General features: G+C 60.8%; 205 protein-coding genes, 4 tRNA genes, 2 rRNA genes, 10 pseudogenes and 1 riboswitch (1 of these 222 only partly in view). Of the genes and pseudogenes, 97 read left to right on the top strand and 124 right to left on the bottom strand.

Annotation, left to right across the window (positions count from 1 at the left end; translation table 11 throughout):
• Positions 1–69: 69 nt before the first annotated feature.
• Positions 70–819, bottom strand: coding sequence for an IS21-like element IS1474 family helper ATPase IstB (istB, locus tag BLV47_RS08455; RefSeq protein ID WP_062838242.1), 750 nt, complete (start codon positions 817–819; stop codon positions 70–72).
• Positions 707–2,392, bottom strand: a complete 1,686-nt coding sequence (istA, locus tag BLV47_RS08450; RefSeq protein WP_062838241.1) for an IS21 family transposase — start codon at positions 2,390–2,392, stop codon at positions 707–709. Before istA (BLV47_RS08450) ends, istB (BLV47_RS08455) begins: the two co-directional genes overlap by 113 nt.
• A gap of 225 nt (positions 2,393–2,617) precedes the next feature.
• On the opposite strand from istA (BLV47_RS08450), the pseudogene BLV47_RS08445 reads away from it, so the two are divergent.
• Positions 2,618–3,049, top strand: a pseudogene (locus BLV47_RS08445) (TetR/AcrR family transcriptional regulator); the annotation flags it as partial.
• 13 nt (positions 3,050–3,062) lie between these two features.
• Here the strand turns inward: BLV47_RS08445 and BLV47_RS36490 are convergent.
• Positions 3,063–3,438 (bottom strand): annotated as a pseudogene (locus BLV47_RS36490) (SDR family NAD(P)-dependent oxidoreductase); the annotation flags it as partial.
• A gap of 74 nt (positions 3,439–3,512) precedes the next feature.
• A protein-coding gene (locus tag BLV47_RS08435; RefSeq protein WP_092312075.1) for an IS3 family transposase occupies positions 3,513–4,647 on the bottom strand; the annotation gives its coding sequence in 2 pieces (ribosomal slippage) (positions 3,513–4,395 and positions 4,394–4,647; 1,137 coding nt in all).
• 97 nt (positions 4,648–4,744) lie between these two features.
• Here BLV47_RS08435 and BLV47_RS08430 point away from each other — a divergent pair.
• The 4 genes and pseudogenes from BLV47_RS08430 to istB (BLV47_RS08420) all read left to right on the top strand — a co-directional run.
• Positions 4,745–4,840 (top strand): annotated as a pseudogene (locus BLV47_RS08430) (transposase domain-containing protein); the annotation flags it as partial.
• Positions 4,841–4,860: 20 nt separating this feature from the next.
• Positions 4,861–5,142 (top strand): hypothetical protein, encoded by a 282-nt coding sequence (locus BLV47_RS36105; protein WP_167365630.1) that lies wholly within the window; start codon positions 4,861–4,863, stop codon positions 5,140–5,142.
• 186 nt (positions 5,143–5,328) lie between these two features.
• Positions 5,329–7,014: an IS21 family transposase gene (gene istA / locus BLV47_RS08425; RefSeq protein WP_062838241.1), complete on the top strand. Its 1,686-nt coding sequence runs from the start codon at positions 5,329–5,331 to the stop codon at positions 7,012–7,014.
• Positions 6,902–7,651, top strand: a complete 750-nt coding sequence (gene istB / locus BLV47_RS08420) for an IS21-like element IS1474 family helper ATPase IstB (RefSeq protein ID WP_062838242.1) — start codon at positions 6,902–6,904, stop codon at positions 7,649–7,651. Before istA (BLV47_RS08425) ends, istB (BLV47_RS08420) begins: the two co-directional genes overlap by 113 nt.
• 106 nt (positions 7,652–7,757) lie before the next feature.
• Here the strand turns inward: istB (BLV47_RS08420) and BLV47_RS08415 are convergent, their stop codons facing one another.
• From BLV47_RS08415 to mtnA, 21 genes and pseudogenes are all read right to left on the bottom strand, one after another.
• The gene (locus BLV47_RS08415) at positions 7,758–8,087 is read right to left on the bottom strand and encodes a ComEA family DNA-binding protein (protein ID WP_092312072.1); all 330 of its coding nucleotides are present in this window, start codon (positions 8,085–8,087) and stop codon (positions 7,758–7,760) included.
• A gap of 110 nt (positions 8,088–8,197) precedes the next feature.
• Positions 8,198–10,186, bottom strand: coding sequence for a polysaccharide biosynthesis protein (locus tag BLV47_RS08410; RefSeq protein ID WP_092312069.1), 1,989 nt, complete (start codon positions 10,184–10,186; stop codon positions 8,198–8,200).
• Between the two features lie 62 nt (positions 10,187–10,248).
• Positions 10,249–11,265, bottom strand: a complete 1,017-nt coding sequence (locus BLV47_RS08405) for an MraY family glycosyltransferase (RefSeq protein ID WP_092312066.1) — start codon at positions 11,263–11,265, stop codon at positions 10,249–10,251.
• A gap of 156 nt (positions 11,266–11,421) precedes the next feature.
• Positions 11,422–12,645, bottom strand: a complete 1,224-nt coding sequence (locus BLV47_RS08400; RefSeq protein ID WP_244168847.1) for a glycosyltransferase family 4 protein — start codon at positions 12,643–12,645, stop codon at positions 11,422–11,424.
• 88 nt (positions 12,646–12,733) lie between these two features.
• On the bottom strand, positions 12,734–13,750 hold the full coding sequence (gene galE / locus BLV47_RS08395) for a UDP-glucose 4-epimerase GalE (RefSeq protein ID WP_092312063.1): 1,017 nt from the start codon (positions 13,748–13,750) through the stop codon (positions 12,734–12,736).
• 24 nt (positions 13,751–13,774) lie between these two features.
• On the bottom strand, positions 13,775–14,515 hold the full coding sequence (locus BLV47_RS08390) for a glycosyltransferase (protein ID WP_279626589.1): 741 nt from the start codon (positions 14,513–14,515) through the stop codon (positions 13,775–13,777).
• A gap of 19 nt (positions 14,516–14,534) precedes the next feature.
• Entirely contained in the window at positions 14,535–15,944 is a 1,410-nt protein-coding gene (locus BLV47_RS08385; protein WP_092312057.1) for a mannose-1-phosphate guanylyltransferase/mannose-6-phosphate isomerase, read from the bottom strand.
• Positions 15,945–16,203: 259 nt separating this feature from the next.
• A complete protein-coding gene (gene fcl, locus BLV47_RS08380; RefSeq protein ID WP_092312053.1) occupies positions 16,204–17,178 on the bottom strand; it encodes a GDP-L-fucose synthase in 975 nt (324 codons plus the stop codon).
• Between the two features lie 3 nt (positions 17,179–17,181).
• On the bottom strand, positions 17,182–18,303 hold the full coding sequence (gene gmd / locus BLV47_RS08375; RefSeq protein ID WP_208605250.1) for a GDP-mannose 4,6-dehydratase: 1,122 nt from the start codon (positions 18,301–18,303) through the stop codon (positions 17,182–17,184).
• Between the two features lie 16 nt (positions 18,304–18,319).
• The gene (locus BLV47_RS08370; protein WP_143038246.1) at positions 18,320–19,180 is read right to left on the bottom strand and encodes an alpha-1,2-fucosyltransferase; all 861 of its coding nucleotides are present in this window, start codon (positions 19,178–19,180) and stop codon (positions 18,320–18,322) included.
• A 78-nt stretch (positions 19,181–19,258) separates the two neighbouring features.
• Complete coding sequence (locus tag BLV47_RS08365) at positions 19,259–20,515, bottom strand: O-antigen translocase (protein WP_092312044.1); 1,257 nt, start codon at positions 20,513–20,515, stop codon at positions 19,259–19,261.
• A gap of 343 nt (positions 20,516–20,858) precedes the next feature.
• Positions 20,859–21,149, bottom strand: coding sequence for an integration host factor subunit beta (ihfB, locus tag BLV47_RS08360; RefSeq protein ID WP_092312041.1), 291 nt, complete (start codon positions 21,147–21,149; stop codon positions 20,859–20,861).
• 95 nt (positions 21,150–21,244) lie between these two features.
• Positions 21,245–21,567: pseudogene (locus BLV47_RS36485) on the bottom strand (hypothetical protein).
• A 188-nt stretch (positions 21,568–21,755) separates the two neighbouring features.
• Positions 21,756–23,450 (bottom strand): 30S ribosomal protein S1, encoded by a 1,695-nt coding sequence (rpsA, locus tag BLV47_RS08350; RefSeq protein ID WP_007931318.1) that lies wholly within the window; start codon positions 23,448–23,450, stop codon positions 21,756–21,758.
• 121 nt (positions 23,451–23,571) lie between these two features.
• Complete coding sequence (cmk, locus tag BLV47_RS08345) at positions 23,572–24,261, bottom strand: (d)CMP kinase (protein WP_092312038.1); 690 nt, start codon at positions 24,259–24,261, stop codon at positions 23,572–23,574.
• Positions 24,258–26,465, bottom strand: coding sequence for a bifunctional prephenate dehydrogenase/3-phosphoshikimate 1-carboxyvinyltransferase (locus BLV47_RS08340; RefSeq protein ID WP_244168845.1), 2,208 nt, complete (start codon positions 26,463–26,465; stop codon positions 24,258–24,260). Before BLV47_RS08340 ends, cmk begins: the two co-directional genes overlap by 4 nt.
• A gap of 28 nt (positions 26,466–26,493) precedes the next feature.
• Complete coding sequence (hisC, locus tag BLV47_RS08335; protein ID WP_092312032.1) at positions 26,494–27,606, bottom strand: histidinol-phosphate transaminase; 1,113 nt, start codon at positions 27,604–27,606, stop codon at positions 26,494–26,496.
• 10 nt (positions 27,607–27,616) lie between these two features.
• Positions 27,617–28,711 carry a prephenate dehydratase gene (pheA, locus tag BLV47_RS08330; protein WP_016964092.1) on the bottom strand — a complete coding sequence of 365 codons (1,095 nt, stop codon included), beginning with the start codon at positions 28,709–28,711 and terminating at the stop codon, positions 27,617–27,619.
• A complete protein-coding gene (gene serC / locus BLV47_RS08325) occupies positions 28,711–29,796 on the bottom strand; it encodes a 3-phosphoserine/phosphohydroxythreonine transaminase (protein WP_092317107.1) in 1,086 nt (361 codons plus the stop codon). The genes pheA and serC overlap by 1 nt, the downstream gene beginning before the upstream one ends.
• A 64-nt stretch (positions 29,797–29,860) precedes the next feature.
• Positions 29,861–32,530, bottom strand: a complete 2,670-nt coding sequence (gene gyrA, locus BLV47_RS08320; protein ID WP_016964094.1) for a DNA gyrase subunit A — start codon at positions 32,528–32,530, stop codon at positions 29,861–29,863.
• 354 nt (positions 32,531–32,884) lie between these two features.
• Positions 32,885–33,961, bottom strand: coding sequence for an S-methyl-5-thioribose-1-phosphate isomerase (gene mtnA, locus BLV47_RS08315; protein WP_092312029.1), 1,077 nt, complete (start codon positions 33,959–33,961; stop codon positions 32,885–32,887).
• Positions 33,962–34,069: 108 nt separating this feature from the next.
• Between mtnA and BLV47_RS08310 the strand changes: the two genes are divergently transcribed.
• The 5 genes from BLV47_RS08310 (at position 34,070) to BLV47_RS08290 (ending at position 38,930) form a co-directional block, all read left to right on the top strand.
• Positions 34,070–35,401: a TRZ/ATZ family hydrolase gene (locus BLV47_RS08310; protein ID WP_092312026.1), complete on the top strand. Its 1,332-nt coding sequence runs from the start codon at positions 34,070–34,072 to the stop codon at positions 35,399–35,401.
• 62 nt (positions 35,402–35,463) lie between these two features.
• Positions 35,464–36,162 (top strand): bifunctional 2-polyprenyl-6-hydroxyphenol methylase/3-demethylubiquinol 3-O-methyltransferase UbiG, encoded by a 699-nt coding sequence (gene ubiG / locus BLV47_RS08305; protein ID WP_092312023.1) that lies wholly within the window; start codon positions 35,464–35,466, stop codon positions 36,160–36,162.
• Between the two features lie 3 nt (positions 36,163–36,165).
• Positions 36,166–36,837, top strand: coding sequence for an N-acetylmuramic acid 6-phosphate phosphatase MupP (gene mupP, locus BLV47_RS08300; protein WP_092312020.1), 672 nt, complete (start codon positions 36,166–36,168; stop codon positions 36,835–36,837).
• Positions 36,838–36,893: 56 nt separating this feature from the next.
• Positions 36,894–37,634, top strand: coding sequence for a YciK family oxidoreductase (locus BLV47_RS08295; RefSeq protein ID WP_092312017.1), 741 nt, complete (start codon positions 36,894–36,896; stop codon positions 37,632–37,634).
• A 369-nt stretch (positions 37,635–38,003) separates the two neighbouring features.
• The gene (locus tag BLV47_RS08290; protein WP_092312014.1) at positions 38,004–38,930 is read left to right on the top strand and encodes a GGDEF domain-containing protein; all 927 of its coding nucleotides are present in this window, start codon (positions 38,004–38,006) and stop codon (positions 38,928–38,930) included.
• Between the two features lie 93 nt (positions 38,931–39,023).
• Here the strand turns inward: BLV47_RS08290 and BLV47_RS08285 are convergent.
• The 10 genes and pseudogenes from BLV47_RS08285 to BLV47_RS08240 all read right to left on the bottom strand — a co-directional run.
• Positions 39,024–39,314, bottom strand: a pseudogene (locus tag BLV47_RS08285) (TenA family transcriptional regulator); the annotation flags it as partial.
• A gap of 94 nt (positions 39,315–39,408) precedes the next feature.
• A complete protein-coding gene (gene istB, locus BLV47_RS08280) occupies positions 39,409–40,158 on the bottom strand; it encodes an IS21-like element IS1474 family helper ATPase IstB (protein WP_062838242.1) in 750 nt (249 codons plus the stop codon).
• Positions 40,046–41,731 (bottom strand): IS21 family transposase, encoded by a 1,686-nt coding sequence (istA, locus tag BLV47_RS08275; RefSeq protein WP_062838241.1) that lies wholly within the window; start codon positions 41,729–41,731, stop codon positions 40,046–40,048. The genes istB (BLV47_RS08280) and istA (BLV47_RS08275) overlap by 113 nt, the downstream gene beginning before the upstream one ends.
• A 224-nt stretch (positions 41,732–41,955) precedes the next feature.
• Positions 41,956–42,423 (bottom strand): annotated as a pseudogene (locus tag BLV47_RS08270) (iron-containing redox enzyme family protein); the annotation flags it as partial.
• 77 nt (positions 42,424–42,500) lie between these two features.
• Complete coding sequence (locus BLV47_RS08265; RefSeq protein WP_092312011.1) at positions 42,501–44,960, bottom strand: EAL domain-containing protein; 2,460 nt, start codon at positions 44,958–44,960, stop codon at positions 42,501–42,503.
• Positions 44,961–45,167: 207 nt separating this feature from the next.
• A complete protein-coding gene (locus BLV47_RS08260; protein WP_208605291.1) occupies positions 45,168–46,952 on the bottom strand; it encodes an ABC transporter ATP-binding protein in 1,785 nt (594 codons plus the stop codon).
• A gap of 28 nt (positions 46,953–46,980) precedes the next feature.
• The gene (locus BLV47_RS08255) at positions 46,981–47,583 is read right to left on the bottom strand and encodes a DsbA family protein (RefSeq protein ID WP_177431310.1); all 603 of its coding nucleotides are present in this window, start codon (positions 47,581–47,583) and stop codon (positions 46,981–46,983) included.
• 36 nt (positions 47,584–47,619) lie between these two features.
• Positions 47,620–48,561 (bottom strand): oxygen-dependent tRNA uridine(34) hydroxylase TrhO, encoded by a 942-nt coding sequence (trhO, locus tag BLV47_RS08250; RefSeq protein ID WP_092312002.1) that lies wholly within the window; start codon positions 48,559–48,561, stop codon positions 47,620–47,622.
• A gap of 166 nt (positions 48,562–48,727) precedes the next feature.
• Positions 48,728–49,021 carry a BolA family protein gene (locus tag BLV47_RS08245; RefSeq protein ID WP_060840462.1) on the bottom strand — a complete coding sequence of 98 codons (294 nt, stop codon included), beginning with the start codon at positions 49,019–49,021 and terminating at the stop codon, positions 48,728–48,730.
• 12 nt (positions 49,022–49,033) lie between these two features.
• Positions 49,034–49,549, bottom strand: coding sequence for a DUF2059 domain-containing protein (locus BLV47_RS08240; RefSeq protein ID WP_092311999.1), 516 nt, complete (start codon positions 49,547–49,549; stop codon positions 49,034–49,036).
• A gap of 193 nt (positions 49,550–49,742) precedes the next feature.
• Here BLV47_RS08240 and BLV47_RS08235 point away from each other — a divergent pair, with 193 nt between their 5' ends.
• Positions 49,743–51,137: a class II fumarate hydratase gene (locus BLV47_RS08235; RefSeq protein WP_092311996.1), complete on the top strand. Its 1,395-nt coding sequence runs from the start codon at positions 49,743–49,745 to the stop codon at positions 51,135–51,137.
• A gap of 71 nt (positions 51,138–51,208) precedes the next feature.
• Here the strand turns inward: BLV47_RS08235 and BLV47_RS08230 are convergent, their stop codons facing one another.
• The 3 genes from BLV47_RS08230 to pap form a co-directional block, all read right to left on the bottom strand.
• Positions 51,209–52,168, bottom strand: a complete 960-nt coding sequence (locus BLV47_RS08230; RefSeq protein WP_092311993.1) for a DMT family transporter — start codon at positions 52,166–52,168, stop codon at positions 51,209–51,211.
• 157 nt (positions 52,169–52,325) lie between these two features.
• Positions 52,326–53,510 (bottom strand): thiolase family protein, encoded by a 1,185-nt coding sequence (locus BLV47_RS08225; RefSeq protein ID WP_092311990.1) that lies wholly within the window; start codon positions 53,508–53,510, stop codon positions 52,326–52,328.
• A 103-nt stretch (positions 53,511–53,613) separates the two neighbouring features.
• Positions 53,614–55,137 (bottom strand): polyphosphate:AMP phosphotransferase, encoded by a 1,524-nt coding sequence (gene pap / locus BLV47_RS08220; RefSeq protein ID WP_092311987.1) that lies wholly within the window; start codon positions 55,135–55,137, stop codon positions 53,614–53,616.
• A gap of 148 nt (positions 55,138–55,285) precedes the next feature.
• Here pap and mnmC point away from each other — a divergent pair, with 148 nt between their 5' ends.
• The 5 genes from mnmC to BLV47_RS08195 all read left to right on the top strand — a co-directional run bounded on the left by mnmC (position 55,286) and on the right by BLV47_RS08195 (position 62,586).
• Entirely contained in the window at positions 55,286–57,262 is a 1,977-nt protein-coding gene (gene mnmC / locus BLV47_RS08215; RefSeq protein WP_092311984.1) for a bifunctional tRNA (5-methylaminomethyl-2-thiouridine)(34)-methyltransferase MnmC2/FAD-dependent 5-carboxymethylaminomethyl-2-thiouridine(34) oxidoreductase MnmC1, read from the top strand.
• Positions 57,263–57,464: 202 nt separating this feature from the next.
• A complete protein-coding gene (locus BLV47_RS08210) occupies positions 57,465–59,237 on the top strand; it encodes an N-acetylglutaminylglutamine amidotransferase (protein WP_092311981.1) in 1,773 nt (590 codons plus the stop codon).
• Between the two features lie 3 nt (positions 59,238–59,240).
• Positions 59,241–60,986: an N-acetylglutaminylglutamine synthetase gene (gene ngg / locus BLV47_RS08205; protein WP_092311978.1), complete on the top strand. Its 1,746-nt coding sequence runs from the start codon at positions 59,241–59,243 to the stop codon at positions 60,984–60,986.
• 98 nt (positions 60,987–61,084) lie between these two features.
• Complete coding sequence (locus BLV47_RS08200; protein ID WP_092311975.1) at positions 61,085–62,269, top strand: osmoprotectant NAGGN system M42 family peptidase; 1,185 nt, start codon at positions 61,085–61,087, stop codon at positions 62,267–62,269.
• Positions 62,270–62,358: 89 nt separating this feature from the next.
• A complete protein-coding gene (locus BLV47_RS08195; protein ID WP_025127101.1) occupies positions 62,359–62,586 on the top strand; it encodes a YheU family protein in 228 nt (75 codons plus the stop codon).
• Positions 62,587–62,620: 34 nt separating this feature from the next.
• Here BLV47_RS08195 and BLV47_RS08190 read toward each other — a convergent pair whose 3' ends face one another.
• Positions 62,621–62,953, bottom strand: a complete 333-nt coding sequence (locus BLV47_RS08190) for a YnfA family protein (protein ID WP_092311972.1) — start codon at positions 62,951–62,953, stop codon at positions 62,621–62,623.
• Between the two features lie 64 nt (positions 62,954–63,017).
• Positions 63,018–63,833, bottom strand: coding sequence for an SDR family oxidoreductase (locus BLV47_RS08185; protein ID WP_092311969.1), 816 nt, complete (start codon positions 63,831–63,833; stop codon positions 63,018–63,020).
• A gap of 305 nt (positions 63,834–64,138) precedes the next feature.
• On the opposite strand from BLV47_RS08185, the gene BLV47_RS08180 reads away from it, so the two are divergent.
• A complete protein-coding gene (locus BLV47_RS08180) occupies positions 64,139–64,291 on the top strand; it encodes a DUF3309 family protein (RefSeq protein ID WP_092311964.1) in 153 nt (50 codons plus the stop codon).
• A gap of 97 nt (positions 64,292–64,388) precedes the next feature.
• Here BLV47_RS08180 and BLV47_RS08175 read toward each other — a convergent pair whose 3' ends face one another.
• The 9 genes from BLV47_RS08175 to BLV47_RS08135 all read right to left on the bottom strand — a co-directional run bounded on the left by BLV47_RS08175 (position 64,389) and on the right by BLV47_RS08135 (position 75,536).
• Positions 64,389–65,354, bottom strand: a complete 966-nt coding sequence (locus BLV47_RS08175) for a fimbrial protein (protein ID WP_092311962.1) — start codon at positions 65,352–65,354, stop codon at positions 64,389–64,391.
• Positions 65,355–65,361: 7 nt separating this feature from the next.
• A complete protein-coding gene (locus BLV47_RS08170; protein WP_167365629.1) occupies positions 65,362–67,872 on the bottom strand; it encodes a fimbria/pilus outer membrane usher protein in 2,511 nt (836 codons plus the stop codon).
• A gap of 211 nt (positions 67,873–68,083) precedes the next feature.
• Positions 68,084–68,824 (bottom strand): fimbria/pilus periplasmic chaperone, encoded by a 741-nt coding sequence (locus tag BLV47_RS08165; protein WP_092311955.1) that lies wholly within the window; start codon positions 68,822–68,824, stop codon positions 68,084–68,086.
• 55 nt (positions 68,825–68,879) lie between these two features.
• Positions 68,880–69,401 (bottom strand): fimbrial protein, encoded by a 522-nt coding sequence (locus BLV47_RS08160; protein ID WP_092311953.1) that lies wholly within the window; start codon positions 69,399–69,401, stop codon positions 68,880–68,882.
• 356 nt (positions 69,402–69,757) lie between these two features.
• Positions 69,758–71,845 (bottom strand): LTA synthase family protein, encoded by a 2,088-nt coding sequence (locus BLV47_RS08155; RefSeq protein WP_092311950.1) that lies wholly within the window; start codon positions 71,843–71,845, stop codon positions 69,758–69,760.
• Positions 71,846–72,160: 315 nt separating this feature from the next.
• Positions 72,161–72,352, bottom strand: a complete 192-nt coding sequence (locus BLV47_RS08150) for a PLDc N-terminal domain-containing protein (RefSeq protein ID WP_060840477.1) — start codon at positions 72,350–72,352, stop codon at positions 72,161–72,163.
• 84 nt (positions 72,353–72,436) lie between these two features.
• Positions 72,437–72,967, bottom strand: coding sequence for a hypothetical protein (locus tag BLV47_RS08145; protein WP_092311948.1), 531 nt, complete (start codon positions 72,965–72,967; stop codon positions 72,437–72,439).
• A 114-nt stretch (positions 72,968–73,081) separates the two neighbouring features.
• A complete protein-coding gene (locus BLV47_RS08140; RefSeq protein WP_092311945.1) occupies positions 73,082–73,600 on the bottom strand; it encodes an ankyrin repeat domain-containing protein in 519 nt (172 codons plus the stop codon).
• 97 nt (positions 73,601–73,697) lie between these two features.
• Positions 73,698–75,536, bottom strand: a complete 1,839-nt coding sequence (locus BLV47_RS08135; RefSeq protein WP_092311942.1) for a long-chain-acyl-CoA synthetase — start codon at positions 75,534–75,536, stop codon at positions 73,698–73,700.
• A gap of 126 nt (positions 75,537–75,662) precedes the next feature.
• On the opposite strand from BLV47_RS08135, the gene BLV47_RS35280 reads away from it, so the two are divergent.
• The gene (locus tag BLV47_RS35280) at positions 75,663–75,983 is read left to right on the top strand and encodes a hypothetical protein (RefSeq protein WP_143038245.1); all 321 of its coding nucleotides are present in this window, start codon (positions 75,663–75,665) and stop codon (positions 75,981–75,983) included.
• A gap of 233 nt (positions 75,984–76,216) precedes the next feature.
• Positions 76,217–76,495: a DUF3509 domain-containing protein gene (locus BLV47_RS08130; protein WP_092311939.1), complete on the top strand. Its 279-nt coding sequence runs from the start codon at positions 76,217–76,219 to the stop codon at positions 76,493–76,495.
• 71 nt (positions 76,496–76,566) lie between these two features.
• Here the strand turns inward: BLV47_RS08130 and BLV47_RS08125 are convergent, their stop codons facing one another.
• The 3 genes from BLV47_RS08125 to aroC are packed head-to-tail and all read right to left on the bottom strand — an operon-like array spanning position 76,567 to position 79,386.
• Positions 76,567–77,112, bottom strand: coding sequence for a 1,2-dihydroxy-3-keto-5-methylthiopentene dioxygenase (locus BLV47_RS08125; RefSeq protein ID WP_092311936.1), 546 nt, complete (start codon positions 77,110–77,112; stop codon positions 76,567–76,569).
• Positions 77,109–78,266 carry an MFS transporter gene (locus BLV47_RS08120; protein ID WP_092311934.1) on the bottom strand — a complete coding sequence of 386 codons (1,158 nt, stop codon included), beginning with the start codon at positions 78,264–78,266 and terminating at the stop codon, positions 77,109–77,111. The genes BLV47_RS08125 and BLV47_RS08120 overlap by 4 nt, the downstream gene beginning before the upstream one ends.
• Before the next feature lie 28 nt (positions 78,267–78,294).
• Positions 78,295–79,386, bottom strand: a complete 1,092-nt coding sequence (aroC, locus tag BLV47_RS08115) for a chorismate synthase (RefSeq protein WP_092311931.1) — start codon at positions 79,384–79,386, stop codon at positions 78,295–78,297.
• A 142-nt stretch (positions 79,387–79,528) separates the two neighbouring features.
• Here aroC and BLV47_RS08110 point away from each other — a divergent pair, with 142 nt between their 5' ends.
• Complete coding sequence (locus tag BLV47_RS08110) at positions 79,529–80,482, top strand: alpha/beta hydrolase (RefSeq protein WP_092311928.1); 954 nt, start codon at positions 79,529–79,531, stop codon at positions 80,480–80,482.
• 98 nt (positions 80,483–80,580) lie between these two features.
• Entirely contained in the window at positions 80,581–81,372 is a 792-nt protein-coding gene (locus tag BLV47_RS08105; protein WP_092311925.1) for a hypothetical protein, read from the top strand.
• Between the two features lie 57 nt (positions 81,373–81,429).
• Here BLV47_RS08105 and prmB read toward each other — a convergent pair whose 3' ends face one another.
• Positions 81,430–82,338 (bottom strand): 50S ribosomal protein L3 N(5)-glutamine methyltransferase, encoded by a 909-nt coding sequence (prmB, locus tag BLV47_RS08100; RefSeq protein WP_092311922.1) that lies wholly within the window; start codon positions 82,336–82,338, stop codon positions 81,430–81,432.
• 240 nt (positions 82,339–82,578) lie between these two features.
• Here prmB and BLV47_RS08095 point away from each other — a divergent pair, with 240 nt between their 5' ends.
• From BLV47_RS08095 to BLV47_RS08075, 5 genes are all read left to right on the top strand, one after another.
• Positions 82,579–83,169, top strand: coding sequence for a cysteine hydrolase family protein (locus BLV47_RS08095; protein ID WP_092311919.1), 591 nt, complete (start codon positions 82,579–82,581; stop codon positions 83,167–83,169).
• Positions 83,170–83,298: 129 nt separating this feature from the next.
• Positions 83,299–83,619 (top strand): hypothetical protein, encoded by a 321-nt coding sequence (locus tag BLV47_RS08090; RefSeq protein WP_092311916.1) that lies wholly within the window; start codon positions 83,299–83,301, stop codon positions 83,617–83,619.
• 74 nt (positions 83,620–83,693) lie between these two features.
• The gene (locus BLV47_RS08085) at positions 83,694–84,251 is read left to right on the top strand and encodes a Smr/MutS family protein (RefSeq protein ID WP_060840489.1); all 558 of its coding nucleotides are present in this window, start codon (positions 83,694–83,696) and stop codon (positions 84,249–84,251) included.
• A 77-nt stretch (positions 84,252–84,328) separates the two neighbouring features.
• Entirely contained in the window at positions 84,329–84,874 is a 546-nt protein-coding gene (folE, locus tag BLV47_RS08080; protein ID WP_011062625.1) for a GTP cyclohydrolase I FolE, read from the top strand.
• Between the two features lie 100 nt (positions 84,875–84,974).
• Complete coding sequence (locus tag BLV47_RS08075) at positions 84,975–85,346, top strand: glutathione S-transferase N-terminal domain-containing protein (RefSeq protein ID WP_092311913.1); 372 nt, start codon at positions 84,975–84,977, stop codon at positions 85,344–85,346.
• A gap of 56 nt (positions 85,347–85,402) precedes the next feature.
• Here BLV47_RS08075 and BLV47_RS08070 read toward each other — a convergent pair whose 3' ends face one another.
• Together BLV47_RS08070 and BLV47_RS08065 are read right to left on the bottom strand one after the other, a co-directional pair.
• Positions 85,403–86,005 carry a glutathione S-transferase family protein gene (locus BLV47_RS08070; RefSeq protein WP_092311909.1) on the bottom strand — a complete coding sequence of 201 codons (603 nt, stop codon included), beginning with the start codon at positions 86,003–86,005 and terminating at the stop codon, positions 85,403–85,405.
• Positions 86,006–86,015: 10 nt separating this feature from the next.
• Complete coding sequence (locus BLV47_RS08065) at positions 86,016–87,182, bottom strand: aminotransferase-like domain-containing protein (RefSeq protein ID WP_092311906.1); 1,167 nt, start codon at positions 87,180–87,182, stop codon at positions 86,016–86,018.
• An 82-nt stretch (positions 87,183–87,264) separates the two neighbouring features.
• Between BLV47_RS08065 and BLV47_RS08060 the strand changes: the two genes are divergently transcribed.
• Positions 87,265–87,708: a MarR family transcriptional regulator gene (locus tag BLV47_RS08060; RefSeq protein WP_092317104.1), complete on the top strand. Its 444-nt coding sequence runs from the start codon at positions 87,265–87,267 to the stop codon at positions 87,706–87,708.
• Between the two features lie 287 nt (positions 87,709–87,995).
• Positions 87,996–89,345, top strand: coding sequence for an NCS2 family permease (locus BLV47_RS08055; RefSeq protein WP_092311903.1), 1,350 nt, complete (start codon positions 87,996–87,998; stop codon positions 89,343–89,345).
• Positions 89,346–89,541: 196 nt separating this feature from the next.
• On the opposite strand, the gene uraH is transcribed toward BLV47_RS08055, so the two are convergent.
• Positions 89,542–89,895 (bottom strand): hydroxyisourate hydrolase, encoded by a 354-nt coding sequence (gene uraH, locus BLV47_RS08050; protein ID WP_092311900.1) that lies wholly within the window; start codon positions 89,893–89,895, stop codon positions 89,542–89,544.
• Positions 89,896–90,318: 423 nt separating this feature from the next.
• Between uraH and puuE the strand changes: the two genes are divergently transcribed.
• The 6 genes from puuE (at position 90,319) to BLV47_RS08020 (ending at position 96,695) form a co-directional block, all read left to right on the top strand.
• Complete coding sequence (gene puuE / locus BLV47_RS08045; RefSeq protein WP_060840497.1) at positions 90,319–91,245, top strand: allantoinase PuuE; 927 nt, start codon at positions 90,319–90,321, stop codon at positions 91,243–91,245.
• Positions 91,242–91,757, top strand: coding sequence for a 2-oxo-4-hydroxy-4-carboxy-5-ureidoimidazoline decarboxylase (uraD, locus tag BLV47_RS08040; RefSeq protein WP_092311897.1), 516 nt, complete (start codon positions 91,242–91,244; stop codon positions 91,755–91,757). The genes puuE and uraD overlap by 4 nt, the downstream gene beginning before the upstream one ends.
• A 107-nt stretch (positions 91,758–91,864) precedes the next feature.
• Positions 91,865–92,368, top strand: coding sequence for an ureidoglycolate lyase (locus BLV47_RS08035; protein ID WP_092311894.1), 504 nt, complete (start codon positions 91,865–91,867; stop codon positions 92,366–92,368).
• Between the two features lie 51 nt (positions 92,369–92,419).
• Positions 92,420–93,742 carry a urate hydroxylase PuuD gene (locus BLV47_RS08030; RefSeq protein WP_092311891.1) on the top strand — a complete coding sequence of 441 codons (1,323 nt, stop codon included), beginning with the start codon at positions 92,420–92,422 and terminating at the stop codon, positions 93,740–93,742.
• A gap of 172 nt (positions 93,743–93,914) precedes the next feature.
• Positions 93,915–95,273, top strand: coding sequence for a nucleobase:cation symporter-2 family protein (locus tag BLV47_RS08025; RefSeq protein ID WP_092311888.1), 1,359 nt, complete (start codon positions 93,915–93,917; stop codon positions 95,271–95,273).
• A 636-nt stretch (positions 95,274–95,909) separates the two neighbouring features.
• Positions 95,910–96,695 (top strand): outer membrane protein OmpK, encoded by a 786-nt coding sequence (locus BLV47_RS08020; RefSeq protein WP_092311886.1) that lies wholly within the window; start codon positions 95,910–95,912, stop codon positions 96,693–96,695.
• Between the two features lie 85 nt (positions 96,696–96,780).
• Here the strand turns inward: BLV47_RS08020 and BLV47_RS08015 are convergent, their stop codons facing one another.
• Together BLV47_RS08015 and BLV47_RS08010 are read right to left on the bottom strand one after the other, a co-directional pair.
• Complete coding sequence (locus BLV47_RS08015) at positions 96,781–97,974, bottom strand: patatin-like phospholipase family protein (protein WP_092311883.1); 1,194 nt, start codon at positions 97,972–97,974, stop codon at positions 96,781–96,783.
• A gap of 48 nt (positions 97,975–98,022) precedes the next feature.
• Positions 98,023–98,955 (bottom strand): lipid A biosynthesis lauroyl acyltransferase, encoded by a 933-nt coding sequence (locus BLV47_RS08010; RefSeq protein WP_092311880.1) that lies wholly within the window; start codon positions 98,953–98,955, stop codon positions 98,023–98,025.
• A gap of 121 nt (positions 98,956–99,076) precedes the next feature.
• Here BLV47_RS08010 and minC point away from each other — a divergent pair, with 121 nt between their 5' ends.
• From minC to BLV47_RS07980, 6 genes are all read left to right on the top strand, one after another.
• A complete protein-coding gene (gene minC, locus BLV47_RS08005) occupies positions 99,077–99,814 on the top strand; it encodes a septum site-determining protein MinC (protein WP_092311877.1) in 738 nt (245 codons plus the stop codon).
• Positions 99,815–100,014: 200 nt separating this feature from the next.
• Positions 100,015–100,827 (top strand): septum site-determining protein MinD, encoded by an 813-nt coding sequence (gene minD / locus BLV47_RS08000; protein ID WP_011062650.1) that lies wholly within the window; start codon positions 100,015–100,017, stop codon positions 100,825–100,827.
• Positions 100,827–101,081 (top strand): cell division topological specificity factor MinE, encoded by a 255-nt coding sequence (gene minE, locus BLV47_RS07995; protein WP_007898843.1) that lies wholly within the window; start codon positions 100,827–100,829, stop codon positions 101,079–101,081. The genes minD and minE overlap by 1 nt, the downstream gene beginning before the upstream one ends.
• A gap of 91 nt (positions 101,082–101,172) precedes the next feature.
• Positions 101,173–101,808, top strand: a complete 636-nt coding sequence (locus BLV47_RS07990; RefSeq protein ID WP_092311875.1) for an RluA family pseudouridine synthase — start codon at positions 101,173–101,175, stop codon at positions 101,806–101,808.
• A gap of 44 nt (positions 101,809–101,852) precedes the next feature.
• Positions 101,853–102,965, top strand: coding sequence for a hypothetical protein (locus BLV47_RS07985; protein ID WP_092311872.1), 1,113 nt, complete (start codon positions 101,853–101,855; stop codon positions 102,963–102,965).
• A 99-nt stretch (positions 102,966–103,064) separates the two neighbouring features.
• Positions 103,065–104,354, top strand: a complete 1,290-nt coding sequence (locus BLV47_RS07980; protein ID WP_092311869.1) for a M18 family aminopeptidase — start codon at positions 103,065–103,067, stop codon at positions 104,352–104,354.
• On the opposite strand, the gene BLV47_RS36100 is transcribed toward BLV47_RS07980, so the two are convergent.
• A complete protein-coding gene (locus BLV47_RS36100; RefSeq protein WP_167365614.1) occupies positions 104,330–104,494 on the bottom strand; it encodes a hypothetical protein in 165 nt (54 codons plus the stop codon). The two genes, BLV47_RS07980 and BLV47_RS36100, sit on opposite strands and share 25 nt — an antisense overlap.
• On the opposite strand from BLV47_RS36100, the gene BLV47_RS36095 reads away from it, so the two are divergent.
• Together BLV47_RS36095 and BLV47_RS07975 are read left to right on the top strand one after the other, a co-directional pair.
• Positions 104,493–104,642, top strand: a complete 150-nt coding sequence (locus tag BLV47_RS36095) for a hypothetical protein (protein ID WP_167365613.1) — start codon at positions 104,493–104,495, stop codon at positions 104,640–104,642. The two genes, BLV47_RS36100 and BLV47_RS36095, sit on opposite strands and share 2 nt — an antisense overlap.
• Positions 104,643–104,721: 79 nt before the next feature.
• Positions 104,722–106,878 (top strand): mechanosensitive ion channel family protein, encoded by a 2,157-nt coding sequence (locus BLV47_RS07975; protein WP_092311866.1) that lies wholly within the window; start codon positions 104,722–104,724, stop codon positions 106,876–106,878.
• A 50-nt stretch (positions 106,879–106,928) separates the two neighbouring features.
• On the opposite strand, the gene BLV47_RS07970 is transcribed toward BLV47_RS07975, so the two are convergent.
• Complete coding sequence (locus tag BLV47_RS07970) at positions 106,929–107,642, bottom strand: UTRA domain-containing protein (protein ID WP_092311863.1); 714 nt, start codon at positions 107,640–107,642, stop codon at positions 106,929–106,931.
• A 363-nt stretch (positions 107,643–108,005) separates the two neighbouring features.
• Here BLV47_RS07970 and BLV47_RS07965 point away from each other — a divergent pair, with 363 nt between their 5' ends.
• From BLV47_RS07965 to BLV47_RS07940, 6 genes are all read left to right on the top strand, one after another.
• Entirely contained in the window at positions 108,006–109,073 is a 1,068-nt protein-coding gene (locus tag BLV47_RS07965; protein WP_092311859.1) for an ABC transporter substrate-binding protein, read from the top strand.
• A 136-nt stretch (positions 109,074–109,209) separates the two neighbouring features.
• Positions 109,210–110,016 (top strand): alkaline phosphatase family protein, encoded by an 807-nt coding sequence (locus tag BLV47_RS07960; RefSeq protein WP_092311856.1) that lies wholly within the window; start codon positions 109,210–109,212, stop codon positions 110,014–110,016.
• Entirely contained in the window at positions 110,013–110,858 is an 846-nt protein-coding gene (locus tag BLV47_RS07955) for an ABC transporter permease (RefSeq protein ID WP_060840509.1), read from the top strand. Before BLV47_RS07960 ends, BLV47_RS07955 begins: the two co-directional genes overlap by 4 nt.
• A complete protein-coding gene (locus tag BLV47_RS07950; RefSeq protein ID WP_060840510.1) occupies positions 110,845–111,645 on the top strand; it encodes an ABC transporter permease in 801 nt (266 codons plus the stop codon). Before BLV47_RS07955 ends, BLV47_RS07950 begins: the two co-directional genes overlap by 14 nt.
• Entirely contained in the window at positions 111,642–112,631 is a 990-nt protein-coding gene (locus tag BLV47_RS07945) for an ABC transporter ATP-binding protein (RefSeq protein ID WP_092311853.1), read from the top strand. Before BLV47_RS07950 ends, BLV47_RS07945 begins: the two co-directional genes overlap by 4 nt.
• A 40-nt stretch (positions 112,632–112,671) precedes the next feature.
• Positions 112,672–113,325 carry an HAD family hydrolase gene (locus BLV47_RS07940; RefSeq protein WP_092311850.1) on the top strand — a complete coding sequence of 218 codons (654 nt, stop codon included), beginning with the start codon at positions 112,672–112,674 and terminating at the stop codon, positions 113,323–113,325.
• A 92-nt stretch (positions 113,326–113,417) separates the two neighbouring features.
• Here BLV47_RS07940 and BLV47_RS07935 read toward each other — a convergent pair whose 3' ends face one another.
• Positions 113,418–114,380, bottom strand: coding sequence for an NAD(P)H-quinone oxidoreductase (locus BLV47_RS07935; protein WP_092311847.1), 963 nt, complete (start codon positions 114,378–114,380; stop codon positions 113,418–113,420).
• A gap of 138 nt (positions 114,381–114,518) precedes the next feature.
• On the opposite strand from BLV47_RS07935, the gene BLV47_RS07930 reads away from it, so the two are divergent.
• The 5 genes and pseudogenes from BLV47_RS07930 to BLV47_RS07910 form a co-directional block, all read left to right on the top strand.
• Entirely contained in the window at positions 114,519–116,603 is a 2,085-nt protein-coding gene (locus BLV47_RS07930; RefSeq protein WP_167365628.1) for a carboxy terminal-processing peptidase, read from the top strand.
• Positions 116,604–116,737: 134 nt separating this feature from the next.
• Positions 116,738–117,259: pseudogene (locus tag BLV47_RS07925) on the top strand (EAL domain-containing protein); the annotation flags it as partial.
• A 208-nt stretch (positions 117,260–117,467) separates the two neighbouring features.
• Entirely contained in the window at positions 117,468–119,153 is a 1,686-nt protein-coding gene (gene istA, locus BLV47_RS07920) for an IS21 family transposase (protein WP_062838241.1), read from the top strand.
• Positions 119,041–119,790 carry an IS21-like element IS1474 family helper ATPase IstB gene (gene istB, locus BLV47_RS07915; protein ID WP_062838242.1) on the top strand — a complete coding sequence of 250 codons (750 nt, stop codon included), beginning with the start codon at positions 119,041–119,043 and terminating at the stop codon, positions 119,788–119,790. Before istA (BLV47_RS07920) ends, istB (BLV47_RS07915) begins: the two co-directional genes overlap by 113 nt.
• A gap of 94 nt (positions 119,791–119,884) precedes the next feature.
• A pseudogene (locus tag BLV47_RS07910) lies at positions 119,885–121,210 on the top strand (bifunctional diguanylate cyclase/phosphodiesterase); the annotation flags it as partial.
• Here BLV47_RS07910 and BLV47_RS07905 read toward each other — a convergent pair.
• From BLV47_RS07905 to bamJ, 5 genes are all read right to left on the bottom strand, one after another.
• Complete coding sequence (locus BLV47_RS07905) at positions 121,161–121,577, bottom strand: SEL1-like repeat protein (protein WP_092311841.1); 417 nt, start codon at positions 121,575–121,577, stop codon at positions 121,161–121,163. The pseudogene BLV47_RS07910 and the gene BLV47_RS07905 overlap by 50 nt on opposite strands.
• On the bottom strand, positions 121,578–121,949 hold the full coding sequence (locus BLV47_RS07900; RefSeq protein WP_003179080.1) for a hypothetical protein: 372 nt from the start codon (positions 121,947–121,949) through the stop codon (positions 121,578–121,580).
• Positions 121,946–122,287: a helix-turn-helix domain-containing protein gene (locus BLV47_RS07895; RefSeq protein ID WP_092317101.1), complete on the bottom strand. Its 342-nt coding sequence runs from the start codon at positions 122,285–122,287 to the stop codon at positions 121,946–121,948. The genes BLV47_RS07900 and BLV47_RS07895 overlap by 4 nt, the downstream gene beginning before the upstream one ends.
• Before the next feature lie 114 nt (positions 122,288–122,401).
• A complete protein-coding gene (locus tag BLV47_RS07890; RefSeq protein WP_092311838.1) occupies positions 122,402–122,857 on the bottom strand; it encodes a YkvA family protein in 456 nt (151 codons plus the stop codon).
• Between the two features lie 292 nt (positions 122,858–123,149).
• On the bottom strand, positions 123,150–123,863 hold the full coding sequence (gene bamJ / locus BLV47_RS07885; protein WP_016963891.1) for a BamJ family beta-barrel-assembly machinery protein: 714 nt from the start codon (positions 123,861–123,863) through the stop codon (positions 123,150–123,152).
• A gap of 269 nt (positions 123,864–124,132) precedes the next feature.
• Here bamJ and BLV47_RS07880 point away from each other — a divergent pair, with 269 nt between their 5' ends.
• Positions 124,133–125,941, top strand: a complete 1,809-nt coding sequence (locus tag BLV47_RS07880; RefSeq protein WP_092311835.1) for a di-heme-cytochrome C peroxidase — start codon at positions 124,133–124,135, stop codon at positions 125,939–125,941.
• Positions 125,938–127,107 (top strand): catalase family protein, encoded by a 1,170-nt coding sequence (locus BLV47_RS07875; RefSeq protein ID WP_092311832.1) that lies wholly within the window; start codon positions 125,938–125,940, stop codon positions 127,105–127,107. Before BLV47_RS07880 ends, BLV47_RS07875 begins: the two co-directional genes overlap by 4 nt.
• Before the next feature lie 139 nt (positions 127,108–127,246).
• Here the strand turns inward: BLV47_RS07875 and BLV47_RS07870 are convergent.
• From BLV47_RS07870 to BLV47_RS07855, 4 genes are all read right to left on the bottom strand, one after another.
• Positions 127,247–127,323: transfer RNA gene (locus BLV47_RS07870), tRNA-Asp, on the bottom strand.
• A gap of 19 nt (positions 127,324–127,342) precedes the next feature.
• A tRNA-Val gene (locus BLV47_RS07865) sits at positions 127,343–127,418 on the bottom strand.
• Between the two features lie 187 nt (positions 127,419–127,605).
• Positions 127,606–127,682: transfer RNA gene (locus BLV47_RS07860), tRNA-Asp, on the bottom strand.
• 19 nt (positions 127,683–127,701) lie between these two features.
• A tRNA-Val gene (locus BLV47_RS07855) sits at positions 127,702–127,777 on the bottom strand.
• Between the two features lie 160 nt (positions 127,778–127,937).
• Here BLV47_RS07855 and rdgC point away from each other — a divergent pair.
• From rdgC to sugE, 3 genes are all read left to right on the top strand, one after another.
• Positions 127,938–128,858: a recombination-associated protein RdgC gene (gene rdgC, locus BLV47_RS07850; protein WP_092311830.1), complete on the top strand. Its 921-nt coding sequence runs from the start codon at positions 127,938–127,940 to the stop codon at positions 128,856–128,858.
• Between the two features lie 74 nt (positions 128,859–128,932).
• Positions 128,933–129,898 (top strand): bile acid:sodium symporter family protein, encoded by a 966-nt coding sequence (locus BLV47_RS07845; RefSeq protein ID WP_092311827.1) that lies wholly within the window; start codon positions 128,933–128,935, stop codon positions 129,896–129,898.
• 118 nt (positions 129,899–130,016) lie between these two features.
• Positions 130,017–130,334 carry a quaternary ammonium compound efflux SMR transporter SugE gene (gene sugE, locus BLV47_RS07840; RefSeq protein WP_016967450.1) on the top strand — a complete coding sequence of 106 codons (318 nt, stop codon included), beginning with the start codon at positions 130,017–130,019 and terminating at the stop codon, positions 130,332–130,334.
• A gap of 62 nt (positions 130,335–130,396) precedes the next feature.
• Here the strand turns inward: sugE and BLV47_RS07835 are convergent, their stop codons facing one another.
• From BLV47_RS07835 to BLV47_RS07820, 4 genes are all read right to left on the bottom strand, one after another.
• Positions 130,397–132,271, bottom strand: a complete 1,875-nt coding sequence (locus BLV47_RS07835) for an MFS transporter (RefSeq protein ID WP_092311824.1) — start codon at positions 132,269–132,271, stop codon at positions 130,397–130,399.
• An 83-nt stretch (positions 132,272–132,354) separates the two neighbouring features.
• Positions 132,355–133,506, bottom strand: coding sequence for a TDT family transporter (locus tag BLV47_RS07830; RefSeq protein ID WP_092311821.1), 1,152 nt, complete (start codon positions 133,504–133,506; stop codon positions 132,355–132,357).
• 106 nt (positions 133,507–133,612) lie between these two features.
• On the bottom strand, positions 133,613–133,924 hold the full coding sequence (locus BLV47_RS07825) for a cupin domain-containing protein (protein ID WP_060840523.1): 312 nt from the start codon (positions 133,922–133,924) through the stop codon (positions 133,613–133,615).
• Positions 133,925–134,183: 259 nt separating this feature from the next.
• Positions 134,184–135,386: an MFS transporter gene (locus BLV47_RS07820; protein ID WP_092311818.1), complete on the bottom strand. Its 1,203-nt coding sequence runs from the start codon at positions 135,384–135,386 to the stop codon at positions 134,184–134,186.
• A gap of 92 nt (positions 135,387–135,478) precedes the next feature.
• Between BLV47_RS07820 and BLV47_RS07815 the strand changes: the two genes are divergently transcribed.
• Together BLV47_RS07815 and BLV47_RS07810 are read left to right on the top strand one after the other, a co-directional pair.
• Positions 135,479–136,024, top strand: a complete 546-nt coding sequence (locus tag BLV47_RS07815; RefSeq protein WP_092311815.1) for a TetR/AcrR family transcriptional regulator — start codon at positions 135,479–135,481, stop codon at positions 136,022–136,024.
• Positions 136,025–136,157: 133 nt separating this feature from the next.
• Positions 136,158–139,631: a hybrid sensor histidine kinase/response regulator gene (locus BLV47_RS07810; protein ID WP_092311812.1), complete on the top strand. Its 3,474-nt coding sequence runs from the start codon at positions 136,158–136,160 to the stop codon at positions 139,629–139,631.
• A 12-nt stretch (positions 139,632–139,643) separates the two neighbouring features.
• Here the strand turns inward: BLV47_RS07810 and BLV47_RS07805 are convergent, their stop codons facing one another.
• Both BLV47_RS07805 and BLV47_RS07800 read right to left on the bottom strand, forming a co-directional pair.
• Positions 139,644–141,011 (bottom strand): DNA recombination protein RmuC, encoded by a 1,368-nt coding sequence (locus BLV47_RS07805; RefSeq protein WP_167365687.1) that lies wholly within the window; start codon positions 141,009–141,011, stop codon positions 139,644–139,646.
• A gap of 175 nt (positions 141,012–141,186) precedes the next feature.
• Positions 141,187–141,510, bottom strand: coding sequence for an SEL1-like repeat protein (locus BLV47_RS07800; RefSeq protein ID WP_082729289.1), 324 nt, complete (start codon positions 141,508–141,510; stop codon positions 141,187–141,189).
• An 880-nt stretch (positions 141,511–142,390) separates the two neighbouring features.
• Between BLV47_RS07800 and BLV47_RS07795 the strand changes: the two genes are divergently transcribed.
• The 3 genes from BLV47_RS07795 to BLV47_RS07785 all read left to right on the top strand — a co-directional run bounded on the left by BLV47_RS07795 (position 142,391) and on the right by BLV47_RS07785 (position 144,800).
• Positions 142,391–142,615, top strand: coding sequence for a hypothetical protein (locus BLV47_RS07795; protein WP_016967457.1), 225 nt, complete (start codon positions 142,391–142,393; stop codon positions 142,613–142,615).
• A 271-nt stretch (positions 142,616–142,886) separates the two neighbouring features.
• Positions 142,887–143,369 carry a hypothetical protein gene (locus tag BLV47_RS07790; protein WP_092311806.1) on the top strand — a complete coding sequence of 161 codons (483 nt, stop codon included), beginning with the start codon at positions 142,887–142,889 and terminating at the stop codon, positions 143,367–143,369.
• Between the two features lie 144 nt (positions 143,370–143,513).
• On the top strand, positions 143,514–144,800 hold the full coding sequence (locus tag BLV47_RS07785) for an OmpP1/FadL family transporter (protein ID WP_092311803.1): 1,287 nt from the start codon (positions 143,514–143,516) through the stop codon (positions 144,798–144,800).
• 87 nt (positions 144,801–144,887) lie between these two features.
• On the opposite strand, the gene BLV47_RS07780 is transcribed toward BLV47_RS07785, so the two are convergent.
• The 14 genes from BLV47_RS07780 to cobO form a co-directional block, all read right to left on the bottom strand.
• Positions 144,888–145,439 (bottom strand): glutathione peroxidase, encoded by a 552-nt coding sequence (locus tag BLV47_RS07780; protein ID WP_092311800.1) that lies wholly within the window; start codon positions 145,437–145,439, stop codon positions 144,888–144,890.
• Between the two features lie 55 nt (positions 145,440–145,494).
• Positions 145,495–145,617, bottom strand: a complete 123-nt coding sequence (locus BLV47_RS36705) for a hypothetical protein (RefSeq protein ID WP_279626600.1) — start codon at positions 145,615–145,617, stop codon at positions 145,495–145,497.
• Positions 145,614–146,816 (bottom strand): MFS transporter, encoded by a 1,203-nt coding sequence (locus BLV47_RS07775; protein ID WP_092311797.1) that lies wholly within the window; start codon positions 146,814–146,816, stop codon positions 145,614–145,616. The genes BLV47_RS36705 and BLV47_RS07775 overlap by 4 nt, the downstream gene beginning before the upstream one ends.
• A gap of 52 nt (positions 146,817–146,868) precedes the next feature.
• Positions 146,869–147,273: a MarR family winged helix-turn-helix transcriptional regulator gene (locus tag BLV47_RS07770; RefSeq protein WP_016965798.1), complete on the bottom strand. Its 405-nt coding sequence runs from the start codon at positions 147,271–147,273 to the stop codon at positions 146,869–146,871.
• Positions 147,274–147,343: 70 nt separating this feature from the next.
• Complete coding sequence (locus BLV47_RS07765) at positions 147,344–148,075, bottom strand: adenosylcobinamide-GDP ribazoletransferase (protein ID WP_092311794.1); 732 nt, start codon at positions 148,073–148,075, stop codon at positions 147,344–147,346.
• Between the two features lies 1 nt (position 148,076).
• Complete coding sequence (gene cobC, locus BLV47_RS07760) at positions 148,077–148,649, bottom strand: alpha-ribazole phosphatase family protein (protein ID WP_092311791.1); 573 nt, start codon at positions 148,647–148,649, stop codon at positions 148,077–148,079.
• The gene (cobT, locus tag BLV47_RS07755; RefSeq protein WP_092311788.1) at positions 148,646–149,701 is read right to left on the bottom strand and encodes a nicotinate-nucleotide--dimethylbenzimidazole phosphoribosyltransferase; all 1,056 of its coding nucleotides are present in this window, start codon (positions 149,699–149,701) and stop codon (positions 148,646–148,648) included. The genes cobC and cobT overlap by 4 nt, the downstream gene beginning before the upstream one ends.
• Positions 149,698–150,219, bottom strand: a complete 522-nt coding sequence (gene cobU / locus BLV47_RS07750; RefSeq protein ID WP_092311785.1) for a bifunctional adenosylcobinamide kinase/adenosylcobinamide-phosphate guanylyltransferase — start codon at positions 150,217–150,219, stop codon at positions 149,698–149,700. The genes cobT and cobU overlap by 4 nt, the downstream gene beginning before the upstream one ends.
• Positions 150,220–150,255: 36 nt before the next feature.
• Positions 150,256–151,707, bottom strand: a complete 1,452-nt coding sequence (locus BLV47_RS07745; protein WP_092311782.1) for a cobyric acid synthase — start codon at positions 151,705–151,707, stop codon at positions 150,256–150,258.
• Positions 151,704–152,696: a threonine-phosphate decarboxylase CobD gene (cobD, locus tag BLV47_RS07740; protein ID WP_092311779.1), complete on the bottom strand. Its 993-nt coding sequence runs from the start codon at positions 152,694–152,696 to the stop codon at positions 151,704–151,706. The genes BLV47_RS07745 and cobD overlap by 4 nt, the downstream gene beginning before the upstream one ends.
• Entirely contained in the window at positions 152,689–153,597 is a 909-nt protein-coding gene (gene cbiB / locus BLV47_RS07735) for an adenosylcobinamide-phosphate synthase CbiB (protein WP_092311776.1), read from the bottom strand. Before cbiB ends, cobD begins: the two co-directional genes overlap by 8 nt.
• Positions 153,594–154,244: a 5,6-dimethylbenzimidazole synthase gene (gene bluB / locus BLV47_RS07730; RefSeq protein WP_092317098.1), complete on the bottom strand. Its 651-nt coding sequence runs from the start codon at positions 154,242–154,244 to the stop codon at positions 153,594–153,596. Before bluB ends, cbiB begins: the two co-directional genes overlap by 4 nt.
• Positions 154,237–155,559: a cobyrinic acid a,c-diamide synthase CobB gene (locus BLV47_RS07725; protein ID WP_092311773.1), complete on the bottom strand. Its 1,323-nt coding sequence runs from the start codon at positions 155,557–155,559 to the stop codon at positions 154,237–154,239. Before BLV47_RS07725 ends, bluB begins: the two co-directional genes overlap by 8 nt.
• Before the next feature lie 10 nt (positions 155,560–155,569).
• Positions 155,570–156,181 (bottom strand): cob(I)yrinic acid a,c-diamide adenosyltransferase, encoded by a 612-nt coding sequence (gene cobO / locus BLV47_RS07720; RefSeq protein WP_092311770.1) that lies wholly within the window; start codon positions 156,179–156,181, stop codon positions 155,570–155,572.
• Between the two features lie 80 nt (positions 156,182–156,261).
• A riboswitch (cobalamin riboswitch) is annotated at positions 156,262–156,494 on the bottom strand.
• 164 nt (positions 156,495–156,658) lie between these two features.
• Between cobO and BLV47_RS07715 the strand changes: the two are divergent.
• From BLV47_RS07715 to BLV47_RS07695, 5 genes and pseudogenes are all read left to right on the top strand, one after another.
• Positions 156,659–156,967, top strand: a pseudogene (locus BLV47_RS07715) (hypothetical protein); the annotation flags it as partial.
• A 225-nt stretch (positions 156,968–157,192) separates the two neighbouring features.
• Positions 157,193–158,878, top strand: a complete 1,686-nt coding sequence (istA, locus tag BLV47_RS07710) for an IS21 family transposase (RefSeq protein ID WP_062838241.1) — start codon at positions 157,193–157,195, stop codon at positions 158,876–158,878.
• Complete coding sequence (istB, locus tag BLV47_RS07705; RefSeq protein WP_062838242.1) at positions 158,766–159,515, top strand: IS21-like element IS1474 family helper ATPase IstB; 750 nt, start codon at positions 158,766–158,768, stop codon at positions 159,513–159,515. Before istA (BLV47_RS07710) ends, istB (BLV47_RS07705) begins: the two co-directional genes overlap by 113 nt.
• A gap of 82 nt (positions 159,516–159,597) precedes the next feature.
• Positions 159,598–159,888, top strand: a pseudogene (locus tag BLV47_RS07700) (hypothetical protein); the annotation flags it as partial.
• A 70-nt stretch (positions 159,889–159,958) separates the two neighbouring features.
• The gene (locus tag BLV47_RS07695; protein ID WP_092311767.1) at positions 159,959–161,278 is read left to right on the top strand and encodes a PQQ-dependent sugar dehydrogenase; all 1,320 of its coding nucleotides are present in this window, start codon (positions 159,959–159,961) and stop codon (positions 161,276–161,278) included.
• Position 161,279: 1 nt separating this feature from the next.
• Here the strand turns inward: BLV47_RS07695 and BLV47_RS07690 are convergent, their stop codons facing one another.
• The 6 genes from BLV47_RS07690 to BLV47_RS07665 all read right to left on the bottom strand — a co-directional run bounded on the left by BLV47_RS07690 (position 161,280) and on the right by BLV47_RS07665 (position 166,592).
• A complete protein-coding gene (locus BLV47_RS07690) occupies positions 161,280–161,942 on the bottom strand; it encodes a class I SAM-dependent methyltransferase (RefSeq protein ID WP_092311764.1) in 663 nt (220 codons plus the stop codon).
• A 22-nt stretch (positions 161,943–161,964) separates the two neighbouring features.
• Positions 161,965–162,498 (bottom strand): C40 family peptidase, encoded by a 534-nt coding sequence (locus BLV47_RS07685; RefSeq protein WP_092311761.1) that lies wholly within the window; start codon positions 162,496–162,498, stop codon positions 161,965–161,967.
• 164 nt (positions 162,499–162,662) lie between these two features.
• A complete protein-coding gene (locus BLV47_RS07680; RefSeq protein ID WP_092311758.1) occupies positions 162,663–163,283 on the bottom strand; it encodes a C40 family peptidase in 621 nt (206 codons plus the stop codon).
• Between the two features lie 223 nt (positions 163,284–163,506).
• Positions 163,507–164,211: a DnaA regulatory inactivator Hda gene (hda, locus tag BLV47_RS07675; protein ID WP_007898944.1), complete on the bottom strand. Its 705-nt coding sequence runs from the start codon at positions 164,209–164,211 to the stop codon at positions 163,507–163,509.
• A 228-nt stretch (positions 164,212–164,439) separates the two neighbouring features.
• Positions 164,440–165,513 (bottom strand): AI-2E family transporter, encoded by a 1,074-nt coding sequence (locus BLV47_RS07670; protein WP_092311755.1) that lies wholly within the window; start codon positions 165,511–165,513, stop codon positions 164,440–164,442.
• Between the two features lie 38 nt (positions 165,514–165,551).
• The gene (locus BLV47_RS07665; protein ID WP_092311752.1) at positions 165,552–166,592 is read right to left on the bottom strand and encodes a DUF2066 domain-containing protein; all 1,041 of its coding nucleotides are present in this window, start codon (positions 166,590–166,592) and stop codon (positions 165,552–165,554) included.
• Between the two features lie 371 nt (positions 166,593–166,963).
• Here BLV47_RS07665 and purM point away from each other — a divergent pair, with 371 nt between their 5' ends.
• The 4 genes from purM to BLV47_RS07645 all read left to right on the top strand — a co-directional run bounded on the left by purM (position 166,964) and on the right by BLV47_RS07645 (position 169,879).
• A complete protein-coding gene (purM, locus tag BLV47_RS07660) occupies positions 166,964–168,022 on the top strand; it encodes a phosphoribosylformylglycinamidine cyclo-ligase (RefSeq protein ID WP_092311749.1) in 1,059 nt (352 codons plus the stop codon).
• Positions 168,023–168,033: 11 nt separating this feature from the next.
• Complete coding sequence (gene purN, locus BLV47_RS07655) at positions 168,034–168,684, top strand: phosphoribosylglycinamide formyltransferase (protein WP_092317095.1); 651 nt, start codon at positions 168,034–168,036, stop codon at positions 168,682–168,684.
• 8 nt (positions 168,685–168,692) lie between these two features.
• On the top strand, positions 168,693–169,406 hold the full coding sequence (locus BLV47_RS07650; protein ID WP_047305628.1) for a DUF3108 domain-containing protein: 714 nt from the start codon (positions 168,693–168,695) through the stop codon (positions 169,404–169,406).
• Positions 169,407–169,690: 284 nt separating this feature from the next.
• Entirely contained in the window at positions 169,691–169,879 is a 189-nt protein-coding gene (locus BLV47_RS07645; protein ID WP_092311746.1) for a hypothetical protein, read from the top strand.
• A 95-nt stretch (positions 169,880–169,974) separates the two neighbouring features.
• Here the strand turns inward: BLV47_RS07645 and BLV47_RS07640 are convergent, their stop codons facing one another.
• The 7 genes from BLV47_RS07640 to BLV47_RS07610 form a co-directional block, all read right to left on the bottom strand.
• Positions 169,975–170,514, bottom strand: coding sequence for a DUF2058 domain-containing protein (locus BLV47_RS07640; protein WP_060840548.1), 540 nt, complete (start codon positions 170,512–170,514; stop codon positions 169,975–169,977).
• Positions 170,515–170,540: 26 nt separating this feature from the next.
• Complete coding sequence (mazG, locus tag BLV47_RS07635; protein WP_092317092.1) at positions 170,541–171,374, bottom strand: nucleoside triphosphate pyrophosphohydrolase; 834 nt, start codon at positions 171,372–171,374, stop codon at positions 170,541–170,543.
• Between the two features lie 24 nt (positions 171,375–171,398).
• Positions 171,399–173,642, bottom strand: a complete 2,244-nt coding sequence (relA, locus tag BLV47_RS07630) for a GTP diphosphokinase (protein WP_092311743.1) — start codon at positions 173,640–173,642, stop codon at positions 171,399–171,401.
• Between the two features lie 122 nt (positions 173,643–173,764).
• On the bottom strand, positions 173,765–175,117 hold the full coding sequence (rlmD, locus tag BLV47_RS07625) for a 23S rRNA (uracil(1939)-C(5))-methyltransferase RlmD (protein WP_092311739.1): 1,353 nt from the start codon (positions 175,115–175,117) through the stop codon (positions 173,765–173,767).
• Positions 175,117–176,019, bottom strand: coding sequence for a cysteine synthase CysM (gene cysM / locus BLV47_RS07620; RefSeq protein ID WP_060840551.1), 903 nt, complete (start codon positions 176,017–176,019; stop codon positions 175,117–175,119). The genes rlmD and cysM overlap by 1 nt, the downstream gene beginning before the upstream one ends.
• A 118-nt stretch (positions 176,020–176,137) precedes the next feature.
• Complete coding sequence (locus BLV47_RS07615) at positions 176,138–177,493, bottom strand: sensor histidine kinase (RefSeq protein WP_092311736.1); 1,356 nt, start codon at positions 177,491–177,493, stop codon at positions 176,138–176,140.
• Positions 177,480–178,202 (bottom strand): response regulator transcription factor, encoded by a 723-nt coding sequence (locus BLV47_RS07610; protein ID WP_092311733.1) that lies wholly within the window; start codon positions 178,200–178,202, stop codon positions 177,480–177,482. The genes BLV47_RS07615 and BLV47_RS07610 overlap by 14 nt, the downstream gene beginning before the upstream one ends.
• Positions 178,203–178,420: 218 nt before the next feature.
• On the opposite strand from BLV47_RS07610, the gene BLV47_RS07605 reads away from it, so the two are divergent.
• The 4 genes from BLV47_RS07605 (at position 178,421) to BLV47_RS07590 (ending at position 183,153) form a co-directional block, all read left to right on the top strand.
• Positions 178,421–181,174, top strand: coding sequence for a response regulator (locus BLV47_RS07605; protein ID WP_092311731.1), 2,754 nt, complete (start codon positions 178,421–178,423; stop codon positions 181,172–181,174).
• A gap of 63 nt (positions 181,175–181,237) precedes the next feature.
• Complete coding sequence (locus BLV47_RS07600) at positions 181,238–182,227, top strand: 2-hydroxyacid dehydrogenase (protein ID WP_092311728.1); 990 nt, start codon at positions 181,238–181,240, stop codon at positions 182,225–182,227.
• Positions 182,228–182,314: 87 nt separating this feature from the next.
• Positions 182,315–182,752 carry a hypothetical protein gene (locus BLV47_RS07595; protein WP_092311726.1) on the top strand — a complete coding sequence of 146 codons (438 nt, stop codon included), beginning with the start codon at positions 182,315–182,317 and terminating at the stop codon, positions 182,750–182,752.
• Entirely contained in the window at positions 182,749–183,153 is a 405-nt protein-coding gene (locus BLV47_RS07590; RefSeq protein ID WP_092311723.1) for an META domain-containing protein, read from the top strand. The genes BLV47_RS07595 and BLV47_RS07590 overlap by 4 nt, the downstream gene beginning before the upstream one ends.
• A gap of 121 nt (positions 183,154–183,274) precedes the next feature.
• On the opposite strand, the gene BLV47_RS07585 is transcribed toward BLV47_RS07590, so the two are convergent.
• Positions 183,275–183,739, bottom strand: coding sequence for a TlpA disulfide reductase family protein (locus BLV47_RS07585; RefSeq protein WP_092311720.1), 465 nt, complete (start codon positions 183,737–183,739; stop codon positions 183,275–183,277).
• 138 nt (positions 183,740–183,877) lie between these two features.
• Between BLV47_RS07585 and arsC the strand changes: the two genes are divergently transcribed.
• The 7 genes from arsC (at position 183,878) to BLV47_RS07550 (ending at position 190,792) form a co-directional block, all read left to right on the top strand.
• A complete protein-coding gene (gene arsC, locus BLV47_RS07580; protein WP_092311717.1) occupies positions 183,878–184,231 on the top strand; it encodes an arsenate reductase (glutaredoxin) in 354 nt (117 codons plus the stop codon).
• Entirely contained in the window at positions 184,228–184,833 is a 606-nt protein-coding gene (wrbA, locus tag BLV47_RS07575; protein WP_092311714.1) for an NAD(P)H:quinone oxidoreductase, read from the top strand. Before arsC ends, wrbA begins: the two co-directional genes overlap by 4 nt.
• Positions 184,826–185,248 carry a DUF2069 domain-containing protein gene (locus BLV47_RS07570; protein ID WP_092311711.1) on the top strand — a complete coding sequence of 141 codons (423 nt, stop codon included), beginning with the start codon at positions 184,826–184,828 and terminating at the stop codon, positions 185,246–185,248. Before wrbA ends, BLV47_RS07570 begins: the two co-directional genes overlap by 8 nt.
• A 97-nt stretch (positions 185,249–185,345) precedes the next feature.
• Positions 185,346–186,017, top strand: a complete 672-nt coding sequence (locus tag BLV47_RS07565; RefSeq protein ID WP_092311709.1) for a DNA-3-methyladenine glycosylase I — start codon at positions 185,346–185,348, stop codon at positions 186,015–186,017.
• A 449-nt stretch (positions 186,018–186,466) separates the two neighbouring features.
• Entirely contained in the window at positions 186,467–187,147 is a 681-nt protein-coding gene (gene pmrG, locus BLV47_RS07560; RefSeq protein ID WP_341865621.1) for a lipopolysaccharide core heptose(II)-phosphate phosphatase PmrG, read from the top strand.
• A 340-nt stretch (positions 187,148–187,487) separates the two neighbouring features.
• Positions 187,488–189,152: a lipid IV(A) 4-amino-4-deoxy-L-arabinosyltransferase gene (gene arnT, locus BLV47_RS07555; RefSeq protein WP_092311706.1), complete on the top strand. Its 1,665-nt coding sequence runs from the start codon at positions 187,488–187,490 to the stop codon at positions 189,150–189,152.
• A 104-nt stretch (positions 189,153–189,256) separates the two neighbouring features.
• The gene (locus BLV47_RS07550) at positions 189,257–190,792 is read left to right on the top strand and encodes an ArnT family glycosyltransferase (protein ID WP_092311703.1); all 1,536 of its coding nucleotides are present in this window, start codon (positions 189,257–189,259) and stop codon (positions 190,790–190,792) included.
• 60 nt (positions 190,793–190,852) lie between these two features.
• Here BLV47_RS07550 and ttcA read toward each other — a convergent pair whose 3' ends face one another.
• On the bottom strand, positions 190,853–191,677 hold the full coding sequence (gene ttcA / locus BLV47_RS07545) for a tRNA 2-thiocytidine(32) synthetase TtcA (protein ID WP_092311700.1): 825 nt from the start codon (positions 191,675–191,677) through the stop codon (positions 190,853–190,855).
• Positions 191,678–192,056: 379 nt separating this feature from the next.
• Here ttcA and istA (BLV47_RS07540) point away from each other — a divergent pair, with 379 nt between their 5' ends.
• From istA (BLV47_RS07540) to BLV47_RS07525, 4 genes are all read left to right on the top strand, one after another.
• The gene (gene istA / locus BLV47_RS07540; protein ID WP_062838241.1) at positions 192,057–193,742 is read left to right on the top strand and encodes an IS21 family transposase; all 1,686 of its coding nucleotides are present in this window, start codon (positions 192,057–192,059) and stop codon (positions 193,740–193,742) included.
• Positions 193,630–194,379, top strand: a complete 750-nt coding sequence (istB, locus tag BLV47_RS07535; RefSeq protein WP_062838242.1) for an IS21-like element IS1474 family helper ATPase IstB — start codon at positions 193,630–193,632, stop codon at positions 194,377–194,379. The genes istA (BLV47_RS07540) and istB (BLV47_RS07535) overlap by 113 nt, the downstream gene beginning before the upstream one ends.
• A 235-nt stretch (positions 194,380–194,614) precedes the next feature.
• Entirely contained in the window at positions 194,615–195,217 is a 603-nt protein-coding gene (locus BLV47_RS07530) for a Yip1 family protein (protein ID WP_016967577.1), read from the top strand.
• A gap of 152 nt (positions 195,218–195,369) precedes the next feature.
• Entirely contained in the window at positions 195,370–195,864 is a 495-nt protein-coding gene (locus tag BLV47_RS07525) for a SprT family zinc-dependent metalloprotease (RefSeq protein ID WP_092311697.1), read from the top strand.
• A gap of 34 nt (positions 195,865–195,898) precedes the next feature.
• Here the strand turns inward: BLV47_RS07525 and BLV47_RS07520 are convergent, their stop codons facing one another.
• Positions 195,899–197,080: a CaiB/BaiF CoA transferase family protein gene (locus tag BLV47_RS07520; RefSeq protein ID WP_092311694.1), complete on the bottom strand. Its 1,182-nt coding sequence runs from the start codon at positions 197,078–197,080 to the stop codon at positions 195,899–195,901.
• A gap of 147 nt (positions 197,081–197,227) precedes the next feature.
• Complete coding sequence (locus BLV47_RS07515; protein ID WP_092311691.1) at positions 197,228–198,559, bottom strand: dicarboxylate/amino acid:cation symporter; 1,332 nt, start codon at positions 198,557–198,559, stop codon at positions 197,228–197,230.
• A 333-nt stretch (positions 198,560–198,892) separates the two neighbouring features.
• Between BLV47_RS07515 and BLV47_RS07510 the strand changes: the two genes are divergently transcribed.
• Positions 198,893–199,891, top strand: coding sequence for an AraC family transcriptional regulator (locus BLV47_RS07510; RefSeq protein ID WP_092311688.1), 999 nt, complete (start codon positions 198,893–198,895; stop codon positions 199,889–199,891).
• 14 nt (positions 199,892–199,905) lie between these two features.
• Here the strand turns inward: BLV47_RS07510 and BLV47_RS07505 are convergent, their stop codons facing one another.
• The 3 genes from BLV47_RS07505 to BLV47_RS07495 form a co-directional block, all read right to left on the bottom strand.
• A complete protein-coding gene (locus BLV47_RS07505; RefSeq protein ID WP_092311685.1) occupies positions 199,906–201,252 on the bottom strand; it encodes an ATP-binding protein in 1,347 nt (448 codons plus the stop codon).
• Positions 201,249–201,926 (bottom strand): response regulator, encoded by a 678-nt coding sequence (locus tag BLV47_RS07500; RefSeq protein WP_016967571.1) that lies wholly within the window; start codon positions 201,924–201,926, stop codon positions 201,249–201,251. Before BLV47_RS07500 ends, BLV47_RS07505 begins: the two co-directional genes overlap by 4 nt.
• 119 nt (positions 201,927–202,045) lie before the next feature.
• Complete coding sequence (locus tag BLV47_RS07495; protein WP_092311682.1) at positions 202,046–202,648, bottom strand: hypothetical protein; 603 nt, start codon at positions 202,646–202,648, stop codon at positions 202,046–202,048.
• A 234-nt stretch (positions 202,649–202,882) separates the two neighbouring features.
• Between BLV47_RS07495 and BLV47_RS07490 the strand changes: the two genes are divergently transcribed.
• The gene (locus BLV47_RS07490; protein WP_092311680.1) at positions 202,883–203,608 is read left to right on the top strand and encodes a 4'-phosphopantetheinyl transferase family protein; all 726 of its coding nucleotides are present in this window, start codon (positions 202,883–202,885) and stop codon (positions 203,606–203,608) included.
• A 13-nt stretch (positions 203,609–203,621) separates the two neighbouring features.
• Here the strand turns inward: BLV47_RS07490 and BLV47_RS07485 are convergent, their stop codons facing one another.
• Positions 203,622–205,232: an ATP-binding protein gene (locus tag BLV47_RS07485; RefSeq protein WP_092311677.1), complete on the bottom strand. Its 1,611-nt coding sequence runs from the start codon at positions 205,230–205,232 to the stop codon at positions 203,622–203,624.
• Positions 205,229–205,951: a response regulator gene (locus tag BLV47_RS07480; RefSeq protein ID WP_092311674.1), complete on the bottom strand. Its 723-nt coding sequence runs from the start codon at positions 205,949–205,951 to the stop codon at positions 205,229–205,231. Before BLV47_RS07480 ends, BLV47_RS07485 begins: the two co-directional genes overlap by 4 nt.
• Positions 205,952–206,706: 755 nt before the next feature.
• On the opposite strand from BLV47_RS07480, the gene BLV47_RS07475 reads away from it, so the two are divergent.
• Positions 206,707–209,598: a ribonucleoside-diphosphate reductase subunit alpha gene (locus tag BLV47_RS07475; RefSeq protein ID WP_092311671.1), complete on the top strand. Its 2,892-nt coding sequence runs from the start codon at positions 206,707–206,709 to the stop codon at positions 209,596–209,598.
• Positions 209,599–209,863: 265 nt separating this feature from the next.
• On the opposite strand, the gene flgE is transcribed toward BLV47_RS07475, so the two are convergent.
• The 6 genes from flgE to BLV47_RS07445 all read right to left on the bottom strand — a co-directional run bounded on the left by flgE (position 209,864) and on the right by BLV47_RS07445 (position 214,893).
• The gene (gene flgE / locus BLV47_RS07470; protein ID WP_092311668.1) at positions 209,864–211,207 is read right to left on the bottom strand and encodes a flagellar hook protein FlgE; all 1,344 of its coding nucleotides are present in this window, start codon (positions 211,205–211,207) and stop codon (positions 209,864–209,866) included.
• Between the two features lie 29 nt (positions 211,208–211,236).
• Positions 211,237–211,968 carry a flagellar hook assembly protein FlgD gene (gene flgD / locus BLV47_RS07465; RefSeq protein WP_092311666.1) on the bottom strand — a complete coding sequence of 244 codons (732 nt, stop codon included), beginning with the start codon at positions 211,966–211,968 and terminating at the stop codon, positions 211,237–211,239.
• Between the two features lie 15 nt (positions 211,969–211,983).
• The gene (gene flgC / locus BLV47_RS07460; protein WP_011062742.1) at positions 211,984–212,427 is read right to left on the bottom strand and encodes a flagellar basal body rod protein FlgC; all 444 of its coding nucleotides are present in this window, start codon (positions 212,425–212,427) and stop codon (positions 211,984–211,986) included.
• 3 nt (positions 212,428–212,430) lie between these two features.
• Positions 212,431–212,838, bottom strand: coding sequence for a flagellar basal body rod protein FlgB (flgB, locus tag BLV47_RS07455; protein ID WP_016967562.1), 408 nt, complete (start codon positions 212,836–212,838; stop codon positions 212,431–212,433).
• Between the two features lie 250 nt (positions 212,839–213,088).
• Entirely contained in the window at positions 213,089–213,916 is an 828-nt protein-coding gene (gene cheR / locus BLV47_RS07450) for a protein-glutamate O-methyltransferase CheR (protein WP_016967561.1), read from the bottom strand.
• 44 nt (positions 213,917–213,960) lie between these two features.
• Entirely contained in the window at positions 213,961–214,893 is a 933-nt protein-coding gene (locus BLV47_RS07445; RefSeq protein WP_092311663.1) for a chemotaxis protein CheV, read from the bottom strand.
• A gap of 75 nt (positions 214,894–214,968) precedes the next feature.
• On the opposite strand from BLV47_RS07445, the gene flgA reads away from it, so the two are divergent.
• The 4 genes from flgA (at position 214,969) to BLV47_RS07425 (ending at position 217,558) form a co-directional block, all read left to right on the top strand.
• Positions 214,969–215,730 carry a flagellar basal body P-ring formation chaperone FlgA gene (gene flgA / locus BLV47_RS07440; RefSeq protein WP_092311660.1) on the top strand — a complete coding sequence of 254 codons (762 nt, stop codon included), beginning with the start codon at positions 214,969–214,971 and terminating at the stop codon, positions 215,728–215,730.
• A 151-nt stretch (positions 215,731–215,881) separates the two neighbouring features.
• Complete coding sequence (flgM, locus tag BLV47_RS07435; protein ID WP_092311657.1) at positions 215,882–216,199, top strand: flagellar biosynthesis anti-sigma factor FlgM; 318 nt, start codon at positions 215,882–215,884, stop codon at positions 216,197–216,199.
• Between the two features lie 48 nt (positions 216,200–216,247).
• The gene (locus tag BLV47_RS07430) at positions 216,248–216,715 is read left to right on the top strand and encodes a flagella synthesis protein FlgN (protein ID WP_092311654.1); all 468 of its coding nucleotides are present in this window, start codon (positions 216,248–216,250) and stop codon (positions 216,713–216,715) included.
• Positions 216,716–216,811: 96 nt separating this feature from the next.
• Positions 216,812–217,558 (top strand): flagellar brake protein, encoded by a 747-nt coding sequence (locus BLV47_RS07425; protein WP_092311651.1) that lies wholly within the window; start codon positions 216,812–216,814, stop codon positions 217,556–217,558.
• 58 nt (positions 217,559–217,616) lie between these two features.
• Here BLV47_RS07425 and BLV47_RS07420 read toward each other — a convergent pair whose 3' ends face one another.
• The 4 genes from BLV47_RS07420 to BLV47_RS07405 all read right to left on the bottom strand — a co-directional run bounded on the left by BLV47_RS07420 (position 217,617) and on the right by BLV47_RS07405 (position 222,934).
• Entirely contained in the window at positions 217,617–218,987 is a 1,371-nt protein-coding gene (locus tag BLV47_RS07420; protein ID WP_092311648.1) for an MFS transporter, read from the bottom strand.
• A gap of 74 nt (positions 218,988–219,061) precedes the next feature.
• Positions 219,062–220,303: a glutamine synthetase family protein gene (locus tag BLV47_RS07415; RefSeq protein WP_208605290.1), complete on the bottom strand. Its 1,242-nt coding sequence runs from the start codon at positions 220,301–220,303 to the stop codon at positions 219,062–219,064.
• Between the two features lie 340 nt (positions 220,304–220,643).
• A complete protein-coding gene (locus tag BLV47_RS07410) occupies positions 220,644–221,333 on the bottom strand; it encodes a sensor histidine kinase (RefSeq protein ID WP_092311642.1) in 690 nt (229 codons plus the stop codon).
• A complete protein-coding gene (locus BLV47_RS07405; RefSeq protein WP_092311639.1) occupies positions 221,330–222,934 on the bottom strand; it encodes a tetratricopeptide repeat-containing response regulator in 1,605 nt (534 codons plus the stop codon). The genes BLV47_RS07410 and BLV47_RS07405 overlap by 4 nt, the downstream gene beginning before the upstream one ends.
• Before the next feature lie 522 nt (positions 222,935–223,456).
• Between BLV47_RS07405 and BLV47_RS07400 the strand changes: the two genes are divergently transcribed.
• The 3 genes from BLV47_RS07400 to BLV47_RS07390 are packed head-to-tail and all read left to right on the top strand — an operon-like array spanning position 223,457 to position 227,686.
• Positions 223,457–225,787: a hypothetical protein gene (locus BLV47_RS07400; RefSeq protein WP_092311636.1), complete on the top strand. Its 2,331-nt coding sequence runs from the start codon at positions 223,457–223,459 to the stop codon at positions 225,785–225,787.
• On the top strand, positions 225,778–227,019 hold the full coding sequence (locus BLV47_RS07395; protein ID WP_092311633.1) for a hypothetical protein: 1,242 nt from the start codon (positions 225,778–225,780) through the stop codon (positions 227,017–227,019). Before BLV47_RS07400 ends, BLV47_RS07395 begins: the two co-directional genes overlap by 10 nt.
• A 7-nt stretch (positions 227,020–227,026) precedes the next feature.
• On the top strand, positions 227,027–227,686 hold the full coding sequence (locus BLV47_RS07390; protein WP_092311630.1) for a DUF1266 domain-containing protein: 660 nt from the start codon (positions 227,027–227,029) through the stop codon (positions 227,684–227,686).
• A 542-nt stretch (positions 227,687–228,228) separates the two neighbouring features.
• Here BLV47_RS07390 and rrf read toward each other — a convergent pair.
• Positions 228,229–228,344: ribosomal RNA gene (gene rrf, locus BLV47_RS07385) — 5S ribosomal RNA — on the bottom strand.
• Positions 228,345–228,490: 146 nt separating this feature from the next.
• A 23S ribosomal RNA gene (locus BLV47_RS07380) occupies positions 228,491–229,023 on the bottom strand (it continues 2,359 nt past the right edge of the window).

The following is a 229,023-nucleotide window of genomic DNA, read 5'->3' as shown; positions in this document are numbered from 1 at the left end:
AGCGTTTCGCTAATACGTGACCGGTGCTTCCACCCCGGTTGCGCGGGTTCTGGATTGTAATCGCATCGGTCACGATGCGGCTTGTTCCTCGGCTTTTTTTCGGCGCAGCGACTCGCCTTTCATCGTCAGTCGGTAGGCGTTGTGCACCAGGCGGTCGAGGATGGCATCGGCCAGGGTCGGGTCGTTGATCCAGCCGTGCCAGTGCTCGATGGGCAGTTGGCTCGTCAGGATGGTGGAGCGGCTGCCAGCGCGGTCGTCGATCACCTCCAGCAGGTCATGCCGGGCTCCTTCCTCCAGCGGGGCTAGCGCCCAGTCGTCCAGCACCAGGACGTCGACCTTTGCCAGCTGTTGCAGGGTACGGCCGAAGCTGCCGTCGCCATGAGCGATGCGCAGTTGTTCCAGCAGGCGCGGGGTGCGCAGGTACAGGGTGCTATAGCCCTGGCGGCAGGCCTGGTTGCCCAGGGCGCAGGCCAGCCAGGTTTTGCCGGCACCGGTCGGGCCGGTCAGCAGCAGGTTGTGCTGCTGGCGGATCCAGTCGCCACTGGCCAGGGTGGCGATCAGACGCTCGTCCAGGGCGCGTCCGGTGCGGCGGTCGAGATCTTCCAGGCAGGCGTTGGCGTACTTGAGCTTGGCCTTCTTGCGCAGCCGTACCAGGCGCTGGTTGTCACGCCAGGCCAGTTCGCGGTCGAGCAGTAGGCCGAGGCGTTCATCGAAGCTCAGGCTGTGGCTGGCCGGCAGCGTCCATTGCTCTTCCAGGGCGCGGGCCATGCCGTCCAGGCGTAGCTGGTGCAGTTGATTCAGGGTGTGTTGCGGCATCATCGAACAGCTCCTGTTGCGGGGGTTGGTAGTAGTCGGCGCCACGGACGTTCTCGTGGTCGCCGGGTAAGGTCGTTTCGGCGGCACGCTGGGGCAGCGGCTGTTGATCCAGGCCTTGCTGGAGCAGGTTGCGCACGCTGCGCCCGGTGAAGGCGCGCAGGTGTACGGCACGTTCGGCAGCGGCTTCCAGGCGTGCATTGCCATAGCGCCGGGCCAGCGAGAGCAGGCCGAGGCAGGCGCGGTAGCCCATCTCCGGGTGCGGCTTGTGGGTCAGTTGGTGATCGATCAGTTGGCGCGTGTAGGGGCCGATCCGCGCGCCCCAGTCGAGCAGGCGTTGTGGCGTCCATTCGCGATGCGCCTGGTGCGCCGCGGGCATGTGCTCGCGCTGGGTACTGTAAGCGCCGCGTCGCCCCAGCAGCAGGTGGCTGGCCACCCGCCGGTTGCCATGCAGCACTTCCAGGGTGTGTGCCGTCAGTCGCACGTCCACGTTCTGCCGGGCCAGGGCGGAGGGCACGCTGTAGAAGCTGCCATTGACCTCGATGTGGTAGTCGATGCTGACCTTGCAGCGCTTGAAGGTGGCGACCTCGTAGGGATGCACCGGCAGCGCTCGCAAGGCCGGGCGATCCAGGCGCTCGAACCAGTCGCGCCGGCAGCCATCGAGCCGCTTGAACGGGCGCCGATTCAGATCCTCCAGCAGCTCGGCGATGGCCTGGTTAAGCGCATGCAGGCTGAAGAACTGCCGATGGCGCAGCCGCGCCATGATCCAGCGCTCGACCACCTGCACCGCCACCTCGGCCTTGGCCTTGTCCTGAGGCTTGCGTGGCCGTGCCGGCAGGATCACCGTCTGGTAATGACGCGCGCACTCCAGCGTGGCCCGGTTCAGGCCCGGCTCGTAGCGATCCGGCTGGGCGACCAGGGCGCGCGGATTGTCCGGCACAACCATTTCCGGCACGCCGCCAAAGTAGGTCAGAGCCTGGCCCAGCGAGGTCAGCCAGTCCACCTGGGTTTCGCCTGGCGTCGCGCAGGCATAGGTGTAATTCGAGGCGCCCAGGGCGGCGACGAAGATGTGCGCCCGGCGCACTTCGCCGGTGGCCGGGTCGACCACCGGCAGCGTCGGCCCGGCATAGTCGATGAATAGCTTCTCGCCCGCACGGTGCAGCTGACGCATCGAACGTTTGAGCGTCTGGGCGTAGCGCCGGTAGTGCTCGACGAACTGGGTGTAGCGGTAGGTCGGCTGGCCCGCATGCGCGGCGAGATATTCCTCCCACAGCAGCTGCAAGGTCACGCCCTTGCGTCGCAACTCGCGGTGGATGCTCAGCACATCGGGCAGCACTCGCTCACCGCGCGGCTTGTTCGTCGACGTCGGTGCAAACAAGGCGGCCGCCAGCGCGGCCTCGTCCATGGCCACCAGCGCCGGCCAGTCCAGCCCGGCCACCCGCGCCGCCGCGATGTACTTGCTAACCACGCCCTTGGACAGCTGCAAGGCACGGGCAATCTTCTCGTGGGACAAGCCGGCCTCAAACTTGAGGCGCAGACATTCTTTGATGTTTCGCATGGCTACTCGCGGCGCCGCCATCTTCCTCTCCCGAAATCGGTCGAGGATGGCGGCGCATCAGGTCATGCGCAACGAAGGGGAAGGCTTTCGCTAAGTCGTGACCGGCGATTTCGGTAAGCCGTGACCACCTGTTTCGGAACAGGCGGAAAATCGGTCACGTTGCTACCGAAATGAGCGGTCACGCGTTAGCGAAATGACCGGTCACGATCAACCGAAACGGCCGGTCACGGTGCTCCGAAATCCGCACATGGCGGTTTCTACTCCCACTTCAAATCCAAGGACGAGTTGGTAGAAGAAGCGCTGCGTGCAGCAGCGCAAGACCTTGACGCCCATTGCGCCATGCTGTTCGCCCAGGAGCAGCCGCTGCGAGCCTTTATCGACAGCTACCTGTCCGCTTGGCACCAGGCTTCGCCCCATCAAGGCTGCCCGCTGCCGACCATGAGTGCGGAGCTCGGCCAGCGCGGCCAGCCCAGCGCCACCACCGATACGGTGCTCAATGCCAGGCTGGAGCAGGTTGCCGCCACCCTGGACGGAGCAGATCAGGCGCAGCGCAGCCTGATGATTATGTCGACCCTGGTCGGTGCGTTGATGCTCTCGCGCAGCGTGGAGAATCCCGAACTGGGTGTACGCATACTGGAAACCGTCCGTGAGGGCCTGAAGACACAGGAACAGGTGTAACTCCTAAGTCGCCTTACTTGTAGCGCGCGGCGGCACTGCTTCTCGACAGATTGGGCGCCAGGGCCAAACACGCGGCCACCAGGGCCTGCAGTCCGCCGCATCGGACAATGAAGGCAGGCTCATCAATTCGTCCCGCTCGAAACCGCTCAAGGCGGCATCGACCATCTCTTCAACCTCCATCACCATGTCTGCTGGAATGGCCACTGCATCCAGCCCGGAACGCTGCCAGATATCAGGGCGGGTAACTCCAGGCAGAACGGCCTGGACCTTCACACCGCGGCCCTGCAACTCGGCATCCAGCGACTGGGCCGGCTCAGCACATAAGCCTTGGTCGCGCTGTAAGTGGCGCTGAAGCGCTCCGGGATCAGGGCCACCACCGACGCGATATTGGACTGCCCCCGGCATCGTAGACATCTCCAGCCTATGCTTGGACTACCCCCGCTCCCGTAGACATTTTCCAGCCTCAAAGTGAGGCACTTTCAAAGGCCGCAGGACTGACGCCGCCCAGGTGACTGTGACGACGCGTTCGGTTGTAAAACGCCTCAATGTAATCGAATACGTCGGCACGGGCCATGTCCCGGGTTTTGTAGATCCTCTTGCGGATACGTTCTTTTTTCAGGCTACTGAAAAAAGACTCAGCCACGGCATTGTCCCAGCAGTTTCCTCGGCGGCTCATACTCGGCTCGAGGTGGTTGGCCAGACAAAAACGTTTCCAGTCATCGCTACCATATTGGCTACCCTGATCCGAATGCACGATGACTCTGGTTTTGGGTTTGCGGCGCCATACCGCCATGAGCAGCGCGTCCAGCACCAGCTCTTTGCCTAGCGTTGGCTTCATTGACCAGCCGACCACCTTGCGAGCGTAGAGATCCAGTACGACAGCCAGATATAGCCATCCCTGCCACGTTCGGATGTAAGTGATATCGGTCACCCAAGCCTTATTAGGGGCATCGACAGTGAAGGCCCGGTTGAGTCGATTGGGGGCAATCATCGATGGTCTTCCTTTGATTGCGCGCGGGGCTTTATATCCTCTGAGCGCCTTGATTTTGTTGGTGCGCATCAATGCCGCGACACGGTGCTTGCCGCAACTTCCTCCAGCCTCGCGCAAATCAGCAAACACCCTCCGTGCGCCATACACACCTCGACTAGCCGCATAGGAGTCGCGGATCAGCCCTAACAGCCGACCATTCTCTTTTTCGCGATCAGAAACAGGCTTGTGTAGCCATTGATAGAACCCGGCACGAGCAACTCGCAAAACCCGACACAGCATAGTGATCGCGTATTGATGTCGGTGCTCGTTCATGAAGCGGTATTTCACTCGGGTTCCCTGGCGAAGTACCGCGCTGCTTTTTTAATATGTCGCGCTCTTCTTCCAAGCGTCGCATTTGGGCTCGCAGCCGCAAAATCTCGCTTTTGGCTTCGAGCAACTCGCTGGCCTGTTTCTCGGTTTTGTCAGGCGTCACGGCTTTGACCCATTTGTAGAGGCTGTGGGTCGAAACGCCGAGGCGCTCGGCTGTTTCCGCAACGGAGTATCCACGTTCAATAACTTGCCTCACGGCTTCTGCCTTGAATTCCGGCGTGAATCGTTGGGTGCTCATAAACTTCCTCCTATGCTCAAAGCATAGGCTGGAGATGTCTACGATGCCGGGGGCAGTCCATTTTAAGGCATGGAGGTGTCTACGAAACCCGGGGCGATTCAGCCTGGTCGAGACCACCAAGGTCAACGGCCAAGAGCCTTATACGTGGCTACGCCACGTACTAGAGCGGCAGTCGCATGCCTCGTTAGTATAGGACTACGAGGCGCCACTGCCATGGAACTGCTCGCCAGAAATGCCACAGTCCGTTGCACCACTGTTGGGCAGATGGGGTTTATGGATCGCATACATAGCAATGAAGGCCTTGGACGAAGAAGTCCGTCCGACAAGAAATATTACGACAACAATATTACTGGCATTATGAGAATAATCTATCGCCTTGATGCAATTTCTCTTTTGAGCCGCGAGGTTGCAGGGCTGCAAAAAGGCCGATCAAAGACCGGCCTTCGGGTGCTAAGGTGCGGATTTCGGAGCACCGTGACCGGCCGTTTCGGTTGATCGTGACCGGTCATTTCGCTAACGCGTGACCGCTCATTTCGGTAGCAACGTGACCGATTTTCCGCCTGTTCCGAAACAGGTGGTCACGGCTTACCGAAATCGCCGGTCACGACTTAGCGAAAGCCTTCCCCTTCGTTGCGCATGACCTGATGCGCCGCCATCCTCGACCGATTTCGGGAGAGGAAGATGGCGGCGCCGCGAGTAGCCATGCGAAACATCAAAGAATGTCTGCGCCTCAAGTTTGAGGCCGGCTTGTCCCACGAGAAGATTGCCCGTGCCTTGCAGCTGTCCAAGGGCGTGGTTAGCAAGTACATCGCGGCGGCGCGGGTGGCCGGGCTGGACTGGCCGGCGCTGGTGGCCATGGACGAGGCCGCGCTGGCGGCCGCCTTGTTTGCACCGACGTCGACGAACAAGCCGCGCGGTGAGCGAGTGCTGCCCGATGTGCTGAGCATCCACCGCGAGTTGCGACGCAAGGGCGTGACCTTGCAGCTGCTGTGGGAGGAATATCTCGCCGCGCATGCGGGCCAGCCGACCTACCGCTACACCCAGTTCGTCGAGCACTACCGGCGCTACGCCCAGACGCTCAAACGTTCGATGCGTCAGCTGCACCGTGCGGGCGAGAAGCTATTCATCGACTATGCCGGGCCGACGCTGCCGGTGGTCGACCCGGCCACCGGCGAAGTGCGCCGGGCGCACATCTTCGTCGCCGCCCTGGGCGCCTCGAATTACACCTATGCCTGCGCGACGCCAGGCGAAACCCAGGTGGACTGGCTGACCTCGCTGGGCCAGGCTCTGACCTACTTTGGCGGCGTGCCGGAAATGGTTGTGCCGGACAATCCGCGCGCCCTGGTCGCCCAGCCGGATCGCTACGAGCCGGGCCTGAACCGGGCCACGCTGGAGTGCGCGCGTCATTACCAGACGGTGATCCTGCCGGCACGGCCACGCAAGCCTCAGGACAAGGCCAAGGCCGAGGTGGCGGTGCAGGTGGTCGAGCGCTGGATCATGGCGCGGCTGCGCCATCGGCAGTTCTTCAGCCTGCATGCGCTTAACCAGGCCATCGCCGAGCTGCTGGAGGATCTGAATCGGCGCCCGTTCAAGCGGCTCGATGGCTGCCGGCGCGACTGGTTCGAGCGCCTGGATCGCCCGGCCTTGCGAGCGCTGCCGGTGCATCCCTACGAGGTCGCCACCTTCAAGCGCTGCAAGGTCAGCATCGACTACCACATCGAGGTCAATGGCAGCTTCTACAGCGTGCCCTCCGCCCTGGCCCGGCAGAACGTGGACGTGCGACTGACGGCACACACCCTGGAAGTGCTGCATGGCAACCGGCGGGTGGCCAGCCACCTGCTGCTGGGGCGACGCGGCGCTTACAGTACCCAGCGCGAGCACATGCCCGCGGCGCACCAGGCGCATCGCGAATGGACGCCACAACGCCTGCTCGACTGGGGCGCGCGGATCGGCCCCTACACGCGCCAACTGATCGATCACCAACTGACCCACAAGCCGCACCCGGAGATGGGCTACCGCGCCTGCCTCGGCCTGCTCTCGCTGGCCCGGCGCTATGGCAATGCACGCCTGGAAGCCGCTGCCGAACGTGCCGTACACCTGCGCGCCTTCACCGGGCGCAGCGTGCGCAACCTGCTCCAGCAAGGCCTGGATCAACAGCCGCTGCCCCAGCGTGCCGCCGAAACGACCTTACCCGGCGACCACGAGAACGTCCGTGGCGCCGACTACTACCAACCCCCGCAACAGGAGCTGTTCGATGATGCCGCAACACACCCTGAATCAACTGCACCAGCTACGCCTGGACGGCATGGCCCGCGCCCTGGAAGAGCAATGGACGCTGCCGGCCAGCCACAGCCTGAGCTTCGATGAACGCCTCGGCCTACTGCTCGACCGCGAACTGGCCTGGCGTGACAACCAGCGCCTGGTACGGCTGCGCAAGAAGGCCAAGCTCAAGTACGCCAACGCCTGCCTGGAAGATCTCGACCGCCGCACCGGACGCGCCCTGGACGAGCGTCTGATCGCCACCCTGGCCAGTGGCGACTGGATCCGCCAGCAGCACAACCTGCTGCTGACCGGCCCGACCGGTGCCGGCAAAACCTGGCTGGCCTGCGCCCTGGGCAACCAGGCCTGCCGCCAGGGCTATAGCACCCTGTACCTGCGCACCCCGCGCCTGCTGGAACAACTGCGCATCGCTCATGGCGACGGCAGCTTCGGCCGTACCCTGCAACAGCTGGCAAAGGTCGACGTCCTGGTGCTGGACGACTGGGCGCTAGCCCCGCTGGAGGAAGGAGCCCGGCATGACCTGCTGGAGGTGATCGACGACCGCGCTGGCAGCCGCTCCACCATCCTGACGAGCCAACTGCCCATCGAGCACTGGCACGGCTGGATCAACGACCCGACCCTGGCCGATGCCATCCTCGACCGCCTGGTGCACAACGCCTACCGACTGACGATGAAAGGCGAGTCGCTGCGCCGAAAAAAAGCCGAGGAACAAGCCGCATCGTGACCGATGCGATTACAATCCAGAACCCGCGCAACCGGGGTGGAAGCACCGGTCACGTATTAGCGAAACGCTCGGTCACGTTCACCGAAATCCGCACTAAGGCATCAGGTCAATTGACCTCAAGCTTGTCGCGGTTACGCTCGAAAATGGTCTTGCCGATGCCTTTGACCTCTAGCAACTCATCCACCGAGGCAAATGGACCGTGCTCCTCACGGTGAGCGACTATTGCCTTGGCCTTGGCCTCGCCAATGCCGGACAGCTCTCGCTGCAGGGTTGCTGCATCAGCACTATTGAGGTTGACCTTGCCATGCTGGGCGGGAGCCCGTTGCACCACGGCGGGGGCTTCGACTTGGGCTTGGCTGAGAGGCACGGCATGGGAGGCCAGCGAGAGACTGGCCAGCAAGGCAAATACTAGGGAGGAAAACCTTGGGGTATGCATAATGACACTCCATGACATCGATAAGGAAAGCAGCTTTTCCGAAGCTGCCTTCCAAACCTAGGCGATGCCTGAAGCAAGTCAAAGATGGGAGGGTTACTGGTTGTGTAGGCTTAGGAATCAAAGCGCCGCTGTTGATAAATCCAGTCGACGATCTCGCCATCCGGTGTATAGCCGCTGACTGTTTCACGTAGCAACTGACGCACCCTTGCATAGTCATCTCGATCAACTGCAGCCAGCAGCTCAGCCAACTTGTCCTTCAACTCATTCCAGACAAGATAGTCCTCGTTGGCGCTCATGATCATTGGATGCAGAGTGGCAGAAACGTTGTCGCCAATCAGCAATTCTTCATATAACTTCTCGCCTGGACGCAGGCCGGTAAACTCGATCGCTATATCACCATGGGGGACTTTATCCGAGCGAATGCTCAACCCGGAAAGATGAATCATCCGCTCTGCCAGCTCGACAATTTTGACCGGTTCCCCCATATCCAGCACAAATACATCACCACCAAGCCCCATGGAACCCGCTTGGATAACCAACTGTGCAGCTTCAGGGATAGTCATGAAGTAACGTGTGATCTTAGGATGGGTAACGGTCAGTGGCCCACCTGATTTGATCTGCTTGTGAAACAACGGAATAACCGAACCGGAAGAACCCAGTACGTTGCCGAAACGCACCATGGTGAACCTGGTCTTGTTTTCCTTTTGCTCAGCCGTTTCATCGCCAAAGAGCACCGGATTTTTTTCGTGGCTAAGCGCCTGCAGCGTCAGTTCGGCCAGCCGCTTGGTGCTGCCCATGATGTTGGTAGGTCGAACCGCCTTGTCTGTCGAGATCAGTACAAAGTTAGTCACGCCTGCAACCAAAGCTGCTTGAGCCGTATTCAAGGTACCGATCACATTATTCAGAACACCTTCTGCAATATTGTGCTCAACCATTGGAACGTGCTTGTAAGCTGCCGCATGGTATACCGTATTGACATTCCAAACTTGCATCACATCAAGCAGCTTTGATGGATTTCGGATAGTGCCAAGAATAGGTATCAATTTTACCGACAGCGATTCGCGAGCAACTCGCCCTTCAAGCTCGGAAAGAATTGTGTATAAGTTGAACTCGCTGTGTTCGAACAATATAAGAGTAGTGGCCTGACCATTGAGTATCTGCCGGCACAGCTCCGAGCCAATAGAACCGCCCGCCCCTGTGACCATGACCACCTGATTCTTGGTGCAATGCTCCAACAGATGGGCTTGGCCAGGAACGGAATCCCGCCCCAGCAAGTCGGCAATATCGACCTCCTGGATATCATCTACCTTGACTCGTCCGCTAGCCAAGTCCATGAACCCCGGAACGCTGCGAACATGCACGGGGAAACCTTCCAGAAAGTTCAAAATCTCGCGGCGGCGGGCACGACTTGCAGAAGGAATGGCCAGAAGAACTTCCTGCGCACCTGTTGAATCAATCATTCTTTGAATATGTTTCGGCTGATAGACATGCAGCCCGGCAATGACACGATCAGCAATACTGCTGTCATCGTCAATGAAAGCCACTGGACGCATCGCTCGCCCCATCCGCAAAGCCGCAACCAGCTGATTGCCTGCAGCCCCCGCGCCGTAAATCGCTACTTTTGGTAATTCGTTATCAGGGTTGGCGAATGGCATGTGCTGAGTGGCCGGAAACCAATCGTCGAGAAAATACTGACGCATGGCCAGACGAAGACCGCCAATCATGATCAGGCTCAACCACCAGTAGTTGAAAATCAATGAACGGGGCACAACCGCCTGATGATTGCTGTACAGGTAGACAACGACTCCCAGAACCAATGCAGAAAGAGTGACGGCCTTGGTGATTACCACCAGCGCTTCAGTTCCGAAATAACGCAAGACCGCACGGTAAAGGCCAAAGCGAACAAACAGTGGAATAGAAATGACGGGGGCAGCCAAAAACAACCAAAGATGAACTTTTAATGGATTGATCATTTCATCGATGCCCAGACGGACGATGAACGCCAACCAAAGCGCCAGCCAAACCAACACAACATCAGTTACAACCTGCATCAAGCGCTTCTGCCGCCTGGGAAGTTGGAGTAACCACTGACGCAGCATACAAATATCCTTTTAAAATCATGCTAAAAAACAACGAAAAAGATTTCAAAAACCTTCTAACATTAAGCTTCGCGTTGCCCCGACTTGAAGAAAAATGCGAGAAAAATCAAAGGAAAATAGGCGATCAGTACACCCAAAATTCCGTTTATTTTGCCCACACCAACAACAAAAGCCATAGGTAGCAACCACAAGAAATTGATGAGGGCGACAGATACTGTCACAGGAAAGTGGCGCCCGCAAAGACGCGCAGCAAACTGGTAAGCATGGCTGCGATGAGCTTCATACACTTTTTCTCCCCTTAGAAGCCTATGAAGAAGAGTGAAAGTTGCGTCAACAATGAAGACGCCGAGCAGAATCAACCAACTCCACAACAACATGGGGTTAACCCAGGCAGCTTGTAAGGCCAAAAGCCCCAGAACAATTCCAAGGAAACCACTACCGGCATCCCCCATAAAAATTCTGGCAGATGGAAAGTTCCAATACAGGAACCCCAAGGCAGCAAACGCAAGGCTTAAAGGGCCCCATATGAACTCCGTACTGCCCGTGCCCCAGTACAACAGCGCCCCCCCCAAACCAACAAAGATCGCCTGTGCGCCTGCCAGACCATCAATACCGTCCATGAAATTATATAGGTTCAGCATCCAAACGAGATAAAGGACGGCAAGGACATTGCCGAACCACGCCAGATCAATTTGCTCATTGAAGAAGATAATCTTGGGCATGCCACCCAGCAGTGACAAGGCCAACACAGCTGCAACAAAATGCCCCAACAACCGCCAACGTGCTGGGATATGCCCGTGATCATCGAGAAAGCCAATAATGGCAACCAGGGATCCTGAAACGACCAAGGCCAGCATGGTTGCTAGAGCGAGCGCCTCAAGCTTCATTAACAACATCGCGCTGATAATGAATGAGAGAACAATCGCAACACCGCCGCCCCTGGGAGTAGGTTGCGAGTGCGAGCTTCGTGCATTAGGAACATCGATCAGGCTATTGGACAGGGCATACCAACGCAGAATAGCTGTACCGATGAAAGAGCATGCGACAGAAAATAGCAAAATCAAATACAATTTAGTCATCCACAATATTCTCCGCACGCTCGAAAAACGCTAACCATTGGTCATTATTAATTTTAAAAAACCTTTAAACGACAGATCGAAATACAAATCACATATCAACCATCTAAATTACAACACATACCTCAGGAATATATAAAGCCCAGGTCAAATAAACTCTCAAAAATCATCACCTAGAAATTCCTTGTATTCTTTCATCAAAAGCTCAGAGCACAATGACGAGTCAAACTTGTTAACTGCCCTACTTCGGGCTGCAATACCCATAGATAATCTTAATTCTGGCCAGTTGAGCAAAGAATAGATTCCACGCTCCAAGGATATTGGATCAGCGACTTTCACCAGCACCCCGGTCACGCCATCTTGTATTGCATCGGACAGACCGTAAATATCCGTTCCCACAGCAGGAATCCCCATGGCAGCGGCCTCGATGATGACTGTCCCAAATCCTTCGCGATAGCTCGGCAAACACAGAAAATCTGCAATAGCCATATACTTTTCGGGCTCATTGCAATAGCCGACAATTCGGATATGGCGCTTCACTTCCTCAGAAGCACTGTCGATAATGGACTCGCCTTCAGGTTCAAATGGGCCAACAAGAACAAGAGCAACATCCTTATCCTTGGAAAGAATGCCAGCAAATGCCGCGAGCAACTCGGCAACACCCTTATCTTGCGCTATGCGTCCGACAAATAAAACGATCTTGCAGGTTTCGCCCAGGCAAAGTTCGCCCTTCAATTCATTTTTTGCTTGAGTACTATAGCGTTCAGGATTAAAGCGTTCTAGATCAATACCAGCTATTGACCCCTCACCCAAAACAGATATTCTGCTCCTCTTTATAACTCGATTGGATATGAGGAACTCCATCTGGCTATGACTATCCGCATAGCAGTGAGTATTCAGAGCACCAATAATTTTATCACACGCTTTTAGAATTGCGCGTTTGAGCCCAGTCATAGTGACCCAGGGTTGCCCGGTGTAAGTATGTAATCGAACAGGGTTTCGAGTAAAGAAACCAGCAATGGCACACAACAAGCCAGCCTTAGGCGTTGTTGAATGAACGACATCAAATTTTTCTTTAAAAAATATCTTCACCAAGCAAAAAAGAGCATACAGATCCTTTAGAAGATCAACTTTCCGCTCAATATTTACCGGAGTAAATTTTATTTCTTTATCGCTGACCAACACCTCACTCATTTCATCAAAACTGGAGATAGCTGTTACTTCAACGCCCGAGCGACTCAAATCATTAAGCTGAGTCTTTAATTGCGTAATAATAAAAAATGAAACTGTAGAAACTCTAGCAACCTTTAAACTCTTTTTCGACACCTGTTGCCCCCGGGGTGACGCTTTGAAAAATACCAAAGCCAACTTATAAAAAGCCAAAGCTGAATTTTAATCCTGTCGCGCCTAATGCGCTACATCTTGCATGCTCAAAAATCCAGCCAGGATGCCGCATCACCCTGCAGAGCCTTCATCTATAACCAGAAGGGTTTTTACTCTGCCACCTCCAACTATCAGCGACCATTGCATCCAAGCCCAAGGTCGCCGACCAGCCTAAGTCCTTGCAGGCTTTGCTGGGATCAGACCAACACTCGGCCAAATCACCCGGGCGCCGAGGAAGAAACTCAGAAGGGATATTAGCCCCCGTAATACGCCGAAAAGCATCAACGATCGCGAGCACTGAGTAACTTTTACCAGTACCCAAGTTCCAGGTATGGATTCCATCATTTTTCTGCAAGAACTCTAATGCAGCTATATGTCCACGAGCCAAATCCATGACATGAATATAATCTCGAACACCAGTCCCATCAGCAGTGTCGTAATCATTACCAAAAATCGAAACCTTATCTCGGGCCCCAACTGCAACCTGACTGACATAAGGAAATAAGTTATTTGGAACACCCTTAGGATCTTCGCCTATCAAGCCACTTGGGTGCGCACCAACAGGATTGAAATATCGCAAGACAGCTACCGACCATCTTGGATCTGCAAAAACAAGATCTTGCAGAATCTGCTCAACGATATACTTTGAACGGCCATACGGATTGATTGGTGACTTAGCCGGAAACTCCTCCTTGAGGGGCATCTGATAAGTATCGCCATAAACAGTAGCAGAAGAACTGAACACCAGATTGAATACCTTGGCACGACTCATCGCCTGACAAAGCTGTAGGCTTCCATTTACATTGCAATCATAATAGCTCAATGGTTCAGCAACGCTTTCCCCAACAGCTTTCAAGCCGGCAAAATGAATGACACAATCAATCTTGTGAGCTTTAAATATTTCATCAAGGAGAGCAGAGTTTCGAATATCCCCATCAAAAAAAGTACTGCGCTTACCTGTAATCTCCTCGACACGATCAAGAGCTACAGAGGAGCTATTCACCAGATTGTCCAGCACAACAGCCTCATAACCTTGTTGGAGACACTCCACAAGAGTATGAGAGCCAATGTACCCTACACCTCCGGTGATAAGGACTTTTTTCAAAACCCACCTCACTTGCACATAAATTTATTTTTTTGATCTAAAAAATGCTTTCAGAGATGTCAGAAAAAGACCAATAAAGCTCTGCAAATCTGGCCGTATCAAAAACTCTCTAAAAAAATAAGATGCCACTTCAGAATAGGCGAGCCTGCTGCCTTTTGACTGAAAAGCCGAAATCCTATAGTCAATCATTGGAAAACCAGTAAATACACATTTAAGACCCTCGACTTTCGAGAGCCTGATCCATAAGTCATAGTCTTCACTTTGATATCCGCCTAAGTAGCCTTTATTGGCCAGGATCAGATCTCTTTTGATCACCATTGCGGGATGGATAAATGGATTATTATATTTTAGCTTTCTACGCCAATCTTCCGACTGCAAGATTCTAGAACCAGTTATAGTTCCAGCTTCATCGATAAGTCTGCAAGACCCCGCCAACATATCAAGATCGGGATTTTCTTCAATCAACTCACAGGTTTTTTTAAGACGATCAACATGGCAAACATCATCAGCATCAAATCTGACAATGTATTTTCCCTTCGCCGCATTCACACCTACATTAAGATTGAAAGACAACTGTCCTATTTCCGTGCGAAGCAAGACAATTCTAAGATCATCGATAGCTACAACCGACTCATAGAGCTGATCAGTGCAACGATTCAAAACTATGACAAACTCAAAATCGCTGTAACTTTGTTCTAGAACGCTCTCAATTGCCTTGAACAAGAAGCCGTCGTCGCGATTGCAACACATTACAACGCTAAACATTGGATGGATCGCCGTCATCTTAGCAACGCCCATACTGGTCGGAAAAACGAACTATATCGTCCTCCCCCAAATATGACCCGGACTGGACCTCAATCAGCTCCAAAGGAATAATTCCTGGATTTTCCAAGGCATGTATCCCTCCTATAGGTATATAGGTAGACTGATTTTCTGTTACCAGGTAGGTCTTTTCTCCATTGGTTACCTTAGCCGTACCACTTACGACTATCCAATGTTCTGCACGGTGGTGGTGCATTTGAACAGAGAGTTTTTGCCCTGGCTTTACCGTTATACGCTTGACTTGATAGCGTTCCCCAGCGCCAATAGCATCATACTCTCCCCAAGGCCGATAAACTTTTTTATGAACTATATGTTCATCTCTATTCTTGCTTCGAAGATAGTCCACAACCCTCTTGACATCTTGAACTTTATCTTTTTTGGAAACCAGCACGGCATCCTTTGTCTCGACCACTACCAAATCATCAACACCAATAGCCGCAACAAACCTATTTTCGGATTTTATATAGCAATTCGTCGTATCAAGAGTAAAAACATCACCTTTCCGCAGATTACCCTTGCTGTCTCTTTCCTCGGCGTCCCAAAGTGCCGACCAAGAGCCAATATCACTCCAACCAGCGTCAAGCGGAACCATTACCGCGTCATCCGTCTTTTCCATAACAGCATAATCGATGGAGTCGTCCGGACAGGTCGTAAATATATGGCTATCTACTCGGCTGAAAAACATGTCTTGGCTACCAGCAGCAAGCGCATTTCGGCAGCAAGAAGCAATCTCTGGACAAAATTTATCGAGCTCCTGCAAATAGCGACTTGCCTTAAACATGAACATACCACTATTCCAAAAATACTCTCCGCTGTCCAAGTAATGCTGAGCAGTAGTCTTGTCTGGTTTTTCTACAAATCTGGCTACTGCAAACCCGTGTTGCTGCAGTGCTGGACCTTTTTGCAAATAACCATACCCAGTCTCCGCGCTAGTTGGAACAACGCCAAACGTAACCAAGCTACCAAGCTCAGCTAAAGCTTCAGCCTTTTTTATACTTTCTTGGAAGGTTTTATCATCAGCGATCAAATGATCTGCTGCTAAAACCAGCAATATAGGATCCTGACCATCGGCCATCGCCTGCAGAGCAGCCAGAGCTATGGCTGGGGCAGTGTTACGTGCCACCGGTTCCAGAAGAATTTTTGCATTATCAAGACCTATTTGTCTTAACTGCTCCGCAGCAAGAAAACGGTGATCTTCACTGCAGACCAACAAAGGCGACTGATGATCCAATCCATGCAACCTGCCTATGGTTGCTTGAAGCATAGAACGGTTCGAATCCAAGAGCGGCAAGAACTGTTTTGGATGCAGCTGCCGAGACAGAGGCCAGAGACGAGAGCCCGAGCCACCCGCCATAATTACTGGAACAAACATCAATATCGCCTTTGTTTTTGCCTTAAGTCAGCAGAGCCACAAAAAACAGCACCGTGACGGGTTTCAAGATAAAACCGGTGGGTCTTGCGAAAACCACCGACTTTTGAAAAGGTTGCTCAATCAATGGGCTGACTGAAAGTTAAATCAGAACCCTCGGACATTATGCGAGAATGAGCATGCATTTCAAGCATATCCTCTTCAGATCTCAGGCAACTCTCCCGATAGAAAGGAAGAGAGGCTATGGCTTACTTCACATGAGCTAGAGTCTGAGATTCTTCTCGTTCTCTATGAACCATCGATAAGCATCACGCAGTCCATCTTCAAGGCCTATTTTAGCCTGCCATCCCATTTTTCTTAGCTTTGACACATCCATCAGCTTTCTTGGGGTACCGTCCGGTTTGGTGTGATCAAATTTAATCTCACCCTTGAACCCCACAACCTTGGCAAGGGTTTCAGCTAGCTCACGAATAGTGCAGTCCACACCTGTTCCAACGTTGATATGAGAGAGCATTGGTTCAGTATTGGCCTGGTATTCCTCCAAGCTCAACTCCTGTATATGAACACTTGCTGAGGCCATATCATCCACATGCAGAAACTCCCGCATTGGCTTGCCGCTACCCCAAATCACTACTTCGTCCCCGCCCTGCGCTACCACCTCATGAAAGCGACGCAGCAAAGCTGGTATTACATGACTATTCTCGTGATGGTAGTTATCCAATGGGCCATATAAATTTGTCGGCATTACACTCCTATAATCCCGACCATACTGCCGATTAAAACTCTCACAGAGTTTTATACCTGCAATTTTTGCTATCGCATATGGCTCATTAGTTGGTTCGAGCAACCCGGTGAGCAACGCCTCTTCACGCATTGGTTGATCTGCATGTTTTGGATAGATGCACGAAGAACCTAGAAATAGCAACTTCTGCACATTATTCATATGCGCAGCATTGATCACATTCGTCTGAATCAGCAAATTTTGATAGATAAACTCTGCAGGATAGTTATTATTGGCTTGAATTCCACCGACCTTGGCGGCAGCCAAATAAACCTGGTCAACTCGATGTTCTGCAAAAAAATCGCCAACTTCTCTTTGACAGGATAGATCTACTTCACTTCGCCCAACAGCCAATACATTCTCGTAACCCTTACGGCTTAACTCACGCACAATAGCGGAGCCGACCATGCCGTGACAGCCGAGTACAAGAATTTTCTCCTGCAGCTTATAAGACATTAATCAGTTCTCCACAGCCACTGGTATTTCATGTCCGTTTTGCCTCAGCAACGCGTGACGTTGAGCAACTTTTAGATCCTCACGAACCATTTCAGCGCACATTTCTTGTACTGTAATTTCCGGAACCCAGCCAAGCTCACTCTTTGCCTTTGCAGGATCACCGAGAAGCGTCTCCACTTCAGCCGGACGGAAGTACCTAGGATCAACCCGAACAATAATATCGCCCACCTTCAAGGCGGGAACCTTATCACCTGTGATGGCGCTGACCACCGCTACTTCATCAACTCCATCACCTTCGAAGCTCAGCGTCAGCCCCAACTCTTCTGCCGACCAACGAACAAAATCACGGACGGAATATTGCACGCCGGTTGCTATTACATAATCTCGAGGCTGCTCTTGCTGGAGCATCATCCATTGCATCCGTACGTAATCCTTTGCATGCCCCCAATCTCTTAAGGCATTCATGTTGCCTAGGTAGAGGCAGCTTTCCAGGCCTTGGGAAATATTGGCAAGGGCACGGGTAATTTTACGGGTAACAAATGTTTCCCCCCGCCGCGGGGACTCGTGGTTAAACAGAATTCCATTACAGGCATACATTCCATATGCCTCGCGGTAGTTCACGGTTATCCAATAGGCATATAGTTTTGCTACAGCGTATGGAGAACGAGGATAGAATGGAGTTGTCTCTTTCTGAGGTGTCTCTTGAACCAAACCATACAGCTCGGAGGTCGAAGCTTGATAGAAACGAGTTTTTTTCTCTAGGCCAAGTAATCTAATTGCCTCAAGAATCCGGAGCGTACCCATAGCGTCAACATCAGCCGTATACTCTGGAGAATCAAAACTGACAGCAACATGAGATTGAGCACCCAGGTTGTAGACTTCATCCGGCTGAACCTCTTGAATAATTCGAGTCAGATTGGATGAGTCTGTAAGATCACCGTAGTGCAATACGAAATTTTTGTTATCTACATGTGGATCTTGGTATATATGGTCTACACGCTGAGTATTAAAAGATGATGCCCGTCGCTTTATTCCGTGAACCTCATAGCCTTTTTCAAGCAGAAACTCAGCAAGATAAGAGCCATCTTGACCAGTTACACCAGTGATAAGCGCAATTTTTTTCATACCCATCCCTTAAAACCTACTCGTGCAAAATATAATCCCAACCAATCAGCTCATTACTTCTAGCCGACTGAAAAGGTAAATTGACTTGAGGCATATAAACCAACGGCCTCTCATTGAAACTTAGGAAAGCAGCCCACCAAGCAAAAGTACTTGTCCCAACTATATAATCCTTGCAACACATTAAACTCAAAAAATCTGCGATAGCAGGCTTGACATTTCGATCTAACAGACCACAGATCTTGAAACTATGCCCTTTAAAGACCTTTTCACACCATTCTTTATCATCCGTAAAGATCATAAAATCTCTATCACTAAATGACTGGATAGCCTTTAGATAATAGTTTTCATCCATAACCTGGTGACGCGGATCTTTCGAGGCCAAGAAGTCGCCCCTACGGACATGGACCCCAACCGCCCCCGAATACATCTCCAGTCCTTTTAATATTAATTCCTGGTGCCTATTTTTTATTTCCAGCCTAAAGTCATCGCGAACAGACAACGCACTTTCTACGTATTGAAAATAACCAAGATGATACTTTACCGACGCCGCAGCAAAAGCATTTTCAAAACTAAAATTCGCATCATAATCATAAAGCAAATATTTATTTATCTTGTTGACTGACAGTTTTCTTGCAGCAAACCTTAAAACCTTAGAAAAAAAACCAGATTTAAAAAAAATACAGCTTTCAACTTCTTCATCATGATTAAACTCAATGAGATCAGAAAGCCTAATACCACTGTGCATTTTTTTCTCTAGCAAACTATCGCTATTACAAAAAACTGAACCACCCAATACCGCCTGAATGTATTTTGCCCAAGCCTGCTGGAAAAGCTGATTTCCCAACCCTCCTTGAAGCATGATTATCTTTTCGCTCAACTCCACTCCCCCAACAACCTTCAGTACAAACCTAAACAAAGATAAAAATCGATCTAAACTAAAAAATTAACAAAAAAACTAGATAGCCGTGCGACAAACCCTTCGCCAAACCAAGAACCCCATCACCACCCAATAAAAAAGATAATTAATAGAATGAGCAATAACAACACCCTGCACATCAAAAACCTTCATTAACAGCCACGCCAAGACCACAAAGCTAGCAGAAAAAACAACCTCAGATAAAACATATAATTTCACCATGCCTTTACCCTGCATGATATATGTAAACATCCAACCACCAACCCTCAGCACATCACCAAACATCTGCCAGAAGAAGAGATCACGCATCGGATAGAAGTCTTTAGTAAACAAAATTAATACAATATAGTCTCTAAGCACATAGATAACAAAAGACCCTAAGACAGCTACTGGAAGCACAATACGATAAACATGAAACAGCTCTTTTTTTATATCCGAAACCTTTTTTAACTGGGTAATTTTTGGCAAATAATAGATCCCTAATGTGGTTGAAACCAGCATCAAGGACGCCGAACTTAAACGCAGAATTGCTTCCCAACACCCTGCGGCCTGCCACCCAAACTCATTTCCAATAAAGTCCCGAACAAACATATAACTAACCGGAGCACAAATAGTTGTTGTTAAAGCCATCAACACATATTTACTCAAATTAGCTGCAATAGACTTATTGAAACCACAGAAGAAATAAGAAACCTTAAACCAACTTTCTTTACAACACAAAAGTAGCGTAGCAAAAAAACTTAGCGACTGGTAAATTGCAAGCGCTACCAGCGCCCCATAAAGCCCAAACTTAACAGACATCACAGATGTCACTAGGAGAGAAAGCAAGCTTCCTGAAATGCTTGCTAAAACATACCGCGAAACTTCTTTTTTACCCACAAGTATTGCCAACAACAAAGTGTTAGCTGTTAAAAAGACAAGAGAGATTCCAAAACAAACAAATACACCACCATAACTTCTATCTTTAAGAAAGAAAAATGCCAACTGCTCGTTGAAAACCAATATAAATAACGTCGCAATAACCGAGCCAGATAAAACTATAAATGCGGCAGTACTCCACACACTTCGCTGCTTAGCCTCATCATCTACATATTCGGCAGTAAGCTTTGTTACACCAAGATTTATTGTTCCTGTGGCAAAGGTGGTAATTATCTGGATAGCATTCTGAAACTGCCCCAATACCGCATATCCGCCAGGACCTACATACATAGCTAGAAGTTTATTAACTCCTAACAACGTCAGAATCTTAATAAGTACCGCAATGGCATTTAATAAGCCCGCACGAACTAACGTCATCAGTCGAAACCATATAATAAAGTTAAACCAAAAAACACAACCCCTCCTAAAGCCAAGGGCTCACTTAAGATATAGCTCTAGATTTATATAAAAACACAAACCGTTCTGATGACAGCCTAGAGACTTCAGAATCATCAACATTGGAACCTAGAAATATTACAACTAAATCAAAAAGTCATATTGAGTAGAAAGATACTGACTTGACAATCAAAAACATGACCAGAAAACTCTTAATAAAACTACGCTTGTCTAAAAAACAAAACAAAAACACCTGATAGACTCAATTTACAGATATTTTATAATAAATAAATCATCTCCTTCTACATCTTGCTTAATTTAAAACTCACAACTCATCCTCATCATTCACACGATCACGAAGCTCCTTCCCGGGCTTAAAATGCGGTACAAACTTCCCATCCAGACTCACTGACTGGCCCGTCTTGGGATTGCGCCCAACCCTGGGCGCACGATAGTGGAGCGAAAAACTACCAAAACCGCGAATCTCAATACGGTCACCAGTAGCCAGACACTGAGACATTTGCTCAAGCATGGTCTTGATGGCCAACTCGACATCCTTGGATGAGAGCAGTCCTTGATGGGTGACAATTCGCTCGATCAACTCCGACTTCGTCATGTTTTTCCCTTCTTTTTCAAGCAGCTAGGTCAAGTGCTCAGAAGGTTTTAGCATGCCCTGAAGGTTTTGAACAGCCCAGGCGCAGACTTGCCGCCTCAATCGCCCTCTCCATTCTTAGCCTCAGCAATAGACTCCCACGAACGACACATCACCAGCATGGTTCTAGTTAAATAGACTGCAGGATTCCAACCGAAAGGGTAGTCCTCCCTCTCTTCTTTAGCATCGCTGGACTTTGTGATGACCTTATAACCGCGAGCCTTACACTCAAGCGCCGCTCACTGATAGCCCCCCCCCTCCCAGCTTGCCCCAAGCCCCGAGCAGTCGATTTCTATGCCCCCCCCCCACGAACCGCATGGGTTGTCACATTAGTCGTACATCTACCCAGAAGAAGCAAAACGATTACACCTAATCTAATTATGCTCTTCCTTATGCGACTCAAGCCGCTCGAACAACACACCAATAGGGCCAAGACTAACCCTCTATATGCAATCAGCTCGCTTAAGAAAGAGACAATCCATTCAGCAGGTTGGTTTCGCAGTTTCACCTCAAGTATTACCAAAATAAAAAAGGGCGACCGAAGTCGCCCTTTTTATGGTCTGACAGAACTTAGTTCTGCTTTTCCATTTGTGCACGCAGCAGGTCGCCCAGAGTGGTAGGACCAGCAGCGATATCCGAAGCAGCTGGCTTGTCGCGCAGGCTCTGGATAGCTTCTTTCTCGTCTTCAACGTCTTTCGACTTGATCGAGAGCTGGATTACACGGCTCTTACGGTCAACGCTGATGATCTTGGCTTCAACTTCTTCGCCTTCTTTCAGAACGTTACGCGCATCTTCGATGCGGTCACGGCTGATTTCAGAGGCCTTCAGAGTAGCTTCGATGTCGTTGGCCAGGGTGATGATGGCGCCTTTGGCGTCAACTTCTTTTACAACACCCTTAACGATTGCACCCTTGTCGTTCTCTTGTACGTACTCGGAGAACGGATCGCTTTCCAGCTGCTTGATGCCCAGGGAGATACGCTCACGCTCTGGGTCAACAGACAGGATGACGGTATCCAGCTCGTCGCCCTTCTTGAAGCGTCGTACGGCTTCTTCGCCAACTTCGTTCCAGGAGATGTCGGACAGGTGAACCAGACCGTCGATACCGCCGTCCAGACCAATGAAGATACCGAAATCGGTGATCGACTTGATGGTGCCGGAGATCTTATCGCCCTTGTTGAACTGGCCAGAGAAGTCTTCCCATGGGTTGGACTTGCACTGCTTGATACCGAGGGAGATGCGACGACGCTCTTCGTCGATGTCCAGAACCATAACTTCCACTTCGTCGCCGACTTGTACGACTTTCGAAGGGTGGATGTTCTTGTTGGTCCAGTCCATTTCCGAAACGTGTACCAGACCTTCAACACCCTCTTCCAGCTCAGCGAAGCAGCCGTAGTCGGTCAGGTTGGTTACACGAGCGGTAACGCGAGTGCTTTCTGGGTAACGAGCCTTGATGGCGACCCATGGATCTTCGCCCAGTTGCTTCAGGCCCAGGGAAACACGATTGCGCTCGCGATCGTACTTCAGAACCTTGACATCGATCTCGTCGCCAACGTTGACGATCTCGGAAGGATGCTTGATGCGCTTCCAAGCCATGTCGGTGATGTGCAGCAGGCCATCGACGCCGCCCAGATCAACGAATGCGCCGTAGTCGGTGAGGTTCTTGACGATACCTTTGACTTGTTGACCTTCCTGCAGGGATTCCAGCAGAGCTTCACGCTCAGCGGAGTTCTCGGCTTCGAGCACGCTACGACGGGAAACGACAACGTTGTTGCGCTTCTGATCGAGTTTGATGACCTTAAACTCGAGCTCTTTGCCTTCCAGGTGCGTGGTGTCGCGCACTGGACGGACGTCAACCAGAGAACCTGGCAGGAACGCACGGATGCCGTTAACGTCGACAGTGAAGCCGCCTTTAACCTTACCGTTGATAACGCCCTTGACCACTTCTTCGGCTGCGAAGGCTGCTTCCAGAACGATCCAGCATTCAGCGCGCTTGGCTTTTTCACGGGAGAGCTTGGTTTCACCGAAACCGTCTTCAACCGAATCCAGAGCAACGTGAACTTCATCACCAACATTGATGGACAGTTCGCCAGCATCGTTGTAGAACTGCTCAAGCGGGATCAGTGCTTCAGACTTCAGACCAGCGTGAACGGTTACCCAACGCGCTTGGTAGTCGATGTCGACGATAACACCGGTGATGATGGAGCCTGCCTGAAGGTTCAGGGTTTTTAGGCTTTCTTCAAAGAGTTCCGCAAAGCTTTCGCTCATTTTAATTCCTGTTGATAAGGGCGAAGAATACGCCCATCTGCCACATCCCAGACAATGTGGGTTACGTTCATATAAAAGAAAGATCGCAGGACTATGACTGGTCCCCCGCGATCTTCCTTGTTCACCCGGCGATATCGCGAATGGCGATCTCGCTCAGAATGCGTTGCAACACCTGCTCGATGGACAACTCCGTAGAATCCAGCTGTATGGCGTCGGCCGCCGGCTTGAGCGGGGCCACCGCTCGCTGGGTATCGCGCTCATCGCGCGCACGAATCTCATCTAGCAGACTCGACAGACTAACACCATCGACCTTCCCCTTCAACTGCAAGTAACGCCGACGAGCACGCTCCTCGGCGCTGGCAGTGAGGAAAATTTTTAATGGTGCATCCGGAAACACCACAGTGCCCATGTCGCGACCATCCGCTACCAGCCCCGGCGGCTCCTGGAAAGCTCGCTGACGCTGCAACAAAGCATCACGCACGGCCGGCAGCGCCGCGACCTGAGAAGCCCAGGCACCAACCTGCTCATTACGCAGATCATCAGTTACATCATCACCCTCGAGAATGATCCTCTGCGGATGATGTTCAGTGGCTCCAAGAAACTGCACATCAAGATGCGCCGCCAGCAACTTAAGCGACTCTTCATTGGTCAAGTCGACCCCATGATTGCGTGCCGCGAACGCCAGCAACCGGTACAAAGCGCCGGAATCCAGCAAGCACCAGCCCAAATGCTTGGCCAACTTGCCAGCAATGGTGCCCTTGCCAGAACCACTAGGCCCGTCGATGGTGATTACAGGCGCCTTGATATTCACGACTGAGCCTCTTGTGCAACCCGAATCCCCACCTGCGCGCACAGCGCGAGAAAATTCGGGAACGAAGTCGCAACGTTCGCGCAGTCATGAATACGAATCGGCGCATTGGCCCGCAACGAGGCAACACTGAATGCCATGGCAATACGGTGATCGCCGTGACCATGCACTTCACCCCCGCCGATCTGCCCACCATCAATGATGATGCCGTCCGGAGTCGGCTCGCACTTGACCCCCAAGGCCAGCAAGCCATCAGCCATGACCTGGATGCGGTCGGACTCCTTGACCCGCAGTTCTTCGGCGCCGCGCAACACAGTGCGGCCTTCAGCGCAGGCTGCCGCGACGAACAGCACCGGGAACTCATCGATTGCCAGCGGCACCAATTCCTCGGGAATTTCGATGCCCTTGAGTTTGGCAGCCCGCACATGCAGATCCGCAACAGGCTCACCGCCGACTTCGCGCTGGTTCTCCAGACGAATATCAGCCCCCATCAGCCGCAGGATATCGATTACGCCAGTGCGGGTCGGGTTGATCCCTACGTGCTCAAGTACCAGCTCCGAACCTTCAGCGATCGACGCGGCGACCAGGAAGAACGCTGCGGAGGAGATATCTGCCGGCACCTCAATATGAGTCGCCTTGAGCTTGCCGCCGGATTCAACCGAAGCAGTTGCACCGTCGACATTCACCGAGTAGCCGAAGCCGCGCAGCATGCGCTCGGTGTGATCACGAGTCGGCGCAGGCTCAGTAACGGTGGTCTTCCCATCAGCGTACAAACCGGCCAACAGCAGGCACGACTTAACCTGGGCACTGGCCATCGGCAAGGTATAGGTCAGCCCCTTGAGCTTGTGACCACCGCGAATCACCATCGGTGGGCGCCCCTCGGCCGCAGTCTCGATCACCGCCCCCATTTCCCGCAGCGGATTGGCCGCACGGTTCATTGGGCGCTTGGACAGAGAAGGATCCCCCGTCAGAGTGCTGTCGAAGCTCTGTGCAGCCAGCAAACCGGAAAGCAGACGCATCGAAGTACCGGAGTTGCCCAGGTAGATCGGGCCCGGTGCTGGCTTCAAGCCATGCAACCCCACCCCATGGATGGTCACACGCCCATGGTGCGGCCCCTCGATGACCACTCCCATGTCGCGAAATGCCTGCAACGTGGCCAAGGCATCTTCACCCTCGAGGAAACCCTCGACTTCAGTGGTGCCTTCAGCCAGGGAGCCGAGCATGATCGAACGGTGGGAAATCGACTTGTCGCCCGGTACACGAATCCGCCCAGACAGGCGGCCACCAGGATTTGCCAGGAAAATCAGATCGTTGGAGTTCATAGCGTCCACATAGGCCCGGCGGGCCAGGATTTTACCGAAATGCTCGCGGGCAACCCGGGCGCGAGTGAATACGCCCAACAACTGATGCCCGTCCCCTGCATCGACCGCATCGCGCAGGGCGTCGAGGTCGTTGCGAAATGTATCGAGTGTGCGCAGAACCGCTTCGCGATTGGCGAGGAAGATGTCGTGCCACATGACCGGGTCGCTGCCGGCGATTCTCGTGAAATCGCGGAAACCGCCCGCAGCGTAACGGAAGATGTCGAGATTTTCACTGCGCTTGGCCAGCGAATCCACCAGGCCGAATGCCAACAAGTGCGGCAAGTGACTGGTGGCCGCCAGAACCTCGTCATGGCGCTCGACCTGCATATGCTCAACATCCGCTCCCAGCTCACGCCAAAGCCTGTCGACCAGCTCCAGCGCATCCGGATCGGTTTGCTCCAGAGGCGTCAGGATCACTTTGTGGCGACGGAACAACTGGGCATTGGAGGCTTCGACACCGCTCTGCTCGGAGCCGGCAATCGGATGCCCGGGGACGAAGCGCGCCGGCATGCCGGCAAACGCCTCTTGTGCCGCGCGCACCACATTGCCCTTGGCACTGCCGACATCAGTCAGCACCGCCTGCCCCAGATCCATCCTGGCCAGCAACGCCAGAAGCTTTTCCATGGCCAGGATCGGCACGGCCAGTTGAATCACATCGGCTCCCTGGCAAGCCAGAGCCAGATCCTCTTCACAACGATCCACGACCCCCAGCTCAACCGCCAACTGGCGGGACTGGGGATCCAGATCGACACCGACCACTTCGCGGCACACGCCACTTTCGCGCAACCCCTTAGCGAAGGAGCCACCAATCAATCCCAGACCGATCACCACCAGGCGACCGATCATAGGCTCAGCAGATTGCGTTGGAATGACATCAACCACGAGCCAGAACCTTGGCCAAAGCCTCAAGGAAACGCGTGTTTTCCGCCGGCAAGCCGATGGTCACGCGTAAATGGTTAGGCATCCCGTAGTTGGCCACCGGACGCACAATCACCCCTTCGCGCAACAAGCCCTGAAACACGGGGGCAGCCTCGCGCCCCACATCCACGGCAATGAAATTGCCCTTGGACGCAATCCAGCTCAAGCCCAGATCACGGAAACCCGCCTCCAGTTGCTGCATGCCCGCCTCATTCAGACGGCGACTCTCAGCCAGGTAGTCCGCATCCTGCAGCGCGGCACAAGCCGCCGCCAGGGCCAGGCTGTTGACGTTGAACGGCTGGCGGACTCGGTTCAGTACATCCGCCACCACCGGGGTCGAGAGCCCATAACCGACCCGCAGGGCCGCCAGGCCGTAGGCCTTGGAGAAGGTCCGCGATACCAGCAGGTTCGGGTAGGCCGCCAGGAAGTCCAGGCCGTCCGGCAGGTCGCTGCCTTCGGCGTACTCGATATAGGCTTCGTCCAGTACCACCAGCACATGAGCCGGGACATCCTGAAGAAACTCATCCAGCTCCTCAGCACTGAACCAGGTACCGGTCGGGTTGTTCGGGTTGGCAATGAACACCACACGGGTCTGCTCATCGATGGCCTTGAGCATGGCCGGCAAGTCATGCCCCCAATGCCTGGCCGGAACCACGCGCGCGGCAGCTCCCACCGCCTGGGTCACGATGGGATAGACGGCAAAGGCGTGCTCACTGAACACCGCATTCAGTCCGGGCGCCAGATAGGCCCGCGCCACCAGCTCAAGGATGTCGTTGGAACCGTTGCCCAGAGTGACCTGCTGGATGTCCACGCCGCAGCGTTCGGCCAGCAGGGATTTGAGGGCAAAACCGTTGCCATCGGGATAACGGGTCAATTCCGCCAGCTCGTCACGAATCGCCGCCAGCGCCTTGGGGCTGGCGCCCAGCGGGTTTTCATTACTCGCCAGCTTGACGATGGTGGCCGGATCGATGTCCAGCTCACGGGCCAGTTCGTCCACGGGCTTGCCCGGAACGTAAGGCGAAAGTTGTTGCACGCCTGGTTGCGCCAGTGCGAGGAAGTCGCCACTCATTGTTAAAGCCTCAGAGAACCGCTTTCGGGTAGGAACCCAGCACCTTGAGTGCCACTGCTTCCTGACTGATCTTTTCCAGCACGTCCTTGATCAACGGATCACGGTGGTGGCCAACGAAGTCGATGAAGAACACATAGGTCCATTTGCCGCTGCGCGAGGGTCGGGTCTCGATGCGCGTCAGGTCGATTCCGTTGTCGTGGAACGGCACCAGCAATTCGTGCAAGGCACCGGGCTTGTTGCTCATGGAGACAATGATCGAGGTCTTGTCGTCGCCGGTCGGCGGCACTTCCTGATTACCGATCATCAAGAAGCGCGTGGAATTGTCCGGACGATCCTCGATTTTCTCCGCCAGACGCGTCAGCCCATACAGCCCCGCCGCCATGTCGCCGGCGATGGCCGCCGAGTTCCATTCACCCTTGACCCGCTTGGCCGCCTCAGCGTTGCTGGAGACCGCCACACGCTCGACATTCGGATAATGGGCGTCCAGCCACTTGCGGCACTGGGCCAGCGACTGGGCGTGGGAGTAAATGCGGCTGATGCTGTCAGTCTTGGTGTTCTCGCCCACCAGCAAGTGATGGTGGATACGCAACTCGACTTCGCCGCAGATCACCATGTCGTGCTCAAGGAAACTGTCGAGGGTGTGGTTGACCGCACCCTCGGTGGAGTTTTCCACCGGCACCACACCGAAGTTAACCGCACCGGCCGCCACTTCGCGGAACACCTCGTCGATCGCCGCCATCGGCTTGCTGATCACCGCATGACCGAAGTGCTTCATGGCCGCAGCCTGGGTGAAAGTGCCTTCAGGGCCCAGATAAGCCACCTTCAGCGGCTGCTCCAGCGCCAGGCACGAAGACATGATTTCGCGGAACAAACGCGCCATCTCTTCATTGCCCAGTGGCCCCTGGTTGCGCTCCATCACCCGCTTGAGCACCTGAGCTTCACGCTCGGGACGATAGAACACCGGCACTTCGCCTTCTGCCAGGGAAGCCATCTTCACCCGGGCAACTTCCTGGGCACACCGCGCACGCTCGCTGATCAACTCCAGGACCTTCTCGTCCAGAGCATCGATGCGCAGGCGCAGGGCCTTGAGTTCTTGCTCAGACATCAGCCGTGTTCCTTCTCGAACTCTGCCATGTAAGCCACCAGCGCATTGACGGCGTCGATGTCCACGGCGTTGTAGATGGAAGCGCGCATGCCACCCACCGAGCGATGGCCCTTGAGGTTGAGCAGGCCGCGGGCCTCGGCGCCAGCCAGGAACGGCTTGTCCAGGCGGTCGTCGGCCAGACGGAACGGCACGTTCATCCACGAGCGGTCGGGCTTGTTGATCGGGTTGCTGTACAGGCCGCTGGCATCGATGAAGTCATACAGGGTGCGCTGCTTGACTTCGTTGCGCTTGGCGATGGCTTCCACCCCGCCCTGCTCCTTGAGCCACTCGAATACCAGGCCGGACAGGTACCAGGCCAGGGTCGGCGGCGTGTTGTACATCGAGCCATTGTCTGCTGCGACCTTGTAGTCGAGCATGGTCGGGCACAGCGAACGGGCGCGGCCCAGCAGATCTTCGCGAATGATGTTCACCAGGATGCCGCTAGGGCCGATGTTCTTCTGCGCACCGGCGTAGATCATGCCGAAACGGGAGATATCCACAGGGCGCGAGAGGATGTCGGAAGACATGTCGGCCACCAGAGGCACATCACCGGTTTGCGGGATCCAGCTGAATTCCAGGCCGCCGATGGTTTCGTTCGGCGCGTAATGCACGTAGGCGGCGTCTTTCGACAGCTGCCATTCGTTCTGACCTGGAATCGCAAAGTAGTCGTAAGGCTTGGCAGTGGCCGCGACATTGACCTGACCGTAGCGGGAAGCCTCTTCGATGGCTTTCTGCGACCAGATACCGGTATCGATGTAGTCGGCCTTGCCACCTTCTGGCAGCAGGTTCAGTGGAATCTGGGCAAATTGCTGGCTGGCGCCGCCTTGCAGAAACAGCACTTTATAGTTCGAGGGGATATTCAGCAGATCACGCAGATCCTGCTCGGCCTTGGTGGCAATGGAGACGAATTCATCGCTGCGATGACTCATCTCCATGACCGAGAGGCCCTTGCCATGCCAATCCAGCAATTCGGCCTGGGCACGCAACAGGACAGCTTCAGGTAGCGCAGCGGGACCTGCGCAGAAGTTATAGGCTCGTTTGCTCACATCCACTCTCGCTATGCATTCACGGTAGCGGACAGAGCAAACACTCTGCCCTGCTACGATTTATTTAGTCTTGCGACTCTTCTTCGCCTGCGGCGTCTGCCTGTTGGCTATCGGTTGCATCATCCGGCTCGGCTACCGCATCCAGCACGGTGCCCTCGATTTCAGCGCCCTCTTCACCTTCGTACTCTTCGCCCTCGATCTCCGATGGCTCCTGCACCCGCTCCAGGCCCACCAGGGTTTCATCGTTGGCCAGCTTGATCAGGGTCACGCCCTGAGTGTTACGGCCCAGGCTCGACACTTCGTCGACACGAGTACGAACCAGGGTACCCTGATCGGAAATCAGCATGATTTCCTCACCGTCCAGCACCTGCACCGCACCCACCAGACGACCGTTACGCTCGTTGCTGACCATGGCGATAACGCCCTGACCGCCACGCTTGTACTCAGGGAATTCACTGATGGCCGTGCGCTTGCCAAAACCACGCTCGGAAGCGGTGAGAATCTGGCTGCCTTCTTCCGGGATCAGCATGGAGATCAGCTTCTGACCTTCGGCCAGACGCATACCGCGCACACCACGGGCGGTACGGCCCATGGCACGCACGTCGGACTCCTTGAAGCGAGTCACCTTGCCACCGTCGGAGAACAGCATGACTTCACGCTCGCCATCCGTGATGGCAGCGCTGATCAGCACATCGCCTTCGTCCAGTTCCAGGGCGATCAGACCGACGCTGCGCTGACGGCTGAAGGATTCCAGCGGAGTCTTCTTCACGGTGCCGTTAGCGGTGGCCATGAAGATGTAGTGACCTTCGGTGTATTCCTCGACCGGCAGCATGGTGGTGATGTACTCGCCATCGTCCAGCGGCAGCAGGTTCACCAATGGACGGCCGCGAGCGGCGCGGGAGGCTTCGGGAATCTCGTAAGTCTTGAGCCAGTACACCTTGCCCTTGCTGGAGAACAGCAGCAACGTGGTGTGGCTGTTGGCTACCAGCAGGTGAGCGATGTAGTCCTCATCCTTGACGCCGGTAGCCGACTTGCCCTTGCCGCCGCGACGCTGGGCCTGGTAGGCAGCCAGCGGCTGGGTCTTGGCATAGCCGCCGTGGGAAATGGTCACCACGCGCTCTTCTTCCGGAATCATGTCGCCCAGGGTCAGATCGAGGCGGGCATCAAGGATCTCGGTGCGGCGGGCATCGCCGTATTCGGCACGGATCACTTCCAGCTCTTCGCGGATCACTTCCATCAGGCGCGTAGCGCTGTTGAGGATGCGGATCAGCTCGCCGATCTGGTTGAGGATCTCCTGGTACTCGGCCAGCAGTTTTTCGTGCTCGAGGCCGGTCAGGCGGTGCAGACGCAGTTCCAGGATGGCTTGCGCCTGCTCCGGGGACAGGAAGTACTTGCCATCGCGCAGGCCGTACTGCGGATCAAGGTTTTCCGGACGACAGGAGTCGGCACCGGCGCGCTCGACCATGGTCATCACCGCGCTGGATTCCCAAGGCGTGCTGATCAGCGCTTCCTTGGCTTCCGACGGTGTTGGCGAGGCCTTGATCAGGGCAATGACCGGATCGATGTTGGACAGGGCAACGGCCTGGCCTTCAAGGATATGGCCACGCTCACGGGCCTTGCGCAGCTCGAACACGGTGCGACGGGTCACGACTTCGCGACGGTGACGAACGAAGGCTTCCAGCAGGTCCTTGAGGTTGAGGATCCGCGGACGACCGTCGATCAGCGCCACGATGTTGATGCCGAACACCGCCTGCAACTGGGTCTGGGCGTAGAGGTTATTGAGGATCACCTCCGGCACTTCGCCGCGACGCAGCTCGATCACGACGCGCATACCGTCCTTGTCGGACTCATCGCGCAGCTCGGTGATGCCTTCGAGTTTCTTCTCTTTCACCAGCTCGGCGATCTTCTCGATCAGGCGGGCCTTGTTCAGCTGGTAAGGCAGCTCGGTGATGACGATCTGCTGGCGGCCACCGACCTTGTCGATATCTTCGATGATCGAGCGAGCCCGCATGTAGATGCGGCCACGCCCGGTGCGATAAGCCTCGATGATGCCTTCACGACCGTTGATGATCGCCGCGGTCGGGAAGTCCGGACCGGGGATGTATTGCATCAGATCGTCAACGCTCAGCTCGGGGTTGTCGATCAGCGCCAGGCAACCGTCGATGACTTCACCGAGGTTGTGCGGCGGAATATTGGTCGCCATGCCCACGGCGATACCGCTGGAACCGTTGACCAGCAGGTTGGGGATCTTGGTCGGCATGACCGCCGGGATCATCTCGGTGCCGTCGTAGTTCGGCACCCAGTCCACGGTTTCCTTGTGCAGGTCGGCCAACAGCTCGTGCGCCAGCTTGGTCATGCGCACTTCGGTGTATCGCATGGCCGCCGCGTTGTCGCCGTCGACCGAACCGAAGTTACCCTGGCCGTCTACCAAGAGGTAACGCAGGGAGAATGGCTGGGCCATACGAACGATGGTGTCGTACACCGCGGTATCACCATGCGGGTGATACTTACCGATCACGTCACCGACAACACGGGCAGATTTCTTGTACGGCTTGTTCCAGTCGTTACCGAGCTCGCTCATCGCGTACAGCACACGCCGGTGCACGGGCTTCAAGCCATCGCGCGCATCAGGCAGTGCCCGCCCGACGATTACGCTCATCGCGTAGTCGAGGTAGGACTGTTTCAGCTCGTCTTCGATATTGACCGGGAGGATTTCTTTGGCCAGTTCGCCCATGAGAAGCCTGATTCCTTTTTCTGGTGAAACTTCGTCACATCCATATGGGACGAACGAAGCTCGCCGCTGCAGGCCTAGTGCCATGCACCGACTTACGACAAATCAACAAGTTATGCCATGGATTTGCGCAGTGAAGGCAGTCGCATCGGACCACCTTGGAAACCGCCGGATGTTATCACAATCGCCGCCACGCACCTATCCCCCAGACGCGCATGGAGCATAGTTAGTTGACCGGTGACAGCCTGATAAGAGACGAGAGAGCCTCAGAGGACAAATTCGTACGCATTTGACTGGTTTTTACTGACTGGACAGCCGCCCCGGTAAGTCGCCACCGACCACTTACGCACACCACAGTCAATGCAAGCGCTTGCGACACATCAATTGCGCCATCTTGGCGGCGTCCGGACGCTCGACAACACCCTTCTCGGTAACGATGGCATCGATCAGGTCCGCCGGGGTCACATCGAATACCGGATTGAAGACCTCCACCAAGGCGCCCAGCGGTTGCCCGCCCACATCCAGCAGCTCAGCGCCTTCGCGCTCCTCCAGAAGAACATCCTCGCCACTGAGCAGGGTCATATCAATGCTCGAACTGGAGGCCACCACCATGAAGCGCACGCCGTGGTGCATGGCATTGACCGCCAGTTGATAAGTGCCGACCTTGCTCGTCACATCACCGTTGGCACAGATCCGGTCAGCCCCCACGACCACCCAGGTCACCCCCTTGGTCTTCATGATGTGTGCGGCTGCAGAGTCGGTATTGACGATGCACGCCATCCCCTCCTGGGCCAGCTCCCAGGCGGTCAAGCGCGAGCCTTGCAGCCAGGGCCGCGTTTCATCGACATAGACCCGCTCCACCATGCCTTCCAGCCACGCCGCGCGGATCACCCCCAACGCAGTGCCAAAACCGCCGGAGCCCAAGGCGCCGGTATTGCAGTGCGTCAACAGGACCTGGGGATTGCCCTGATGCCGGCGAATCAGCTCCACGCCCAATTGGGCCATGGTCAGATTGGCCTCCCGATCGCTTTCGTGGATTGCCAGCGCCTCGGTTTCCAGGGCCGCCAATGGACTGGCCTGATCCTTGACCCGCTCCAGACGCTCGCGCATGCGATTCAGGGTCCAGTGCAAATGACCGCCGGTAGGGCGCGAGTCAGCCAGCAGGTTGAAGTCCTCTTCCAGGGCCGCCAACCAGTCACCGCCCGCGGCAAGGCGTGCACCCACGGCAAGGACCACGCCATAGGCCGCACAGATGCCAATGGCCGGGGCTCCGCGCACCACCATCGAGCGAATCGCCTCAGCCACCCCGGCCACACTGTCGTACGCAACCCAGGCTTGCTCACGGGGCAGCTTGCGCTGATCGAGCAGATACAGGGTGCTATCTCGCCACTCAATGGCCTTGACCTTCTCCGCAGCCAACAGACGATCGCGCATCCCTCACCCCGTACTCATGAACAAAAGCGGCCGATTATAGCGATCACCCCGCCAGGACGCTCGGGTATACTTCGCCATCCTTTATATGAAGCCCCGGACCGATATTCGATGCCAAACCCTGCCGTTGCGCTCGACCTGCTGCTGTTGCCGACCTGGCTGGTACCGGTGGAGCCGGCCGGGGTCGTGCTCAAGGACCACGGACTGGGCATCCGCGACGGCCGCATCCACTTCATCGGCCCCCGCAGCGAAGCCTTGAAATGCCGCGCCAGCGAAGTCCGCGAGCTGCCCGGCATGCTACTCAGCCCCGGCCTGATCAACGCCCATGGGCATGCGGCCATGACCTTGTTCCGCGGCCTGGCCGACGACCTGCCACTGATGACATGGCTGGAAAAGCACATCTGGCCTGCCGAAGCCAAATGGGTGGACGAAGCCTTCGTCCGTGACGGTACCGACCTGGCCATCGCCGAACAGATCAAAGGCGGCATCACCTGTTTCTCTGACATGTACTTCTTTCCAAAGGTTGCCAGTGAGCGGGTGCACAACAGCGGCATTCGCGCACAGATCGCCATGCCGATCCTGGACTTCCCCATCCCCGGCGCCCACGACGCCGACGAAGCCATTCGACAGGGGGTGGAACTGTTTGGCGACCTCAAGCATCACCCGCGAATCAAGATCACCTTCGGCCCCCACGCCCCGTACACCGTAGGCGACGAGAACCTGGAAAAGATTCGGGTGATCGCCGAAGAGCTCGACGCCTCGATCCACATGCACGTGCATGAAACCGCATTCGAGGTACAGCAATCCCTGGAGCAGCGCGGTGAACGGCCGCTGGCGCGCCTGGCTCGCCTCGGCCTGCTGGGACCGCGCTTCCAGGCCGTTCACATGACCCAAATCAGCGATGACGACCTGGCTTTACTGGTAGAAACCAACACCAGCGTCATTCACTGCCCGGAGTCCAACCTGAAACTGGCCAGCGGCTTCTGCCCGGTGGAGCGCCTGTGGCAGGCCGGAGTCAACGTTGCACTGGGCACCGATGGCGCGGCCAGCAACAACGATCTTGATCTGCTGGGGGAAACTCGTACTGCGGCCCTGCTGGCCAAGGCCGTGGCCGGATCGGCAACCGCCCTGGATGCCCATCGTGCCTTGCGCATGGCCACCCTCAATGGTGCCAGGGCCATGGGCCTGGAAAGCGAAGTAGGCTCCCTGGAAATCGGCAAGGCCGCAGACCTGGTGGCCTTCGACCTGTCCGGACTGGCTCAACAACCGATTTACGACCCGGTGTCGCAACTGATCTACGCCACCGGCCGAGACTGCGTGAAACACCTGTGGGTCGCGGGCAAGCAACTGCTGGACGACCGGCGCCTGACCCGCCTGGACGAACAACAACTTGGCACCGTCGCCCGCAGCTGGGGCCAGCGTATCGGCGGCCACACCCAATAACCCGGGTCTTGAGCGGACGCTCAAGACCCCACACAGCATTCATTAGCTTTGGAGCACCACCCATGAGCAACGTCGACCACGCTGAAATCGCCAAATTCGAAGCCCTGGCCCATCGCTGGTGGGACCGCGAAAGCGAATTCAAGCCCCTGCACGACATCAACCCGCTGCGGGTCAACTGGATCGATGAACGGGTAAGCCTGGCGGGCAAGAAAGTCCTCGACGTCGGCTGCGGCGGCGGCATCCTCAGCGAAGCCATGGCCCAACGTGGCGCCACCGTGACCGGCATCGACATGGGCGAGGCCCCCCTTGCCGTCGCGCAACTGCATCAGCTGGAATCCGGCGTCAACGTCGAGTACCGGCAGATCACCGCCGAAGCCCTGGCCGAGGAAATGCCCGAGCAATTCGACGTGGTCACCTGCCTGGAGATGCTCGAACACGTTCCCGATCCTTCATCGGTAATCCGTGCCTGCTTCCGCATGGTCAAGCCCGGCGGCCAGGTGTTCTTCTCTACCATCAACCGCAACCCCAAGGCTTACCTGTTCGCCATCATCGGTGCGGAATACATCATGAAGCTGCTGCCCCGCGGCACCCATGACTTCAAGAAATTCATCCGCCCCTCGGAGCTTGGCGCCTGGAGCCGCTCCGCCGGCCTGACCGTCAAGGACATCATTGGCCTGACCTACAACCCGCTGACCAAGCACTACAAGCTGGCGGCGGACGTTGACGTCAACTACATGATCCAGACCCTGCGAGAGGAGTGAGACATGGCTATCAGAGCCGTTCTTTTCGATATGGATGGCACCCTGCTCGATACTGCGCCGGACTTCATCGCAGTCTGCCAGAGCATGCGCCGTGATCGCGGCTTGCCACCGATCACCGACCAGCACATTCGCGACGAAGTCTCCGGCGGCGCCAAGGCCATGGTGGCCGTGACCTTCTCCATGGATCCGGAATCCCCGGGCTTCGAAGAGCTGCGCCTGGAGTTCCTCGAGCGCTACCTCGCGCATTGCGCCGTGCACAGCCGGCTCTTCGACGGCATGGCCGAGCTGCTGGCCGATATCGAAAAAGCCAATCTGATCTGGGGCGTGGTCACCAACAAGCCGCTGCGCTTCGCCGAACCGATCATGCAGCAACTGGGGCTGGCCGAGCGCTCGGCGCTTCTGATCTGCCCTGACCACGTCAAGAACAGCAAGCCCGATCCGGAGCCGCTGATCCTGGCATGCAAGATGCTCGACCTGGCCCCTTCCAGCGTCCTCTTCGTCGGCGACGACCTGCGAGACATCGAGTCCGGCCGCGACGCCGGCACCAAGACTGCCGCGGTGACCTATGGCTACATCCATCCGGACGATAACCCCCGGCACTGGGGTGCCGATGTGGTGATCAATCACCCGCTGGAACTGCGCCAGGTTCTGGATAACGCATTGTGCAGCTGCTGAGCTGCGGCATTCCCGGCTAAGCGCCGGGAGCGCACCAATTTCTGTTGAGGCCCTTTATGTTTGATTACTCCGCTCGCCCCGAACTGCTCAAGGATCGGGTCATCCTGGTCACCGGCGCCGGCCGCGGCATCGGCGCCGCCGCCGCCAAGACCTTCGCCGCCCACGGTGCCACGGTACTGCTGCTGGGCAAGACCGAAGCCAACCTGACCGAGGTCTACGACGCCATCGAAGCTGCGGGCCATCCTCAGCCCGCGGTGATCCCGTTCAACCTGGAAACCGCCCTGCCACACCAATACGACGAATTGGCGGCGATGATCGAGAGCGAGTTCGGCCACCTCGACGGCCTGCTGCACAACGCCTCGATCATTGGCCCGCGCACACCGCTGGAGCAGTTGTCGGGGGAAAACTTCATGCGGGTGATGCAAGTCAACGTCAACGCGATGTTCATGCTCACCAGCACCCTGCTGCCCTTGCTCAAGCTGTCCCAGGATGCCTCGGTAGTCTTCACCTCCAGCAGTGTTGGGCGCAAGGGGCGGGCCTATTGGGGGGCTTACGGCGTGTCCAAGTTTGCCACTGAGGGCCTGATGCAAACCCTGGCCGATGAGCTGGATACCGTGGCCCCGGTTCGCGCCAACAGCATCAACCCAGGTGCCACCCGCACCAGCATGCGGGCCCAGGCCTATCCTGGGGAAAACCCGAGCAACAACCCGACACCGGAAGAGATCATGCCGGTCTACCTGTATCTGATGGGCCCTGACAGTGCCGGGATCAACGGCCAGGCTTTCGACGCGCAGTAACCCCCTCCGTTCGTCGCGCCAGAATACTGGCGCGACACCTCCACGCCTCCTGCGTTATCGCGGTTTCTCAAGCCAAACAAGTGTCACTCGGGGCGATATAACACCCGAGAGAATCCCCAACCATTTGAATTAAAACGAGTTTTATTCAGATGAACCGAATGGCACGAGTTTCGCTCTAAGAACACTCAACGCACAGTGCATCAACACTGTGACAACCGGCTTGCGCCAAGGTCTTTATAGCCAATGGCGAGCGGCATAAAATGCGCGCAATTGTCCTACGGGACTGAAGGAACAGTATGACGCGCAGCTCCGAGCCGCTCTCACCCAGGCAGTAACAGCGTACACAGTGCTCAGGGGGCTCAAGCTCAAATGAAAACACCTTCCCAGACCAACGCAATTGACTTCGACAGCGCCAAATTGCAACGCCTGGGTTTTGGCCAACAGACGCCTCCGGTCAAGCACCCCATCAGCCTCGGACAATTGCGCCAGCAACTGAGCCTGCAACTGCAGACCAGCCTTGAGCCGCAACGCATCCTTGGCCTGTTCTTTCGCGAAGCGCAGCGCCTGGTCCCCCTTGATGCCCTGCGCTATGAGCACGCCCCCAGCGATCTGCGCCTGGAATTTGGCCAGCGCGGGCACCACTCCATCAGCTACAGCCTGAGCCATGAAGGCGAGCCCATGGGTGAACTGGTGTTCCGGCGCAACCAGCGCTTCAGCGACAGCGAACAGGGTAGCCTGGAGTCGTTGCTGTCCACCCTGCTATACCCCATGCGCAACGCCCTGCTGTATCGCGCCGCAACCCGCAGTGCATTGCGCGATCCGCTGACCGACACCGGCAACCGCATCGCCATGGACCAGACCCTGCAACGGGAAATCGAGATGGCTCGTCGCCACCAGCTTCCACTGTCATTACTGATGCTGGATATCGATCATTTCAAGCGGATCAACGACAGCTACGGCCACAGTACCGGCGACGAAGTGCTCAAAGCCGTGGCGGCCTCGATCAAGGCACAGCTGCGCAATGTGGACATGGTATTTCGCTTTGGCGGGGAGGAGTTCCTGATCCTGCTTTCCAACACTGGGCGCGAGGCCGCGGCAATGGTGGGGGAACGGCTACGAAATGCCGCGCAAGCACAGGAGTATCGAGCCGATGGCCATTCAATCGAGCTGACGGTGAGCCTGGGCTGCTCGACCCTGCTGCCGGGAGAATCCGCCGAGAGCCTGTTGCGTCGCGCCGATAGCGCGCTGTACGTGGCCAAGCGCGAAGGTCGCAATCGCCTGGCGATGGCCGGCTAGACGCCAGACCAGACTTTACAAGCAGTGGCGGGCAACGCCATCGTCACAAGCGTATCGCGCCTGCGACCATCGACCTGCCCGCGTCCCCCTGCCTTATCCTTCAACCAGCGCGAGACGCTCGCGGGTTACCGCGGTCTTTTCCTGCTGCATGCAACGTTCCAGAAACAGGAACATGTAGTCATAGCTTTTGCAGATCGCCTGCCGCAGCTCGGCTTGCAGAGCCTTGCTCGGATTCAGGCCCGCCAGGGTGACAATGATCTCCAGCGCTTCCCAGGGATGAGCGTCATCGTACTGGGCATGCATTTTCAGCCACTTCATGGCGCGCTTGCGCTCCTCCTCCGGGAACGCGGCAGCGTAGACACCGCTGGAGCAAACCAGGGCCGACTGCGGATTTCGGTGAACGTGACCGAGCGTTTCGCTAATACGTGACCGGTGCTTCCACCCCGGTTGCGCGGGTTCTGGATTGTAATCGCATCGGTCACGATGCGGCTTGTTCCTCGGCTTTTTTTCGGCGCAGCGACTCGCCTTTCATCGTCAGTCGGTAGGCGTTGTGCACCAGGCGGTCGAGGATGGCATCGGCCAGGGTCGGGTCGTTGATCCAGCCGTGCCAGTGCTCGATGGGCAGTTGGCTCGTCAGGATGGTGGAGCGGCTGCCAGCGCGGTCGTCGATCACCTCCAGCAGGTCATGCCGGGCTCCTTCCTCCAGCGGGGCTAGCGCCCAGTCGTCCAGCACCAGGACGTCGACCTTTGCCAGCTGTTGCAGGGTACGGCCGAAGCTGCCGTCGCCATGAGCGATGCGCAGTTGTTCCAGCAGGCGCGGGGTGCGCAGGTACAGGGTGCTATAGCCCTGGCGGCAGGCCTGGTTGCCCAGGGCGCAGGCCAGCCAGGTTTTGCCGGCACCGGTCGGGCCGGTCAGCAGCAGGTTGTGCTGCTGGCGGATCCAGTCGCCACTGGCCAGGGTGGCGATCAGACGCTCGTCCAGGGCGCGTCCGGTGCGGCGGTCGAGATCTTCCAGGCAGGCGTTGGCGTACTTGAGCTTGGCCTTCTTGCGCAGCCGTACCAGGCGCTGGTTGTCACGCCAGGCCAGTTCGCGGTCGAGCAGTAGGCCGAGGCGTTCATCGAAGCTCAGGCTGTGGCTGGCCGGCAGCGTCCATTGCTCTTCCAGGGCGCGGGCCATGCCGTCCAGGCGTAGCTGGTGCAGTTGATTCAGGGTGTGTTGCGGCATCATCGAACAGCTCCTGTTGCGGGGGTTGGTAGTAGTCGGCGCCACGGACGTTCTCGTGGTCGCCGGGTAAGGTCGTTTCGGCGGCACGCTGGGGCAGCGGCTGTTGATCCAGGCCTTGCTGGAGCAGGTTGCGCACGCTGCGCCCGGTGAAGGCGCGCAGGTGTACGGCACGTTCGGCAGCGGCTTCCAGGCGTGCATTGCCATAGCGCCGGGCCAGCGAGAGCAGGCCGAGGCAGGCGCGGTAGCCCATCTCCGGGTGCGGCTTGTGGGTCAGTTGGTGATCGATCAGTTGGCGCGTGTAGGGGCCGATCCGCGCGCCCCAGTCGAGCAGGCGTTGTGGCGTCCATTCGCGATGCGCCTGGTGCGCCGCGGGCATGTGCTCGCGCTGGGTACTGTAAGCGCCGCGTCGCCCCAGCAGCAGGTGGCTGGCCACCCGCCGGTTGCCATGCAGCACTTCCAGGGTGTGTGCCGTCAGTCGCACGTCCACGTTCTGCCGGGCCAGGGCGGAGGGCACGCTGTAGAAGCTGCCATTGACCTCGATGTGGTAGTCGATGCTGACCTTGCAGCGCTTGAAGGTGGCGACCTCGTAGGGATGCACCGGCAGCGCTCGCAAGGCCGGGCGATCCAGGCGCTCGAACCAGTCGCGCCGGCAGCCATCGAGCCGCTTGAACGGGCGCCGATTCAGATCCTCCAGCAGCTCGGCGATGGCCTGGTTAAGCGCATGCAGGCTGAAGAACTGCCGATGGCGCAGCCGCGCCATGATCCAGCGCTCGACCACCTGCACCGCCACCTCGGCCTTGGCCTTGTCCTGAGGCTTGCGTGGCCGTGCCGGCAGGATCACCGTCTGGTAATGACGCGCGCACTCCAGCGTGGCCCGGTTCAGGCCCGGCTCGTAGCGATCCGGCTGGGCGACCAGGGCGCGCGGATTGTCCGGCACAACCATTTCCGGCACGCCGCCAAAGTAGGTCAGAGCCTGGCCCAGCGAGGTCAGCCAGTCCACCTGGGTTTCGCCTGGCGTCGCGCAGGCATAGGTGTAATTCGAGGCGCCCAGGGCGGCGACGAAGATGTGCGCCCGGCGCACTTCGCCGGTGGCCGGGTCGACCACCGGCAGCGTCGGCCCGGCATAGTCGATGAATAGCTTCTCGCCCGCACGGTGCAGCTGACGCATCGAACGTTTGAGCGTCTGGGCGTAGCGCCGGTAGTGCTCGACGAACTGGGTGTAGCGGTAGGTCGGCTGGCCCGCATGCGCGGCGAGATATTCCTCCCACAGCAGCTGCAAGGTCACGCCCTTGCGTCGCAACTCGCGGTGGATGCTCAGCACATCGGGCAGCACTCGCTCACCGCGCGGCTTGTTCGTCGACGTCGGTGCAAACAAGGCGGCCGCCAGCGCGGCCTCGTCCATGGCCACCAGCGCCGGCCAGTCCAGCCCGGCCACCCGCGCCGCCGCGATGTACTTGCTAACCACGCCCTTGGACAGCTGCAAGGCACGGGCAATCTTCTCGTGGGACAAGCCGGCCTCAAACTTGAGGCGCAGACATTCTTTGATGTTTCGCATGGCTACTCGCGGCGCCGCCATCTTCCTCTCCCGAAATCGGTCGAGGATGGCGGCGCATCAGGTCATGCGCAACGAAGGGGAAGGCTTTCGCTAAGTCGTGACCGGCGATTTCGGTAAGCCGTGACCACCTGTTTCGGAACAGGCGGAAAATCGGTCACGTTGCTACCGAAATGAGCGGTCACGCGTTAGCGAAATGACCGGTCACGATCAACCGAAACGGCCGGTCACGGTGCTCCGAAATCCGCAGCCGACCATTCACCCGTCGCTCCTTCGATGGCGTAGTTGGTGGCCGCAATAGCCACGATCAGCGAATCCGCCGAACTGGTGTGCCAGCACCAGTGACTCAAGGCGTGCAGCTCCGGTGGCACATGCTGGGCCTGCAAGTCTTCCAGGGTCACGCCGTGGGCCCGACTCCAGTGCACCCAGTAATCGGCGTGATTGAGTTCGACACGAATGTTGCGCATCAGCCAGCGGCGTGCCATGTCCTCGCCGGGATGGCGGGCAAAACGAGTCTTGGTCAGGTTCTGCGCCATGTACAGGGCAAACTGCTCAACCACCGGCCAGCCACCGATCAGGTACTGGCGCATGATTTTGGCGCTGAGCTTGTTGTCGCGCATGCGCTGGTACAGCTCATGCTCCACCACGCGGCGCTTGCTCTCGCTGCAGTCCTGGATCAATTGCTGGGTCCAGGCGGGGTAGCTGGCAGCTTCCATGAGCGGGCCGGTTCGGTTGAATGTGTCGATCACTGTCGGACTCCTTTTGATTGTGATGTGCGGACCCAAAAGAGGTTTCAACGGAAAGTGCCGGGCGCCTTGAACAACAAGGGCCGTGGTCGCACGGGTCGACACTGCAGGCTGTCACAGGTAAACAATTGCGGGCGTTCAACAATGTAGCCTTGAGCATAATCCACACCGATCTCGAGCAAGGCCTGCTCGATCTGCGGCGTTTCAACAAACTCGGCAATCGTGCGCTTACCCATGACATGCCCGATGTGATTGATCACTTCGACCATGGCGCGGTTAATCGGGTCGTCCAGCATATCCTTTACGAAACTTCCATCGATCTTGAGGAAGTCTACAGGCAAATGTTTGAGATAAGCGAACGACGACATTCCCGCACAAAAGTCGTCCAGGGAAAAATGACAGCCCAAGCCCTTGAGTTCATTTATAAAACGGATCGCACTGCCCAGATTGGCAATCGCACTGGTTTCAGTAATTTCAAAGCAGATCATCTTCGGCGGTACGCCATAGACAATGAACTGCTCCCTCAGGAAGTCGAGAAACTCGTCGTCGCCAATGGTGATCCCCGACAAATTGATCGCGCACATGGCCATGGGCCCTTCACGCCCCTCGGCGATGCACTGGGCAATGACCTTGAACACGTTCTGCACCACCCAACGATCCAGAGAGGTCATCAGGCCATAGCGCTCTGCAGCCGGAATAAAGCTGTCCGGCAGGATCATCCTGCCGGCCTCGTCGTGCAGGCGCAGGAGAATCTCGACATGCCCACCTTCACGCTCGGTGTGACCCAAGGCCGTGATCTCCTGGGAATAGAGGCAGAAGCGGTTTTCCTCGAGGGCCATGTGCAGGCGCTGGACCCAGGCCATCTCGCCGAATCGCAGGGAAAGCTCCGAATCGTCGGCATGGTAGACCTGGACCCGATTGCGCCCTTTTTCCTTGGCCATGTAGCAGGCCATGTCCGCCGCCCGCAGTGACGCCTCAAGGGTGGTCGGGGTCTGGACGATGTGCACCAGACCGATACTCACCGTGGTGACGAACGGCCGGCCCTTCCAGACAAAGTGCAGATTCTGCACCGTCTGACGCAGCCCTTCGGCAATCTTTTCCGCCGCCTCCGGAGAGCAGTTTTCCAGGAGAATCCCGAACTCGTCGCCCCCCAGCCGCGCCAGGGTGTCACCTTCCCGTAACCCCGACTGCAACAGCGCACAAATATGCCGTAGCAACTCGTCACCGGCGGCATGACCACAGGTATCGTTGACCAGCTTGAACTGGTCCAGGTCCAGGAACATCAACGCATGCCGGGCCGGCTGACGGATCAGGCTGTGCAAGGCCTGCTCCAGGCGGAACTCGAACTCGCGGCGATTGGCCAGCCCGGTCAGGGCGTCGTGGGTCGCCTGCCAGGACAGATTGGCGATGTATTGCCGCTCCTGGGTCATGTCGTGCAGCACCAGCACCGCACCGCTGACCTTGCCGACATTGCGGATCGGCGCGCCCACCAGGGTCACCGAGACCGTGCTGCCATCCAGGCGCTGGATCAGCTTGGAATGTTCGCTGCCACCACCGAGCTGACCACTGAGGATGTGCTCGATCAGGGTGAACCCTTCCGTCTGGGCATTCTCATCCAGCAGATTGAACAGGGCGGCCAGGGGCAACCCCACCGCTTGCTCGGCCTTCCAGCGGGTCAACTCTTCCGCGGCCGGGTTCATATAGGCAATGGCTCCCTCGACATCCGTGGTGATCACCCCATCGCCAATGGACTGCAGGGTAATCTGCGCGCGCTCCTTCTCTAGTTGCAAGGCGTCGGCAAAGGCATGGCGCTGGGCCAACAGCTTGTGGGTGCGCAGCAAAGCCAGGGCAATCAGGATCAACGCCGTGGCCAGGTTGGTCACCAGCAACAGGCGCAAGATTACCCGCGAGCCCTCTCCCAGAGCGTCGCTGAAGGCCTTGGCCGCCGGCGTGACCCCATCGTTGATGGCAAAGATCTGGCTTTTCCAACGTTGCACGTCGGCTTCAGTGGCGCTGTTGCTGCCGATCCCCCGGTGCATCTCTCGGGCCACCGTATCAAGCTGCAGCAGGTAGCCGTCGCCCACGGTCCACAAATCGATGGCCTTTTCCAGATAGCTGAAATGGCGGAAGTTGAGATACAGCCAGATCAGACTGGGGACGTCATCCGGATGGTTGCCACCCTTGAGAATTCCCAGCCGCGCCGCCTCCAGATCCGGTGGCTGGCGATCCAGAGCCACCCGCAGCTCATGCCCGCCCTGAGGCACGGCTATGGCGTTCTGGTATTTGAGAAAGGTGCCTTCGTCGCGACTGTCGGCGTACAGATTGAGGTAGTAGATGGCGTCCTTCTGACCTTTGGACCACAGGCTTTCGCCGGCCACGTAACCACGCACTGCCGACAGGACATAGAGGCTCAGGCCGCCCAACAAGGCTTGGAACAACACCACGGCGATAAAGGGCCAGACGATGCCCAACAACCGCGGCGTTGCGAAAGTCCGCTTTTGCTTCATGAGGGTCCTTACTCGCGCACTGCCAAATGAACACCCAGTGGTCCCGCCCCAGCCAGCACAGATTAGGCTAATTTCCTCAGATCCGACGCAGGGCGAGCAGCAAGGGAATCTGACCGGCAGGAGGAAATGGCCGCTGCCTCACGCTGAAACGGTTATTCCACCAGGAAATTCAAGCACTAAGCACAGAAAGCCGGATAAAACTCAAGACTATCGAACCTGCTGCAGATGCCCGTAAAGCTTGGCATAAAGACCGCCATCGGCAATAAGCTGCTGATGGTCGCCATCTTCGGCAATCTGCCCGCCATCGAACACTAAAACCCGGTCCGCCTGTTTTACCGCCGACAGGCGATGAGCAATGATCAGCGTAGTCCGCCCACGCAGAAAGCGCGTCAAGGCCTGATGCAGGTTGTACTCGGTGGCGGCATCCAGGGCCGAGGTGGCCTCGTCCAGGATCACCACCTTGGGCTCGGCCAGGACCATCCGTGCAATGGCCAGGCGCTGACGCTGGCCACCGGACAAACGCACCCCGGAACGCCCGACCACGCTGTCCAGACCCTGCGGCAGGGCCCTGACGGTGGTGTCCAACTGGGCAATTTCCAGAGCCTGCCAGCAGGCGCTGTCACTGCGCTCGCGGCCCATGGTCAGGTTGGCGCGGATGGTGTCGTTGAACAGCGCAGGATGCTGCAACACCACGGCAACGTTATCGCGCACGGTTTCCAGGCCGATTTCCTGCTGGGTCGCACCACCAAAACGGATGACTCCGGTCTGCGGCGTGTACAACCCCAGCAGCAGTTGCACCAGGGTACTCTTGCCACCACCACTGGCGCCGACGATCGCCACCTTTTCACCCGGCGCAATGGACAGGTTCAGGTTGTCCAGCACCCGTTCATCGCCGTAACCGAAGCTCAGGCCGCGAACCTCGATACCCACGGTTTCGCAGCCCAGGAACGGATCCGCACCGCCGCTGTACTGCGGCTCGTCGGCCCGCGCCAACAACTCGTTGATCCGGCTCAGGGCCCCACCGGCGGCGTAATAGGCGTATTGCAGGTTCAGCAGTTGCTCCACCGGGCCGATCATGAACCACAGGTAGCTGAACACCGCCAGCATCTGGCCGATGGACAGGTCGGAGAACAGCACCGTGAGCATCGCGGCGGCACGGAAGATATCGATGCCGAACTGAAACAGCAGGCCGCTGGCCCGGCCCGAGGCATCGCTCTTCCACTGCGAGGCCACGGCATAATCGCGCACCTCTTCGGCCCGCCGCCCCAGGCGACCGAGAAAGTAGCCCTGACGGTTGCCGGCTCGAACTTCCTGAATCGCCTCCAGCGTCTCGGTCAGAGCCTGGGTGAACCGCGAGGTGCTGTCGTTTTCCAGTTTTTTCAGGTGCTTGACCCGCTTGCCCAGTTGCACCGTGGCAAAGATCACCAGCGGGTTGAACAGCAGGATCAGCAGCGCCAGCTTCCAGTGCATCCACATCAGGATGCCGGCCGTGCCCACCAGGGTCAGCATGGCCACCAGGAACCGGCTCAGGGTTTCCCCGACGAACTTGTCAACGGTGTCCAGGTCGGTGACCAGGTGGGTAGTCACCGTGCCGCCCCCCAGGCTTTCGTACTCCCCCAGGGAAATACGCTTGAGCCGCTCGATCAGGCGCACCCGGATCCGGTAGACGATGTCCTTGGCCAGACCGGCAAACAACCGCGCCTGGACCACGTTGAACACCAGGGCGGAGCAACGCAGGATCAGGGTCGCCAGCAGCATCAGGCCGATATAGCCCGCCGCGCTCTGCCACCCCTGAGGCAGAAACCGGTTCATTACCTGCAGCGCCGCATCGCCATGACCCAGCAGCACTTCGTCCACCAGCAATGGCAGCAACAGCGGGATCGGCACACTGCACAGCGTGGCCAGCACGGCCACGCCATTGGCGATCCACAGCGACTTCCGATGGTGCAGCGCCAGACGGCGGATTTCACCCCAGCTCAAACGATCAACGATTTTGCCGGGGACGCTGGATTCGACCGGCTCAGGCACAGGCGGCGCGCTCCAGCCAGCGGCCGAGCAACGGCGACAACTCGCTCAGTGGCTGATAGCCATTGGTCAGCAGCGCCAACTGGCCATTGCGCTCCGCCAGCAAGGTAGGAAATCCGGCAATGCCCAGGTCCTGGACCCAAGTGAAGTCCGCCGCCGTGGCCGCGTGCTGCTCGGCCCGGTCGAAGGCTTCGGCGAACTCGATCCGCGGAACCCCGGCCTGCTCCGCCAGCTCGACCAGCACACTGGCCAGGGTTACATCACGGCCTTCGACATAGAACGCCCGCTGGATCAGCCCCAGTAGTTTCCAGGCACAGTCCGGGGCCAGGCTCCGGGCGGTGACGATCGCCCGACAAGCCGGCTCGGTGTCATAGACAAAGCCATCGGGCAAGGCGCCATCGAAGGTGAACGGCTGGCCTGTAGCCTGCTGCACCGCCTGCCAGTGCTCAAGAATGTAGCGCCGGGTATTGGGCTCCAGCGCCGAGCCGCTACCGGTGCGCAAGCCGCCCACCACCAGATGCAGCTCGACACCGGCGGCCTGGGCCTGCTCTGCCAGGGCCTGGGCCACGGGCGCAAAACCCCAGCACCATGAACACATCGGGTCCATCACATAGAGCAGGCGGGCAGACATGGCTCAAGCCTCGGAGGAAGATTGCTTGTAGTTGTAACCGATCGGGTGCGGCATGTTGCGTGCCTTGGCCAATTCGATCTGCTTCTGCCGGTCGATGGCGCTGCGGCGGGTCTTCTCGCTCAGCTTGTCCCAGCAATGCGGGCAGCTGATACCGGGCACATAGTGCTCGGAAGCCCGATCCTCGACGCTCACCGGAGTGCGACAGGCATGACATTGATCGTAGTCGCCTTCGCTCAGGTCGTGGCGAACGGTGACCCGGTTATCGAACACGAAGCAGTCGCCCTGCCACTTGCTCTCCTGCTGCGGCACCTCTTCGAGGTACTTGAGGATCCCGCCCTTGAGGTGGAACACCTCGTCGAAGCCCTCGCTGAGCATGTAGCTCGAAGCCTTCTCGCAGCGAATGCCGCCGGTGCAGAACATTGCCACCTTCTTGTGCTTGCTCGGGTCGAAGTTGGCTTTGATGTAGTCCGGAAACTCGCGGAAGCTGGTGGTCTTGGGGTCGATGGCGCCTTCGAAGGTGCCGATGGACACTTCGTAGTCGTTACGGGTATCGATCAGCAGCACTTCCGGATCACTGATCAGGGCGTTCCAGTCCTGGGGCTCGACATAGGTCCCGACTTTCTTGTTGGGGTCGACGCCGGGCACGCCCAGGGTGACGATCTCTTTCTTGAGCTTGACCTTGGTGCGGTAGAACGGCTGCTCGTCGCAATACGACTCTTTGTGATCGATTTCGACCATGCGCGGATCGTTCTTCAGCCAGGCCAGCAGCCCGTCGATGCCTTCGCGGCTGCCGGAAACCGTGCCATTGATGCCTTCCTCGGCGATCAGCAGGGTGCCCTTGATGCCGTTATCGAGCATGGCCTGCAGCAGGGGCTCGCGCAGGCTGACGTAATCTTCGAGGGTGACGAACTTGTACAGTGCCGCCACGACAATGGGTTGTGTCATGGGAAATCTCTCCAGGTGGCTACCCTCGTAAAGGGTGAACCGGATGCAAAAAAAAACGCGCCGGCTTGAGCGGCGCGTTGCGAATTCTATCAGAAAGGCAGCCTCAAGCTCCAAGCGGCAAGCCGCACCTGAGTGACCTCAGACCTGCAGCGAGACGCACCCGCTCCTATCGACCACCGGCACAGGTCGGCGAGGCGGGAGCCACGCCGATCTTCGACCACTCCTCGGGGGTGTAGGTGTGCAGCGCCAACGCATGGAACTGGCCCATCAGCTCACCGAGGGTGGCGTAGACCTTCTGGTGACGCTTGACGCTGTTGAGGCCGGCGAACTGCTCGCTGACCAGTACCGCCTTGAAGTGGGTTTCCAGGCCACGGCTGTGCATGTGGCTTTCATCCAGCACTTGCAGGTGCTCGGGCTGCAGTGCCGCGAGCGCCGCTTCGATACGTTGTTGCATGGTCATTGCGGGCTCCGCTTACTTCTTCTTCGCCGGGGCCGCCTTGGGCTCGAGCTCGGCGGTCATGTCGGCCAGCAGCTTGTTCACCACCGGCACCGCGCTTTCCAGCTTGGCCTGGGTCATCTGCGCCGATTGCTGGGTCAGCTGGGGCATTTTTTCCAGGACTTTCTTGCCCAGTGGCGACTGGTAGAACGCTACCAGGTCCTTGAGCTCGGATTCGCTGAAGTTGCTGGTATAGAGCTTGACCATGTCCGGTTTCAGCTTGTTCCAGCCGATGGCCTGATCCAGCGCGGCGTTGGCCTTGGCCTGGTAGGTTTCCAGCAGGGCGCGTTTGGATTCAGGTGCTTTGGTCTGTTCAAAACGCTGGGCGAACATTTGCTGGACTTGCATGTACACCGGCGTACCGAGCTTGTCCGCATGGGCCAGGGTCAGGAAGGCCTCGGCACTGGCGTTGTGGCTGGCGGTATCGGCAAGAACCTGGCCGCTGGCACACACCAGAACAACCGCGGTACAGATGGCACGAAGACGGGTCATCGAGTTTCCTTTATCTAGCAGGCGAGGTAGAACCCCAAGGGCGCCCATTCTGCGCCTATTGATCCGCGTCCCTCAACCCCAGGCCTCGGCGCCCCCGGTTTTGCCCGGGCAACGGACACAAAACCTCCTCGCACGGAACCCGGGCCACGGATCAGGGCCTAAACTGGCCAGTCAGACTTGGAGGAATGTCACGATGAATCGAATCGAAACCGACAGCCTGGGCCAGGTTGAAGTCCCGGAACAAGCCTATTGGGGCGCGCAGACCCAGCGCTCGCTGATCAACTTCGCCATCGGTAACGAGCGCATGCCCCTGGCCGTGCTGCATGCCCTGGCCCTGATCAAGAAAGCCGCCGCCCGGGTCAATGATCGCAATGGCGATATCCCCGCCGACATCGCCCGGCTGATCGAGCAGGCCGCCGACGAAGTGCTGGCCGGCGAGCATGACGACCAGTTCCCCCTGGTGGTGTGGCAGACCGGCAGCGGCACCCAGAGCAACATGAACGTCAACGAGGTCCTGGCCGGCCGGGCCAACGAACTGGCGGGCAATCCCCGGGGCGGCAAGTCTCCGGTGCACCCCAACGATCATGTCAACCGCTCGCAAAGCTCCAACGACTGCTTCCCCACCGCCATGCACATCGCGGCGGCCCAGGCCGTGCAGTTCCAGCTGCTGCCGGCGATCACCGAGCTGTCCGGCGGCCTGGCCGAACTGTCGGCCCGGCACATGAAGCTGGTGAAGACCGGACGCACCCACATGATGGATGCCACACCCATTACCTTCGGTCAGGAAATCTCCGCCTTCATCGCCCAACTGAGCTACGCCGAGCGCGCTATCCGCAGCGCCTTGCCTGCGGTATGCGAGCTGGCCCAGGGCGGCACCGCCGTGGGCACTGGTCTGAACTCGCCCCACGGCTTCGGTGAAGCCATCGCTGCCGAACTGGCCGCGCTCTCGGGCCTGCCGTTCGTCACCGCGCCGAACAAGTTCGCCGCCCTGGCCGGCCACGAGCCGCTGACCACCCTGTCCGGCGCGCTGAAAACCCTCGCGGTGAGCCTGATGAAAATCGCCAACGACCTGCGCCTGCTGGGCTCTGGCCCGCGGGCGGGATTGGCCGAAGTCAAGCTGCCGGCCAACGAGCCAGGCAGTTCGATCATGCCCGGCAAGGTCAACCCGACCCAATGCGAAGCCCTGTCGATGCTCGCCTGCCAGGTCATGGGCAACGACGTGGCGATCGGCTTTGCCGCCAGCCAGGGTCACCTGCAGTTGAACGTGTTCAAGCCGGTGATCATCCACAACCTGCTGCAATCGATCCGCTTGCTGGCCGACGGCTGCAGCAACTTCCAGCAGCACTGCATCGCCGGGCTGGAGCCTGATCCCCAGCAGATGGCCGCGCACCTGGAACGCGGCCTGATGCTGGTGACCGCGCTGAACACCCATATCGGCTACGACAAGGCCGCCGAGATCGCCAAAAAGGCCTATGCCGAAAACCTGACCCTGCGCGAAGCGGCGCTGGCGCTGGGCTACCTGACCGATGAGCAATTTGATGCCTGGGTCCGCCCGGAAAACATGCTGGAGGCCGGAAAACAGGGTTAGCGCGCGTCTTTTTCTCTGGCAAGCCAGTTCCTACCGCCACACTTCTGTAGGAGCTGGCTGGCCAGCGAAGCTCACCCCGCCGCAATCCGCTGCCGCCGAGCGCGCAAACCCGCCACCAATGACGGCCCCAACGCCGTCAGCGCCGACCCCAGCACCACCAGCAACGCCCCGCCATAACCCAGGCCATTGATCTGTTCGGCGTGCACGTAGTCCGGCCAGACCCAGGCCGCCCAGGCCACCGCGGCAAAGGTCACCAGGGGCGTGATCGCCAGGGTCGCACTGACCCGTGACGCCTCCCAATGGGCCAGGGCTTCGGCAAAGGCGCCATAGGCAACTAGGGTATTCAGGCAACAGGCCAGCAACAGCCAGCCCTGCAACGGACTCAGCACCAGGGCTTCCTGCGGATGCACCCACGGAGTGAGCAACAGGGCACAGAACAGGTAGATCACCATCATCACCTGCAAGGAATTCCACACGCTCAGCAACTGCTTCTGCCCCAGGGCATAAAAGGTCCAGACCGCCGAAGCCGCGAGAATGGTCAAGACTCCAGCGGTGTAGTCACTCAGGGAGGTCAGCAGCTCGGTCAGGCGCTGATTGAAGAACAGTCCGAAACCGAGCAACAGCACCAGCAGCCCCAGGCCTTGCCCCAGGCTGAAGCGTTCCTTGAACACAAAGACACTGGCGATCAGCAGCAGGATCGGCCCCATCTGCACCACCAGTTGCGCGGTGCCCGGGCTCAGCAGGTTCAGGCCCATCAGGTACAGCACGTAATTGCCCACCAGCCCCAGGACCGAGATCGGCACCAGCCATACCCCTTTCGGGCCGAGCGCGCGCCAGCGCGGCAAACGCCCCACCGCCGCCAGGTAGAAAAACAGACAGCCGCCGGACACCAGCAGGCGAAACCAGGTCACGGTCACCGGATCCATCACCAGCAGCACTTGCTTGAGCTTGATGGGCAGGATGCCCCACAACAGCGCGGTCAATAAGGCGAGGAACAAGCCATAGACCCAGCGACCGGACGAGACGTGCATGCGAACCCCACAAAGCCTGACAAGCAAGGTCCGCATTCTAGGCCCGGGCCGGGGGCCGACACAGAGACAGTTGGCGGCAAAGCGCAAACAAGATTGTGCAGGTCGTAAAAAGCACAAGCCGCCCCCCGCAGGAGCCGGCTTGCCGACGAAGCGAAACCTAGCGCACGGCTTCGAACAGCCCCGTTGCCCCCATGCCCCCGCCCACGCACATGGTGACAATGCCGTACCTCAGGTTGCGCCGCTGCAACTCGCGCACCAGATGCCCGACCTGACGCGAACCGGTCATGCCGAACGGGTGGCCGATGGAGATCGAACCGCCGTTGACGTTGTACCTGGCGTTGTCGATCTCCAGGCGGTCGCGGGCATACAGGCACTGCGAGGCGAACGCCTCGTTGAGTTCCCACAGATCGATGTCGTCCACCTTCAAGCCCTTGGCCTTGAGCAGCTTGGGCACCGAGAACACCGGGCCGATGCCCATCTCGTCAGGCTCGCAGCCGGCGACGGTAAAGCCACGGAAGAACGCCTTGGGCTTGAGCCCCAAGGCCAGGGCCCGTTCCAGGCTCATCACCAGGGTCATGGAGGCACCATCGGACAGCTGCGAAGAGTTGCCCGCGGTCACCGAACCGTCCTCGGCAAACACCGGCTTCAATGCCGCAAGGTTGTCCAGGGTGGTGTCCGGGCGGTTGCAATCGTCGCGGTCCACCACGCCGTCGAGGACCTGCACCTGCCCGGTACTCTTGTCCTCGACCTTGTACTTGACCGTCATCGGCACGATTTCATCGCGAAACAGGCCGGCGGCCTGGGCCTGGGCGGTACGCTGCTGGCTTTGCAGGGAGTACCGGTCCTGGGCTTCGCGGCTGACGTTGTAGCGCCGGGCCACCACCTCGGCGGTCTGGCCCATGGGGAAGTAGATGCCCGGCACCTGCTCCTTAAGCAGCGGGTTGATCAGGTTGTCGGTGTTGACGCTCTTCATGGTCAGGCTGATGGATTCGACACCGCCGGCGACGATGATGTCGCTGCAGCCGGAGGCGATCTGGTTGGCGGCGATGGCGATCGCCTGCAGGCCCGAGGAGCAGAAACGGTTGAGGGTCATGCCCGCCGTGCCGGTGCCCAGGGCCGAGAGCACCGCGACGTTGCGGCCGATGTTGAAGCCCTGGGCCCCTTCATTGGAACCGGCGCCGACGATGCAGTCCTCGACGCTGGCCGGGTCGATGCCATTGCGGGCGAGCAGCGCATTGACGCAGTGCGCGGCCATGTCATCCGGACGGGTCTGGTTGAACTTGCCGCGAAAGGACTTGGCCAGGCCAGTCCGTACGCTGTCGACGATCACCACTTCACGCATGACGCACCTCATTGTTGTTGGCGGCAGGAAAGAGCCTCGAGCATAGAGGCCCCTCCCCCAGGACCGCGACAATCATTCACTGGGCGTATGCGCGACCATCGACCTACTTCTTGTCCTTCTTGTCTTTCTTGTCGTGCTTGTCGGAACGCTCGAACGCGGCTTCCAGGGCACGGTTGATGGTGCGCAGAACCTTGACCCGAGCCCAGCGTTTGTCGTTGGCCTCCACCAGGGTCCAGGGCGCCACTTCGGTGCTGGTACGGTCGACCATGTCGCCGACGGCAAGGCGGTAGTCGCCCCACTTGTCGCGGTTGCGCCAATCGTCCTCGGTGATCTTGAAACGCTTGAAGGGAATCGCCTCACGCGCCTGGAAACGCTCCAGTTGGGTGTCCTTGTCGATCGCCAGCCAGAACTTCACCACGATCACCCGGGCATCGGCCAACTGCTCCTCAAAGTCGTTGATCTCGCTGTAGGCCCGCAGCCAATCCGCCGGCTGGCAGAAACCCTCGACCCGCTCCACCAGCACCCGGCCATACCAGGAGCGGTCGAAGATGGTGAACTTGCCCCGCGCCGGAATATGCCGCCAGAAACGCCAGAGATAGGGCTGCGCGCGTTCGTCTTCAGTGGGCGCGGCAATCGGCACGATGCTGTATTGGCGCGGGTCCAGGGCCGCCGCGACCCGGCGAATGGCGCCGCCCTTGCCCGCCGCGTCATTGCCCTCGAAGACCGCCACCAGGGCGTGCTTGCGCATGCGCTTGTCCCGCAGCAGGCCGGCCAGGCGCGCCTGCTCGGTAATCAACTGTTCCTCGTAATCGTCCTTGTCCAGGTGCTGGGTCATGTCCAGGCTGTCCAGCAGACTCAACTCATCCACCGCCGTCGGCAGCGGTGCGGCATTGACCTGGGTCGGCTTCAGCGGTTGACGGCTCAAGGCATTCTGCAAGCCCTCCAGCAGGATCCGGCCCACGGTGAGACTGCGGTAATGTGGATCGACGCCCTCGATCACATGCCAGGGCGCGTAGTCGCGACTGGTGCGGCGCAACACCCGCTCGCCGTACTTGACGAACTTGTCGTAAGTCTCCGACTGCTGCCAGTCCAGCGGGCTGATACGCCAGCTGTGCAGCGGGTCATCCTGCAACGACTTGAGGCGGTCCTTCATCTGCTTCTTGGACAGGTGAAACCAGAACTTGAAGATCAGCGCGCCTTCATCGCAGAGCATCTTTTCCAGGCGTTCGGCACCATTGATCGCCTGATCCAGGCGCGGGTCCTTGATCTCGCCATGCACCCGGCCCTGGAGCATCTGGCTGTACCAGTTGCCGAAAAACACCCCCATGCGGCCCTTGGCCGGAAGCATCCGCCAGTAGCGCCAGGCCGGCGGTCGCGACAGTTCTTCGTCGGTCTGCTGATCGAAGGTGCGCACCTCGATCAAGCGTGGGTCCATCCATTCACTGAGCAGCTTGACCGTCTCGCCCTTGCCGGCGCCCTCGACACCATTGATCAACACAATCACCGGAAACCTGGCCTTCTGGCGCAGCTCGAACTGCGCCTCAAGCAAGGCCTCGCGCAAGGCCGGCACCTCGGCATCGTAGGTTTCCTTGTCGATGGCGTGACCGATTTCAGCGGATTCGAACATGGGTGGCTCCCTTCCAAGAATTTTCCAAGACTAGCGGATGGACCTCGGCCAAGGAAAACAAATCCCTTAACCCGCCGCGGCTTGCCGTGGATCAGGCACGGGGCCGGTGATCGGCTAGAATGGCCGCCTTGCGCAACATGAGCCGAACATGACACCTGAACTGCCCCACGCCCAGCTCGACTGGGACGACCAAGGACGCCCGCGCTCGCGGGTCTTCGACGACGTTTACTTCTCCAGCGACTCGGGCCTGGAAGAAACCCGTCATGTGTTCATCGAACAGAACCGCCTGCGGGAACGCTTTGCCGCCTTGAACGCCGATGCGCGATTCGTCATTGGTGAAACCGGCTTCGGCACCGGGCTGAACTTTCTCTGCGCCTGGCAGTTGTTCCGGCAACAGGCGCCGGCCACTGCCCGGCTGCATTTCGTCAGTGTGGAAAAGTACCCCCTGCGTCCGGCCGATCTGCAACGGGCCCTGGCCCTGTGGCCGGAACTGACCGAACTGAGCCAGCAGTTGCTCAAGCACTACGTCGCCGTGCACGGCGGTTTCCAGCGCATCGTGCTGGACGATGGCCGGGTCACCCTGACCCTGCTGATCGGCGACGCCCTGGAGCAGTTACCGCAACTGGACGCCCAGATCGACGCCTGGTTTCTCGACGGCTTCGCTCCGGCGAAGAACCCCGACATGTGGACCCCGGAACTGTTCGCCGAACTGGCGCGTCTGGCCGCACCAGGTTCCACCCTCAGCACCTTCACCAGCACCGGCTGGGTGCGCCGCCTGTTGAACGCCGCGGGCTTCAAGATGAAGCGCACCCCGGGCATCGGTCGCAAGTGGGAAGTGCTGCGCGGCGAATTCCTTGGCTGGCCCGAAGACAGCCCATCGCCGGCACAGGTCAAACCGTGGTTCGCCCGCCCGCCGGCCCAGGCCAAAACCGCCTTGGTGATCGGCGGCGGCCTGGCCGGTTGCGCCAGCGCGGCCAGCCTTGCCGCCCGCGGCTGGCAAGTGCAATTGCTCGAGCGTCACGCGCACCTGGCCCAGGAAGCCTCGGGTAATCCGCAAGGGGTGCTCTACCTCAAGCTCTCCGCCCACGGCACCGCGCTGTCGCAGATGATCCTCAGCGGCTTCGGCTACACCCGGCGCCAGCTTGAACACCTGCAACGCGGCCTCGACTGGGACGGGTGCGGGGTACTGCAACTGGCCTTCAACCCCAAGGAGGCCGAACGCCAGGCGCAGTTGGCCGCGGCCTTCCCCACCGACCTGCTGCGGCAGCTGGATCAGCCAGAGGCCCAAGCCCTGGCCGGCATCGGCCTGGACCACGGCGGCCTGTTCTACCCCGAAGGAGGCTGGGTGCATCCGCCGGCCCTGTGCCAGTGGCAGGCCAAACATCCGCAGATCCAGGTCCTGGTGCACCGGGAGGTGCTGGAATTACGCCGGGTCGATCAGCAATGGCAAGCCTGGGACGGCGAACGGATGCTGGCCAGTGCGGCGGTGGTGATCCTTGCCGGTGCCGCCGAAATCAAGCGCTTCCCGGCCAGCGCCGAATTGCCCCTCAAACGCATTCGCGGCCAAATCACCCGCCTGCCGCAGACCGTACAAAGCCAGAGCCTGGCCACCGTGGTCTGCGCCGAAGGTTACGTCGCTCCGCCGCGACTGGGGGAGCACACCCTGGGCGCCAGCTTCGACTTCAACAGCCAGGACCTGACCCCGACCAGCGCCGAGCATGCCGGCAACCTGGACATGCTGCGGGAAATCTCCAGCGACCTGCTGCAACGCCTGAACGCCGAACAACTGCCCCTGGACAGCCTGCAAGGACGTGCGGCCTTCCGTTGCACCAGCCCGGACTACCTGCCCATCGTCGGCCCCCTGGCGGACCCGGCAGCGTTCGCCGACACCTACGCCGTCCTGGGCAAGGACGCGCGCCAGGTACCGGACCTGCCCTGCCCCTGGCTCGACGGCCTGTACATCAACAGCGGCCATGGTTCTCGCGGCCTGATCACCGCGCCGCTGTCCGGCGAACTGCTGGCCGCCTGGCTGGAAAACGAGCCGCTGCCACTGCCCAGGAGCGTGGCCGAAGCCTGCCATCCCAATCGCTTTGCCCTGCGCCGCCTGATTCGCGGCAAGGCCTGAGACAGAGCGCCAACCCCGGGTATTGAACGGCACCGGAGGCCATTGGCCGAACGCAAAAGCGCTCTTCACGCCTCAGCACCACCGGTCGGCTTATAACCGATCGGTCTAAAACTCCCGAGTTATGCACAGGTCAGTTTCCAGGTAGCCGCCCCTTTGGCGACTGCGGATCGACTCTCCCCAACGGAAAAACCGGTAAGGACTTATGTGCGGATTAGCTGGCGAATTACGCTTTGATCATCAACCTGCCGACCTGGCAGCGGTTGAACGAATCACCCACCACCTGGCCCCCCGTGGCCCCGACGCCTGGGGCTTTCACAGCCAGGGCCCGATCGCCCTGGGCCATCGACGACTGAAAATCATGGACCTGTCGGACGGCTCGGCGCAGCCCATGATCGACAACCAACTGGGCCTGTCACTGGCCTTCAACGGCGCCATCTACAACTTCCCCGAATTGCGCGCCGAACTGGAAGCCCTGGGCTACGCCTTCCATTCCGGCGGCGACACCGAAGTGCTGCTCAAGGGCTACCACGCCTGGGGCACGGACCTGCTGCCCAAGCTCAACGGCATGTTCGCCTTCGCCATCTGGGAGCGCGACGCCCAACGCCTGTTCATCGCCCGCGACCGCCTCGGGGTCAAGCCTTTGTACCTGTCGCGCAGCGGCCAGCGGCTGCGCTTCGCCTCGGCCCTGCCAGCCTTGCTCAGGGGCGGGGATATCAACCCGATCCTCGACCCGGTGGCGCTCAATCACTACCTGAACTTCCACGCCGTGGTTCCGGCACCACGCACCTTGCTGGCGGGCATTGAGAAACTGCCACCGGCCACCTGGATGCGCATCGAGGCCGACGGCCGCACCGAACAGCAGACCTGGTGGTCCCTGCCCTACGGCCCCCGTGCCGACGAAACCCGGCTGAGCCTGGAAGACTGGACTGACCGAGTGCTCGATAGCACCCGCGAGGCGGTGGCCATCCGCCAACGGGCGGCGGTGGATGTCGGCGTGCTGCTCTCCGGCGGGGTCGACTCCAGCCTGCTGGTGGGCCTGCTGCGGGAAGTCGGGGTGGACAACCTGTCGACCTTCTCCATCGGCTTCGAGGATGCCGGCGGCGAACGCGGCGACGAGTTTCAGTACTCGGACCTGATTGCCCGCCACTACGGCACCCGGCATCACCAGTTGCGGATCGACGAGCGCGAGATCATCGAACAGTTGCCCGCGGCGTTCCGCGCCATGAGCGAGCCGATGGTCAGCCACGATTGCATCGCCTTCTATTTGCTGTCCCGAGAAGTGGCCAGGCACTGCAAGGTGGTGCAAAGCGGCCAGGGCGCCGACGAGCTGTTCGCCGGCTATCACTGGTACCCGCAAGTGGATGGCGCCAGCGATCCCTATCAGGCTTACCGCGACGCCTTCTTCGATCGCAGCCATGACGACTACGCGGCCACCGTGCAGCCGCAATGGCTGACCGACCACGACGCCGCCGGCGACTTCGTCCGCGAGCATTTCGCCCAACCCGGCGCCGATGCGCCGGTGGACAAGGCCCTGCGCCTGGACAGCACGGTGATGCTGGTGGATGACCCGGTCAAGCGGGTGGACAACATGACCATGGCCTGGGGCCTGGAGGCGCGCACGCCGTTCCTGGACTATCGCCTGGTGGAGCTTTCGGCCCGAGTGCCGGCGCGCTTCAAATTGCCGGACGGCGGCAAGCAGGTGCTCAAGGAAGCGGCGCGGCGGGTGATCCCCAGCGCAGTCATCGACCGCAAGAAAGGCTACTTCCCGGTACCGGGCCTCAAGCACTTGCAGGGCGACACCCTGAACTGGGTGCGGGAACTGCTGCTGGACCCGAGCCAGGATCGCGGCCTGTTCAACCCAGCCATGCTCGATCGCCTGTTGACCGATCCCCAGGGCCAACTGACCCCGCTGCGCGGCTCCAAGCTGTGGCAACTGGCGGCCTTGAACCTGTGGCTCAGCGAACAAGGAATCTGACCGATGAAAGCCAATGCCACGGCTTACAGCCAACGCCTGCTACGCGGCCAGGCGCCGTCCTATGAACGCCTGCAAGCGCGCTTTGCCGAGGACGGCAGCGAACCCGGCCACGCCCCCATTGCCCTGCACTGCGGTTGGGGCCGCCTGCTGATCGGCCACACCTTTCCCGATCCCGGCAGCCTGGCCGCGGAACTGCTCAACGAGCAACCGGGTGAACGCGACATCGCTCTGTACGTGGCCGCACCGCAGCAGGTACTGGGCCTGGAACCGGCGCAGCTGTTCCTCGACCCTTCCGACACCCTGCGCCTGTGGTTCAGCGACTACCGCCAGGCCACCCGGGTGTTTCGCGGTTTCCGCATCCGTCGGGCGCAAAGCGAAGCCGACTGGCAGGCCATCAACCGCCTGTACCAGTCCCGGGCCATGCTGCCCATCGATTCGCAACGGCTGACCCCACGCCATCAGGGCGGTCCGGTGTACTGGCTGGCCGAAGACGAGGACAGCGGCGCGGTGATCGGCAGCGTCATGGGCCTGAACCACCACAAGGCCTACCAGGACCCGGAGCACGGCAGCAGCCTCTGGTGCCTGGCGGTGGATCCCGACTGCAGCCGCCCGGGCGTGGGCGAAGTGCTGGTGCGGCACCTGATCGAACACTTCATGAGCCGCGGCCTGAGCCACCTCGACCTGTCAGTGCTGCACGACAACCACCAGGCCAAGAACCTGTACGCCAAGCTGGGATTTCGCACCCTGTCGACCTTCGCCATCAAGCGCAAGAACGGCATCAACCAGCCGCTGTTCCTCGGCCCCGGGCCCCAGGCGGACTTCAACCCTTATGCGCGGATCATCGTCGAGGAGGCCCATCGCCGCGGCATCGATGTGCAAGTCGACGACGCCGCCGCCGGGCTGTTCACCCTCAGCCACGGCGGGCGCCGGGTGCGTTGCCGGGAATCCCTGAGCGACCTGACCAGCGCCATCAGCATGAGCCTGTGCCAGGACAAGCGCCTGACCCACCAGGTGCTCAAAGAGGCCGGCCTGCATCTGCCCGCGCAACAACTGGCGGGCAGCGCCGACGACAACCTGGAGTTTCTCGACCAGCACCAGCGGCTGGTGGTCAAACCCGTGGACGGCGAACAGGGCCAGGGCGTGGCCGTGGACCTGCGCACGATCGAAGAGCTGCAGCGGGCGGTCGACAACGCCCGCCGCTTCGACAGCCGGGTCCTGCTGGAGAGTTTCCACGAGGGCCTGGACCTGCGCATTCTGGTGATCGGTTTTGAAGTGGTGGCCGCGGCCATCCGCCGTCCCGCCGAGATCATCGGCGACGGCCAGCATTCCATTGGTGCCTTGATCGAAGCCCGCAGTCGCCGGCGCCAGGCGGCCACCGGCGGCGAAAGCAAGATCCCCCTGGACCCGGAAACCCAGCGCACCCTGCATGCGGCCGGTTTCGACTACAACAGCGTGCTGCCCGCCGGCGAGCGGCTGTTCGTCCGGCGCACCGCCAACCTGCACACCGGCGGCACCCTGGAAGACGTCACCGGCGTCCTCCATCCGACCCTGGCCGAGGCCGCCATCCGCGCGGCCCGGGCCCTGGACATTCCGGTGGTCGGCCTGGACCTGATCGTGCCGGCGGCAGACCAGCCGGACTACGTGTTCATCGAGGCCAACGAGCGCGCCGGGCTGGCCAACCACGAACCGCAGCCCACCGCCGAGCGTTTTATCGACCTGCTGTTTCCCCATAGCCAACCGGCGCCTTGATCCTTCGCCGGCAAGCCGGCCCCTACCTCTCGTAGGAGCTGGCTTGCCAGCGAACTCTCATCGAAACCATCGATGGCCTTTTCTCATTCGGAGTTTCCATGACCCGTCAGATTCCCCAGCCCGATCTCGCCTACCTGCAGAAAGTCCTCCTGGAAATGCTCGCCATTCCCAGCCCCACCGGTTTTACCGACACCATCGTGCGCTATGTCGCCGAGCGCCTGGAAGAACTGGGCATCCCCTTCGAACTGACCCGGCGCGGGACCATCCGCGCCACCCTCAAGGGCCAGAAGAACAGCCCCGACCGGGCTGTCTCGGCGCACCTGGACACCATCGGCGCCAGCGTCCGTGCGGTGAAGGACAACAGCCGCCTGACCCTGGCCCCGGTGGGCTGCTGGTCCAGTCGCTTTGCCGAAGGCAGCCGGGTCAGCCTGTTCACCGACAACGGCGTGCTGCGCGGCAGCGTGCTGCCGCTGATGGCCTCCGGCCACGCCTTCAACACAGCGGTGGATGAACTGCCCATCAGTTGGGACCATATCGAACTGCGCCTGGACGCCTACTGCACCACCCGCGCCGATTGCGAATCCCTGGGTATAGGCGTGGGCGACTTTGTCGCCTTCGACCCCTTGCCGGAATTCACCGAAAGCGGCCACATCAGCGCCCGGCACCTGGATGACAAGGCCGGCGTCGCCGCCTTGCTGGCGGCGCTCAAGGCCATCGTCGACAGCGGCGAGCCGTTGATGATCGATTGTCACCCGCTGTTCACCATCACCGAGGAAACCGGCAGCGGTGCGGCGGCGGCCCTGCCCTGGGACGTCAGCGAATTCGTCGGCATCGACATTGCCCCGGTCGCACCGGGCCAGCATTCCAGCGAGCATGCGGTGAGCGTGGCCATGCAGGACTCCGGCGGCCCTTACGACTATCACCTGTCCCGGCACCTGCTGCGCCTGGCCGCCGAGCACGAACTGCCGGTGCGCCGCGACCTGTTCCGCTACTACTTCAGCGACGCCCACTCAGCGGTCACCGCTGGCCATGACATTCGCACCGCGCTGCTGGCCTTTGGGTGCGACGCCACCCACGGCTACGAGCGCACCCACATCGACAGCCTGGCGGCACTCAGCCGCCTGCTCAGCGCCTATATCCTCAGCCCGCCTGTGTTCGCCAGCGATGCGCAGCCGGCCCAGGGCTCCCTGGATCGCTTCAGTCATCAGCTGGAACACGACGCCCAGATGGAGAGCGATACTCGGGTGCCCTCGGTGGACAGCCTGGTGGGTAACAGGTCCTGAACCACGACCTGGGGTTTGTGCGCGCTGCAACTGGCGGCACGACCCCGGGCGCAGTAGCATCCGGGATTGTTTTTCGGAGCCCCCCCAAAATGCTGATTCCCCACGACCAACTTGAAGTCGACACCCTGACCCGTCTGATCGAAGACTTCGTCACCCGCGAGGGCACCGACAACGGCGATGAAACGCCTCTGGAAACCCGCGTGCTGCGGGTGCGTCAGGCCCTGAGCAAGGGCCAGGCGGTGATCGTTTTCGATCCGGACAGCGAGCAGTGCCAATTGATGCTCAAGCACGATGTGCCCAAGGAACTGTTCGACTGATGCCGGGACCGGCCCAACCTTTGTGCCGGGATGCTCAGCCGTTGGAAAAGCGCGGGCCAAACAGAATCACACTGGCCCCGATCACACACAGCCCCAGCCCCAGCCAGTCCGAGCCCAGGGGCCGCACACGCTCCACCACCGCCAGCCAGCCAATGGACGCAACGATGTAGATGCCACCGTAGGCGGCATAGGCGCGTCCGGCGTAAGTGGCTTCGACTTTGGTCAGCAACAGGGCGAACAGGGTCAGGCTGATCAGGGCGGGAATCACCCACAGGGCGCTCTTGCCCTGGCGCAACCACATCCAGAAGGCATAACAGCCGGCGATTTCAAACAGCGCCGCAAGGAAGAACCACAGGTAATTGAGCATGCAAGGTCTCGTCAGGATTGCCAGGTGCCGGCAACCCTAACGAGGCCATGGCGGTGGAGCAAGCTCAGTGGGCGCTCTGTTTGGCCTTGGCACGCATCTTGTCGGCCATCAGGGTCATTTCGTCGTACAGCGCTTGAGGGTTTTTCTGCTTCAGGGCCCAGGCCATGCGCCCTTGTTCGTGGGGCAGGATCATGAACTGGCCGGCGTTGACCTGGGTGTGAATGTAATCGGCAATCTCGGCAGCGGTGATCGGCGAGCTTTCCAGCAACTTGCCCACCTGAGCCTTCATCGCCGGAGTCGGGCCGCGGAAGGAGTCCAGCAGGTTGGTCTGGAAGAACGACGGGCAGACTACGTGCACGCCGATTTCCTGCTGCGCCAGCTCCACCAACAGGCTCTCGGACAGCGCCACCACGCCCGCCTTGGCCACGTTGTAGTTGCTCATGGCCGGGCCCTGCATCAAGGCGGCCATCGAGGCGATGTTGATGATCTTGCCCTTGCTTTGCTCCAGCAGCGGCAGGAAGGCCTTGCAGCCCTTGACCACGCCCATCAGGTTGATTGCGATCTGCCAGTCCCAATCCTCCAGGGACAGCTCGCTGAAGAAACCGCCCGATGCCACACCGGCGTTGTTGACGATGATGTCGATGCCGCCGAACTTGACCTCGCAGGCCTGGGCAAAGGCCGTCAACTGGCTGTAGTCACGCACATCGCAGCGCTGCACGAAGCCGTCGCCACCGGCTGCGCGTACCTGCCTCAGGGTTTCCTGCAGTCCCGCCTCGCTGACATCGGACAAGGCCAGCCGCCAGCCATCGCGGGCCCAGCGCAAAGCGATTTCGCGACCCAGGCCGGAGCCGGCGCCAGTGATCATCATGCGATTTTGCATAAGAGTTGCCTTGTTGTTCCGGGGAAGATGGGCCGCAGTGTAGCGAAGGCCCTGGCGGCACCCACGCACCATCAGAATGCTGAATGCCCCGGGCAAACCCATCAGTTGGTGAATACTGCGGCGCCCGCAAAAAACAACCTTGCCAGGTGCAAAGGACATGACCCCGGAAGCGAAAAACCTTAAAAAACTTGGAATTTTCCCGAAAGGCGCAGAGTCGGACTTGTTAAGCGCCCGGCTTTATCCATCAAGCCTGGTTGTCCTTGAACAACCAAGTTGTTCGACACTACTCCAATAAGGAAACCACCATGAGCACCATTCTGATCATCATTCTGATTTTGCTGCTGATTGGCGGCCTGCCTGTTTTTCCACACTCCAGAAGTTGGGGATATGGCCCTTCGGGAATCATCGGCGTCGTGCTGGTGGTGCTCCTGGTATTACTGCTACTAGGCAGAATTTGAGTCGTCAACAAAGCTCTATCATCAACTCACTGAAGCCGAAAGCGTCCTGATCAACAGGACGCTTGGCGCCGCTCATACATCAATGAAAACTCTCCGCTCATTCATATATGAAAGTCACCATGGCATTGGTCCGAACATAACCAGCCGTCACTTTCGGACCGTAATACATATAAAAAACGGTTAACGGGATACTCAGCATTTCGCCATCGACAGTAGTTTGCGTAGTCTTGAACTCCGTCCGGGTCCCGAGCATTTGCCCAACCTCACTGTTGGCATCACCTTGTAGCAGAATCAACCCCACGCCCTTGGCCATGCCCTCACCGTTGCTGTTAAGCAAAATGTGCATATTGGCGTTAGCCCCATCAATGACATAGGCCACCTTGACCCCTTTGTCGCACTTAAGATCAATCTCGAACGAAGTGGGGCTAAACGGAATGCCATCCGTCGTGAACTTGCTCAACGGAACAGCCGGCATGATGACCGTTTGCACCGGACGGGCAACCGCACACCCTCTGCTCTGAGCGGTGTACGACACGTTATTGAACAAGATCTCGTTGCTCAATTGGTTGTGGTAATAAATCCTGATCTTGTGGTCGCTGAACTTTCCTGAACCGATGGGGCCAGTCTTGACCAGTTCCAACTTGAACTTATGCGGTGGTGTATAGGTAGTGGGGTTCAGCCGACGCTCGAACCTGGGCCACTCCATGTACACGCCACCCTCGTTGTACCAGTAAATCCGCATGCCAATCCCGGGGACTCCAGTCTCGTAAACATGCTCGTAGGCGGTCTTGGTAGCGCCACCGACAAAACCGTAGTCAAACCAAAGCCCATTGCCGCTACAGGTCATGGTTGTTTTGCCCTGGTCAATTTCCTTGACCAGAATAGTGCTGCCCACCGGAATATCGCGAGGAGGCTTGAGCATGGCGAAATCGGCGCTGGTGAAGTTTGTCGACAGTGGACTTCCGGTGCAGGTATTAGCCCAAGCGTAATTGCCATACATGGCGCTAAGCAGTAACCACGCGATCAAGGGCCATCGATTGTTTAGCAGGACTTCAATATTCATCCATTACTTACCTGTTTAAGATTCGGCTGCCCGTATGGCAGGGCAACTCCAATTGCTGGTAGTACTCGTCATTCGGGGCGGGATCGCTGGGCATGCGATAAGACGCGAGGCAGTTCTGCCCTTCTCCCCACTGAATCGACAACTGGCCCTGACCTTCCAAGCCTCGGACAAAGGCTCGACCGCCCTGTCCAACCTGCGTCAACACCTCCCCCGTAGGACCGAGGACTTGCGCCCCCAGGGGAATCACCTCGCCGTCGTCACGCACCAGCTTGAGCAGCATCGCCCGGCCCGTCACGGTCGGATAACGCAACATGACCACGGCGCCTGCGCGCGGAGCCACCTGCTGCGAAGTCATCTCCAGCTCGACATCCCGAGAGGTGCCTTTAGGGTCCAGCGCCATGTCGTTGCGTCGATAGGGCGTCAACCCCGTCACCACCGCATACCCGTTGTCCGCGATTCGGGTAGTCGCGTTGCTGAGCACCTGAGCGCCCTTGGCACCGGAGGCTTCAAGCACGGCCATGGTTTCGCCCTGACCCGAGGTGGCGTTGATGCCTCCCGGGTGGGCGACCAGGGTGCCTTGCATGGCCAAGTTGGCTTGCTGATAGTTCTCTCCGCGGCTGGCGCTCAGGTTGTAATTGGCGTGGGCCGCGTCATAACGCAGGTTCCCGCCATAGTTGCTGTTGCTCTGCCCCTCATACAGGTCGCGAGAACCGTAGAGGCTGTAACCAACCTGGCCGCTGTCGCCGAGACTGCCGCTCAACGAGGTATTGACGCCGTGATTGCCCCTGCCGTCGTAACTGATGGACGAGTTCAGGAAAGGTGAATAACGGCTGCGCCCCAGGGGCAAGCTGATACTCAGCAGATACTGATTGTCCATGCTGCCGCTACCGCTGCGGGTGCGGGTGGCGCTGAAGCTGAAGCTGCCCCAGTCGAAGCTGTTGGAGTAACCCACCTGATAGCTCACATCCCGGCCCTGGTCGCGACTCCAGTAGTTTTGCGCCAGACCGGAAAAGTTCAGTTGCCCCAGGCGCTCGCCTATCGGTTGGCTCAGGCTCAACTGCAGTCGACTGCGCTGCTTGAGCGACAGGTTTTGCGACGGGTTGTCCTGCAGGCGCGCGAACTCGTCGAAGTTCAGATAGCCCTCGCTGGAAAAGCGGTAGGCCGCCACGCTGAAGTTGGTAGCTGTGCTTTCAATCTGCTTGTTGTAAGACAAGCGCAGGCTGCGGCCACTCAGTTGCGCGCGGCTGTCAGCCTGGGAATCGCTCAAGCCTGAGGCCTGGGAATGAGTCATATCCATCGCCACCGCGCCCAGGGAAGTGCTCAAGGCCACCCCACCCTGCAAGGCCCGATAATCCTGAGCCAGGAGACTGCCGCCGTAGCCGGTCCACAGATTAGACAAGCCGTACTGATAGGTTCCCTGGACAAAACCGGGCAGGCTATCAAGGCTGTCATCGCGCAAGCGTCCGGCGCTCAGGCTGAAGCGCGAACTGCCGGGCCGCAGTAGCTGGGCCATCGAGGCATAAGGCACCACAAAGCTTTTGGTCCGCCCGTCGGCCTCGGTGATGGTGACGTTGAGGTCACCGGCGTAACCGGCGCTGTTCAGATCATCAATGGCAAAGGGCCCGGGAGACACCGTGGTTTCGTACAACAGATTCTGCCCCTGGCGCACACTGACCTTGGCGGTGGTATCGGCGACACCCCGAATCACCGGAGCGAACCCACGCATCGAATCCGGCAACATGCGCTCATCGCTTCGCAGTTGTATGCCCGTAAAGGAAAAACTGTCGAACAGATTGCCGGGGGTATAGAACTCACCCAGGGTCAATTGGGCCTGGGCGGCGGTGATATCGCGCTGCACATAGCTACTCAAGGCGGTGTACTGACTGCTCCGGCCGGAACTTGACTGGCCATCGTAGCGATAGGAGCCATTGTGTCGCAGACGCCATTGGCCCAGGTTCAGACCGGTGTTCAGGCCGCTGTAGAACTGACGACTGCTCTGTCCATTACTACGGTTCTCGGACAGGTTGTGGCTGTAGCCAAGAAAGCCGGCATTGACCCCAGCGTCCCATTCCTTGGGAGACACATAGCCACGCTTGGTCCGGGTCAGGTAAAGCTGGGGAATGGAAAGATCGGCACGCAAGTCGGCCATGTCCACCTCAAGATGACCCTGAGGCACCATTTCATCAGGCCCCAGGCACTCGGCCGCCCGAGCCTGGGTGGCCTGATCCTCGGGCAACCGGGTGAAATCAACGCCAAGCTGCTCCAGCAAAGCCGGCGGCAGGCAAGGCTCGACCTTCGAGCCATCGGCCGAGGTCCTGAGCAGGATTTCTTGAGTCCCGATGCGGTTCTGGTTGAGATACAAGTCAAGGCGATAAGTGCCAGGCGTCAGCGGATTGCCTCGCTCATAGCTGGACAAATCCAGCGTTTCTCCACGGCCGTTGCCAAAAAACGCCGGATTGAAGCGAACTGTTTCAGCGGCCTCGCCGGCATCGCTGACCACCCACAACAAACCCAGCATCATCGTTAGCGGAATAAAATCGTCACGCACAACCAGACACGTTCTAATGCAAGAAAACTTACGGACTTCAACTAAAAACAAGACTTTTGACAAAGCACTCATCTAATCTGCCCAAATAGTCAGCCCGATGGGGCAATGACGAAAGTACCGAGGCAATCGCCTCGGCACGAACATGAAGTGAGTGACAGATCCAACGAATCTTCTGAGTTTCTTATCGCGAAAGTTTAGCCTCAGCACGCACATTGGATCCGAAATCGTTGATCCATTCGTAGATCACACCCCCCTCTATCTCCGAGGTATTGGGTACTTGCTCGAAAACGAAATCAGCAGAAGATTTTGGTGCAACCATATGATTCTTTACTTTTAGAGTCTTACCATTTTTAAGCTTTAACTCGACCGAGTTGAAAGACACATGAAAGGCTCCATCATTAGTTACACGCAACACAGCATCCTTGGCAGAACCGAACAAGCTCCAACGCAGTTTTTCGGCGCTCTGAGTTGCAGTCCCAGGGAGATCCGCAGGGCGAAAAAACAACTTAAGACGTGTACGAAAAGCCAACTGCATATGATTGCCGATCTGCTCGCCGGGCAATGGCGGTACATCTAATACATTGAGCCAGAACACCGACTCACGATCCTTGGGTACGGTGTTTGACGGAGCATACGCAATGCGCAGCGACTGCCCCTTGCTGGGGTCGATCCGCACCATGGGCGGCATTACCACGAATGGCGCGTCCGCCTCATCGGGCTTGGCATCGACGCGTCCATCATCGATCCAGGTTTGGACCAATGCCGCTTGTTGCCCCTGATTGTTCAGCCTGAGAGAAACCTCACGCTCCTTGGCTGGATAGACAATTCGCGTAGCATCGATCACCACGCTGGCCTGGACAGATAGAGAAAACAGCGAAATGGCGATACAACTAAGTAGCCGTGAGGGGAAGCAACAGAACATGGATTCATTCGCTCACAACGTAAAGCCTTGAAGCTTTCGCCTCAAGGCTTTGATTTCACTCGTAGATAAGGTCAAACATCAATTCAGCTTTTACATCGCCCGCTGTAGCCGGCCCATTAGCAGCCAGATATCGAGCAAAAAACTGGAAATTTGCCCCATCGTCACTAGTTATCATTGGAGTTAGTGGTTCCCCAGCATACTGTTCGAGAAGTTTTATAACAGTGCCACCATCAAAATCAACCAACTGTATCTGGGCAGATGACCCGCCAGGAGCCGAGTTAATAATCGCTTGAGTTAGGGGATCAATAGTGCTGGGACTGACTACAAACCTACCCTTCAACTTACTGCCATCACATCCGCTGACATTAATAGAAAAAGGACGTGGAGAGGAAACGTCACCTGTGGCTTTAAGAGCGTTGACACTTACATGGTCAAGCTTGACATCTTCAGCGCTTACTACACAGGTCGACTCCGTCACCTTACCTTCAAACTTTACCAGCACATCATGCGCAAAAGCGCTGTTTGCCCCGAAGAGCAATCCAGATACAACACCCACTGCCAACCGAAACTTTTTCATTTAACTCTCCCTTCTCAGCCATCGTCATGGCGCACTAACAACCGCACCATTCAACAATCAATGCTGCGTGCCAGATCTGGAGTGCTGTAGGTATCCATCCGGGCCGAAGCGGATGCGATCATTACAGTCTGTTGTATTGGCTAACATCAGATGAATCCTAAAACCCAAGAAACTTCCTGTTTGAAGGCGAGAAATCGACTACTCCGCAAGAAACTTTTCCCAAGAAGAACGGGAAATACCTCAAGACCAGTGAATGGCCTCATCTGTCGACAGGCAAAAAAAAACACCCCATCAGGGGTGTTTTCTTTACCAGTCAGGTCTTGCCAGCGCTCCACGAGAGCGGACAGGTCCAGCAGTCAATCCGGCTTGCCGTTGACCACGCCGGCGGTGTTGTCGAGCAGGCTCTTGGTCGCGGTCTGCAGGAAGGACTCCAGCTTCTGCTTGAGCTGCGCCTCATCGGCGGCGTCGGGAATCAGTTCGCCAGTCGGCGCAGCGCCCAGTTCGTACTTGTACAGCCGTGGCGGCATTTCCTTGGGCAGTACCAGTACCCGATCCGCCGTCAACAGCGCCACGGTCTGATCGCTACCCGAGGGTTTGATCACGCCAAAGCCCTTGTCGCCTTCGGGCAGGTTGAGCAGGTCGCGCCCCCAGCACTGGTGCAACACATCGCCACCGAGGCGGCCCATGATGGTCGGCACGATATCGATCTGCGTGCCCACGGTGTGGTCGCGCTGGCCGAACTTCTCCTGGATACCGGGTGCAATCATCAGCATCGGCACGTTGAAACGGCCCAGGTCCATTTCAGTGATCTGCTGCTCATTGCCAAAACCGTGGTCGCCGACCACGACAAATAGCGTTTCCTTGAAGTACGGCTCCTTGCGCGCCTTCTCGAAGAACTGGCCCAACGCCCAGTCGGAGTAGCGCATGGCGGTCAGGTGCTCGTTGAGACTGCCACGGTCGGTGACCTTCTCCACTGGCAATGGTGTCGGCAATGCATAAGGGGTGTGGTTGGACAGGGTTTGCAGCAGGGCATAGAACGGCCCCTTGCCATCACGGGCCTTCAACTCTTCCAGGCCGCGGTTGAACATGTCCTGGTCGGACACACCCCAGGTCGGGTCGGAGAACACCGGATTGACGAAGTCATTGCGGCCGACGAAGTTGGTCATGCCCTGGTTGCCAAAGAACCCCGACTGGTTGTCCCAGGCAAAATCACCGTTATAGACATACACATCGTCGTACTTGCGGGCGCTGAGCAATTGCGGCAAGCCGGACAGCTTGTGGCTGCCTTCCGGAGTCTGCATCAGGTACTCGAAGCCCGGCAGGTTGGGGAAGCAAGCCATGGTGGCGAACATGCCCTGGTGAGTATGGGTGCCGTTGGAGAAGAAGCGATCGAACAGCAGGCCTTCCTTCGACAGCTTGTCGAAATAGGGTGTGACCTGACCCGGACGCTCCAGCGCTCCAACCGAGTGCCCGGCGAAGCTTTCCATCAGGATCACCACGACGTTCTTGATCGGCAGGGTCTTGTCCGCATCCGGGGTGTAGTTGCGGCGCACGGCGGCGATATCCGCATCCACCAGCTTGTCGCTCGGCACCAGCAGCATGTCGCGTACGGTCTGCTGAGCCAATGGCTGAGGCAGGGTCGCCTTCCAGATATTGTTGCGGTCTTCGGACAGGCGATCCTTGGCCGCCGCCATCAACTGCAGAGTGCCGTTGAGGCCCAGCTGGTTGGCGAAGTTCGACTCGGTGGTGTAGACGTCGCCCCAACGCATGGGCGGGCCCTGACGCAGCGTGCCACGAGCGGCGACCACACAGATCAGCAGGCAGACCACGAACACCGCGATGCGTGCATACCAGGGCGCAATCTGCCGAGTGCCGACATTGCCTCCGCTGAACGGGCCGCGCGGCCGGGTAGCGCGGTCAGCGCCCTTGAATGCCAGGCTGAGAATCCAGGTCCCCACCGCCCAGGCCAGCAGGTAGCGAACCACCGGGAAACCGTACCAGAGCATGCTCATCACGGTTTTCGGATCTTCTTTCACGTACTGAAAGACCAGGCCATTGAGGCGCTGGTGGAATTCACGGTAGAAGTCCATCTCCATCAGGCCGAGGAACAGCGCGATGCTGGAGGTCACCGTCAGCCAGAAGCGCAACAGTCCGCGCGCCGCCATGGCCCGGGCACTGGTCAGCGCCAGGATCAGCGGAACGCTGAGATAGACCACCAGCCGCAGGTCAAAACGCAGCCCGTTGGCGAACGCCTCAAGGAAGGTCGAAGCCGGGGTGTCGAGAATCATCTCGCGGTTGTAGATCAGCAGCGCAACGCGCAACAAAGAGAGCATCACCATCACGACCAGCGCGCACAGCAGCGTGTAGGCCAGATGGGATTTAACGGTCGGTTGCAGCAGGCGATTCGAGGATCGCTGCTGACTCAGGGCATCCGAGTTTGCCATGTCGTTTTAGGACCCATTGGAAGTTTAAGTTGCAAAGAAAAAGCAGCGTTCTGCCCTCTTTTTGTCGCCAGGGCGACGGGGGATTACGCGGTGCGCAGATGTTGCACGATCACTGAAGGCATTGCCATTGATTAGTGGGTACTACCGACAAGCCCACCTCCTACAGCTCTGGAACAACAGATTGCAGGGATTTACAGCTCGGGGAAAAACGCCGGCGAATTGTCTTTGAGGCTTTGTGAAAATTTCGTCCAACGCATGTTTAGACACACAAAAAGGGCCTCACGGCCCTTTTCTTCATCTTGCAACCTTCGCGGGTCAAAGCCGCACATTGCCTCGCGGCCCGGCAATGGCCCAGATGATCAACCCCAAGACCGGCAGGAAGATGATCAACAGCACCCAGAGGATCTTCATCCCGGTTTCGGCGCCGCTTTTCAGCACATTGATGATGGCCCAGATATCCAGAGCCAGAATGATCAGGCCAATCAGGCCATTGAAGGTGGAACCCATGGTGTCGCTCCCAAATGATGGTGTGCCTCCTTAGGATAGCCGCCCGTCTTCGGGGTTCCGCTGTGTTGCACCAAGGCCCGTGATTCAGACGTGCACGGCAATCTTCAGCGCTTCCAGGGCCGGCGCCGCGGCGATACCGACCTCGGCACACAGCTCCAGCACTCGCGGCAGGTCATTGCCGTAGACCAGCACCATCTGCAGCTCGTCATCCAGTAGCTGGCTGAAATTCATCAGCACATAGCCGCCGTTCTCCGGGTTCATGCTGCCCATCTGGATCTGGATGCGGTTCAAGGCCGTCAAGGCATCGATCTTCGCCAACTGCTTGGGCTTGATGTTGAAAGGCACGTCCTTGCCGAAGGAAGCGACGATCTGTGCGAACAGGTCGACATAAGTGTCGGCCTGAAACAGCACGGTATCCGGCAAGCTGCCAACCACCACCCACTCGCCCAGGGGAATGGGGAAGCTGTCGTCATAGTTGATGTCCGGGTTGGCTGCCAGGAACGCCTGGGGGTCGGCGTAGGCCTGGGCCGCTTCGTCGGCGATCTGCTGGATCTCGGCGTCGCCCATGCACCCGGAGCTGATTTTGCTGATGAGTTCAATGAGGGCGGTTTTCATGGGCACATCCTGAAGGCAAGGAAATTCGAAGGCGCGAAGGATAGCCTAAAGTGCGCGGCCAGACCTACGCCTGTTAGGCGGGCCTGGCGCTCTCGCCCCTCGGGCCCGGACGGCTCAGGCGAGGAGTTTTTCCAGCTGTGCGGCAGTGTCCATCGCGCCCATGGTCTTGGCGGCTTCCAGGGCGCTGACACCATTGCTGTCGCGCGCCTTGGGATCGGCGCCCTGACTGATCAGGTAGGTGACGATTTCGCAGCGGTTGAACATCGCCGCCATCATCAGCGCGGTCCGCCCGTCAAAGGACGCCCCCTCAACTTGCGCGCCGCCCTCCACCAACGCCTTGACCACCGCCAGGTCGCCCTTGAAGGCGGCGCCGGCAATCGGACTCTGACCATTGTCGTTGCGGATCTCGGGATCGGCCTTGTGCTTGAGCAGCACCTGCACGGCGTCCACATGCCCGTAATAGGCGGCCAGCATTAGCAAGGTGTCACCCTTGTGGTTGCGCAGGTTGACCGGCAGGCCACTGGCCGCCAGCTTGTCGAGCATCTGTGCGTCACCCTGGCGGGCCACGTTGAATACCTGTTCGACAAACTGGGCGGCCTCGTCTTCAGTCATCTGGCGGCTTTTGTCGGTCATCGGAAACTCCAGGTTCGGCCAATCGGAAAGGCGCTAGTGTCCCCAAGCCGGCCGCGGCCTGTCATCCCTTTTTTGCCAAGAACCGCCATAGACAGAATCAATAACGCAGGCGTCCGGCCTGAATGTCCGCCAGAATCGGCGGGGTCAGCCGCACGTAAGTGTCCGACCCCGGCAACCAGGCGTAGACCGGATCATCAGCCACCTGCTCCAGGTCGAATGCCTGCTCCTTGAGGCGGCTTTTCTGGTATTTGAAAGTGCCGGTGGTGTCCATCTTCACCTTGATCCGCAGAAACAGCGGCACGGCATACGCCGGCAACTGCTGCCGGGCAAATTGCAACAATTCGCTGAAATCCAGGGTCGCCAGGGACTGCGCGGGGGTGATCGCCACCATCCCCGCCCGGCCGTTGGTGTTACGGATTTCAACGCCATAGGCCACCACTTCGGCAATCTGCGGATGCCCCAGGAGAATGTTCTCCACTTCAGTGGTGGAAACGTTCTCGCCTTTCCAGCGATAGGTATCCCCCAGCCGATCGACGAACTGCACATGGCCAAAACCGATGTCGCGCAGCAAGTCACCGGTGTTGAAGTAGCAATCGCCCTTCTCGAACACATCCCTGAGGATCACCTTGAGGTTCTTCTCCGGATCGGTGTAGCCATCCAGCGGCGCCTTGTCGTCGATCTTCGCCAACAGCAGGCCCTGACCGCCCTTGGCCACCTTCTGCATGAAGCCCTGGCTGTTGCGCAGTGGCGCCCCGGTGTCGTGGGCATACTCCACCAACGCCCAGGGAATCAGGGAAAACCCCACCGTGTTGTCGAAGTTGAGGATATTGCTGAAACCGATATTGCCGTCGCTGGCCGCGTACAGCTCACAGACATGAGCGACGCCGAAACGCTGCTTGAACTCGCTCCAGACTCCTGGGCGCAGGCCGTTGCCGATCATTTTCAGCACACCATGCTCGGTGTCCTGCGCACTGCCTGGCTGATCGATCAGGTAGCGACACAGCTCACCGACGTAGCCCAGGGTCGTCGCCTTGTAGCGACGCGCATCATCCCAGAACTGACTGGCGCTGAACTTGCGGCGAATGGCGAATCCCGACGCCCCGGTGATGGCCGAGCCCCAGCACACGCACAACCCGGTGGCGTGGTACAGCGGCAGGGTGCAATACACCACGTCGTCGGGCCGCATATCCAAGGCAATGGTGCCGAAACCGGCGGAGGTGCGCATCCAGCGCCCATGCTTGAAGATCCCCGCCTTGGGCAGCCCGGTAGTGCCGGAGGTATAGATATAGAAGCAGGGGTCATTGAAGAAGATCTGCTGGGTCTGCTGCAGATTGTCTGCGGGATAACCGGCACTCTCGCGCATCAGGTTGAGCATCCCCTCCGGGGCACTGCCCGGATCGACGAGGGTATCCTGATCGGCCACGAACCAGGTGCGCTGCGGGTCGATACCCACCTGATCGCGCACCGCGCCATAGGCCGCCAGCAACTCACCGCCCAGCATGATTCCCGCCGGCTTCACCAACTGCAGACTATGCGCCAGCACGCTGTGGGTCTGGGCCGTGTTGAGCATGGCGCAGATCCCGCCGAGCTTGGCCACCGCCAGCACCGTGACCAGCAGTTCCGGACGGTTTTCGATGAAGATCGCCAGCACATCGCCCTTGCCGATGCCCCGATCGTGCAGGTAGGCGGCGATACGGTTGGCCCACTGATTGACCTGGGAATAACTGAGAACCCGCTCGCCGCACAACAAGGCCGGCCCATCGGGATTGCGCAAGGTCGCCTGCTCGAAACTCCAGCCCAGCCCACAGGCCTGATCAGGCTTGTCGATGTTGCCCGCCCTGACGCCGCGCACCACCCGCGGCAGGGCCCTGGCAATGGAGGGCAGCTTACGCAGCATCATGCCCCAGGTGATCATGTCGCTATTGTGCTTGTTCATGCTGACTCCGGTTCGAAGACAAAGGTCTGTGCCCCGACCACACAGGTCGGACGTGACAAGTTCTGGAACAAGAATCAACCGGGCGCTACGCCCCTAGTGTCGGCAACAGACAAGCAGAGGCGGTGGATGGATCCCGGGACGGGACGGAAGAACAACGAACGTAGCGCTGCTGACAGCACCGGCAGTGGAGCGGTGGGACCGTTCATGGAGGGCGTCCTGGTATTTTTATTATCTGGTGGGCTGGATCGCTCGATCACGCCACAACCATTCCATGTCACAGACACGCCTCGCAAAGGTCTTTGGCAAAGGGCCAAGGCCGATTTGAAACGGCGCGACTGGCTGAAAAATACGTCAGCGGTCGCGAGACTGTACACGGAGTTTTTGCAAACTTTTGTATCTCACCCGCTGCGTTCTGCCGAAGGCTGCAACCCCCGCATCAGCGAGTGAATTTTGCGCCGGAGCCTGCAGTCACACCCTCATGCCCAGGCCAGCCCCAACCCGCCGCCGGCCTGCAAAATGCAGGATGCACGATGGCCTTTCATGCAATTTGCACGAATCACGATTTCAACAAAAATAATAACTAATTGATTTAAAAGGACTTTTTAAAAAAACAATACTGGCACAATCACTGCACCTATCCGTTCACGCTTGCCATTCAAGAGCTAACGGAGCTGATAGACATGAGCCTGATCCAAGAAAAATTCTCCTCCCTGTTCTCCAACTTCGAAGTCACCACCCAGCCTCGTCCCGACGGCGGCATCCTGCTGACCCTGCGCAACAGCGAAGGCAAAGTGTTCAAGCGTTCGATTTCCTACGCGCAGCTGCACGCCGCCGACCAACTGTCCTGGGCCATCAGCGCGATTCGTCGGGATCTGGCCGAACAGGCCAGTGAACTGCCACAGATTTCCATGCTGCAAAGCCAGAACCGCTTTGCCCTGCCGACCTACCACAGCGCATAAGGCCTGCTGCCATGGTTCGGCTGGCCGGCCCACGTTGCGTGGGACCGGCCTATGGCCGTTGTTCCTCGTGCCTAGTCTTCCAGCCGCGGGAACTGGCTGGCGATGGCGTCGCCGGTCGGATTGGCGACCCAGCCTTGCGCATTAGTGAACAGACGGATGGCCACCAGATTGGGTTCCTCGCCCATATCGAACCAATGCGCAGTGCCCGCAGGCAGCGAAATCAGGTCATTTCTTTCACAGAGCACGGCATAGACGTAGTCGTCGATGTGCAGGGAAAACAGACCGCGTCCGGCCACGAAAAATCGCACTTCATCCTCGCCATGGCGATGTTCGTCGAGAAAGCTGGCGCGCAGTTCGGCTTTGTTTGGGTGGTCGCGGTTGAGGCTGATCACGTCGACGCTGAGATACCCCTGCTCGGTCATCAACCGGTCGATCTGCTCTCGATAGGCGTCGAGCACCTCTAGCTGGCTGGCGCCCGGCGCGATGCGGGTGGTGGCCGGCCAGCGCTCGAAGCGAATGCCCTGCTCGGCCAGGGTCGCCGCGATATCGTCGAAATGGGTCAGAACCTTGTTCGGCAGGTCCGGGCTGGATACGTGGTAGACGGACAGGCTGCTCATGACGGCAACTCCTCTTGCATGCGGGTGGCAATGATAACGGCTGCGGCCATGGCGGCGACGCTGGCAATACTAAAGGTCAATGTTGCGCCCAGGACGTTCCAGCTGTAGCCGGCATACAAGGCCCCCAGCGCGCCACCGGTTCCAGCCAGCGCGGCATACAACGCCTGCCCCTGGCCTTGCTGGCGCGCACCGAAACTGCGCTGGACAAAATGAATCGACGCGGCGTGAAAACTGCCGAAGGTGGCCGCGTGCAACACCTGCGCCAGCAACAGCATCCAGAAATACTCGGCCAGACTGCCCAGCAGCAACCAGCGCAGCGCCGCCAACAGAAAACTCGCCAACAGCACCCGGCGCACGGAAAACCGCGCGAGAATCCGGGTCATGGCCAGAAACATCAGCACCTCGGCCACTACTCCCAGGGCCCAAAGCATGCCGATCAGGCCGCGGGTATAACCCAGACCTTCCAGATGCAGGGTCAGAAAGGTGTAGTAGGGCCCATGGCTCATTTGCATCAACGCCACGCACAGGTAGAACGCCAGTACCCCGGGACCGCGCAACTGCTTGAGAAATCCGTCCCCGGCCAGGCGCGGCCCCTGAACCACGGGGCGGGCATTGGGCACCCACAGGCTGCTGAGCACGATCCCCGCCATGATCAGCACCAGCGCCACGGGATAGATATCCAGGCTCAACCACTCGAATAAGCGGCCCATCGCGACCACCGTAAAAATGAAACCGATGGAGCCCCAGAGACGGATCTGGCTGTAGCGAGAGGCCTGCCCTTGCAAGTGCGCCAGGGTGATCACCTCGAACTGTGGCAGCACTGCGTGCCAGAAGAAGGCATGCAGGGCCATGACCATCGCCAGCCAGGCGTAGCTCTTGCTGACGAAGATAAGGGAGAAGCAGACCAGGGTGCAGAACGCGCCAAAACGCACGATTGCCAGGCGCCGGCCAGTGTAATCACCGAGCCAGCCCCACAGGTTGGGCGCTACGCAACGCATGAGCATGGGAATGGCCACCAGCTCACCGATCCGCGCGCTGGAAAAACCCAAATGATCGAAATACAACGCCAGGAACGGCGCGGTCGACCCCAGCAGGGCGAAGTAGAACAGGTAGAAGCTGGAAAGCCGCCAGTACGGCAGCGTCGCCCCGGCCATCAGGCCGTGGCGACTGGCAGAACCGCCATTACAGCTGACCCAATACCGGCGTGCTGACGCGCACGTCGGCATTCTGGCCGCGGTGACGCAGCAGATGATCCATCAGCACGATAGCCATCATCGCTTCAGCGATCGGCGTGGCGCGAATACCCACGCAGGGGTCATGGCGGCCCTTGGTGATCACGTCCAGCGGGTTGCCATCGACATCGATGGAGCGCCCAGGGGTGGTGATGCTGGACGTCGGCTTGAGCGCCAGGTGGGCGATGATCGGCTGCCCCGAGGAAATGCCCCCGAGGATGCCGCCGGCGTTATTGCTGAGAAAGCCTTGCGGGGTCAGTTCATCACGGTGCTCGGTGCCGCGCTGGGCGACGCAGGCGAAACCGGCGCCGATTTCCACGCCCTTGACCGCATTGATACTCATCAATGCATGGGCCAGTTCGGCATCCAGACGATCGAAGATCGGCTCGCCCAGACCCGGCATCACGCCTTCGGCCACCACGGTGATCTTGGCTCCCACCGAGTCCTGATCCCGACGCAACTGATCCATGTAGGCCTCAAGCTCCGGAACCTTGTCCGGATCGGGACTGAAGAAGGCGTTGTCTTCTACCGAATCCCAGGTCTTGAAGGGAATCTCGATCGGCCCCAGTTGGCTCATGTAGCCGCGGATCACGATGCCCTGGGTGGCCAGGTATTTCTTGGCAATGGCCCCGGCCGCCACGCGCATGGCGGTTTCCCGCGCCGAGCTGCGACCGCCGCCGCGGTAATCGCGAATACCGTACTTGTGGTGATAGGTGTAGTCGGCGTGAGCCGGACGGAACAGATCCTTGATCGCCGAATAGTCCTTGGACTTCTGGTCGGTGTTGCGGATCAGCAGGCCAATGGAACAGCCCGTGGTCTTGCCCTCGAACACTCCGGAAAGGATCTCGACTTCGTCGGGCTCCTGGCGCTGGGTGGTGTGCCGACTGGTACCGGGCTTGCGCCGGTCCAGATCACGCTGCAAATCCTCCAGTGACAGCTCAAGACCCGGCGGGCAGCCGTCGACAATGGCGACCAACGCCGGGCCATGGCTTTCGCCCGCGGTGGTGACAGTGAACAGCTTGCCGTAGGTATTGCCGGACATGCGGGGAGCTCCGTGAAATCAGCCGAAATAACTCAATCAGGATTACTGAAGGGCGCAAGTATACGCAGGCTACCCAACTAGTTCATCCTCGAACCTTCTGCCGCTGCCCGAGTCCAACTGGCACCTTATCCATGATGGCGTGATGATGCTGCGAGCCCTTCTCTTGAGCCTTTCCCTGTTCACCGGCCTGGTCCAGGCCACCGTCCTGCAACGCCCAGTCAGCCTGGACACCGGCCACGGCGAGCTGTATGGCTCGTTGCTGCTGCCCAAGTCCGAGCAACCCGTGCCGGTGGTGCTGATCATTTCCGGCTCGGGCCCCACCGACCGCGACGGCAACAATCCCGACGGCGGACGCAACGACAGCCTCAAGCGCCTGGCCTGGGTCCTGGCCAAGCACAACATCGCCAGCGTGCGCTACGACAAGCGCGGTGTGGCAGCCAGCCTCGCGGCGACCCCGGATGAACGCAACCTGACGCTCGATGCCTACGTGGCCGACGCCGTGGCCTGGGGCAACAAGCTCAAGGCCGACCCACGCCTGGGCCAATTGATCGTACTGGGCCACAGCGAGGGGGCGCTGATCGCCAGCCTCGCCGCACCGCAACTGGATGCCGCGGGGGTGATCTCCATCTCCGGCACCGCCCGGCCCGTGGATCAGGTCCTGCGCCAGCAATTGAGTTATCGCCTGCCGCCAGCACTGATGGTGCGCAGCAATGAACTGTTGGACAGCCTCAAGGCCGGCCAGGTGGACACCGATGTGCCGCCTGCCCTGCAAGTGATCTTCCGTCCCAGCGTACAGCCCTATCTGATCACCCTGTTCCGCGAAGACCCGGCCGCCGCCTTCGCCCGCCTGAAAATGCCAGCGCTGATCATTCAGGGCAGCAACGACATCCAGGTCAGCGTCGATGACGCCCGGGTACTCAAGGCGGCCAAACCGGATGCCCAACTGACCCTGATCGACGGCATGAACCACGTCATGCGCATCGTGCCCAACGATCTCAAGCGCCAACTGGCCTCCTACAAGGACCCGCAACTGCCCCTGGCGGCAGAACTGGGCCGGTCGATCATCGGTTTTATTGACGGACTTCACACCCGTTAGGCTGTTTTTACCCTCCAGTCCTGAAAAAAACGGCCGATAAGCCTTTGCCGGCCGTTCGATTGCTGTCGGCGCGCAGCGATTGGACAGGACTTGCCCTTATGACTGATACCCCGAATTCACCCGCCTCCGAGCAGGAAGCCGCCGCACCGGAAGCACCGCCGTTGCCGTGGGCGGATGTTCAGGCCGAACATCACAAGATGCTGCGCCTGGCGCCCCTGAAGACCGATCGCGCCACCGGCGTGCGGCCTTTGCGCTTTGTCGAATTCGGTTATGCCGAACGCAGCAACAAAGAGCACAGCCTGCTGCGCATGACGATCCGCCTGCCCGGTCAGCGGGTGCGCAAGGAACAGAACCACCTGGATGTCTGGGTCGAACATGACACCCGTCGGGTGCACTTCGAGCCCGAGGGCGGGCTGCAGATCGAACCGCTGAACCGGGGCATCGGGCGCTTCCTGCTGGCCCAGGCCGCGCAGTGGGCGCAAAAGAAGTGGCCGCATTACCGGGTGGACGGCTTCGACCTCGCCAACAAGGACGCCCTCAATGAAGACACCCGCCTGCGTCGCGATCATGTGTTGCGCACCCAGGGCTTCGATGTGGTGTATGCCGACGCCCAGCACCTCAAGGGCAGCGTCAAGGATGTCCAGGTCGGCGAGTTGCTGAGCCAGTGGAACACCGAGAAGCTGCAGTTTGTGGAAATACTCGAAGCGGCGCAGATGCTCCAGCAGGCCGAACAGAACCTGGAGGAGCTGGAAGTCAATCTGCGCAAGCAGGAAGAGAAAGTCACCAAGTACAAACGTGAAGACACCGGCCTGCGCTTCACCATCACCTGCCTGGTGGCCTTCGCGGTATTCCAGGCGGGGCTGCTGATCTGGATTGCGACGCACCGCTGAGGCGCATCCTGCTGACTGTTCAGGTCAAGGCCCGCATCACGCGGGCCGGCCCATCACTCAAACGCGAGAAGCAAACAGCGCCTGATGTTCGCGGCACTGCTCCGCTGTGAGCATGAACACGCCGTGACCACCGCGCTCGAAGTCGAGCCAGGCAAAATCCACTTCCGGATAAAGCGCCTCGACGTGAACCTGGCTGTTGCCCACTTCAACGATCAGCAACCCCTTCTCGGTCAGATGATCGGCGGCTTCGGCGAGCATGCGGCGCACCAGATTCAGGCCATCGTCGCCACAGGCCAGGCCCAGTTCGGGCTCATGCTGGTACTCGTCCGGCATGTCGGCAAAGTCTTCGGCATCGACATAAGGCGGGTTGGACACGATCAAGTCGAAGCGCTGCCCCGGCAAGCCATCGAAGCCATCGCCCTGAACGGTAAACACTCGCTCGTCGACGCCGTGGCGCTCGATGTTCTGATTGGCCACTTCCAGCGCTTCGAAGGACAGGTCGGCCAGCACTACTTCGGCGTCGCGGAATTCGTAGGCGCAGGCGATGCCGATGCATCCGGAGCCGGTACACAAGTCGAGAATCCGCGCTGGCTCGTTGCCCAGCCAGGGTTCAAAGCGTTTTTCGATCAGCTCGCCGATAGGGGAACGGGGAATCAGCACCCGCTCATCGACAATGAACGACATGCCGCAGAACCAGGCCTCGCCCAACAGGTAGGCCGTGGGCACCCGCTCTTCAATACGGCGCTTGAGCAGGTGCTGCAGATGGACCAGCTCGTCCTCTTCCAAAGCACAGTCCAGATAGCTGTCGGCAATTTCCCAAGGCAGGTGCAAGGCACCGAGCACCAGTTGGCGGGCCTCGTCCCAGGCATTGTCAGTGCCATGGCCGAAGAACAGATCCTCCCCATGAAAGCGGCTGACAGCCCAGCGGATATGGTCGCGCAAGGTGCGCAGGCGGGAAGTGATCACGGGACAGACTCCTGACAAAACGACCGGCAATACTACCAGCCAAAGCGCCCGCCGACGACGAATGAAAAACCGTAGCCAGGCAATCGTCCGCCGCGCAGGTTTTACCGCTCAAAGGTCAATACCTTGCCCCTCTTGACAAGGCTGCAGGCCAACAACGGCGCACCTTACGTTAGTAGCGATTCACAGAAGCGCTCTGCCAGAGGACAATGTCGCAAAAGCCCCACTCACAGGAGCCCCAGAATGTCCGTTCCAAAGACGATGTTTCAACTCAGCGGTCGTGGTTACGCCGCGGCCAATTTGAGCCACGCGACCCTTGTGATCATCGACGCCCAGAAAGAGTACCTCAGCGGTCCCCTGGCCCTGTCCGGCATGGACGCGGCCGTAGCCAATATCCGTAAACTGCTGGTGGCGGCCCGGGCAGCCGGCCGGCCTATCGTGCATGTGCGCCACCTCGGCACCGTCGGCGGCCTGTTCGATCCCCAGGGCGAGCGCGGCGAGTTCATCCCGGGCCTTGAGCCGCAAGGCGACGAAACCATCATTGGCAAGCTGTTGCCCAGCGCCTTCCATGGCACCGAGCTGGAAAAACGCCTGCAAGACCTCGGCTCCCTGGACCTGATCGTGGCCGGTTTCATGAGCCACTCCAGTGTCAGCACCACCGTGCGAGCAGCCAAGAACCTGGGTTTCCGCTGCACCCTGGTGGAAGACGCCTGCGCCACCCGCGACCTGCCCCACAAGGGCGGCATCCTCAGCGCCGAGCATGTTCAGCAGACCGAAATGGCAATCATGGCCGACAACTTCGCCACCCTCGCCCAGACCGCAAGCCTGATCTGATCAGCCCTGATGAGCGGCTGCCGGGCCGCTCATCCATAAACGCCTCGCATTTGCAGCAATTGCCCTAGCCTCAGGAACCACCCGGTCAACTCCCGGTCGAAGGGCCGATACCCATTGAGGAAGGTCGGAATGAAGATATCCGATGGTTTTGACGCACGCCGGTTGCGGCCCAGAAGCCCGCGAAACTGGCGATTGCGCCTGGGGGCGGGATTCTCCGCATTGCTGGCGACATTCGGCGTACTGCTGGCGATGGCGGGTGCGGCCAGCCTGCTGGGCCGCGCTCCGGCGCTGGGAGAACTCAATGCCAGCCCGGCGGGGTCGGCGGTGATTCTGACGGTTGGCCTGTTGCTGCTGTATGTCGGCGTTCGCCTGTGGCGGCGTTGCCGGCGGCGCATGCGCCAGCCCCTGGCGTTGAACATGGCGCCGCACCTGATGAAAAAACACGACTGACGAATCTGGGTGCGATTTGCACGCCTGAAGATCTACCGAGTTGGGTAAACTAGCCGCCCTTCGCGGAGGCTGACATGCAAGACGACGATTTTTCCCTGTTCAAGAACGAGATCCGCGGCGTCAAGCCGATCAAGCACGATCGTGCCGACACAGGCAAACCCAAGGCTGACCGCGCGCAGATCGCCAAGCTGCGCCAGGCCGCCACCGTGCGCAGCGAAACCACTACGGTGGATGGGCTGTCGGACCAGTTCGTCATCGATGTAGGACCGGAAGATGAGCTGATGTGGGCCCGCGACGGGGTCCAGGAAAGCCAGATGCGCAAGCTGAAAATCGGCCAGATACCCTTCGAAGGCAGCCTCGACCTGCACGGCATGACGGTAGAAAAGGCCCGGGAAACCCTCTGGGCATTTCTGGCCGAAGCCACCCGTTTCGAGATCCGCTGCGTGCGCGTCACCCACGGCAAGGCCGTGCGCCTGGACGGCAAGCGCCCCATGATCAAGAGCCACGTCAACACCTGGCTGCGCCAACATCCACAGGTGCTGGGCTTCACCTCATGCCAGGCCAAACACGGTGGCACCGGTGCACTTTACGTGATGCTCAAACGCACCATGATGGAAGGCCGTGACGAATAAAGCCGCTGCATCACGCTTGCAGCGTCGTGTCCGCCACCGTACCCTTGCCCTTTGCGTAAAATCCCACAGGTAGTTTCATGTCTCTGGAACAGAATTACACCGCGATCCTCGGCCAATTGGGCGAGGACGTCTCCCGCGAGGGCCTGCTCGACACGCCCAAGCGTGCCGCCAAAGCCATGCAGTACCTTTGCCGCGGTTATGCCCAAACCCTGGAAGAGGTCACCAACGGTGCCTTGTTCAGCTCCGACAACAGCGAAATGGTGCTGGTCAAGGACATCGAGCTCTACTCGCTGTGCGAACACCACCTGCTGCCGTTTATCGGCAAGGCGCACGTCGCCTACATTCCCAGCGGCAAGGTTCTGGGGCTGTCGAAAGTGGCGCGCATCGTCGACATGTATGCCCGTCGCCTGCAGATCCAGGAAAACCTCAGCCGGCAGATCGCCGACGCCGTTCAGCAAGTGACCGGTGCCCTGGGCGTCGCCGTGGTGATCGAAGCCAAGCACATGTGCATGATGATGCGCGGCGTGGAGAAGCAGAACTCGTCGATGATCACCTCGGTGATGCTGGGTGAGTTCCGCGAGAATGCGGCGACCCGCAGCGAGTTCCTCAGCCTGATCAAGTGACAGGCGGCAAGCAAGAAACCGGCGATGATCGCCGGTTTTTTTTCGCCCGGCAAAATCAGGTAAGCTGCCGCCCCTTCATTCATGGGCAAGAGGCAATACCGTGATCGTCAAAGCGCTGCGAGTCGGCCTGGGTCAACTCATCATTTTCATCGACTTCATCACCCGTCCGCGCAAGCAGAAGCGCACAGCTGCCGCTCAGGCGAAGGTCGAAGCGGCCGCCAAGGGCCTGACCCTGTATCAGTTCCACGCCTGCCCGTTTTGCGTGAAGACCCGCCGCACCCTGCACCGCCTGAACGTGCCGGTGGCCCTGCGCGACGCCAAGAACAACGAGCAGGATCGCCAGACCCTGCTGGAACAGGGCGGCAAGATCAAGGTGCCGTGCCTGCGGATCGAAGAGAACGGCCAGACCACCTGGATGTACGAGTCCAAGGTGATCATCGATTACCTGAACCAGCGCTTCTCGGCGGCCTGAGGCCATTGCCCGGGACGAAGCCGTCCCGGGTCAGTTGCAGATCCGGCCAGGTCCGCTCAATCGAACATCCCGACATGCCGCGGATGGCTCTGCACTCGCTGGATCCAGGCCTGGATGCCTGGGTATCGGGCCAGGTCAAAGCCGCCTTCATGGGCCACATGGGTGTAGGCAAAGAGCGCGATATCGGCAATGGAGTAGTGCTCGCCCACCAGATAAGGCGTGCGACTCAGCTGCTTTTCCATCACATCCAGTGCCTTGTAGCCACGCTTGTGCAACTTCAGGTATTCCTCCCGGCGCGCTTCGGGCAAGCCTTCGTAGACTTGGATAAAACGCGCTACGGCGATATAGGGCTCATGGCTGTATTGCTCGAAGAATTGCCACTGCAGAACCTGGGTGCGCAGGCGCGGTTCACTGGGCAGGAACTCGCTGCCATCGGCGAGAAAGTTGAGAATCGCGTTGGACTCCCACAGACAAGTGCCGTCCTCCAGCTCCAGCACCGGAATCTTGCCGTTGGGATTTTTCGCCAGGAACGCCTCGGTCTGGGTGTCGCCTCCGAGAATGTCCACCGCCTGCCATTCATAGGGCAGCCCCAGCAAATTGAGCATCAGCTTGATCTTGTAGCAGTTGCCCGAACGGTAATCGCCATAAACTTTGTACATGGCCCTCCCCTTAGGCTGCCTGTGCAGCCTGTGCTTGACGTATCACGGTGGCCAGCCGCTTGAGGCCTTCGTCCAGACGCGTCGGATCGATATGGCTGAAATTCAGCCGCAGATGCCCATGATTGCGTTCCGGCTCAGAGAAGAACGGTTCGCCGGGCATGAAAGTCACGTCCTGCTCCAACGCCGACTGGAGCAAAGTGCGGGTATCCAAGGGCTGTTTCAAGCTCAACCAGAAAAACAGACCGCCCTCGGGCACCTGCCAATCTGCCAGATCGGCGAAATGACGATGCAATGCCACCTGGAAAGCATCCCGTCGCTGGCGATAGAAACCGCGCAGCGCGTCCAGATGTTCCTGGAACTGCCGGCTGCCGATCCATTGCATGGCTTGCCACTGGCCGACGCGGTTGGTGTGCAGGTCAGCAGACTGCTTCAAACGCAACAGATGGGGGAACAGGTCCGGACTGGCAATCAGGTAGCCGACCCGCAATCCCGGGAGCAAGGTTTTCGACACCGTGCCAGTGTAGATCCAGCTGGCCTTCTGCAGACGACTGACAATCGGCGTGGCACTGCCACCATCGAAAGACAGTTCGCGATAGGGCTCGTCCTCGATCAGGGTGACCCCGAACTCGTCCAGCAACGCCGCCACGGCTGTGCGCTTGCTCTCGCTATAACGCACCGCCGATGGGTTCTGGAACGTCGGAATCAGGTAGACGAAGGCCGGACGATGCTGCTCCAGGCCCGCACGCATCTGCGCCAGGTCCGGACCGTCAGCCTCCAGGGGCACCGTCAGGCAGTCGGCACCGAACAGCTGGAAGATCTGCAGGGCCGCCAGATAGGTCGGGGCCTCCAGCATGATCCGCGTGCCCTTGTCGATGTAGAGCTTGGCCGCCAGATCAAGAGTCTGCTGGGAGCCACTGACCACCAGCACCTGGCTCGCCTCACACGGCACACCCAGCCTGCGCGCCTCGGCCGCCAGGGCCTCGCGCAACTGCGGCTCGCCTTCACTCATGCCGTACTGCCCCATGGACAGCGGCATGTCTTGCCACTGCACCTTGGGCAGCATCACTTCGGCCGGCAGGCCTCCAGCGAACGACATCACTTCCGGGCGCTGGGCCGCTGCCAGGATTTCACGGATCAGGGAGCTTTTGAGGCGCGATACACGTTCGGAGAAAGCCATGGAGATCACCGCTAGCGAAGGAGGGGGAGAATACGTCAAACTGCTTGACCGAAATTACGCCGACTTCCGCAGATACGTCAATATGCTTGACCTTAAAAACCAGACCTCGCAACAGGCCGCCATGGAGGCTTTCTTCTTTGGTTATCAGGCCTTCACCGCCAAGGCCGACGAAATGCTCGAACGCCGGGGCCTGAGTCGCGTGCACCAACGCATCGTGTTTTTCATCGCGCGCTACCCGGGCCTGAGCGTGAAAGAGCTGCTCAATCTGTTGGGTGTGAGCAAGCAGGCGCTGAACACGCCCTTGCGCCAACTCATGGAAATGCACCTGGTGGACAGCGTCGCTCCGGACAGCGACAAACGAAAACGTCTGTTGCAGCTGAGCGCCGAGGGTTCGCGTTTCGAACAAGCTTTGCGCCGCGAACAGGTCAAGCTGCTGCAACGCGCTTTCAGCGAAGCTGGAGAAAGCGCCGTCGACGGCTGGCTGGCGGTGAACCAGGCCCTGGCCGGAAAAACCGCAGACAACTGATCCCGCCCTGCCTCGCCGTCCGCTCGGGCGGCGTCCATCGCACATACACGGCAGTCGGCCCCAGGGCATAACCAGGGGCCGGTATATAGCCACGCCCGCAGATTTTTCGCACACAAAAGCAAAAACATTATTTGCTTTCTTTGTATACAAAAGCATAATTCGCCCGTGCGAGTTCTTGACCTGAAAGTCAACAAACCCCGCAAGCCCTGCCTGCCTCAAAGAGCCGTCGCCCACCTTCTGACGCCCGGTTCTGGAAAAAACAATAAAACTCTTGAGGAGTACTCGCTGTGGAAAGCCGCAAATCCGAAGCCTCTCCGCTGGACCTCTCGCCCTCGCTGAACAGCGGCTGGCTGGAACGCATCTTCAAACTCAGGTTGCATGGCACCACGGTGAAGACCGAGCTGATTGCCGGTCTGACAACCTTCATCACCATGGCTTACATCATCTTCGTCAACCCCAACATCATGGCCGACGCCGGTATCGATCATGGCGCCGCCTTCGTCGCCACCTGCATCGCCGCAGCCCTGGGCTGCCTGCTGATGGGGCTGTACGCCAACTGGCCGGTGGGCCTGGCCCCGGGCATGGGGCTGAATGCCTTTTTCACCTACACCGTGGTCGGCACCATGGGCTACCACTGGGAAACGGCTCTCGGAGCCGTGTTCATTTCCGGCGTGCTGTTCATGATCCTGACCCTGTCCAGGGTCCGCGAATGGCTGCTCAACAGCATTCCGGTGAGCCTGCGCTATGCGATGGGCGCCGGGGTCGGTCTGTTTCTCGGCCTGATCGGCCTGAAAACCGCCGGCATCATCGTTGATAGTCCGGCGACCCTGATCAAGCTCGGTTCCCTGCGCGAGCCCGGCCCGCTGCTGGCGGCGATCTGCTTTCTGATGATCGCGGTGCTCAGCTACCACCGGGTGTTTGGCGCCATCCTGATCAGCATCATCGCGGTGACCCTGGCCGGCTGGGGCATGGACCTGGTGCACTACAAGGGTATCCTCTCCACCCCACCGAGCCTGGCGCCCACCTGGATGGCCATGGATATCGCCGGGGTGTTCAACGTCAGCATGATCAGCGTGGTCCTGGCCTTTCTGTTCGTGCACATGTTCGACACCGCCGGCACCCTGATGGGCGTGGCGCAGCGCGCCGGCCTGGTCAACCCGGACGGCAAGATCGAGAACCTTTCCCGAGCCCTCAAGGCAGATAGCGCCTCCAGCGTCTTCGGTGCCGTGGTCGGCGTACCGCCAGTGACCAGCTACGTGGAAAGTGCCGCCGGGGTGGCGGCCGGCGGGCGCACCGGGCTGACGGCGGTTACCGTTGGCGTGCTGTTTATCGCCGCCATGTTCTTCGCGCCGCTGGCGGGCATGATCCCCGCCTACGCCACAGCCGGCGCCCTCATCTATGTGGCGATGCTGATGATGGGCGGCATGGCCCATATCAACTGGGACGAGGCCACCGACAGCATTCCGGCGATCGTCACGGCGATCATGATGCCGCTGACCTTCTCGGTTGCCGACGGCATTGCCCTGGGCTTCATCACCTATGTGGTGCTCAAGGCCGGCACCGGCAAGCACAAGGAAATATCCATCAGCCTGTATGTCTTGTGCGCGATCTTCATTGCCAAGTTCGTCTTCCTCTAGGCCTGCCTGCTTCAAACAGGCCCCATCCCGTTGGATGGGGCTTTTTCGTTGCGCAACTCTGAGCGGCCCAGGGTCCACTCTCGCTTAAACTGGCTCCCACACCGATCAAGGCTGCATGCCGGACAAAAAAAAGCCCGCAGTGTGAGCGGGCAAGGACCAAAAGAAGCTATTTGCGCAGGATTCTTGGGGGTAAGTCCTAGCTTCCTCTGTAGGTCGAATAGCTGTAGGGCGAGATCAACAACGGCACGTGGTAATGCTCCTGCTCGGCACTGATGCCAAAACGCAGCACCACTACATCCAGAAAGGCCGGCTGCGGCAGTTGCACGCCTCGGGCGCGGTAGTAGTCACCGGCATGGAACTGCAGCTGGTAGACCCCGGAGCGGTAGTCTTGTCCCTGCAGCAAGGGACTGTCGCAGCGGCCATCGCTGTTGGTCAGGGTGCTGGCGACCAGTTCCAGCTGCGTCCCTTCAACCCGATACAGCTCGACCTTGATAGCGCTGCCGGGGCAGCCATGTGCGGCATCCAAAACATGTGTAGTCAAACGTCCCATTGATTCTGCGTGCCTGCGCCATTGAGTGAACAGGCCTCGCGCCTCCCGGAGTCAGTGATTGAAAGGGGACCGCGGCGTTTCAGCAGTGGAAAGGCTGCGGAGAGGTTCCGATTAAGACATTTTTCAAAAAAATTGTACACAATAATAATCACAAATTTACCCACAACCGGTGCCATCCCCGACAACCTGCGAATCGCCCTCCAAACCTCAGCGGCAGGCGACTTTCCAGGCATAAGCTGACCAACCGGGCAAGTTTCTTGCAAGCAGGACTCCTCGCGATAAAAGGGGAAAAATGCAAAAAAACGGGCTTACAAACCGAATATAAATTTGTATACAATCGCCCCATCGCAGTGACGCCCACCTGGCTTCCCGGCTTCAGGTTCCGCCACGCCACCGTTATCACGAACAAGAAGGAAGACTGCAGTGAGCGCTGACTACCCTCGCGACCTGATCGGTTACGGCTCCACCCCTCCTCATCCTCACTGGCCGGGCAATGCCCGAATCGCCCTGTCCTTCGTGCTCAATTATGAAGAAGGCGGCGAGCGCAACATCCTTCATGGCGACAAGGAATCGGAAGCCTTTCTTTCGGAAATGGTTTCGGCGCAGCCGCTGCAAGGCGAGCGCAACATGAGCATGGAATCGCTTTACGAGTACGGCAGCCGCGCCGGTGTCTGGCGGATTCTCAAGCTGTTCAAGGAATTCGACATTCCGCTGACCATCTTCGCCGTGGCCATGGCCGCCCAGCGCCACCCGGACGTGATCCGCGCCATGGTCGAAGCCGGTCACGAGATCTGCAGCCACGGCTACCGCTGGATCGACTACCAGTACATGGACGAGGCCCAGGAACGCGAGCACATGCTCGAAGCCATCCGCATCCTCACCGAGATCACCGGCGAACGCCCTCTGGGCTGGTACACCGGCCGCACCGGCCCGAACACCCGGCGCCTGGTGATGGAGGAAGGCGGTTTCCTCTACGATTGCGATACCTACGACGACGACCTGCCCTACTGGGAACCCAACAACCCCACCGGCAAGCCGCACCTGGTGATCCCTTACACCCTGGACACCAACGACATGCGTTTCACTCAGGTGCAAGGCTTCAACAAGGGCGACGACTTCTTCCACTACCTCAAGGACGCTTTCGACGTGCTCTACGCCGAAGGTGCCGAAGCGCCGAAGATGCTTTCCATCGGCCTGCACTGCCGCCTGATCGGCCGCCCTGCACGCCTGGCTTCGCTCAAGCGCTTCATCGAGTACGTCAAAGGCCATGAACAGGTCTGGTTCACTCGCCGCGTCGACATCGCCCGCCACTGGCAACAAACCCATCCTTACCAGGGAGCGACGAAATGACCGCCTTCCACAGCCTCAAGCCCTCGAGCCTGAGCCGCGAAGACTTCGTCAAGGCCTTCGCCGACATCTACGAGCATTCGCCGTGGGTGGCTGAAAAAGCCTACGACCTGGGCCTCGACGCCTCCGTCGACCAGATCGAAGGCCTGCACCAGCGCATGAGCGATATCCTCCTGAGCGCCGATCACGCCACCCAACTGGCACTGATCAACGCTCACCCGGACCTGGCCGGCAAAGCCGCCGTCCAGGGCCAGTTGACCGAAGCCAGCACCCACGAGCAGGCCGGTGCCGGCATTCACCAATGCACGGCCGAAGAGTTCCAGCGTTTCACCGAGTTGAACGATGCCTACAAGGCCAAGTTCAAGTTTCCCTTCATCATGGCGGTGAAGGGCAGCAACCGGCACCAGATCCTCGCCGCGTTCGAAACCCGCATCCACAACGCCGTGGATACCGAATTCAAATGCGCGCTGGCCGAGATCAACAAGATCGCCTTGTTCCGCTTACAGACCCTGTAGCGGCAGCTCAGCATCCCCGCTCCGCTTGAGGCCGCCGTCGCCGGCAAGCCGGCGGCGCCAGTGGATGATGAACCGACACCCTCATCAGAGAACATAAGAAGAACAGCATGCGCACATTAGTGATTGAACCCCTGAGCAAAGAAGCCTTCGCCCCCTTCGGTGACGTCATCGAGACTGAAGGCAGCGACCACTTCATGATCAACAATGGTTCGACCATGCGCTTCCACCGCCTGGCAACGGTTGAAACCGCCCAGCCGGAGGACGAAGCGATCATCAGCATCTTCCGCGCCGACGCGCTGGAAATGCCCTTGACCATTCGCATGCTGGAACGCCATCCGCTGGGCAGCCAGGCTTTCATCCCGCTGCTCGGCAACCCCTTTCTGATCGTGGTCGCGCCACTTGGCGATGAACCTGTATCGGGCTTGGTCCGCGCCTTCGTCAGCAATGGCAGGCAGGGCATCAATTACCATCGCGGCGTCTGGCACCACCCGGTGCTGACGATCGAAAAGCGGGATGACTTCCTGGTGGTTGATCGCAGTGGCAAAGGCAATAACTGCGATGAGCATTTCTTCAAAGAGGATGAGCGTTTGATCCTCGCCCCCCACCAATAAGAGAAGGCTTGATCACTCGACAACAAGGGTGACAGGCAAGAGGTAAAGACTGTGGAAGCACATCTGTTGGAATGGCTCAACCTGAGCGTGCGTTGGGTACATATGATCACTGGTGTGGCCTGGATCGGCGCATCGTTCTACTTCGTCTGGCTGGAGAACAACCTCAATCGCGTCAACCCCAAGGACGGCCTGTCCGGCGACCTCTGGGCGATTCACGGTGGCGGTATCTATCACCTGGAAAAATACAAGCTGGCCCCTCCCTCGATGCCGGAGAACCTGCACTGGTTCAAGTGGGAAGCCTACTTCACCTGGATGTCGGGGATCGCCCTGCTGTGCCTGGTGTTCTACTACAACCCGATGCTCTACCTGGTGGCTCCCGGCAGCGGCCTGAGCGGCCCTGAAGGCGTGGCCATCGGTATCGGTGCGCTGATTGCCGGCTGGTTCGTCTACGACTTCCTCTGCGACTCGCCACTGGGCAAGAAACCCGCCCTGCTCGGCTTCATCCTGTTCCTCCTGCTGATCGGCGCCGCCTACGGCTTCAGCAAGGTGTTCAGCGGCCGGGGCGCGTACCTGCATGTGGGCGCCATCATCGGCACCATCATGGTGGGCAACGTATTCCGCATCATCATGCCGGCCCAGCGCGCGCTGGTGGCGGCGATCGCGGAGAACCGCACCCCGGACCCGACCCTGCCGGCCAAGGGCCTGTTGCGTTCGCGTCACAACAACTACTTCACCCTGCCCGTGCTGTTCATCATGATCAGCAACCACTTCCCGAGTACCTACGGTAGCCAGTACAACTGGTTGATCCTGGCCGGGATCGCGGTCCTGGCAGTGCTGGTGCGTCACTACTTCAACACCCGTCATGACAGCCACAAGTTCGCCTGGACCCTGCCCGTGGCGGCGCTGGGCATGATCTGCCTGGCTTATGTGACCGGTCCGACGCCAGCGCCCAGTGCTGCGGACGTGGCCAAGGCCCCTGCCCAGACCCAGTTCCAGCCATTGCCGGAAACCGCCCTGGGCGGCAAACCGGCAACCACGACCGACGCTCAGCCAGCCTCCACGCCAGCGGCGCCCGCCGCGACCAGCGCCCCGGCCCAGGCTTCGAACACCGGCCCGGCCTTTGACAAGGTGCACAGCGTGATTCAGGAGCGTTGCGCAGTCTGCCACTCGGCCAAGCCCACCAGCCCGCTGTTCAGCGCCGCGCCGGCCGGGGTGATGTTCGACACACCGGAACAGATCCGCCTGCAAGCCGCGCGCATCCAGGCCCAGGCCGTGACCAGCCAGATCATGCCGCTGGGCAACATCACCCAGATGACCCAGCAGGAACGTGAACTGATCGGTGCCTGGATTGCCCAGGGGGCCCAGACCCACTGATCAGCGCCTGTACCCAGGCTGCTTCGCGAGCAAGCTCGCTCCTACAGAACCGGATTCATCTGTAGGGGCGGGCTTGATTGCCGTCAGCCGTCCAAGATTCGTCCGCGGCAAACCCGCTGCGCGCCAAGACGCAGCGGTTAAATCACAAGAATAAAAAGATTCGAGGTGTTGCATGTCCGATTCATCCGAACAGTGCGTCCCCGCTGCGCCCGCCATCGTGCGCTTGCCTTTCCTGCAACTGATCCTGGTGGGGCTGCAACACGTTCTGCTGATGTATGGCGGTGCAATTGCGGTACCGCTGATCATCGGACAGGCCGCCGGCCTGAGTCGTGAAGAAATCGCCTTCCTGATCAATGCCGATCTGCTGGTGGCTGGAATCGCCACCATCGTCCAGTCGATGGGCATCGGCCCCATGGGCATTCGCATGCCGGTGATGATGGGCGCCAGTTTCGCCGCCGTAGGCAGTATGGTGGCCATGGCCGGCATGCCTGGCATCGGCATGCAGGGCATCTTTGGTGCCACCATTGCCGCGGGCTTCTTCGGCATGCTGATTGCGCCGTTCATGTCCAAGGTGGTGCGCTTCTTCCCGCCCCTGGTCACCGGCACGGTGATCACCTCGATCGGCCTGTCACTGTTTCCGGTGGCGGTGAACTGGGCCGGCGGCGGCAGCAGTACCGCGCAATTCGGTTCACCCATCTACCTGACCATCGCTGCGCTGGTGCTGGGCACCATCCTGCTGATCCATCGGTTCATGCGTGGTTTCTGGGTGAACATTTCCGTGCTGATCGGCATGGGCCTGGGCTACGTGCTGTGCGGCATGATCGGCATGGTCGACCTTAGCGGCATGGCCCAGGCGCCCTGGCTGCAGGTCGTCACCCCGCTGCACTTCGGCATGCCGCAGTTCCATCTGGCCCCCATCCTGTCGATGTGCCTGGTGGTGGTGATCATCTTTGTCGAATCCACCGGGATGTTCCTGGCCCTGGGCAAGATCACCGGCCAGGAGGTCAGCCCGCGCATGCTGCGCCGCGGCCTGCTGTGCGATGCTGGCGCCTCGTTCTTCGCCGGTTTCCTCAACACCTTCACCCATTCCTCGTTCGCCCAGAACATCGGCCTGGTGCAGATGACCGGGGTGCGCTGCCGCTCGGTGACCATGGTCGCCGGCGCTCTGCTGATCGTTCTCAGCCTGCTGCCCAAGGCCGCCTTCCTGGTGGCCTCGATTCCACCGGCGGTCCTGGGCGGGGCGGCCATCGCCATGTTCGGCATGGTGGCCGCCACCGGGATCAAGATCCTCCAGGAAGCCGATATTGGCGACCGACGCAATCAACTGCTGGTGGCAGTGAGCATCGGCATGGGCCTGATTCCCGTGGTGCGTCCAGAGTTCTTTGCCCACTTGCCACTGTGGATGAGCCCCATCACCCACAGCGGCATCGCCATGGCGACCTTGAGCGCGCTGTTGCTGAACCTGCTGTTCAACATTCTCGGGGGCACCGAGCGTGCCATCAGCAGCGCTGAACAGGCTCACCAGCATTAAGGCTTGACCAGGGCGCCGAACCGGCGCCCCGATCCGTGCTTCACCGTTCATGCATGAGTGCAGTGCTCGCCAGCCCTGCACCGATCACTGCCCAGCAACGCCGCGCCTTGAAAACAAGAATAAACAGGGAGCCCGCCATGCAGCCTGCACCGGCCCGACTCATGTCCGCCGCTCGACATCCCGTGGCCACCCACTGCGCCCCTGATGACGGCTCGTCCGTGCGGTTTCTTCGCCTCTTGGCACGGACAGCGCGCTGAGATGCGCGGTCTGCCTGCCCCAAAGTGGCTACAAGTGCGCTGTTGCGGAGCACTTGAGCCCTGCCGTGGGAGCCAGTATTCTCCGCGGCCGCGCAAATCCGGTCTAAAAAAAAGCCCGGATGAAAAACCTGACCTGAAGGCCAACTTATCCCGGCCCGGACAGGTCTCGAGGCGCACGAAATCAATGCTCGAAACACTCTCGTTCGACTGTATCGCTACAGCCGACCGGGAGTTTTTTGGCTTTTTTCGGCCTTGGCTCAGCTCTTGCTATCAGCAACAAAGCTGACCGATCGGATGGTTTTTAAAGCAAAGAAAAAAGGCGCCACACCAGAGCGCCGAGCCATAAAAACGTGGAACTACCTACTTTGGGAGCAACCGAATGAAACCGATGTGCAAGAGCCTGATGTTGGCCGCCAGTGTGCTGGTGGGGGGACAGGCCGTGGCTGGCGACCTGTTGCAGTGGCAGAACAACAGCCTGACTTACTTGTACGGCAAGAACTTCGAGGTCAACCCGCAGATTCAACAGACGGTGACCTTCGAACATGCCGACGCCTGGAAATACGGCGACAACTTCTTCTTCCTCGACCGGATCTTCTACAACGGCAAGGAAGACGGCAACGTCGGCCCGGACACTTACTACGGCGAGTTCACCCCGCGCCTGTCGTTCGGCAAGATCTTCGATCAGAAGCTGGAGTTCGGACCGATCAAGGACGTGCTGCTGGCCTTCACCTACGAGTTCGGCGAGGGCGATAACGAGTCTTACCTGATCGGTCCCGGTTTCGACCTGGCAGTGCCCGGCTTCGACTACTTCCAGCTGAACTTCTACCAGCGCCACACCGAAGGCAGCCGCCCGGGCGACAACGTCTGGCAGATCACTCCGGTCTGGTCGTACACCATTCCCGTGGGCCGCTCGGACATCCTGATCGACGGTTACATGGACTGGGTGGTGGACAACGACCAGAACGCCAAGGGCACCTACCACGCCAACCTGCACTTCAACCCGCAGGTCAAATATGACCTGGGCAAGGCCCTGAACTGGGGCGCCAAGCAGCTGTACGTCGGTTTCGAGTACGACTACTGGAAGAACAAGTACGGCATCGAGGATTCACGCAACTTCGAGACCAACCAGGACACCGCCAGCCTGTTGGTCAAGTATCACTTCTGATTGCTGGACAAGCCGCTGATGCAGTACGGAGCCTTGGGCAACGTTCGGTTGACGCGTGCCTTGCTCTTCGCGGGCCAGCCCGCTCCTACGGCGCAGGTTCTGTAGGAGCGGGCTGGCCCGCGAAGCCCTTGAGCCCCAGAAACCGTGCCAACTCCTCGCCCTTGGCCAGGGCGTCACTGCGCCCCAGTTCGATCAACTCACTGCAGTACGCCGCCTCGAACAACAGATAACTCAGGACCCCGGCACCGCTGGTGCGGGTTGCCCCCGGTCCGCGCAGGAACAGGCGCAGCGCCGCCGGCAACTCCTGCCGATGCCGCGCCGCGATTTCGTCGATCGGTTGGCTCGGGGCAATCACCAGCACTTCCACGGGTGCAATGCCCAGGCCGCGATCCGCGGCACTGCCGGGTAACAGCCGACTGAAATGATTGAGTCGCTCCAGCAGTTCGATATCGCTTTCCAGACTGTCAATGAAGGTGCTGTTGAGCATATGGCCGCCAATCTGCGCCAGAGTCGGCTGCTGCCCGGTGTAAGAACGCTGCAGGGCGGCGTCTGGATCATTGCCCCGCGGATTGCCACTGACCCCCACCACCAGCACGCGGCTGGCCCCCAGGTGCAACGCTGGGCTGATGGGCGCCGATTGGCGCACGGCGCCGTCGCCGAAGTATTCCTGGTCGAGCTTCACAGGCGCGAACAGCAAGGGGATCGCTGCACTGGCCAGCAGGTGGTCCACCGTCAGATGAGTGGGAACGCCGATGCGCCGGTGGCGCAACCAGGGATTGATGACCCCGCCCCCTTGATAGAAGGTCACCGCCTGTCCGGACTCATAACCGAAAGCCGTTACCGCCACCGCGTGCAACTGCCCCTGGGCAATCGCCTGATTGATGCCCGAGAGGTGCATGTGCTGGTTGAGCAGGTCACGCAACGGCGAATTGTTGATCAGCGCTACCGGCACCTGAGCGCCAAGCCCCAGCAGGCTGTGGCCGACAAAACGACTGGCCTGACGAATCACCCCGGGCCAATCGCTGCGCATCACCTGATCACTGCGAAAGCTGCTCCAGAATGCCGTGAGGCGCTTGATTGCCGCGGAAAAATCCGTGGCGCCGCTGGCCAGGCTGACGGCATTGATGGCCCCGGCCGAGGTGCCGACAATCACTGGGAACGGATTGCGCGCCCCAGGCCCCATCAATTCGGCAATCGCCGCCAGCACGCCCACCTGATAGGCCGCCCGGGCGCCACCTCCCGAAAGAATCAAACCGGTGATCGGTTCCGCCGCACTCATCAATTCACTCCATCCATGGCGCTCAAGATCCCGATCCGTAGCCGGGGTTCAACCGCGCTTCTTGTAAAGCTTGGGCTCGCCCGGCGGCCGGCTCTTGAAGCGTCGATGAGCCCAGAGGTACTGCTCGGGGCAGGCGCGCAACGCTGTTTCAATCCACTGGTTGATCCGCAGGCAATCCTCTTCTTCAGTGGCACCGGGAAAATCCGTCAGCGGCGCATGAATCACCAAGCGATAGCCACTGCCATCGGCCAGGCGTTCCTGGGTGAAAGGCACCACCAGCGCCTTGCCCAGGCGGGCGAACTTGCTGGTGGCGGTCACGGTAGCGGCCTGGATGCCGAACAACGGCACGAACAGACTCTGCTTGGCGCCATAGTCCTGATCCGGTGCATACCAGATCGCCCGGCCGGCCCGCAGCAGCTTGAGCATGCCCCGCACGTCCTCCCGCTCGACGGCCAGGGAGTCCAGGTTGTGCCGTTCACGGCCACGGCGCTGAATGAAGTCGAACAGCGGGTTCTTGTGTTCGCGATACATGCCGTCGATGGTGTGCTGCTGGCCCAGCAGCGCCGCGCCGATCTCCAGGGTGGTGAAGTGCAGGGCCATGAGAATCACCCCATGACCGTCGTGCTGGGCCTGCTTGAGGTGTTCCAGCCCTTCGACATGGGCCAGGCGCGCCAGACGCGGCTTGGACCACCACCAGCTCATGGCCATTTCGAAGAAGGCGATCCCGGTGGATGCGAAGTTCTCCTTGAGTAGGCGCTTGCGCTCCGCGGCGGACTTTTCCGGGAAGCACAGCTCCAGATTGCGCTGGGCGATCGCCCGTCGAGCGCCGGCTACCCGGTACATCAACGCCCCCAGGGCACGACCGATTTGCAGGAGCACGGGATAAGGCAGTTGGACGATCAGCCATAACACACCCAGTCCCAGCCACAGCGGCCAGAAACGTGGAGAAAAGAATGCAGCTCGAAAACGCGGGCGATCCATTACAGATTCCGGACAGACAACAAGGTCGCGCATTCTACATCGGTTCGACCTGGCTTGCGGGGCGCGGGCGATCTCGTTATAAGTCTCGGCACTTTTAGTGACAAGCCGCCTTCTGCAGACCATGAGCCAAACCGAATCGCTAGACCAAGATCCTGTGTTCCAGTTAAAGGGCAGCATGCTCGCCATCACGGTGCTGGAACTGGCCCGCAACGACCTTGAAGGCCTTGATCGCCAACTGGCCGCGAAAGTCGCCCAGGCCCCGAACTTCTTCAGCAACGCGCCGCTGGTGCTGGCGCTGGACAAGCTGCCTGCCGCCGAGGGCTCGGTGGATCTGCCCGGGCTGATGCGCGTCTGCCGCCACCACGGGCTGCGCACCCTGGCCATTCGTGCCAGCCGTATAGAAGACATTGCCGCGGCGATTGCCGTCGATCTGCCGGTGCTGCCGCCTTCCGGTGCCCGGGAACGGCCGCTGGAACCGCCCGAGAGCGAGGTCAAGAAAGTACCGGAGAAGCCGCCGGAGCCCACGGTCAAACCGACCCGCATCATCACTTCGCCCGTACGCGGCGGACAGCAGATCTATGCCCAGGGCGGCGATCTGGTGGTGGTGTCCTCGGTCAGCCCCGGTGCGGAACTTCTCGCCGATGGCAATATCCATGTATACGGCCCGATGCGTGGCCGGGCCCTGGCGGGGGTCAAGGGCGACACCAAGGCGCGGATTTTCTGTCAGCAATTGAGCGCTGAACTGATCTCCATCGCTGGCCAGTACAAGGTTTCCGAGGACCTGCGACGCGACCCGCTATGGGGCTCTGGAGTCCAGGTCAGCCTGTCGGGTGACGTGTTGAACATCACACGTCTTTAACGGATACTGCCGCATTTTCCAAGCATCTCTAAAACGTAGCGATTACGGCTCAAACGAAGTAGGAAATTGGCAATCAGCAGTGTTTATCGACGATGAACCCTGCCGCTGACCGAGCTCCAGCCAAGGCTGTCCGACTGCAGTAGTTTTCAAGAGATGTTTTTCAGGGGCTAAAAGTCCTTTTTCCTTAGGGGTGAAACACCTTGGCCAAGATTCTCGTGGTTACATCCGGCAAGGGTGGTGTGGGTAAAACCACCACCAGCGCCGCTATCGGTACCGGCCTCGCTCTGCGTGGTCACAAAACAGTCATCGTCGACTTCGACGTCGGCCTGCGTAACCTCGACCTGATCATGGGCTGCGAGCGTCGCGTGGTGTATGACTTCGTCAACGTAGTGAACGGCGAAGCCAACCTGCAGCAAGCCCTGATCAAAGACAAGCGCCTGGAAAACCTCTACGTGCTGGCCGCCAGCCAGACCCGGGACAAGGACGCGCTGACCCTCGAAGGCGTGGAAAAAGTCCTGATGGAACTCAAGGAAACCTTCGAGTTCGTGGTCTGCGACTCGCCTGCCGGTATCGAGAAAGGCGCACACCTGGCCATGTACTTCGCCGACGAAGCGATCGTCGTGACCAACCCTGAAGTGTCCTCGGTCCGTGACTCCGACCGCATGCTCGGCCTGCTGGCCAGCAAATCCCGCCGCGCCGAAAAAGGCGAAGATGCGATCAAGGAGCACCTGCTGCTGACCCGCTACAACCCGGAGCGCGTCAGCAATGGCGAAATGCTCGGCGTTGAAGACGTCAAAGAAATTCTCGCAGTGACCCTGCTGGGCGTGATTCCCGAATCCCAGGCGGTACTCAAGGCCTCCAACCAGGGCGTGCCGGTGATTCTCGACGACCAGAGTGATGCGGGCCAGGCCTACAGCGACGCGGTCGATCGTCTGCTGGGCAAAACCGTGGAACACCGGTTCCTTGATGTCGAGAAGAAGGGATTCTTCGAGCGTCTGTTTGGAGGTAGATAATGAATCTTTTTGACTTCTTTCGTGCCAGCAAAAAGGTCAGCACCGCGTCGGTAGCGAAAGAGCGTCTACAGATCATCGTGGCGCATGAACGCGGCCAGCGCAGCACCCCCGATTACTTGCCCGCCTTGCAGAAGGAACTGGTGGAAGTGATCCGCAAGTACGTCAATATCGGGTCCGACGACGTGCACGTCGCTCTGGAAAACCAGGGCAGTTGCTCGATCCTGGAACTCAATATCACCCTGCCTGATCGCTGATTGATCCGCCAGGAGCCACGGCGGCTCGCAGGCCTCATGCATTGAATGGGGTCGGCGAGCCGCCGTTGGCGTTTGTTACGAGGCTGTTTTAATGCCGTTGTCGAATATCCACATCCTGCATCAGGACGCTGCCGTCCTGGTGGTGAACAAACCTACCCTGCTGCTCTCCGTCCCCGGTCGCGCCGACGACAACAAGGACTGCCTGATCACCCGCCTGCAGGAAAATGGTTACCCCGAAGCCCGGATCGTCCACCGACTGGACTGGGAAACCTCCGGCATCATTCTCCTGGCTCGGGACCCGGACACTCATCGCGAGCTGTCGCGGCAGTTTCACGACCGTGAAACCGAAAAAGCCTACACCGCCCTGTGCTGGGGCCAGCCGGGACTGGACAGCGGCAGCATCGACCTGCCCCTGCGTTATGACCCGCCAACCAAGCCCCGGCACGTGGTGGATCACGAATTCGGCAAGCACGCCCTGACCTTCTGGCGCGTGCTGGAGCGCTGCGGCGACTGGTGCCGGGTCGAACTGACGCCGATCACCGGACGCTCCCATCAACTGCGGGTACACATGCTGTCCATCGGGCATCCGCTCCTGGGCGACGGCCTCTACGCCCACCCGCAAGCCCTGGCTGCCTGGCCGCGCCTGTGCCTGCACGCCAGCATGCTCAGCTTCACCCATCCGCAGACCGGCGAACGCCTGCGCTTCGACTGCCCTGCGCCATTTTGATAACAACCTGTTCAGCCCGCGCCCTCAGTAAGGACACTTGACCGATGACGTGCATAGCAGCACTTGCCCCGCACTCCCTGGTAAAAACCCCAGAGCAGCTGCTCTATCTGGTTTACGGTAACCACGAGGTTTATCGGCGCGAAGTCAAATTCAGCATCCTTACAGCACTTAGCCTTTTGAATAACGGAGAGTCGCTGTGCATCAGGATAATGACCGACCGCCCCCAGGACTATGTTGGCTGGCCGGTAGATATCGTCGCTTTGAACGAAGAAATCCTGCATCAATGGCAAGGCCATAACGGCTATCACCATCGGCGCAAGGCCTGTGCCATGGCCGTCGGACTTAAACTTGCGGAAAAAACCCTTTTCGCAGACACCGATACGCTCTTTCTGAAAAACCCTCATCTGCTGCTGAAAAAGATCAGCCCTCAGAACTACTTGATGGATGAGTTTGAATACCATTGGCGAGATGTGAGTACGCGCCAGAATTACCTCAAGCTCGGTGCATGCCTGCAAACGCATGGCGTAAAACCCGACAGTGACTTCAAGCTCTACAACAGTGGCCTGTGCGGACTGACCAACAGCGATACGCCACTGCTGGAAAAGTCCATCGGTTATATCGATGAGTGGACTCAGGCCCCGTTCGATATTCACACGATCGAACAGATTGCCTTGTCATTTGCAATGCGTGACAAGCCCGTGCAAGAAACCAAGAAGTACGTTTATCACTACTTTGCCAAAAAGCGTTTCTTCCACACGATGCAGGCGCGCTTTTTCGAACTTTACGGCGAAGACTATCGTTCTGAACTGATCTCGTTATCTCGAGAGGTTCCACGCCAGGTACCCGAGCCCCCGCTCTGGAAACAACTTCAAATCAAGTGGCGCCTACGAAAACTCGACGGTGAGCTAAAGAAGATTGCCCGGGACCTGCATTATGGAAACGAACTGTCGAGCAATCCTTACCACTTGGCCTGTAGGCACGAGTGGTGGAAAAACGCGTCCCGGGAGATCGGACGCTGGGATCCGCAAAAACAACAACGACTGCTGAATCTCGACAGTGGCTCCTGGCCAAAGGTATTGCCCAGCCCCACCCGCCAGGAAGACCAACAGGGCATCTTGAATTTTCTGCGCGAACAGCTGGCGTCAGCCAAGCATTGAAGCGAGTTCTGCTATCAATGGACGACCTGCTTCAAACGCTCTTGCCCATCGCCACGATCCAATACGTTAAACTCGCGCCACTGCTGTCTGGAGCTACTTATGCGCGAAGAGTTGAACCAAGGCCTGATCGACTTCCTCAAGGCCTCCCCTACCCCTTTCCATGCCACTGCCAGCCTTGTTCAACGTCTGGAAGCGGCCGGTTATCAACGCCTCGACGAGCGCGAGCCATGGACCACCGAGGCCAACGGTCGTTACTACGTCACTCGTAACGACTCCTCCATCGTCGCCTTCAAGCTGGGGCGGCACTCGCCGTTGCAAGGCGGCATCCGCCTGGTGGGCGCGCACACCGACAGTCCGTGCCTGCGGGTCAAGCCGCAGCCGGAACTGCAGCGCCAGGGCTTCTGGCAACTGGGCGTGGAAGTCTACGGCGGCGCGCTGCTGGCCCCCTGGTTCGACCGCGACCTGTCCCTGGCCGGCCGCGTGACCTTCCGTCGCGACGGCAAGGTGGAAAGCCAGCTGATCGATTTCAAGGCACCGATCGCGATCATTCCCAACCTGGCCATTCATCTCAACCGGGAAGCCAACCAGGGCTGGGCAATCAATGCACAGAATGAACTGCCGCCGATCCTGGCCCAGTTCGCCGGCGACGAGCGGGTGGATTTCCGTGCGGTCCTGACCGACCAGCTGGCTCGGGAACACGGCCTGAACGCCGACGTGGTGCTGGACTACGAGTTGAGTTTCTATGACACCCAGAGCGCGGCGGTAATCGGCCTGCATGGCGATTTCATTGCCGGTGCGCGCCTGGACAACCTGCTGTCCTGCTACGCCGGATTGCAGGCCCTGTTGAACGCCGACAGCGACGAAACCTGCGTACTGGTGTGCAACGACCACGAGGAAGTGGGCTCCTGCTCGGCCTGCGGCGCCGACGGCCCGATGCTCGAACAGACCTTGCGTCGCCTGCTGCCCGAAGGCGACGAGTTCGTGCGCACCATCCAGAAATCGCTACTGGTGTCCGCCGACAACGCCCACGGCGTGCACCCCAACTACGCGGACAAGCACGACGCCAACCACGGCCCGAAACTCAATGCCGGCCCGGTGATCAAGGTCAACAGCAATCAACGTTACGCCACCAACAGCGAAACCGCCGGTTTCTTCCGCCACCTGTGCATGGCCGAAGAAGTGCCGGTGCAGAGCTTCGTGGTGCGCAGCGACATGGGCTGCGGCTCGACCATCGGCCCGATCACCGCCAGCCACCTGGGAGTGCGCACCGTGGATATCGGCCTGCCGACCTTCGCCATGCATTCGATCCGCGAACTGTGCGGCAGTCATGACCTGGCCCACCTGGTGAAAGTGCTGAGCGCCTTCTACGCCAGCCGCGAACTGCCCTGAGGCATGCGGCGGGCGTGGACCTCCATGCCCGCCGGCTTCTGATACACATCAACCCAGGTCGCGACAAAGCGACCTAGACTGATAAGTACCTCTTCTGACAAGGCCGTCGCCATGATCTCGATGTCTTCGTTCCATTCCATGCTCATCCCGATTCTCTCGGGCATGATCCTGTTGGCCATCGGCTTCAATTTCCGGGACAAGAACCTCGGGGTGTTCAGCATGTGGATCGGCATGCTGCTGATTCTCGGAACCGTGGTGTACAAGATCCTCGCCAAACTCGCGGAATAAATGCAGCACCTGCCCTCGCATTGAATTTGGTGGCCTCGTACACTCGGTCGATCCGTTTGTCTGCGAGGTTGACCACCCAGTGTTTGCTCGTCTTTTCGCCCTGCCCTGCTATGCACTCGTCTGCCTGCTGACCCTGCTGCCGCTGAGCAGCGCTCAGGCGGTGGGCCTGCCCGGCCTGCTGGGTAACCAGACCAAGGCGCAGCCCCAGGCCGAGGAACCCCTGGGGCAATCCCTGGATGAGGTCATCAAGTCCCTGGAGAACGACCAGCAGCGGGCCAAGCTGCTGGCGGACCTGAAAAAGCTCCGGGACGCCACGAAAAAAGCTCAGCCCACCCCCGAGGAAGGCGTACTGGGCTTGATCGGCGGCACCCTGAGCAGTCTTGAGAAGCAGTTTTCCGGCGCCGACAGTCCGGTCAACCGCTGGACGGACGAGTTCGATCTGGCCCAGGAAGAACTGGCGGCGCTGATGCTGCCGGCCAGCCAATGGCTGCCGATCATCTTTGCCTTTGCCTTGATCCTCATGGTCTGGAGCCTGCTGGCGGCGGCTTTGATCTGGCTCAGTCACCGGGTGCGCCTGCGTTTTGGCCTCACCGACGAACTGCCCCAGCATCCCAAGACCTGGGACTTGCTGCGTTTCGCCCTGCGCAAGCTCGGCCCCTGGCTGATCGCCCTGCTGATCACCGTCTACATGACCTACTCCCTGCCCTCTTCCCTGGGCAAGGACCTGGCCATGGTCCTGGCCTATGCGCTGGTGATCGGCACCTGCTTCTCGGCGATCTGCGTGGTGGCGTTTTCCGTGCTCGATGGCCCGCACCGCCATCGCGCGCTGTACATCCTGCGTCGCCAGGCCTTCCGCCCGCTGTGGTGGATCGGCAGTTTCGCCGCCTTTGGCGAAGCCCTGAGCGACCCGCGCATGGTGGCCAGCCTCGGCCAGCACCTGGCGCATACCGCGGCGACCTTCGCCAATGTGATGGCGGCGTTGTCCACCGGGGTGTTCATCCTGCGTTTTCGCCGGCCCATCGCCCACCTGATCCGCAACCAGCCGCTGTCCCGGCGCCTGACCCGCCGGGCCCTGAGCGACACCATCGAAATCATCGGCACCTTCTGGTACCTGCCGGCCCTGGTGCTGGTGGGCATTTCGCTGTTCGCCACCTTTGTCTCGGCCGGCGATACCAGTACCGCCCTGCGCCAGTCCCTGCTGTGCACCGTGCTGCTGGTGCTGTGCATGGTGATCAACGGCCTGGTGCGGCGCCACGCGCTCAAGCCGCAACGTGGGCACAAACGCCACGCGCTGTACTCCGAGCGCCTGAAAAGCTTCTTCTATACCCTGGCTCACCTGGCGGTGTGGCTGGCGTTCATCGAACTGGGCCTGCGGGTCTGGGGCATGTCGCTGATCCGCTTCACCGAAGGCGACGGCCATGAAGTCAGCGTCAAGCTGTTCAGCCTCGGCGGCACCCTGATCTTCGCCTGGCTGATCTGGATTCTCAGCGACACCGCGGTGCATCACGCCCTGACCCGCTCGCGCAAGGGGCTGGCCAATGCCCGCGCGCAAACCATGATGCCGCTGATCCGCAACGTGCTGTTCGTGGCGATCTTCATCATTGCCACCATCGTCGCCCTGGCCAACATGGGCATGAACGTCACGCCGCTGCTGGCTGGTGCCGGTGTCATCGGCCTGGCCATCGGTTTCGGCGCCCAGTCCCTGGTGGCGGATCTGATCACCGGCCTGTTCATCATCATCGAGGACTCCCTGGCCATCGACGATTACGTGGATGTCGGCGGCCACCTCGGCACTGTCGAAGGCCTGACCATCCGCACCGTGCGCCTGCGGGACATCGACGGCATCGTGCACACCATCCCGTTCAGCGAGATCAAGAGCATCAAGAACTACTCCCGGGAATTCGGCTACGCGATCTTCCGCGTGGCGATTCCCTACAACATGGAGATCGACGACGCGATCAAGCTGATGCGCGATGTCGGCCAGAAAATGCGCACCGATCCCTTGCAGCGGCGCAACATCTGGTCACCGCTGGAGATTCAGGGCGTGGAAAGCTTCGAGTCCGGCAGCGCCATTCTCCGGGCTCGCTTCAAGACTGCGCCGATCAAGCAATGGGAAGTGTCACGGGCTTTCAACCTGTCCCTCAAGCGCCACCTGGACGAAGCCGGACTGGACCTGGCCACCCCGCGCATGAGCATCCAGGTGATCACCCCCGGCAGCACCCCGGAAAAACAATGACCCCGTAGGAGCCGGCTGGCCGACGAAAGCGATCAATCGACCCGGCTCGCCTACAGCACGTCAACGCCGACATGAATCGCGTCATGCCGCCAGAACTCCAGATCACAATCGATCAGCCGCTCGTGCTGGTCATAGTTGACCCGGGCGATGCGCAGCCCGGGACTGCCCACCGAGACCTTCAAGGCCGCCGCCGCTTCCGGCTGCAATGAAGTGGGCACGATCTCGAAGCGCACCCTTCCGTAATGCAGGTCGTAATGCCGGGCATAAAGCTCGGTGATCGACTGGTTCAGGTCCAACTCGAGAATGTGCGGAAAGTACTTGGGATTCAGGTAGTGCTCGACGTACAGCACCAGCCGCTCGTCGATGCGCCGCACCCGGCAGATCTGGATCACGCTGGACAGCGCCGGCAGCTGCAGCCAGGCGCAGACCGCCGCCGAAGCCGGTTGCAGCCGCGCCGAAATCACCTCGGTGGAAGGCACTCGCCCCTGGGCACTGACCATGGCGTGGAAATGGCTACGCTGCATCAGGTTGTAGGCCAGCCGCGGCGGCGAAACGAACCAGCCCCGGCGCTCCTCGCGGTAGATCTGCCCCTGGGCCTCCAATTGCAGCAAGGCCTCGCGCACGGTGATGCGGGTGGTGGCGAACAGTTCGCTGAGCTTGCGCTCGGCCGGCAGCTTGCTGCCCGGCGCCAACAGACCGTGGGTGATCTGTTCCTGCAGGACCTGGCCGATGGCTGTCACCGCTTTGGTTGCATCAATACGCATCAACGTTACCTATCTGGACTAGACCAGCACTGTTTCAGGGCAGCGCAGTGGTCGGGACAGCGCTCTGCAGCCGTGTCCAAAGCCTAGGCAATGCATATGACTGAGAGATGACAAAGCCGCCGAGCGGCCCCCTGGCGAACCTGCAAATTGCCCGCCAGAACCTTGCAGAACGGGTGTTTGGTCATGGTCTACGCTTATTTCGCAGCGTCGGACCTGCGCCCGAATCCATGCGCCGACCGTTGGCACCGACATCAAAGTGTCATCCAACACGCCTAAATTGGCTCAGGTATTGCTGACCTAGACCAACCCACCGCAAGACCGTCGATAACAACGCAGCGTTGAACACGCCCAAAGGAGCTTCGGATGAAACAGCTTTTCCTGGCATCACTGTTAGGCTCGACCATTGCCCTGTGCACCGCCGCCATGGCTGCTGATAACGATTTGAAAACCCTGGAAGCCGCTGCGAAAGCAGAAGGCGCGGTCAACAGCGTCGGCATGCCCGATGACTGGGCCAACTGGAAAGGCACCTGGGAGGACCTGGCGAAAACCTACGGCCTCAAGCACATCGATACCGACATGAGCTCGGCCCAGGAGATCGCCAAGTTCGCCGCCGAGAAAGACAACGCCAGCGCCGACATCGGCGACGTGGGCGCGGCCTTTGGCCCGATCGCGGTCAAGCAGGGCGTGGTCCAGCCTTACAAGCCAAGCACCTGGGCCCAGGTCCCGGACTGGGCCAAGGACAAGGACGGCAACTGGGCTCTGGCCTACACCGGGACCATCGCCTTCATCATCAACAAGAAGCTGCTGCACGGCTCTGACGCACCCAAGAGCTGGGCCGACCTGGAAAAAGGCAAGTACAAGGTATCCATCGGTGACGTGAGCACCGCCGCCCAGGCCGCCAACGGCGTACTGGCCGCGGCCATCGCCAAGGGCGGCGACGAGAAGAACATCCAGCCGGCGCTGCTGATGTTCGCCGAGATCGCCAAGCAGGGTCGCCTGTCCTTGGCCAACCCGACCATCGCCACCATGGAAAAGGGTGAAGTGGAAGTCGGCGTGGTCTGGGACTTCAACGGCCTGAGCTACCGCAACAAGATGGTCAACAAGGACGACTACGAAGTGCTGATCCCGTCCGATGGCTCGGTGATTTCCGGCTACACCACCATCATCAACAAGTACGCCAAGCACCCCAACGCCGCCAAGCTGACCCGCGAATACATCTTCAGCGATGCCGGCCAGACCAACCTGGCCCGCGGCAATGCCCGGCCGATTCGCGCCGAACACCTGACCCTGCCGGCGGACGTGCAGGCCAACCTGCTGCCCAACGAGCAGTACAAGCACGTGACGCCGATCAAGGACGCCGATGCCTGGGAGAAAACCTCCAAGGCCCTGCCGCAGAAGTGGCAGGAAGAAGTGATCATCAACATGCCATAACGCTGTATCAGTCGTAGGAGCCGGCTTGCCGGCGCAGGCCTGCACGAAGGTGCAGATACCTTCGCCGGCAAACGCAGTGCCGTCCGGCCGCTCCTGCAGGTTCCACGCGCTGCCTGATCCCGGAGTCCCCCCGTTCATGAAGCACAACGTCATTCTTGTGGTGCTCGACGGCCTCAACCACGAAGTGGCCCGACACGCCATGGGCCATCTGCAAGCCTACGTCGGCGCAGGCCGCGCCGCCCTGTACAAGTTGCAATGCGAGTTGCCGGCCCTGTCCCGGCCCCTGTACGAGTGCATCCTCACCGGCGTCGCACCGATCGACAGCGGCATCGTGCACAACCAGATCTCGCGCCTGTCCAACCAGCGCAGCCTGTTCCACTACGCCCGCGAGGCCGGCCTGAGCACGGCCGCGGCGGCTTACCACTGGGTCAGCGAACTCTACAACCAGAGCCCGTTCAACGCTCCCCGTGACCGCCATACCGTCAACCCGGAACTGCCGATCCAGTACGGCCACTTCTACTGGAGCGATCACTACCCCGATTCCCACCTGTTCGCCGATGCGGAGAACCTGCGGCTGCGCCATCAGCCGAACCTGCTCCTGGTGCACCCGATGAACATCGACGATGCCGGGCACAAGCACGGCCTGGACAGCGCCCAGTACCGCAACAGCGCGCGCTCGGCGGACATCATCCTCGCCGACTATCTGCAAGGCTGGCTCGATGCCGGCTATCAGGTACTGGTGACGGCCGATCACGGCATGAACAACGACCGCTCGCACAATGGCCTGCTGGCCGAGGAGCGGGAAGTCCCACTGTTCGTGCTCGGCGATGCCTTCAGCCTCGACCCCAACGCCACGCCCAAGCAAACCGAGCTGTGCGGCACTATCTGCCAACTGCTGGGCGCAGCCCATGACAAACCTTTCTGCCGGGAGCTGTTGCAGTGAATTCAGTGACCCGCGGCAAATGGCTGGCGGCGCTGTGCCTGGTGCCCTTTGCCCTGTTCTTCATCGTGTTCCAGATCGCCCCGCTGGCATGGGTGCTGATCAACAGCCTGCAGTCGGAAGAGTTCGGCTGGGGCCTGGCCAACTTCAGCAAGATCTTCAGTTCGAAGTTCTACCTGCAGGCCATCCAGTACAGCCTGGAGATCAGTTTCTGGTCCAGCGTGTTCGGCATCATCATCGCCGTGCTGGGCAGCTACTCGCTGCGCAGGGTGGACTCCAGGCTGCGCAACTTCGTCAACGCCTTCGCCAACATGACCAGCAACTTCGCCGGCGTGCCCCTGGCCTTTGCCTTCATCATCCTCCTGGGCTTCAACGGCACCATCACCATCATGCTCAAGCAGTCGGGGATCATTCAGGACTTCAACCTGTACTCCAAGACCGGGCTGATCATTCTCTATACCTACTTCCAGATTCCCCTGGGCGTGCTGCTGCTCTACCCGGCCTTCGACGCCTTGCGTGAAGACTGGCGCGAATCCGCCGCGCTGCTGGGGGCCAGCGGCTGGCAGTTCTGGCGGCATATCGGCCTGCCGGTGCTGACCCCGGCACTGCTCGGCACCTTCGTCATCCTCCTGGCCAACGCCCTGGGCGCCTACGCCACGGTCTACGCCCTGACCACCGGCAACTTCAACGTGTTGCCGATCCGTATCGCCGCCATGGTTTCCGGGGACATCTCCCTGGATCCGAACATGGCCAGCGCCCTGGCCGTGGTGCTGGTGGCACTGATGACCCTGGTGACCATCGTCCATCAGCTGCTGCTGAAGAGGAGCTACCATGTCTCGCGCTGAACCCGGCTCCGCCGCGCTCTACCACCGGGTGGTGGTCTACTTGCTGTTCGCCATCCTGCTGCTGCCGCTGCTGGGGACCTTTGTCTATTCCATCGCCAGCAGTTGGTCGGCCACCATCCTGCCCAGCGGCTTGACCTTCAAGTGGTACCTGCAGCTGTGGAGCGACCCGCGCTTTCTCAACGCCTTCGGCCAGTCGCTGCTGGTCTGCGTCGGCGCGCTGGTGCTCTCGGTAGTGTTGATCCTGCCGCTGCTGTTCGTGGTGCACTACCACTTTCCCAAGCTCGATGCGCTGATGAACATCCTGATCCTGCTGCCCTTCGCGGTGCCGCCGGTGGTGTCTTCGGTGGGCCTGCTGCAGCTCTATGGTTCGGGGCCCTTGGCCATGGTCGGCACGCCCTGGATCCTGATCGGCTGCTACTTCACCGTGGCGCTGCCGTTCATGTACCGGGCCATCACCAACAACCTGCAGGCGATCAACCTCCGCGACCTGATGGACGCCGCCCAACTGCTCGGCGCCAGCACCTGGCAGGCGGCTTTCCTGGTGGTCCTGCCCAACCTGCGCAAGGGCCTGATGGTGGCGCTGCTGCTGTCGTTCTCGTTCCTGTTCGGCGAGTTCGTGTTCGCCAACATCCTGGTCGGCACCCGCTATGAAACCCTGCAGGTCTACCTCAACAACATGCGCAACAGCAGCGGCCACTTCACCAGCGCCCTGGTGATCTCCTACTTCTTCTTTGTGCTGGTTCTGACCTGGGCCGCCAACATCTTGAACAAGGACAAAAGCCAATGAGCTTCGTCAGCGTCCAACACCTGCAAAAGCACTACGCCGGCACCACGGTGTTCAGCGACATCAATTGCGAGATTCGCAAAGGCGAGTTCGTCACCCTGCTGGGCCCGTCCGGCTGCGGCAAATCCACCCTGCTGCGCTGCATCGCCGGGCTGACCCCGGTGGACGGCGGCAAGATCCTTCTCGACGGCCAGGACATCGTGCCCCTGAGCCCGCAGAAACGTGGGATCGGCATGGTGTTCCAGAGCTACGCGCTGTTTCCCAACATGACCGTGGAACAGAACGTGGCCTTTGGCCTGCGCATGCAGAAGGTCAACGCCGACGACAGCCACAAGCGCGTGCAGGAAGCCCTGCAACTGGTGGAGCTCAACGAATACGCCAGCCGCTACCCCCATCAACTGTCCGGCGGCCAGTGCCAGCGCGTGGCCCTGGCCCGCTCTCTGGTGACCCGCCCGCGCCTGCTGTTGCTGGACGAACCGCTGTCGGCCCTGGACGCGCGGATCCGCAAGCATCTGCGTGAACAGATCCGCAACATTCAGCGGGAGCTGGGACTGACGACTATCTTCGTCACCCACGACCAGGAAGAAGCGCTGACCATGTCCGACCGGATCTTCCTGATGAACCAGGGCAAGATCGTCCAGAGCGGCGACGCCGAAACCCTCTACACCGCCCCCGTGGATGCCTTCGCCGCGGGCTTTATCGGCAACTACAACCTGCTGGACGCCGAAAGCGCCAGCAAGCTGCTGCAACGGCCGGTCAACGGGCGCATCGCCATTCGCCCGGAAGCCATCGAACTGCGCAAGGAAGGCCAGTTGGATGCCCTGGTGCGCAGCCACAGCCTGCTGGGCAATGTGATCCGCTACCGGATCGAAGCCCGTGGCGTGGAACTGGTGGTGGATGTACTCAACCGCTCGGCCGATGACCTTCATGCAGACGGCCAGCGCCTGGCATTGACCATCGATCCGGCAGCCCTGTGTGAGGTAGCCTGATGGCATTCACGCAATTGATCCTGAAGAGAGAGCGGTACTGATGGCCCTGGCAATTTTTGATCTGGACGAAACCCTGATTCACGGCGACTGCGCCACCCTCTGGAGCGAGCAGATGGGCCGCCTGGGCTGGGTCGACAGCGAATCGTTCATGCGCCGCAACCATGAGCTGATGGACGCCTACAGTCACGGCAAGCTGGCCATGGAGGAATTCATGGATTTCAGCCTGGAGCCCATGACCGGGCGTACACCGGAGGAAGTCGCGCACTTGGTCGAGCCCTGGGTGGAAGAGGTGATCGAACCGATCATCTTCAGCGATGCCTGCAAAGCCATCGCCGCCCATCGCCAGGCCGGCGACCGGATCCTGGTGATCTCGGCCTCGGGCACCCATCTGGTGAAACCGATTGCGGCCCGCCTGGGCATCGACGAAGTGCTGGGCATCGAGCTGGAGGTGCAACATGGAGCCTACAGCGGCCGCACCGTTGGCACCCTGACTTACCGCGAAGGCAAGATCACCCGTCTGCTGGAATGGCTGGATGCCGAGGAGGAAAACCTGGAAGGCGCGACCTTCTACTCCGACTCGCGCAACGACCTGCCGTTGCTGCTGCGAGTGGATCATCCGCAAGTGGTGAACCCGGACCCGGTATTGCGTGAGCACGCAGAAAAAGCCGGCTGGCGGATCCATCACTGGAAGTGACCTGCCCCCGAAAACCCCGGAGCTGGCTTGTGTAGGAGCTGGCTTGCCAGCGAACTCAATCGCCTTATCCGGCAGGTCAGCTCCTACAGGGCTCAGTTCAGGCTGGGGTCAATCACCAGCACCAGCTTGCCCGACACCTTATTGGTCGCCAGTTCGGCAAAGGCGACTTCAGCGTCCTGAATCGGAAAGGTCTTGGCCAACTGCGGAGTCAGACGTCCCTCAGTGAACAGCGGCCAGACATTTTGCCCGAGGTCGCTCAGCAGGTCGGCCTTGAACTGCTCGTTGCGGCTGCGCAGGGTCGAGCCGAGCAACTGGATGCGCCTGGCCAGAACCTGGGCCAAATCCAGTTGCGCTTCACGCCCCCCCATCAAGCCGATCAACACCCAACGCCCATCCACCGCCAGCAACTTGAGGTTGTCGGCCGCGTAATTGGCCCCCACCGGATCAAGGACGACATCGAACGGGCCAAAGTCCCGCAGCGCCTCCAGGCCATCGGTACGCACCACGCCGCCCTGGGCCCCCAGGCTTTCGCAATAGGCCAGGCGATCAGCGGAACCGACACTGACCCAACACGGATTACCGAACGCCTTGCACAATTGAATGGCGGCCGAACCGACACCACTGGCTCCGGCGTGCAACAGCACCTTCTCCCCGGGCTTGAGCGCCGCCAGTTGGAACAGGTTGAGCCAGGCCGTGGCGTAGACCTCGGGCAATGCCGCCGCTTCGACCAGGGACAGGCCCTCAGGCACCGGCAGCACATGGCGCGCATCCACTACCACTTCCTCGGCCATGCCGCCACCGGCCAGCAGCGCGCACACCCGATCTCCGATCTGCCAGGACGAACCCGGGCCTACTTCGCTGATAATCCCCGAGCACTCAAGGCCCAGGATCGAGCTGGCTCCCGGAGGCGGCGGATAGAGTCCGGCTCGCTGCAGCAGGTCGGCACGATTGAGCCCCGCAGCCGCCACACGAATGCGAACTTGCCCTACATCACAGGCCGGACTTGGCTCTTCAACCCACTCCACATGACCTTCAACGCCTTGCAATGCTTTCACAGTGCCTCCATAGTGAGTCTGGACTGAGCCCGGAGCGGTAGCACCGGGCTTTTTGCATTATGCGACCGGCCTTTATGGAACCGGCGACTTCAAAGACGGCCTAATATGCGTTATCAATTGCCCCCGCGTCGAATCAGCATGAAGCATTTGTTCCCCAGCACCGCCCTCGCCCTTTTCATTGGTTTCGGCTTACTGCCGATGTCGACCAATACGTTCGCAGCCAATAGCTGGGACAACCTTCAGCCCGATCGCGATGAGGTAATTGCCAGCCTCAATGTTGTAGAACTGCTCAAACGCCACCATTACAGTAAACCGCCGCTGGACGATGCGCGCTCGGTGATCATCTACGACAGCTACCTGAAGCTGCTGGATCCGTCGCGCAGCTACTTTCTGGCCAGCGACATTGCGGAATTCGACAAATGGAAAACCCAGTTTGACGATTTCCTCAAGAGCGGCGACCTGAACGCCGGATTCACCATCTACAAGCGTTATCTGGACCGGGTCAAAGCGCGTCTGGACTTCGCCCTCGCGGAACTCAACAAGGGCGTCGACAAGATCGATTTCAACGCCAAGGAAACCTTGCTGATCGACCGCAAGGACGCACCATGGCTCAAGACCACCGCAGAACTCGACGACCTGTGGCGCAAACGCGTCAAGGACGAAGTGCTGCGGATGAAGATTGCCGGCAAGGATCCCAAGCAGATCCAGGAAACCCTGACCAAGCGCTACAAGAACCAATTGGCGCGCCTGGACCAGACCCGAGCCGAAGACATCTTCCAGGCCTACATCAACACCTTCGCCATGTCCTACGATCCGCACACCAACTATCTGTCGCCGGATAACGCGGAAAACTTCGACATCAACATGAGCCTGTCGCTGGAGGGCATCGGCGCCGTGTTGCAGAGCGACAACGACCAGGTCAAGGTCGTGCGCCTGGTACCGGCAGGCCCGGCGGACAAGACCAAGCAAGTGGCTCCTGCGGACAAGATCATCGGCGTTGCCCAGGGCGACAAGGAAATGGTCGACGTGGTCGGCTGGCGCCTGGACGAAGTGGTCAAGCTGATCCGTGGGCCGAAAGGCACCCTGGTGCGCCTGGAAGTGATCCCGGCTAGCAATGCGCCAAATGATCAGACCAGCAAGATCGTGCCCATCACCCGCGAAGCAGTGAAGCTCGAAGACCAGGCGGTGAAGAAGTCGATCCTCAACCTCAAGCAGGACGGCAAGGACTACAAGCTCGGGGTGATCGAGATCCCGGCCTTCTATCTGGATTTCAAGGCCTTCCGCGCCGGTGACCCGGACTACAAGAGCACCACCCGCGACGTGAAGAAACTGCTGACCGAGTTGCAGAAAGACAAGGTTGACGGCGTGGTCATCGACCTGCGCAACAATGGCGGCGGTTCTCTCCAGGAAGCCACCGAACTGACCAGCCTGTTCATCGACAAGGGCCCGACCGTACTGGTGCGCAACGCCGACGGCCGTGTCGATGTACTGGAAGACGAAAACCCCGGCGCCTTCTACAAAGGCCCGATGGCGCTGCTGGTCAACCGCCTCTCGGCTTCGGCGTCAGAAATTTTCGCCGGTGCCATGCAGGACTATCACCGCGCGTTGATCATCGGTGGCCAGACCTTCGGTAAAGGCACGGTGCAGACCATTCAGCCACTGAACCATGGCGAGCTGAAACTGACCCTGGCCAAGTTCTACCGGGTTTCCGGCCAGAGCACCCAGCATCAGGGCGTGCTGCCGGATATCGGCTACCCGTCGATCATCGACACCAAGGAAATCGGCGAAAGCGCCCTGCCTGAAGCCATGCCGTGGGACACCATCCGCCCGGCCATCAAGCCCGCCGTTGATCCGTTCAAGCCGTTCCTGGCCCAGCTCAAGGCCGAACACGAAAGTCGCTCGGCGAAAGATCCGGAGTTCGTGTTCATCCGCGACAAGCTGGCCCTGGCACAGAAACTGATGGCGGAAAAGACCGTCAGCCTCAACGAGGCCGATCGTCGCGCACAACATGCCGACATCGAAGCCAAGCAACTGGCGCTGGAAAACGCACGTCGCAAGGCCAAGGGCGAAGAGCCGCTCAAAGAGCTGAAGAAAGAGGACGAAGACGCGCTGGCCGCTGCCGAGCCGGACAAGACCAAGCCGGAAGACGACGCCTACCTGAGCGAAACCGGGCGCATTCTGCTGGACTATCTGAAGCTCAACACCTCGGTGGCCAAGCACTGAAGATGATGGCAATTTAATTCGATCGCTCCTCGGATCGTCATTAAACAGTCATCATTCTGTCGTGAAATAAAGGACCGGGCGCCGCTCTTGAACTGGAGCGGCGCCCGGTCCTTTTTTTATCGACAGAGATCGCCATGACCACGACCGAACAGCTGAGTGCATTGAGTTCAATCCTGGCTCAAAGCGGTTTGCACAGCCTGTTCCAACCGATCATCAGCCTTTCCGAGCGGCGCATCCTGGGTTACGAGGCCCTGAGTCGCGGTCCCTCCAACAGCCCCCTGCACTCCCCTGTCGCCCTGTTTGCGGTAGCGCGTCAGGCCGGCCGCCTGAGCGAACTGGAGATCGCCTGCCGCCACAGCGCCTGCAAACGCTTCAGCGAGCAGCAACTGCCCGGCAAACTGTTTCTCAACGTCTCCCCCGAATCCCTGCTGGAGGCGGCCCACCAACCCGGACGCACCCTGCAACTGCTCCAGGACTTCGGCATCCCGCCCAGCCAGGTGGTGATCGAACTCACCGAACAAACGCCCATCGACGACTTTCAGCTGCTGCAGAATGCCCTGCATCACTACCGCGACATGGGATTTTCCATCGCCCTGGACGACCTCGGCGCCGGCTATTCAAGCCTGCGCCTGTGGTCCGTGCGGATTTCGGAGCACCGTGACCGGCCGTTTCGGTTGATCGTGACCGGTCATTTCGCTAACGCGTGACCGCTCATTTCGGTAGCAACGTGACCGATTTTCCGCCTGTTCCGAAACAGGTGGTCACGGCTTACCGAAATCGCCGGTCACGACTTAGCGAAAGCCTTCCCCTTCGTTGCGCATGACCTGATGCGCCGCCATCCTCGACCGATTTCGGGAGAGGAAGATGGCGGCGCCGCGAGTAGCCATGCGAAACATCAAAGAATGTCTGCGCCTCAAGTTTGAGGCCGGCTTGTCCCACGAGAAGATTGCCCGTGCCTTGCAGCTGTCCAAGGGCGTGGTTAGCAAGTACATCGCGGCGGCGCGGGTGGCCGGGCTGGACTGGCCGGCGCTGGTGGCCATGGACGAGGCCGCGCTGGCGGCCGCCTTGTTTGCACCGACGTCGACGAACAAGCCGCGCGGTGAGCGAGTGCTGCCCGATGTGCTGAGCATCCACCGCGAGTTGCGACGCAAGGGCGTGACCTTGCAGCTGCTGTGGGAGGAATATCTCGCCGCGCATGCGGGCCAGCCGACCTACCGCTACACCCAGTTCGTCGAGCACTACCGGCGCTACGCCCAGACGCTCAAACGTTCGATGCGTCAGCTGCACCGTGCGGGCGAGAAGCTATTCATCGACTATGCCGGGCCGACGCTGCCGGTGGTCGACCCGGCCACCGGCGAAGTGCGCCGGGCGCACATCTTCGTCGCCGCCCTGGGCGCCTCGAATTACACCTATGCCTGCGCGACGCCAGGCGAAACCCAGGTGGACTGGCTGACCTCGCTGGGCCAGGCTCTGACCTACTTTGGCGGCGTGCCGGAAATGGTTGTGCCGGACAATCCGCGCGCCCTGGTCGCCCAGCCGGATCGCTACGAGCCGGGCCTGAACCGGGCCACGCTGGAGTGCGCGCGTCATTACCAGACGGTGATCCTGCCGGCACGGCCACGCAAGCCTCAGGACAAGGCCAAGGCCGAGGTGGCGGTGCAGGTGGTCGAGCGCTGGATCATGGCGCGGCTGCGCCATCGGCAGTTCTTCAGCCTGCATGCGCTTAACCAGGCCATCGCCGAGCTGCTGGAGGATCTGAATCGGCGCCCGTTCAAGCGGCTCGATGGCTGCCGGCGCGACTGGTTCGAGCGCCTGGATCGCCCGGCCTTGCGAGCGCTGCCGGTGCATCCCTACGAGGTCGCCACCTTCAAGCGCTGCAAGGTCAGCATCGACTACCACATCGAGGTCAATGGCAGCTTCTACAGCGTGCCCTCCGCCCTGGCCCGGCAGAACGTGGACGTGCGACTGACGGCACACACCCTGGAAGTGCTGCATGGCAACCGGCGGGTGGCCAGCCACCTGCTGCTGGGGCGACGCGGCGCTTACAGTACCCAGCGCGAGCACATGCCCGCGGCGCACCAGGCGCATCGCGAATGGACGCCACAACGCCTGCTCGACTGGGGCGCGCGGATCGGCCCCTACACGCGCCAACTGATCGATCACCAACTGACCCACAAGCCGCACCCGGAGATGGGCTACCGCGCCTGCCTCGGCCTGCTCTCGCTGGCCCGGCGCTATGGCAATGCACGCCTGGAAGCCGCTGCCGAACGTGCCGTACACCTGCGCGCCTTCACCGGGCGCAGCGTGCGCAACCTGCTCCAGCAAGGCCTGGATCAACAGCCGCTGCCCCAGCGTGCCGCCGAAACGACCTTACCCGGCGACCACGAGAACGTCCGTGGCGCCGACTACTACCAACCCCCGCAACAGGAGCTGTTCGATGATGCCGCAACACACCCTGAATCAACTGCACCAGCTACGCCTGGACGGCATGGCCCGCGCCCTGGAAGAGCAATGGACGCTGCCGGCCAGCCACAGCCTGAGCTTCGATGAACGCCTCGGCCTACTGCTCGACCGCGAACTGGCCTGGCGTGACAACCAGCGCCTGGTACGGCTGCGCAAGAAGGCCAAGCTCAAGTACGCCAACGCCTGCCTGGAAGATCTCGACCGCCGCACCGGACGCGCCCTGGACGAGCGTCTGATCGCCACCCTGGCCAGTGGCGACTGGATCCGCCAGCAGCACAACCTGCTGCTGACCGGCCCGACCGGTGCCGGCAAAACCTGGCTGGCCTGCGCCCTGGGCAACCAGGCCTGCCGCCAGGGCTATAGCACCCTGTACCTGCGCACCCCGCGCCTGCTGGAACAACTGCGCATCGCTCATGGCGACGGCAGCTTCGGCCGTACCCTGCAACAGCTGGCAAAGGTCGACGTCCTGGTGCTGGACGACTGGGCGCTAGCCCCGCTGGAGGAAGGAGCCCGGCATGACCTGCTGGAGGTGATCGACGACCGCGCTGGCAGCCGCTCCACCATCCTGACGAGCCAACTGCCCATCGAGCACTGGCACGGCTGGATCAACGACCCGACCCTGGCCGATGCCATCCTCGACCGCCTGGTGCACAACGCCTACCGACTGACGATGAAAGGCGAGTCGCTGCGCCGAAAAAAAGCCGAGGAACAAGCCGCATCGTGACCGATGCGATTACAATCCAGAACCCGCGCAACCGGGGTGGAAGCACCGGTCACGTATTAGCGAAACGCTCGGTCACGTTCACCGAAATCCGCAGTCCGAGTTGCGCCCGGATTATGTGAAGATCGATCGACACTTCATCGACGGCATCCATCAGGACGCGCTCAAACGCGAGTTCGTCGGTTCGATCCTGCAGATCGCCAAGGCTTCCCGCGCCCAGGTCATCGCCGAAGGCATCGAGATGCTCGAGGAACTGGCGGTGCTCACTGAAATGGGGGTCGATCTGGTCCAGGGCTACTTGCTGTGCCGGCCGCAGGAGCAGCCGCCACGTGATGCGCGGGCGATGATGCCCAAACACGACCATCCCAGCGTGGCGCTCAACGACGAAGGCAGCGACCTCAGCGCCCTGCTCAACGAGCAACCGGCCGTCGCCCGCAATACGCCAACGGCCAACGTCCTGGAAGCCTTTCGCCGGCAAGCCAACCTCAATTCCCTGGCTGTCCTTGACGAGCTGGACCAGCCCTGCGGGATCGTTCATCGGCACTCACTCTCGGACGCCCTGCTCAAACCCTTTGCCACCGACCTGTTTGCCCGCAAACCCATCAGTCGCCTGATGAACGACGATTTCCTCGCCGTCGAACTCAGCCAATCCCTGCAGCAGGTCAGTCGCCTGATCACCAGTCGCGCGCGGCAACGCATCGAGGAAGACTTCATCATCACCCTCAACGGCCAGTACCTGGGACTGGGTCGGGTCATAGACGTACTCAAGCTGATCACCGAGCTGAAAATCCAGCAGGCTCGCTACGCCAACCCGTTGACCTTGCTGCCGGGCAACGTCCCCATCCAGCAGTGCCTCGCACGCTTGCTGCAGCAGGGACGGGAATCGGTGATCTGCTATGTGGATATCGACAGCTTCAAGCCCTTCAACGATATCTACGGCTATGGCCGTGGCGATGAAGTGCTGCTGTGCCTGGCTCAATGCCTGAATGATCGGGTCGATCCCAGCCGCGACTTCGTCGGGCATATCGGCGGCGATGACTTCTTGCTGGTGCTGGGTCCGGAAGACTGGCGCAAGCGTCTGAATCAGCTGCTGGACGACTTCCACAGTCAGTGTCGACGCTTCTATCGCAGCGAACACCTGGAAGCCGGCTGTTTCGTAGCGCCCAACCGCCAGGGCGTGCGCCAGGAGTTTCCCCTGTTATCGCTGTCCATCGGCGTGGTGCACCTGTATCCAGAGGCCTGTGGACAACTGGATTCCAGTCAGCTGGCGGAACTGGCATCCCAGGCCAAGCATCACGCCAAGAACGTCCAGGGCTACAGCATCCACGTGATCGACAGCCTGGAAGCCGCAACCAGCCTGGGAACGCATCCCCTCAAAGAGCCGCTGCAGGATCAGCCGACTGATCGAGCTGCATCAGTTTAAGCTCCGCAAGAGGATGACCGGCCTGTGCCGAAAGCCGCCACCAGCGGGCGGCCTCGACCGCATCGGGAGCCTTGCTGGGCGAGCCGGCAAGACTGATCACACCCAGTTGATAGGCCGCTTTGCCGTCACCCGCCAATGCCGCCAGACGCAACAGGCGCTGGCCTTCCTCACGCGCACCAAGCCCTTGCCCGCGAAAGGTCAGGATATGCCCATAGAAACTCTGCGCACCGACGTTACCCAGGTTGGCCATGCGTGCGAACTGACCTTCCATCCAACGCCAGGTACGGGGTTGACGGATAAACCAGGGCCAATGAAACAAGCGGCGCGCCAGCCAATAACCGAGTCGCGCCTTGAGTGGCAGGAACATTCAAGCCTCCGCTGATTCGGGGTACTCGTACTCGAACACCCGCACCACTTCCGAAGCGTGCCATGAGGCGGCAGCCACCCCATCGGAAGGCCCGGAAAAACGTCCCAGGCGCTCGACACACTCGAAGAATCCGGTACGCGGCAAACGACTGGCGCCCTGGCTGATCACCAATGAGCTGCGCAGTGGCTGTTCGGCTCGAGCATCCAGGGCCGCCAGGTGCTCCAGGGCGGCCGTCAAGGTCTGCATGGCCGGACTGGGCAGTTGCAATCGCTCCAACAGCGCACGATAGGTTAAAAGGTGACGTTGACGACGGGCTTGATCCAGCTCACCCAACAGCCCATCCCAGTGCTGACGACTGATCCTTACACTCACGATTGCTCCCTCCACCCCGGTACCGTCAACTCCCAGGCCAGGCTGCGGCGAATCGCAGCGTCGGGTTGACGCTCGCCACTTTCAATCAGGGCCAGGTAAGACGGACTGATACCTACTTTGCGGGCCAGCGCCTCGATGGCGATGCCCTTCCCTTCGCGCAGATTGCGTAATTGATCCAGGCCCGGAAGACTCTGGGCCGGTGGCGCCGCCTGAGACGTAGCGCCAGCATGTGATAGTGGTTCGGTGAGGCCTGCGGCTGTCAATAAAGCTTGATACTGAGCCCACGGCAGAACCGCGTATTCGGGCTCGCCATCGCGTTCAATAATCTGAATATCCATTACTACCCCGTAGGACAACGACACTTATCGAGTCGGACTTTTCCTTTGAAGTGTAATCCTAACAGCGGCTGCGGTCGCGGGAAGCATGATTGTTGACCCCGCGAGTCAATCGACTCAGTTTTGCCGCGGTCCCTCCAGGCGCAACTGTTCCGGTGTATCCGGCAGACGTTCGACTGCCGCCAGTTTTTCCGGGCGCTGACGGCCACGCCAAGCGCGGAAGGCGCTGAGTTCGTCGTCCAGGGTCTTCATCAGCCAGGCCAGCACGGCAATGTCGTCGAGCATGCCAAACACCGGGATGAAATCGGGAATCGCGTCCACCGGACTGAGGAAATACATCAACCCCGCCACCACCGATAACAAGGACTTGGAGCTGATCGCCCGATATTCGCCTCGCCAGTAAGCCAGGCATAACGCCTGGAGCAGGCGCAGGTCGTCCTTGACCTTGCCCAAGCGCCCTCCCTGGATCGCCCCCTTGCTGGCGACCGCGAACAATAGCGTCGGCAAACGACCACGGCTCAGCAACCGGCTCGCCAAGGGCAGGAAGCGAGCAAAGTTCCAGGGTGTTTTCATCATCACTCCCACTGAAATGTTATCCACACAAATTGTGGATAACCTTGTGAACAGAGCTATTTTTCACGGCTGAAAGCCCCGTCTCACAAGGGCTGAGCTCAGATCGGGCGTTTTTTACTCACATAAAAAAACCCATAATTTCATTGACTTGGCAGCCTTCAACGACTACCCGCAGCTGACAACCCGTTCTGACCGCGGACGATGCCGCTGGTTCGCATTAATTGCCAGATGAGTCTTGCAGAAACGACAACGCCCCGTAAAAACGGGGCGTTGCTTCAGGCGCAAAGACAGGTTACTTGGCGGCGTCCTGCTTGGCTGGATCCTTGATCCCCAGCAGCTCCAACTCGAATACCAGCACCGAGTTGGCCGGGATCGACGGGCTTGGGCTTTGCGCGCCGTAAGCCAGATCGCTAGGGATATACAACTTGTACTTCTCACCCACGTGCATCAATTGCAGGCCTTCAACCCAACCGGGGATCACGCCACTGACCGGCAGATCGATCGGGCTACCACGCTCTACCGAGCTGTCGAACACGGTGCCGTTGGTCAAAGTACCGGTGTAGTGAACGGTCACCACGTCAGTCGGCTTTGGCTGAGCGCCGTCGGCCTTCTTCAACACTTCGTACTGCAGGCCGGAAGCCGTGGTGGTCACACCGGCTTTCTTGCCGTTCTCTTCGAGGAATTTCTTGCCGGCAGCCGCCGACTCTTCGCTCATCTTGGCCATGCGCTCTTCGGCACGCTTTTGCAGCGCGGCAAAGGCTTCGACCAGTTCTTCGTCCTTCAGCTTCTGTTCTTTCTTGCCGACGGCATCTTCGATGCCCTGGGCTACGGCTTTGGAATCCAGGTCATCCATGCCTTCCTGAGCCAGGCTCTTGCCCATGTTCAGGCCGATACCGTAGGAAGCTTTTTGCGCCGGGGTTTTCAGCTCTACGCTGGTCTGCGAATCACAACCCGCAAGTACCAGGCTAACCAGGGCCACCGCCGCCGCCAACCGATGCTGTTTCATGCTATTTCCTTGTTCATGCGCCTAAAGGGCAATCGAATAAAGCCGCGAGCTTATCAGGCGACCACGACCAATGGCTACCGGCGTAAGAGTAGTAAATGTCCGATAAGTTCACGTCTTTAAACACGTTTTTGTGCTGTGGGGAACGCCCCGCCCAGGCGGCTGAATGAGGCACTGGAACGAGCGCGAATAACCATAGCGCAAGTAATGGCTACTTGCCGCGTCAATGACGCTCAGGCATAAGGAAGGCAAATTCGACAAGGACGTACATCTTGCGCCTCATTTACCGTGTATTACTGATAATCGCCGTACTGATCGGCACAGTCCTGGCCGTGGTCCTGTACTACATCGCCAACCCCAAGCTTCCTGAATATGTGCCCGTCGAACAGGTGCACTACCTGGATCAGTGGGATGCAACAGACCGCCAGACCTACTATTTCACCCCCCAAGGCACCCAGGTCAAAGGCCTGCGCTATGAGTGGTTTGTGGCCCTGGAACTGCCCTTCTCCGAACAATCCTTTGCCGCGCCCGAGTACCTGGCACGCTTTGGCTTTCTGGTGGAGCCCGGACAGAAAGCCACAGCGCTGAATCCCGGCAATCTCCCGGCAGGCTTCGCACGCCACCAAAACCCCGGCAGCCCGGAACACTACCTGGACATCACCTGCGCCGCCTGTCACACCGGCGAACTGCGCTTCAACCATCAGGCCCTGCGTATCGACGGAGGATCGGCGCAACACGTACTGCCCTCAAGCGTGCCGACCCTGCGTGGCGGCAGCTTCGGCCAGGCCCTGGTGGCCAGCCTTACCGCCACTTATTACAACCCCTGGAAGTTCGAACGTTTCGCTCGCAAAGTCCTGGGCGACAACTATGAGGAGCAGCACCAGCAACTGCGCAAAGACTTCAAGCGCTCACTGGACAACTTCCTGCAAGTGGCCTGGAACGATACCCACCGCGGCCTGTATCCCACCGAGGAAGGGCCGGGTCGTACCGACGCATTCGGGCGCATCGCCAACGCCAGTTTCGGCGACGCGATTTCCCCAGAGAACTACCGCATCGCCAATGCTCCCGTGGACTACCCGCAATTGTGGGATATCTGGACATTCGACTGGGTACAGTGGAACGGCTCGGCGCAGCAACCCATGGCGCGCAATATCGGCGAAGCCCTCGGGGTCGGCGCGACCCTGAACCTGTTCGACGCCAACGGCCAGCCGCTCACAGGCGAATCACGCTATCCATCCAGCGTGCGGGTTCGTGACCTCAACCTCATCGAAGAAACCTTGCAGCGCCTCAAGCCCCCGGCCTGGCCGGAAACACTGCTGGGCGCCGTCGATAAGCCCCTGGCCGCCAAGGGTCGTGAGCTGTTCGTCCAGCATTGCGCAGGCTGCCATCAGCCGTCGGTGAGCGAGAACAATGGCCGACCGGTTCAGCAGTTGAAAATGCTCCCGGTTTCCGTGATTGGCACCGACCCGAACTCCGCCAGCAATATCGCCGACCTGCGCTATGACCTCAGCGCCCTGCAGTGGGATACCGCCGAGCTGGCAAAATCCAATGTCGAGCTGCACCCGACGCCCACCGAACCGCTGGACCTGCGCCAACTCTCGGCGGCCAAGGGCCTGGCCTACATCACCGCCTTCGTCGAAGAGCGCGCCTATCGTGACGCCAAGGTCAGCCCCGAGGAGCGCCCACGACTGGACGGCTATGGCCTGCCAATCGGGGTACGAGAGCTGCGCGCCTACAAGGCCCGCCCGCTGGCCGGGGTCTGGGCAACCCCGCCCTACCTGCACAACGGCTCGGTGCCCAACCTGTATCAACTGCTGTCTCCGCAAGCGGAGCGCTCGACGACCTTCTATCGCGGCACCTTCGAGTACGACCCCAAGCACCTGGGCTACCGCCCGGAAGCCTTCAAGAATGGTTTTGAATTCGATACCCGCATCAGCGGCAACCACAACAGCGGTCACGAATTCCGCGCTGGCCAGCGAGGCAACGGAGTTATCGGCCCGTTACTGCAGCCCGAGGAGCGCTGGGCATTGCTGGAATACCTGAAAGTGCTGGGCGGACCGCTGGAGTCGCAACTGCCATGAAACTCGATCTCGCAAGAAAACGACCGTCGCTGCTGGCCAGGCTGTGGCTGCGCCTGGGCTCATTGCTGGGCAAGACGCTGCTAATGCTGCTGGTCATCGGCCTCATGGCCTGGGCGCTGTCCAGCGCCTGGTTCGCCTGGCAGCACCGCGGCCCGGTGGCGGTACAGGAGCAGATTCCCGCCGATGAGGCCGCGCGCACCCAGGACATCATCCAGACCGCCGTGCGCATCGTCGACCAGCACCGCGAGGGCACCCGCTACCTGCGCGATGCCCATGCCAAGGCCCATGGCTGCGTAAAAGCCGAGGTCCAGGTACTCAAGGACCTGAGTCCGGAGCTGCGCCAGGGAGTGTTCGCCAGTCCTGGCCAGACCTGGCAAGCGACGGTGCGCTTGTCCAATGGCAATGCCTATCCGCAGTTCGACAGCATTCGCGACGCCCGCGGCATGGCAATCAAACTGTTGGATGTGCCAGGGCAACAGTTGATACCCGCGGAATCGGGGCGACGCGAGCAGGACTTCGTGATGTTCAACCATCCGAACTTCTTCGTCAGCGATGTGGCCGAGTATCAGCAGAACATCGCCGCCCAGGCGGACGGCAAGAAAGCCGGGGCGTTCTTTCCTGGCTGGGATCCTCGCAGCTGGCAGGTCCGCCACCTGTTCATCGCCCTGGCCACGCTGTCACCGGCACCGGCCAGCCCGACCCAGAGCACGTACTTCTCGGTTTCGCCCTACAAGTTCGGCAATGCCAATGCCAAGTTCCGGGTGATGCCGGACCCCGACAGTTGCCCGGCCTACAGCCTGCCGGCGCAGAATCAGGACCTGCCCAACTTCCTGCGCAGCGCCCTGACCCAACAACTGTCCACCGATCGGGTTCCGGCCTGCTTCGTCCTGCAGATCCAGCGTCAGAACCCGAGTCGGTTCATGCCGATCGAGGACACCAGCATCGAATGGAAGGAAAGCGACGCCCCCTTTGAAACCGTGGCGCGCTTGACCATTCCCGCACAGGACTTCGACACCCCGGCGCAGAACCTGGCCTGCGACAACCAATCCTTCAACCCCTGGTTCGGCATCGAAGCCCATCGCCCCATCGGCGGCATCAACCGCTTGCGCAAAGCGGTCTACGAAGCTGTCAGCGACTATCGGCACAGCCGAAACGCCGAGCAGTAAGCCATGAACAAGAAAAGCGGCCCAAGGGCCGCTTTTTTTCGCACAGGATCTGAACCAAGCCGAATCCCAGACAGCAAAAAGCCCGCGTTAGCGGGCTTTCTGTGGTGACCTGGCGTTCAGTGTTCCAGGTTACCGAATATGGCGCAGCGGACGGGACTCGAACCCGCGACCCCCGGCGTGACAGGCCGGTATTCTAACCGACTGAACTACCGCTGCGCGTAGCGTTGAAAGTAAGTGGTGGGTGATGACGGGATCGAACCGCCGACATTCTGCTTGTAAGGCAGACGCTCTCCCAGCTGAGCTAATCACCCTTTACCTTCGTTGCGGGGCGCATTATGCCACAGAAATTCGTAAAGTGTTGATTTAATTAATAATTTTATTAAAAAAACCAAATTTCCGTGAACAGCAACGCAACCCACATAACTCTTTACAGCAAAAAGCCCGCGCTAGCGGGCTTTCCGTGGTGACCTGGCGTTCAGTGTTCCAGGTTACCGAATATGGCGCAGCGGACGGGACTCGAACCCGCGACCCCCGGCGTGACAGGCCGGTATTCTAACCGACTGAACTACCGCTGCGCGTAACACTGAATGCGAATGGTGGGTGATGACGGGATCGAACCGCCGACATTCTGCTTGTAAGGCAGACGCTCTCCCAGCTGAGCTAATCACCCTTCACGTTCGGTGTGGCGCGCATTCTACGGAGCAGTCCGTACTCTGGCAAGCACTTTTTATAATAATTTTTTCAGGCCTTCCAAAGGCTTAGCGAAGGGTTGGCCTGAGCAGCAGCGAAGAGAATAATGCCCTCCTTTGTATAAAGGAGAGATTCACCCCATGTGGTTCAAAAACCTGCTGATCTATCGCCTGACCCAAGATCTGCCTTTTGATGCTGAGGCGCTGGAAACTGCACTGGCGACCAAACTGGCGCGCCCCTGTGCAAGCCAGGAGTTGACCACTTACGGTTTCGTCGCCCCTTTCGGCAAAGGTGAAGACGCCCCGCTGGTTCACGTCAGCCAGGACTTCATGCTGGTGGCCGCACGCAAGGAAGAACGCATCCTGCCTGGCAGCGTGGTGCGCGACGCGGTGAAGGAAAAGGTCGAAGAGATCGAAGCCGAACAGATGCGCAAGGTCTATAAGAAGGAGCGCGACCAGATCAAGGATGAAATCATCCAGGCCTTCCTGCCCCGCGCCTTTATCCGTCGCTCTTCGACCTTCGCCGCCATCGCCCCGAAACAGGGCCTGATCCTGGTCAACTCGGCAAGTCCCAAGCGCGCCGAAGACCTGCTCTCCACCTTGCGCGAAGTCCTCGGCACCCTGCCAGTACGTCCGCTGACCGTGAAGATCGCCCCGAGCGCAATCATGACCGACTGGGTCAAGACGCAGAAAGCCGCCGACGACTTCTTCGTGCTCGACGAATGCGAGCTGCGCGACACCCACGAGGACGGCGGCATTGTGCGCTGCAAGCGCCAGGACCTGACCGGCGAGGAAATCCAGCTGCACCTGAGCACCGGCAAGGTGGTCACTCAACTGGCCCTGGCCTGGCAGGACAAGCTGTCCTTCATGCTCGACGACAAGATGGTGGTCAAGCGCCTGAAGTTCGAAGACCTGCTGCAGGACCAGGCGGAACAGGACGGTGGTGATGAAGCCCTCGGCCAGCAGGACGCCAGCTTCACCCTGATGATGCTGACCTTCGGCGACTTCCTCCCGGCGCTGTTCGAAGCCCTGGGCGGCGAGGAGATTCCGCAAGGTATCTGACGCCTTGTCCGGATAGCCGCTCGCACCAGACGCCACCGCCCTCGGTGGCGTTTTCACATAAAAAGGAACAGGTCATGCGCGCACTGGCTGCACTCAGCCGCTTTGTCGGCAACACCTTCGCTTACTGGGTACTGATCTTCGCCATCCTGGCATTCTTCCAGCCCGGCTGGTTCATCGACCTCAAGGGCGCCATTGTGCCGCTACTGGGCTTGGTGATGTTCGGCATGGGGCTAACCCTGAAACTCGAAGACTTCGCCGAAGTGGCGCGTCATCCCTGGCGGGTGGCCCTGGGGGTAGTGGCGCATTTCGTGATCATGCCAGGCGTGGCCTGGGCCCTCTGTCAGGTATTTCACCTGCCGGCGGAAATCGCCGTTGGAGTGATTCTCGTCGGCTGCTGCCCAAGCGGCACCTCCTCCAACGTCATGACCTGGCTGGCCCGAGGCGATCTGGCTCTGTCGGTAGCGATTGCCGCGGTGACCACCCTGTTCGCCCCGCTGTTGACCCCGGCACTGATCTGGTTGCTGGCCTCGGCCTGGTTGCCGGTGTCGTTCATGGAGTTGTTCTGGTCGATCCTGCAGGTGGTGCTGCTACCGATCGCGCTCGGCGTCCTGGCCCAACGTCTGCTGGGCCAGCGGGTGCAGCACGCGGTAGAGGTGCTGCCGTTGGTTTCGGTGGTGAGCATCGTCATCATCGTCACCGCCGTGGTGGCGGCCAGCCAAGGGAAAATCGCCGAATCCGGGCTGCTGATCATGGCAGTGGTGATGCTGCACAACAGCTTCGGCTATTTACTGGGCTACTTCACCGGCCGAGTCTTCAAACTGCCCCTGGCACAACGCAAATCCCTTGCACTCGAGGTCGGCATGCAGAACTCCGGCCTGGGGGCGGCCCTGGCCAGCGCCCATTTTTCGCCCCTGGCGGCCGTGCCCAGCGCCCTGTTCAGTGTCTGGCACAATATTTCCGGTGCGCTGCTCTCTACCTACTTGCGCCGCATGAATGATGAAAACGAGCAAAAACTGGAAACACAACAGCTCAGTGACTGAGCGGAAAAACTGATCGCCCAAACAGAATTGGGCAGTATACTGCGCACCGCGAGGACGACCTCGCCACTCGATCGAGTGATTAATTCTGGGGACGACCCCGTCCACCGATGAGGTCAGCATGTCCTGGATCATTTTGTTGTTTGCCGGTTTGTTCGAAGTAGGCTGGGCCGTCGGCCTGAAGTACACCGACGGTTTCAGCCGTCCGTTGCCCACCGCCCTGACCATCCTCGCCATGGCCATCAGCCTGGGCCTGCTCGGCCTGGCCATGAAGGAACTGCCCCTGGGCACCGCCTACGCCATCTGGACCGGAGTGGGTGCCATCGGCACGGTCATCGCCGGGATCATCCTGTTCGGCGAATCCATGGCCCTGGTGCGCCTGGCCAGCGTGGCGCTGATCATCGCCGGCCTGGTGGGCTTGAAGGTCAGCGCCAGCTGATCGCCACCGCGCAGCAATGAAAACGCCCGCAGCAATGCGGGCGTTTTTGTATCCGGCAGAAACTAGCGCCGTGATCCGCGCAATTGCGCCACCAGGGTCTGCAAGTGCGCCGGCTCCGCCGTTTCCATCGCCACTGCAGGCCCGGCCACCAGGGTCACTCGTGACCAGATGCGATGAAAGAAGCCCTTGCTCGGATCGCGGCTGAAGAAGCTGCCCCACAAGCCTTGCAGGGCCATGGGAATCACCGGCACCGGGGTTTCTTCGAGAATCCGTGTCAACCCGCCCTTGAACTCATTGATCTCGCCATCGGCCGTCAGCTTGCCCTCGGGAAAAATGCACACCAACTCACCGTCGCGCAGGTACTGGGCAATCCGTTTGAAGGCCTTTTCGTAGATCTCCAGATCCTCATGCCGTGCAGCGATAGGAATGGTCCCAGCGGTGCGGAAGATAAAGTTCAGCACTGGCAGGTTGTAGATCTTGTAATACATCACGAAGCGAATCGGCCGGCGCACCGCGCCGCCAATCAACAAGGCATCGACGAACGACACGTGGTTGCACACCAGCAACGCCGCCCCTTCATCGGGAATCTGCTCCAGGTTGCGATGCTCGACACGGTACATGGAATGGCTGAGCAGCCAGATCATGAAGCGCATGCTGAATTCCGGCACCACTTTGAAGATGTAGACGTTGACCGCGATATTGAGCAGCGACACCACCAGGAACAGATGAGGAATGGTCAGTTCGACCATGCTCAGCATGACGATGGAAACCAGCGCCGAAACCACCATGAACAGCGCATTGAGAATGTTGTTGGCGGCGATCACCCGAGCCCGTTCGTTCTCCGGTGTGCGCGACTGGATCAGCGCATACAACGGCACTATATAGAAGCCACCGAAGACCCCCAGGCCCAGAACGTCGAACAGCACCCACCAGGCGTGGGCAAAGCCCAGGACTTCAAGCCAGCCATGTCCGCTGGCACTCTGCGGAATGCCGCCGGAATGCCACCACAGCAACAGGCCGAACACGGTCAGGCCAAAAGAGCCGAACGGCACCAGACCGATCTCGACCTTGCGCCCCGAAAGCTTCTCGCACAGCATCGACCCCACCGCGATACCCACCGAGAACACGGTAAGAATCAGGGTCACCACCGTCTCGTCACCGTGCATCCATTCCTTGGCATAGGCCGGAATCTGGGTCAGATAGATCGCCCCGACAAACCAGAACCAGGAGTTGCCGACAATGGAACGCGACACCGCAGGGGTCTGCCCCAGGCCCAGGCGCAGAGTGGCCCAGGACTGGCTGAAGATGTTCCAGTTCAAACGCAGGTCCGGGGTCGCAGCGGCTGCCCGGGGAATCGCCCGGCTGGCCAGGTAGCCGAGCACCGCGACACCGATCATGGCGCTGGAGACAATCGGCGCGTAATGCGCCGACGACATCATGATTCCGGCACCAATGGTGCCTGCCAGGATCGCCAGAAAAGTGCCCATTTCCACCAGGCCGTTGCCACCCACCAACTCCTCCTCGTGCAGGGCCTGGGGCAGGATCGAGTACTTCACCGGGCCGAACAGCGCCGAGTGAGTGCCCATGGCGAACAACGCCACCAGCATCAACGACAGGTGATCGAAGGCAAAGCCCACCGCTCCCACCACCATGATCGCGATCTCCCCGAGCTTGATCAGGCGGATCAATGCATCCTTGGCGAACTTCTCGCCAAACTGTCCGGCAAGGGCGGAAAACAGAAAGAACGGCAGGATGAACAGCAAGGCACAGAGGTTGACCCAGATCGACCGGTCACCCTCGATGCTCAACTTGTACAGAATGGCCAGGATCAGCGACTGCTTGAAGATGTTGTCGTTGAACGCGCCAAGGGATTGCGTGATGAAAAACGGCAGGAACCGCCGCTTGCGAAGCAAGGTGAACTGCGAAGGGTGACTCATCGTCCATGTCCCTGAGTGGCGTGGATACTGTTATTGGAATGTCGAATATCGATCCAGGCCACAACCTTACCTATCTTTACCGATTATTTCCGTAACCCCGCTATGCACGGTGAGACAAACAACTCTCCTTTATAGGCGCCCTGCAGCGTGCGCTTGGCTACGATCAGCCACATCACCGCCAGCGCCACCACCAGCACCGCGCCAAACACGCTGAAAAAGCCCAGGTGCAAGGTGCTGCCCAGTTTCAGAGTGGCCAGCGAATACACCCCCAACGGGAAGGTAAAGCCCCACCAGCCGAGGTTGAAGGGAATGCCCTCGCGCAGGTAACGGCGGGTGATCAGCACGGCCATCAACATCCACCACAGGCCGAAACCCCATAAGGTCAGGCCCGCCACCAGCCCCAGGCCGGCGGCAATCTCGCCCACGCCGGGCAAACCATTGGCAGCAAAGATCGCCGGCGCGTCGCCGCCCAGTACCAGCATGCCCAAGGCACCGGTGCCGATCGGCCCCAGGGCCAGCCAGCTGGAGGCCGCCATGCTTTCGTGGGGCAATTTGTGCAAGGCCATGCGCAGTAGCAGGATGGTCAGGATGCTGAAGGCCACCGGCAGCGAGAAAGCCCACAACACGTAACTGGTATTAAGCACCACCCATTGGGCATGGGCATCCACCAGATGCGGCGCCAGCAAGCCACCGCTGGCCGCTGCCACTTCGGCCGCCACCACCGGCAGCAACCAGACGGCGGTCATCTGATCGATGCTGTGCTCCTGCCGGGTGAACATCATGTAGGGGATCAACACCCCGCAAGCCAGGGACATGGCCACATCCAGCCACCACAACACTTGTGCCAGATGCACCGCCGCCTCACCCCAGCGTGGAATGCCGAACAGCAGCAAGCCATTGATGAGGGTCGCCAGCCCCATGGGAATGGTGCCGAAAAACATCGATACCGTTGAATGAGCAAAGATTCGCCGCGCCTCATCGAAGAACAGCACCCAGCGCGCGGTGTACATCGCGGTAAAGAGCAAAAACAGGATGATGGTCAACCACCAGAAGCCTTCGGCCACCTGATGCAGGCCCGGCACCGGAGCCGGCCATTGGGCCAGCGCCAGGGCCAGGACTCCGGTGCCCATGGTGGCGGCGAACCAGTTGGGCGTGAACTGACGAATGGCTTCGCGTGGGTGTTGCAGATGACTCAAGGGCCGGCGGCCGGTTTTGATGCTATGGGTGCATGGCATGGCGTGTCTCCTGTCCTCTGATGAGGTGGAGTCCATGGTAGAACCGAATCGAATATCTATATAACGTGTAATTTCTCTATCTGTTATCTATTTTACAGATATAAGACTAGACACTGCCCGCGGACTCAATCACCAACACCCTGGCAACACCCTGAGGATGAGCCACATGCTCGGTCCCCAGGTCGGCATAAAAAATATCACCCACCTCCAGCAGCACCGACTGCTCCAGCCCTTCAAGGCGATAGCGCATCTGCACCTGGCCACCCAGCACCACGAATACCTCCTCACCGTCATTGACGTGCCAGCGGTAGGGCTGGTCAGTCCAGTGCAGGCGCGTGGTGATACCGTTCATGTTGGCGATGTCCAGGGCCGCCCAGGCCCGTTCACCGGTAAAGTCAGCGCTGCGAATGACCTTCATGCCGACCTCCCTGGCGCCCAGGATTCCGAGCGACCCGAGTGGCGGCCCGTTACCGGCAAGGTGAAACACCAGCCATGCGGCAACCGGTCGAACAACCGACGATCAGGCTCAGGGGACATAAGGCACTCCATGGCAAAGGGAACAGGCGCCCATAGTGAACGTGAGCAGCCCTTTCGCCAACCGACGCCCATGCGCTCAATCGCCAGGACAAACCGGTCCATGGACCATCAACCCTACTGCAGGGCAATCGAGTATTTGCTCAGGCTCCCGGCGCCGTGCAGGACTGCAGGGGACGCCGCACCAGCACCAGGAGCGCGCCGAGGGACAACAGGATCAGCAGCGCACCGTAACCATCGGTGGTGGCAATCAGGCCGAAGCGACGGGTGAGGTTTCCCGCCAGCAAGGCCGGCAGGCAGAACGCCAGGTAACTCAAGACATAAAACGCCGACATCAGCCCCGCGCGCTCATGGGGCAAGGCCAGCGGCACCACGCTGCGCAACGCGCCAAGAAAACCGGCGCCAAAGCCACTGCCCAGCACCAGGGTGCCGACGAAAAACGCTATCAGGCTGGCACTGTGCACGGCGCCGAGCAGCAGCATCACCCCCAGCGCCAGCAACCCGGCCCCCAAGCGCAGGACCTTGTCGGCCGGACGCTGGCGCAAGGAAAAGATCATCACCGCGCCACTGAGGGTCAATACCGCCACCATGGCCCCGCCGATCAGGTTCGAAGTGGAGCCGGTGGCGGCGCGAACCAGCGACGGCGCCAGGGACAGATAGAACCCCCCCACCGCCCACACCGCCACATCCACCGGCAACGCCAGCCATAATGCCCGCCGTGCTTGCGGCGGCACATGCAGCGTCGGGCGCAGCGAGGCCCAGGCGCCGGGCTGCGCGCTGACACTTTCCGGCAAGCGCCAGACATACAGGGCCTGAACGCAGAATACCGCCAACAGCAGCCAGTAACTGAGCTGCAGCGGCAGGGGCGCGAACTCCACCAGCAGGCTGGCCCCCATAGCGCCGCAGGCCATGCCCAGCAAGGGCGCCACACTGTTGACCAAAGGGCCCTGGCGACGATCGACATCCAGCAGCGCGGCACCAAGCACACTGGTGGCCATGCCGGTGGCAAAGCCCTGAATCACGCGCGCGGCAATCAGCCATTGCACCCCGCTTTGATTGATGAACAGCAGCATCGCCAGGCAATTGAGCAGCAGAGCGACGAAAATCACCGGCCGACGCCCCAGGTAATCCGACAGCGAACCCACGGTCAACAGCGCCGCCAACAGGCTCAGGGCGTAAACCCCGAACACCAGGGTCAACACCGCCGGAGAAAAATGCAGGGACTCCTGATACAGGTGATACAGCGGTGTCGGCACGCTGGACGCCGCCAGGAAACTCAACAGGGTAACGGCCAGAAACACCAGACTGCGACGGCTGGCCCCACAAGCATTGATTGCACCGGACATGAGCACGCTCCACTAAAGCTAATATTTTGCTTTTGCGCAGTGTGCTACCGGCCTGAGCTTAAAGCAAATTCTTTGTGTTAAGGTTCGACCCCATGGCCATTAAAGAAGCTTTACGCCCTGGCGGCCGCAGCGCCCGGGTTCAGGAATCGATCCATACGGCAGTCCGCGAACTCCTTGAAGAACAGGAGCGCTCGACCCTGACCGTGCCGCAGATTGCCACCCGCGCCGGCGTCACCCCGTCGACCATCTATCGGCGCTGGGGCGACCTCTCGGCGCTGCTGGCCGATGTCGCCCTGGCGCGCATGCGTCCGGACAGCGAACCGGCGAACACCGGCAGCCTGCGAGGCGACCTGCGCGCCTGGGCCGAGCAGTACCTGGATGAAATGAGCTCGGAACCCGGGCGCAACATGATGCGCGACGTGCAAAGTAGCGCCACGCCAGGCTATTGCGTGACGATCCTCAGCGCGCAATTGCAGACAATCCTCGAACGCTATCGGGACAGTGAAGAACCCCTGCCGGACATCGACCGCCTGCTGAACCTGATCGTGGCCCCGACGGTGTTCCGCATCCTGTTCTCCGCCACCCCGCTGTCGGTACCGGAACTGCACGCCCTGATCGAACTGGCCCTCCTGCCCTAGCCTGCAGAAACGGCGGCCCGGCCCTGCGACATCAGACCGCGCTGATACCTTGGTCGACACTGACGCCAACCACACATCGTGCCAGACTACCTGGCCGGGCTGAGGTGCCCGGTGTCTTTGCTCCGGAGTTTCCATGTCGTTGTCCAGCGGGCTGATCGCCGCCGTTGCCCTGGCCTATATGGCCGTCATGTTCGCCATCGCTTTCTACGGCGATCGTCGCAGCACGCCCCTGCCGCCGCGGGTCAGGGCCTGGGTATACAGCCTGTCGCTGGCCGTCTACTGCACCAGCTGGACCTTCTTCGGCGCCGTCGGCCAGGCCGCCGAGCAGCTCTGGGCCTTCCTGCCGATCTACCTGGGCCCGATCCTGCTGCTGGTACTCGCGCCCTGGGTGCTGCAGAAGATGGTGATGATCAGCAAGCAGGAGAACATCACCTCGATTGCCGACTTCATTGCCGCGCGCTACGGCAAATCCCAATCCCTGGCGGTGGTGGTGGCCCTGATCTGCCTGGTGGGCGTGCTGCCCTACATCGCCCTGCAGCTCAAGGGCATCGTCCTCGGCGTCAACCTGTTGATCGGCGCCGGGGCCGACGCCATGGGCACCCGGGCCCAGGATACGGCGCTGATCGTGTCGCTGATCCTGGCACTGTTCACCATCGTCTTCGGCACCCGCAACCTGGATGCCACCGAGCACCACCGCGGCATGGTGCTGGCGATTGCCTTCGAGTCACTGGTCAAGCTGTTCGCCTTTCTCGCCGTGGGCGCCTTTGTCACCTTCGGTCTGTATGACGGCTTCGACGACCTGTTCAACCAGGCCATGCTGGCGCCGCGCCTGGAGCAATACTGGAAGGAAACCATCAACTGGCCATCGATGGTGGTCCAGACCGGGGTGGCGATGATGGCGATCATCTGCCTGCCACGGCAGTTCCACGTCACCGTGGTGGAGAACATCGAACCCCAGGACCTGCGCCTGGCCAAATGGGTGTTCCCGGCCTACCTGGCACTGGCGGCGCTGTTTGTGGTGCCCATTGCCCTGGCCGGACAGATGCTCCTGCCCAGCAGTGTGCTGCCGGACTCGTTCGTCATCAGTCTGCCCCTGGCCCAGGCCCATCCGGCCCTGGCCCTGCTGGCGTTCATCGGTGGCGCTTCGGCCGCCACCGGCATGGTGATCGTGGCCAGCGTGGCGCTGTCGACCATGGTTTCCAACGACATGCTGCTGCCCTGGCTGCTGCGCCACAAGAATGCCGAGCGGCCCTTTGAAGTGTTCCGCCACTGGATGCTCTCGGTGCGCCGGGTCAGCATCGTGGTCATCCTGCTGCTGGCCTATGTCAGCTATCGCCTGCTGGGCTCCACCGCGAGCCTGGCGACCATTGGCCAGATCGCCTTTGCCGCGGTGACCCAACTGGCACCGGCCATGCTCGGCGCGCTGTACTGGAAGCAGGCCAACCGTCGTGGGGTGTTCGCCGGGCTCGCCGCCGGCACCTTCATCTGGTTCTACACCCTGGTCCTGCCCATCGCCGCCCACAGCCTGGGCTGGTCCCTGAGCAGTTTCCCCGGCCTGGCCTGGCTGCACGGCAACCCGCTGAACCTGCCGATCACGCCCCTGACCCAGGGCGTGGTGCTGTCCCTGGCCGGCAACTTCACCCTGTTCGCCTGGGTTTCGGTGCTGTCACGTACTCGGGTTTCCGAACACTGGCAGGCCGGACGCTTCATCGGCCAGGAAATCAGCGGCCGCCTCAGCTCGCGCTCCATGCTGGCGGTGCAAATCGATGACCTGCTGAAGCTTGCCGCACGCTTTGTCGGCGAGGAGCGTGCCCGCCAGAGCTTCATTCGCTTCGCCTATCGCCAGGGCAAAGGCTTCAACCCGAATCAAAACGCCGACGGCGAGTGGATCGCCCACACCGAACGCCTGCTCGCCGGTGTTCTTGGCGCCTCCTCGACCCGTGCGGTGGTCAAGGCCGCCATCGAAGGCCGGGAGATGCAGCTCGAAGACGTGGTGCGCATCGCCGACGAAGCCTCGGAAGTCCTGCAGTTCAACCGCGCCCTGCTGCAAGGGGCGATCGAAAACATCACCCAGGGCATCAGCGTGGTGGACCAATCGCTGAAACTGGTGGCCTGGAACCGTCGCTACCTGGAGCTGTTCGACTACCCCGACGGCCTGATCAGCGTCGGCCGGCCGATTGCCGACATCATTCGCCACAACGCCGAACGCGGCCTGTGCGGCCCGGGGGAAGCGGAAGTCCATGTCGCCCGGCGCCTGCACTGGATGCGCCAGGGACGGGCCCATACGTCCGAGCGCCTGTTCCCCAACGGCCGGGTCATCGAGCTGATCGGCAATCCGATGCCCGGCGGCGGCTTCGTCATGAGCTTCACCGACATCACCCCCTTCCGCGAGGCCGAGCAGGCCCTCACCGAAGCCAACGAAGGCCTGGAGCAACGGGTGGCGGAACGCACCCATGAACTGTCCCAGCTCAACGCCGCGCTGACCGAAGCCAAGGGCACGGCGGAAGCCGCCAACCAGTCCAAGACCCGTTTCTTAGCTGCCGTCAGCCACGACCTGATGCAACCCCTGAACGCTGCACGACTGTTCTCCGCCGCCCTCTCGCATCAGGACGACGGGCTCTCGCCCGAAGCCCAGCAACTGGTGCAGCACCTGGACAGCTCGTTGCGCTCGGCGGAAGACCTGATCAGCGACCTGCTGGACATCTCGCGCCTGGAGAACGGCAAGATCACCCCTGAACGCAAGCCTTTCGCGCTTAATGAGCTGTTTGACACCCTGGGGGCGGAATTCAAGGCACTGGCCCAGGAGCAGAACCTGCAATTTCGCGTGCGCGGCAGTCGCTTGCGGATCGACAGTGACAGCAAACTCTTGCGTCGGGTCCTGCAGAACTTCCTTACCAACGCCTTCCGCTACGCCAAGGGACCGGTACTGCTGGGGGTACGCCGTCGCGGCGACTCATTGAGCCTGGAAGTCTGGGACCGTGGACCGGGCATCCCGCAGGACAAGCAGCAGGTGATCTTCGAGGAGTTCAAGCGCCTGGACAGTCACCAGACCCGCGCCGAAAAAGGCCTGGGCCTGGGCCTGGCGATTGCCGACGGCCTGTGCCGAGTGCTCGGCCACCCTCTGCAGGTACGCTCCTGGCCCGGCCGGGGCAGCGTCTTCAGTGTCAGCGTGCCCCTGGCCCGCAGCAGCGCAATTGCCCCGGGCAAGACCGCCGAGCTCAACGGCCAGTCGCTCAATGGCGGGCAAGTGCTCTGCGTGGACAATGAAGACAGCATTCTGATCGGCATGAACAGCCTGTTGACGCGCTGGGGCTGTCAGGTCTGGACCGCGCGCAACCGCGAGGAGTGCGCGGCGCTGCTCAAGGAGGGCATCCGTCCGCAATTGGCGCTGGTGGACTACCACCTGGACGATGGCGAAACCGGCACCGACGTCATGGCCTGGCTACGCACTCAGCTGGGGGAGCCGGTGCCTGGCGTGGTGATCAGTGCCGATGGACGTCCAGAGATGGTCGCCCAGGTGCACGCGGCGGGGCTGGATTATCTGGCCAAGCCGGTTAAACCGGCCGCCTTGCGCGCCCTGTTGAGCCGGCATCTGCCACTGGGCTGAGCCTGTGGCGAATTACTCCGGCAACTCCAGTTCGCGCCCTTCGGCATCAGTCATGGCGCGCTCCAGCAAATCGCTCGGCAGGCTCTTGCTGGCCCGGGCGCCCAGCAACTTGAGCTGCTCACTGCGGCTGACCAGGTTGCCCCGGCCCTCGGTCAGCTTGTTGCGCGCCGCCGAATAGGCCTTGTCCAACTGCTGCAGGCGATTGCCGACTTCATCCAGGTCCTGGATAAACAACACGAACTTGTCATACAGCCAGCCTGCACGTTCGGCGATTTCCCGGGCGTTCTGACTCTGGCGCTCCTGTTTCCACAGGCTGTCGATCACCCGCAGCGTGGCCAGCAAGGTGGTCGGGCTGACGATCACGATGTGCCGGTCGAAGGCTTCCTGAAACAGGTTGGGTTCGGCCTGCAGGGCAGCGGAAAAGGCCGCCTCAATGGGCACGAACAGCAGCACGAAATCGAGGCTGTGCAGCCCTTCAAGGCGCTTGTAGTCCTTGCCGGCCAGGCCTTTGACGTGATTGCGCAAAGACAGCACATGCTGCTTCAGGGCCGCCTGGGCAATCTGCGGATCATCGCTGCCGACATACTGCTGATAGGCGGTGAGGCTGACTTTGGAGTCCACCACCACCTGCTTGTCACCCGGCAGCATGATCAGCACATCAGGCTGGAAACGTTCGCCGTCCGGCCCCTTGAGGCTGACCTGGGTCTGGTACTCGCGCCCTTTCTCCAGACCGGCATGCTCCAGGACTCGCTCAAGAATCAGTTCGCCCCAGTTGCCCTGGGTCTTCTGGCCCTTGAGGGCGCGAGTCAGGTTGGTGGCCTCATCGCTCAGGCGCAGGTTCAGTTGCTGCAGGCGCTCCAGTTCCTTGGCCAGGGAAAATCGCTCGCGAGCCTCGGCCTGATAGCTTTCCTCGACCCGTTTCTCGAACGATTGAATGCGCTCCTTGAGCGGGTCCAGCAACTGTCCGAGGCGCTGCTGGCTGGTTTCGGCGAAACGCTGTTCGCGCTCGTCGAAAATCTTGCCCGCCAACTCGGCAAACTGGGCCCGCAGTTCGTCCCGGGAACCCTGCAAATCGGTCAGGCGCTGCTGGTGGCTTTCCTGTTGCTCGCGCAGTTCGGCGTGCAACGAAGCGGCCTGGGCGTCCAGACGACGCAGTTCATTCTCTTTGGCTGCCCGCTCAAGGTTCCAGGCGTGGGCCGCATCACGAGCGTTATCGCGCTCGATCTGCAAAAGCTCCACTTCACGCCGCAAGGCGGCCAGGTCCGCTTGCTTGAGGGCGTTGGCCTGACTCAGATCACTGACTTCATCGCGGCAGGCATCCAACTGCGCGGCCAGGCCTTCCTGGGCCAGTTGGGCAGTGGCCAGCCGCTCTTCCAGCAGCGACAGCTCGCTTTGACTGGAACTGGCGCGCCGCTGCAGCTGCCAGGCCAACATCAGTAGCGGCAACGCCGCCCCCGCCAGGCCGAGCAGCAGGCTGGTCAAGTCCATAGCCATAGCGATTCCTGTCATCGAAATAAGAAATGAAGGTTAACCAAGCCACCGGAGGTTGGACAGTTCAGTCTTCGATCCGACCCAGCTCAAGTTGTGCACGGCGGTCGCCGGCACGCGCGGCCTGGCGCAATAGATCGTGCCCGATACGGCGGTCCCGGGCGTTGCCGCACTCGCGGCACATCAACTGCCCCAGGCGACTCTGCGCCGCTACCACGCCATCACGCGCAGGTTGCTTGAGCAAGCGCCCGGCAAAGTACTTGACGTTGGTGTTGTGCCCCAGGCGTGGGCTGTCCAGCAGCCACAGGGCAACCCGCAGGGAAAAGCGCTTGGGCTCGGTAACACTGGCAGGGGTAGCGGTAACAGAGGGTGATACTGAGCGAAACTTCATAAAGCACTGTGGGGGCAGATCGGAAGGCGCGCCACTCTACTCCTTTTTTCGCTCGGGTAAAGACCAAAAGAGCCAGCATGCCCGTGCTAGAGCAAGCGCTTGGGACAATCCACAGAAGCTGTGGATAACTCAGTGGACAACCCCTCCACAACCCTCCCAAAGCCCCATGAGACGGGCTCTGCAGTCAAACTGACGATTTTTTCACCAGTAAAAAAAGACGATGTTTATCATTGACTTAAATTCTCGAGACAGGCTATGGGAGCCGCCCCGGCGAAGGTGACAACCCGGTGACATGTGGCGCAACAAGTGTGCACAACCCTGCGCAAATTCACCGCGGAAATGCACCACTTTCGTACACTCCACCGTATCGGAGGTGACACAGGCGTCACACCGTAACGTCGCTGCCCCAAGGAGTATTTTTTCCTAGCACACTTGCATTCCTGCCTTCAACCCAATAGACTTCGCCCCGTTAGTACCAAGCTGAAAGTCAATTCTGGTCGAACAAGTCCCGCCGACACCTCTCGTAACGAGAACAACGTCGAATATCAAGGACCGACCACCTCGCTGGTTTCCAGGTAATTATCAAACTGACGCTGCCGTTGAAACGAAATCAAAGGCCGGCCCAAGTTGCTTACTCTGACCGAACCAACCTGCAAATTGATCAGGATCGCCACCCTGGGCACAGAACCTTTGCCCTTGTTGTGTTGCCTGCCCTCCTAAGTACCTACCTGCCAGCCCTAGCGCAACCTTATTAAAGCGCTGCAACTGGCTGCTTTGTTCCAGTCGGGTTCTTCGTCTGACCAATGGTGGTCGACGTTACTGGAACGTTTTAACGTTGCACGGTTCTTAACCGTGTCATTTGTAGGAACACCTAATAATTATGTCTACTCAACTCCAGACTCAGGATGCCATTCGCACCCTAACCCACGCTTTTGCTCCGTTGAACTGCCTGATCATGGCCACTCGCAAAGGCTGCTTCAGCTTCACCCTGGTCAACGAACACGGCATCGCTCGTCACAGCGAACGCCTGTATCCCGATCAATACTCCAGCGCCGAACCGCTGCAGGCCGTGATCGAGCGTACTCGCCAGGCCCTGGTGGCCTGATACGCCAGAGCGCTGAAAACCCAAGAGCCTCGCCTGATCGCGGGGCTTTTTATTGCCTGTAATTTGCCAATGCACGCCTCCAGCCAAAGTGCCAATAGATATAAGGTTTATAACAAGAGCTCGGAAATGTTTTAAAAACAGGCCTTTACAACATAGATATGACACTACACTTCAAGTCAGGCGGCCCGCGCCGCTTCCGGCAAACCTGATCCCTTCATTGCTGCCAAGCACCTTCGGGTTTCGCCGGCCACCTTCACCCCTCGAGGGCATTATGGGTATCGCCGCCAGCGAGTTGTGCCGCTATGTCATTCGCCCAACGCTGATGTATCTGGGCAGTCATAGCAAAACCGCTGAAGCCTTGTTGCTGGGCATTGCCGCCAGTCAGTCGGCGCTAGGCTCGGCACTGCACGATCGCCGCGGCCACGGCCTGTATCGCATCACTGAAGTGCGCCACCAGGCCCTCTGGGATCACTACCTGGCACTGGACCCGGAACGGGCCAGCCTGGTGAGAGGACTGGCCAGCCAACATGCATTCCTCGCCGGACCGCACCTGGAACTGACCGTCAATCTGCGTTACGCCACCGCGATCGCCTGGTTGCTGGTGGAACAACAACACACCCCGCTCCCCGCAGCCGACGATCTGCTCGGCATGGCCCATATCTGGAGGAAGACCTTTCAACCACAAGGACGTTTGAGAGATTTCGCCTGCGCCTGGCAAACCTGCGTTTCGCCGTTGAGCCAAGTCGCCTGCTGACACCGGCTTTTACAAAATCGGAGAAAAAAGCCGATTTTGGTCGGATTGTCCTACAAAACACCAGAAAATCTACTGATTTAGCCTATAGCGCCATAGCCGAAATGTTGGTAATTTTCGCCACGGTGATCACCAGGAGTTCTAATAATGAAAAAAGTCATGCTCAAATCCACCATCAGTCTCGCCGTCGCACTTGCCTCTACCCAGCTATTTGCCAGCGGCTTTGCTCTTAACGAACAAAGCATTAGCGGCATGGGTACTGGTTTCGCGGGGCGCTCTTCCGCTGCCGATGATGCAAGCACTGTATTTGGTAACCCAGCCGGCATGTCTCGCCTCAAACGCCAGCAAGTAACTGGCGGTATGGCTGCTATCGATGCATCCACCGACCTTAAGGACACCAGCGGCAGCCGTAGAGGCACCAACAAGGGCGACATGGTGCCCTTCACCTCCGTCCCCATGGGCTTCTACGTCAAACCAATCGATGACCAATGGGCATTCGGCCTGGGCGTTTATGCGCCGTTTGGTTTGATAACCGATTATGAAAGCAACTTTCAGGGACGTAACTTCGGCAGTAAGAGCGAAGTTAAAGTCGTAACCTTCCAGCCAACGGTCAGCTACGCCTTCAACGATAAAGTCTCCATCGGCTTTGGCCCGACCATCAACCGGATTTCTGGTGTGCTGGAATCGGCGCTGACCACTCCCGCCTCGCCTAATGACGGCCGGGTCCAGATCAAAGGCGACGACGTTGGTTACGGCTACAACATCGGGGTTCTGGTCCAGGCGACCGATACCACTCGTGTCGGCCTGACCTACCACTCCAAAGTGAACTACAAACTGGAAGGCCATACCGAAGTCACCCCGGGAGCCGGTACCAACCCGCTTCTTTTGAAAAGCAATCGTTATGACGCTTCCCTGAAGATCGAAACTCCAGAGTCCTATGACCTTTCGGTCACCCAGGAGCTGAACGATGCCTGGAAGCTCTATGCCGGTACCACTTGGACCCGCTGGAGCCGCCTGAAGGACATCACCGTCAACAACGAAGGCGTAACTGCCTCCTCCGGCGGCGCTCTGGCCCCTGTACTGAACCTTGGCACCATCAAGGAAGAGCAGAACTGGCACGACACTTGGGCTTACGCCATCGGCACCTCGTATCAGCTGAACAAACAGTGGACCTTGCGTACCGGTCTGACCTTTGACCAAGCGCCGACCAACAACACCGACCGCTCGCCTCGCATCCCTACCGGCGACCGGACCATCTTCAGCCTGGGTGCTGGCTGGAGCCCAACAGAAGACCTGACCATCGACGTGGCCTACTCCTACCTCAAGGAAGAGAAAGTCAACGTCAACCGCAAAAACGCACTCGGCCAGACCTACAACGCCGAGTACGAGAACAGCGCAAACGGTTTTGGCGTAGGTGCAACCTACCGCTTCTAATCGTTCCGAGGCCTGCGCCTCCAGAGCTGAATGAAAAAGCCCTGCCTCTCACGAGGCAGGGCTTTTTCAATTACCGGTACTGAATGCTCAAGACTTCGACGCCAACGCCTTCTCCACCGCCTCCAGGAATTCCGGATTATCCGGCTTGGTCAGGCTGGAAAAACTGGCAATCACATTGCCCTGCCGATCCACCACGTACTTGTAGAAATTCCACTTCGGCGCGCTGCTCTGCTGCGCCAGTACCTTGAACAGGTGCACCGCATCCGCCCCCAGAACCTTCTGTGGCTCGGTCATGGTGAAAGTCACGCCATAGTTGACGTAGCAGACCTTGGCCGTCTCGGCCCCATCCTTGGACTCCTGCTTGAAGTCGTTGGACGGCACGCCCACCACCTCCAGCCCCTGCTCCTTGTAACGCTGATACAGCGCTTCAAGGCCTTTGAACTGCGGAGCGAACCCACAGAAGCTCGCGGTATTGACCACCACCAGCGGCTTGCCGGCGAAGCGCTGACACAGATCGATGGACTCTTTGGCGTGCAACTTGGGCACAGATCCCTCCAGCAACGCCGGACAATCCGCCGCCCAGGCCGACCCGGCAAACAGTGTGAGCAATGCCGGAACCACAAACCAGCGCTTAGCCATGTTCAGTGTCCTTCAATAGTCGTCGGATACCGACGTTACTCGCCCCTGCGCCCACCTAGCAAGCACCCATGCCCAACTGCATCAGCGCCAGTCCGCCGCGATGCCAGCCCCACCAGGCCAGCCACAACAGCAGAATGCCGACGCCCAGCCCGGCACTCCACCCCAGCCATGACTTCACGCTGCACTCGCCTGCAAGCGCGCCACCGGCCGCTCGCGCACCGGCCAATTGAGCGCCGCGGCCAACAGACTGAGAAGAATCGCCACCTGCCAGATCAAGTCGTAACTCCCGGTACGGTCATACACCACGCCCCCCAGCCAACCGCCAAGAAAGGAGCCCAGCTGATGGAACAGAAACACGATGCCGCCAAGCATGGAGAGGTTCCTGACCCCGAACAGGGTCGCGACCGTGCCATTGGTCAAGGGCACGGTGGACAGCCAGAGAAAGCCCATGGCCATGCCGAACAGGTAGGCGCTGGTCTGGGTCACCGGCAGCCACAGGAACAGGCCGATCACCACCGCTCGCAACAGGTACAGACCGGTCAACAGCCGCGGCTTGGACATCCGTCCACCCAACCAGCCCGCCGTGTAAGTACCAAAGATGTTGAACAAGCCAATCAGCGCCAGCACCGTGGTTCCAACGGTTGCCGGTAGATGCTGATCCACCAGATAGGCCGGCAGATGTACACCGATGAACACCACCTGGAAACCACAGACAAAGAAGCCGAACGCCAGCAACCAGAACCCCGAGTGAGAGCAGGCTTCACGCAGGGCCTCGCCCAGGCTCTGTTCATGCCCCAGCACCGGCAGCGGCTTGTCCTTGAGCATGCCGACCAGCGGCACGATCAGCGCCACCAGCAGCCCCAGCACCAGCAACGCCGTCGACCAGCCGAGCCAGCCGATCAGCCCCAGGGTTCCCGGGAGCATGGCGAATTGACCAAAGGAGCCTGCGGCACTGGCGATCCCCATGCCCATGCTGCGCTTTTCCGGCGGCAAGGCACGACCGACCACCCCGAGAATCACCGAGAAGGAGGTTCCGGACAAACCGATGCCAATCAGCAACCCGGCACTCAGGGACAGGCTCAGAGCCGAATCCGAAAGCCCCATGAACACCAAGCCCACCGCGTACAACACACCACCGATCAACACCACCTTGGCAGCCCCAAAGCGGTCGGCCAGGGCTCCGGTAAAAGGCTGGGCCAATCCCCAGATCAGGTTCTGCAGGGCAATGGCAAAGGCGAACACCTCACGTCCCCAACCGAACTGCGCACTCATGGGCGGCAGAAACAGGCCAAAACCGTGCCGCACGCCCAGGGACAGCGCCAGGATCAATGCACTGCCGAGGAGGACCCAACCGCTGGTGCGCCACATCGATGACATTTTTATTCTCCAGTTACGGGTATATACCCGCTTATGATCGAACGAAGCGGCATCAGGCCAGTTCGTTCAGCAAGGCCAACAAGGTTTCACGCTTCTGCGCGCCCAGGCGATCGATCAGCCGCTGCTGAGCCGCCTCCCAGGCCGGCAAGGCCGCCGCCAGTCGCTCGTGCCCCGCCTCGGTCAGTTGCACCAGGCGATTGCGCTGATCGTCACCTTCCAGCAAGCGAACCAGACCGGCCGCCTCCAGCACCCGCACATTGCGTCCCAGAGTACTGCGATCCAGGCCCATGGCCTCCGCCAGGCTGGAAATGCTCGGCTGATCGAGACGCAGCAGATTGTTCAGCAAGGAATACTGGGCGACGTTAATCCCGAAGCCATCCAGGGCGCCGTCGTAATACCTGCTGACGCCACGCGCGGCACGACGCAGATTGGTGCACAAACACTGAGAGGGAAGCATGGTGCGTGTATATACCCGCGATTAACTCAAGGCAAGAATTTTCAACTCAATCGGCAAATCCGGATCTGCCTCAAAATGCCACCACCGCCAGCAGCACGGTCACTTCCAGCAACTCCAGCAACGCCCCGGCGGTGTCTCCGGTGGTGCCGCCCAACCGCCGCATCATCAAGTGTCGTAGCCAGACAAACAGCAACAGCGCCAGCAACAGTGCCCAGAGTCCGCTGTAACCCCCCACCAGCCAACACCCCAGCAGGCTCACGCCCAGCACCTGGCGCCCGGCCAGCCGCGGCAGGTGATCGGCCAGGGCCTGCCCCAGGCCGCCAGCGCGAACATAGGGCGTGCAGAGGAACAATCCGAGCAGCGCCGCGCGCCCGATCAGCGGTGCCAGCAACAAGGCGAACGCCTGCTGCTGCTCGATCAGCGCCACCAGAGCGGCGAACTTGAGCAGCAACACCAGCACCAGAGTCACCACCGCGATCGGTCCGCTGCGCGGGTCCTTCATGATGCTCAAGGTGCGCTCGCGGTCGCCAAAGCCCCCCAGCCAGGCATCGGCGCTGTCGGCCAGCCCGTCCAGGTGCAGGCCACCGCTGAGCAGGACCCAGGCAGCCAGCAGCAGCGCCGCATGCAGCAGCAGCGGCGTTCCCGCAAGCAGCGCATTCAACCCCCACAGCAACAGCCCAAACAACAGCCCTACCAGCGGATAGAACAACAACGAGCGCCCCAGCTCTTGGGGTTCCGGCATGCCCGGCAAGCGCACCGGCAAACTGCTAAGAAACTGCAAGGCAATCCAGAACGGCAACATCTCAGCCCTCCTCGCTCAGCAGACCCGGGGCGACTTTCAAGCGGAACAACGCGCCATGACTGACTTCGACACTCAACAACTGCTCCCGGGGCAGCCCCCGCGCACGAGCCAGCAACAGGCGCATGACCCCGCCATGACTGATCAACAGCACCCGCTGCCCGGCCCACGACTGGTACAGGCCATCAATGGCCCCCAGCACCCGCCGGGAAAAGTCCGCCACCGGCTCTCCCTGGGGCGGTGTAAAGCTGTAGGGATCAGCCCAGAAACGTCCCAGGTCCTCAGCCTCGGTATCCATCAGCGCCGCCGCGCTGCGCCCTTCCCAGGCGCCAAAATGCAGCTCCCGCAGATCGGGCGCCAGACTCAGGGGCAGCCCCAGCCGGGCGGCCAGTTGCTCGGCAAACCGCGAACAGCGCTGCAACGGCGAACTGACGATCCGATCCCAGGGCCCGCGTCCCTGAACCCCATCGCGCATCTGTTGCCAACCACGCTCCGTCAGGGCGTCATCCAGACTGCCGCGCAGGCCGCCGCCCAGTTCGGTTTCCCCGTGGCGCAACAGGTCCAGGCGCAAGGTCATGCCGGGCGATCCGCCACCGCCGCCTCGGCGAAGGTCGCCATCTGCCCGTGCAGATCGCAGGCCAGACGCAGCAATGGCACCGCCAGCGCCGCACCGCTGCCCTCTCCCAGACGCAAGCCCAGGTCCAGCAGCGGCTCGGCCTCAAGGGCCTGCAACACATAGCGGTGTCCCGGCTCCGCCCCCTGATGGGCAAACAGCAGCCAAGGACGACAGGCCGGATTCAGCCGCACCGCCACCAGCGCCGCGACGCTACAGATAAAGCCATCCACCAGCACTGCGATGCCTTCCTGGGCACACGCCAGATAGGCGCCCACCAGCGCCGCCACTTCAAACCCGCCCAGGTTGAACAGGGTTTGCAGGGCATCGCCACGGCAGGCGGCATGCCGTGCCAGGGCCCGCTCGATCACTTGAGCCTTGTGGCTGACGCCGGCGGCATTCAGGCCGGTGCCCGGACCGGCCAATTGCGCCACCGGGATATCCAGCAAGGCACAGGCAATGGCGCTGGCCGCCGTGGTGTTGCCAATGCCCATCTCACCGCCGATAAACAGCTGGGCTCCCTCGGCGCGGGCCCGCAACACGCTGTCGCGCCCGGCCTGCAGGGCCTGCTCGCCCTGAGCCGGAGTCATGGCCGGTCCCTGGACAAAATTTTGCGTACCCGCTCCCAGGTTCAGGTGGCGCACTCCCGGCAGGTTCAAGCCGGACGCCACCGTTCCCAGGTCCACCACTTCCAGTTGCGCCCCCAATTGCCGCGCCAGCACGCTGATCGCCGCCCCGCCACTGACAAAGTTCAGCAGCATCTGCCCGGTGACCTCTTGCGGATAGGCCGACACTCCTTCGCCAACCACCCCGTGATCACCGGCGAAGATCGCGATCCACAGCCGCTCCAGGCCAGGCTTGAGGCGCCCCTGCAAACCGGCCAGGCGCACCGCCAAAGGCTCCAGCTGGCCGAGCGAGCCGGCCGGCTTGGTCAGTTGCTGCTGTCGCGCCAATGCTTGCTCGACCATCTGCGCATCGATCGCCTTGCATGGATTCAGCCACCAGGAGTTACTCATAACGCAGTTCCTTTCAAAGTCAGGGGCAGGCCGGCCACCGTCAGCACCACACGCTGACAGCGCTCGGCCAGAGCTTGATGCAGCCAACCGGCTTCATCCACGTAACGGCGAGTCAACTCGCCCAGCGGCACGACACCCATTCCGGTTTCGTTGCTGACAAAAATGATCGTTCCAGGCAGACCGGGCAGGCACTGCAACAAGGCGTCGCGCTCGGCCAGCAGACGCTCCTGGTCGTCCAGCATCAACAGGTTGGTCAGCCACAGGGTCAGGCAATCCACCAGCAGGCAATGCCCGGGGGCCGAGGCTTGCTGCAGCACCCGGGCCAGCTCCAGAGGCTCTTCGATCAAGCCCCAATGACTCGGACGGCGCTCGCGATGATGGACGATACGCTGGTTCATCTCGCCATCCAGGGGCTGGCTGGTGGCGATGTAGGTGACCGCCAGGGCGCTGTCGGTGGCGAGTTGTTCCGCCAGGCGACTCTTGCCGGAACGGGCGCCGCCGAGAATCAGTTGCAGCATGCTTGAGCACCTTTGAAATGAATGTTCATCGCAGTTCTAGCGACCACAGAGCGTGAGCAGCGCGGCGGTGTCCAGATGTCGCTCCACCAGATCCGCCAGACGCTCGATATCGCGCTCGCGCAAGGCGTGGTAGTCCACCTCCTGGACCGCCTCCAGGCCAGCCCAGCGCAACAGCGCGCTGCAGGCCGCCGGGGTTTCGAACAGGCCATGCAGGTAGGTGCCGAGAATCTGCCCATCGGCGCTCAAGGCACCGTCGCTACGTCCATCGTCCAACTGCACGGCGGCCTGCTCCAGGGCTGGTCCACGAGTGACCCCGGCGTGAATCTCATAGCCACTGACCGGCGCATTCTCCAGGGTCAGGCGGCCACTGACGTTGCGCAGCTGCTTCTCCTTTTCCAGCACGGTTGCAAAGGCCAGCAGGCCCAGACCCGGGCTGGAACCGGCTGCGCCCTCCAGGCCCAGCGGGTCGTGCACCTGCTCGCCGAGCATCTGCAGGCCGCCGCAAATACCCAGCACCTTGCCGCCGTAGCGCAAGTGCCGGGAAAGCGCTTGCTCCCAGCCGTTGCTGCGCAGGTAGGCCAGATCACCGCGCACGCTTTTCGAACCGGGAAGGATGATCAGGTCGGCGGCAGGAATCGCCTGCCCGGGCCCGATAAATTGCAAGTCGACCTGGGGATGCAAGCGCAGCGGGTCGAAATCCGTGTGGTTGCTGATCCGCGGCAACACCGGCACCACCACCTTGAGCACGTGCTCGACCTTGCCGGCCTGACGTCGATCGATGCCGTCCTCGGCTTCCAGGTGCAGGTCCATCACATAGGGCAGCACCCCGAGCACCGGCTTGCCAGTGCGGGCCTCCAGCCAGTCCAGTCCCGGTTGCAGCAGGGCCAGGTCGCCTCGGAAGCGGTTGATGATGAAGCCCTTGACCCGCGCCTGTTCACTAGGCGACAGCAGCTCCAGGGTGCCCACCAGATGGGCGAACACCCCGCCACGGTTGATATCGGCGATCAGCAGCACCGGGCAGTCCACCGCCTCGGCGAAACCCATGTTGGCGATGTCGCCGGCACGCAGATTGATCTCCGCCGGCGAGCCGGCGCCCTCCACCATCACCACCTCATAAGCACCCCGCAGGCGCTCATGGGAAGCCAGCACCGCCTGCATGGCGATGGCCTTGTAGTCGTGATAGGCCACGGCATTCATGGTGGTCACGGCGCGACCGTGAATGATCACCTGAGAGCCGGTGTCGCTGTTGGGCTTGAGCAACACCGGGTTCATGTCGGTGTGGGGCGCCAGGTTGGCCGCCTGGGCCTGGACCGCCTGGGCCCGACCGATTTCGTCACCTTCGGCGGTCACCGCACTGTTGAGCGCCATGTTCTGCGGCTTGAACGGCACCACGCTGACGCCCTGGCGCAGCAGCCAGCGACACAGCGCGGTAACCAGGGTGCTCTTGCCGGCATCCGAGGTGGTGCCCTGCACCATCAGGGTGGTCATGGGTATTCCTTGCGATAGGCCTGCAGCGCCTGCTCCAGGCGTGTCCAATCGGCATCGTCGGCGGGCAGGCCGAAACGCAGGCTGCTGTTGTGAACGAACAGCCGCAGCAGAATGCCGCGCCGCGCCATGAATTGATAAAGCCGCTCGGCCTCGACGGTAATCAGCCATTGGAACAGTGCACAGCCACCCTGTGGCTTGAAGCCGAAGCCTTCCAGGATCTCACTCAGGCGCTGACTGGCCGCCTCGCTGCGCAGGCGCTGCCGCGCATGCCCCTCGACATCCCGCAGGCACGCCTGTCCCAGCACCCGGGTCGGTCCACTGACCGCCCAGGGCCCCACCTGCTCCGCCAGCAGCTTGAGCAGCCGGCGCTCGGCCAGGACAAACCCCAGGCGCACGCCGGCCAGGCCAAAGAACTTGCCAAACGAACGCAGGACAATCAGCCCCACCTGATGGGCATGGCGGGCCAGGCTCAGGTCCGGGGTGTTGTCCATGAAGGCTTCATCCACCACCAGCCAGCCGCCGCGTTGGGCCAGGCGCGCGTGCCAATCCAGCAGGCGTGCCGGAGTCAGGCTCAGGCCGGTGGGGTTGTTGGGGTTGACCACCACCAGCACATCGAGGCTGTCGAGAAAGAAATCCACTTCCTGCTCCAGCACCTCTCGCACCCGGTAGCCACTGCGGCGCCAGGCTTCGGCGTGCTCGGCATAACAGGGCGACAACACCCCGACCTTGCCCGCCCGCCGCAGTCGCGGCAGCAATTGGATCGCGGCCTGGGAACCGGCCACCGGCAATACCTCGTCGGCTCCGTAATAGGCACAGGCCGCCTGCTCCAGACCGTCATCGGTTTCCGGCAGGCGCGCCCAGGCCCGCAGGGGAATGGCCGGCACGGGAAACGGCCAGGGCGCCAATCCGCTGGACAGGTCCAGCCAGGCTTCTTCGGCAATCCCGTATTCCTGGGCCGCCTTGCGCAACTTTCCACCGTGCTCAAGCATAGAATTCAGCCCCCAGACACAGAATCAACAACCACAGCCAGACACCTCGCTGCACCAACTGCCAGCCACGATCAATGGAGTCGGCACTGGCCGGCTCGCCTTCGCCCAGAGGCGGACGCTGATGCAACTCACCGTGATAGATCGCCGCCCCGCCCAGCTCCACACCCAGGGCTCCCGCTCCGGCCGCCATGACCGGGCCGGCATTCGGGCTGTCCCAGGTCGGGCCCTGGCGGTGCCAGCACCGCAGCGCCAGACGGGTCTTGCCGAGCAAGGCGTAGGTCAGGGCCACCAGACGCGCAGGAATGTAATTGAGCAGGTCGTCGATCTTCGCCGCCGCCCAGCCGAAACGCTCGAAGCGCTCGTTACGGTAGCCCCACATCGCATCCAGAGTGTTGCTCAGGCGATAGAGCACCACCCCCGGCGCGCCGGCCACGGCAAACCAGAACAACGCGGCGAACACCGCGTCGCTGCCGTTCTCCAGCACCGATTCGGTAGCCGCACGGGCCACGGCGGTGGCGTCCAGTTCGCTGGTCTGGCGGCTCACCAGGAACCCCACCCGGCGCCGGGCTTCCTGCAGATCATCGCTGCGCAAGGCCCGGGCCACCGGCTCGACGTGCTCGCCGAGACTGCGCAGGCCCAGCGCGCAATACAGCGCCAGGATCTCCACCAGCCAACCGATGTAGGGCAGCCAGGACAGGGCGGTGGCCAACAGGGTCAGGGGCAGTACCGCCAGCACCCAGGCGCTGACGCCATGGCTGCGCCAGCCTCGGCCCGCAGCGTTGAAACGTTGCTCGATACGATCCGCCATGCGGCCGAAGGCCACCAGCGGATGCCAGCGCTTGGGCTCACCCAGCAGCGCATCCAGCGCCACCCCGGCGACACTCAGCAACGCCACGCTCATTGACTCACTCCCCAGTAATTTTCATACAGCAACTCACTCAATGGCCGGGGCTGCGCCCAGCCCTGCAGCGCCAGCATCGGCGCCGGATAGAACTCGGTAACCGGTCCCAGGCACAGCACGGCCAGGGGCTTGGCACCGGCGGGCAATCCCAGCAGGTCAGCCAGGGCCTGGGGCTCGAACAGCGATACCCAGCCCATGCCCAGGCCTTCGCTGCGCGCCGCCAGCCAGAGGTTCTGAATGGCACAGGACAGCGAGGCCAGGTCCATTTCCGGCAGGGTCCGCCGGCCGAAGACATGCCGCTCGCGGCCATCCATCAGGGCCGCCACCAGCACCTCGGCACAGTCATGAATGCCCTCGACCTTAAGCTGCATGAACTCATCGGAACGCTCGCCCAGCGCCTCGGCGGTGCGCACCCGCTCCTCCTCCACCAACTGCTGGATGCGCCCGCGCAACAGGCGATCGCTGATGCGGATAAAGCGCCAGGGCTGCATCAGCCCCACGCTGGGCGCCTGATGCGCCGCCTCCAGCAAACGGCGCAGCAACTCGGGCGCGACACTGCCACCGGCGAAATGCCGCATGTCCCGGCGTTCGGCGATGGCGCGATACACGGCCTCACGCTCCGCCGCAGAAAATCCCTGCTCACTCACCACTCACACTCCCTGCAGGAGCCGGAGCGAACAATGCCGCTACCGCTGCCGGATTGGATGGAAAGTAGAAGTGCACATAAGAAGCGGTCATGCGTCCATCGCGATACACCGCCTCCGCCCCGCGCCCACCGTTGGGACTGATGCCACGGGCAATCGGCTCAAGGGCGGTCGTGGTCAGGGAGTGATGGTAGGTATGACCACGCAAGCTGCCCTCCGGCAACTCCACGGCCTGCAAGGCCAGGGCCGCCAGACGCTTCTGCATCACCGCCGCGCCGGGCAGCAGCCCCAACAGCTCGGCACTCTGGCCTTCGACATCGGTCAGGGAGTCGAGCAGGTAAAGCATGCCGCCACACTCGGCGAGCAACGGCTTGCCCGCGCCATGGTGGGCACGAATCGCGTCGAGCATGGCGCGGTTCTGCGCCAGGGCCTGGTGATGCAACTCTGGGTAGCCACCGGGCAGGTACAGGCTGTCCGCCTCTGGCAACTGCGCGTCATGGATAGGGGAGAAGAAATGCAACTGCGCGCCCATGGCCCGCAACAGATCGAGGCTGGCACCGTAAGTAAAGGCAAACGCCTCGTCACGGGCCACGGCGATGCGCACCCCCTCCAGCAAAGGCGCGCAAGCCACTGGCGTTGGCGCGGCGAAACTCACCGCAGGCGGCAGCTCCACCTGACAGCTGCTGGCCAGCGCCTCGGCGGCGGCATCCAGGCGCAGGTCGAGATCGTTCAGTTCACGGGCCTGCACCAGCCCCAGGTGGCGGCTGGGCAGTTCGATATCGGTTTCCCGGGACAGGGCGCCGTACCAGCGCAAGCCCTCGGTGAGGCTGCCTTCGAGCAACTGCGCGTGGCGCAAGGTGCCGACCCGGTTGGCCAGCACCCCGGCAAACGGCAGGTCCGGCTGATAACGGGCCAAGCCCAGGGCCAGCGCCCCGAAGGTCTGGGCCATGGCGGTACCATCGATCACACCAAGTACCGGCACCCCGAAATGCCGTGCCAGATCGGCACTGGAGGGCGTGCCGTCGAACAGCCCCATGACCCCTTCGATCAGGATCAGGTCGGCGTCAGCCGCGGCTTCCCAGAGCAAGCGCCGGCTTTCCTGCTCGCCCACCATCCACATGTCCAGCTGGTACACCGGAGCGCCGCTGGCACGTTCGAGAATCATCGGGTCGAGAAAGTCCGGGCCGCATTTGAACACCCGTACCTTGCGCCCCTGATTGCGGTGCAGGCGAGCTAGGGCGGCGGTCACGGTGGTCTTGCCCTGGCCGGAAGCCGGTGCGGCGATCAATACCGCCGGGCAATGACGAACATCGGTCATGAAGTCACACTCACAGCTCAACACCTTTCTGCGCCTTGATGCCGGCCTGGAAGGCATGCTTGACCATGCCCATTTCGGTGACGGTATCCGCCAGTTCGATCAGTTCCGGCTTGGCCCCGCGGCCGGTCACCACCACATGCTGCATGGGCGGACGGGCTTGCAAGTCGCTGAGCACCTGGTCCAGATCCAGGTAGCCGTGCTTGAGGGCGATGTTCAGCTCGTCGAGCACCACCAGACCGATGCCCGGGTCGCTCAGCAGTTCCTTGGATACCGCCCAGGCAGCTTCGGCCGCGGCGATATCGCGCTGGCGGTCCTGGGTTTCCCAGGTAAAGCCCTCGCCCATCACATGAAAACGCACCTGCGGCGCAAAACGCCGGAAGAACAGCTCTTCGCCAGTGCTGTTACGGCCCTTGATGAACTGCACCACGCCGCACTGCATGCCATGGCCCATGGACCGCGCCAGCATGCCGAAAGCCGAACTGCTCTTGCCCTTGCCATTGCCGGTCAGCACCAGCAACAGGCCACATTCGTTGGGCGAGTTGGCGATGCGCTCATCGATCACGGCTTTCTTGCGCAACATGCGCGCCACATGGCGCTCGTCACGATCGGGGGATTCACTCATGGGGCAGCTCTCCGTTGGGGCTGGGGAACGGCGGGCAGGAAAAGGAATAGACGGCGCAAGCCTGGCATCGCCCACCGTGATGCCGTTGGATGGATCAGGCCGGTCTCCGGGCTCATGAGGGGCATTGCTGCCTGACTGCGCGCCTTCCCATGTCGTGGACACAGTGGCATTTGGCGCAGCCTTGACTCATCTACCGTTGCGGGGGCAGCGCCGGAATCGTCGCCATGTCCATCGCTGGAACAGGCCCTGACCGGCTTCCCTGTTTCACTCTGTCGACCAGCGGCCACAGAGCACCTGAAACAAGTCGCGAAGGTTAGAGGGTTGGGGGTGGAGCGTCAATTAAAGCCAGCCGTCGCACAACACACAAAACTGCACCGCATCAACAAACTGGCGCCAATCTTGTGCCACACTCAGCACATTGATATCAAATAGCCATAACTCACCCCAACCGCCAGACAACAACAAGGACGGACCCCGATGCAAGGCATGATCATCAGCAATCCAAAGCTGGAATTCCTGCGCCCGATGCTGGAACGCTGGTTTGATTGCATTGACCGCTACAACGCCATTCGCGGCGATAGCGAAACCCCTTACTGGTTCGACGAGCAGGCCAACCTGGGATTGCTTTCCGCCGCCGCCTGGATGGCGGAGATGGTCAGCCTCGAACGCAGCCCCAGCAAAAAGCAGCAGGAAGAAGGCGCCCGCAACGCCCGCACCGATCTGTACCTGGCCACCCGGGAAGAACGCGCCTACATTCAGGCCACCCAGCGCTGGCCCCAGGTCAATTGCGGATTTCGGAGCACCGTGACCGGCCGTTTCGGTTGATCGTGACCGGTCATTTCGCTAACGCGTGACCGCTCATTTCGGTAGCAACGTGACCGATTTTCCGCCTGTTCCGAAACAGGTGGTCACGGCTTACCGAAATCGCCGGTCACGACTTAGCGAAAGCCTTCCCCTTCGTTGCGCATGACCTGATGCGCCGCCATCCTCGACCGATTTCGGGAGAGGAAGATGGCGGCGCCGCGAGTAGCCATGCGAAACATCAAAGAATGTCTGCGCCTCAAGTTTGAGGCCGGCTTGTCCCACGAGAAGATTGCCCGTGCCTTGCAGCTGTCCAAGGGCGTGGTTAGCAAGTACATCGCGGCGGCGCGGGTGGCCGGGCTGGACTGGCCGGCGCTGGTGGCCATGGACGAGGCCGCGCTGGCGGCCGCCTTGTTTGCACCGACGTCGACGAACAAGCCGCGCGGTGAGCGAGTGCTGCCCGATGTGCTGAGCATCCACCGCGAGTTGCGACGCAAGGGCGTGACCTTGCAGCTGCTGTGGGAGGAATATCTCGCCGCGCATGCGGGCCAGCCGACCTACCGCTACACCCAGTTCGTCGAGCACTACCGGCGCTACGCCCAGACGCTCAAACGTTCGATGCGTCAGCTGCACCGTGCGGGCGAGAAGCTATTCATCGACTATGCCGGGCCGACGCTGCCGGTGGTCGACCCGGCCACCGGCGAAGTGCGCCGGGCGCACATCTTCGTCGCCGCCCTGGGCGCCTCGAATTACACCTATGCCTGCGCGACGCCAGGCGAAACCCAGGTGGACTGGCTGACCTCGCTGGGCCAGGCTCTGACCTACTTTGGCGGCGTGCCGGAAATGGTTGTGCCGGACAATCCGCGCGCCCTGGTCGCCCAGCCGGATCGCTACGAGCCGGGCCTGAACCGGGCCACGCTGGAGTGCGCGCGTCATTACCAGACGGTGATCCTGCCGGCACGGCCACGCAAGCCTCAGGACAAGGCCAAGGCCGAGGTGGCGGTGCAGGTGGTCGAGCGCTGGATCATGGCGCGGCTGCGCCATCGGCAGTTCTTCAGCCTGCATGCGCTTAACCAGGCCATCGCCGAGCTGCTGGAGGATCTGAATCGGCGCCCGTTCAAGCGGCTCGATGGCTGCCGGCGCGACTGGTTCGAGCGCCTGGATCGCCCGGCCTTGCGAGCGCTGCCGGTGCATCCCTACGAGGTCGCCACCTTCAAGCGCTGCAAGGTCAGCATCGACTACCACATCGAGGTCAATGGCAGCTTCTACAGCGTGCCCTCCGCCCTGGCCCGGCAGAACGTGGACGTGCGACTGACGGCACACACCCTGGAAGTGCTGCATGGCAACCGGCGGGTGGCCAGCCACCTGCTGCTGGGGCGACGCGGCGCTTACAGTACCCAGCGCGAGCACATGCCCGCGGCGCACCAGGCGCATCGCGAATGGACGCCACAACGCCTGCTCGACTGGGGCGCGCGGATCGGCCCCTACACGCGCCAACTGATCGATCACCAACTGACCCACAAGCCGCACCCGGAGATGGGCTACCGCGCCTGCCTCGGCCTGCTCTCGCTGGCCCGGCGCTATGGCAATGCACGCCTGGAAGCCGCTGCCGAACGTGCCGTACACCTGCGCGCCTTCACCGGGCGCAGCGTGCGCAACCTGCTCCAGCAAGGCCTGGATCAACAGCCGCTGCCCCAGCGTGCCGCCGAAACGACCTTACCCGGCGACCACGAGAACGTCCGTGGCGCCGACTACTACCAACCCCCGCAACAGGAGCTGTTCGATGATGCCGCAACACACCCTGAATCAACTGCACCAGCTACGCCTGGACGGCATGGCCCGCGCCCTGGAAGAGCAATGGACGCTGCCGGCCAGCCACAGCCTGAGCTTCGATGAACGCCTCGGCCTACTGCTCGACCGCGAACTGGCCTGGCGTGACAACCAGCGCCTGGTACGGCTGCGCAAGAAGGCCAAGCTCAAGTACGCCAACGCCTGCCTGGAAGATCTCGACCGCCGCACCGGACGCGCCCTGGACGAGCGTCTGATCGCCACCCTGGCCAGTGGCGACTGGATCCGCCAGCAGCACAACCTGCTGCTGACCGGCCCGACCGGTGCCGGCAAAACCTGGCTGGCCTGCGCCCTGGGCAACCAGGCCTGCCGCCAGGGCTATAGCACCCTGTACCTGCGCACCCCGCGCCTGCTGGAACAACTGCGCATCGCTCATGGCGACGGCAGCTTCGGCCGTACCCTGCAACAGCTGGCAAAGGTCGACGTCCTGGTGCTGGACGACTGGGCGCTAGCCCCGCTGGAGGAAGGAGCCCGGCATGACCTGCTGGAGGTGATCGACGACCGCGCTGGCAGCCGCTCCACCATCCTGACGAGCCAACTGCCCATCGAGCACTGGCACGGCTGGATCAACGACCCGACCCTGGCCGATGCCATCCTCGACCGCCTGGTGCACAACGCCTACCGACTGACGATGAAAGGCGAGTCGCTGCGCCGAAAAAAAGCCGAGGAACAAGCCGCATCGTGACCGATGCGATTACAATCCAGAACCCGCGCAACCGGGGTGGAAGCACCGGTCACGTATTAGCGAAACGCTCGGTCACGTTCACCGAAATCCGCAGGTCAATGGCTTGCACCTGACCCAGGCCTTGCTCGACGTTGCCGGTGACGCGAGAAAAATCAGCTACCCCAGCGACCTGCGGCTCGGCTGCCTGTTTGTCAGCCCGCAAAAGGCTCAGCACAGTGCCACCCCGGAAGAACTTCAGGACATGCTCGACGAACTGCAAAAGGAACACTGCTGCGCGGTGGCCTGGTACTTTCCGTATGCCTATCGCAAGTTGCGCAACGAGGCCGGCCAGTACCATCCCGGGGTTGCCGTACTGTTCAAGGAGGCTCGCTGATCAGGCGGAACCATACGCCGGCTATGCTCCTCTATGACAAGGACGTCCGTGCACTCATAGGGAAATCAGCATGCTCAAGTCTCGACACGCTTTGCTTATCGCGATCGCCGCCAGCCTTACGGCCTGCGGCGAAACCTCCAGCCTGCAAGTTTCCGACGGCACCGGCCCGACCCCCAAGCTGCCGGAACCCAACCCGACGCTGATTCCCACGGTGAACATCGCCCCGGCGATTGGCTGGCCCAAGGGCACCAAACCACTGGCGGCAGCCGGCACCCAGGTCAATGCCTTCGCCGAAAACCTCGATCATCCACGCTGGCTCTATGTCCTGCCCAACGGCGACGTGTTGGTGGCGGAAACCAACGCACCGCCCAAACCCGATGACAGCCAGGGCATTCGCGGCTGGATCGCCGGGAAAATCATGGGCCGCGCCGGCGCTGCGGTACCCAGCGCCAACCGCATTACCCTGCTGAGGGACCAGGATCACGATGGCGTGGCCGAAACCCGCAGCGTGTTCCTGGACCACCTGAATTCGCCGTTTGGCATGACCCTGGTCGGCAATGACCTGTATGTGGCGGACACCGACAAGCTGCTGCGCTTTCCTTACCAGAACGGCGACACCCGGATCACTGCGGCCGGCACCAAGGTCGTCGACCTGCCCGGTGGCACACTCAATCACCATTGGACCAAGAACGTTATCGCCAGCCCGGACGGGAGCAAGCTCTACGTCACCGTCGGCTCCAACAGCAACGTCGGGGAAAATGGCCTGAACCAGGAACAGGGCCGCGCGGCGATCTGGGAGGTGGATCGGACCAGCGGGCAGCATCGCCTGTTCGCCACCGGCTTGCGCAATCCCAACGGTCTGGCCTGGGAGCCGGTCAGCGGGGCGCTGTGGACCGCGGTGAACGAGCGCGACGAGATCGGCAGCGACCTAGTGCCGGACTACATCACCTCGGTCAAGGACGGCGCCTTCTACGGCTGGCCCTTCAGCTACTACGGGCAGCATGTGGATGTCCGAGTCAAACCGCAAAACCTCGACCTGGTGAGCAAGGCCATTGCCCCGGACTACGCCGTTGGCCCGCACACCGCCTCTCTGGGGCTGACCTTCGCCCAAGGCAGCAAGCTCCCCGCCCCGTTCAACGAAGGCGCGTTCATCGGTCAGCATGGCTCATGGAACCGCAAGCCCCACAGTGGCTACAAAGTCATCTTCGTCCCCTTCAGCGCCGGCAAGCCCCAGGGACCACCCGTGGACGTGCTCAGCGGCTTTCTCAGCGCCGATGAAAAAGCCTATGGACGCCCGGTTGGGGTAGTGATCGATCGGCAAGGCGACTTGCTGGTGGCCGATGACGTCGGCAACACGATCTGGCGGGTATCGGCTGCCAAAGCCCCCTGACTCAGCGCTTGCGGCACAGGGTCAAGCCGTCCCCCAGGGGCAGCAGAGACAAGTCGATGCGCGAGTCATCCTTCAAGGCCCGATTGAGCGCCTGGATGGCTCGGGTATCTTCGCTGGCGGGCGCCACCTCCAGCACACGCCCGCTCCACAAGGTGTTGTCGAATACCGCCAGGCCACCGACTCGCAACAGACGCAAGGCGGACTCCAGATAGGCCGGGTAATTGGCTTTATCGGCATCGATGAAGATCAAGTCGAAAGACTCATGCCGGCCGGCCAGCTCCAGGCCGACCAGGGTTTCCAGCGCCGGAGCCAGGCGCAGCTCGATGCGTTGCTCAAGGCCCGCCTCCTGCCAGTAACGGCGGGCCGTGGCGTTGTAGTCACCGGGCAGGTCGCAACAGATCAACGAGCCGTCAGAGGGAAGGGCCTGAGCCATGCACAAGGCGCTATAGCCGGTAAAGGTTCCCACTTCCAGCACCTGGCGAGCAGCGGTCAGCTTGATCAGCAGCGCAAGAAACTGCCCCTGCTCCGGCGCTACCTGCCAACGGGCATTGGGCAGGGCCTGGGTTTCATCCCGCAGACGTCGCAGCAGCGGCGTTTCGCGCAGGGAAACATCCAACAGGTATTGATACAGGGCATCGTCGAGGTTGAGCGTACGCGCAGTCACAAGCACCTCGACCAGAGTGGAATTATGGATTGTGCGCCAGATGTTCCGGCTGCAGCACGCGCTTGGCGCTCAGGTAGGCTTTCTGCCAGTAGGCCTTGGACAGGCTGTCGAGCTTCACCGTACCACCGGTGGCCGGGGCATGGACAAAACGCCCCTCGCCGACATAGATCCCGGCATGACTGACCTGGGAGCCGCCATTGGTGGCGAAGAAGATCAGGTCACCGGTTTGCAGAGCGTTCTTGCCCACGTCCGGCGCCTGCATACCGATCATTTCCCGGGTCGAACGTGGCAGGGAGATACCCGCGGCATCGCGGTAGACATAGCCAATCAGGCCGCTGCAATCGAACCCGGAATCCGGAGTATTGCCGCCCCAACGATAAGGCGTGCCGACCAGCCCCAAGGCGCGGAACAGCACATCTTCAGCGACGGGAGAAAAGGCCTGGGAGGAGTTGAAAACCGGTGCACGTACCACAGGCGCAGGTGGCGGAGTACGGCTGGCGCAGGCGCTGAGCAGCGCGGCGAGGGCAATAAGGGCAAATCGGGCCGAGGTCGACATAAGCTGAACAATCCTGATCGGGATGCGGCTTTCTCTGCCGTGGTACTGAAAACAAAACCGCGTAAGCAGGGCTTACGCGGTTAGTTTCAACAATAGATCAGGATTCTAGCGTCTACGCGCCAAACTTCAAGTAAGACTTTAACTTCGCCCTACAAACTATCCGCTTATTTGCGGGCAGTGACCACGGTTGGCGCCATGGCGAGCGCGCGCTTGGCTTCGATGAAGGTCTTGCTCCAGTAGCTGTCGCCCAAGCTATCGACCCGCACACCACCGCTGCGGCGGCTGCTGGAGTGGATGAACTGATCATCGCCCAGGTAGATACCGGCATGGCTGACGCGCCCGCGACCGTTGGTGCTAAAGAACAGCAAATCACCCGGCTTGAGGTTGTTGCGCGCCACCAGAGGGGCCTTGACGTTGATCATTTCGCGAGTGGAGCGCGGCAGATTCATGCCCGCCTCTTCGCGAAACAGATAGCCGATGAAACCGCTGCAATCGAAGCCGGCTTCCGAGGTACCACCGAAACGGTAGCGGGTACCGATCAGGGACATGCCGCGCTCGAGGATGCTGTCAGCCAGAACTGGCAACTGGTAAGGCTTGCTGTCAGAGAACTCTGCCAGTTCCTTTTCAGTTGCCAGCTCTTCCTGGTAAACAGCGGAAGACTGATTTTTGACGGAGACTTGAGCCTGTTGGCCAGCTTGCTGCTGAGACACCGGAGTGTGGGAAGCGCAACCAAACAACAGGGTAACGAGTGCGAGAGGCACGAGGGGTGCGAAGCGATTTAGCATGGGCACGACCGTGGCTTGAAATAAATGAAGACGCGACTATGCCTTCTATCGCCCTCATTTGCAAATTCAATCGATCAGAATGTGACTTATGAGTTTCTTCCGTACATCTAAGGCTTTAAGCCCATTTAAAGTCCAACCGTCTTTGGAAACCCTTCCAAAGGCGCGCTTTCTGACGCCTGAAATATGCCGAAGACCTGCAAGAAAACGGCTGCAAGCCTTGGTTTTACCAGCCCAGGGTTTCTTTCAGGAAGGGAATGGTCAGCTTGCGCTGAGCCTGCAACGAGGCCTGATCAAGACGCTCAAGCAGCTCGAACAGAGCACTCATGCTGCGGGTCCCACGGGTCAGGATAAAATGCCCGACTTCGTCGGTCAGATGCAGTCCACGACGAGACGCTCGTAGCTGCAAGGCACGCAATTTGTCTTCATCGGAGAGCGGGCGCATCTGAAAAATCAGCGCCAGGGTCAGTCGAGACTTCAAATCCGCCAGCTTCACCGGCAACTCACGGGGCGAGGTCGAAGCGGCAATCAGCAAACGCCGGCCACTGTCACGCAAGCGATTGAACAGATGGAACAGCGCCTCCTCCCAATCAGCCTTGCCCGCTACCGCCTGCAGGTCATCCAGACACACCAGCTCGTACTGCTCCAGGTTGTCGAGAATCTCGATACCGCGATCCAGCAGCTCCGCCAGCGGCAGATAAACCGCAGGCTCCCCCAACTGCTCAAAACGCAGACAGGCCGCCTGCAGCAAGTGCGTACGGCCCACGCCGTCCTTGCCCCAGAGATAGATCAGGCTTTCGGTCCAGCCGGCGTCGGCTTCGCAAAGGCGCTCGACGTAGCCGAGTGCTGCGGCATTGGCGCCTGGGTAGTAGTTGATGAAGGTGGCGTCGTCACGCAGACGCACACCTAGGGGCAGCTGAATCGGTTTCATGCTGACTGAACAGTTCCAAAGGAACCGTTAGTGGCCTCTGTGTAAAGTTTGCAAAGTTTATACCCGTGACGCCGAGCGCACAATGCAGCAGACCACAAGCAAAATCAAAGGTTTGCGTCAGCAAAACAGCATTCAAGGACGAACTTTGACAGCCCGGGCAACCGCCAATGAGCGCTAGCCAGCGCAGGCCCGCAAGGCGCTCATTGCCGTCACTCGCTGCGCACTGGCCTACAGATCAGGATCCTCGGCACCGCTGTAGAGGTCTGAATCCTTGTACAGATCATGCACGTGCCGCACCAGCACCATGATCACTGCTGCCACAGGCAAGGCCAGCAGTACCCCGGTAAAACCGAACAGCTCACCGCCAGCGAGAATGGCGAATATCACCGCCACCGGATGCAGGCCGATACGATCGCCCACCAACAACGGCGTCAGCACCATCCCTTCCAGCGCCTGCCCCACCATGAACACCGCAACGATGCCGATCATGGGGTACAGGTCACCGCCGAACTGGAACAGGCCGGCAGTCAGCGCCGCACCAATACCGATGACAAAGCCCATGTACGGCACGATCGCCGCCAAGCCGGCAATCAGGCCGATCAACAACCCCAGCTCGAGCCCCACCAGCATCAGTCCTGCCGCGTAGATCATTCCCAGGGCCAGCATCACCAGCAATTGCCCACGGACAAACGCCCCTAGCACCTCATGGCACTCTCCCGCCAGAGACACCACCTGCTCTTCGCGATTGCGCGGCAGCAGACTGCGGATCTTGGCCATCATCAGGTCCCAGTCCCGCAACAGGTAGAAGCTGACCACCGGAATCAGCACCAGGTTGGCCAGCCAACCGATCAGCGCCAGCCCCGACGCAGTGGCCTGGCTCAGCACCACGCCAACAATGTCGGTGGTCTGGCCCATGTGCTCGCTGATCGCAGCCTTGACCTTGTCGAACTTCCAGAAGCCATCCGCCAGGCCCAATCGGGCCTGTACCCAAGGCATGGCGGTGTGCTGCACCCAATCGAGCATCTGCGGCGCCAGCTCGTAGAGGCGCAGCAACTGCTTGGCCAACATCGGCACCAGCACCAGCAACAGCGCCATGATGATCAGCGTGAACAAGGCAAACACCGCCACCACGCCCCAGGTACGCGACAGCCCCCACGCTTCCAGCCGATCCACCAGCGGGTCGAACAGATAGGCCAGCAATAGCGCCACCAGGAACGGACTGAGGATTGGATGCAACAGATAGACGAACCCACAGACCAGGAGCACGCCCCCCAACCAGACCCAACGCCGCGTATCAGCCATAAACCACTCCTGCTTCTATATAGAAGGAAACCAATCTGCTACCAGCGAAAACGCAATTGTGCGGCCTGCGGCGCAGCAACCGCCGGCGCCGTCCCTTCAGCCCCCTGCACAGGGGCCTGCGCCTCACCGGCAGGAATTTCCTGCAACCTGGCCAGGGACAACTGCGCCCGCAGTTGCTCTGCACTGCCATTGACCCGATAGATCACGCGATCACCGTCGATGCTCTGAATCTGCGCACCAAAAGGCTCCAACAGATGCCCCAGCGCCGCGTAGTGCTCCAGGGTCATGCCCTGCACTTCCAGCAATTGTTCGCTGGAGGCTCCCGGGCGCGTGACGAAACGCGGCGCCAGGCGCTGACTCACCGCCAGCAGCACGCCATCGGCCAGCGCCGCCGTATCAGCGCCCTGGACAGTACCCTGCTCTTTCTGATCGCCCAGCCACAAACGCCACTTGGCCTGCCATTGCCCGCCCTCTTCACGAGCATGCACCGCCAGCAGCGCATCAGCGCCGTAACGCTCCGATGCCTGGCGCAACGGAGTCGGGTCGGCACCTTCGAGGTTGGGCGCCGTGGCAACGATCTGTTCATCCAGATCGCCCAGAGGCAGGCGCAGCGGCAGGCCGCGATGCTGCGCCGCACGCCGCAGAGGCGCGGCACTGGCCTGACCGTCGCCGACCAGACTCGAACCCTCAGTGGAATCGCTCAACCACCAGCCCAGGATCGATGGCCGGTTGCTGCCCCACAACGGCAGGCCCGCCTGGCGCAGCGCACGATCGGTGCTGACCGGATCAAAGTCCACTTGCAGGCTTTCCGGCGGACCGGCGTCGTAGCCGTATTGGCTGATGATCTGCTGCGGATCCTTGCGGATAGCCGCCAGCCCCGCCCCCTGAACCGCCTTGGCATCGCCGGTCAGGCGCAGGACCAAAGTCTCCAGGGCTCGCTGAGTGGCCTGGTCACGCTCCTCGGGCGACTGACTGCTCACCGGTTCGCGCACCTGATACAGGCCATTGAGGGTTTCGGCATGACTCGCCAGGCTGACCAATGACAAACAGCCCACAAACAGAAATTGACCCAGACGCATGGAAGATTCCCGACGACAAAAAACACGATTGAAACAGCGCGCATGAACCACTGCGAGCAAGGCTGTGACCACAGCCCCCGGTAAAACATTCACCCGTCGCCCGACTGTTTTCACGCTGTCATAACGATAGCCACTTGAGCGCTATACCTTATACAGGCATGGACAAGACCACCAACACGGCCAATCACGGTTTTTTTAAGCGGATATGCCTCTACCCGTCGGCCCGAGGATGGCCGCTGCCCCTCAAGCCTGATAAAATCGCGCGCCTTCGCAGACCGGCACCAGCCGGGCACCCTGAATCACTTTCCCAGTGCTCGGGCAGGCTCTCTGGTTCGGTCGATACCCCTGAATCCCCCCTAAAGGCCTGGATCATGAGCAAGCAACCCTCCCTGAGCTACAAAGACGCCGGTGTAGACATCGACGCCGGTGAAGCATTGGTCGAACGCATCAAGAGCGTCGCCAAGCGCACTGCGCGCCCGGAAGTCATGGGCGGCCTGGGCGGTTTCGGCGCCCTCTGCGAAATCCCGGCCGGCTACAAGCAGCCCGTACTGGTTTCCGGCACCGACGGCGTCGGCACCAAGCTGCGCCTGGCCCTGAACCTGAACAAGCACGACAGCATCGGCATCGACCTGGTAGCCATGTGCGTCAACGACCTGGTGGTCTGCGGCGCCGAGCCGCTGTTCTTCCTCGACTACTACGCCACCGGCAAGCTCAACGTGGATACCGCCGCCCAGGTGGTCACCGGTATCGGTGCCGGCTGCGAGCTGTCCGGTTGCTCCCTGGTGGGCGGCGAAACCGCTGAAATGCCCGGCATGTACGAAGGCGAAGACTACGACCTGGCCGGTTTCTGCGTCGGCGTGGTGGAAAAGGCCGAGATCATCGACGGCTCGAAAGTGGCCACCGGTGACGTCCTGCTGGCCCTGCCATCCTCCGGTCCGCACTCCAACGGCTACTCGCTGATCCGCAAGATCATCGAAGTCTCCGGCGCCGACATCGAAAGCATCCAGCTGGAAGGCAAGCCACTGACCGACCTGCTGATGGCCCCGACCCGCATCTACGTCAAGCCGCTGCTGAAGCTGATCAAGGACACCGGCGCGGTCAAGGCCATGGCTCACATCACCGGCGGCGGCCTGCTGGACAATATTCCTCGCGTACTGCCAAAAGGCGCCCAGGCGGTGGTCGACGTGGCGAGCTGGAAACGCCCGGCGGTCTTCGACTGGCTGCAAGAGCAAGGCAACGTCGACGAGCACGAAATGCACCGTGTTCTGAACTGCGGCGTGGGCATGGTCATCTGCGTGGCTCAGGACCAGGTTGAAAATGCCCTGAACGTCCTGCGCGAAGCAGGCGAGCAACCTTGGGTCATCGGCCAGATCGCCACCGCAGCCGAAGGCGCGGCCCAGGTCGAGCTGAAGAACCTCAAGGCTCACTGATGCAAGAGCGGATGTCGCCGACCTGTGATGTTGTGGTGCTGCTGTCCGGCACCGGCAGTAACTTGCAAGCCCTGATCGACAACGCGCGGAGCGACGACAGTCCGTTCCGCATTGCTGCCGTGATCTCCAACCGCGCCGACGCCTATGGGCTGCAGCGCGCCCAGGAAGCGGGGATCCCGACCCGCTTCCTCGATCACACCACCTTCGAAGGCCGCGAGGCCTTCGATCAGGGGCTGATCGAGCTGATTGACACCTTCCAACCGAAACTGGTGGTCCTGGCCGGATTCATGCGCATCCTCAGCGCCGGATTCGTTCGTCACTACCAGGGCCGGCTGCTGAATATCCATCCCTCGCTGCTGCCCAAATACAAAGGGTTACACACTCACCAGCGGGCGCTGGAGGCCGGGGATACTGAGCACGGCTGCAGTGTGCACTTCGTGACCGAGGAACTCGATGGCGGGCCACTGGTCGTACAGGCTGTGATCCCGGTAGAGTTGCACGACTCGCCGCAAAGCCTGGCGCAGCGAGTGCACATCCAGGAACACCGGATTTACCCCATGGCCGTACGCTGGTTTGCCGAAGGTCGACTGACGCTCGGCGATCAGGGTGCTTTACTGGATGGTCAATTACTGGCCGCCAGCGGCTATTTGATTCGAACCTAGGAGATTTTATGCGTCGCGCCCTGCTCTTCGCTTGCGCTCTGTTCGCCCTGCCGGTTGTGCAGGCGGCAGACCTTCACCCGTTCTCCGCCAGCTACACCGCCGACTGGAAGCAACTGCCCATGAGCGGCACGGCTGAACGCAGCCTGGAAAAAACCGCCAATGGTGCCTGGAAACTCAGCTTCAAGGCGTCGATGATGATCGCCAGCCTGAGCGAGGAAAGCACCCTGACCCTGGACAAGGACACCCTGGTGCCCCAGTCCTATCACTTCGAGCGTGGCGGTCTGGGCAAGGCCAAGAAAGCCGACCTGGATTTCGACTGGAACGCCAAGATGGTCACCGGCACCGACCGCGGGGATGCGGTCAAGCTGCCGCTGAACACCGGCATGGTGGACAAATCCACCTACCAGTTGGCCCTGCAGCACGATGTGGCCGCCGGCAAGAAGACCATGAGCTATCAAGTGGTCGACGGCGGTGAAGTCGACACCTACGACTTCCGCGTCCTGGGTTCGGAAAAAGTCGATACCAAGGCCGGCCAGATCGATGCCATCAAGGTCGAGCGCGTCCGCGATCCGACACAAAGCAAACGCATCACCGTCATGTGGTTCGCCAAGGACTGGGATTACCTGCTGGTACGCCTGCAACAGGTGGAAACCGACGGCAAGGAGTACAACATCATGCTCCTCAACGGCACCGTCAACGGCAAGACAGTCAAAGGCAGTTAAACCGCAGCACCCTGGAAGCCTCGCGAAAGCGGGGCTTTTTTTTGCCCGGAATCGACTCGCCAAGCCCGCCCAGAGGCCCTGGCGCAACGGGGCAAAGATGAAACTTTTGTCATGGAAGATCGGCCGCTGCGGCGAAATGTCACGGTTTTCGCGGGCTGCAGGATTGTCGCCAATCCTGCAAAGGTCTGTTGCAGATTCAGGCAATTTACTTAGCAAGCTAACAAAACATATAACAGAGGCCTGCACACGCCTTGCTGCAGATCAACCGAAATTGGAGCCAGCAGATGACTGTAAAAGTAACTGAACGCGACGATTCACATATGTCCCACGAAGGCGTAGCCGCGGGTGTCCGAATCTGGGATGTGCATCAACAAGACCTACTGGTGGGCATGTTCCACTCCGAGAGCGATGCCCACAGTTACAAGGCCGAACTGGAAAAGCTCGAGCAGAACCGAGCATCCCAGAGCTCCTGATTCAACCTCGACACAGAGGCGCCGGGATTCCACGCAAATCCCCCGCGCAAAAACCACCAACCCCGCCATGAGCGGGGTTGGTCGTTACAGGATGCTTACCACATCAGATCATCGGGGATCTGATAGGCCGCGTACGGATCGTCCTCGTCCGGCGCCTCGGTTGGCGTGTTCAGTTGCACGATACGCCGCGGGTCGCGCTCCTGGATCTTCAGCGCCGCCTCCCGCGGAATCACCTCATAGCCACCACCGTGGTGGACGATGGCCAGGGAACCGCTGCTCAGCTTGTTGCGCATCAGGGTGTTCACCGACAGGCGCTTGACCTTCTTGTCGTCGACGAAGTTGTAGTAGTCCTCGGTGTTCAGCTTGGGCAGACGCGAGACTTCGATCAGTTGCTTGATCTGCGCTGCACGGGCCTTCTGCTCGGCCTTCTCCTGCTGCTGACGGTTGAGCTCCTGGTCACGCTTGACCTTCTCGGCCATGGCTTCCTGGGCTGCGCGCTGCTGGGAATCATCGAGTTCGATCTGGCCTTTATGGGCCAGTCGCTGCTGCTTCTGCTTGTCTTTGCTGACCTGCTTGGCCTGCTTTTGGTTGACCAGCCCTGCTTTGAGCAACTGGTCGCGAAGGGAAAGGCTCATGGTGCTTACTCACTTAGGCAACGGCCTCAGCCGCAGCTGGGCAAATTCTTTTCCTGACGTTTGGCTTCACCCCACAGGGCATCCAAGTCTTCGAGGGTGCAATCTTCCACGGGACGACCGGTGTCGCGCAATGCCTGCTCGATAAATCGGAAGCGCCGATCGAACTTGGCATTGGCGCTACGCAGGGCGGTTTCCGGGTCGACCTTGAGATGCCTGGCCAGGTTGACCACGACAAACAGCAAGTCACCGATTTCATCGGTGATGGCCGCCGGGTCGTTGTCGGCCATGGCCTCCAGCACCTCGTCCAGTTCTTCACGCACCTTGTCCACCACCGGCAGGGCATCCGGCCAGTCGAAGCCGACCTGCGCCGCGCGCTTTTGCAACTTGGCCGCGCGGGACAGGGCCGGCAGGGCCACCGGCACATCATCGAGCAGGGACAACTGCTGCGGAGCGTCGGACTTCTCTGCGCGCTCCTCGGCCTTGATCTGCTCCCAGCGCTCCTTGACCTGCTCCTCATCGAGCCGCGGGATATCCAGCGGCGCGTACAGATCGCCAGTAGGGAACACATGGGGATGCCGACGGATCAGCTTGCGGGTGATGCTGTCCACCACACCGTCGAATTCGAACCGCCCCTCCTCCCGGGCCAGCTGGCTGTAATACACCACCTGGAACAGCAGGTCGCCCAGCTCACCCTGCAAGTGGTCGAAGTCGCCGCGCTCGATGGCGTCGGCGACCTCGTAGGCCTCCTCCAGGGTATGGGGGACGATGCTGGCGTAGGTCTGCTTGATGTCCCACGGGCAACCGTATTGCGGGTCCCGCAGGCGCGCCATCAGGTGCAACAGGTCTTCAAGGCTGTACATCAGTTCATCCATTTCATGCGGGCATCACGGGGTTCGATTGCGCCGGGTCTCGATGATGTTCGGCAGCTGGGATATGCGCCCCAGCAAACGTCCCAATGCGTCCAGGCCCGGAATCTCGATGGTCAGGGACATCAACGCGGTGTTGTCCTCCTTGTTCGAGCGCGTATTGACCGCCAGCACGTTGATCCGCTCGTTGAGCAGTACCTGGGACACGTCACGCAGCAGACCGGAACGATCGTAGGCGCGGATGATGATGTCCACCGGATAGGTGAGCACCGGCACCGGACCCCAGCTGACCTGGATGATCCGCTCCGGCTCGCGTCCGGCCAGTTGCAACACCGAGGCACAGTCCTGGCGGTGAATGCTCACCCCGCGGCCCTGGGTGATGTAACCGACGATCGCATCTCCCGGCAGCGGCTGGCAGCAGCCGGCCATCTGGGTCATCAGGTTGCCCACGCCCTGGATCTGGATATCGCCGCGCTTGCCCGGCTTGTAGCCGGCGGCCTTGCGCGGGATCAGCTCCAGTTGCTCGTTGCCGCGCTCCGGCTCAACCAGTTGCTGGGCCAGGTTGACCAGTTGCGCCAGGCGCAGGTCGCCCGCGCCCAGAGCGGCAAACATGTCCTCGGCGGTCTTCATGTTGGCCTTGTCGGCCAGCTTGTCGAAGTCCACCTGGGGCAGGTCGAGACGGTTCAGTTCGCGTTCCAGCAGGGTCTTGCCGGCGGCGACGTTCTGATCGCGAGCCTGCAGCTTGAACCAGTGGACGATCTTCGCCCGCGCCCGGGACGTGGTGACGTAGCCCAGGTTCGGGTTCAGCCAGTCGCGGCTCGGCGTGCCGTGCTTGCTGGTGATGATCTCTACCTGTTCGCCGGTCTGCAGGCTGTAGTTGAGCGGCACGATGCGCCCGTTGATCTTCGCGCCCCGGCAGTTGTGACCGATCTCGGTGTGCACCCGGTAAGCGAAGTCCAGCGGCGTGGCACCCTTGGGCAGGTCGATGGCGTGGCCGTCCGGGGTGAAGATGTACACCCGGTCCGGCTCGATATCCACCCGCAACTGTTCGGCCAGGCCACCGATGTCACCCAGCTCCTCGTGCCATTCCAGCACCTGACGCAGCCAGGAGATTTTCTCTTCGTAATGGTTGGAGCCGGACTTGACGTCGGTGCCCTTGTATTTCCAGTGGGCGCAAACCCCCAGCTCCGCTTCCTCGTGCATCGCATGGGTGCGGATCTGCACTTCCAGCACCTTGCCCTCGGGACCGATCACCGCGGTGTGCAGCGAGCGGTAGCCGTTTTCCTTGGGGTTGGCGATGTAGTCGTCGAACTCTTTGGGGATATGCCGCCACAAGGTGTGCACGATGCCCAGCGCGGTGTAGCAGTCGCGCATTTCCGGCACCAGCACCCGCACAGCGCGCACGTCGTAGATCTGGCTGAACTCCAGGCCCTTGCGCTGCATTTTGCGCCAGATGGAATAGATGTGCTTGGCCCGCCCACTGATGTCGGCGTTGACCCCGGTAGCCTTCAGCTCGTTCTGCAGCTGGTTCATCACGTCGCTGATGAAGCGCTCGCGATCCAGGCGTCGCTCATGCAGGAGCTTGGCGATCTGCTTGTATTGCTCAGGCTCCAGGTAACGGAAGGACAGGTCCTCCAGCTCCCACTTGATATGGCCGATACCCAGGCGGTGAGCCAGGGGGGCGTAGATGTCGAAGACCTCCCGGGCAACCCGGTTGCGCTTCTCTTCGTCGGCGCCTTTCACCGCCCGAATGGCGCAAGTCCGCTCGGCCAGCTTGATCAGTGCCACGCGCACGTCATCGACCATGGCCACCAGCATCTTGCGCAGGTTTTCCACCTGGGCCTGAGTGCCGAGCACCAGGGATTGACGAGGGCTGAGACTGGCCGTGATGGCGGCCATACGCAGCACGCCGTCGATCAGCTTGGCCACCACCGGACCAAAGCGCTGGCTGACCGCCGGCAACTGGATCTGGCCCTCGCGGACACCGCGGTACAGCACCGCGGCGACCAGGGAATCCTGATCCAACTTGAGGTCGGCAAGGATCTCAGCAATCTCCAGGCCCGTGCTGAAACTCGACACGTCCTCGGCGCTCAGGCCCTTGGCGGCAATGTGTTTTAACTCTGCCTCGCGAGCGAACTCGCAGGCTTCTTTCAGGGCCTCACGGTCCAATGCCATATCGACGCTGACCGTATGATCGAGCCATGCCTCGAGATTGATACTGCCGTCGGTGTTGATCGGCTGGTGCGCTCTCACCTGTACCATCTTGCTTTACCTTCCCTACGACGCACATTCAATGCGTCAAATCGCTGATCCTCAACGCTCAGGGGCAGCTCGCGGGGCCAGCGAACCACACCTGAAGGATCAGTCGGATTAGACAAGCCATCCTAGCTCGCTTCGAATAACGCCATGGCCTCGACATGCGCCGTCTGAGGAAACATATCGAGGATCCCGGCACGTTTTAACTTGTAGCCCTGCTTGATCAATTCGACCGTGTCACGGGCCAGAGTTGCCGGATTGCATGACACGTAAACCAGCCGCTTGGCGCCCAGTCTCGCCAAGTGGCGAACCACCTCGAAAGCACCGTCACGGGGTGGGTCCAAGAGTACCGCAGAAAAGCCTTCATCAACCCACTCGGCAGCGCTCAGAGGCTGGGATAAATCGGCTTGAAAAAAGCGCGTGTTATGCAAATTGTTGCTAGCGGCGTTGTCAGCGGCACGCGCCACCATGGCCGCCACGCCTTCCACCGCCACCACTTCTCGCACCTGCCGGGCCAGCGGCAGGGCAAAGTTGCCCAGGCCGCAGAACAGATCCAGCACCCGCTCCTGAGGTTGCGGCGCCAGCCACTCCAGAGCCTGGGCCACCATCGCCTCGTTGACCCCGGCATTGACCTGGACGAAGTCCCCGGGTCGATACGCCAGGTGCAGATCCCAAGTCTCCAGGCGGTAGCCCAGCGACTGCAATGGATCAAAGGGTTGTGGCTCGCCTTCACCGTGCAGCCACAGTTGCGCCTGGTGGAAATCGCAGAAGTCCTTGAGGATCGAAAGGTCGCTTTCGGACAGTGGCGCCATGTGCCGCAACAGCAGGGCCAGGGCCGAACCGCTGAACAACTCGACATGCCCCAGCGCCTGGGGCTTGCTCAGGCGCCGCAACATGGCCGGCAAGCGGCTCATGATGGGTTGCAAGGCCTGTACCAGCACCGGGCAATCGTCGATGGCGACAATGTCCTGGCTGCCGGCGGCACGAAATCCCACTTCAAGCTGCTTGCCCTTGGCGTCCCAACGCACCGCCACCCGGGCGCGGCGTCGATAGCCGAACTCCTGACCGCTCAAGGGCGCTGCCCAAGCCTCGGGCTCGACCCCCGCAACCTTGGACAACTGCTCGGCGAGCATGCGCTGTTTCAGGGCAAGCTGTTCGGCGTGGGGCAGGTGCTGCACGCTGCAACCGCCGCAACGCCCGGCGTGGGCACAGGCTGCCGGGCGGCGCAGCTCACTGGCGTTGAAGATGCGCTCGGTACGGGCCTCCACCACCTTGCCATGACTGCCCAATACCCGTGCCTCGACTTCCTCACCGGCCAGGGCGCCGCTGACGAACCAGGTGCGCCCTTCGACAAAGGCGATGCCACGACCGTCGTTGGCCAGACGCTGGATGTTCAAGCGCTGCTTCTTGCCCACCGGAATCTGTGGGGCCCGACTGCCGCCCGCAGGCTGGAAGCGCAGGCCTCTCTCGTGCTTAGCCATCAGTTGGGCGCATCGAAGATGCCGGTCGACAGGTAACGATCGCCACGGTCACAGATGATCGCGACCATGACCGCGTTTTCCACTTCCCGGGACAGGCGCAGCATCGCTGCCACCGCACCACCGGAAGACACGCCGCAGAAGATGCCCTCTTCCCGGGCCAGGCGGCGGGTCACGTCTTCGGCTTCGCTCTGGGCCATGTCGACGATGCGGTCGACTCGACTGGCCTGATAGATCTTCGGCAGGTATTGCTCGGGCCAGCGGCGAATGCCGGGAATGGCCGAACCCTCCATGGGTTGCAGGCCGATGATCTGCACCTCGGGGTTCTGCTCTTTCAAATAGCGCGAAGTGCCCATGATGGTGCCGGTGGTGCCCATCGAGCTGATGAAGTGGGTGATGCTGCCCTGGGTCTGGCGCCAGATTTCCGGACCGGTACCGGTGTAGTGGGCCTCGGGATTGTCGCCGTTGGCGAACTGATCTAGCACCTTGCCACGACCTTCGGCCTGCATGCGTTCGGCCAGGTCGCGGGCGCCTTCCATGCCCTCTTCCTGGCTGACCAGAATCAACTCGGCGCCATAGGCGGTCATCGCCGCCTTGCGCTCGGCGCTGGAGTTGTCGGGCATGATCAGGATCATCTTGTAGCCCTTGATCGCCGCAGCCATGGCCAGGGCGATGCCGGTATTGCCCGAGGTCGCTTCGATCAGGGTATCGCCGGCCTGGATCTGCCCGCGCAGTTCGGCGCGAGTGATCATCGACAGTGCCGGACGGTCCTTGACCGAACCCGCCGGGTTATTGCCCTCAAGCTTGAGCAGCAAGGTATTGCTGGTGGCGCCAGGCAGGCGCTGCAAACGAACCAGCGGGGTGTTGCCGACGCAATCGGCGATGGTTGGGTACTGCAAGGTCATGGCGTATTCGCAATCCAGACTGCGGGGGCGCCTATCATACCGGCAAACGTCCAAGCGCCATATCACGCAAAGTGCGGGACTTATGGCTTATTGATCTAAGGCCGGCCAGGGCCCGCGCTCAGGCTCCCGGCAAGCGCAGATGCAGACGCAAGCCACGCTCCCGGTTCTGCGCCCACAACTGCCCGCCCTGACGCACCACCGCATTGCGCGCGATGCTCAGGCCCAGGCCGAAGCCGCCATCCCCCGGCCGCGATCCATCCAGACGGATGAACGGCGCGAAGATCCGCTCCAGATCCTCTTCGGCCACGCCCGTCCCCTGGTCGTCCAGCCACAGGTGCCAATACTCGCCATCCCGTTGTCCGGCCAGAGTTATCCGCGCGCCGGCCGGGGAATGGCGGATGGCATTGCGCAGGATGTTTTCCAGGGCCTGGGCCAGGGTATTGAGATGGCCGCGCACCCAGCAATCGGCGTCCAGTTCACAGCACAACTGCGCCGCCGACCAGCCGCTTTCGAAGCAGGCGTTCTCGCTGAGCATCTCCCACAGCGCCTGGACCTGGATCTGCTCCGCAGGCAATGGCCCGCGTTCAGTATCCAGCCAGGCCAGTTGCAGGCTGTCTTCCACCAGGCGCTGCATGCCATCGACCTCCCGGGCCAGGCGCTCGCGCAGCGCCCCCAGGTTCTGCTCGCTGTCACAAGCCACCCGCAGGCGACTCAGGGGCGTGCGCAACTCGTGGGACAGATCGCGCAGCAATTGCTGCTGCACGGCCACGGTGCTCTGCAAGCGTTCGGACATCTGATCGAAGGCCCGCCCCAGCTCTCCCAACTCATCCTTGCGCTCAGTAGTCTCGCTGGACAGACGCACATTCAGTTGCCCGGCCCGCCAGGCGTTGGCCTGCTCGCGCAGCTGGTTGAGCGGTACCACCAGCAAACGGTACAGGCCGACACACAGCAAAAGCGTGAACAGGCCGGGGATCACACCATTGGTGATCACCTGCCAGAACACCCGATAGCGCCCGGGCATGAAGCGCTGCGGCAACTCGATCACCAGGCTGCCCAGGGAGGGATCTTTGGGGAATGGGATTTTCAGCCAAGGCAGACCACGGCCATGCCGGCTCACCGGCCAGTGCGCACCGCGCAGAGAGGTCAGGCGCTGGGCCTCGGCCGCGGTCAGAGACTGACTGCTCAGCGATTGCAGGTCGCTGCCGATGACGCCGACCCAGGTCTGCTCACGACCGGCCATTTGCGCAAGCCAGGCATCGATGCCAGCACTCTGGCCGCTGTTCCAGGCTTGCTCGGCCTCAACGGCGTAATGCTCCAAGGTGGCCCGGGCGTCATCGGACAGGTACAGGTTCCTCTGCTCCACATAGCGCCCCCAGGACCAGCTCAGCCAGATCATCAGCAGACAGAAAGCCAGCAGCAGGCAGGCCAGTTTCCAGAACAGCGAATGCCGGCCGGGCAGTTCAGGCCAGCTCATCGGCGGCACTCAAGACGTAGCCCTTGCCCCACACGGTGCGCAACTCCCGCTCGCTGTAGCCCAGTGTCTTGAGCTTGCGGCGAATCTGGCTGACGTGCATGTCCAGGCTGCGGTCATGGGCCGCATAGCCGCGCTGCAGGACATGCTGATAAAGGAAGGCCTTGCTCAGCACCTCATCGACGTTGCGATGCAGGGTTTCCAGCAGGCGATATTCGCTGCGGGTCAACCCGGCCCACTGCCCGGCAAACAGCACATCGCACAGCTCGTCGTCGAAAAGCAGGCTCTGCACATTGCTGCTCGGCAGCGGCGACATCGGCCGCCGGTCCAGGGCCACCCGGCGCAGGATCGCCTCGATGCGCACCTGCAGCTCGGCCAGGCTGAAGGGCTTGGGCAAATAGTCATCGGCGCCAAGGCGAAAACCGCTGATGCGATCGGCCTCCGCCCCCAGGGCCGACATCAACAGCACCGGCGTGGAATGACTCTGGCGCAAGCGGGTCAGCAGGGTGAGCCCATCCATGCCGGGCAGCAGGATGTCCATCAGCACCACATCGAAGCTCTGGCTGCGGGCGATCCCCAAGCCTTCCTGGCCGTTGCGGCACCAAGTCACGGCGAAGCCGCAGCGACCCAGTTGCTCGTGCACATAGGCGCCAAGCACCGGGTCATCTTCAATGCTCAGGATACGGGGAGGCTCAACAGCTTCGGGAGTCATTAGCTTCTGCAAGTCATTCTCAGTTGGGCGATTATTCAAGATTGCCCGGAGCACGGCAACCAGTGCCTTGGTCGCAACCTGGCCGCAGGCATTCCAGCCGCGACCGCCAGTGCGCAATTTGCCAAGATCAGCCTTCGGCAAATCGTTACACTGCGCGGGTGGCGCATCACGGACGTGCCCGTAGACCTTTCAAAACCGCGTGGAAGCAGGAGAGTGGCGTGCTCAAGAAACTGGGAATCAAAGGCCGCGTACTGTTGCTGACCTTGTTGCCCACCAGCCTCATGGCCCTGGTGCTGGGCGGTTATTTCACCTGGATGCAGCTCTCGGAACTGCAGGCCCAGCTCCTGCAGCGCGGCGAAATGATTGCCGAACAACTGGCCTCGCTGGTGGCTCCGGCGATGGGCAACCATAACGCGCAGATGCTCGAACGCATCGCCACCCAGGCCCTGGAACAACAGGACGTGCGCGCGGTGTCGTTCCTGGCCCCGGATCGCACGCTGGTGGCCCATGCGGGACCGAGCATGCTCAACCCGCCACTCAGCGGCAACGGCACGCAGCTGATGCAACGCAGCGGCAATGACGCGACCCGCTACCAACTGCCGGTTTTCGGCCACCATCGCAACCTCGCCGGTGACCTGATCCCCGATGAGTCCGACCGCCTGCTGGGCTGGGTGGAACTGGAGCTGTCCCACAGCGGCATGCTGCTGCGCGGCTACCGCAGCCTGTTCGCCAGCCTGCTGTTGATTGCCGCCGGCCTGGCCGGTACTGCCCTGCTGGCGGTGCGCATGGGCCGCACCATCAACAACCCGCTGACCCAGATCAAGCAGGCGGTGGCGCAACTCAAGGACGGCAACCTGGAAACCCGCCTGCCACCTTTGGGCAGCCACGAGCTGGATGAACTGGCCTCTGGCATCAATCGCATGGCCAGCACCCTGCAGAACGCCCAGGAAGAACTGCAGCACAGCATCGACCAGGCCACCGAAGACGTGCGCCAGAACCTGGAAACCATCGAGATCCAGAACATCGAACTGGATCTGGCGCGCAAGGAAGCCCTGGAAGCCAGCCGCATCAAGTCGGAGTTCCTGGCCAACATGAGCCATGAAATCCGTACACCCCTCAACGGCATTCTCGGCTTCACCCACCTGCTGCAGAAAAGCGAGCTGACGCCGCGCCAGCTGGATTACCTGGGCACCATCGAAAAATCCGCCGACAGCCTGCTGGGGATCATCAACGAAATCCTCGATTTCTCGAAAATCGAAGCCGGCAAGCTGGTGCTCGACAGCATTCCGTTCAACCTGCGGGACTTGCTGCAGGACACCCTGACCATCCTCGCCCCGGCCGCCCACGCCAAGCAGCTGGAATTGGTGAGCCTGGTCTACCGCGACACGCCGCTGTCGCTGGTCGGTGACCCGCTGCGACTCAAGCAGATCCTCACCAACCTGGTGAGCAACGCCATCAAGTTCACCCGTGAAGGCACCATCGTCGCCCGAGCCATGCTGGAAGAAGAGCACGAAGACAGCGTGCAGCTGCGCATCAGCATCCAGGACACCGGCATCGGCCTGTCGAACCAGGATGTACGCGCCCTGTTCCAGGCCTTCAGCCAGGCCGACAACTCGCTGTCGCGCCAACCCGGCGGCACTGGCCTGGGGCTGGTGATCTCCAAGCGCCTGATCGAACAGATGGGCGGCGAGATCGGGGTCGACAGCACCCCGGGCGAAGGTTCGGAGTTCTGGATCAGCCTCAACCTGCCCAAGACCCGCGACGACGCCGAGGACCTGCCCGGCCCGCCGCTGCTGGGACGACGGGTGGCGGTCCTGGAAAATCACGAACTGGCCCGCCAGGCCCTGCAGCACCAGTTGGAAGACTGCGGCCTGGAGGTGACCCCGTTCAATACCCTGGAAGCCCTGACCAACGGCATTACCGGGGTGCACCAGAGCGATCAGGCGATTGACCTGGCGGTACTGGGCATCACCAGCAACGACATGTCTCCCGAGCGCCTGAGCCAGCACATCTGGGACCTGGAGCATCTGGGCTGCAAGGTCCTGGTGCTGTGCCCGACCACCGAACAGACGCTGTTCCACCTCTCGGTGCCCAATCCCCACAGCCAGTTGCAGGCCAAGCCGGCCTGCACCCGCAAACTGCGCCGGGCCCTGTCCGATCTGGTCACCCCGCGCCGGCCCCGCAGCGAGCCGGAGGAAACCCTCTCCAGCCGCGCGCCACGGGTGCTGTGTGTCGATGACAACCCGGCCAACCTGCTGCTGATCCAGACCTTGCTGGAAGACATGGGCGCCAAGGTGCTGGCGGTGGACAACGGGTACGCCGCGCTGAACGCGATCCAGAACGAGCCGTTCGATCTGGTGATGATGGACGTGCAGATGCCCGGCATGGACGGTCGACAAAGTACCGAGGCGATCCGCCAATGGGAAAGCGAGCGCCATGGGACGCCGCTGCCGATCGTCGCCCTGACCGCCCACGCCATGGCCAACGAAAAGCGCGCCCTGCTGCAAAGCGGCATGGACGACTACCTGACCAAACCCATCAGCGAACGGCAACTGGCCCAGGTGGTGCTGAAATGGACCGGCCTGGCGCTGCGCAACCAGGGCCCGGAACGGGCCAGCGAGCGCGCTGAAGTGAGCCTGGAACTGCAAGTGCTGGATCAGGACGAAGGCCTGCGCCTGGCCGCCGGCAAGGCCGATCTGGCGGCGGACATGCTGGCCATGTTGCTGGCATCCCTGGAAGCCGATCGCGAGGCGATCAAAGCCGCCCGGGCGGCCAACGACCACAGTGCCTTGATCGAGCGAGTGCACCGCCTGCACGGCGCCACTCGTTATTGCGGAGTACCGCAGTTGCGTGCCGCCTGCCAACGCAGCGAAACCCTGCTCAAACAGGAGGACGCCAAGGCCTTTGCCGCCCTTGACGAGCTGGACCACGCAATCGGTCGCCTGGCCGCCGAAGCGCGGATCAACGCCTGACCCAGGGCAAGACCCGAACAGTGCCCGGCAGGCATGCTGGGCGCCCCGAACAAGGATGCAAGCATGCGCACGATTCTATTCAGCAGCCAGAACTACGACCGTGAGAGTTTTCTCGGCGCCAGCCTGCCGGCGGGTATCGAACTGCAGTTCCAGGCAGCCCGCCTGAGCCTGGACACCGTGGCCCTGGCCGAACGCCATGAAGTGGTCTGCGCCTTCATCAACGACGACCTGAGCGCCCCGGTACTGGAACAACTGGCCGCCGGCGGCACCCGCCTGATCGCCCTGCGCTCGGCCGGCTACAACCACGTCGACCTGCCTGCGGCGCAGCGCCTGGGCCTGGAGGTGGTGCGGGTCCCGGCCTATTCCCCGCATGCGGTGGCCGAGCATGCGGTGGCGCTGATCCTGGCGCTGAACCGGCGCCTGCATCGCGCCTACAACCGCACCCGCGAGGGCGACTTCACCCTGCACGGCCTGACCGGCTTCGACCTGGTGGGCAAGACCGTGGGCATTGTCGGCACCGGGCAGATCGGCGCCACCTTCGCCCGGATCATGGCCGGTTTTGGTTGCCAGCTGCTGGCTTACGACCCCTTCCCCAATCCGGCCGTCGAAGCCCTAGGCGCCCGTTATCTGGAGCTGCCGCAACTGCTGGCCCAGGCGCAGATCATCAGCCTGCACTGCCCGCTCAATGACCACAGTCGCTACCTGATCAACCAGGAAACGCTGGCCCACATGCAGCCCGGGGCAATGCTGATCAATACCGGGCGCGGCGGCCTGGTGGATACCCCGGCGCTGATCGACGCCCTGAAAAGCGGCCAACTGGGCTACCTGGGGCTGGATGTCTACGAAGAGGAGGCGCAACTGTTCTTCGAGGACCGCTCCGACCTGCCCCTGCAGGACGACGTGCTGGCCCGGCTGCTGACCTTCCCCAACGTGATTGTGACTGCGCACCAGGCCTTCCTGACCCACGAAGCCCTGGCCGCCATCGCCGAAACCACCTTGCACAACATTGCCAGCTGGGCCGCAGGGCAAGCGCAGAATCAGGTCTTGGGGTGACATCGGCGCGGCCTGATCGAAGGTCGCCTGCCCGCAACCTGCGGTGCAGGGGCCCGTGCTAGCATACGCGGCAGATTTGGAGGACCCATGGTCGAACACGATTTCCGCTACAACCTGATGAACCCGCAACACACCCTGATCGAATGCCGCGCACTGGTGCCGGGCCGCTATCAAGTCACCGGCAACGGTGGCTCCATCCGCACCGACGACGTGCTGCTGGTCACCCTCAAAGGCAGCAAGGACCTGTCCATGCGCCTGACGGTGGAAACAGTGCGCCACCTGATCAATCCCGTCGGCCAATGGGTCGCCGTGGCCCGCGGCCCGGTATTCGGCGAACTGGCGATTCACCAGTGGCAGGTCAACTGCGACAGCTGCGCCGCCACCCTCGACTTCGAATTCGCGGTGGATGCCAAGCTGGGCAACAAGGCCCAGAAGCCCGCCGCCAGCGCGCGGATCGCCGAGCTTGGCTGGCGCAGCGAAGGTGAGCAGCACCGCTGCCCGAAATGCCAGCAGGCCGGCCAATGAAACGCCTGATGCTGACTGCGGCGCTGGGGGCCGGCCTGCTGGGCTGCGCCGCCGAGCCGCTGAAGCTGCAGCAGGACCGCAGCTATGTTCTGGAATGGATCGGTGAGCGTCCGCTGATCGATTACAGCCACCTGACCATCACCCTGGGCGAGGATGGCCGCGCCTATGGCAATGGCGGCTGCAACCATTGGTTCGCGCCTTACACCCTGGACGGCGAGAAGCTCAGCTTCGGCAAGGTCGGCAGCACGCGCAAACTCTGTGCCCCGGCCTTGATGGAGCAGGAACGCCGCTTTCTACAGGCCCTGGAAAGCGTCGAACGCTGGGATGTGTCGCCGATCGAGCAAGTGCGTTTCTGGCCTGCCGAAGGCAAGCCGTTGCGCTGGTGGCAGGAAGAAGGCTGATGTTCCTGTAGCCGCTACCCAAGGAACAACATCCGGGGGCCTGAATCTCCAGCGAGCTTCAGGCCCCTGCATTCCTTCAGGACCTTCGCAGCCGGCGACAGCCGCTACAGTCCAGGCACCATCAATGCCCGCGAAGGGCCTGCAACTTGGCCAACACGCCCGCGGCCGTCTGCTCCCCCATCATCTGCTCACGCACCTTGCCCTTGTCGTCGATGATGTAGGTCACCGGCAGCGCCTCGCTGCGTGGCAGCTCGAAGAGTTCCGCCGGGTTCTGCGCCAGCACGGTGAACTTGATCCCCAGCTTCTCGCTGGCGCTCTTGAGTTCTTCACCCTGCACATTGTCGAAATTGACCCCCAGCACTGTGGCCGACTGGCCCTTGAGCTGCTCGTTCAGGGCATTCAACTCAGGGATCTCGGTACGGCAAGGGCCGCACCACTCCGCCCAGTAGTTGAGCACCAGCCACTGCTTGTCGATACGCTCGGCGGCGACTTTGTGGCCATATTGGTCGACCCCGTAGTCATTGCCACAGCCGCCCAGCAGCAGGGTTGTGATGATCGCCAATGCCGCCGCCAATTGCCTTGCCATGCGCTGTTTCCTGTATTGAAAGATGCCTTGAATAACGCTGCCGACCTCGGGTCGCTGCGACCTATCGACTCCCAAGGTTCAGGAGAGCCCGTCGCGCGGGTAGAATAGCCGCCACCTTACGCAAGATGCGACCCGCACATGACCGATCTGACGCTTTATCACAACCCGCGCTGCTCGAAATCCCGCGGTGCGCTGGAACTCCTGGAACAACGCGGCCTGGCCCCGACCGTGGTCCGCTACCTGGAAACCCCACTGGATGCCGCCCAATTGCAACGTCTTCTGGGCAAGCTCGGCATCAGCGCGCGCCAGCTGCTGCGCACCGGCGAGGAGGAGTACACAGCGCTCAACCTGGCCGACAGCAGCCTCAGCGAAGAGCAATTGATTGCCGCCATTGCCGGGCACCCGAAACTCATGGAACGGCCGATTCTCGAAACCGCCGACAAGGCCATCATCGGTCGCCCACCGGAAAATGTGCTGGAGATTCTGCCTTGAGCGCGCCGTACATCCTGGTCCTCTATTACAGCCGCAACGGTTCGACCAACGAGATGGCCCGGCAGATCGCCCGCGGTGTCGAACAGGCCGGCATGGAAGCCCGCCTGCGCACCGTCCCGGGAGTTTCCACCGAATGCGAAGCCGTGGCGCCGAGCATCCCCGACTGTGGCGCCTTGTACGCCAGCCTCGACGACCTGAAGCACTGCTCGGGCCTGGCCCTGGGCAGCCCGACCCGCTTCGGCAACATGGCGGCGCCCTTGAAGTACTTTCTCGACGGCACCAGCAACCTCTGGCTGACCGGCGCCCTGGTGGGCAAGCCCGCCGGCGTGTTTACCTCCACCGCCAGCCTGCACGGCGGCCAGGAGGCCACCCTGCTGTCGATGATGTTGCCGCTGCTGCATCACGGCATGCTGATCACCGGCCTGCCCTACAGCGAGTCGGCCTTGCTGGAAACCCGCGGCGGCGGCACCCCTTACGGAGCCAGCCATCATGCCGGGGCTGACGGCAAGAGCCCGCTGGACGAGCATGAAATCGCCCTGTGCCGGGCCCTGGGCCTGCGCCTGGCAAAAACCGCCCTGCAGTTGGAGAACGGCCGTGGCTAAGAAGCCGAAGATCCTGCCGCCGGTGCAATGGCTGGAACCCCGGGTGCGCCTGGCCCGGATCATCAGTCTGATCTGTTTCTTCGGCCTGGTGGGCCTGCTGTGTGGGTATTACCTGCTGGTGGCCGACCTGCACGGTGCCCGGCCCTGGGTGATCCTGCTGATCGAGTTGGTGCCCCTGCTGCTGATGGCGCCCGGCATGCTCAGCGGCAGCGCCCGGGGACACTCGTGGATGTGCTTCGTGGTCAACCTGTACTTCATCAAGGGCGCTCTGGCGGCCTATGATCCAAATCGCCAACTGTTCGGCCTACTGGAAATGTTCGCCAGCCTGGCGGTGTTCACCTCGGCGCTGCTCTACGTGCGCTGGCGCTTCCAGCTCAACCGCCGGCTCGCCGGCGAAGGCGCTACCGCGGCCTGAACCTGGCGCAAGTTCCCCGGTTCCGGGGAACTTGCAGCGCCACCCAAGACCCCAACCCTGTTCAACCGACTCTCCGACCGCCCCTCCAGGAGCAGGCATGCACGATTACAAATGGCTGAATGAATACTGTCTCAACCGCTTCGGTTCCGCCGCAGCCCTGGAAGCCCAATTGCCAACCCCGGCAAGCAACGAGTATCTGCGTGCCCTGAGCGCTGATCGCTACCTGTCGACACTGGCCTTGCGGGTGTTTCGCGCGGGGCTGAAACACAGCCTGGTGGACGCCAAATGGCCAGCATTCGAACAGGTGTTCTTCGGCTTCGATCCGGACAAGGTGGTGCTCATGGGCGCCGAACATCTGGAGCGGCTGATGCAGGACACGCGAATCATTCGTCACCTGGGCAAGCTCAAGAGCGTGCCGCGCAATGCGCAGATGATCCTCGACGTGGAAAAGCAGCACGGCAGTTTCGGCGCCTTCATCGCTGACTGGCCGGTACAGGACATCACCGGGCTCTGGCAGTACCTGGCCAAGCACGGCAACCAGATGGGCGGCCTGTCGGCGCCACGCTTCCTGCGCATGGTGGGCAAGGACACCTTCATCCCCACCTGGGACGTAGTGGCCGCCCTCAATGCCCAGAACATCATCGACAAGGTGCCCAGCAGCAAACGTGACCAGGCCCTGGTGCAAGCGGTGTTCAACCAGTGGCAGGAGGAAAGTGGTCGCCCCCTGTGCCAGCTGTCGGCGATGCTGGCCTACACCGTCAATCACTGATCCCCCCTCCCTATTGACTGCTTCAGCCACGGACAGTGGTTGGAAGCAGTCTTGCATCGCCCCTGTCCCTCCTTTGGCTGACAGAACGCTGAACTGATTCGCAGTTTTTCCACACGGCTTTTTTTCTCAGCTACAGTTTCACCGGCTTGTCATAAACACCTGAAACAGCAGCGTTAAATAACCGCGACGCACAGGTTCCCTGCGCCCGTCGGTTAGCGAGTAACAACGTTTTTTCAAGCCTACAGGCTGAACAATTAATGTCTGGCCTTAAACAGGCACGCGCCGCGCCATTCGTTTTTTTCACATCGCTTTCACCAATCCGCCACCTGGCCTCCCTTAAGTTGAGACCAGTGACTACGCTGGTGCCGGTGCGCATGTCGGTCTGCTGCAGAACACTAGTTCCAACCCGAATTAAAAGTATTTCTCAAAAATAGATTCAGGTAAGCGACGTGCACAACATCAAACAAACCAGACCCCGGGCTGACACCGCCCGCATTCGACGCTCCGGAAAGATCATCATCAGCGCGGTCACTATTACCCTGATCGCCCTGATAAGCGGTTTTGTACTCTGGCCGGCGACTCCTCTGGATCTCGCTGACGATCATCAGATGCAACGCAGCGGAATCTATCAACACTGGAAGGCTGGAGAAGTCATCGCCCTGGTGCGCCACGCCGAGCGCTGTGACCGATCGGCCAACCCCTGCCTGGGCCCGGCAGATGGCATCACCCGATTGGGCAGCGCTACCGCGACCGACCTGGGCAAGGCCTACCGGACCATCGGCATGGACCGTACCGATGTCATCAGCAGCCCCATGACCCGCACCCTGCAAACCGCACAGGCCATGTTCAATCAGGCCGCCAGCACTCAGGATTGGTTGTTGAACTGCGCCGACAACTTCGAGAACGATATAAAGGCCCACAAGCTTCAGGGGCGCAACCTGATCCTGGTCACCCACAGCGGCTGCATCAGCGATCTGGAGAGCCGCCTGGGCTTCGCCCATGCCCTGGCCACCGAGTACACCAGTTCCTTGTTCCTGACGCTCGGTACAGACGGAAAACTGCAAATACTGGGAATACTGAACGCCAAGAGCTGGCCTCAAGTACTTAAAGAAGCGCCGAACAATTTGTAACTTTTTTTGACAACAACACAACAGACTTCATTCAGCGAATCGGCAGACTAACGACCCACATTTAATTGACTTTATTGCAACTTGCACTATTAGAAAGCAGTGCCTTTTACATAAAAACCGCTATAAAAATGCAGCTATTAAAAGCCGGGCAGAACTCACGGAGTTTCACGGGATTTGCAGATGCCGTCATCGCTGACCCTCAACCTGCCCCGGCAACACAACTTGCACGTTGAAATCCGTACCTGACTTCGAGGACAGAAATGCACCGCACTTTACCCACCCGGCTTATGGAACAAGCGCCACACCTTCAGGCAACACTGTGCGTGGGAGTAGCAACGGCATGATCAAGCGTTGGGCGTTGCCATTTCTGCTGTTGGCCTTCAGCCTGTTCTACCTGCTGCCGCTGGCCAGCCATGGCCTGTGGATTCCCGATGAAACCCGCTACGCGCAAATCAGCCAGGAAATGCTCCTCAGCGGCGACTGGGTTTCGCCGCACTTCATGGGTATCCGCTACTTCGAAAAGCCCATTGCCGGTTACTGGATGATCGCCATCGGCCAGGCGGTGTTCGGCGACAACCTGTTCGGGGTGCGCATCGCCTCGGCCCTGAGTACCGGTTTGAGCGTGCTGCTGGCTTATCTCATCACTCGCCGGATGTGGAACGATCCACGCAAGAGCTTCGCGGCAGCGCTGCTGTACATGAGCTTCGGCCTGATTGCCGGGCAAGCCGGATACTCCAACCTCGACCCGCAATTCACTCTGTGGGTCAACTTGAGTCTGGTGGCCCTGTGGTTCGCCCTGGACAGCCAGACCACACGCGCTCGCCTCCTGGCCTGGGCGGTGCTCGGCGCGGCTTGCGGCATGGGCTTCATGACCAAGGGCTTCCTGGCGTGGCTGCTGCCGGTACTGATTGCCCTGCCCTATATGCTTTGGCAACGTCGCCTGGGCGAACTGCTGCGCTACGGGCTGGTAGCGGTCCTGGTGGCCATCGGCATCAGCCTGCCCTGGGTGCTCAGCGTTCACGCCCACGAACCGGACTTCTGGCGCTTTTTCTTCTGGCATGAGCATATTCGGCGCTTTGCCGCCGAAAACGCCCAACACACCCGTCCCTGGTGGTTCTACCTGCCCCTGCTGGTCGTCTCCTGCCTGCCCTGGGCATTGCTGCTGCCCGGCACACTGATGCAGGCCTGGAAGGACAAACGCCAGGCCAACAGCGGTTTTCTGCTGTTGTGGTTGCTGCTGCCGCTGGTGTTTTTCAGCCTGAGCCGGGGCAAGCTGCCGACCTACATCATGCCGTGCCTGCTGCCGTTGGCGGTGCTCATGGGTCATGCACTGATCGACCGCATCAGCAACCGCCAGGGTCGAGCCATTCGCCTCAACAGCCTGCTCAATCTGCTGATCGGCGTGGGGGCACTGGTGGCGTTGCTGGTGATCCAGCTCACCCGGCCGGTTTATGGCCACAACGAAATGCTCAGCCTGTCCCTGGTGTTCATCATGCTGATGGGCTGGATCATCGCCAACCTGCTGCCGGCCTCCAGGCCGCTGCAATACTGGCCCGCCCCGGCACTGGGCATCTGGCTGCTGGTGGCGCTGCTGCCCGCCGGCATGCCCGGACTGATCGTGCACAACGAGATGCCCGACCAGTTCATCAAGGAACATCTGCAAGAACTCAAGCAGACCAAGACCCTGCTCAGCAATGACCTGGGTGCGGCCTCGGCCCTGGCCTGGCGCCTGCAACGTCCGCAGGTGTCGCTGTACAACACCGAGGGCGAACTGAAATACGGCCTGGCTTATCCAGACTCGGAGCAACGCAAGGTGAGCATGGCCGACGTCGGACAATGGATGACCGAGGCTCGCAAGCAGGGCTCCGTGGGTGTGGTCATGCGCGTCAAGAACGTGGTGGAGAACGAGGAAGTCGCGCTGCTGCCTCCGGGGGGCAAGCGCTATGAAGAGGGCAACCTGCTGATCCTGATCGTGCCACAGAGCCAACCGCAACCGGCCCCGTAAGCCAACCAGCGTCAGTGTCGAGCCGTTCGGCGCTGACGTTTTTCTACCTGCCCGGCCCTCTGAGCCCGTGCAGTCTTTTCGAGTCAGTCCATGGAAACCTGTCTATGAATCTCGATCACAGCGAGCGCAAGGCCCTGATCCTGCTCCTGAGCGTATCGGCGCTGATCCTGTTGCTGGGCCTGGGCTCCCGCGAGCTGTGGGGCCCGGAAACCCGCTGGGCCAACATCGCGTTGCAGATGCTGCAGAGCGGCAATTACTTCGACCCGTACCTCAAAGGCATGCCTTATTACGACAAGCCCCTGCCGTCCTACTGGCTGATCACCGCCAGTGCCTGGTTGATGGGCGGACTGGATCACTGGTCCCTGCGCCTGTCGTCGGTACTCGCCGCCTGGCTGAGCATCTGGCTGGTGTACCTGATCGGTGAGCGACTGCTCCACAAAGGCACCGGCCTGATCGCCGGCTGGATGCTGGCCACCACCTTCTACTTCGCGTTCTGGGCGCGGGTGGCCACCGCCGACATTCTCACGGTATGCGGGGTCCTGGCTTCCGTCTGGTGGTACTGGCGAGATCCGGACGACACCCGCCTGAGCCGTTACACGGTGTTCTTCCTGCTACTGGCGGCCACATCGCTGCTCAAGGGGCTGATCGGCTTCGTCTTGCCGGGACTGGTCCTGCTGCCTCACCTGCTCAGCCAGGGCCGCTGGAAACGCCACCTGAATCTGCGCCTGTGCCTGGCCCTGGTGGTGGCCGGCCTGCTGTACATGGTGCCGTTCCTGCTCTCGCACCTGTACGGCACACCGACCTACAGCCAAAGCGGCCTGGACCTGGTGTTTCGGGAAAACGTGGTGCGCTTTTTCGACCCTTTCGACCATCAGGGGCCGATCTATACCTACCTGATCTACCTGCCGGCCTATACCTTGCCCTGGGTTCCCTGCTGGCTGCTCGGCCTGTGGGTTGCGGTGCGCCACTGGCGCCAGTTGCAACCCAACGAGCGCTGGCTGGTCTGGGCCCTGGGCCTGCTGTTCCTATTCTTCACCGCCAGCGGCAGCCGACGCAGCTATTACGTCTTGCCGCTGGTGCCCTTCGCCCAGCTATTGGGGGCCTGGTGGCTGAACCGGCACCTGCAGCGAAAACGCGCCAGCGGCAAACCTGCCGATCGGCGCTGGACCCTGGGCTTTGCCAGCGCGGCAGTGGTTCTGCTGTTGGTCCTGGGCGTCGCCTATCCCTGGAGCAATGGCGGTGGCGGAGTGATGCAGTTCGGCGCCCAGGTGAAAACCGAGGCCAGCCGGATCGCGCCCTGGAATCAATGGCGCATGGTGCTGGTGGAAGTGGACAACAAATTGCCGATGTACCTGCAGAACCAGGGAGGTGCGTTCTACTACGTGCCGCAAACCGCGGATTTTCCTCGAACCGGCACTAGCGCCGACTTCATGGCCTGGCTGGAGCAGACCAGCGGCCAGCACTGGGATCCTCAGCGCACCCTGATATTCGTGCAGCAGGACAAGGGTCGACCCTTGATGCTGGAATACCTGGGCAACGACCATCAGCTGATCCGCACCCTGCCCACCAACGGTGAGCGCCTGGCGAAGAAATCCGCAGAGGGCAGCATCGCCTTTGTGCCGCGGGTGCCAGGCGCCTGAACCCAGGGCCGCGGCGTCCCGTGACTGGGGACGCCGCGACCCTGGCTCAGCGATTGCGGATCAGAGGTTCACCACATTGACGAAGCGTGGCGTGGCGTTGTCATCGATGCGCAGGTTGGTGAAGTCGAACAGGTTGCGATCCGCCAGTTGCGACGGAATCACGTTCTGCAGGCCGCGGAAGATGCTCTCGGTACGCCCTGGGCTCTTGCGCTCCCACTCCTGAAGCATCTCCTTGACCACTTGGCGCTGCAGATTCTCCTGGGAGCCACAGAGGTTGCAGGGAATGATCGGGAACTGCTTGAGGTCGGAATAGGCCTGGATGTCTTTCTCGCTGCAGTAGGCCAGCGGACGGATCACCACGTTGCGCCCGTCGTCGGCCAACAGCTTGGGCGGCATGGCCTTGAGCGAACCGTTGTAGAACATGTTGAGGAAGAACGTCTCGACGATGTCGTCACGGTGGTGACCCAGGGCCATCTTGGTGGCACCGATCTGGTCGGCGAAGGTGTACAGGGTGCCGCGACGCAGGCGCGAGCAAAGCGAGCAGGTGGTCTTGCCTTCGGGGATCAGTTCCTTGACCACCGAGTAGGTGTCCTTCTCGACGATGTGGTACTCGATCCCCAATTCCTTGAGGTAGGCCGGCAGCACGTGCTCGGGAAAGCCAGGCTGCTTCTGGTCCATGTTCACCGCGACGATCTCGAACTTGATCGGCGCCACCTTCTGCAGGTGCAGCAGCACGTCGAGCATGGTGTAGCTGTCCTTGCCGCCGGACAGGCAGACCATGACCTTGTCGCCCTCTTCGATCATGTTGAAATCGGCGACCGCTTCGCCCGCCTGTCGGCGAAGGCGTTTCTGCAGTTTGTTCTGGTTGACCGTAAGAGTGCCCATGGCGCTTGGAATCCGCGAGGTGTGTGACGAAAAGCCGAGCATTTTAAGCAAAACCCCGGCCCCGTGAAAGCGCCGCAAGGTGCCATCCGGCCAGACGGGGGCAACAGACACCACCGCGATTAGCCCAATGGTTTACAGCGCAATTTGCTCTAAATGCGGATTTCGGAGCACCGTGACCGGCCGTTTCGGTTGATCGTGACCGGTCATTTCGCTAACGCGTGACCGCTCATTTCGGTAGCAACGTGACCGATTTTCCGCCTGTTCCGAAACAGGTGGTCACGGCTTACCGAAATCGCCGGTCACGACTTAGCGAAAGCCTTCCCCTTCGTTGCGCATGACCTGATGCGCCGCCATCCTCGACCGATTTCGGGAGAGGAAGATGGCGGCGCCGCGAGTAGCCATGCGAAACATCAAAGAATGTCTGCGCCTCAAGTTTGAGGCCGGCTTGTCCCACGAGAAGATTGCCCGTGCCTTGCAGCTGTCCAAGGGCGTGGTTAGCAAGTACATCGCGGCGGCGCGGGTGGCCGGGCTGGACTGGCCGGCGCTGGTGGCCATGGACGAGGCCGCGCTGGCGGCCGCCTTGTTTGCACCGACGTCGACGAACAAGCCGCGCGGTGAGCGAGTGCTGCCCGATGTGCTGAGCATCCACCGCGAGTTGCGACGCAAGGGCGTGACCTTGCAGCTGCTGTGGGAGGAATATCTCGCCGCGCATGCGGGCCAGCCGACCTACCGCTACACCCAGTTCGTCGAGCACTACCGGCGCTACGCCCAGACGCTCAAACGTTCGATGCGTCAGCTGCACCGTGCGGGCGAGAAGCTATTCATCGACTATGCCGGGCCGACGCTGCCGGTGGTCGACCCGGCCACCGGCGAAGTGCGCCGGGCGCACATCTTCGTCGCCGCCCTGGGCGCCTCGAATTACACCTATGCCTGCGCGACGCCAGGCGAAACCCAGGTGGACTGGCTGACCTCGCTGGGCCAGGCTCTGACCTACTTTGGCGGCGTGCCGGAAATGGTTGTGCCGGACAATCCGCGCGCCCTGGTCGCCCAGCCGGATCGCTACGAGCCGGGCCTGAACCGGGCCACGCTGGAGTGCGCGCGTCATTACCAGACGGTGATCCTGCCGGCACGGCCACGCAAGCCTCAGGACAAGGCCAAGGCCGAGGTGGCGGTGCAGGTGGTCGAGCGCTGGATCATGGCGCGGCTGCGCCATCGGCAGTTCTTCAGCCTGCATGCGCTTAACCAGGCCATCGCCGAGCTGCTGGAGGATCTGAATCGGCGCCCGTTCAAGCGGCTCGATGGCTGCCGGCGCGACTGGTTCGAGCGCCTGGATCGCCCGGCCTTGCGAGCGCTGCCGGTGCATCCCTACGAGGTCGCCACCTTCAAGCGCTGCAAGGTCAGCATCGACTACCACATCGAGGTCAATGGCAGCTTCTACAGCGTGCCCTCCGCCCTGGCCCGGCAGAACGTGGACGTGCGACTGACGGCACACACCCTGGAAGTGCTGCATGGCAACCGGCGGGTGGCCAGCCACCTGCTGCTGGGGCGACGCGGCGCTTACAGTACCCAGCGCGAGCACATGCCCGCGGCGCACCAGGCGCATCGCGAATGGACGCCACAACGCCTGCTCGACTGGGGCGCGCGGATCGGCCCCTACACGCGCCAACTGATCGATCACCAACTGACCCACAAGCCGCACCCGGAGATGGGCTACCGCGCCTGCCTCGGCCTGCTCTCGCTGGCCCGGCGCTATGGCAATGCACGCCTGGAAGCCGCTGCCGAACGTGCCGTACACCTGCGCGCCTTCACCGGGCGCAGCGTGCGCAACCTGCTCCAGCAAGGCCTGGATCAACAGCCGCTGCCCCAGCGTGCCGCCGAAACGACCTTACCCGGCGACCACGAGAACGTCCGTGGCGCCGACTACTACCAACCCCCGCAACAGGAGCTGTTCGATGATGCCGCAACACACCCTGAATCAACTGCACCAGCTACGCCTGGACGGCATGGCCCGCGCCCTGGAAGAGCAATGGACGCTGCCGGCCAGCCACAGCCTGAGCTTCGATGAACGCCTCGGCCTACTGCTCGACCGCGAACTGGCCTGGCGTGACAACCAGCGCCTGGTACGGCTGCGCAAGAAGGCCAAGCTCAAGTACGCCAACGCCTGCCTGGAAGATCTCGACCGCCGCACCGGACGCGCCCTGGACGAGCGTCTGATCGCCACCCTGGCCAGTGGCGACTGGATCCGCCAGCAGCACAACCTGCTGCTGACCGGCCCGACCGGTGCCGGCAAAACCTGGCTGGCCTGCGCCCTGGGCAACCAGGCCTGCCGCCAGGGCTATAGCACCCTGTACCTGCGCACCCCGCGCCTGCTGGAACAACTGCGCATCGCTCATGGCGACGGCAGCTTCGGCCGTACCCTGCAACAGCTGGCAAAGGTCGACGTCCTGGTGCTGGACGACTGGGCGCTAGCCCCGCTGGAGGAAGGAGCCCGGCATGACCTGCTGGAGGTGATCGACGACCGCGCTGGCAGCCGCTCCACCATCCTGACGAGCCAACTGCCCATCGAGCACTGGCACGGCTGGATCAACGACCCGACCCTGGCCGATGCCATCCTCGACCGCCTGGTGCACAACGCCTACCGACTGACGATGAAAGGCGAGTCGCTGCGCCGAAAAAAAGCCGAGGAACAAGCCGCATCGTGACCGATGCGATTACAATCCAGAACCCGCGCAACCGGGGTGGAAGCACCGGTCACGTATTAGCGAAACGCTCGGTCACGTTCACCGAAATCCGCACTAAAACGGCGCACATCCGAGGAAAACTCCTTCCTATACTGCGACATAAGGTCGCACGCCCGTATAGACCTATACTGACTATGCCACTTGGCTGTAAGCGCTCCGTTGGGGGGCGATGGCAACATTTAAGGAGTGACTGACCATGATTCATCATGTCGTAGGACTCTTCACCCACCCCGATCAGGAATGGCGAGAAATTCGTGGTGATGCCGAGGAAAGCATCAGCCACATGTACCTCACTCACACGCTGATTCTGGCGGCGATCCCCGCTGTCTCGGCCTTTATCGGCACCACCCAGGTCGGCTGGGTCATCGGCAACCGCGCGCCGGTGATGCTGACCATGGAAAGCGCCCTGTGGATGACCATCATGTCGTACCTGGCCATGCTCTGCGGCGTGGCGGTCATGGGCGCGTTCATTCACTGGATGGCCCGGACCTATGATGCCAGCCCGAGTCTGGCGCGCTGCGTGGCCTTTGCCACCTACACCGCAACCCCGCTGTTCGTCGGCGGCCTGGCGGCCCTGTATCCACACATGTGGCTGGGGATGATCATCGGCACCGCGGCAATCTGCTACACCGTGTACCTGCTCTACGTCGGCCTGCCGACCTTCATGAACATCCCGTCTGACGAAGGCTTCCTGTTTTCCAGCTCGGTCCTGGCGGTGGGACTGGTGGTGCTGGTCGCGATCATGGCCTTCACCGTGATTGTCTGGGGCCTGGGCGTCGGCCCCGTGTACACCAACTGACGCCGCACCAATAATAATCCTCCATCTGCCAACACAGGCCGCCGCAAGGCGGCCTTCTTATATGGGCCCGATCCTGCGACCATTCGGCGCCTGAACGATTCGGATTCGCCGGTCCTTGCGGCATACTCAGCCACTCTGGAGAGCCGTTAAGCATGCCCGAGCAACTCAATACCCGCGTCGAAGACTGTTTCCTACTCGCTGAGTCCTTTTTCAAACGTCCTTTCAAACGCCCGGTTGTCAGCCTCAAGTTGCGCGGCCAGAAAGCCGGGGTCGCTCACTTGCATGAAAACCTGCTGCGCTTCAATCCCCAGCTGTACCGGGAAAACACCGAAGACTTCCTCAAGCAGACGGTGGCCCATGAGGTGGCCCACCTGATCGCTCACCAACTGTTTGGCGAACGCATCCAGCCCCATGGCGAGGAATGGCAACTGATCATGCGCGGGGTCTATGAACTGCCGCCCAATCGTTGCCACACCTATGCGGTCAAACGCCGCAGCGTGACCCGCTACATCTACCGCTGTCCCTGCGCCGAGAGCGATTTCCCGTTTTCCGCCCAGCGCCACAAGCTGGTGGCACAAGGTCGGCGCTACCTGTGTCGGCGCTGCCGGCACACCCTGGTCTACAGCGGGGAAACCCGGGTCGAGTGACAGAAGCCAAAGCGCTTCGCCGGCAGGCCGGTTCCTAGCCGATGATCCCCTGGCCTCGAAGCGCCTCGATACGCTCGGCGCTGTAGCCCAGCTCCGTCAGTACCTCAACGGAATGGGCGCCCAGGCCGGCGCCGATATGCCGCGGCTCGGGCAAGCCTTCGGAGAACTTCAGCGGACAGGCGATCTGCGCCTGGAGGCTGCCGTCCTCACGGGGCACCCGGCTGACCAGTTGCCGGGCCTGCAACTGCGGATGCTGCACCGCCTCGGCCAGGCTCAGGACCGGCTCGACACAGGCGTCGAGCCCGGCGAACAGCTGGCAGAGCTCGGCGAAGTCGTGTTTTTCGAACTCGGTCTGCAAGGCCTGCTTGAGGGCCTGTTGCTGCTCCGGTACAGGCGACAAGCCCCGGGCCGCCAGCTCCGGCCGTCCCAGGGCCTGACACAACTGCTGCATGAACACCGGCTCCAGGCTGCCCACTGACAGCCAGCGACCATCCCGGCTGCGGTAGTAGTCATAGAAACTGCCACCGTTGAGTGCCTGCTGCTCCATCCCCGGTTCGACCCCGCAGGCCAGATAACCGGCGCCGGCCATGGCGTTCAGGCTGAACACACAGTCGGTCATGCTGATATCCAGGTGCTGCCCCTGGCCACTGTGCTGACGGGCGACAACCGCCGCCAAGAGGCCAATCACCCCGTGCAGCGAGCCACCGGCGATGTCCGCCGCCTGAATGCCCAGAGGCAAGGGCCCCTGATCCCGACGCCCGGTCTGGCTGGCCAACCCGGCCAGGGCCAGGTAATTGATGTCGTGCCCGGCGCGGTCCTTGTAGGGCCCGGTCTGGCCATAGCCGGTAATGGACACATAAATCAGCCGCGGATTGATCGCCTTCAAGGCTTCGTAGCCCAACCCCAGGCGCTCCATCACCCCCGGGCGAAACTGCTCGAGGAGAATGTCATGCTCCTGCAGCAGTTGCCGCACCACCTCCAGAGCTTCGGGCCGCTTGAGGTCCAGGGCCAGGCTGCGCTTGTTGCGATTGAGATAGGCGTGGCTGGCGGACACCCCCTGATCGTGGGGCGGCAGCACCCGCAGCAGGTCCATGCGGGTCGGCGACTCGATGCGCAGCACCTCGGCGCCCATGTCCGCCAGCAGCAGCGAGGCGAACGGCCCAGGCAGCAGGGTGGAGAAATCCAGTACCTTGAGTGACGCCAACGGCCCTTGCATGTGCCCTCTCCTCTTGATCGACCGCCAGAGAGTAGGCAGCCGCAAGCAGTGCAGCAATTACCACAATGCTCAGCCGGACTGACCGTTGCGCTCATGCCCCAGGCAATAAAAAACCCGCCGCAGCGGGTTTCTTATGTTCAGCCAGGCTTACTTGATGGTCGGTGCCGGACCTTCGGCCACACCCAGATCATCGGTTTCGCGGGTGTCGCTGATGGCGCGACCACCGGAAGCCAGTTCGACTTGCAGCTTGTCCTCGTCCAGCTCCTTGACCCACTTGGCGACCACCAGGGTGGCCACAGCGTTGCCCACCAGGTTGGTCAGGGCGCGAGCCTCGGACATGAAGCGGTCGATACCCAGGATCAGTGCCAGGCCGGCCACCGGCAGGTGACCCACGGCCGACAGGGTGGCCGCCAGCACGATGAAGCCGCTGCCGGTCACGCCCGCGGCGCCTTTGGAGGACAGCAGCAGCACCAGCAGCAGGGTGATCTGGTGGGTGATGTCCATGTGGGTATCAGTGGCCTGGGCGATGAACACCGCGGCCATGGTCAGGTAGATCGAGGTACCGTCGAGGTTGAACGAGTAACCGGTTGGAATCACCAGGCCGACCACCGACTTCTTGGCACCCAGGCGCTCCATCTTGATCAGCATGCGCGGCAGGGCCGACTCCGAGGAGGAGGTGCCCAGCACGATCAGCAACTCTTCACGGATGTAGCGGATCAGCTTGACCACACTGAAGCCGTGGGCACGGCAGATGGCCCCCAGGACCACCAGCACGAACACCACGCAGGTGATGTAGAAGCAGATCATCAACTGGCCCAGTTGCACCAGGGAGCCGACGCCGTAGGCGCCGATGGTGAACGCCATGGCACCCAGCGCGCCCAGGGGCGCCAGCTTCATGATCATGTTGATGATGTTGAACATCACGTGGGCGAAACGGTCGATGAAGTCCAGCACCGGCTTGCCATAGGCACCCAGGCGATGCAGGGCGAAACCGAAGATCACCGAGAACATCAGTACTTGCAGGATGTCGCCGTTGGCGAAGGCACCGACGATGGTGGTCGGAATCACGTTGAGGATGAAGCCGACGATGCTCTGGTCATTGCCCGCGGTCACATAGGCCGCGACTTTCGAAGCATCCAGGGTCGAGGCGTCGATATGCATGCCGGCACCCGGCTGCACCACGTTGACCACGATCAGGCCGATCAGCAGGGCGATGGTGGAGACGATTTCGAAGTACAGCAGCGCATAGCCGCCGGTCTTGCCGACCGATTTCATGTTCTGCATGCCGGCGATACCGCTCACCACGGTGCAGAAAATGATGGGGGCGATGACCATCTTGATCAGTTTGATGAAACCGTCACCCAGGGGCTTGAGGGCCACGCCGGTCTGAGGGTAGAAGTGACCGAGCAGGATGCCGATGGCGATGGCAACGATCACCTGGAAATACAGGGATTTGTACAGTGGCTGACGAGTCGTCATTGCAAAGTTCCTCAAGAGCCCCGGCATACAGCTTCCATCGATGCATGCGGTGCCTAAAGTGCGAACCCTCCTGCACTGGAGGGATTTGTTGTGTCGAACTGCGTGCTGGCAGGTCTTGCGGCTCTATCGCAAAGCCCGTGCCACCTTGCCCAAAAGCCCTGCAGGCCTTTAGACATCAGGGGGGCGGGCCGATCCTTGCATTGCTTGCGCCCGGCGAAGCTGGCGGATATCCGCCCATTCACCAAGTCTCGTCCTACAATTTGGCGGATATCCGCCTTGTTCCCTCATAGGGGGGCTGGCTAACATCCGCCTCTCAATGGACGGACCAGCCTCATGCGTGAACGCACCATCGCCAGCCACTTTGCCCGCGCCGCCTTGGGCGGGGCGCGCCGTCGCGGTCACGATTGCGAGCCGCTCCTGCAGCGACTGGGCATCAGCCCGGAACTGTTGAACCAGCCCAAGGCACGCATCGCTCCCGAGCAGTTCACCAGCCTGCTGCAGCAACTGTGGCTGGAACTGGATGACGAATACCTCGGCTTCGCCCATGGCCCCAGCAAACGCGGGACGTTCGCCATGATGTGCCACGCCCTGATCCACTGCCGAACCTTGGAAAAAGCACTGCAGCGCGGCTTATTGTTTTATAGCTTGTTTCCGGAAGCTCCGCGCCTGAGTCTGACGCGTGAAGGAGAAATGGCTCGACTGAGCCTGGATGATTCTGAACTGTGGGACCCCGAGCACTTTCTCAGCGAAAGCCTGCTGGTGATCTGGCACCGCCTGGGCAGCTGGTTGATCGGCCAGCGCATTCGCCTGGAGCAGGCCGGTTTCAGCTATCCGAAACCCGAACACGCCGCAGAATACGATCTGCTCTTCCCCTGCCTCCTGGTGTTCGCCCAGCAACGCAGCAGCCTGCTGTTCCACAGCCGCTACCTGGGCATGCCGCTGCTGCAGGATGAACGCACCCTCAAGCACTTCCTCGAACGCTCCCCCGCCGACCTGCTGTCGCGGCCGGACGAAGGCGACAGCCTTAGCAGCCAGTTACGCCGTTTGCTCAGCCACGACCGCGAGCGCTGGCCCGACCTGGAAAGCGTCGCGCAGCACCTGCACGTCAGCCCGCAGACCCTGCGCCGGCACTTGCGCGAGGAAGGCTCGAGCTTTCAGGGGTTGAAGGATGAACTGCGGCGCGACATTGCCATCTTCCACCTGGGTCGCGCCGACCTGTCGTTGCAACAGATCGCCGAGCACCTGGGCTTTTCCGAACCTTCGGCGTTTCATCGGGCGTTCAAGAAATGGACCGGCCTGACCCCGGGCGCCTATCGAGCCCGGGAGCGCTAGCACAGGGCGTCGCGCTAGAGGGCCGGGAAGTGAATGCGAAATGCCGCACCGCCCAGGGCCGAGTCTCCCAGGGTCAACTGCGCGCCGTAACTCTCGATGATGTCCTTGACCACCGCCAGGCCAATGCCCTGTCCCGGGTGCTGGCGATCCAGGCGCTCACCGCGCTGGAGAATCCGCGCCCGCTGATCCGGCGGCACGCCGGGGCCGTCGTCCTCCACGCACAACTCAGCGCCGTCGAGGGTTTCGCGCACGCTGATGCGCACCGAGCCCAGGCACAGGCGGTAGGCGTTCTCCAGCAGATTGCCAAGCAACTCCAGCAAGGCGCCCTGTTCGATCGGCACATAGCAGTGCTCGGGCAAATCGAATGACACCCGCACCTGCTTGTCGCGATAGACCTTGTCCAGGGTGTCGCACAGGCTTTGCAACACTGGCCGCAGACGCACCTGATGGCGCACCAGACCGCTCTTGCGCAGGCTGGCACGTTGCAACTGATAGCTGATCTGCTGGCTCATGCGTTCGATCTGCGCTTGCAGGACCCAGGCCTGCTCCCGATCCTGAGGCCGCTGTGCCATGTCCTCGCTCACCCCTTGCAACACCGTCAGCGGGGTTTTCAGGCTGTGGGCCAGATCATCCAGGGAGTCTCGATAGCGGCTGCGCTGCTCGCGCTCGCTTTGCAGCAGGCGGTTCAAGGAGCCGGTCAGCCGCAACAGCTCCCGTGGGTGCTCCTCGCTCAGGCTCTGGCGGGTGCCGCTTTCGATCTGGTCCAGCTCCTGACTCAAGCGTCGCAGGGCCTGCAAGCCCCAGGTCAGGCCCATCCAGAGCAGCGCCAGAAGCACCAGCAATGCCGCGCCAAATCCCAGGTAGAGGTTCTCCCGAACGCCTTCGAGGGTCTGCTGGTACTCGCGCACCGGCTGCAGCGCCACGATACTGAAGGCCGCATTCTTGCCCCCCAGCAGCTTGATCTCGACGTCGTAGACGAAGAACTCCTGGCCATTGGCTTCGCGGATCCTGGCGAACTCGTTGCCACGCCCGTCGTACCGCGGACGGTAGTTGATGTTCTCTTCCTGGGTGGCCCGGGAGCGCCAGACCAGATGCCCCTCGCGATCGTAGATGTAGCCCAGCAGGCGGCTGTCGGCGAGATTGAAGCGCTCGTCGGGCAACTGCTCGGGCATCAGCAGGCGATTGTTTTCGATCCGCGCTGCCGAAATCAGGGTGGTGACGTCGGAGGCCAGGCGCTGCTCGATGGAGTCCTGCAGCGCCAGGCTGAACGCGCCCTGCATGGCTGGCAGCAACCCCAGCATGAACAGCACCGCCAGGGTGGTAGCGGCCAGCATGAGCCGCAGGCGCAGCGATCGAATCATCGGCAGCGCTCGTTGAACAGATAGCCCAGACCACGCACCGTATCGATGGGCTTGAAGCCCGAAGGCGCTTCAAGCTTGCGCCGCAGGCGCCCCACCAGCACCTCGATGACGTTCGGATCGCGCTCGTCATCGTCCGGGTACAGTTGCTCCATCAAACGGTCCTTGGCCACCACCTGCTGGTGATGGCGCATCAGGTATTCGAGGATCCGGTATTCATAGGCGGTCAGCGCCAGGGGCTGCTCATCCAGGGACGCCTGTTTGCGGTTCAGGTCCAGCAGCAGCGGCCCGGCCACGATGGTCGACTGGGTAAAGCCGCTGGAGCGCCGCAGCAACGCATTGAGCCGCGCATCCAGTTCCTCGAACTGAAAGGGCTTGACCACATAGTCGTCGGCACCGGCGGCCAGCCCCTCGACCTTGTCCTGCCAGTTGCCGCGAGCCGTGAGGATGAGGATCGGAAATGCCTTGCCCCGGGCGCGTAGCTGGCGGATCAGGTCCAGCCCGCCCATGCCGGGCAAGCCCAGGTCGATCACCGCCAGGTCGTGATTGAACTGCTCGGTCTGATACAACGCCTCCTCGGCGTTGGCCACGGACTCGACCACGTGACCGCTGTCGGTGAGGCGGGTTTGCAAGTGATGACGCAACAGCGCCTCATCTTCGACGACCAGCAACTTCATAACGCTCTCCCAGGCAAAATTCGACATCTCCAGGGGCGCCCCTGCGCCCTGATGATCAATGCACCAACGCCGGACCCTGCCCATGGCACGGTCCGGCGCGGCTCAGGCCAGGCTGCTTATCAGAAAGCGTAGTTGGCCGACAGATAGGTCTGGGCGCTGCTGGTCAGGCTCAGTGAACCTTGCTTGCTGCCGCCCCGTTCGCTCATCTCGGTCCCGGCATTGCTGCGCAGGTAACGGTAGCCGAGCTCCACCGAGGTGTTCTGTGAAATCTGCTGCAGGACACCGGCCTGCACACCGACCGCATAGCCGATGTCACTGTCGCGGCTGAAGCCCGGAGACTCCTGGGTCAGCTTGGTCAGGCCGGCCGTGCCGCCACCAAAGAGCTTGGTGCTGCTGGTCACCGGCAGGAACATATCGTAACTGCCCAACAGGTTCTGCTGACGCAATTTAATGCCGTTGTGAGAGCCGGAAACATAATCGTAAGTGGCGTAGTAACGGCCCTGGTCGTTCTGTTGACCCAGGCGCACGCCCCAGGTGTTGTCCTTGCCGATCACGCCATCGGCATTCGGATGACCGAGGTTGCTGTTGAGCTGGCTGGACTTTTTAACCTTGTCGCTGGTCTGGCCGAAGGTCAGGCTGGCGAAGTTGCTGTCAGCGGCTTGAACGGCGGCGCTGGCGCCGAGCACGGTAAAGGCGAGGATCAGTTTTTTCAATGAAGTCATAGGAAGTTTCCTTTGCGCTATTGGCTTTTTGGGTACCGGGCCAGAGTAAACAGCCCGCCCTGAACTCCCCCTGAACACCTCCTTAACCTCGCCTGAACCAGAGCCTGAACCAGAGCCACATGAGTGTTTTTACCGGTTTTTAACCCCATCAAGCTTCCCGCACAGAGCTCCACCCCCGCGCTCGGCACCACGCAGCGCTACCCTCGAACCCGTCAAACCGGCAAACTAGCGGCCATGAATGCACTCCCCTCTCTCCCCCTCTGCTGCACTCCACCACAGGCCTCCTGGCCCTTGCCGGAAGCCTTGCCCCACACCCGCTGGCTGAGCACCCGGTTCGACCCCGGGCAGTTGGCTGCGGACGACTTCCAGCGCAGCGGCATTCCCGCACCGCCCAGCATCCAGCGCTCGGTAGCCAAGCGCCAGGCCGAGTTCCTCGCCGGGCGCTTGTGTGCCCGGGAGGCTCTGCGTCAACTGCAACAACTGGACTGGGTCCCGCCGATCGGCGCCGACCGGGCACCGGTCTGGCCCGAGCATATCTGTGGCTCGATCACCCACAGCACCGGACGAGCCGCCGCCATCGTCGCCGACAAGCAGCACTGGCGAGCCCTGGGCATGGATCTGGAAAAGCTGCTCAGCGACGAACGTGCCGCCAATCTGGCCGAGCAGATCCTCACCCCGGCGGAGCTGTTGCGTCGCGACCGCTTGCCGGCCGAGCAGCACGCCCTGGTCGTGACCCTGACCTTCTCGATCAAGGAAAGCCTGTACAAGGCCCTGTACCCCTTGGTGCACAAGAGCTTCTATTTCGAACATGCCGAAGTGCTGGAGTGGTCGCCGACGGGCCAGGTGCGCATGCGCCTGCTTACCGACCTGTCCGAGGAATGGCACCACGGCCGCGAACTGCTGGGACAGTTCGTCGTCGAGGCGGATCAGTTGCTGAGCCTGGTCGCCATCAAGCCCTGAACGCCCTCATGCCTCAACGGGGCTCCTGATGCCGCGGCCAGCTCAAGCTGAAGCAGGCGCCCCCGAGACTGTTGCTCTTGCTGATCAGGGCCCGACCGTCGTGCCAGTGAATGATCCGCCGCACGATGGACAGGCCCAGTCCATGGCCGCCAGAAGCCCGGGTCCGACTGTCGTCCAGGCGCAGGAACGGTGTGAAGATTTTTTCCCAGGCACTTTCCGGTACACCGGGCCCGTCATCCTCCACATCCACCCGACAACGCAACTGGCCCACCTGATAACTGACGGTCACCTGGGAGTGGGCGTGGCGCATGGCGTTGCTCACCAGATTCTGCAGCGCCCGGTGCAGATAACGCGGCTCGGCCTCGACCCAGGCGCCATCGCACTCGACAGCAGACAGGCACAGGCCGCGATGGACCTTGAGATTGGCCCGCAACGGCGCCAGCTCGTCGATCACCTGATTGATCAGGGCATCAAGGTCGATGCGCTGGAAGTTCAGCGCCGGCGAGCCCTGCTCCAGACGGGCATAGGTGAGCATCTCGTCCACCAGTCGATCGAGGTCCTGAATATCGCTGTCCATGCCGTCCAGGTACTTTTGCCGAGCCTGGTCGGTGCTCGCCGAAGCGATCATCTCCAGGCCGAAACGCAGGCGCGCCACCGGGGTACGCAACTCGTGGGACACCGCCCGCACCAGTTCACGCTGGATCGCCAGCAACCTTTGCAGGTGTTCGGCCATGCCATTGAAGGCGGCCGCCAGACGCCCCACCGAATCCGCGCCCCGGGCCGGCACCCGGGTTTCCAGGCTGCCCTTGGCAATCCGCGTGGCCGCCGACTCCAGGCCGCTGAGGCGCCGCTCCAACTGGCGCACCAGCAGATAGACGATCAGCCCGATCAGGCTCAGCCCGAGCACGGCAATCAGCACCAGCCATTGCGGCGGATAAGGGTTCATCTGGTACAGGGGACCGATTTCCAGCACCCAGGGCGTGCCCACCAGACCGGCGAAGACCCGGATCGAGTCGCCGCCCTTGCCCAGGGCCATCACCGTATCGCCCTCGGCCACCCGGCGGCGCTGGTCCTCATCCATATCCGCGGCATCCAGGGTCGCCAGGTGCATGTCGAAGCCAAACCCCTTGGCCTGCTTGAGTGCCGCCAGACGCTGCGGCTGCTCGGCCACCGGGTAGCGCACCAGCTCGTCCGCCAGCAGGTAGATGGTGGCCCGAGCCAGTTGTTCACTGATCTGCTGCACTTCGGCACTGAGCAGCAACTGCTCCTGCTCGCTGACCAGGCGGTAGACCCGGGCCGCAAAGGGGCCGGTCTGCTCCACCAGTGCCTGCCCGCGCAGCACCCGGCCACGCTGGCTGCTGTCCAGATCGGTCTGGTTGAACGTCTTCAAACTCAGGGGAATGCCCAGCAAGCGCTGCCACACCAGCAAGGCCCGGCGACGCTCGATCTCGCTCATCGGCTGCAGATTGTCCGCCATCAGCGAGAAGGTGCCGTGGGCCAGGCGTTCGCGGTACTGCTCGCTGCGCACTTCGTTGAGCAGATGCAGGGCCAGCACCCCCAGCAGCGCCACCAGAATCAGCGCGGCACACATGCCGCCATAGATCCGCAGGAAGATCGAGTTCACAAGGGCATGTCGGCGGCGGCTTCGGGGACGAACAGATAACCCTTGCTGCGAATGGTCTTGATCAGCCGCGGGTGCTCCGGGTCATCGCCGATCTTGGGACGGATGCGCGAGATGCGCACGTCGATGGAGCGGTCCTGGCCGTCATAGCCGATTCCCCGCAAAGCGGTGAAGATTTCCTCGCGGGACAGGATCCGCCCGGCATTCACCACCAGCAGCCACAGCAGATCGAATTCGGCGCTGGTCAACTCGATGCCCACGTCGCTCAGCCAGGCTTCGCGCAGGGCGCTGTCCACCACCAAAGGTCCGAAGCGCAGGCGCCGGCTTTTTTCTGGAGCGGGCTCAGGCGTCTCGCTGCGCCGCAGCAGAGCCTGGATCCTGGCCAGCAACAGACGGGGGCGCACGGGCTTGCACACGTAGTCATCAGCGCCCAGGTCCAGCCCCATGACCTGATCCATGTCATCGGTGCGGGCGGTGAGCATGAGGATCGGTCCATCGTAGCGATCCCGGACCTTGCGACAGATGCTCAGACCGTCCTCGCCGGGCAGCATCAGGTCGAGGATCACCAGGTCCGGCTGCTCGGCGATGATCCTGTCGGCAGCCAGGGCGCCATTGCCTTCGATCGCCACCTGCAGGCCGTTGCTCTCCAGATATTCACGGGTCAACTCAGCCAGACGCTGGTCATCCTCGACAATCAGTACTTGCCAGGCTTCTTGCTCCACGCTCGACCTCTTTATTGCCAGCACTCATTGGAAACAAGACACCCGTCTTTTTGTCATGAAAAAGGCGGATAACTTGTCGTGGAAAACGCAGCCGTCGCTGCATGGATCGCGGCGGATTGTAGCAACCGGCATGCGCCCCCATACAAGCGACTAAAACGACTCGGTCAGGGCGATTTTTTGTGATAGGGTTCGCGCCCGCAAAAATCCGCCCAAGGCAATTTTCAACGGTAAAAAACAGTGACAAACGGTTGCATGCACTAGGACTGCGGGCTGCGTGAGTTTTACCCAGCCCATACACAATTTACGCACAACCTTATCCACAGGCTGTACGTTGCAAACAGCCCCCAAAACGCATTATCTTGTAGCCCGACGGCCAAAAATCCCTATATCTAGGGTTTTGCTCAAAAAACCAAACACAATACAGACGAGAAACTCAAGCCCTTTTCTTGCCCCGTTTGGTGGAACCAATCGCTAATTCAGAAGACCAACACCGCGCGTGCGGATGGCACCGTTTTCCACCTTGTCCAGGAGAAAGCGGTACGGGTGTTGCAGCAACCAGACTGTCACCCACCAGGAACAAGGTGCCGAGCCCCGGCTCGCCACCCATGACTTCGGCATGGAAGCGGCGCCTATAGCCCCCTTCCTGAACTGTCCCGAAGTCGTTATGCCCGGCCTCAACCGGATGTAGTGCTTCAGGACGGAACGGTGGGCACCCAAACGGTGCCCAAACAAACATAGAGAACGTGGAGACACCCATGCAAACCGACACAACTCGCGAGAACTCGCAGGCCAATGCGCCGCAGGCCGCCGATTCCATTCAGGATCTGTCTGCTACCGCACCTGGCCAATTGCGCGTGATCAAGCGTAACGGCACTGTCGTTCCTTACACCGACGACAAGATCACCGTCGCGATCACCAAAGCGTTCCTCGCAGTTGAAGGCGGCACCGCCGCTGCCTCGTCGCGAATCCACGACACCGTGGCGCGCCTGACCGAGCAGGTCACCGCGACCTTCAAGCGTCGCATGCCTTCGGGCGGCACCATCCACATCGAAGAAATCCAGGATCAGGTCGAACTGGCCCTGATGCGCGCCGGCGAGCAGAAAGTCGCCCGCGACTACGTGATCTACCGCGACTCCCGCGCCAAGGAACGTGCTACCCGCTCCACCACCGAAGAGCCGGTACAAGCCCACCCTTCGATCCGCATCACCCGCACCGATGGCAGCCTCGCGCCCCTGGACATGGGTCGCCTGAACACCATCGTCAGCGAAGCCTGCGAAGGCCTGGAAGAAGTCGATGGCGACCTGATCCAGCGCGAAACCCTGAAGAACCTCTACGACGGCGTAGCCCTGAAAGACGTCAACACCGCCCTGGTGATGACCGCCCGTACCCTGGTGGAGCGCGAGCCGAACTACTCGTTCGTCACCGCCCGCCTGCTGATGGACACCCTGCGTGCCGAAGGCCTGGGCTTCCTCGGAGTCGCCGAAAGCGCCACCCACCACGAAATGGCCGACCTGTACGCCAAGGCGCTGCCAGCCTACGTCGCCAAGGGTATCGAGTTCGAACTGCTGAACCCGGTACTGGCTGAATTCGACCTGGAAAAACTCGGCAAGGCGATCAACCACGAGCGCGACCAGCAGTTCACCTACCTGGGCCTGCAGACCCTGTACGACCGTTACTTCATCCACAAGGACGGTATCCGCTTCGAACTGCCACAAATCTTCTTCATGCGCGTGGCCATGGGCCTGGCGATCGAAGAGAAGCAGCGTGAAGACCGCGCCATCGAGTTCTACAACCTGCTGTCGTCCTTCGACTACATGGCTTCGACTCCGACTCTGTTCAACGCCGGTACCCTGCGTCCACAACTGTCGAGCTGCTACCTGACCACCGTTCCGGACGACCTGTCGGGCATCTACGGCGCCATCCACGACAACGCCATGCTGTCGAAATTCGCCGGCGGCCTGGGTAACGACTGGACGCCGGTCCGTGCACTGGGCTCGTACATCAAGGGCACCAACGGCAAGTCCCAGGGCGTCGTGCCGTTCCTCAAAGTGGTCAACGACACCGCCGTAGCCGTGAACCAGGGTGGCAAGCGCAAGGGCGCCGTGTGTGCCTACCTGGAAACCTGGCACATGGACATCGAAGAGTTCATCGAGCTGCGCAAGAACACCGGTGATGATCGCCGTCGTACCCACGACATGAACACCGCCAACTGGATCCCCGACCTGTTCATGAAGCGCGTCTTCGATGACGGCAAGTGGACCCTGTTCTCGCCATCGGAAGTGCCGGACCTCCACGATCTGACCGGCAAGGCCTTCGAAGAGCGCTACGAGTACTACGAAGCCCTGACCGAATACAACAAGATCAAGCTGTTCAAGACCGTCCAGGCCAAAGACCTGTGGCGCAAGATGCTGTCCATGCTGTTCGAAACCGGCCACCCATGGCTGACCTTCAAGGACCCATGCAACCTGCGCAGCCCACAGCAGCACGTGGGCGTGGTCCACAGCTCGAACCTGTGCACCGAGATCACCTTGAACACCAACAAGGACGAGATCGCGGTCTGCAACCTGGGCTCGATCAACCTGCCGAACCACATCAAGGACGGCAAGCTCGACACCGCCAAGCTGCAACGCACCGTGAACACCGCCGTGCGCATGCTCGACAACGTGATCGACATCAACTACTACTCGGTGCCGCAAGCGAAGAACTCCAACTTCAAGCACCGTCCAGTAGGCCTGGGCATCATGGGCTTCCAGGACGCTCTGTACCTGCAGCACATCGCCTACGGTTCCGACGCGGCCGTCGAGTTCGCCGACAAGTCCATGGAAGCGGTCAGCTACTACGCGATCCAGGCTTCCTGCGACCTGGCCGACGAGCGCGGCGCCTACGAGACCTTCCAGGGTTCGCTGTGGTCCAAGGGCATCCTGCCGCTGGATTCGCAACAAATCCTGATCGAGGCCCGTGGCCAGAAGTACATCGATGTGGACCTCAACGAAACCCTGGACTGGGCACCGGTTCGTGCCCGCGTGCAGAAAGGCATTCGTAACTCCAACATCATGGCCATCGCACCGACCGCGACCATCGCCAACATCACCGGCGTGTCGCAGTCGATCGAGCCGACCTATCAGAACCTGTATGTGAAGTCGAATCTGTCGGGCGAATTCACCGTGATCAACCCGTACCTGGTTCGCGACCTGAAAGCTCGTGGCCTGTGGGACTCGGTGATGATCAACGATCTGAAGTACTACGACGGCTCGGTGCAACAGATCGAACGCATCCCGCAGGAGCTCAAGGAGCTCTACGCTACCGCCTTCGAAGTGGAAACCAAGTGGATCGTCGACGCCGCCAGCCGGCGCCAGAAGTGGATCGACCAGGCTCAGTCGCTGAACCTGTACATCGCCGGCGCCTCGGGCAAGAAGCTCGACGTGACCTACCGCATGGCTTGGTACCGTGGCCTGAAAACCACTTACTACCTCCGCGCCCTGGCCGCCACCAGCACCGAGAAGTCGACCATCAACACCGGCAAGCTGAACGCTGTTTCCAGCGGCGGCAACCACGGTGACGACTCGGTCCTGGCCGCTCCGGCCGGTCCTGCTCCAGTGCCGAAGGCTTGCGCCATCGACGAGCCGGATTGCGAAGCTTGCCAATAAGCTGAGCTGACAGGTGCTCTAGGGCACCTGCAACAACCCCCGATAGACCTCCGGTTTATCGGGGGTTTTCTTTTGCCCGCGACACAGTTGCAGGAAGTGACTTGTCGGCGAACAGCTCCGAAGCCTTGCACTGCTTCAGAGAGTGCCTTCGCTGGCAAGCCAGCTCCTACGGCAGAGACTCCTGCAGGGTAAACAGCGCCATCGAGCAGGCACAAAAAAGCCCCTCAAGGAGGGGCTTTTCGTACAGCGTGTCAGCCAACCCGCATCAGGTCATCTGGATGATGGTCTGCATGATGGTGCTCTGGGTGGAGATGGTCTTGGCGTTCGCCTGATAGTTGCTCTGGGCCTTGATCAGGTTCACCAGTTCGTTGGTCAGGTTGACGTTGGACTCTTCCAGGGAGTTGGACACTACCGCACCCAGGGTACCGGTCTTCGGCGCGTCATAACCTGGAATACCGGACGAGTAAGTCTCTTTCCACTGGGTGCCGCCTACCGGCTGCAAGCCTTGCTCGTTGGTGAAGCTGGCCAGGGAGATCTGGCCGATCGGCTTGGTCTGCTCGTTGCTGAAGTTGGCCAGCATCACGCCAGTACCGTCGATGGTCAGGCTGGAGATCTGGCCAGTGGAGTAACCGTTCTGCGCGATCACCGAGCGGGTGGTTTCGCCAAACACCGAACCGGTTTTGGTCATGTCGATGCTGACACCGTTCGGCGCAGGCTTGGCACCGTTAGGAGTGAAGACGCCATTGGTGACGGTACCCGGAGTCCAGGCTGTGGCCGACATGACAATGCTGTTACCGGTAATGGTGTACGGCGTAGTCCCGGGCGCAGCGGGCGGGGTAATGGAACTGAGCTTGCCCGACGAGTCGAACTTGATGGTGATCGGCGACTGGCTGGCCATGCTGAACGCGGTGCCATCCGGGTTGCGACCATCGATCAGGGTGTAGGTCTGCCATTCGTTAGCATTCGGCGTCTTGATCATGTACTGATCCATGACGTGCTTGTTGCCCTGGGTGTCATACACAGGCGTGCTGAACTGCTTGGTGTAGGTGGTGTTATCGGTCGGATTGAACACGTAGGCCGGCGCGGTCGAAGCAACATTGATCGGGTCAGCGTTGGAGTTCAGGTTGATGGTCGAGGAAATCGAATCGGTCGGCTTGGGCGCCAGGTTCGAGGTGTCGATCCGCAGGTCAGTCAATACACCGTTGATGATCTTGCCATTGGCATCCACGGCATAACCTTGCAGGCGTGCAGTGCCATCACTGTTGGTGATGAAGCCATCCTTGTCGGTCTTGAAGGTACCGGCACGGGTGTAGGTCAGGGAGCCGTTGGTGCTCAGCACGAAGAAACCCTGGCCCTGGATGCCCATGTCCAGCACGTTGCCGGTGTTGTTGATATCACCGTTGGTGAACTGCTGGGAAACGTTGGCCAGGCGCACGCCGTTACCAATCACCTGGGTGCCGCTGCCGAGCTTGGTGGCCGAATAGACGTCGGCGAACTCCGCGCGGGAGGATTTGAAGCCGGTGGTAGCGACGTTGGCGATGTTGTTGCCGGTAACGTCCAGCTGTTTGTTGGCAGCATAGAGACCGCTAAGGCCGATATTGAAAGACATATTCCTCTCCTTTTGCCGGTTAGTCGGCTCTAGATACCAATGGTTTGTACTTTGGACAGGCCAATCGGGCTGGTCATGCCGGCAAGGTTCAACATCAACTCGCCGCCGGTCTGGCTGATCGTCACACTGTTGACCGTCGCCGGCAGGTAGGTGATCAGATCAGTGCCCTTGCCGTCGATGGTGGTGCTGGCCTTGAAGCTGTAGCTGCCCGGATCCGCCTTGGTGCCGTCGGTCTTGGTGCCCTCCCAGACAAAGCTGGCGTTGCCGGCCTTCTGGCTGCCCATGTCGATGGTCTTGACGGTGTTGCCGTTCTTATCGGTGATGGTCACGGTGACCGAACTAACGCTGGAAGGCACGGTGACCGAGCCAGTCATGCTCTTGCTGGTGTCGACCTGGGTAGAGCCGGTCTGCACGATCACCGAACGCCCCACCAGGGACGAAGCCTGCAATGCCTGAGACGACTTGTAGTTGCCAGTGATGGAGTTCACCGAGGTATTGAGGGTGGTAATCCCTTCCAAGGTGGAGAACTGCGCCAGCTGGGCAACGAACGCACTGTTGTCCTGAGGATCCAGCGGGTTCTGGTTGTTCAGCTGGGTCACCAGCAGCTTGAGGAACGCATCCTTGCCCAGGGACTGCTTGCCAGTGGCGCTGTTGGTCGCGGCCGCCAGGCCGTCGGCACTGGAAGTGGTGGTGGTTTTCTTTGACGAGTTGGCCAATACGTCCTTGAGGGACGGGCCGCTGGTGGTATCAGTAACGCTCATTGGCTTCGCCCCTTATCACTGACCGAGGGTCAGGACCTTCTGCATCATGGTTTTGGCGGTGTTCATCATTTCAGCGTTGGTCTGGAACGAGCGGCTGGCAGAAATCATGTCGGCCATTTCTTCCACCACGTTGACGTTGGGGTAGTAGACGTAACCCTTTGCGTCGGCGGCCGGATGGTTCGGTTCGTAGCGAGCTTCCAGATTGCTCTGGTCTTCCACCACACCCAGCACCTGCACGCCCTGGCCTGCAGCGTCCTGGTTCTGAAACAGCGAATCGCTGCCGCCGCTCTGGGCACCCTGGAACATGGTGGCGAATACCGGATGACGCGCGCGATAGGTCTGGTCGATGCTCGACGACACGCTCTCGGCGTTGGCGATGTTACTGGCGACGGTGTTCAGACGCGTGGTCTGAGCGCTCATGCCACTACCGGCAATATTGAAAACACTGGCGAGGGACATGGATTACTCTCCGCGCAGGGCTGCTACCAGCCCTTTGAATTTGCTGTTGAGCAGCGTGAAGCTGGCCTGGAAGTCCACCGAGTTCTGCGCATAGCTCGATTGCTCCAGCTGGGCGTCCACGGTGTTCTGGTCAATCGAAGGCTGCATCGGGGTCCGATACAACAGCGACTCATCGCCACTGCTCAGGCCCTGGGCTTCGATATGCCGGGTGTTGGTCATGTTCAACGCGAAGGTGCCGTTCTTGACCTTTTCATTTTGCTCGGCGAGCACGGCGGAAAAGTCCAGATCCCGAGCCTTGTAGTTCGGGGTGTCGGCGTTGGCGATGTTGTTGGCCAGCACTTCGGCGCGCTTGGCGCGAAAGCCAAGAGCCTGTTCGTGGATACCGAGCGCTTTATCGAAGCTGATGCTCATGTCGGAAACCTTTGGGTGACCTGATTTTTCGTAATCTGGACTTAGCAAGCTACGTGCCAAGTCATGAAGCCCCGTAAATCAAGGCATTGCCGACAGCGGCAAGCCGGCAATGCCAGAAAAGCGGCAATGGCCTTCCGCGAATCGCCGGCAAAGCGGCAAGTGCCCTGCCGCATTTGCCACTGCTTGCAAGAAACTGACGCGCACAAAAAAGGAGGCCTTATGGCCTCCTTTTCGTTACTGCAACTGTCGATCACTTCGCCTGGTAGATGATCCCCGGGCTGCATTGCACCATCTGGTAATGGTCCGGCAGGCCATTGAGCGCTTCGGAAGCCCCCAGAAACAGATAACCGCCAGGTTTCAGAGTGCTGTGAATGCGCATCAGGATGTCTTTCTTGACCTCGGCCGAGAAGTAGATCAGCACATTGCGGCAAAACACGACATCGAACTTGCCCAGGCTGGCATAGCTGTCCAGCAGGTTGAACGAGCGAAACTCCACTCGACTCTTGATCGGCGCCTTGACCACCCAGCGTCCCGGCCCCTTGGGATCGAAGTAACGCTGCAGGCGCTCGGCAGAAAGGCCGCGCCCAATTGCCAGGCTGTCATATTCGCCGGTCTTGCAGTTGTTGAGCATGGTTCCGGACAGGTCGGTGGCAACGATCTGCACCCCCATCTTCAACTGGCCCATGTTGCTGCGCTCGAACTCATCGATGGACATCGACAACGAATAGGGTTCCTGCCCCGACGAGCAAGCCGCCGACCAGATCCGCAAACGTTGGTTGGGGCTGGCCTTGATCGCTTCGGGAAGCACCTTGTTCTTCAGGACTTCGAAGGGATAGGTGTCACGAAACCACAAGGTTTCGTTGGTCGTCATCGCGTCCACCACCATCTCGCGCAATCCGCTGCGCGGCTGGGTCTGAATCCGCTGAACCAGCTCACCCAAGGTTTTTAGACCTTGCTGCTCCATCAGTTTGTTGAGACGGCTCGAGACGAGATATTGCTTATTTTCCCCGAGCAAAATACCACAGGCTTTTTCCAGGAAGACCCGGAACTGTTCAAAATCCAAATTACCCGTAGACAATGCTGCCGCCTCTTAAATCTTATGTCCGCCAGGGGCTGATGCCCTCAGCTGTGGTCTGCTGCTTTGATCCGGTCAACTACCCGGGAAGCCAGGTCGTCAGGACGGAACTTGGCAAGGAAGTCATCGGCACCGACCTTCTTCACCATCGCCTGATTGAACACCCCTGACAACGAAGTATGCAGGATGATATGCAGCTTTTGCATGCGTGGATCATTACGTATCTCGGCCGTGAGGGTGTAGCCGTCCATTTCGGGCATCTCGATGTCGGAAATCATCATGAGGAATTCCTCTTCCGGCTTCTTGCCCTCATCCACCAGCTTGCGCAAGTAGTCCAACGCTTGTCGCCCATCGTTCAAAGCCACTACCTCGACACCCACGGTCTGCAGGCAGCGAGTGACCTGCTTGCGCGCCACCGACGAATCGTCGACGGTCAGCACCCGCAGTGAAACGGCCTTGTGCTGGGTTTCAAGATCCACCACGCCCGCCGAAATCGATTCCGAGGTCGGCGCGACTTCCGCCAATATTTTTTCCACGTCGATGATTTCGACCAACTGGTTGTCCACCCGGGTCACAGCGGTCAAGTAGTGATCGCGACCGGTTCCCTTGGGTGGCGGATGAATTTCTTCCCAGTTCATATTGACGATGCGCTCCACTGAGCGCACCAGAAACCCTTGGGTCTTGGTGTTGTACTCAGTGATGATAACGAACGGGCTGCTCTGATCCTTCAACCCACCAGAACCCGTAGCCATTGCCAGATCCAGGATCGGAATGGTCGCCCCTCGAATATTCGCGACACCGCACACCACAGGATTGGATTTGGGCATCAGAGTCAGCTTGGGGCATTGCAGCACCTCGCGAACCTTGAAAACGTTGATCCCGTAAAGCTGCTCACCGTCCAGACGGAACAGCAGCAGTTCCAGGCGATTCTGCCCAACCAATTGCGTGCGCTGGTTTACCGAATCCATTACACCAGCCATGCCCAGACTCCCCAAAGCTTTAAGATCCGACGCACGCTCATTGCTAAACGGCACGGCGCTTGCTTTTTAACTGTTATGAACGCAAAAACGACATTTTTCCGACGCCTGACATCCCCCTATCGCACATTGCTCTGCGGGCTGTCGGCCTTGTGTATCTTAAACCCTGGCGGCCCTGCCGTTGCTGATTCGGTCACCCTGCCTGATCTACTTATCGGCGTCACTCAAGGGTTTCTTGAATTCACGGTAGAAGACTACCTGGCTACCAGTCAAACGGAAGGGCGCTACGAAATTCAGGTCAACCAGCTGGATCCCCGTATGCACATGCCCGCGTGCGACAAGGAATTGACAGCGAGCCTGGAAAGCCCTGCCCAGCCACTGGGCAGGGTCACGGTCAAGGTACGCTGCGAAGGCGGCTCGCCCTGGACCGTATTCGTCCCGGCGCAGGTCAAACTGTTCCGCGAAGTGGTCACCAGCTCACGACCACTCAAACGCGCCAGCATCATTGAGCCCGAAGACGTCGTGCTGCGCGAGCGGGACATCAGCCAGAGCAATCAGGGCTACCTGACCTCGGTAGATCAGGCCATTGGCCAGAAACTTGTCCGACCAATGGTCGCCGACCAACTGATTACCCTGGGTCATCTGGAACAGGCTGAAGTGGTGCGCAAAGGCGATCACGTAGTGATCTCGGCACGCAGCGGCACCCTGAATGTACGAATGCCGGGGGAAGCACTGTCTAATGGCGGCATGAGCGAGCAGATTCGGGTCAAGAACCTGAATTCGCAACGGGTGATCAAGGCTCGCGTCACCGCACCTGGCCAGGTGGAAGTTGCCATGTAGATATCTGGCGCTCGACTCGCTCGTTCCCTAAACTGTGGCCAATCCAAGGTCGCAGATGCCTGCGTTGGCTTATCGACAATCGAGCCTAAAGTTTTTCAGGGTATGGCCGAAAACATGGCAAGCGTCCAAATACCCAGAGGTTTTCTTCATCATGGTCATCGACTTCAGCCGTTTAAACAGCTCCCCTTTACTGACAGGCAGTACGCGCACCAGCACCAGCAAGGAAACCGGCGATGCCGGCAAGTCCGTGCCGCTGGCAACTGCAGCCGAGACCAGCAAAAGCGGGGAATCGGTACACCTCAGCAATGAGGCTCAACAGTTGCAGAAAATCACCGACAAGCTGCGCGATCAGCCTGCTGTCGACAAGGCCCGAGTGGCCGAGTTGAAGCAAGCCATTGCCGATGGCAGCTACAAGGTCGACAGCAACCGTGTAGCCAGCAAACTGCTCAACTTCGAAGCCCAGCGCTAGCCTCAGGCTTGCGCCAGGCTTTTGGACGCTTAACTCCCAAGGCCAGCCATGCACGACACGAATCTACTGCAACTGATCAACGATGACCTTGCCCCAGCACAACAACTGCTGGAACTGCTCAGAGCCGAATCCGTAGCCCTGCACGGTCGTGACATGCCGTTGCTGGAGAATATTCTGGCGCAGAAGCAAGCCCTGGTCATTTTGCTGGAACAGCATGGCCGCAAACGCACAGAGATCCTCGCCAGCCTGAACCTGCCAACCAATCGTGCCGGCCTCGAACAACTGGCCAGTCACTCGAGCGTGGGCGATCAGCTGCTTGAGCAGGGCAGCCGACTGACCCAACTGCTCGCCGACTGCCAGGCCACCAATGAACTCAATGGCCGCTCGATCCAGATTCAGCAGGCCAGCACTGCCAATCAGTTGAAAATCCTCAACGGCGGCGAACCCCCAGCCCTATATGACGCCCGCGGCTCTACCTCCATGCTTGCGAAGCCACGCCCACTCAGTCAGGCTTAAACCCCAAAAATGAGCGCGTGCTACCAAGCCGTGAAACATGCTGGCAGAATGCCAGCTCCTGCGTGTAGTTGTATTTTGTCTGGAGATTGATGAACCGTGTTCAACGCCTCAAACGCGGAAGATGCTCCGCAGCCACCCAAGGTGTTCACCACTGCGTTGGAAATTTCCTCCAACCTGCGGCTGCTGCAAGAGAGCCACGACCCGCTGATCATCACTTTCCATGAGCGCAGCCAGCGTTTCCAGAGCTACCTGGTGGAAGTGGACCGCGACAGCAACATGATTGCGCTCGATGAAATGATTCCCCGCGATGGCGAGCGCTTCCTTCTGGCAGGCGAGCCGTTTCGCGTTGAAGGTTTTCATGAAGGCGTGCGCATCGCCTGGGAAAGCAATGGCACTCCAACCCTGGACGAGTCCAATGGCGGTCGCTGCTACCGCACTACCTTGCCGGACGAGGTGGTTTACCATCAACGCCGCAACGCTTTCCGTGCCGCACTCAAACTGGCGCAGTTGGTGGATATCGAACTGAGCGGCGAAAAACTCAAATCACCGTTGACAGGCAAGTTGCTGGATATCTCCGCCACCGGCTGCAAGTTGCGCTTCGATGGTGATATTTCCTCGCGCCTGCAACTGGGTCAGGTATACGAACGTTTCATCGCCGCCCTGCCCTTCGGCAACATGACCGCCCCGGTCGAGCTGCGTTACCTGCATCACGAAGAACGCATCGACACCACTTTTGCCGGCGTGCGCTTTCATAACATGAGCGGCCTGGTCCAGCGCCAGGTAGAGCGCTTCGTCTATCAGTTGCAGCGTGAAGCACGGCGCTTCGACAAAGACGACCTCTGATTCAGCAGACACCAATGAAAACGGGCAGTGCCTTGCGGCAACTGCCCGTTTTGCATTTCTAGGGCCTGGCCCCGCTCAGGTGATCCCGAGCGCAATCCTCGGGCACCCCCTCATCCGTCGCTTGCGGCGTATCGGCCCCTGCAGGCGCAGCGGGGTCCGGCACGGGAGCGGTCTGCATCTGATCCTGGACCACCTGCTCGTCTACCCGCGGATCGAGAGCCGCCACCAAAGGCGAACTGGACATACTGTCCGGCATTGCCACGTGATGCAGCGGCGCGTCGTCCACCTGATGCAGATTGGTCACCGCCTTCGGTCGAATCCGCCAGACCAGCACCAGGGCAAAGAAACTGAAGAAGGCATAGAGCATCTGGCTGCCAAACAGCTTCATCAGCACCCCAGCCACCAACGGGCCGACACTCGCCCCAACGCCATAAGTGACCAACAACATCGCCGTCAGCGACACCCGTCGATCGCTTTCCACATGGTCATTGGAAAAAGCCACCGCCAGCGGATAAAGGCAGAACTGCACCAGCGAACAGAGGAATCCGAGGACGAACAGCAGCTCCAGAGGCACTGCCGGCAGGACCGCCAGGGGCAAGGCCACAACCGCCAGGAACAAGGCAAAACAACGAATCAACAGCGCCCGGTCATAACGATCCGACAACCAGCCCAGCGGCCATTGCACCACCAGCCCGGCAAAGATGCAGCTCCCCATGAACAGGCCCACCTGCTCGGTGCTAAGCCCCTGCTGCGAGGCGTAGAGCGGCGCCAGACCGTAGAACGAGCCGACGATCAGGCCCGAGCCCAGCACGGTACTCAAGGACTGCGGCACCCGCTTGATAAAGAACCGCGGTTCCATTGGCGCCGGGTGCAGAGGTGCCGGGTGAATACGCCGGGTCATGGCCACCGGCACCAGACACAGGGCAAAGCACAGGGCTACCAGCATCAACAGCTCCGGCCCCAGAGCCGGGTGCATGACCAGTATCAACTGACCCAGCACCAGCCCCAGATAAGAAGCGATCATGTAGCCGCTGAACACAAGCCCACGCTGATTGGCATCGGCCTGCTCATTGAGCCAGCTTTCGATGACCATGTACTGACACATCATCCCCAGGCCGACGATCATCCGCAGCACCAGCCAGGCAGGCAGCCAGTCCACCAGACCGTGCCCAAGCACCGCCGCGCCGACGATCCCGGCACAGGTGGCATAAGCACGGATATGTCCGACCCGGGCAATCAGCCGATGACCCAGCTTGCCGCCCAATACCAGGCCGAAATAGTTCGCCGCCATCAGAGCCCCCACCCACAGGCCATCGACATGATCGGCAGCCAGGCGCAGGGCCAGATAGGTGCTGAGCAGGCCCGAGCCGATCAACATCATCAGCGAGGCGAAATAAAGCGCTCGAAAGGATTTCCAGATTTGGCGCATCGACGTTCCGAGCGGCTCCTTGAATGAGGTGCCGGGCCCCTGACAGATCGAGGCCCGGCCAGCGACGGGTTAGGTTATGCCTGGGCCGCTAGCACACGCCGCTCCCAGGGAGTGATTTCATCAAAGAAGCTGGTCAACTCCATGGTCTTCGAAGCGATGTAGCCTTCGATGAACTCGGTACCGAACAGTTCCCTGGCCAACTGACTACGTTTCAGACGCTCCAGTGCCGCATGCAAGGTACAAGGCAGGGACAAATTGTCCGGCACTTCAAACTCACCCTGGATCGCCGCCGTGGGCTCCAGCTCATTCTCGATCCCATGCAGGCCCGCAGCCAGGCTGGCGGCGATGGCCAGATACGGGTTGGCATCCGCGCCCGGCAGGCGGTTTTCCACCCGTCGCGCCACCGCTGAACTGGCCGGTATGCGCAGCCCCGCAGCCCGGTTGTCATAAGACCAGCAGGCATTGTTCGGCGAAGCGTAAGGATGGCACAAGCGTTGATAGGAGTTCACGTTAGGCGCGAACAACGCGGTGAAATCCGCCAGGCCGGCCTGCAAGCCGCCGATGAAATGACGGAACATCGCCGTCGGTTGCCCGGCCTCGTCACTGAAGACATTCCGCCCACTGCCGATCTCCACCAGGCTCTGGTGGATATGCATGGAACTGCCGGGCGTGCGGGCCAGCGGCTTGGCCATGCAGACCACGATCAATCCGTGCTTGAGCGCCACTTCCTTGAGCAAGTGCTTGAACAGGAAAGTCTGATCCGCCAGCAGCAGCGGGTCGCCATGCAAAAGATTGATCTCGAACTGGCTGACGCCCATCTCATGCATGAACGTATCGCGGGGCAAGCCCAGGGCCGCCATGCATTCGTAGACTTCCTTGAAGAACGGCCGCAGGCCGTTGTTGGAGCTGACACTGAACGCCGAATACCCTTCTTCCCGCCGACCATCCAGGCCCACCGGCGGCCGGAAGGCCTGGGAGGGATCGTCATTGGCCGCAAACACAAAGAACTCAAGCTCAGTGGCCACCACAGGCGCCAGGCCCAGGGCCGCATAACGCGAGATTACCTGCTTGAGCTGGCCCCGGGTGGACAGACGCGAGCTTTCGCCACTGAGCTCGTCCGCGTCACAGATGGCCAGCGCCCGCGGCGTCTGGCTCCAGGGCAGGCGATGAATCTGCCGAGGATCGGCATTGAGCGCCAGGTCGCCGTCGTCGCTGCCGTAAAAACGCGCCGGCGGATACCCGCCCATGATGCATTGCAGCAGCACCCCCCGAGCCATCTGCAAGCGCCGCCCTTCGAGGAAGCCCTCGGCGGTCATCACCTTGCCCCGCGGCACGCCATTGAGATCCGCAGTGACGCATTCAATCTCATCAATGCCCGTCAATCGCTCGGCGAGTGAACTGTGGCCATCGGTTGTCATGACTCAATCCTTGTTGTTATACGAGCCGCGAACGGCGACCCGTACAAAATACGCATCACCCGTTCAGGATTTCAAGCAGGCAAGAATAAAATCCCGGGAAGGAACCAGCTCCCGGCGAACAACCCGTAACGTCAGTCCCGGCACCAACCCTGGGCAGAAAGAAAGCAGCCCCAAGCAAGCGCCGAGCACCCAGGTCAGGCCTTTCAGAACGCCCTCTGCACCGGGACTGACAAGACACTCAAGGCAGATACAGCTTGAACAGCCCGCCGCCCAACGGGCCCCCATTGCTGATCCGGGTGTGTCCGCAGACCCCGTTGCGCTGATGCAACTGGGCAATGCGCCCGGCAAAATACAGCCCCAGCCCGGTGCTGCCGCTGCTCTGATTGATGCCCTGTAGATAATCGTCCTGGCGCTCGATCAGCGCCTGCGGGTAGCCGTCGCCGTCATCGTTGACGGACAGCACCACCTGCCCCTCTTCGTCACTGACGGTAATCAACAGTGCATGACGGGCATAACGCAGCGCATTGTTGATGCAATTGGCCAGCACCGAGGCGATCAGCTCCCGATCGAAAAAGCCCAGGGGGCTCAACGGATCGACCTCATAAGTGGCCGAGATGCCGCGGCTCTTGAACACATCCTGATGGCTCACCAACTGCGCCTCGATGAAGTCATCCAGCTCATGGTAGGCCGGTTGCAGCGGCAACTGATTGACGCCCAGCTTGTACAGCCCCAGAAGCTGCACCAGCATGCCGTTGAGGTGGGCGAAGTGGTAATCGATCACTCCCTGTTCGGGCGCCCGCTGCGCCTCGGACAGTCGAGCCTGCCACTGACCGTGGGCCTGCATCAGCATGGCCAGGGAGTTTTTCATATCGTGTACGGTGGAGGCGATCACCGTGGAAAAATCGAGCGCCTGTTGCTCTTCGTTCATTCGCCAAACGCCTTGCTTCGCAGCTTCTGGTAGCGCGGATAACGCGCATCGGTATCGGGCATCATGCCGACCATTTTCAGGCACGCCTGGCATTCTTCCAGGAGTGCCGCGTCTGTATTCGGATCCGTGCCGTGCAACAGCGACTGCGCCATATTCAGGGCAATACTGATGTTCTTCGGCTGCATGGCCAGGGCCTTGCGGAACAACTCGCGAGCCTCGCTCAGATTGCCGGCCTTGTAACTGCGCACGCCCTGGCGGTTGATGTCGGCCGCCGCATTGGAGGAACTGAGAATAGTCGGATCGTCGGTGAGCTTGGCGATGTTCTGCATGACCTTCGGATCGTCGCCGTAGATCTCCGCACAGTTCTTCAACATCGTCGCGCCGGCACTGGCCTGCCCGAGCATCTGCAACTGCTTGGCCACCAGCAAGGCGGCTTCCGGACTCATGAACTGCTCCATGCCGTCCAGACGCATCAGTGCCTGCTCGGTGAGCTTCTCCGCAGTTTCCGCATCATTGAGCAGCAGACTGGTGGCTTTCATCAAACGCGCACGAATCTGCAGACCCGGGTCGCTGGGGTTTTCCTTGGCCACCGCACTCAGGGTCTGATTGATCTCCAGGCGGGTGCGGGTATCCAGGCCCTTTTCGCTGCCCTTGCTGATCAGGGCATGGGCCAGGCCCAGGTTGCTTTCCGGATCCTTGAAGCGCGACTGGGCGCCCTGGGATACAGCTTGGCGGTAGGCCCTGGAGGCACTGTCAAAGTCTTCGTTGGCCATGGCCAGCTTGCCCAGCAAGGCCTGGCGACGCACCGCCAGCGGAGACAGGCGCACGGCCTCTTCGAGCACACTCTGGGCGCGCTTGGTATCCCCTTCGGCCACCAGCACATCGGCCAATCCGTCGTACAACCCCGGCATCATCGGGAATGCCTTCAGGGCTTTTTCGTACACTGCCTTGGCTTCACCTGTCTGCCCACGCTTGAACAGCAAGCGACCAAGGCCGACATAGGCCCAAGGCAACGGACGATCGGCCAGGATGCTGTTGTACAGGCGCTCCAGGGCTTCATTCTGATGCATGTCGCGCAGGGCATCGGCCCGGTAGCGCAGGCACAGTGGCGCGTAACGCGGGTCCTGCTTGCACAGGGCGACGCAGGCGTTGAGCACTTCTACCGGTTTGCCCCGGTCAAGGGCCTGGAGAATGGGCTTGAGCAGGGTCTTGCGCTGCTGCAGACGCTCCAGGCGCTGGGCCAGGCCGGAACGGTTGAACGGCTTGGTCAGGTAGGCATCAGGTTCGTGTTCCAGGGCGCTGAGCACCATCGCCTGGCTGCTCTCGGCAGTCACCATGAGGAACACGCTCTCGTGACTGATGAGCTTTTCCAGCATCAAGTCTTCCAGCACCTGCTGGCCGTTTTTCTTGCCGTCGCCCAGGTGGTAATCCTGAAGAATGAAGTCGTAGCGCTTCTGCGCGCACATGCGCAAGGCCTGTTCGCCGCTATCGGCGGTGTCCACATCCTTGACGCCCAGCTCACGCAACATCGAACGCACCGAACTGCGGAAGTCCGAGAAATCATCGACGATCAAAAAGCTCTTTTGGTGGTACGCCAGCATCGAAGATTCCAGGCAAGTAAGAAGATCAATCCAGGGACAGCAAGACCCGCCCGGCTTCGCAGCCTGTTTTTGGCGCGCAGATAATAGCTGCTGGCCACAGGCTATCAAGCACTTTCAAGTCGACCTGTGATGCAGGTCGCCGCTTGGGAACACAATTGTCCACTGAAGTTATCGGCCGGACTTGCCAATCCCTTATAGAGGCCCGAGAGGATTTAACAGTTGCCAGCCTAGACGGCCCGGCGCAGAAAAACAGCGTTGCTGCATGGGCAAACCTTGGATTCCGATACATCACCTGATAGCGTGCTGCGCCTTGAAGCCTCGATCGTTTTTGGCCTGGAATACCGACGCTGCGCGCAGGGTCGGCCAGAGGCAGAGGGTCTATCAGTAGCAGGTGCCAAAGCTTGCTACCCGGGTGTCGAGGGATCGGCATGACACTCGAAGACGGTACCCACGACGAGGCAATGCCGGTTCGCCAGGCAGTGCATCAAGGGATGCGCAGGTCATTATCAAATGGAGTTAACGATGGCGCATGACAGCAACGTGATAACCGGCATCGAACTGGAACAGTTCATGGACCGTCTTGAGGCGCAACAGCAGGAGCAGGAAGGCGATACCTGGCTGGCCCAACTGCAGGCGCAATCCCTGCGGGCCGACTCTCTGGCGTCCATCGACCGCCTGCACACCCTGTGGATGCAGGCTGGCGACTCAGCGGCGGCCCGGGCAGTGATCGAGAACGATGGCAACGCCTTGCTGCAGGCCTCCCCCGAGCCGGCGCGCGCCGAACTGCTGATGAACCTGGCCATCCTGCGCCTGCGGGTCGCCAGTTATCTGGATGACGAAGCGACCCTGCTCGAGGTCCTCGAACAGCTCAACCAGATGGCCACGCAAACGCTGGACTTCAATGTCGAGCATTACCGTCGCTTCCGGATCTTCGACGAACTGGAGGGTGGTCGCCTCGAAGTCGCGCTAAAAACCATCGAAGTGCGCTACGCGCTGACGCTGAGCAACCCTGCTCGTGTGGCACTGCGAGCCTGGGATGCTGCCGATCAGCATCAGCGCCGCGCCCGCGTCCTGGCCTATCACCAGCGCGATGAAGAGGCCCGCAGCGCCGCCCTGGAAGCGATCAATGCGCTGCGCAGCGCCGGCCCTGATCAGGACATCGACGAAGGCGACTGGCTGTGGCTGGGCAATGCGCTGATCGAGATCATCCCCTTGCGCCTGGCACTGTTCGAGCAACCCATCGCCCATCTGACCGCCCACCTCTCCCTGCCAAGGCGCCGCGAGTGGGAGGTGCGCACCGCACGCCTGGCCGCCCGCGCCCTGCACGCCCAAGGTGACCTGGCCGGAGCCTTGAAGATCTGTAACGCCGCGGCCCTGAGCCTGGACTCCGACGGCGGGAGCAACTTCATCGAATACGAACTGCCCTGGCTGATGGAAGCCGGGCGCATCGAGGAAGCCGGACATCGCGCTTTCATCGATGTCTACGAGCGACAAACCGAGATGTGGCCGGCCACCGCGCGCTTGATCCTCAACCGCTTGCAGGACCCCGAGGATCACAACCCCTGGTGGCCAATCTGCGTGATGCGCGCCTGTATCAATGAAGAAGTGCTGCAGAGCTTTCTCTCGGCACTGCCAGAGCTCGATGCCAACGAGGCGGACACCTCCCCGCTGCTCGCGGCGCTGCATGCAGCCATGGAGGATCCGCAGTTGCTTGATCCACTGTTTGCCGCAGCACGCGCCGAAGCCCTGCGCCGCGCTCCCGAGCAGCCGTGGATCCGGCGCCTGGCCGCCGTGCATGACGCTGAACGCGGCCTGATCGACGCTGCCAGCGAGGCCAGCCAGCTGCAGGCGGCCATCCAGGACGGACGGATGCAGGACAACCGCAGCGCCTTTTCGCTGTTTGCGGCGCAGGTCAAGAACCTGGGGGTGATCGAGGCCCTGAAGCAACCCAAGCCGATCCTGGCCAGCGGCATGTATGGCTACAACTACGCGGCGTTCATCGACGATCTGGTGGAAGCCGAGGCCGACAAACTGCCCAAAGCAGTCCGCGACCAGGCCTACTGGTTGCTGCGCGAAGCGCAGAGAGATGCCTATGAGCAGGGCCAGGCCCATATGGAGCGCTACTTCGCCAGCGGCAGCGGTCACCCGTTCGATGCCTGTGCCCACCTGTATTCCATGCTCTGCAACAATCTGGCGATCAACTATCGCTATTACAACGAACAGAACCGCTACGAGGAGGCGATTGAGCTGCACCTGCGAGGTCTTGCCGCCAGCTCGTTCGCCGAACACTACAACGGCCTGCTCAGCGCGCGCATTCGCATGGATGACAAGCCCGGCATCGTCGAAGCCGCAGAACAGCTGTGGCACTACTCGGCGGAATTCGGCTACAGCCGCCACGATCCAAACGACTACATCGCCTCGGTGGCCTACGCCCTGTACTCGCTGGATCGCGACAGCGAAATCCTCATCTGGCTCGAACGCCTGCTCAAATGGCAGGAAGAACAAGGCGTCAGCGACCAGCAACTGGACAGCTCGGCCCTGTTCGCCCGAGTCAAGGTGGCGCGCTACCTGGCCCATGCCCACCCGGATAATGCCGACAGCCTCTGGCAGCGCTATGAGCCGCTGGTCCTGGCCATGAACGAAGTCTCGGTGATGTCCTCCTCGGTAGACTTCCACCACGCCCGGGGACGCACCGCCGAAGCCATCGACTACTGCACACGCACTTTGGCTCTGTGCAATGACGAAGATGACTACGACATCAAGTGCCGAGCCCGCACCGAACAGCTCCTGGCGCAGCTCCAGGCACCGGCGCAGACAGTCGACAAGAAAAGCTGGTGGCAGATATGGAAATAGGCACTGACCCACGCACCTCCAGCTACGCCCCGCGCAATCTGCTCAATGCCGACCAGCTCAAGGCCGGCATCGCCCAACGCAGTCAGGGCCGGGGTGATGAAGGGCCGGTGCAGAGCTGGCTGCTCAATCACTTCTACCGGCATCTGGTCGGTAACTTTGAGCCGGCGCGTACCATTTTCAGCCTGGAGGAAGCCGCTAGCGCTCTGGGCAGCGATACCTTGCCCATCTGGGTAGCCGGGCACTTCAAGGCCGCAGCCAAGGCACTGAACGAAGAAAACCCAAACGCAGTAGCACCCTTGGTATGGATCGATCCACTGGAACCACAGCTACTGCATCAGGAGGCCGTGCTCGTAGAGTTCCTGACGTCGCGCAAAGGCACGGCACTGGAGGGCAAACTCGATCGCATCACCTGCCCCCAGGCCCTGGCACTGTGGGAAAAAGAGCATGCACAGATGGCTGCCCGGGTCGAACAGGGCTGGCGTCAAAGCTCGGCCGACGCCCTGGATCTAACCCTGGCCTGCGCCGATCACAACTGGGTCGAGCTGCGCCCGCAAAGCCCGTTGCTGCGGGCGGAAATGGCCTTCGAAAGCTACGTGATGCGTCACTGCCTGGGGCAGTTCGCCAACCGCCGAGCCTTGACCGGTGGCTACGGCGAGCGTTATGCCGAAGCCGTGGAGCAACAGAGCATGCGCGTGTTCAGCCTGCGTGATGCCCAAGGCCAGCCCCACATCACCGTCAGCCTGATCATCCAGGACGACGGCGCTTTGACCGTGGAACAAGTCAAAGGCAAGCAGAACCGTCCCCCCATCGAACGCTACTTTCAGGACCTGCTACGGTTCCTCAATACTCTGGATACCGACCTGCAGACCCCGGCCGACTGCATTGCCATCGGCATCGTGCGCACCGAAGCCGGCTGGCTGCGCATTGAGGAAGTCAGCGACGCCCAGACCCAGACGCGTCTGGTGGCGCGTTACCCGCAACTGTTCTGTCGGCTGGATGCCCCTTCGGCCATGGTCGAGTGGCTGGTGGCGGCCCGTCAGTCGGACCTGCTGCTGGAGGTGGCCCCCCAAGCGCCGTCGGTCAAGTACGCCACCCGGCATATCTTCAAGAAAAGTCCCTGGCCACAGCCCCACGCCGACGCCCCGTCATACCGGACCGAAGGCGTGACATGGACAGATATGTCCCCGCTCCAGGCGGAGGAAATAGCGGCCTGGCAGGCCAGGAATCGGTGAACCGCAAATGATGACAGTAATAGCAGTAGCCTTTGGCGCCTGGCTGCTCTGGCGCTACTACCGCCGCCAATCACCTACCTCGCTGGTGGTATTCACTCCACGCAAGCGCTGGGCGTTGACGCTGGCGCAACCCATGGTCGATGCCACCGGGATGACGGGCTTCTTCGACCCCGATACCACCCACTTCATGGATCAGGCGAAAAGCACTCTCAGGGCCCCACTGCTGCATCAGATCGGTTTTCGCAGCAATGCCACAGATGAGGAAGTCCGTGAGCACTTGAATAACACTCTGGAACGCCAATGGTTTCGGGTTGACTTGCACGGCCTGAACGCCAGCGACGACCCGCGGGCGGCCATGGCGTTTGCTTGCGTGCGCAGCGCCTTTTTCGTCCGCTGCGCAATACTGATGGGCTGGATCGAAGTCGAGAGCGGTTGGCGGATCCTGCTACTCAACGCACAGCGAGCCCAGGACTGCTTCAACGACTGGGAAGACTTCGGCAAAGCCTTCATTCTCGGACGCAGCCAGTGGGTAGCGGCATTCAGGGCCGACTCACTGGGGCAGGCGTTCAACGAAGCAAGCCTTGGTCGACTGCTGACGCCGGGCAGCGGCGCATGGGCCGGGGTTGCCTGGCAAGGGTTACCGGCGTTCTCGCCAGTGGTGGATTGAAATCACTCAGGTAGGCAGATTTCCTGTCCCCATACCATTGAATGGCCTCATCGGTCTGTTGAGGCCCCTGCCCTTCATCTTGACGGGAGAGGCTAGGAGGAACTCCACACAGCTTGGAGCCTTGTAATGGGTCATGCACTGACAGAACCATCCGCTTAGCGCATCAGCCGCCAAGCTGGTTCCAGGGAGGAGCATGACATAGAGCATTCCCCCTTACCCCGTCGAGTATCAAAAACACCGGCCACCACGACCTGAGCAATCGCGGGTGATTCCGTGAGTTGGTGCCCAGAGGCACTCTCTTGCTACAGGGGCTGATCGGAGAGAGCGAGAACAGCGACTCTGGCGCTCTCAGTCGGCCGTCCTCCTTCTCCCCAACGTATACGCCAATGGCAGTAGAGCCTTCTACAACGAGAGCAGGCCGCAAGCCTGGCACTCGCTGGCAGCCGTAAGCACACGAGCGTGGCCAGCCCCAGCAGCGCAACTTTTGCGCAGCGCAAAAACAAAACCCCAACTGCTTTCGCAATTGGGGTTTCGGAATTTAATCTTGACGATGACCTACTCTCACATGGGGAAACCCCACACTACCATCGGCGATGCATCGTTTCACTTCTGAGTTCGGGATGGGATCAGGTGGTTCCAACGCTCTATGGTCGTCAAGAAATTCGGTAGCCAGTCCGTTGCTTGCGCAACGTGCCAGCGAATGGGTATGTAATAGAGTTGGTGCTTTGTGAGCCTGCAAACTTTCGGTTTGATTCGTCTTCACACACCGCAACTCGCTTCTTAAGCAAATTGCTTGGGTGTTATATGGTCAAGCCTCACGGGCAATTAGTATTGGTTAGCTCAACGCCTCACAGCGCTTACACACCCAACCTATCAACGTCGTAGTCTTCGACGGCCCTTTAGGGGATTCAAGATCCCAGTGAGATCTCATCTTGAGGCAAGTTTCCCGCTTAGATGCTTTCAGCGGTTATCTTTTCCGAACATAGCTACCCGGCAATGCCACTGGCGTGACAACCGGAACACCAGAGGTTCGTCCACTCCGGTCCTCTCGTACTAGGAGCAGCCCCTCTCAAATCTCAAACGTCCACGGCAGATAGGGACCGAACTGTCTCACGACGTTCTAAACCCAGCTCGCGTACCACTTTAAATGGCGAACAGCCATACCCTTGGGACCGGCTTCAGCCCCAGGATGTGATGAGCCGACATCGAGGTGCCAAACACCGCCGTCGATATGAACTCTTGGGCGGTATCAGCCTGTTATCCCCGGAGTACCTTTTATCCGTTGAGCGATGGCCCTTCCATACAGAACCACCGGATCACTAAGACCTACTTTCGTA

Origin of the sequence: Pseudomonas saponiphila, from assembly GCF_900105185.1 — a bacterium.
Lineage (GTDB): Bacteria > Pseudomonadota > Gammaproteobacteria > Pseudomonadales > Pseudomonadaceae > Aquipseudomonas > Aquipseudomonas saponiphila.
This window is presented reverse-complemented; position numbering and strand designations above follow the sequence as displayed.

Bases quoted from the DNA above. Each gene is read 5' to 3' on its own strand.
- BLV47_RS07695 (WP_092311767.1), top strand. From the start codon at position 159,959: ATGCTCAAGTCTCGACACGCTTTGCTTATCGCGATCGCCGCCAGCCTT.
- BLV47_RS08410 (WP_092312069.1), bottom strand. From the start codon at position 10,186: ATGCTGCGTCAGTGGTTACTCCAACTTCCCAGGCGGCAGAAGCGCTTG.
- BLV47_RS07930 (WP_167365628.1), top strand. From the start codon at position 114,519: ATGAAGCATTTGTTCCCCAGCACCGCCCTCGCCCTTTTCATTGGTTTC.
- rlmD (WP_092311739.1), bottom strand. From the start codon at position 175,117: ATGGCTAAGCACGAGAGAGGCCTGCGCTTCCAGCCTGCGGGCGGCAGT.
- uraH (WP_092311900.1), bottom strand. From the start codon at position 89,895: ATGGGACGTTTGACTACACATGTTTTGGATGCCGCACATGGCTGCCCC.
- istA (WP_062838241.1), top strand. From the start codon at position 117,468: ATGGCGGCGCCGCGAGTAGCCATGCGAAACATCAAAGAATGTCTGCGC.
- BLV47_RS07820 (WP_092311818.1), bottom strand. From the start codon at position 135,386: ATGTCCGGTGCAATCAATGCTTGTGGGGCCAGCCGTCGCAGTCTGGTG.
- BLV47_RS08190 (WP_092311972.1), bottom strand. From the start codon at position 62,953: ATGCTCAATTACCTGTGGTTCTTCCTTGCGGCGCTGTTTGAAATCGCC.
- relA (WP_092311743.1), bottom strand. From the start codon at position 173,642: ATGGTACAGGTGAGAGCGCACCAGCCGATCAACACCGACGGCAGTATC.
- istB (WP_062838242.1), bottom strand. From the start codon at position 40,158: ATGATGCCGCAACACACCCTGAATCAACTGCACCAGCTACGCCTGGAC.
- sugE (WP_016967450.1), top strand. From the start codon at position 130,017: ATGTCCTGGATCATTTTGTTGTTTGCCGGTTTGTTCGAAGTAGGCTGG.
- BLV47_RS07725 (WP_092311773.1), bottom strand. From the start codon at position 155,559: ATGACCGATGTTCGTCATTGCCCGGCGGTATTGATCGCCGCACCGGCT.
- BLV47_RS08020 (WP_092311886.1), top strand. From the start codon at position 95,910: ATGAAACCGATGTGCAAGAGCCTGATGTTGGCCGCCAGTGTGCTGGTG.
- BLV47_RS07890 (WP_092311838.1), bottom strand. From the start codon at position 122,857: ATGAAAACACCCTGGAACTTTGCTCGCTTCCTGCCCTTGGCGAGCCGG.
- istA (WP_062838241.1), top strand. From the start codon at position 157,193: ATGGCGGCGCCGCGAGTAGCCATGCGAAACATCAAAGAATGTCTGCGC.
- BLV47_RS08015 (WP_092311883.1), bottom strand. From the start codon at position 97,974: ATGAGTGCGGCGGAACCGATCACCGGTTTGATTCTTTCGGGAGGTGGC.
- BLV47_RS08385 (WP_092312057.1), bottom strand. From the start codon at position 15,944: ATGTTTGTTCCAGTAATTATGGCGGGTGGCTCGGGCTCTCGTCTCTGG.
- BLV47_RS08240 (WP_092311999.1), bottom strand. From the start codon at position 49,549: ATGACCCGTCTTCGTGCCATCTGTACCGCGGTTGTTCTGGTGTGTGCC.
- BLV47_RS08390 (WP_279626589.1), bottom strand. From the start codon at position 14,515: ATGTTTAGCGTTGTAATGTGTTGCAATCGCGACGACGGCTTCTTGTTC.
- ihfB (WP_092312041.1), bottom strand. From the start codon at position 21,149: ATGACGAAGTCGGAGTTGATCGAGCGAATTGTCACCCATCAAGGACTG.
- BLV47_RS08180 (WP_092311964.1), top strand. From the start codon at position 64,139: ATGAGCACCATTCTGATCATCATTCTGATTTTGCTGCTGATTGGCGGC.
- BLV47_RS07650 (WP_047305628.1), top strand. From the start codon at position 168,693: ATGCGTCGCGCCCTGCTCTTCGCTTGCGCTCTGTTCGCCCTGCCGGTT.
- flgC (WP_011062742.1), bottom strand. From the start codon at position 212,427: ATGTCCCTCGCCAGTGTTTTCAATATTGCCGGTAGTGGCATGAGCGCT.
- BLV47_RS07745 (WP_092311782.1), bottom strand. From the start codon at position 151,707: ATGACCACCCTGATGGTGCAGGGCACCACCTCGGATGCCGGCAAGAGC.
- BLV47_RS08365 (WP_092312044.1), bottom strand. From the start codon at position 20,515: ATGACGTTAGTTCGTGCGGGCTTATTAAATGCCATTGCGGTACTTATT.
- istB (WP_062838242.1), top strand. From the start codon at position 6,902: ATGATGCCGCAACACACCCTGAATCAACTGCACCAGCTACGCCTGGAC.
- BLV47_RS36095 (WP_167365613.1), top strand. From the start codon at position 104,493: ATGCTCATCCCGATTCTCTCGGGCATGATCCTGTTGGCCATCGGCTTC.
- cysM (WP_060840551.1), bottom strand. From the start codon at position 176,019: ATGACCTTGCAGTACCCAACCATCGCCGATTGCGTCGGCAACACCCCG.
- BLV47_RS08145 (WP_092311948.1), bottom strand. From the start codon at position 72,967: ATGAAAACCGCCCTCATTGAACTCATCAGCAAAATCAGCTCCGGGTGC.
- aroC (WP_092311931.1), bottom strand. From the start codon at position 79,386: ATGTCCGGCAATACCTACGGCAAGCTGTTCACTGTCACCACCGCGGGC.
- purM (WP_092311749.1), top strand. From the start codon at position 166,964: ATGAGCAAGCAACCCTCCCTGAGCTACAAAGACGCCGGTGTAGACATC.
- ubiG (WP_092312023.1), top strand. From the start codon at position 35,464: ATGAGCAACGTCGACCACGCTGAAATCGCCAAATTCGAAGCCCTGGCC.
- BLV47_RS07875 (WP_092311832.1), top strand. From the start codon at position 125,938: ATGAAACTCGATCTCGCAAGAAAACGACCGTCGCTGCTGGCCAGGCTG.
- flgB (WP_016967562.1), bottom strand. From the start codon at position 212,838: ATGAGCATCAGCTTCGATAAAGCGCTCGGTATCCACGAACAGGCTCTT.
- BLV47_RS08210 (WP_092311981.1), top strand. From the start codon at position 57,465: ATGTGCGGATTAGCTGGCGAATTACGCTTTGATCATCAACCTGCCGAC.
- BLV47_RS07980 (WP_092311869.1), top strand. From the start codon at position 103,065: ATGCGCGAAGAGTTGAACCAAGGCCTGATCGACTTCCTCAAGGCCTCC.
- BLV47_RS08060 (WP_092317104.1), top strand. From the start codon at position 87,265: ATGCTTGACCTTAAAAACCAGACCTCGCAACAGGCCGCCATGGAGGCT.
- BLV47_RS07520 (WP_092311694.1), bottom strand. From the start codon at position 197,080: ATGCAAGGGCCGTTGGCGTCACTCAAGGTACTGGATTTCTCCACCCTG.
- BLV47_RS07395 (WP_092311633.1), top strand. From the start codon at position 225,778: ATGGAAATAGGCACTGACCCACGCACCTCCAGCTACGCCCCGCGCAAT.
- BLV47_RS08225 (WP_092311990.1), bottom strand. From the start codon at position 53,510: ATGCGTGAAGTGGTGATCGTCGACAGCGTACGGACTGGCCTGGCCAAG.
- BLV47_RS07670 (WP_092311755.1), bottom strand. From the start codon at position 165,513: ATGGCTGATACGCGGCGTTGGGTCTGGTTGGGGGGCGTGCTCCTGGTC.
- BLV47_RS07680 (WP_092311758.1), bottom strand. From the start codon at position 163,283: ATGCTAAATCGCTTCGCACCCCTCGTGCCTCTCGCACTCGTTACCCTG.
- BLV47_RS07815 (WP_092311815.1), top strand. From the start codon at position 135,479: ATGGCCATTAAAGAAGCTTTACGCCCTGGCGGCCGCAGCGCCCGGGTT.
- BLV47_RS08415 (WP_092312072.1), bottom strand. From the start codon at position 8,087: ATGCATACCCCAAGGTTTTCCTCCCTAGTATTTGCCTTGCTGGCCAGT.
- BLV47_RS07775 (WP_092311797.1), bottom strand. From the start codon at position 146,816: ATGTCATCGATGTGGCGCACCAGCGGTTGGGTCCTCCTCGGCAGTGCA.
- BLV47_RS07565 (WP_092311709.1), top strand. From the start codon at position 185,346: ATGCACGATTACAAATGGCTGAATGAATACTGTCTCAACCGCTTCGGT.
- BLV47_RS08010 (WP_092311880.1), bottom strand. From the start codon at position 98,955: ATGGATCGCCCGCGTTTTCGAGCTGCATTCTTTTCTCCACGTTTCTGG.
- BLV47_RS07795 (WP_016967457.1), top strand. From the start codon at position 142,391: ATGTCTACTCAACTCCAGACTCAGGATGCCATTCGCACCCTAACCCAC.
- BLV47_RS08310 (WP_092312026.1), top strand. From the start codon at position 34,070: ATGCCAAACCCTGCCGTTGCGCTCGACCTGCTGCTGTTGCCGACCTGG.
- BLV47_RS07685 (WP_092311761.1), bottom strand. From the start codon at position 162,498: ATGTCGACCTCGGCCCGATTTGCCCTTATTGCCCTCGCCGCGCTGCTC.
- cobO (WP_092311770.1), bottom strand. From the start codon at position 156,181: ATGAGTGAATCCCCCGATCGTGACGAGCGCCATGTGGCGCGCATGTTG.
- BLV47_RS08230 (WP_092311993.1), bottom strand. From the start codon at position 52,168: ATGCACGTCTCGTCCGGTCGCTGGGTCTATGGCTTGTTCCTCGCCTTA.
- BLV47_RS08090 (WP_092311916.1), top strand. From the start codon at position 83,299: ATGAAGATATCCGATGGTTTTGACGCACGCCGGTTGCGGCCCAGAAGC.
- flgE (WP_092311668.1), bottom strand. From the start codon at position 211,207: ATGTCTTTCAATATCGGCCTTAGCGGTCTCTATGCTGCCAACAAACAG.
- BLV47_RS08295 (WP_092312017.1), top strand. From the start codon at position 36,894: ATGTTTGATTACTCCGCTCGCCCCGAACTGCTCAAGGATCGGGTCATC.
- BLV47_RS07525 (WP_092311697.1), top strand. From the start codon at position 195,370: ATGCCCGAGCAACTCAATACCCGCGTCGAAGACTGTTTCCTACTCGCT.
- BLV47_RS08340 (WP_244168845.1), bottom strand. From the start codon at position 26,465: ATGATCGGTCGCCTGGTGGTGATCGGTCTGGGATTGATTGGTGGCTCC.
- istA (WP_062838241.1), top strand. From the start codon at position 192,057: ATGGCGGCGCCGCGAGTAGCCATGCGAAACATCAAAGAATGTCTGCGC.
- cobT (WP_092311788.1), bottom strand. From the start codon at position 149,701: ATGAGTAACTCCTGGTGGCTGAATCCATGCAAGGCGATCGATGCGCAG.
- ttcA (WP_092311700.1), bottom strand. From the start codon at position 191,677: ATGGGCACTCTTACGGTCAACCAGAACAAACTGCAGAAACGCCTTCGC.
- istB (WP_062838242.1), top strand. From the start codon at position 119,041: ATGATGCCGCAACACACCCTGAATCAACTGCACCAGCTACGCCTGGAC.
- BLV47_RS07985 (WP_092311872.1), top strand. From the start codon at position 101,853: ATGACGTGCATAGCAGCACTTGCCCCGCACTCCCTGGTAAAAACCCCA.
- istB (WP_062838242.1), bottom strand. From the start codon at position 819: ATGATGCCGCAACACACCCTGAATCAACTGCACCAGCTACGCCTGGAC.
- BLV47_RS07825 (WP_060840523.1), bottom strand. From the start codon at position 133,924: ATGAAGGTCATTCGCAGCGCTGACTTTACCGGTGAACGGGCCTGGGCG.
- BLV47_RS08135 (WP_092311942.1), bottom strand. From the start codon at position 75,536: ATGAACAAGCACAATAGCGACATGATCACCTGGGGCATGATGCTGCGT.
- BLV47_RS08125 (WP_092311936.1), bottom strand. From the start codon at position 77,112: ATGAGCAGCCTGTCCGTCTACCACGTATCCAGCCCGGACCTGCCGAAC.
- uraD (WP_092311897.1), top strand. From the start codon at position 91,242: ATGACCGCCTTCCACAGCCTCAAGCCCTCGAGCCTGAGCCGCGAAGAC.
- BLV47_RS07495 (WP_092311682.1), bottom strand. From the start codon at position 202,648: ATGACTTCATTGAAAAAACTGATCCTCGCCTTTACCGTGCTCGGCGCC.
- BLV47_RS07585 (WP_092311720.1), bottom strand. From the start codon at position 183,739: ATGGCAAGGCAATTGGCGGCGGCATTGGCGATCATCACAACCCTGCTG.
- BLV47_RS08155 (WP_092311950.1), bottom strand. From the start codon at position 71,845: ATGGCAAACTCGGATGCCCTGAGTCAGCAGCGATCCTCGAATCGCCTG.
- BLV47_RS07830 (WP_092311821.1), bottom strand. From the start codon at position 133,506: ATGCCATGCACCCATAGCATCAAAACCGGCCGCCGGCCCTTGAGTCAT.
- purN (WP_092317095.1), top strand. From the start codon at position 168,034: ATGTCGCCGACCTGTGATGTTGTGGTGCTGCTGTCCGGCACCGGCAGT.
- BLV47_RS08110 (WP_092311928.1), top strand. From the start codon at position 79,529: ATGATGCTGCGAGCCCTTCTCTTGAGCCTTTCCCTGTTCACCGGCCTG.
- hisC (WP_092312032.1), bottom strand. From the start codon at position 27,606: ATGAGTGGCGACTTCCTCGCACTGGCGCAACCAGGCGTGCAACAACTT.
- BLV47_RS07490 (WP_092311680.1), top strand. From the start codon at position 202,883: ATGAATGCACTCCCCTCTCTCCCCCTCTGCTGCACTCCACCACAGGCC.
- arnT (WP_092311706.1), top strand. From the start codon at position 187,488: ATGATCAAGCGTTGGGCGTTGCCATTTCTGCTGTTGGCCTTCAGCCTG.
- BLV47_RS08290 (WP_092312014.1), top strand. From the start codon at position 38,004: ATGAAAACACCTTCCCAGACCAACGCAATTGACTTCGACAGCGCCAAA.
- BLV47_RS08255 (WP_177431310.1), bottom strand. From the start codon at position 47,583: ATGTGTTCATGGTGCTGGGGTTTTGCGCCCGTGGCCCAGGCCCTGGCA.
- BLV47_RS07510 (WP_092311688.1), top strand. From the start codon at position 198,893: ATGCGTGAACGCACCATCGCCAGCCACTTTGCCCGCGCCGCCTTGGGC.
- BLV47_RS07640 (WP_060840548.1), bottom strand. From the start codon at position 170,514: ATGAGCCTTTCCCTTCGCGACCAGTTGCTCAAAGCAGGGCTGGTCAAC.
- BLV47_RS08405 (WP_092312066.1), bottom strand. From the start codon at position 11,265: ATGACTAAATTGTATTTGATTTTGCTATTTTCTGTCGCATGCTCTTTC.
- BLV47_RS07530 (WP_016967577.1), top strand. From the start codon at position 194,615: ATGATTCATCATGTCGTAGGACTCTTCACCCACCCCGATCAGGAATGG.
- BLV47_RS08130 (WP_092311939.1), top strand. From the start codon at position 76,217: ATGAGCCTGATCCAAGAAAAATTCTCCTCCCTGTTCTCCAACTTCGAA.
- BLV47_RS07600 (WP_092311728.1), top strand. From the start codon at position 181,238: ATGCGCACGATTCTATTCAGCAGCCAGAACTACGACCGTGAGAGTTTT.
- trhO (WP_092312002.1), bottom strand. From the start codon at position 48,561: ATGACACAACCCATTGTCGTGGCGGCACTGTACAAGTTCGTCACCCTC.
- rdgC (WP_092311830.1), top strand. From the start codon at position 127,938: ATGTGGTTCAAAAACCTGCTGATCTATCGCCTGACCCAAGATCTGCCT.
- gyrA (WP_016964094.1), bottom strand. From the start codon at position 32,530: ATGGGCGAACTGGCCAAAGAAATCCTCCCGGTCAATATCGAAGACGAG.
- BLV47_RS07905 (WP_092311841.1), bottom strand. From the start codon at position 121,577: ATGTTCCTGCCACTCAAGGCGCGACTCGGTTATTGGCTGGCGCGCCGC.
- BLV47_RS07990 (WP_092311875.1), top strand. From the start codon at position 101,173: ATGCCGTTGTCGAATATCCACATCCTGCATCAGGACGCTGCCGTCCTG.
- BLV47_RS07515 (WP_092311691.1), bottom strand. From the start codon at position 198,559: ATGACGACTCGTCAGCCACTGTACAAATCCCTGTATTTCCAGGTGATC.
- BLV47_RS07445 (WP_092311663.1), bottom strand. From the start codon at position 214,893: ATGGCTGGTGTAATGGATTCGGTAAACCAGCGCACGCAATTGGTTGGG.
- pheA (WP_016964092.1), bottom strand. From the start codon at position 28,711: ATGTCTGAGCAAGAACTCAAGGCCCTGCGCCTGCGCATCGATGCTCTG.
- BLV47_RS07765 (WP_092311794.1), bottom strand. From the start codon at position 148,075: ATGTTGCCGTTCTGGATTGCCTTGCAGTTTCTTAGCAGTTTGCCGGTG.
- BLV47_RS07405 (WP_092311639.1), bottom strand. From the start codon at position 222,934: ATGCTGGCGTACCACCAAAAGAGCTTTTTGATCGTCGATGATTTCTCG.
- BLV47_RS07410 (WP_092311642.1), bottom strand. From the start codon at position 221,333: ATGAACGAAGAGCAACAGGCGCTCGATTTTTCCACGGTGATCGCCTCC.
- minC (WP_092311877.1), top strand. From the start codon at position 99,077: ATGAGCCAAACCGAATCGCTAGACCAAGATCCTGTGTTCCAGTTAAAG.
- BLV47_RS08035 (WP_092311894.1), top strand. From the start codon at position 91,865: ATGCGCACATTAGTGATTGAACCCCTGAGCAAAGAAGCCTTCGCCCCC.
- BLV47_RS07615 (WP_092311736.1), bottom strand. From the start codon at position 177,493: ATGAGCTGGCCTGAACTGCCCGGCCGGCATTCGCTGTTCTGGAAACTG.
- BLV47_RS07475 (WP_092311671.1), top strand. From the start codon at position 206,707: ATGCAAACCGACACAACTCGCGAGAACTCGCAGGCCAATGCGCCGCAG.
- cobU (WP_092311785.1), bottom strand. From the start codon at position 150,219: ATGCTGCAACTGATTCTCGGCGGCGCCCGTTCCGGCAAGAGTCGCCTG.
- BLV47_RS07945 (WP_092311853.1), top strand. From the start codon at position 111,642: ATGAGCTTCGTCAGCGTCCAACACCTGCAAAAGCACTACGCCGGCACC.
- BLV47_RS08085 (WP_060840489.1), top strand. From the start codon at position 83,694: ATGCAAGACGACGATTTTTCCCTGTTCAAGAACGAGATCCGCGGCGTC.
- arsC (WP_092311717.1), top strand. From the start codon at position 183,878: ATGACCGATCTGACGCTTTATCACAACCCGCGCTGCTCGAAATCCCGC.
- BLV47_RS07970 (WP_092311863.1), bottom strand. From the start codon at position 107,642: ATGCGTATTGATGCAACCAAAGCGGTGACAGCCATCGGCCAGGTCCTG.
- BLV47_RS35280 (WP_143038245.1), top strand. From the start codon at position 75,663: ATGGATCCCGGGACGGGACGGAAGAACAACGAACGTAGCGCTGCTGAC.
- BLV47_RS07390 (WP_092311630.1), top strand. From the start codon at position 227,027: ATGATGACAGTAATAGCAGTAGCCTTTGGCGCCTGGCTGCTCTGGCGC.
- cobD (WP_092311779.1), bottom strand. From the start codon at position 152,696: ATGCTTGAGCACGGTGGAAAGTTGCGCAAGGCGGCCCAGGAATACGGG.
- BLV47_RS08195 (WP_025127101.1), top strand. From the start codon at position 62,359: ATGCTGATTCCCCACGACCAACTTGAAGTCGACACCCTGACCCGTCTG.
- BLV47_RS08105 (WP_092311925.1), top strand. From the start codon at position 80,581: ATGACTGATACCCCGAATTCACCCGCCTCCGAGCAGGAAGCCGCCGCA.
- BLV47_RS07610 (WP_092311733.1), bottom strand. From the start codon at position 178,202: ATGACTCCCGAAGCTGTTGAGCCTCCCCGTATCCTGAGCATTGAAGAT.
- BLV47_RS07665 (WP_092311752.1), bottom strand. From the start codon at position 166,592: ATGCGTCTGGGTCAATTTCTGTTTGTGGGCTGTTTGTCATTGGTCAGC.
- istB (WP_062838242.1), top strand. From the start codon at position 158,766: ATGATGCCGCAACACACCCTGAATCAACTGCACCAGCTACGCCTGGAC.
- BLV47_RS07430 (WP_092311654.1), top strand. From the start codon at position 216,248: ATGCACGACACGAATCTACTGCAACTGATCAACGATGACCTTGCCCCA.
- minE (WP_007898843.1), top strand. From the start codon at position 100,827: ATGAATCTTTTTGACTTCTTTCGTGCCAGCAAAAAGGTCAGCACCGCG.
- mupP (WP_092312020.1), top strand. From the start codon at position 36,166: ATGGCTATCAGAGCCGTTCTTTTCGATATGGATGGCACCCTGCTCGAT.
- BLV47_RS07960 (WP_092311856.1), top strand. From the start codon at position 109,210: ATGAAGCACAACGTCATTCTTGTGGTGCTCGACGGCCTCAACCACGAA.
- BLV47_RS08185 (WP_092311969.1), bottom strand. From the start codon at position 63,833: ATGCAAAATCGCATGATGATCACTGGCGCCGGCTCCGGCCTGGGTCGC.
- istA (WP_062838241.1), bottom strand. From the start codon at position 2,392: ATGGCGGCGCCGCGAGTAGCCATGCGAAACATCAAAGAATGTCTGCGC.
- BLV47_RS07645 (WP_092311746.1), top strand. From the start codon at position 169,691: ATGACTGTAAAAGTAACTGAACGCGACGATTCACATATGTCCCACGAA.
- BLV47_RS08095 (WP_092311919.1), top strand. From the start codon at position 82,579: ATGTCCGTTCCAAAGACGATGTTTCAACTCAGCGGTCGTGGTTACGCC.
- BLV47_RS07770 (WP_016965798.1), bottom strand. From the start codon at position 147,273: ATGCTTCCCTCTCAGTGTTTGTGCACCAATCTGCGTCGTGCCGCGCGT.
- pap (WP_092311987.1), bottom strand. From the start codon at position 55,137: ATGTTCGAATCCGCTGAAATCGGTCACGCCATCGACAAGGAAACCTAC.
- BLV47_RS07505 (WP_092311685.1), bottom strand. From the start codon at position 201,252: ATGATTCGATCGCTGCGCCTGCGGCTCATGCTGGCCGCTACCACCCTG.
- BLV47_RS08175 (WP_092311962.1), bottom strand. From the start codon at position 65,354: ATGAATATTGAAGTCCTGCTAAACAATCGATGGCCCTTGATCGCGTGG.
- BLV47_RS07785 (WP_092311803.1), top strand. From the start codon at position 143,514: ATGAAAAAAGTCATGCTCAAATCCACCATCAGTCTCGCCGTCGCACTT.
- BLV47_RS07940 (WP_092311850.1), top strand. From the start codon at position 112,672: ATGGCCCTGGCAATTTTTGATCTGGACGAAACCCTGATTCACGGCGAC.
- BLV47_RS07835 (WP_092311824.1), bottom strand. From the start codon at position 132,271: ATGAGTCACCCTTCGCAGTTCACCTTGCTTCGCAAGCGGCGGTTCCTG.
- cbiB (WP_092311776.1), bottom strand. From the start codon at position 153,597: ATGAGCGTGGCGTTGCTGAGTGTCGCCGGGGTGGCGCTGGATGCGCTG.
- BLV47_RS07500 (WP_016967571.1), bottom strand. From the start codon at position 201,926: ATGAAGTTGCTGGTCGTCGAAGATGAGGCGCTGTTGCGTCATCACTTG.
- BLV47_RS07895 (WP_092317101.1), bottom strand. From the start codon at position 122,287: ATGGATATTCAGATTATTGAACGCGATGGCGAGCCCGAATACGCGGTT.
- BLV47_RS08265 (WP_092312011.1), bottom strand. From the start codon at position 44,960: ATGAAGCAAAAGCGGACTTTCGCAACGCCGCGGTTGTTGGGCATCGTC.
- flgD (WP_092311666.1), bottom strand. From the start codon at position 211,968: ATGAGCGTTACTGATACCACCAGCGGCCCGTCCCTCAAGGACGTATTG.
- BLV47_RS08065 (WP_092311906.1), bottom strand. From the start codon at position 87,182: ATGGCTTTCTCCGAACGTGTATCGCGCCTCAAAAGCTCCCTGATCCGT.
- istB (WP_062838242.1), top strand. From the start codon at position 193,630: ATGATGCCGCAACACACCCTGAATCAACTGCACCAGCTACGCCTGGAC.
- cobC (WP_092311791.1), bottom strand. From the start codon at position 148,649: ATGACCTTGCGCCTGGACCTGTTGCGCCACGGGGAAACCGAACTGGGC.
- BLV47_RS07400 (WP_092311636.1), top strand. From the start codon at position 223,457: ATGGCGCATGACAGCAACGTGATAACCGGCATCGAACTGGAACAGTTC.
- BLV47_RS07595 (WP_092311726.1), top strand. From the start codon at position 182,315: ATGGTCGAACACGATTTCCGCTACAACCTGATGAACCCGCAACACACC.
- flgA (WP_092311660.1), top strand. From the start codon at position 214,969: ATGAACGCAAAAACGACATTTTTCCGACGCCTGACATCCCCCTATCGC.
- mtnA (WP_092312029.1), bottom strand. From the start codon at position 33,961: ATGCGCGATCGTCTGTTGGCTGCGGAGAAGGTCAAGGCCATTGAGTGG.
- BLV47_RS08160 (WP_092311953.1), bottom strand. From the start codon at position 69,401: ATGAAAAAGTTTCGGTTGGCAGTGGGTGTTGTATCTGGATTGCTCTTC.
- mnmC (WP_092311984.1), top strand. From the start codon at position 55,286: ATGACACCTGAACTGCCCCACGCCCAGCTCGACTGGGACGACCAAGGA.
- BLV47_RS08120 (WP_092311934.1), bottom strand. From the start codon at position 78,266: ATGGCCGGGGCGACGCTGCCGTACTGGCGGCTTTCCAGCTTCTACCTG.
- BLV47_RS07790 (WP_092311806.1), top strand. From the start codon at position 142,887: ATGGGTATCGCCGCCAGCGAGTTGTGCCGCTATGTCATTCGCCCAACG.
- flgM (WP_092311657.1), top strand. From the start codon at position 215,882: ATGGTCATCGACTTCAGCCGTTTAAACAGCTCCCCTTTACTGACAGGC.
- BLV47_RS07800 (WP_082729289.1), bottom strand. From the start codon at position 141,510: ATGAAGTTTCGCTCAGTATCACCCTCTGTTACCGCTACCCCTGCCAGT.
- BLV47_RS07550 (WP_092311703.1), top strand. From the start codon at position 189,257: ATGAATCTCGATCACAGCGAGCGCAAGGCCCTGATCCTGCTCCTGAGC.
- BLV47_RS07950 (WP_060840510.1), top strand. From the start codon at position 110,845: ATGTCTCGCGCTGAACCCGGCTCCGCCGCGCTCTACCACCGGGTGGTG.
- BLV47_RS08200 (WP_092311975.1), top strand. From the start codon at position 61,085: ATGACCCGTCAGATTCCCCAGCCCGATCTCGCCTACCTGCAGAAAGTC.
- bamJ (WP_016963891.1), bottom strand. From the start codon at position 123,863: ATGAAACAGCATCGGTTGGCGGCGGCGGTGGCCCTGGTTAGCCTGGTA.
- BLV47_RS36105 (WP_167365630.1), top strand. From the start codon at position 4,861: ATGGAACTGCTCGCCAGAAATGCCACAGTCCGTTGCACCACTGTTGGG.
- istA (WP_062838241.1), bottom strand. From the start codon at position 41,731: ATGGCGGCGCCGCGAGTAGCCATGCGAAACATCAAAGAATGTCTGCGC.
- istA (WP_062838241.1), top strand. From the start codon at position 5,329: ATGGCGGCGCCGCGAGTAGCCATGCGAAACATCAAAGAATGTCTGCGC.
- BLV47_RS36100 (WP_167365614.1), bottom strand. From the start codon at position 104,494: ATGGAATGGAACGAAGACATCGAGATCATGGCGACGGCCTTGTCAGAA.
- BLV47_RS07965 (WP_092311859.1), top strand. From the start codon at position 108,006: ATGAAACAGCTTTTCCTGGCATCACTGTTAGGCTCGACCATTGCCCTG.
- BLV47_RS08140 (WP_092311945.1), bottom strand. From the start codon at position 73,600: ATGACCGACAAAAGCCGCCAGATGACTGAAGACGAGGCCGCCCAGTTT.
- BLV47_RS07845 (WP_092311827.1), top strand. From the start codon at position 128,933: ATGCGCGCACTGGCTGCACTCAGCCGCTTTGTCGGCAACACCTTCGCT.
- folE (WP_011062625.1), top strand. From the start codon at position 84,329: ATGTCTCTGGAACAGAATTACACCGCGATCCTCGGCCAATTGGGCGAG.
- mazG (WP_092317092.1), bottom strand. From the start codon at position 171,374: ATGTACAGCCTTGAAGACCTGTTGCACCTGATGGCGCGCCTGCGGGAC.
- BLV47_RS08245 (WP_060840462.1), bottom strand. From the start codon at position 49,021: ATGACCATGCAACAACGTATCGAAGCGGCGCTCGCGGCACTGCAGCCC.
- BLV47_RS08235 (WP_092311996.1), top strand. From the start codon at position 49,743: ATGAATCGAATCGAAACCGACAGCCTGGGCCAGGTTGAAGTCCCGGAA.
- ngg (WP_092311978.1), top strand. From the start codon at position 59,241: ATGAAAGCCAATGCCACGGCTTACAGCCAACGCCTGCTACGCGGCCAG.
- BLV47_RS08170 (WP_167365629.1), bottom strand. From the start codon at position 67,872: ATGCTGGGTTTGTTGTGGGTGGTCAGCGATGCCGGCGAGGCCGCTGAA.
- BLV47_RS07780 (WP_092311800.1), bottom strand. From the start codon at position 145,439: ATGGCTAAGCGCTGGTTTGTGGTTCCGGCATTGCTCACACTGTTTGCC.
- BLV47_RS08070 (WP_092311909.1), bottom strand. From the start codon at position 86,005: ATGTACAAAGTTTATGGCGATTACCGTTCGGGCAACTGCTACAAGATC.
- BLV47_RS07590 (WP_092311723.1), top strand. From the start codon at position 182,749: ATGAAACGCCTGATGCTGACTGCGGCGCTGGGGGCCGGCCTGCTGGGC.
- gmd (WP_208605250.1), bottom strand. From the start codon at position 18,303: ATGAAAAAAATTGCGCTTATCACTGGTGTAACTGGTCAAGATGGCTCT.
- BLV47_RS08165 (WP_092311955.1), bottom strand. From the start codon at position 68,824: ATGTTCTGTTGCTTCCCCTCACGGCTACTTAGTTGTATCGCCATTTCG.
- BLV47_RS08025 (WP_092311888.1), top strand. From the start codon at position 93,915: ATGTCCGATTCATCCGAACAGTGCGTCCCCGCTGCGCCCGCCATCGTG.
- BLV47_RS07810 (WP_092311812.1), top strand. From the start codon at position 136,158: ATGTCGTTGTCCAGCGGGCTGATCGCCGCCGTTGCCCTGGCCTATATG.
- BLV47_RS08150 (WP_060840477.1), bottom strand. From the start codon at position 72,352: ATGGGTTCCACCTTCAATGGCCTGATTGGCCTGATCATTCTGGCTCTG.
- BLV47_RS07415 (WP_208605290.1), bottom strand. From the start codon at position 220,303: ATGACCGCCGAGGGCTTCCTCGAAGGGCGGCGCTTGCAGATGGCTCGG.
- BLV47_RS07420 (WP_092311648.1), bottom strand. From the start codon at position 218,987: ATGCGCCAAATCTGGAAATCCTTTCGAGCGCTTTATTTCGCCTCGCTG.
- rpsA (WP_007931318.1), bottom strand. From the start codon at position 23,450: ATGAGCGAAAGCTTTGCGGAACTCTTTGAAGAAAGCCTAAAAACCCTG.
- hda (WP_007898944.1), bottom strand. From the start codon at position 164,211: ATGAAACCGATTCAGCTGCCCCTAGGTGTGCGTCTGCGTGACGACGCC.
- fcl (WP_092312053.1), bottom strand. From the start codon at position 17,178: ATGTCTTATAAGCTGCAGGAGAAAATTCTTGTACTCGGCTGTCACGGC.